Annotated in this window: 210 protein-coding genes, 11 tRNA genes and 1 pseudogene (2 of these 222 running past the window's edge); 103 read left to right on the forward strand and 119 right to left on the reverse strand. The window is 52.3% G+C overall.

Going from position 1 to position 230686, the window contains the following annotated elements:
- The 5 genes from EDD53_RS04775 to EDD53_RS04795 all read right to left on the reverse strand — a co-directional run.
- On the reverse strand, positions 1-542 hold the 5' portion of the coding sequence (locus tag EDD53_RS04775) for a metal ABC transporter permease (RefSeq protein WP_123792027.1). Its footprint begins 313 nt before the window's first position; only the first 542 of its 855 coding nucleotides appear in the window; it begins with the start codon at positions 540-542; its stop codon lies beyond the left edge, outside the window.
- Positions 539-1420 carry a metal ABC transporter permease gene (locus EDD53_RS04780; protein ID WP_123792028.1) on the reverse strand — a complete coding sequence of 294 codons (882 nt, stop codon included), beginning with the start codon at positions 1418-1420 and terminating at the stop codon, positions 539-541. Before EDD53_RS04780 ends, EDD53_RS04775 begins: the two co-directional genes overlap by 4 nt.
- Positions 1417-2361 carry a manganese/iron ABC transporter ATP-binding protein gene (locus EDD53_RS04785; RefSeq protein ID WP_281277934.1) on the reverse strand — a complete coding sequence of 315 codons (945 nt, stop codon included), beginning with the start codon at positions 2359-2361 and terminating at the stop codon, positions 1417-1419. Before EDD53_RS04785 ends, EDD53_RS04780 begins: the two co-directional genes overlap by 4 nt.
- Positions 2362-2394: 33 nt before the next feature.
- Positions 2395-3258 (reverse strand): metal ABC transporter substrate-binding protein, encoded by an 864-nt coding sequence (locus tag EDD53_RS04790; RefSeq protein WP_246002250.1) that lies wholly within the window; start codon positions 3256-3258, stop codon positions 2395-2397.
- A gap of 407 nt (positions 3259-3665) precedes the next feature.
- Positions 3666-4661, reverse strand: a complete 996-nt coding sequence (locus EDD53_RS04795; protein ID WP_123792030.1) for a LacI family DNA-binding transcriptional regulator — start codon at positions 4659-4661, stop codon at positions 3666-3668.
- Positions 4662-4818: 157 nt separating this feature from the next.
- On the opposite strand from EDD53_RS04795, the gene EDD53_RS04800 reads away from it, so the two are divergent.
- The 8 genes from EDD53_RS04800 to EDD53_RS04835 all read left to right on the forward strand — a co-directional run bounded on the left by EDD53_RS04800 (position 4819) and on the right by EDD53_RS04835 (position 15126).
- Positions 4819-5841 carry an ABC transporter substrate-binding protein gene (locus tag EDD53_RS04800; protein WP_123792031.1) on the forward strand — a complete coding sequence of 341 codons (1023 nt, stop codon included), beginning with the start codon at positions 4819-4821 and terminating at the stop codon, positions 5839-5841.
- A gap of 67 nt (positions 5842-5908) precedes the next feature.
- Positions 5909-8104 carry an ABC transporter permease gene (locus EDD53_RS04805; RefSeq protein ID WP_123792032.1) on the forward strand — a complete coding sequence of 732 codons (2196 nt, stop codon included), beginning with the start codon at positions 5909-5911 and terminating at the stop codon, positions 8102-8104.
- Positions 8101-9177, forward strand: a complete 1077-nt coding sequence (locus EDD53_RS04810) for an ABC transporter ATP-binding protein (protein WP_123792033.1) — start codon at positions 8101-8103, stop codon at positions 9175-9177. The genes EDD53_RS04805 and EDD53_RS04810 overlap by 4 nt, the downstream gene beginning before the upstream one ends.
- A complete protein-coding gene (locus EDD53_RS04815) occupies positions 9174-9977 on the forward strand; it encodes an inositol monophosphatase family protein (RefSeq protein WP_123792034.1) in 804 nt (267 codons plus the stop codon). Before EDD53_RS04810 ends, EDD53_RS04815 begins: the two co-directional genes overlap by 4 nt.
- A 927-nt stretch (positions 9978-10904) precedes the next feature.
- Positions 10905-12143: an MBOAT family O-acyltransferase gene (locus EDD53_RS04820; RefSeq protein WP_246002210.1), complete on the forward strand. Its 1239-nt coding sequence runs from the start codon at positions 10905-10907 to the stop codon at positions 12141-12143.
- Between the two features lie 32 nt (positions 12144-12175).
- Positions 12176-13186: an alginate O-acetyltransferase AlgX-related protein gene (locus EDD53_RS04825; RefSeq protein ID WP_170162681.1), complete on the forward strand. Its 1011-nt coding sequence runs from the start codon at positions 12176-12178 to the stop codon at positions 13184-13186.
- Positions 13183-14508: an alginate O-acetyltransferase AlgX-related protein gene (locus EDD53_RS04830; protein ID WP_123792037.1), complete on the forward strand. Its 1326-nt coding sequence runs from the start codon at positions 13183-13185 to the stop codon at positions 14506-14508. Before EDD53_RS04825 ends, EDD53_RS04830 begins: the two co-directional genes overlap by 4 nt.
- Before the next feature lie 18 nt (positions 14509-14526).
- Positions 14527-15126: an alginate O-acetyltransferase AlgF gene (locus EDD53_RS04835; protein WP_123792038.1), complete on the forward strand. Its 600-nt coding sequence runs from the start codon at positions 14527-14529 to the stop codon at positions 15124-15126.
- Positions 15127-15324: 198 nt separating this feature from the next.
- Here the strand turns inward: EDD53_RS04835 and EDD53_RS14960 are convergent.
- Positions 15325-15672 (reverse strand): annotated as a pseudogene (locus tag EDD53_RS14960) (transposase family protein); the annotation flags it as partial.
- A gap of 231 nt (positions 15673-15903) precedes the next feature.
- On the opposite strand from EDD53_RS14960, the gene EDD53_RS04840 reads away from it, so the two are divergent.
- The 5 genes from EDD53_RS04840 to EDD53_RS04860 are packed head-to-tail and all read left to right on the forward strand — an operon-like array spanning position 15904 to position 21220.
- On the forward strand, positions 15904-17277 hold the full coding sequence (locus EDD53_RS04840; protein WP_123792039.1) for a lipopolysaccharide biosynthesis protein: 1374 nt from the start codon (positions 15904-15906) through the stop codon (positions 17275-17277).
- Complete coding sequence (locus EDD53_RS04845) at positions 17274-18185, forward strand: sulfotransferase family protein (protein WP_123792040.1); 912 nt, start codon at positions 17274-17276, stop codon at positions 18183-18185. Before EDD53_RS04840 ends, EDD53_RS04845 begins: the two co-directional genes overlap by 4 nt.
- Entirely contained in the window at positions 18182-19120 is a 939-nt protein-coding gene (locus EDD53_RS04850; RefSeq protein ID WP_123792041.1) for a glycosyltransferase family 2 protein, read from the forward strand. The genes EDD53_RS04845 and EDD53_RS04850 overlap by 4 nt, the downstream gene beginning before the upstream one ends.
- Positions 19121-19176: 56 nt before the next feature.
- The gene (locus tag EDD53_RS04855) at positions 19177-20367 is read left to right on the forward strand and encodes an O-antigen ligase family protein (protein ID WP_170162682.1); all 1191 of its coding nucleotides are present in this window, start codon (positions 19177-19179) and stop codon (positions 20365-20367) included.
- Positions 20357-21220, forward strand: coding sequence for a sulfotransferase family protein (locus EDD53_RS04860; RefSeq protein WP_123792043.1), 864 nt, complete (start codon positions 20357-20359; stop codon positions 21218-21220). Before EDD53_RS04855 ends, EDD53_RS04860 begins: the two co-directional genes overlap by 11 nt.
- A gap of 12 nt (positions 21221-21232) precedes the next feature.
- On the opposite strand, the gene EDD53_RS04865 is transcribed toward EDD53_RS04860, so the two are convergent.
- The 6 genes from EDD53_RS04865 to EDD53_RS04890 all read right to left on the reverse strand — a co-directional run bounded on the left by EDD53_RS04865 (position 21233) and on the right by EDD53_RS04890 (position 25734).
- Positions 21233-21985 carry a WecB/TagA/CpsF family glycosyltransferase gene (locus EDD53_RS04865; protein WP_123792044.1) on the reverse strand — a complete coding sequence of 251 codons (753 nt, stop codon included), beginning with the start codon at positions 21983-21985 and terminating at the stop codon, positions 21233-21235.
- A 103-nt stretch (positions 21986-22088) separates the two neighbouring features.
- Entirely contained in the window at positions 22089-22901 is an 813-nt protein-coding gene (locus tag EDD53_RS04870; RefSeq protein WP_123792045.1) for a phage head spike fiber domain-containing protein, read from the reverse strand.
- 110 nt (positions 22902-23011) lie between these two features.
- Positions 23012-23275, reverse strand: a complete 264-nt coding sequence (locus tag EDD53_RS04875) for a spike base protein, RCAP_Rcc01079 family (protein WP_123792046.1) — start codon at positions 23273-23275, stop codon at positions 23012-23014.
- Positions 23276-23839: 564 nt separating this feature from the next.
- On the reverse strand, positions 23840-25027 hold the full coding sequence (locus EDD53_RS04880; RefSeq protein WP_123792047.1) for a hypothetical protein: 1188 nt from the start codon (positions 25025-25027) through the stop codon (positions 23840-23842).
- A gap of 188 nt (positions 25028-25215) precedes the next feature.
- Positions 25216-25470, reverse strand: a complete 255-nt coding sequence (locus tag EDD53_RS14915) for a hypothetical protein (protein WP_211331583.1) — start codon at positions 25468-25470, stop codon at positions 25216-25218.
- Positions 25471-25644: 174 nt separating this feature from the next.
- Positions 25645-25734, reverse strand: a tRNA-Ser gene (locus EDD53_RS04890).
- A 289-nt stretch (positions 25735-26023) separates the two neighbouring features.
- Here EDD53_RS04890 and EDD53_RS04895 point away from each other — a divergent pair.
- From EDD53_RS04895 to EDD53_RS04950, 12 genes are all read left to right on the forward strand, one after another.
- Complete coding sequence (locus tag EDD53_RS04895) at positions 26024-26920, forward strand: SPOR domain-containing protein (RefSeq protein WP_123792048.1); 897 nt, start codon at positions 26024-26026, stop codon at positions 26918-26920.
- 93 nt (positions 26921-27013) lie between these two features.
- Positions 27014-28225 carry a D-alanyl-D-alanine carboxypeptidase family protein gene (locus EDD53_RS04900; RefSeq protein WP_425464045.1) on the forward strand — a complete coding sequence of 404 codons (1212 nt, stop codon included), beginning with the start codon at positions 27014-27016 and terminating at the stop codon, positions 28223-28225.
- Positions 28226-28234: 9 nt separating this feature from the next.
- The gene (gene tmk / locus EDD53_RS04905; RefSeq protein WP_123792049.1) at positions 28235-28864 is read left to right on the forward strand and encodes a dTMP kinase; all 630 of its coding nucleotides are present in this window, start codon (positions 28235-28237) and stop codon (positions 28862-28864) included.
- Positions 28861-30012, forward strand: coding sequence for a DNA polymerase III subunit delta' (locus EDD53_RS04910; RefSeq protein WP_123792050.1), 1152 nt, complete (start codon positions 28861-28863; stop codon positions 30010-30012). Before tmk ends, EDD53_RS04910 begins: the two co-directional genes overlap by 4 nt.
- A gap of 40 nt (positions 30013-30052) precedes the next feature.
- Positions 30053-30841 carry a TatD family hydrolase gene (locus EDD53_RS04915; RefSeq protein ID WP_123792051.1) on the forward strand — a complete coding sequence of 263 codons (789 nt, stop codon included), beginning with the start codon at positions 30053-30055 and terminating at the stop codon, positions 30839-30841.
- Entirely contained in the window at positions 30838-31632 is a 795-nt protein-coding gene (locus EDD53_RS04920) for an MBL fold metallo-hydrolase (protein ID WP_123792052.1), read from the forward strand. The genes EDD53_RS04915 and EDD53_RS04920 overlap by 4 nt, the downstream gene beginning before the upstream one ends.
- Before the next feature lie 5 nt (positions 31633-31637).
- The gene (locus EDD53_RS04925; RefSeq protein WP_123792053.1) at positions 31638-32576 is read left to right on the forward strand and encodes an AEC family transporter; all 939 of its coding nucleotides are present in this window, start codon (positions 31638-31640) and stop codon (positions 32574-32576) included.
- Positions 32577-32846: 270 nt separating this feature from the next.
- Positions 32847-35027, forward strand: coding sequence for a Hint domain-containing protein (locus tag EDD53_RS15050; protein ID WP_123792054.1), 2181 nt, complete (start codon positions 32847-32849; stop codon positions 35025-35027).
- 240 nt (positions 35028-35267) lie between these two features.
- The gene (locus EDD53_RS04935; RefSeq protein ID WP_123792055.1) at positions 35268-36170 is read left to right on the forward strand and encodes a siderophore ABC transporter substrate-binding protein; all 903 of its coding nucleotides are present in this window, start codon (positions 35268-35270) and stop codon (positions 36168-36170) included.
- Between the two features lie 8 nt (positions 36171-36178).
- Entirely contained in the window at positions 36179-37126 is a 948-nt protein-coding gene (locus EDD53_RS04940; protein ID WP_123792056.1) for an ABC transporter permease, read from the forward strand.
- The gene (locus tag EDD53_RS04945; RefSeq protein ID WP_123792057.1) at positions 37116-38060 is read left to right on the forward strand and encodes an iron chelate uptake ABC transporter family permease subunit; all 945 of its coding nucleotides are present in this window, start codon (positions 37116-37118) and stop codon (positions 38058-38060) included. The genes EDD53_RS04940 and EDD53_RS04945 overlap by 11 nt, the downstream gene beginning before the upstream one ends.
- Positions 38057-38818 (forward strand): ATP-binding cassette domain-containing protein, encoded by a 762-nt coding sequence (locus EDD53_RS04950; protein ID WP_123792058.1) that lies wholly within the window; start codon positions 38057-38059, stop codon positions 38816-38818. The genes EDD53_RS04945 and EDD53_RS04950 overlap by 4 nt, the downstream gene beginning before the upstream one ends.
- Positions 38819-39128: 310 nt before the next feature.
- Here EDD53_RS04950 and EDD53_RS04955 read toward each other — a convergent pair.
- Together EDD53_RS04955 and EDD53_RS04960 are read right to left on the reverse strand one after the other, a co-directional pair.
- Positions 39129-39215 (reverse strand) — tRNA-Leu (locus EDD53_RS04955).
- A 140-nt stretch (positions 39216-39355) separates the two neighbouring features.
- Complete coding sequence (locus EDD53_RS04960) at positions 39356-39880, reverse strand: DUF2306 domain-containing protein (protein WP_123792059.1); 525 nt, start codon at positions 39878-39880, stop codon at positions 39356-39358.
- A gap of 140 nt (positions 39881-40020) precedes the next feature.
- On the opposite strand from EDD53_RS04960, the gene EDD53_RS04965 reads away from it, so the two are divergent.
- The 6 genes from EDD53_RS04965 (at position 40021) to EDD53_RS04990 (ending at position 45622) form a co-directional block, all read left to right on the forward strand.
- Complete coding sequence (locus EDD53_RS04965) at positions 40021-40830, forward strand: LytTR family DNA-binding domain-containing protein (protein ID WP_123792060.1); 810 nt, start codon at positions 40021-40023, stop codon at positions 40828-40830.
- Between the two features lie 8 nt (positions 40831-40838).
- Positions 40839-41495 (forward strand): lipoyl(octanoyl) transferase LipB, encoded by a 657-nt coding sequence (gene lipB, locus EDD53_RS04970; protein ID WP_123792061.1) that lies wholly within the window; start codon positions 40839-40841, stop codon positions 41493-41495.
- Between the two features lie 108 nt (positions 41496-41603).
- Positions 41604-42056: a c-type cytochrome gene (locus tag EDD53_RS04975; RefSeq protein WP_123792062.1), complete on the forward strand. Its 453-nt coding sequence runs from the start codon at positions 41604-41606 to the stop codon at positions 42054-42056.
- Positions 42057-42327: 271 nt separating this feature from the next.
- A complete protein-coding gene (locus tag EDD53_RS04980) occupies positions 42328-44019 on the forward strand; it encodes a cytochrome c oxidase subunit I (protein WP_123792063.1) in 1692 nt (563 codons plus the stop codon).
- A gap of 217 nt (positions 44020-44236) precedes the next feature.
- Entirely contained in the window at positions 44237-44926 is a 690-nt protein-coding gene (locus EDD53_RS04985; RefSeq protein WP_123792064.1) for a DUF4336 domain-containing protein, read from the forward strand.
- A 135-nt stretch (positions 44927-45061) separates the two neighbouring features.
- Positions 45062-45622, forward strand: a complete 561-nt coding sequence (locus tag EDD53_RS04990) for a DUF2244 domain-containing protein (protein ID WP_170162683.1) — start codon at positions 45062-45064, stop codon at positions 45620-45622.
- Between the two features lie 5 nt (positions 45623-45627).
- Here the strand turns inward: EDD53_RS04990 and EDD53_RS04995 are convergent, their stop codons facing one another.
- Both EDD53_RS04995 and EDD53_RS05000 read right to left on the reverse strand, forming a co-directional pair.
- A complete protein-coding gene (locus tag EDD53_RS04995; RefSeq protein ID WP_123792066.1) occupies positions 45628-45813 on the reverse strand; it encodes a hypothetical protein in 186 nt (61 codons plus the stop codon).
- A 224-nt stretch (positions 45814-46037) separates the two neighbouring features.
- Positions 46038-46496, reverse strand: coding sequence for a GatB/YqeY domain-containing protein (locus EDD53_RS05000; RefSeq protein WP_123792067.1), 459 nt, complete (start codon positions 46494-46496; stop codon positions 46038-46040).
- Between the two features lie 199 nt (positions 46497-46695).
- On the opposite strand from EDD53_RS05000, the gene carA reads away from it, so the two are divergent.
- A complete protein-coding gene (gene carA / locus EDD53_RS05005) occupies positions 46696-47859 on the forward strand; it encodes a glutamine-hydrolyzing carbamoyl-phosphate synthase small subunit (RefSeq protein ID WP_123792068.1) in 1164 nt (387 codons plus the stop codon).
- Positions 47860-48098: 239 nt separating this feature from the next.
- Positions 48099-50519: a glycosyltransferase family 2 protein gene (locus EDD53_RS05010; RefSeq protein WP_246002213.1), complete on the forward strand. Its 2421-nt coding sequence runs from the start codon at positions 48099-48101 to the stop codon at positions 50517-50519.
- Between the two features lies 1 nt (position 50520).
- Here the strand turns inward: EDD53_RS05010 and EDD53_RS05015 are convergent, their stop codons facing one another.
- Positions 50521-51201 carry a GntR family transcriptional regulator gene (locus tag EDD53_RS05015; RefSeq protein WP_123792069.1) on the reverse strand — a complete coding sequence of 227 codons (681 nt, stop codon included), beginning with the start codon at positions 51199-51201 and terminating at the stop codon, positions 50521-50523.
- Positions 51202-51305: 104 nt separating this feature from the next.
- On the opposite strand from EDD53_RS05015, the gene EDD53_RS05020 reads away from it, so the two are divergent.
- From EDD53_RS05020 to EDD53_RS05040, 5 genes are all read left to right on the forward strand, one after another.
- A complete protein-coding gene (locus EDD53_RS05020; protein ID WP_123792070.1) occupies positions 51306-51977 on the forward strand; it encodes a pyrimidine 5'-nucleotidase in 672 nt (223 codons plus the stop codon).
- A 71-nt stretch (positions 51978-52048) separates the two neighbouring features.
- Positions 52049-53275 (forward strand): FAD-dependent monooxygenase, encoded by a 1227-nt coding sequence (locus EDD53_RS05025; RefSeq protein WP_123792071.1) that lies wholly within the window; start codon positions 52049-52051, stop codon positions 53273-53275.
- A 268-nt stretch (positions 53276-53543) separates the two neighbouring features.
- A complete protein-coding gene (locus EDD53_RS05030) occupies positions 53544-54683 on the forward strand; it encodes a Hint domain-containing protein (RefSeq protein WP_123792072.1) in 1140 nt (379 codons plus the stop codon).
- A gap of 97 nt (positions 54684-54780) precedes the next feature.
- Positions 54781-56295: an Asp-tRNA(Asn)/Glu-tRNA(Gln) amidotransferase subunit GatB gene (gatB, locus tag EDD53_RS05035; protein WP_123792073.1), complete on the forward strand. Its 1515-nt coding sequence runs from the start codon at positions 54781-54783 to the stop codon at positions 56293-56295.
- A gap of 153 nt (positions 56296-56448) precedes the next feature.
- Positions 56449-56910 carry a DUF4177 domain-containing protein gene (locus EDD53_RS05040; protein ID WP_123792074.1) on the forward strand — a complete coding sequence of 154 codons (462 nt, stop codon included), beginning with the start codon at positions 56449-56451 and terminating at the stop codon, positions 56908-56910.
- 2 nt (positions 56911-56912) lie between these two features.
- Here EDD53_RS05040 and EDD53_RS05045 read toward each other — a convergent pair whose 3' ends face one another.
- Positions 56913-57170 carry a BolA family protein gene (locus EDD53_RS05045; RefSeq protein WP_123792075.1) on the reverse strand — a complete coding sequence of 86 codons (258 nt, stop codon included), beginning with the start codon at positions 57168-57170 and terminating at the stop codon, positions 56913-56915.
- A 74-nt stretch (positions 57171-57244) separates the two neighbouring features.
- Here EDD53_RS05045 and EDD53_RS05050 point away from each other — a divergent pair, with 74 nt between their 5' ends.
- Positions 57245-57880 carry a J domain-containing protein gene (locus EDD53_RS05050; protein WP_123792076.1) on the forward strand — a complete coding sequence of 212 codons (636 nt, stop codon included), beginning with the start codon at positions 57245-57247 and terminating at the stop codon, positions 57878-57880.
- Positions 57881-57979: 99 nt separating this feature from the next.
- Here the strand turns inward: EDD53_RS05050 and EDD53_RS05055 are convergent, their stop codons facing one another.
- Together EDD53_RS05055 and EDD53_RS05060 are read right to left on the reverse strand one after the other, a co-directional pair.
- Positions 57980-58957: a DUF808 domain-containing protein gene (locus tag EDD53_RS05055; protein WP_123792077.1), complete on the reverse strand. Its 978-nt coding sequence runs from the start codon at positions 58955-58957 to the stop codon at positions 57980-57982.
- Between the two features lie 159 nt (positions 58958-59116).
- On the reverse strand, positions 59117-59680 hold the full coding sequence (locus EDD53_RS05060) for a fasciclin domain-containing protein (protein ID WP_123792078.1): 564 nt from the start codon (positions 59678-59680) through the stop codon (positions 59117-59119).
- 309 nt (positions 59681-59989) lie between these two features.
- Between EDD53_RS05060 and cobS (EDD53_RS05065) the strand changes: the two genes are divergently transcribed.
- The 4 genes from cobS (EDD53_RS05065) (at position 59990) to EDD53_RS05080 (ending at position 65142) form a co-directional block, all read left to right on the forward strand.
- The gene (cobS, locus tag EDD53_RS05065; protein WP_123792079.1) at positions 59990-60958 is read left to right on the forward strand and encodes a cobaltochelatase subunit CobS; all 969 of its coding nucleotides are present in this window, start codon (positions 59990-59992) and stop codon (positions 60956-60958) included.
- A gap of 81 nt (positions 60959-61039) precedes the next feature.
- Complete coding sequence (cobT, locus tag EDD53_RS05070) at positions 61040-62917, forward strand: cobaltochelatase subunit CobT (protein WP_123792080.1); 1878 nt, start codon at positions 61040-61042, stop codon at positions 62915-62917.
- A 33-nt stretch (positions 62918-62950) separates the two neighbouring features.
- Positions 62951-64738: an aminopeptidase P family protein gene (locus tag EDD53_RS05075; protein WP_123792081.1), complete on the forward strand. Its 1788-nt coding sequence runs from the start codon at positions 62951-62953 to the stop codon at positions 64736-64738.
- Positions 64739-64800: 62 nt separating this feature from the next.
- Entirely contained in the window at positions 64801-65142 is a 342-nt protein-coding gene (locus EDD53_RS05080; protein WP_123792082.1) for a DUF427 domain-containing protein, read from the forward strand.
- Positions 65143-65219: 77 nt separating this feature from the next.
- Here EDD53_RS05080 and EDD53_RS05085 read toward each other — a convergent pair whose 3' ends face one another.
- Positions 65220-66905, reverse strand: a complete 1686-nt coding sequence (locus EDD53_RS05085; protein ID WP_123792083.1) for a chloride channel protein — start codon at positions 66903-66905, stop codon at positions 65220-65222.
- Positions 66906-67008: 103 nt separating this feature from the next.
- On the opposite strand from EDD53_RS05085, the gene EDD53_RS05090 reads away from it, so the two are divergent.
- Entirely contained in the window at positions 67009-68379 is a 1371-nt protein-coding gene (locus tag EDD53_RS05090; protein ID WP_123792084.1) for an FAD-binding oxidoreductase, read from the forward strand.
- Between the two features lie 25 nt (positions 68380-68404).
- Here the strand turns inward: EDD53_RS05090 and recN are convergent, their stop codons facing one another.
- From recN to EDD53_RS14800, 22 genes are all read right to left on the reverse strand, one after another.
- Entirely contained in the window at positions 68405-70057 is a 1653-nt protein-coding gene (recN, locus tag EDD53_RS05095) for a DNA repair protein RecN (RefSeq protein WP_123792085.1), read from the reverse strand.
- A gap of 19 nt (positions 70058-70076) precedes the next feature.
- Positions 70077-70913, reverse strand: coding sequence for an outer membrane protein assembly factor BamD (locus EDD53_RS05100; protein ID WP_123792086.1), 837 nt, complete (start codon positions 70911-70913; stop codon positions 70077-70079).
- Positions 70914-71048: 135 nt separating this feature from the next.
- On the reverse strand, positions 71049-71984 hold the full coding sequence (lpxC, locus tag EDD53_RS05105) for a UDP-3-O-acyl-N-acetylglucosamine deacetylase (protein ID WP_123792087.1): 936 nt from the start codon (positions 71982-71984) through the stop codon (positions 71049-71051).
- A 294-nt stretch (positions 71985-72278) separates the two neighbouring features.
- Positions 72279-73946 (reverse strand): cell division protein FtsZ, encoded by a 1668-nt coding sequence (ftsZ, locus tag EDD53_RS05110; protein ID WP_123792088.1) that lies wholly within the window; start codon positions 73944-73946, stop codon positions 72279-72281.
- Positions 73947-74423: 477 nt separating this feature from the next.
- Positions 74424-75755, reverse strand: a complete 1332-nt coding sequence (ftsA, locus tag EDD53_RS05115) for a cell division protein FtsA (RefSeq protein ID WP_123792089.1) — start codon at positions 75753-75755, stop codon at positions 74424-74426.
- Positions 75756-75771: 16 nt separating this feature from the next.
- Positions 75772-76734, reverse strand: coding sequence for a cell division protein FtsQ/DivIB (locus EDD53_RS05120; protein ID WP_123792090.1), 963 nt, complete (start codon positions 76732-76734; stop codon positions 75772-75774).
- Positions 76722-77639, reverse strand: a complete 918-nt coding sequence (locus EDD53_RS05125; RefSeq protein WP_123792091.1) for a D-alanine--D-alanine ligase — start codon at positions 77637-77639, stop codon at positions 76722-76724. The genes EDD53_RS05120 and EDD53_RS05125 overlap by 13 nt, the downstream gene beginning before the upstream one ends.
- A 155-nt stretch (positions 77640-77794) precedes the next feature.
- Positions 77795-78745, reverse strand: a complete 951-nt coding sequence (gene murB, locus EDD53_RS05130; protein ID WP_123792092.1) for a UDP-N-acetylmuramate dehydrogenase — start codon at positions 78743-78745, stop codon at positions 77795-77797.
- Between the two features lie 44 nt (positions 78746-78789).
- Positions 78790-79041 (reverse strand): DUF2484 family protein, encoded by a 252-nt coding sequence (locus EDD53_RS05135; RefSeq protein WP_123792093.1) that lies wholly within the window; start codon positions 79039-79041, stop codon positions 78790-78792.
- Between the two features lie 278 nt (positions 79042-79319).
- A complete protein-coding gene (gene murC / locus EDD53_RS05140) occupies positions 79320-80720 on the reverse strand; it encodes a UDP-N-acetylmuramate--L-alanine ligase (RefSeq protein WP_123792403.1) in 1401 nt (466 codons plus the stop codon).
- 52 nt (positions 80721-80772) lie between these two features.
- Positions 80773-81867 carry an undecaprenyldiphospho-muramoylpentapeptide beta-N-acetylglucosaminyltransferase gene (murG, locus tag EDD53_RS05145; protein ID WP_123792094.1) on the reverse strand — a complete coding sequence of 365 codons (1095 nt, stop codon included), beginning with the start codon at positions 81865-81867 and terminating at the stop codon, positions 80773-80775.
- 26 nt (positions 81868-81893) lie between these two features.
- Complete coding sequence (gene ftsW, locus EDD53_RS05150; protein ID WP_123792095.1) at positions 81894-83060, reverse strand: putative lipid II flippase FtsW; 1167 nt, start codon at positions 83058-83060, stop codon at positions 81894-81896.
- A 129-nt stretch (positions 83061-83189) separates the two neighbouring features.
- Positions 83190-84590: a UDP-N-acetylmuramoyl-L-alanine--D-glutamate ligase gene (gene murD, locus EDD53_RS05155; RefSeq protein WP_123792404.1), complete on the reverse strand. Its 1401-nt coding sequence runs from the start codon at positions 84588-84590 to the stop codon at positions 83190-83192.
- A gap of 130 nt (positions 84591-84720) precedes the next feature.
- Positions 84721-85803, reverse strand: coding sequence for a phospho-N-acetylmuramoyl-pentapeptide-transferase (gene mraY, locus EDD53_RS05160; RefSeq protein WP_123792096.1), 1083 nt, complete (start codon positions 85801-85803; stop codon positions 84721-84723).
- Positions 85804-85855: 52 nt separating this feature from the next.
- On the reverse strand, positions 85856-87277 hold the full coding sequence (locus EDD53_RS05165) for a UDP-N-acetylmuramoyl-tripeptide--D-alanyl-D-alanine ligase (RefSeq protein ID WP_123792097.1): 1422 nt from the start codon (positions 87275-87277) through the stop codon (positions 85856-85858).
- Positions 87274-88746 (reverse strand): UDP-N-acetylmuramoyl-L-alanyl-D-glutamate--2,6-diaminopimelate ligase, encoded by a 1473-nt coding sequence (locus EDD53_RS05170; RefSeq protein ID WP_123792098.1) that lies wholly within the window; start codon positions 88744-88746, stop codon positions 87274-87276. Before EDD53_RS05170 ends, EDD53_RS05165 begins: the two co-directional genes overlap by 4 nt.
- A gap of 45 nt (positions 88747-88791) precedes the next feature.
- On the reverse strand, positions 88792-90567 hold the full coding sequence (locus EDD53_RS05175; protein WP_123792099.1) for a peptidoglycan D,D-transpeptidase FtsI family protein: 1776 nt from the start codon (positions 90565-90567) through the stop codon (positions 88792-88794).
- Complete coding sequence (ftsL, locus tag EDD53_RS05180; RefSeq protein ID WP_123792100.1) at positions 90564-90920, reverse strand: cell division protein FtsL; 357 nt, start codon at positions 90918-90920, stop codon at positions 90564-90566. The genes EDD53_RS05175 and ftsL overlap by 4 nt, the downstream gene beginning before the upstream one ends.
- The gene (rsmH, locus tag EDD53_RS05185; RefSeq protein ID WP_123792101.1) at positions 90920-91924 is read right to left on the reverse strand and encodes a 16S rRNA (cytosine(1402)-N(4))-methyltransferase RsmH; all 1005 of its coding nucleotides are present in this window, start codon (positions 91922-91924) and stop codon (positions 90920-90922) included. The genes ftsL and rsmH overlap by 1 nt, the downstream gene beginning before the upstream one ends.
- A gap of 9 nt (positions 91925-91933) precedes the next feature.
- Positions 91934-92419, reverse strand: coding sequence for a division/cell wall cluster transcriptional repressor MraZ (gene mraZ, locus EDD53_RS05190; RefSeq protein ID WP_246002253.1), 486 nt, complete (start codon positions 92417-92419; stop codon positions 91934-91936).
- 719 nt (positions 92420-93138) lie between these two features.
- Complete coding sequence (locus tag EDD53_RS05195) at positions 93139-94227, reverse strand: Mrp/NBP35 family ATP-binding protein (RefSeq protein ID WP_123792103.1); 1089 nt, start codon at positions 94225-94227, stop codon at positions 93139-93141.
- Entirely contained in the window at positions 94218-94448 is a 231-nt protein-coding gene (locus EDD53_RS14800) for a hypothetical protein (protein WP_170162684.1), read from the reverse strand. The genes EDD53_RS05195 and EDD53_RS14800 overlap by 10 nt, the downstream gene beginning before the upstream one ends.
- 74 nt (positions 94449-94522) lie before the next feature.
- Between EDD53_RS14800 and EDD53_RS05200 the strand changes: the two genes are divergently transcribed.
- Positions 94523-94738, forward strand: coding sequence for a DUF1127 domain-containing protein (locus EDD53_RS05200; RefSeq protein WP_123792104.1), 216 nt, complete (start codon positions 94523-94525; stop codon positions 94736-94738).
- 577 nt (positions 94739-95315) lie between these two features.
- Here EDD53_RS05200 and EDD53_RS05205 read toward each other — a convergent pair.
- Positions 95316-97751 carry an ATP-dependent helicase gene (locus EDD53_RS05205; RefSeq protein ID WP_123792105.1) on the reverse strand — a complete coding sequence of 812 codons (2436 nt, stop codon included), beginning with the start codon at positions 97749-97751 and terminating at the stop codon, positions 95316-95318.
- 101 nt (positions 97752-97852) lie between these two features.
- The gene (locus EDD53_RS05210; RefSeq protein ID WP_170162685.1) at positions 97853-98473 is read right to left on the reverse strand and encodes a MarR family winged helix-turn-helix transcriptional regulator; all 621 of its coding nucleotides are present in this window, start codon (positions 98471-98473) and stop codon (positions 97853-97855) included.
- 138 nt (positions 98474-98611) lie between these two features.
- Here EDD53_RS05210 and EDD53_RS05215 point away from each other — a divergent pair, with 138 nt between their 5' ends.
- The 3 genes from EDD53_RS05215 (at position 98612) to EDD53_RS05225 (ending at position 104238) form a co-directional block, all read left to right on the forward strand.
- On the forward strand, positions 98612-100123 hold the full coding sequence (locus EDD53_RS05215; protein WP_123792107.1) for an MDR family MFS transporter: 1512 nt from the start codon (positions 98612-98614) through the stop codon (positions 100121-100123).
- A 200-nt stretch (positions 100124-100323) separates the two neighbouring features.
- Complete coding sequence (locus tag EDD53_RS05220) at positions 100324-103764, forward strand: pyruvate carboxylase (RefSeq protein WP_123792108.1); 3441 nt, start codon at positions 100324-100326, stop codon at positions 103762-103764.
- Between the two features lie 141 nt (positions 103765-103905).
- Positions 103906-104238 (forward strand): DMT family transporter, encoded by a 333-nt coding sequence (locus tag EDD53_RS05225; RefSeq protein WP_123792405.1) that lies wholly within the window; start codon positions 103906-103908, stop codon positions 104236-104238.
- Positions 104239-104266: 28 nt separating this feature from the next.
- Here the strand turns inward: EDD53_RS05225 and EDD53_RS05230 are convergent, their stop codons facing one another.
- From EDD53_RS05230 to EDD53_RS05245, 4 genes are all read right to left on the reverse strand, one after another.
- Complete coding sequence (locus EDD53_RS05230) at positions 104267-105340, reverse strand: DUF1513 domain-containing protein (protein WP_123792109.1); 1074 nt, start codon at positions 105338-105340, stop codon at positions 104267-104269.
- Between the two features lies 1 nt (position 105341).
- Positions 105342-106325 (reverse strand): imelysin family protein, encoded by a 984-nt coding sequence (locus tag EDD53_RS05235; protein ID WP_123792110.1) that lies wholly within the window; start codon positions 106323-106325, stop codon positions 105342-105344.
- On the reverse strand, positions 106322-107902 hold the full coding sequence (locus tag EDD53_RS05240) for a di-heme oxidoreductase family protein (RefSeq protein WP_123792111.1): 1581 nt from the start codon (positions 107900-107902) through the stop codon (positions 106322-106324). The genes EDD53_RS05235 and EDD53_RS05240 overlap by 4 nt, the downstream gene beginning before the upstream one ends.
- A gap of 87 nt (positions 107903-107989) precedes the next feature.
- Positions 107990-109252, reverse strand: coding sequence for an imelysin family protein (locus EDD53_RS05245; protein WP_123792112.1), 1263 nt, complete (start codon positions 109250-109252; stop codon positions 107990-107992).
- A gap of 151 nt (positions 109253-109403) precedes the next feature.
- Here EDD53_RS05245 and EDD53_RS05250 point away from each other — a divergent pair, with 151 nt between their 5' ends.
- From EDD53_RS05250 to EDD53_RS05260, 3 genes are all read left to right on the forward strand, one after another.
- Positions 109404-109796: an MAPEG family protein gene (locus tag EDD53_RS05250; RefSeq protein WP_123792113.1), complete on the forward strand. Its 393-nt coding sequence runs from the start codon at positions 109404-109406 to the stop codon at positions 109794-109796.
- A gap of 99 nt (positions 109797-109895) precedes the next feature.
- A tRNA-Gly gene (locus EDD53_RS05255) sits at positions 109896-109970 on the forward strand.
- A gap of 101 nt (positions 109971-110071) precedes the next feature.
- Positions 110072-110146: transfer RNA gene (locus tag EDD53_RS05260), tRNA-Gly, on the forward strand.
- Positions 110147-110206: 60 nt separating this feature from the next.
- Here EDD53_RS05260 and EDD53_RS05265 read toward each other — a convergent pair.
- A complete protein-coding gene (locus tag EDD53_RS05265; protein WP_123792114.1) occupies positions 110207-110683 on the reverse strand; it encodes a response regulator in 477 nt (158 codons plus the stop codon).
- Between the two features lie 243 nt (positions 110684-110926).
- On the opposite strand from EDD53_RS05265, the gene hisB reads away from it, so the two are divergent.
- From hisB to EDD53_RS05280, 3 genes are all read left to right on the forward strand, one after another.
- Entirely contained in the window at positions 110927-111514 is a 588-nt protein-coding gene (hisB, locus tag EDD53_RS05270; RefSeq protein WP_123792115.1) for an imidazoleglycerol-phosphate dehydratase HisB, read from the forward strand.
- A 78-nt stretch (positions 111515-111592) separates the two neighbouring features.
- Positions 111593-112231, forward strand: a complete 639-nt coding sequence (gene hisH, locus EDD53_RS05275) for an imidazole glycerol phosphate synthase subunit HisH (RefSeq protein WP_123792116.1) — start codon at positions 111593-111595, stop codon at positions 112229-112231.
- A 5-nt stretch (positions 112232-112236) separates the two neighbouring features.
- Positions 112237-113142: a glutaminase gene (locus tag EDD53_RS05280; protein WP_123792117.1), complete on the forward strand. Its 906-nt coding sequence runs from the start codon at positions 112237-112239 to the stop codon at positions 113140-113142.
- Here EDD53_RS05280 and EDD53_RS05285 read toward each other — a convergent pair.
- A complete protein-coding gene (locus tag EDD53_RS05285; RefSeq protein ID WP_246002217.1) occupies positions 113139-113543 on the reverse strand; it encodes a DUF2147 domain-containing protein in 405 nt (134 codons plus the stop codon). The genes EDD53_RS05280 and EDD53_RS05285 overlap by 4 nt on opposite strands.
- Positions 113544-113666: 123 nt before the next feature.
- Here EDD53_RS05285 and hisA point away from each other — a divergent pair, with 123 nt between their 5' ends.
- The 4 genes from hisA to EDD53_RS05305 all read left to right on the forward strand — a co-directional run bounded on the left by hisA (position 113667) and on the right by EDD53_RS05305 (position 116156).
- Positions 113667-114389: a 1-(5-phosphoribosyl)-5-[(5-phosphoribosylamino)methylideneamino]imidazole-4-carboxamide isomerase gene (gene hisA / locus EDD53_RS05290; RefSeq protein WP_123792119.1), complete on the forward strand. Its 723-nt coding sequence runs from the start codon at positions 113667-113669 to the stop codon at positions 114387-114389.
- Between the two features lie 105 nt (positions 114390-114494).
- Positions 114495-114983 carry a DUF2867 domain-containing protein gene (locus EDD53_RS05295; protein WP_123792120.1) on the forward strand — a complete coding sequence of 163 codons (489 nt, stop codon included), beginning with the start codon at positions 114495-114497 and terminating at the stop codon, positions 114981-114983.
- Positions 114984-115019: 36 nt separating this feature from the next.
- Entirely contained in the window at positions 115020-115817 is a 798-nt protein-coding gene (gene hisF / locus EDD53_RS05300; protein ID WP_123792121.1) for an imidazole glycerol phosphate synthase subunit HisF, read from the forward strand.
- A gap of 24 nt (positions 115818-115841) precedes the next feature.
- Positions 115842-116156 (forward strand): phosphoribosyl-ATP diphosphatase, encoded by a 315-nt coding sequence (locus EDD53_RS05305; RefSeq protein WP_123792122.1) that lies wholly within the window; start codon positions 115842-115844, stop codon positions 116154-116156.
- Position 116157: 1 nt separating this feature from the next.
- Here the strand turns inward: EDD53_RS05305 and EDD53_RS05310 are convergent, their stop codons facing one another.
- Positions 116158-116616 carry a CoA-binding protein gene (locus EDD53_RS05310; RefSeq protein ID WP_123792123.1) on the reverse strand — a complete coding sequence of 153 codons (459 nt, stop codon included), beginning with the start codon at positions 116614-116616 and terminating at the stop codon, positions 116158-116160.
- 250 nt (positions 116617-116866) lie between these two features.
- Positions 116867-117646, reverse strand: coding sequence for a 23S rRNA (guanosine(2251)-2'-O)-methyltransferase RlmB (rlmB, locus tag EDD53_RS05315; RefSeq protein ID WP_123792124.1), 780 nt, complete (start codon positions 117644-117646; stop codon positions 116867-116869).
- Between the two features lie 133 nt (positions 117647-117779).
- On the opposite strand from rlmB, the gene EDD53_RS14805 reads away from it, so the two are divergent.
- Positions 117780-117863, forward strand: a tRNA-Tyr gene (locus EDD53_RS14805).
- A gap of 156 nt (positions 117864-118019) precedes the next feature.
- Here EDD53_RS14805 and EDD53_RS05320 read toward each other — a convergent pair.
- Complete coding sequence (locus tag EDD53_RS05320) at positions 118020-118769, reverse strand: glutaredoxin family protein (RefSeq protein ID WP_246002218.1); 750 nt, start codon at positions 118767-118769, stop codon at positions 118020-118022.
- A 268-nt stretch (positions 118770-119037) separates the two neighbouring features.
- Between EDD53_RS05320 and EDD53_RS05325 the strand changes: the two genes are divergently transcribed.
- The 3 genes from EDD53_RS05325 (at position 119038) to EDD53_RS05335 (ending at position 125653) form a co-directional block, all read left to right on the forward strand.
- A complete protein-coding gene (locus EDD53_RS05325) occupies positions 119038-120042 on the forward strand; it encodes a hypothetical protein (RefSeq protein WP_123792125.1) in 1005 nt (334 codons plus the stop codon).
- A gap of 135 nt (positions 120043-120177) precedes the next feature.
- Positions 120178-123522 (forward strand): hypothetical protein, encoded by a 3345-nt coding sequence (locus tag EDD53_RS05330; protein ID WP_123792126.1) that lies wholly within the window; start codon positions 120178-120180, stop codon positions 123520-123522.
- A 235-nt stretch (positions 123523-123757) separates the two neighbouring features.
- Positions 123758-125653 carry a monovalent cation:proton antiporter-2 (CPA2) family protein gene (locus EDD53_RS05335; RefSeq protein WP_123792127.1) on the forward strand — a complete coding sequence of 632 codons (1896 nt, stop codon included), beginning with the start codon at positions 123758-123760 and terminating at the stop codon, positions 125651-125653.
- Between the two features lie 11 nt (positions 125654-125664).
- Here the strand turns inward: EDD53_RS05335 and cobT (EDD53_RS05340) are convergent, their stop codons facing one another.
- Positions 125665-126669: a nicotinate-nucleotide--dimethylbenzimidazole phosphoribosyltransferase gene (cobT, locus tag EDD53_RS05340; protein ID WP_123792128.1), complete on the reverse strand. Its 1005-nt coding sequence runs from the start codon at positions 126667-126669 to the stop codon at positions 125665-125667.
- A gap of 92 nt (positions 126670-126761) precedes the next feature.
- On the opposite strand from cobT (EDD53_RS05340), the gene cobS (EDD53_RS05345) reads away from it, so the two are divergent.
- On the forward strand, positions 126762-127526 hold the full coding sequence (cobS, locus tag EDD53_RS05345; protein WP_123792129.1) for an adenosylcobinamide-GDP ribazoletransferase: 765 nt from the start codon (positions 126762-126764) through the stop codon (positions 127524-127526).
- Positions 127527-127624: 98 nt separating this feature from the next.
- Here the strand turns inward: cobS (EDD53_RS05345) and EDD53_RS05350 are convergent, their stop codons facing one another.
- The 5 genes from EDD53_RS05350 to EDD53_RS05370 all read right to left on the reverse strand — a co-directional run bounded on the left by EDD53_RS05350 (position 127625) and on the right by EDD53_RS05370 (position 132722).
- On the reverse strand, positions 127625-128143 hold the full coding sequence (locus EDD53_RS05350; RefSeq protein WP_123792130.1) for a CarD family transcriptional regulator: 519 nt from the start codon (positions 128141-128143) through the stop codon (positions 127625-127627).
- A 376-nt stretch (positions 128144-128519) separates the two neighbouring features.
- Positions 128520-128858 carry a ferredoxin FdxA gene (fdxA, locus tag EDD53_RS05355; protein ID WP_123792131.1) on the reverse strand — a complete coding sequence of 113 codons (339 nt, stop codon included), beginning with the start codon at positions 128856-128858 and terminating at the stop codon, positions 128520-128522.
- 70 nt (positions 128859-128928) lie between these two features.
- Positions 128929-129315, reverse strand: coding sequence for an RNA-binding S4 domain-containing protein (locus tag EDD53_RS05360; RefSeq protein WP_123792132.1), 387 nt, complete (start codon positions 129313-129315; stop codon positions 128929-128931).
- A 1-nt stretch (position 129316) separates the two neighbouring features.
- On the reverse strand, positions 129317-132121 hold the full coding sequence (locus EDD53_RS05365) for a helicase-related protein (protein ID WP_123792407.1): 2805 nt from the start codon (positions 132119-132121) through the stop codon (positions 129317-129319).
- Between the two features lie 43 nt (positions 132122-132164).
- Positions 132165-132722, reverse strand: coding sequence for a tetratricopeptide repeat protein (locus EDD53_RS05370; RefSeq protein ID WP_246002222.1), 558 nt, complete (start codon positions 132720-132722; stop codon positions 132165-132167).
- 83 nt (positions 132723-132805) lie between these two features.
- Here EDD53_RS05370 and EDD53_RS05375 point away from each other — a divergent pair, with 83 nt between their 5' ends.
- The 4 genes from EDD53_RS05375 to EDD53_RS05390 all read left to right on the forward strand — a co-directional run bounded on the left by EDD53_RS05375 (position 132806) and on the right by EDD53_RS05390 (position 136704).
- Entirely contained in the window at positions 132806-133096 is a 291-nt protein-coding gene (locus EDD53_RS05375; RefSeq protein WP_123792134.1) for an SCP2 sterol-binding domain-containing protein, read from the forward strand.
- Positions 133097-133190: 94 nt separating this feature from the next.
- A complete protein-coding gene (locus tag EDD53_RS05380; protein WP_123792135.1) occupies positions 133191-134168 on the forward strand; it encodes an alpha/beta fold hydrolase in 978 nt (325 codons plus the stop codon).
- A 93-nt stretch (positions 134169-134261) separates the two neighbouring features.
- A complete protein-coding gene (locus tag EDD53_RS05385; protein ID WP_123792136.1) occupies positions 134262-136124 on the forward strand; it encodes a M3 family oligoendopeptidase in 1863 nt (620 codons plus the stop codon).
- Between the two features lie 43 nt (positions 136125-136167).
- Positions 136168-136704 carry an HNH endonuclease gene (locus EDD53_RS05390; protein ID WP_211331584.1) on the forward strand — a complete coding sequence of 179 codons (537 nt, stop codon included), beginning with the start codon at positions 136168-136170 and terminating at the stop codon, positions 136702-136704.
- A gap of 10 nt (positions 136705-136714) precedes the next feature.
- On the opposite strand, the gene EDD53_RS05395 is transcribed toward EDD53_RS05390, so the two are convergent.
- The 4 genes from EDD53_RS05395 to EDD53_RS05410 form a co-directional block, all read right to left on the reverse strand.
- Positions 136715-137032 (reverse strand): DUF4389 domain-containing protein, encoded by a 318-nt coding sequence (locus tag EDD53_RS05395; RefSeq protein WP_123792138.1) that lies wholly within the window; start codon positions 137030-137032, stop codon positions 136715-136717.
- A 24-nt stretch (positions 137033-137056) separates the two neighbouring features.
- Positions 137057-138040, reverse strand: coding sequence for a Gfo/Idh/MocA family protein (locus EDD53_RS05400; RefSeq protein ID WP_123792139.1), 984 nt, complete (start codon positions 138038-138040; stop codon positions 137057-137059).
- A gap of 260 nt (positions 138041-138300) precedes the next feature.
- Positions 138301-139197 carry an RNA polymerase sigma factor RpoH gene (rpoH, locus tag EDD53_RS05405; protein ID WP_123792140.1) on the reverse strand — a complete coding sequence of 299 codons (897 nt, stop codon included), beginning with the start codon at positions 139195-139197 and terminating at the stop codon, positions 138301-138303.
- A 231-nt stretch (positions 139198-139428) separates the two neighbouring features.
- Positions 139429-140466: an RluA family pseudouridine synthase gene (locus EDD53_RS05410; protein WP_123792141.1), complete on the reverse strand. Its 1038-nt coding sequence runs from the start codon at positions 140464-140466 to the stop codon at positions 139429-139431.
- Here EDD53_RS05410 and EDD53_RS05415 point away from each other — a divergent pair.
- Together EDD53_RS05415 and EDD53_RS05420 are read left to right on the forward strand one after the other, a co-directional pair.
- Complete coding sequence (locus EDD53_RS05415) at positions 140465-140815, forward strand: DUF6476 family protein (protein ID WP_246002223.1); 351 nt, start codon at positions 140465-140467, stop codon at positions 140813-140815. The two genes, EDD53_RS05410 and EDD53_RS05415, sit on opposite strands and share 2 nt — an antisense overlap.
- A gap of 93 nt (positions 140816-140908) precedes the next feature.
- The gene (locus tag EDD53_RS05420; RefSeq protein ID WP_123792142.1) at positions 140909-141430 is read left to right on the forward strand and encodes a winged helix DNA-binding protein; all 522 of its coding nucleotides are present in this window, start codon (positions 140909-140911) and stop codon (positions 141428-141430) included.
- On the opposite strand, the gene EDD53_RS05425 is transcribed toward EDD53_RS05420, so the two are convergent.
- The 3 genes from EDD53_RS05425 to EDD53_RS05435 all read right to left on the reverse strand — a co-directional run bounded on the left by EDD53_RS05425 (position 141427) and on the right by EDD53_RS05435 (position 144299).
- A complete protein-coding gene (locus tag EDD53_RS05425; protein ID WP_123792143.1) occupies positions 141427-142728 on the reverse strand; it encodes a TRAP transporter large permease in 1302 nt (433 codons plus the stop codon). The genes EDD53_RS05420 and EDD53_RS05425 overlap by 4 nt on opposite strands.
- 2 nt (positions 142729-142730) lie before the next feature.
- Complete coding sequence (locus EDD53_RS05430) at positions 142731-143255, reverse strand: TRAP transporter small permease (protein ID WP_246002224.1); 525 nt, start codon at positions 143253-143255, stop codon at positions 142731-142733.
- 84 nt (positions 143256-143339) lie between these two features.
- Positions 143340-144299, reverse strand: a complete 960-nt coding sequence (locus EDD53_RS05435; protein WP_123792144.1) for a TRAP transporter substrate-binding protein — start codon at positions 144297-144299, stop codon at positions 143340-143342.
- A gap of 119 nt (positions 144300-144418) precedes the next feature.
- Here EDD53_RS05435 and EDD53_RS05440 point away from each other — a divergent pair, with 119 nt between their 5' ends.
- Positions 144419-148018, forward strand: a complete 3600-nt coding sequence (locus tag EDD53_RS05440) for a hydantoinase B/oxoprolinase family protein (protein ID WP_123792145.1) — start codon at positions 144419-144421, stop codon at positions 148016-148018.
- A gap of 51 nt (positions 148019-148069) precedes the next feature.
- Here the strand turns inward: EDD53_RS05440 and EDD53_RS05445 are convergent, their stop codons facing one another.
- On the reverse strand, positions 148070-148942 hold the full coding sequence (locus EDD53_RS05445) for a MurR/RpiR family transcriptional regulator (protein ID WP_123792146.1): 873 nt from the start codon (positions 148940-148942) through the stop codon (positions 148070-148072).
- 123 nt (positions 148943-149065) lie between these two features.
- Here EDD53_RS05445 and EDD53_RS05450 point away from each other — a divergent pair, with 123 nt between their 5' ends.
- The 4 genes from EDD53_RS05450 to EDD53_RS05465 all read left to right on the forward strand — a co-directional run bounded on the left by EDD53_RS05450 (position 149066) and on the right by EDD53_RS05465 (position 154149).
- Complete coding sequence (locus tag EDD53_RS05450; RefSeq protein WP_123792147.1) at positions 149066-149872, forward strand: N-formylglutamate amidohydrolase; 807 nt, start codon at positions 149066-149068, stop codon at positions 149870-149872.
- Between the two features lie 126 nt (positions 149873-149998).
- Complete coding sequence (locus EDD53_RS05455) at positions 149999-151549, forward strand: bifunctional GNAT family N-acetyltransferase/carbon-nitrogen hydrolase family protein (RefSeq protein WP_123792148.1); 1551 nt, start codon at positions 149999-150001, stop codon at positions 151547-151549.
- Positions 151550-151616: 67 nt separating this feature from the next.
- Positions 151617-152999 carry an aldehyde dehydrogenase family protein gene (locus EDD53_RS05460; RefSeq protein ID WP_123792149.1) on the forward strand — a complete coding sequence of 461 codons (1383 nt, stop codon included), beginning with the start codon at positions 151617-151619 and terminating at the stop codon, positions 152997-152999.
- A 4-nt stretch (positions 153000-153003) separates the two neighbouring features.
- Entirely contained in the window at positions 153004-154149 is a 1146-nt protein-coding gene (locus EDD53_RS05465) for an iron-containing alcohol dehydrogenase (protein WP_123792150.1), read from the forward strand.
- A gap of 162 nt (positions 154150-154311) precedes the next feature.
- On the opposite strand, the gene EDD53_RS05470 is transcribed toward EDD53_RS05465, so the two are convergent.
- A tRNA-His gene (locus EDD53_RS05470) sits at positions 154312-154388 on the reverse strand.
- Positions 154389-154580: 192 nt separating this feature from the next.
- On the opposite strand from EDD53_RS05470, the gene EDD53_RS05475 reads away from it, so the two are divergent.
- Both EDD53_RS05475 and EDD53_RS05480 read left to right on the forward strand, forming a co-directional pair.
- Positions 154581-154769: a DUF6324 family protein gene (locus EDD53_RS05475; protein WP_123792151.1), complete on the forward strand. Its 189-nt coding sequence runs from the start codon at positions 154581-154583 to the stop codon at positions 154767-154769.
- Positions 154770-154841: 72 nt separating this feature from the next.
- Positions 154842-155264 carry an SRPBCC family protein gene (locus EDD53_RS05480; protein ID WP_123792152.1) on the forward strand — a complete coding sequence of 141 codons (423 nt, stop codon included), beginning with the start codon at positions 154842-154844 and terminating at the stop codon, positions 155262-155264.
- A gap of 437 nt (positions 155265-155701) precedes the next feature.
- Here the strand turns inward: EDD53_RS05480 and EDD53_RS05485 are convergent, their stop codons facing one another.
- From EDD53_RS05485 to EDD53_RS05500, 4 genes are all read right to left on the reverse strand, one after another.
- Complete coding sequence (locus EDD53_RS05485) at positions 155702-156760, reverse strand: porin (protein WP_123792153.1); 1059 nt, start codon at positions 156758-156760, stop codon at positions 155702-155704.
- 337 nt (positions 156761-157097) lie between these two features.
- The gene (nusB, locus tag EDD53_RS05490; protein ID WP_123792154.1) at positions 157098-157583 is read right to left on the reverse strand and encodes a transcription antitermination factor NusB; all 486 of its coding nucleotides are present in this window, start codon (positions 157581-157583) and stop codon (positions 157098-157100) included.
- Complete coding sequence (locus EDD53_RS05495; RefSeq protein WP_123792155.1) at positions 157580-158125, reverse strand: 6,7-dimethyl-8-ribityllumazine synthase; 546 nt, start codon at positions 158123-158125, stop codon at positions 157580-157582. Before EDD53_RS05495 ends, nusB begins: the two co-directional genes overlap by 4 nt.
- A 3-nt stretch (positions 158126-158128) precedes the next feature.
- Positions 158129-158740 carry a riboflavin synthase gene (locus EDD53_RS05500; RefSeq protein ID WP_123792156.1) on the reverse strand — a complete coding sequence of 204 codons (612 nt, stop codon included), beginning with the start codon at positions 158738-158740 and terminating at the stop codon, positions 158129-158131.
- Between the two features lie 173 nt (positions 158741-158913).
- On the opposite strand from EDD53_RS05500, the gene EDD53_RS05505 reads away from it, so the two are divergent.
- From EDD53_RS05505 to EDD53_RS05515, 3 genes are all read left to right on the forward strand, one after another.
- Positions 158914-160206, forward strand: a complete 1293-nt coding sequence (locus EDD53_RS05505) for a capsule biosynthesis protein (RefSeq protein WP_123792157.1) — start codon at positions 158914-158916, stop codon at positions 160204-160206.
- A gap of 178 nt (positions 160207-160384) precedes the next feature.
- Positions 160385-161515 carry a polysaccharide biosynthesis/export family protein gene (locus EDD53_RS05510; protein WP_123792158.1) on the forward strand — a complete coding sequence of 377 codons (1131 nt, stop codon included), beginning with the start codon at positions 160385-160387 and terminating at the stop codon, positions 161513-161515.
- A gap of 9 nt (positions 161516-161524) precedes the next feature.
- Positions 161525-163516: a capsular polysaccharide biosynthesis protein gene (locus tag EDD53_RS05515; RefSeq protein ID WP_123792159.1), complete on the forward strand. Its 1992-nt coding sequence runs from the start codon at positions 161525-161527 to the stop codon at positions 163514-163516.
- On the opposite strand, the gene ribD is transcribed toward EDD53_RS05515, so the two are convergent.
- From ribD to EDD53_RS05540, 5 genes are all read right to left on the reverse strand, one after another.
- Complete coding sequence (gene ribD, locus EDD53_RS05520) at positions 163517-164605, reverse strand: bifunctional diaminohydroxyphosphoribosylaminopyrimidine deaminase/5-amino-6-(5-phosphoribosylamino)uracil reductase RibD (protein WP_123792160.1); 1089 nt, start codon at positions 164603-164605, stop codon at positions 163517-163519.
- Positions 164606-164611: 6 nt separating this feature from the next.
- Entirely contained in the window at positions 164612-165079 is a 468-nt protein-coding gene (gene nrdR / locus EDD53_RS05525; protein ID WP_123792161.1) for a transcriptional regulator NrdR, read from the reverse strand.
- Between the two features lie 144 nt (positions 165080-165223).
- Positions 165224-165643, reverse strand: coding sequence for a secondary thiamine-phosphate synthase enzyme YjbQ (locus EDD53_RS05530; RefSeq protein WP_123792162.1), 420 nt, complete (start codon positions 165641-165643; stop codon positions 165224-165226).
- Between the two features lie 39 nt (positions 165644-165682).
- Positions 165683-166201, reverse strand: a complete 519-nt coding sequence (locus EDD53_RS05535) for a hypothetical protein (protein ID WP_123792163.1) — start codon at positions 166199-166201, stop codon at positions 165683-165685.
- Positions 166194-166580, reverse strand: a complete 387-nt coding sequence (locus EDD53_RS05540; protein WP_246002225.1) for a winged helix-turn-helix transcriptional regulator — start codon at positions 166578-166580, stop codon at positions 166194-166196. The genes EDD53_RS05535 and EDD53_RS05540 overlap by 8 nt, the downstream gene beginning before the upstream one ends.
- Positions 166581-166695: 115 nt before the next feature.
- On the opposite strand from EDD53_RS05540, the gene EDD53_RS05545 reads away from it, so the two are divergent.
- On the forward strand, positions 166696-167556 hold the full coding sequence (locus tag EDD53_RS05545; protein ID WP_123792165.1) for an SDR family oxidoreductase: 861 nt from the start codon (positions 166696-166698) through the stop codon (positions 167554-167556).
- 38 nt (positions 167557-167594) lie between these two features.
- Here EDD53_RS05545 and EDD53_RS05550 read toward each other — a convergent pair whose 3' ends face one another.
- A complete protein-coding gene (locus EDD53_RS05550) occupies positions 167595-167888 on the reverse strand; it encodes an HlyU family transcriptional regulator (RefSeq protein ID WP_123792166.1) in 294 nt (97 codons plus the stop codon).
- Positions 167889-168063: 175 nt separating this feature from the next.
- Between EDD53_RS05550 and EDD53_RS05555 the strand changes: the two genes are divergently transcribed.
- Positions 168064-168603 carry a T4SS efffector SepA family protein gene (locus EDD53_RS05555; RefSeq protein WP_123792167.1) on the forward strand — a complete coding sequence of 180 codons (540 nt, stop codon included), beginning with the start codon at positions 168064-168066 and terminating at the stop codon, positions 168601-168603.
- Between the two features lie 70 nt (positions 168604-168673).
- Here EDD53_RS05555 and rpoD read toward each other — a convergent pair whose 3' ends face one another.
- Positions 168674-170689, reverse strand: a complete 2016-nt coding sequence (gene rpoD, locus EDD53_RS05560) for an RNA polymerase sigma factor RpoD (RefSeq protein WP_123792168.1) — start codon at positions 170687-170689, stop codon at positions 168674-168676.
- Positions 170690-170892: 203 nt separating this feature from the next.
- Complete coding sequence (gene dnaG, locus EDD53_RS05565; protein ID WP_123792169.1) at positions 170893-173055, reverse strand: DNA primase; 2163 nt, start codon at positions 173053-173055, stop codon at positions 170893-170895.
- 393 nt (positions 173056-173448) lie between these two features.
- On the opposite strand from dnaG, the gene EDD53_RS05570 reads away from it, so the two are divergent.
- The 3 genes from EDD53_RS05570 to EDD53_RS05580 are packed head-to-tail and all read left to right on the forward strand — an operon-like array spanning position 173449 to position 176435.
- The gene (locus EDD53_RS05570) at positions 173449-175203 is read left to right on the forward strand and encodes a pilus assembly protein TadG-related protein (protein ID WP_123792170.1); all 1755 of its coding nucleotides are present in this window, start codon (positions 173449-173451) and stop codon (positions 175201-175203) included.
- Positions 175200-175769, forward strand: coding sequence for a TadE/TadG family type IV pilus assembly protein (locus tag EDD53_RS05575; protein WP_123792171.1), 570 nt, complete (start codon positions 175200-175202; stop codon positions 175767-175769). The genes EDD53_RS05570 and EDD53_RS05575 overlap by 4 nt, the downstream gene beginning before the upstream one ends.
- A gap of 9 nt (positions 175770-175778) precedes the next feature.
- Positions 175779-176435, forward strand: a complete 657-nt coding sequence (locus tag EDD53_RS05580; protein ID WP_123792172.1) for a TadE/TadG family type IV pilus assembly protein — start codon at positions 175779-175781, stop codon at positions 176433-176435.
- Between the two features lie 38 nt (positions 176436-176473).
- Here the strand turns inward: EDD53_RS05580 and EDD53_RS05585 are convergent, their stop codons facing one another.
- Positions 176474-176992: a hypothetical protein gene (locus EDD53_RS05585; protein ID WP_123792173.1), complete on the reverse strand. Its 519-nt coding sequence runs from the start codon at positions 176990-176992 to the stop codon at positions 176474-176476.
- A gap of 139 nt (positions 176993-177131) precedes the next feature.
- On the opposite strand from EDD53_RS05585, the gene EDD53_RS05590 reads away from it, so the two are divergent.
- The 6 genes from EDD53_RS05590 to EDD53_RS05615 all read left to right on the forward strand — a co-directional run bounded on the left by EDD53_RS05590 (position 177132) and on the right by EDD53_RS05615 (position 181904).
- Positions 177132-177587, forward strand: a complete 456-nt coding sequence (locus EDD53_RS05590; protein WP_123792174.1) for a hypothetical protein — start codon at positions 177132-177134, stop codon at positions 177585-177587.
- 107 nt (positions 177588-177694) lie between these two features.
- On the forward strand, positions 177695-179005 hold the full coding sequence (locus EDD53_RS05595; protein ID WP_123792175.1) for a homoserine dehydrogenase: 1311 nt from the start codon (positions 177695-177697) through the stop codon (positions 179003-179005).
- Positions 179006-179020: 15 nt separating this feature from the next.
- Positions 179021-179572: a cysteine hydrolase family protein gene (locus EDD53_RS05600; protein WP_123792176.1), complete on the forward strand. Its 552-nt coding sequence runs from the start codon at positions 179021-179023 to the stop codon at positions 179570-179572.
- Between the two features lie 100 nt (positions 179573-179672).
- Entirely contained in the window at positions 179673-181415 is a 1743-nt protein-coding gene (gene recJ, locus EDD53_RS05605; RefSeq protein ID WP_123792177.1) for a single-stranded-DNA-specific exonuclease RecJ, read from the forward strand.
- A 102-nt stretch (positions 181416-181517) separates the two neighbouring features.
- Positions 181518-181592: transfer RNA gene (locus EDD53_RS05610), tRNA-Glu, on the forward strand.
- Between the two features lie 237 nt (positions 181593-181829).
- Positions 181830-181904: transfer RNA gene (locus EDD53_RS05615), tRNA-Glu, on the forward strand.
- Positions 181905-182123: 219 nt separating this feature from the next.
- Here EDD53_RS05615 and EDD53_RS05620 read toward each other — a convergent pair.
- From EDD53_RS05620 to EDD53_RS05635, 4 genes are all read right to left on the reverse strand, one after another.
- Positions 182124-183146 carry a GGDEF domain-containing protein gene (locus EDD53_RS05620; RefSeq protein ID WP_123792178.1) on the reverse strand — a complete coding sequence of 341 codons (1023 nt, stop codon included), beginning with the start codon at positions 183144-183146 and terminating at the stop codon, positions 182124-182126.
- Between the two features lie 2 nt (positions 183147-183148).
- Entirely contained in the window at positions 183149-183739 is a 591-nt protein-coding gene (locus EDD53_RS05625) for a heme NO-binding domain-containing protein (protein ID WP_123792179.1), read from the reverse strand.
- Between the two features lie 144 nt (positions 183740-183883).
- A complete protein-coding gene (locus EDD53_RS05630; protein WP_123792180.1) occupies positions 183884-184636 on the reverse strand; it encodes an HAD family hydrolase in 753 nt (250 codons plus the stop codon).
- A gap of 2 nt (positions 184637-184638) precedes the next feature.
- Positions 184639-184917 (reverse strand): DUF3572 domain-containing protein, encoded by a 279-nt coding sequence (locus tag EDD53_RS05635; protein ID WP_123792181.1) that lies wholly within the window; start codon positions 184915-184917, stop codon positions 184639-184641.
- Between the two features lie 105 nt (positions 184918-185022).
- On the opposite strand from EDD53_RS05635, the gene EDD53_RS05640 reads away from it, so the two are divergent.
- Complete coding sequence (locus EDD53_RS05640; protein WP_123792182.1) at positions 185023-186414, forward strand: diguanylate cyclase domain-containing protein; 1392 nt, start codon at positions 185023-185025, stop codon at positions 186412-186414.
- A gap of 106 nt (positions 186415-186520) precedes the next feature.
- Here the strand turns inward: EDD53_RS05640 and EDD53_RS05645 are convergent, their stop codons facing one another.
- The 4 genes from EDD53_RS05645 to EDD53_RS05660 form a co-directional block, all read right to left on the reverse strand.
- The gene (locus tag EDD53_RS05645) at positions 186521-187099 is read right to left on the reverse strand and encodes a periplasmic heavy metal sensor (RefSeq protein ID WP_123792183.1); all 579 of its coding nucleotides are present in this window, start codon (positions 187097-187099) and stop codon (positions 186521-186523) included.
- 3 nt (positions 187100-187102) lie between these two features.
- Positions 187103-187531 carry a hypothetical protein gene (locus tag EDD53_RS05650; protein WP_123792184.1) on the reverse strand — a complete coding sequence of 143 codons (429 nt, stop codon included), beginning with the start codon at positions 187529-187531 and terminating at the stop codon, positions 187103-187105.
- Positions 187518-188108, reverse strand: a complete 591-nt coding sequence (locus EDD53_RS05655; protein WP_123792410.1) for an RNA polymerase sigma factor — start codon at positions 188106-188108, stop codon at positions 187518-187520. Before EDD53_RS05655 ends, EDD53_RS05650 begins: the two co-directional genes overlap by 14 nt.
- A gap of 102 nt (positions 188109-188210) precedes the next feature.
- Positions 188211-188735, reverse strand: a complete 525-nt coding sequence (locus tag EDD53_RS05660) for an EF-hand domain-containing protein (RefSeq protein WP_123792411.1) — start codon at positions 188733-188735, stop codon at positions 188211-188213.
- 340 nt (positions 188736-189075) lie between these two features.
- Here EDD53_RS05660 and EDD53_RS05665 point away from each other — a divergent pair, with 340 nt between their 5' ends.
- The 3 genes from EDD53_RS05665 to EDD53_RS05675 all read left to right on the forward strand — a co-directional run bounded on the left by EDD53_RS05665 (position 189076) and on the right by EDD53_RS05675 (position 192578).
- The gene (locus EDD53_RS05665) at positions 189076-189459 is read left to right on the forward strand and encodes a DUF983 domain-containing protein (RefSeq protein ID WP_123792412.1); all 384 of its coding nucleotides are present in this window, start codon (positions 189076-189078) and stop codon (positions 189457-189459) included.
- A 144-nt stretch (positions 189460-189603) separates the two neighbouring features.
- On the forward strand, positions 189604-191559 hold the full coding sequence (gene parE / locus EDD53_RS05670) for a DNA topoisomerase IV subunit B (RefSeq protein ID WP_123792185.1): 1956 nt from the start codon (positions 189604-189606) through the stop codon (positions 191557-191559).
- The gene (locus tag EDD53_RS05675) at positions 191556-192578 is read left to right on the forward strand and encodes a hypothetical protein (RefSeq protein ID WP_123792186.1); all 1023 of its coding nucleotides are present in this window, start codon (positions 191556-191558) and stop codon (positions 192576-192578) included. Before parE ends, EDD53_RS05675 begins: the two co-directional genes overlap by 4 nt.
- Before the next feature lie 353 nt (positions 192579-192931).
- Here EDD53_RS05675 and EDD53_RS05680 read toward each other — a convergent pair whose 3' ends face one another.
- Together EDD53_RS05680 and EDD53_RS05685 are read right to left on the reverse strand one after the other, a co-directional pair.
- Entirely contained in the window at positions 192932-193612 is a 681-nt protein-coding gene (locus EDD53_RS05680) for an ABC transporter ATP-binding protein (RefSeq protein WP_123792187.1), read from the reverse strand.
- Positions 193605-194852, reverse strand: a complete 1248-nt coding sequence (locus EDD53_RS05685; RefSeq protein WP_123792413.1) for a lipoprotein-releasing ABC transporter permease subunit — start codon at positions 194850-194852, stop codon at positions 193605-193607. The genes EDD53_RS05680 and EDD53_RS05685 overlap by 8 nt, the downstream gene beginning before the upstream one ends.
- 446 nt (positions 194853-195298) lie before the next feature.
- On the opposite strand from EDD53_RS05685, the gene EDD53_RS05690 reads away from it, so the two are divergent.
- A complete protein-coding gene (locus tag EDD53_RS05690) occupies positions 195299-195517 on the forward strand; it encodes a helix-turn-helix transcriptional regulator (RefSeq protein WP_123792188.1) in 219 nt (72 codons plus the stop codon).
- Positions 195518-195552: 35 nt separating this feature from the next.
- Here the strand turns inward: EDD53_RS05690 and EDD53_RS05695 are convergent, their stop codons facing one another.
- Positions 195553-196053: a DUF2937 family protein gene (locus EDD53_RS05695; protein ID WP_123792189.1), complete on the reverse strand. Its 501-nt coding sequence runs from the start codon at positions 196051-196053 to the stop codon at positions 195553-195555.
- A 183-nt stretch (positions 196054-196236) separates the two neighbouring features.
- The gene (proS, locus tag EDD53_RS05700) at positions 196237-197574 is read right to left on the reverse strand and encodes a proline--tRNA ligase (RefSeq protein ID WP_123792190.1); all 1338 of its coding nucleotides are present in this window, start codon (positions 197572-197574) and stop codon (positions 196237-196239) included.
- A gap of 144 nt (positions 197575-197718) precedes the next feature.
- Between proS and EDD53_RS05705 the strand changes: the two genes are divergently transcribed.
- From EDD53_RS05705 to EDD53_RS05720, 4 genes are all read left to right on the forward strand, one after another.
- Positions 197719-198861 carry an AI-2E family transporter gene (locus EDD53_RS05705; protein WP_123792191.1) on the forward strand — a complete coding sequence of 381 codons (1143 nt, stop codon included), beginning with the start codon at positions 197719-197721 and terminating at the stop codon, positions 198859-198861.
- Positions 198862-198864: 3 nt separating this feature from the next.
- A complete protein-coding gene (locus tag EDD53_RS05710; RefSeq protein ID WP_123792192.1) occupies positions 198865-199569 on the forward strand; it encodes a P-loop NTPase family protein in 705 nt (234 codons plus the stop codon).
- A 22-nt stretch (positions 199570-199591) separates the two neighbouring features.
- On the forward strand, positions 199592-201778 hold the full coding sequence (locus tag EDD53_RS05715; protein ID WP_123792193.1) for an RNA degradosome polyphosphate kinase: 2187 nt from the start codon (positions 199592-199594) through the stop codon (positions 201776-201778).
- A 109-nt stretch (positions 201779-201887) separates the two neighbouring features.
- Complete coding sequence (locus tag EDD53_RS05720) at positions 201888-203462, forward strand: Ppx/GppA family phosphatase (protein WP_123792194.1); 1575 nt, start codon at positions 201888-201890, stop codon at positions 203460-203462.
- A 34-nt stretch (positions 203463-203496) separates the two neighbouring features.
- Here EDD53_RS05720 and EDD53_RS05725 read toward each other — a convergent pair whose 3' ends face one another.
- From EDD53_RS05725 to EDD53_RS05740, 4 genes are all read right to left on the reverse strand, one after another.
- Positions 203497-204561, reverse strand: a complete 1065-nt coding sequence (locus EDD53_RS05725; protein ID WP_342772286.1) for an endonuclease/exonuclease/phosphatase family protein — start codon at positions 204559-204561, stop codon at positions 203497-203499.
- Complete coding sequence (locus EDD53_RS05730; RefSeq protein WP_123792195.1) at positions 204558-205241, reverse strand: J domain-containing protein; 684 nt, start codon at positions 205239-205241, stop codon at positions 204558-204560. Before EDD53_RS05730 ends, EDD53_RS05725 begins: the two co-directional genes overlap by 4 nt.
- Before the next feature lie 89 nt (positions 205242-205330).
- Positions 205331-205822 (reverse strand): GNAT family N-acetyltransferase, encoded by a 492-nt coding sequence (locus tag EDD53_RS05735; protein WP_123792196.1) that lies wholly within the window; start codon positions 205820-205822, stop codon positions 205331-205333.
- Complete coding sequence (locus EDD53_RS05740) at positions 205819-206439, reverse strand: VOC family protein (protein ID WP_123792197.1); 621 nt, start codon at positions 206437-206439, stop codon at positions 205819-205821. The genes EDD53_RS05735 and EDD53_RS05740 overlap by 4 nt, the downstream gene beginning before the upstream one ends.
- A gap of 94 nt (positions 206440-206533) precedes the next feature.
- On the opposite strand from EDD53_RS05740, the gene nhaA reads away from it, so the two are divergent.
- Entirely contained in the window at positions 206534-207730 is a 1197-nt protein-coding gene (gene nhaA, locus EDD53_RS05745; protein WP_123792198.1) for a Na+/H+ antiporter NhaA, read from the forward strand.
- Positions 207731-207807: 77 nt separating this feature from the next.
- Here the strand turns inward: nhaA and scpA are convergent, their stop codons facing one another.
- Positions 207808-209931, reverse strand: a complete 2124-nt coding sequence (scpA, locus tag EDD53_RS05750) for a methylmalonyl-CoA mutase (protein ID WP_123792199.1) — start codon at positions 209929-209931, stop codon at positions 207808-207810.
- A gap of 102 nt (positions 209932-210033) precedes the next feature.
- On the opposite strand from scpA, the gene EDD53_RS05755 reads away from it, so the two are divergent.
- The gene (locus tag EDD53_RS05755) at positions 210034-210495 is read left to right on the forward strand and encodes a DUF4174 domain-containing protein (protein WP_123792200.1); all 462 of its coding nucleotides are present in this window, start codon (positions 210034-210036) and stop codon (positions 210493-210495) included.
- Positions 210496-210530: 35 nt separating this feature from the next.
- Here EDD53_RS05755 and EDD53_RS05760 read toward each other — a convergent pair whose 3' ends face one another.
- The 6 genes from EDD53_RS05760 to EDD53_RS05785 all read right to left on the reverse strand — a co-directional run bounded on the left by EDD53_RS05760 (position 210531) and on the right by EDD53_RS05785 (position 216108).
- Positions 210531-212528, reverse strand: a complete 1998-nt coding sequence (locus tag EDD53_RS05760) for an acetyl-CoA carboxylase biotin carboxylase subunit (protein ID WP_123792201.1) — start codon at positions 212526-212528, stop codon at positions 210531-210533.
- A gap of 208 nt (positions 212529-212736) precedes the next feature.
- Positions 212737-212937, reverse strand: a complete 201-nt coding sequence (locus EDD53_RS05765; protein WP_123792202.1) for a hypothetical protein — start codon at positions 212935-212937, stop codon at positions 212737-212739.
- Positions 212938-213152: 215 nt separating this feature from the next.
- The gene (locus tag EDD53_RS05770; RefSeq protein ID WP_342772287.1) at positions 213153-213584 is read right to left on the reverse strand and encodes a hypothetical protein; all 432 of its coding nucleotides are present in this window, start codon (positions 213582-213584) and stop codon (positions 213153-213155) included.
- A gap of 204 nt (positions 213585-213788) precedes the next feature.
- Entirely contained in the window at positions 213789-214190 is a 402-nt protein-coding gene (locus EDD53_RS05775) for a DUF6497 family protein (RefSeq protein WP_123792203.1), read from the reverse strand.
- On the reverse strand, positions 214187-214555 hold the full coding sequence (locus tag EDD53_RS05780) for a hypothetical protein (RefSeq protein WP_123792204.1): 369 nt from the start codon (positions 214553-214555) through the stop codon (positions 214187-214189). Before EDD53_RS05780 ends, EDD53_RS05775 begins: the two co-directional genes overlap by 4 nt.
- A gap of 20 nt (positions 214556-214575) precedes the next feature.
- Positions 214576-216108, reverse strand: a complete 1533-nt coding sequence (locus EDD53_RS05785) for an acyl-CoA carboxylase subunit beta (RefSeq protein ID WP_123792205.1) — start codon at positions 216106-216108, stop codon at positions 214576-214578.
- Positions 216109-216334: 226 nt separating this feature from the next.
- On the opposite strand from EDD53_RS05785, the gene EDD53_RS05790 reads away from it, so the two are divergent.
- Positions 216335-217558 (forward strand): multidrug effflux MFS transporter, encoded by a 1224-nt coding sequence (locus EDD53_RS05790; protein ID WP_123792206.1) that lies wholly within the window; start codon positions 216335-216337, stop codon positions 217556-217558.
- Between the two features lie 130 nt (positions 217559-217688).
- Positions 217689-219086 carry a helix-turn-helix domain-containing protein gene (locus tag EDD53_RS05795; protein ID WP_123792207.1) on the forward strand — a complete coding sequence of 466 codons (1398 nt, stop codon included), beginning with the start codon at positions 217689-217691 and terminating at the stop codon, positions 219084-219086.
- Between the two features lie 68 nt (positions 219087-219154).
- Here the strand turns inward: EDD53_RS05795 and EDD53_RS05800 are convergent.
- From EDD53_RS05800 to EDD53_RS05865, 14 genes are all read right to left on the reverse strand, one after another.
- A tRNA-Asp gene (locus tag EDD53_RS05800) sits at positions 219155-219231 on the reverse strand.
- Positions 219232-219305: 74 nt separating this feature from the next.
- Positions 219306-219382, reverse strand: a tRNA-Asp gene (locus EDD53_RS05805).
- A gap of 320 nt (positions 219383-219702) precedes the next feature.
- Positions 219703-219778 (reverse strand) — tRNA-Val (locus tag EDD53_RS05810).
- A 117-nt stretch (positions 219779-219895) separates the two neighbouring features.
- Positions 219896-220645, reverse strand: coding sequence for a thermonuclease family protein (locus tag EDD53_RS05815; protein WP_211331585.1), 750 nt, complete (start codon positions 220643-220645; stop codon positions 219896-219898).
- Between the two features lie 106 nt (positions 220646-220751).
- The gene (locus EDD53_RS05820) at positions 220752-221621 is read right to left on the reverse strand and encodes a DMT family transporter (protein ID WP_246002226.1); all 870 of its coding nucleotides are present in this window, start codon (positions 221619-221621) and stop codon (positions 220752-220754) included.
- Positions 221622-221686: 65 nt separating this feature from the next.
- Positions 221687-222289: a LysE/ArgO family amino acid transporter gene (locus tag EDD53_RS05825; RefSeq protein ID WP_123792210.1), complete on the reverse strand. Its 603-nt coding sequence runs from the start codon at positions 222287-222289 to the stop codon at positions 221687-221689.
- 89 nt (positions 222290-222378) lie between these two features.
- Positions 222379-223128, reverse strand: coding sequence for a YebC/PmpR family DNA-binding transcriptional regulator (locus EDD53_RS05830; protein WP_123792211.1), 750 nt, complete (start codon positions 223126-223128; stop codon positions 222379-222381).
- Positions 223129-223241: 113 nt separating this feature from the next.
- Positions 223242-225023: an SLC13 family permease gene (locus EDD53_RS05835; RefSeq protein WP_123792212.1), complete on the reverse strand. Its 1782-nt coding sequence runs from the start codon at positions 225021-225023 to the stop codon at positions 223242-223244.
- Between the two features lie 134 nt (positions 225024-225157).
- Positions 225158-225970: a TIGR00282 family metallophosphoesterase gene (locus EDD53_RS05840; protein WP_123792213.1), complete on the reverse strand. Its 813-nt coding sequence runs from the start codon at positions 225968-225970 to the stop codon at positions 225158-225160.
- A 51-nt stretch (positions 225971-226021) separates the two neighbouring features.
- The gene (locus tag EDD53_RS05845; protein ID WP_123792214.1) at positions 226022-226591 is read right to left on the reverse strand and encodes a 5-formyltetrahydrofolate cyclo-ligase; all 570 of its coding nucleotides are present in this window, start codon (positions 226589-226591) and stop codon (positions 226022-226024) included.
- Positions 226592-226626: 35 nt separating this feature from the next.
- Complete coding sequence (gene mgtE, locus EDD53_RS05850) at positions 226627-228018, reverse strand: magnesium transporter (RefSeq protein WP_123792215.1); 1392 nt, start codon at positions 228016-228018, stop codon at positions 226627-226629.
- Between the two features lie 213 nt (positions 228019-228231).
- Entirely contained in the window at positions 228232-228726 is a 495-nt protein-coding gene (locus tag EDD53_RS05855) for a CAP domain-containing protein (RefSeq protein ID WP_170162688.1), read from the reverse strand.
- 35 nt (positions 228727-228761) lie between these two features.
- Entirely contained in the window at positions 228762-230105 is a 1344-nt protein-coding gene (locus EDD53_RS05860) for an amidohydrolase family protein (RefSeq protein WP_123792217.1), read from the reverse strand.
- Positions 230106-230164: 59 nt separating this feature from the next.
- On the reverse strand, positions 230165-230686 hold the 3' portion of the coding sequence (locus EDD53_RS05865) for an inositol monophosphatase family protein (RefSeq protein ID WP_123792218.1). The gene runs 288 nt beyond the window's last position; only the last 522 of its 810 coding nucleotides appear in the window; the start codon falls outside the window, past its right edge — the gene reads right to left on this strand; the stop codon is at positions 230165-230167.

Consider the following 230686-nt stretch of genomic DNA (forward strand, 5'->3'; position numbering starts at 1 on the left):
CCGTAATGCAAAATATGAGTGTTCAAACCCGACGCCTGCGCTTGCGCGGGGTCGAAAGCGTGCAGCAAAAGGTCTTTCCACTTCAACAGCATGACAGCCGTGACCAAAAGGCCAATCAGCCCTGCGGTCCACAAGTCTTGCGCGCCAACCCCCAACATATTGCCGAATAGGATGTGATCCAAATGTTCGTTTGTGGTGATCGAGGTGTATAAGATGATGCCCAGCCCGAACATCCCCGCAAAAACAACCCCCATCACAGTGTCTTTTTTCACCCGACTATGATCCGATAAATACCCAGTTGCCACGGCGCAGGTCATACCCGCAATGAATGCGCCAAGGATGAGTGGCAGCCCAAAAATCCACGCCAAGACAATGCCAGGGAGCGTCGCATGGCTGACCGCATCGCCCATCAAAGCCCAACCTTTGAGCACCAAGAAACACGATAAAATCGCTGTAGGAGGTGCGATCAAAAGGATGATCCAAAAGGCATTTTGCATAAAGCCAAATTGGAACGGTTGCAGCACAATCTCTAAAACAGTCATGTCTTTTCACCCGCATCCAAAACCTGCGATTGAGCAGCCAAACGCGCTATGCGTTTGCTTGCTATAACGCCGTGTTTCGGAGCAAACACAAAGGCCAATAGGAACAACGCGGTTTGAAGAACCACGATGATACCGCCCGTCGCCCCATCCAAAAAGTAACTGGCATAAGCGCCGACAAAACAGGTCATAGCGCCGATGACGACACTCACGATCAGCAAGCGTTCAAAACGGTCGCATAGCAAATAGGCCGTGGCGCCTGGTGTCACGACCAAAGCGATCACCAAAAACGCCCCCACCGTCATCATTGCAGCGACAATTGATGCAGAAAGAAGCATGAAAAAGATGGCCTTTAACAGCTCTGGACGCAAGCCGATCGACCGCGCGTGGGTTTCATCGAAAAACACCACCATAAGGTCTTTCCATTTTGTCAAAAGCACCACCAAACACACAAGGCCAATGATCACCAATTGCAAGGTGTCTTCTGGCGTGATGGCCAAAATATTGCCCATGATGATCGTTTGGATGCTCACGGACATTGGCGAGAGGGACACCATGAACAGGCCGAGGCCAAAGAATGATGTAAAGATGATGCCGATAATCACGTCAATTTTCAGACCTGAGCGTTCTGACAGAAACAACATCGCGCCTGCAGCCAACCCGCCAGCGATGAATGCGCCCAGCGCAAACGGAAGCCCCAGCATGTAAGCACCAGCAACGCCGGGCACCACCGAATGGCTCAGCGCATCGCCAATCAAAGACCAGCCTTTCAGCATCAAATAGGCCGACAAAAATGCGCACACGCCGCCAACGAGCGCAGAAACCCACATGGCGGTAAACATGTAACGATACGAAAACGGTTCCAGCAGAAGATCGATCATGAGGCGTCTTCTTTTACTGCGCCACGTGATGGGGTCACATTAGGTGCTGCCCCCGCTCTCTCCGCATCCTCTTGCTCAGCGCGCTTGGCCCCATACATAACGAAAGGGCGTTCATCATCAGAAATGATCCGTACTTCACGGGCGTCATCATCATCGTGCAATTCGTCACCCCCTAGGGTGAAATGGCGCAAGACACCACCAAAGGCGCGCTCCAGATTGTCATGGGTAAACACATCTTCGGTTAAACCATAGCCCAGCACAGTGCCTTTGACCAAAACCGTACGATCACAAAAATGCGGCACGGACCCCAGATTATGGGTCGAAACCAACATCACGCGCCCCTCGTCGCGCAATTCACGCAAGAGCGCGATGATCTGTTCTTCGGTTTTCACATCCACGCCCGTGAAAGGTTCGTCTAACAAAATCACCTGACCGTCTTGGGCCAAGGCACGCGCAAGAAACACGCGCTTGCGTTGTCCGCCTGACAGTTCCCCGATTTGGCGTTTGCGGAAATCTTGCATATTCACACGCGCCAAGGCCTGATCAACAGCCGCATGATCTGCGGCTTTGGCACGACGGAAAAACCCCATTTTACCATAGCGGCCCATCATGACCACATCTTCCACCAAGACAGGGAAAGCCCAATCGACGTCTTCCGCTTGGGGCACATAAGCCACCAGATTTTCACGCAGGGCTTGTTTGACAGATTTCCCCAATAGGCGAATATCGCCTTGGGACGCAGGCACAAACCCCATGATCGCTTTGAACAGGGTTGATTTGCCCGCACCATTCACCCCCACCAAAGCAGTGATCGTCCCGCGGGGGATTTCAAAACTGGCTTTGTGCAGTGCCATATGGCCGTTACGATAGGTCACTGTGACATCATGCGCCATGATGCCGCTGTCTTGCGTCGTTTGGGGATGGGCTAAAGCTTGCGTCACAAAGATATCCTTAAAAAGGCGAGGCTTAGAAGACTATTTGGGATCTTTGGTCAACCCGTCAACCACGGTTTCAGCCGTGACACGCAATAAATCCAAATAGGTTGGCACAGGGCCATCGGATGTGCTGAGGCTGTCCACGTAAAGTGCGCCACCGTAGCGTGCCCCTGTTTCACGCGCCACCTGTTTCGCAGGCGATGTGTTTACAGTGCTTTCGCAGAACACCACGGGAATATCATTGTCGCGCACCCCATCTATGACACTGCGCACCTGTTGAGGTGTGCCCGTTTGATCCGCATTCATCGGCCATAGATACAGTTCCTTGAGACCAAAATCACGCGCGAAATAGCTAAATGCCCCCTCACAGGTCACCAGCCAGCGTTTGTCTTCGGGCAATTCAGACAGTTTGGACCGCAAAGGTTCGATCGTCGCGCGAATTTCGTCTTTGTACTGTGCTGCATTATCAGCATAGATCTGCGCGTTCTCAGGATCAGCTTTGCTTAAAGCCGCCTCGATATTGGTGATATAGACCATCGCAGACTCCAACCCCATCCAAGCGTGGGGATTGGCCTTGCCTTCATAGCTGCCTGCGGCAATCGAAATAGGATCTATCCCGACAGATAGCGTTGCAGATGGAATATCTCCAAGGTTGGACAAAAACTGTTCGAACCACAGCTCTAAATTCAACCCGTTCCACAAAATCAAATCCGCATCTAGGGCGCGCACGATATCGCGCGGTGTGGGATCATAGCCGTGGATTTCTGCGCCTGGCTTGGTGATAGAAACAACCTCTGCCGCCTCTCCTGCCACATTCTGTGCCATCTCGGCCAAAACGGTAAATGTCGTGACGACCTTCAATTTATCTTCGGCGGCTACCGTGGGCAAAGCCTGTAAAGCCATCAATCCTGTTGAAAGGCCTATACAGGTTTTAAAGCGCGTAAATGTAGACATTGCGTCCTCCATGAACATCAGTTGCCTTGTGTAGATGCAAGTTTTTGCGGCCTGTCAAGTAGTTGCGAACGATTCTCAACTAAAGCTTAGGTTTTCGCAACTGGCAACGCATTCATCCCCTTTGACACCATAGAGTGCTGCTAAAAAGCACAGGGCAACACCTCGACTGCGCCATGTCGCGCCCGCGCAGCCCCTCCCCTGATTCTCGACAGCTGTGCGCGTGATTAATTTGGAATGGCATTTTGTGTCTGATGCGAGCGTCAAGGAACGGCAGACCTATCAGGGGGGCGCAACAGATGACCGTAAACCGACACGGCACATACCGCGCCACGGTATGCCTGCTGGAAGGATCACATCTATCCGCGAATGCTTCCACGCCAAATCAGACGCGACTTAAGGGAAACGGCCCTTGGGGCATCATCTGAGGGGTGTGACAGGCTTTCGATTGCTGCCTTGGCAATTTCGCGCAGGGGCTGACGAAAGGTGGTCAGGTCATAACTTTCCCAGCTGGCCTCTTCAACGTCATCAAATCCGATAACACAGACATCCTTGGGAACATCTAATTTAAAGCGCCGCCGCGCCGCATCCATGACGCCAAACGCAATCAAATCAGTGCTACAAAACACACCATCGGGGCGGTTTTCGCGCGTCATTAAACGCGTTCCGACATCAAGTCCTGTTTGGTATGATGTCATTCCTGAGACTTCCAATATCACATCTTGGCCTGCGTCTTGTGCGGCGGACATAAAGCCGCGTGCGCGACTTTCCAAACTCGGTGTGCCCGCAAGGGAAGATGCCATAGCCAATCGCGTACAGCCTGCTGCCATCAGGGCCGCAAAGGCTTGTCGACCTGCGGCTTCGTCATCTAATCGAATTTGGGTTGCGCCGCGTCGTTCTTCGTCGCGATTGATCAAAACCAGCCGCATTCCATTTCTTAAACAGGTTTCTGCAAGTGAACTGTCTGGCATGCCCGACAAAACAATGGCCGCATCAGTGCGGTAGGCAATGGCCTTGCGCAGAGCTTGGGAGACGCTTTCGTCGGAACGATCTGTGTTAATTAAAAGGCTCACTTTGCCTGCGGCCTGTAGATGTTCGGTCAGGGCCGCCAAAAGTTTGGATCGGTAGGGCGTGCCGATTTCTGAGGCAATCAAGGCCACAATCCCTGTGTTCGACGTGATCAATCCGCGCGCTAAGTGATTGACATGGTAACCCAATTCATCTGCTGCAGCATGCACCTTGGCGCGCGTTTCTGCGGATACGCTGGCCCCAGGTGTGAAAGTCCGCGATACGGCCGCGCGAGAAACCCCTGCAAGCTCTGCGACATCTTTTGCGCTCACCTGTGTTCGTGCCATTTTCGATGTCCCAATATATATATCGATCAGCTTTGCATACTTAAAATACGCCAATAAAAGCTATTTTGAAATAGTTTTATTGACAAAGTCTGATTCTTTTCACAACCTATTGCACAGGTGTGCAAACACCGCCTCATTTGAGGTTAGGGAGGAAAATATGACTAAATTGAAACTGGCCCTGCTGGGCTGCGCTGCGATTTTGCCCGCAGGCGCGATGGCAGATGAGTTGAATCTAATCTGCTCTGCTGATGTTGTGATCTGCGAACTTTTGGTCAACGAATTTGAGAAAAGTCACAGTGAAATCGATGTAAACATGGTGCGACTCTCATCGGGAGAAGCATTCGCAAAAATCCGTGCTGAATCGCGCAATCCCCAAACCGATTTATGGTGGGGCGGCACGGGCGACCCCCATTTGCAGGCAGCAACAGATGGTTTAAGCGCCGAATACAAATCGCCCATGCTGGATCAGCTGCAAGATTGGGCGCAAGGCCAAGCTGAAGTGTCGGGATATCACACCGTTGGCGTCTATTCTGGCGCTCTGGGCTGGGGGTACAATCGCGAGATCTTGGAAAAGAAAGGTGTAAGTGCACCGCAATGTTGGGCCGATCTATTGGACCCTGCTTTGAAAGGTGAAATCCAGATTGCCGATCCAAACTCATCAGGCACGGCTTACACAACATTAGCCACTTTGGTGCAGCTGATGGGGGAAGATGAAGCCTTTGATTTCTTGAAAAAGATGCACCTTAACGTTTCGCAATATACCAAATCTGGTTCAGCCCCTGTAAAATCGGCCGCTCGCGGCGAAACGGGTTTGGGCATTGTGTTCCAACATGACGCGGTATCACAGGCCGTTGCTGGCTTCCCGATTGAAGTGGTCGCCCCTTGTGAGGGGACGGGATATGAGATCGGATCGATGTCAGTGATAGATGGCGCACAGAACCTTGATCAAGCTAAGATCTTTTATGATTGGGTGCTCACCGCAGAGGTGCAAAATTTGATGCCAAATGCTGGGTCTTATCAAATCCCGTCAAACGCCAGTGCGATTGCGCCCAAAGAGGCCCCAGATTTATCGACAGTCAAACTGATCGATTATGATTTTGCTCAATACGGAGCATCGGAGCGTCGCAAAGCCTTGCTGTCTCGCTGGGATGATGAAATCGGCAGCTTGCCACTAGAATAATTCGATACGGGGCGTGGCTACACAGCCATGCCCCGCCACGCTGCTTTACATCAAATGGCAAATTCACATGAAAGATAACCGCAGGCTCGATTTGATCCTCGCGGCCGGGATTTTTGCGCTTATCGCACTGCCTTGGTACCGCGTTCGGTCTGGATTTTTCAGCTTTGACTGGCTGACCGATATCATTAGCTCAGATAACCTTTGGCCAGGATTGGTACAGGCGCTTACAGGGCGCTTGCAGCTCTGGCCCGTTATCATTTTGCTTGGCGCTACACTTTATTTACGCGTGACCCAGCCCCCAGAACAACGCGGCAAAGCCCTGAGTTGGATCGGCGCACTGGGCTTGGTGTGGATGTCTATAGAAGGCTTATCCATTGGCCTGCGTGGTTGGAATTGGGGTCAATTGCAAACCATGTTTGGCGATGTGGCAGGTCAGCCCGCCTTTGGTGCGGGGGCCGTGGTTATCGGTGTCGTTTTTGCTTTGCTGATTGCATTCGGCCAAGCAGAACGTGGCGCCTTAAAAGGGGATGCCTTTGTCATTGGCGCTATCACTTTGCTGGTGCTTTTGGTGGCCACTTTTGTCTTTTATCCACTCGCTTCGATGTTTATTGGCGCGTTTCAAGATTTTGATGGCTCTTTCACCAGTGAAGGCGTTCTGAGCAATATAGTAGATCCCAAAATCTGGTCTTTATCTTGTCTCATTGGCGGCAATTGCGGTGTGGCATGGCGGACCTTTTTTCTTGCCATTTGCACCGCAACTGGCAGCACTTTGCTGGGCTTGTGTTTCGCTTTGGTGGCCACGCGCACAGGATTTAGATTTAAAAAATCATTGCGGCTTTTAACAGTCCTGCCAATCATCACGCCGCCTTTTGTTGTGGGTCTTGCTCTTACGATGATGCTGGGGCGTTCTGGCATGGTCACCCATTGGATCGAAGCCCTGACAGGTTGGGAACTTGGCCGCTGGCTTTATGGTCTGACTGGAATTTGGATCGCGCAGATGCTCAGCTTTACACCTATCGCCTTTTTGGTGTTGATCGGTGTTGTCGAAGGCATCAGCCCCTCCATGGAAGAAGCCAGTCAGACGCTAAGATCTGATCGCTGGCGCACGTTCAAAAAGGTATCGTTGCCTCTCATGGCTCCGGGGCTGGCGAATGCATTCTTGATCGGTTTTATTGAATCCATGGCCGACTTTGGGAATCCGCTGGTGCTCGGTGGCTCAGGTGGCGTCTTGTCGACCGAAATATTTTTCGCCGTTGTCGGCGCGCAAAACGACCCGTCCCGTGCGGCAGTTTTAGCAACTGTGCTGTTGATCTTCACCCTATCGGCCTTTTTGTTGCAGCGCTTTTGGTTGTCGGGCAAAAACTTTGCCACTGTCACAGGAAAAGGCGATGGAGGGCGTCATGCCCAGCTGCCCAAACGCGTTGGTTGGCCTGTCACAGCGATTGTGATTTTCTGGGGCGCCTTCACGCTTTGCGTTTATACAATGGTTCTTTTCGGCGGCTTCGTGAAGCTTTGGGGCTTGGATCATACATTGACCTTTGATCACTACATCCGCGCCTTTGGGATTACATGGGATGGCGGCATGAACATGGTCGGTGTCGCATGGGACAGTTTCTGGACAACACTGAAAATCGCGTTGATTGCAGCGCCGCTCACCGCAGCTGTTGGGCTTTTGACTGCATGGTTGATTGTGCGTCAAAACTTTCCAGGGCGGTCGGTGTTTGAATTTGCTTTGATGATGAGTTTTGCAATTCCTGGAACGGTCATTGGCATCAGCTACATCATGGCATTCAACCTGCCCCCCCTACAGATGACGGGCACGGCCGTGATCTTGATCGCATGCTTTGTCTTTCGCAATATGCCGGTTGGTGTGCGGGGCGGAGTTGCGGCTATGGCGCAGCTCGATGCATCCTTGGATGAAGCATCTTTAACCCTTGGCGCCAGCTCTGCGCGCACGATGCGCAAAGTGATTTTGCCACTGATGAAGCCCGCGATCCTTGCTGCATTGGTCTATAGTTTTGTGCGCGCGATCACATCCATTTCAGCCGTCATTTTCTTGGTCAGCTCGAAATACAATATGGCAACAGCCTATATCGTCGGTCTGGTCGAGAATGGAGAATACGGCGTGGCTATCGCATATTCGTCGGTTCTGATTTTCGTGATGATTGCGGTCATCGGTAGTTTCCAACTGCTGGTTGGCGAACGTCGCATTCGCCGCCAAGCCTCCCCCCAATTCGCCCATGATAAGGAAAAAATAGTATGAGCAACTCATTTCATGGCGCTGTAGAGTTTCGCAATGTTCGAAAAGAATTTGGCAAATTCACCGCCATTCCTGCGTTAAGTTTAGATATCAAACCCGGTGAATTGGTCACCCTCTTGGGGCCGTCAGGCTGCGGGAAAACGACAACTTTACGCATGCTGGCGGGGCTAGAAAGCCCAACGGCAGGACAAATCCTGATCGGGGGTCAAGATGTCACCCGACTTCCTGCGGATCGTCGAGATGTGTCGATGGTCTTTCAAAGCTACGCCTTATTTCCCCATATGACTGTGGTTCAAAACGTCGCCTACGGTTTGGAAGCAGGCGGCATGACTGCAAAAAAATCCCATGCTGCGGCTGAGGATGCCTTGGCTTTGGTCGGATTAAAAGGGCTTGGGCAGCGTTTGCCTGCCGAGCTGTCAGGGGGGCAACAACAACGTGTGGCCGTTGCGCGTGCCTTGGTGCTTGAACCACAGGTTTTGTTACTGGATGAACCGCTGTCAAATCTAGATGCGCGCCTGCGACGCCACGTGCGCACAGAAATTCGCGAACTTCAGCAGCGTTTGGGATTTACTGCGGTTTATGTGACCCATGACCAAGAAGAAGCGCTGGCTGTTTCTGACCGTATTGTGGTGATGAAAGATGGCCATGTCGAACAAATCGGCACGCCGCGAGACCTGTATGAAGCCCCTGCCTCTGAGTTTATTGCTGACTTCATTGGCGAGGCAAATGTTGTCGATGCGCAGGTGATCAGCGTGAAAGACGATCAGGCTGAGGTTGATCTTGGGGGGGTGATTTTATCGCTGCCTGCGCGCGACGCAAAAATTGGCCCCGTACGGGTGTCTTTGCGCGCCAATGCGATGCGTGTGCGTCAATCCACTGAAAACACCTCTGGTGTCGCGGGGGTTATCGCCACATCGGCCTATCTTGGCGATCATGTAGAGTATGAAATCGACGGCCCTTTGGGGCGTATTTTTGCCGTTGATGACGAAAGCGATACACCCTTGCCAGAAGGGACAGCCGTGCGGCTTGACCTGCGCCTGCGCGGTATTGCCCTTATCCCAGCAGGTGCAAAATGACCTATACACCAAGCAAACGCCTGACCATCGCCCAAGATATTGCCAAGATTGCAGGCCAACTGGCATTGGATCACTTTCACAACCGTGATGCGCTGATCATCGAACAAAAACGCCATATCACCGATTTGGTGTCAGAAGCGGACCGTGCTGTTGAAACCTTGATCCGTGATGCTCTGCGCGCTGCCTTTCCTGAGGATGCGCAATTGGGTGAAGAACACGGGCTGAGCGAGGGCACATCCGATTTTACTTGGGTGATCGATCCGATAGATGGCACAGCGCCCTATCTGAATGGCCTGCCTGGCTGGTGTGTCTCAATTGGGGGCTGTGATAAGGATGGGCCTGCTCTAGGTGTGATCTTTGCCCCAATGCTGAATGAAGTGTTTGTGGCTGAACGCGGCGGTGGCGCATTCTTGAATGGCACGCCCATTTCAGCCACTTCGGGTGATCTACGATCTGGCCTGTTGGGCATAGGGGCAAATGACCGTGTGGACAGCGCGCGGGTCGGACACCTGCTGACGGATCTCATGGATGCGGGCAGTGCTTGGGTGCGCTACGGATCTGGCGCATTGATGCTGGCTTGGGTCGCGGCAGGCCGTTTGGTTGGATATGCCGAACCACGCATGAGCGCATGGGATTGCATGGCAGCCTATTGCCTGATCCGAGAAGCTGGGGGACAAGTGCTTCCTTTTCCGCAAGACAAAGAACACATCACGCAGCCTGCGCCGGTTCTTGCTGCGGGGCCAAAAAGCTTCGATGAGTTGGTGCGCATCTGTGCTTTCAAAAACCAAGATGGCTGGTAGCGCTTGGTGCAAGTCTAGAACGGATCAGCACAGCAGGTCCGTTCTCAACAAGGTCGCAGATTTGGGAAACAGATGATGTTCCGACATAAGGATCAATGCGAGCTTCAAATCCTCTTTTGACGGCACATCGCTATCCCGACACCCCGTGAGGTTTCGCATGCGCGCTCAGACCCGTGACGCTGCATATGCTCAATGTTCGGCGTAGACGCGACCAAGATCATCAGCCCCCTGCCCTCAGCATTTGTTTCGCTCAAGACCAGTGGCAGGTCACCGCGCCAGACTGAAGTGGCCCTCCTTTTTAGGACAGCTTCGCGGATTGGCTAGGATGCATCATGTTTCTACTCATGCGGCGTTTCGTGTATCCACTTGGAAGACGTATGAAATGCTGGGGGTTTGCTTATCGAGTACGGTATTTGGGCATTCAAAATTATAGAACCCAATCCAGATAATAACAGCCACATCTCGGCGCAAGCTTGAGCGATAGATGTCAATTCATTCCACCGAGTTCAAAAACAAAACGAGGGATCATTTGGGGGGATCAAAAAAACCTAAGACCTAATTTTAGGAAAAAATCTCGCTCAAAATGGAAGGATGACCGAACAAACATTTGGAGCGCCTATGCTAAATAGGTGCATTTCAGCACCAACGATCACCCTAAGGTAAGCATTGCGCATTTGAGATGCGTTGACTGAAAGACACGAGCATGTAAATAAAAGTGTATTAATTCAGCCATGGCTTCATGGGTGAGGCCAACGAAAGCTCTGAATTGTGATATTTTCGACCAATATATTCGTGTTCGTATTCTTACCACTATTTCTTGCAGTCTATTACGTCAGCCCATGGCGCATAAAGTCATACGTTATCCTCGCAGCATCCTATGCATTTTACGGATGGTGGCGCGTTGAATACCTCTTGCTTATCTTCATCATGTCCGCTTTTTCATTTTATATGGCAAAAGCGGCGCTGACTGCGCCCACTCAACACTGGCGCAAACGTGCAATGATCACAGGGGTCACAGGCGACTTGCTGTGTTTGGGGTATTTCAAATATGCAAACTTCTTTGTGGATAATGCCAACGGAATTCTCACCTTTGCGGGCTCAGACGGCCTTTCCGTTGCGGATGTGTTGCTTCCCATAGGGATTTCATTTCACACGTTTCAATCAATTTCCTACGTTATAGATGTCTATCGCAAAGACGCCCCACCCGCGCGGCGACTTGTTGACTTCTTAGCCTTTGGAGCGCTGTTTCCACAGCTGATTGCAGGCCCCGTATTACGTTACAAAGACCTTGCAAATCAGTTCGTCGAGCGCAGTCATTCGTTGGAACTATTCACCAAAGGCGTGTATCGATTTTTCCTCGGGCTGGCGATGAAGGTCTTGATCGCCGACAGTGTTTCCCCGCTTGCGGATCGTATTTTTGCACTGCCCAATCCGACATTCTTTGAAAGTTGGCTTGGCGCCTTAGCATACACATTTCAATTGTTTTTCGATTTTGCGGGCTACTCTGCAATGGCAATTGGATTGGGGCTAATGATTGGATTTCAGTTCATTGAGAATTTTAACAGTCCATACATCAGCCGATCCATAACAGAATTCTGGCAACGCTGGCACATCTCACTGTCAACTTGGTTGCGTGATTATCTCTACATTCCTCTCGGTGGAAATCGGCGTGGCAAAAAACGCACCTACGTTAATCTTGTCCTCACAATGGTGCTGGGTGGATTTTGGCACGGGGCCAATTGGACATTTCTGATTTGGGGCATTTGGCACGGCGGTATAATGGCGCTTGAGCGCGCTATGGGCGGCAAAGGTAAAGACACGGTGTGGCCGAAAACCATTGCGCTTCCATTGACCTTTTTACTCGTGGTGCTGGGATGGGTTGTCTTTCGCGCGCCCGATCTGTCATCAGCCTTTGCGATGTATGGTGGCATGATTGGACTGAATGGCATCGCGATCACTCCCAATGTGGCATGGCAAATCCAAACCTCTGAACTCGTATTAATGGCCTGCGCTGGTGTACTTTGCTTCATGCCTCTCTTTACCTCTTGGCACATTGATCGTTTGGCCCCAAAGTGGAAAGCAACCGCCTATATAATTCTGACAGTTCTCGCCGTGACGCGCATGGCGTCACAAAGTTATTCTCCGTTCCTGTATTTCCAGTTTTGACTATGATTGATCGCATAACAGGCCCAGTCGTCATGGCTGTAATTGCACTGATTGGCGCAGCGAGCCTCTGGCAAACCGATTGGCAGCCCGCTGTGTCCAAACCATTTGAGGATGGCGTAACACAACCCGCATTAGAAGATGCATTCGACAAGGGGTTGATCCCGCGCAAGACGTCAATTCATTTGTGGAATGCCTTTCGCTATGCTGTCTTTAGCGAGACATTGCCCGGAGCTGTCCCAGGAAAGGATGGCTGGCTTTTCACAGATGAAGAGTTTGAAACAGGCCACGACTACGCCGATAAGACGCAAGCCCAATTGATGCGGATCGTTGAAGCCACGCGTCAACTCGAAGGTGCAGGTGCAACAGTAATCATTGCCCTGTTGCCTGATAAAGCACGTGTAATGTCTGAAAAGCTATCAAAGCATAGATCACCGCAAGTCGAAGCGCGATATGATATGGCTTTGGACTACCTGACAGAAAAAGGGATCGCTGTAGATGACCTAAGGGATGCGCTACAACTCGCTAAATCCGGTGGGGACGTCTTTATGCGCACCGACACCCATTGGTCTCCCCATGGCGCCAAACAGGTCGCAAATACGATCGCGCACCGCATCCAAACTGCGACAACTGAACGAACCGAATTTATCACTGAGATGACAGGCGTTGAACGCAACGAAGGGGATTTGGTGACCTTTGTCGATTCAGGTCAACTGTCGATGGCGCTGGGATTATCGCCAGAACCTTACGAGACGTTTGTAACAACGCAAACCGCGAGTGTGGACGCTGGGTTAAGCCTGTTCGACGATACCGTTGTTCCCGCGACCCTCATTGGTACCAGCTATTCAGCAATTCAAAACTGGAACTTCGAAGGCTTCTTAAAAGAGGCCAGCCAAACAGACATTCTAAACCGAGCTGAAGAAGGCCGCGGCCCCTTCGCGCCCATGGATGACTATCTAAAACAAATCACATCAGGAGAGCCCGTGCCGCAAATCGTGGTCTGGGAAATTCCTGAGCGTTACCTGACTGTAGAGGCTTCTCAATGATCAAAAACTCTCTTGTTTTTTTAAGTTTTATATTCGCGGCCTCGCCTGTACTTGCACAAGATTGTCCCATTGGATCTTCGGCCCTACAAGGCCCAACAGTTTACGACAACATGATGTACGATCCGGATACGAAATGGATCGTTCCCAGTAGTGATGTAAATTTGAGAGGATATGACGTTGATAATTTCTTTTTAATAGCTCTTATCAATCGTGAAATCGAGCGACGTGGCGGACGATTGGCTGTAGTCTTTCCACCAAAGCGAGGGCTGTTTATACCAGATGAGGTTTACACTAAAGCGCGTGACATTTTGGAAGGGTCTCCAAAACAAGATCTATTAGAAGAATACAATTCAATTATAAAACAGCTAGAGGACACTGGGGCGATAGTTCCACAGACCTATTCCGCATTCTCCAATCTTCAGCAGCCCTACTTTCAGGCGGACCATCATTGGAAACCAGAGGCTGCTGCCGCCGCGGCACTTGCCGTTTGGGATGCGTTGGCAGATGTTGGTATTTTACGCATTCCATTAGATGATGGTGGGTATGTATTTGGGCCACAATCTAGGGAATATAAAGCTGGTAGCTATGCGCGAGTTTTCAACGACGAGTGCCGTACTAAAATTTTTGATGAATCTTACGTGTATTCAAGCACCTATAAAACAGCAGCCAGAAATTTAGATCAAGCTGACAGTCTGTTCGGTGATGCCTCAGATGAAAATTTTGACGTCACTTTACTTGGCACCAGTTTTTCTGCGGAAAGCTCGAACTTCCAATTCTACGGTGCATTGAGCTATTTCCTTCAGGCACCAGTTGAAAATATTGCTGTGGCGGGGGGCGCTATTGATGCATCCTTTGAAATCTTACAAACACAGTCAGAATTGTTGGACGCAAATCTTGTTGTCTGGGAAATAGCCCCAAATCATTTTCCTATCGTAAGCCACAAGCTGCGTTCGGCGACTGCAACGGTTCTTGGGGGATGTAACACATCCTCCAGCATACAAACCATTAGCACGCAAAGCGATGGTTGGTCTGACTGGCTTTCGGTAGACAAGCAAAGTGCTTTGGTGGAATTGGATACTCAAGAGTATTTTAGTGGACAGATTCTAGTCGAAGCGGGCTTTGGTGAAGCCGTTGAGAGTGTGATCATCGAAAAGTCGGAAAGGACTCCAAAAGAGGATCGCACGAGCGTATGGAAAACCTTTGTTGGTAAATTTGACGCAGATGGTGACATTACACTGCCAGACAGCATTCGTCTTAAAATTGTTGATGCAACACAAGACTATGAAATAAGCGTGGCGCATTGCCAAATGGAAAATATTTAACATGCGGAAAGTTATGACATGGAAACTATAAAAAACATTTGTAAAGAAAGCTGCGGACTTTTGCGTGTCACGGCAGTTGCAATGTCGATTTTTCTGGCGTGTTCTGGTCAGGCCTTCGCGCAAGACGAAGAACTCTATGGCGCGCCCCTTCCCGACGACGCCGCCTTTGTACGTGCTTTGGGTGCGCATGAGAGTGTTGCAGTTGATGCTTTTGGCGTAACGCTGACCAATGAGGGTGACTATACCGTCATTCTTGCAGGCTCCACCGATGGTATTGAGACCGATCAATATATTACCATACTGCCAGCCGCCACCGTTCTCCATCCTGCTCATGAAGACGCAGCAAAAGTGCAAGTTGGTTTTTTCAATGTTGGATATGAAGCCGACCTCGCGCTAAAAACCGCGGACGGAAAAGTCACTATCGCTGAAGCCGCCCTCAACAGCGCTGGTTTTCGCGAGGTTAATCCAATAGTGGTCCCTGTTGCAGTTTTCGATGGCGATAAAATGCTTGGAGAAAGCATCGAATTAAAGCTACGCCGCGGTGAGAACCCAACAATTTTTGCCCAACAAGACGGCACAGTCACGACAATCGTTTCAAAAATCATTTGGGACGAATGAAAAAATTAAGTGGCACGATACATAAGCGGATATGGTATTTCTTGGTGTTTTCTCACTCCACAGTGCGCAAACCTGGGCTTAATGTCAAAAACGCATTTAATGATCTACCTAAAATCGGATGTGTTTATGAAAATGAATTATGTTCGAACTTTACGAATTAACAAGGCCGCACCAACAAACCGCCACCTTTGTCTTGCTCCCACGACGCAGCAGAATGCGTGAAACGATAGCGTTAGACATTTTGATGCCGTGATAGCGCGCCAGATACCAAACGATCCGCATCGAGCAGCATCGGGCCGTGGTTGTATTACGGCAAAGTTAGACGCCCTTTTTGCGCACAGGGGCGATGTGCTGTTGGCATGGCATTTTGGGATGGACGGCGCGTTCATCAGGTCTGCTTTGCCACGTTCAGCGTAGCGCTTGCGCCACCGATAAAAGCTGGCGCGGCCAATCCCAAAACAGCGGTAAGCCTTGGCAACATCGCCAATCTCCTCAGCGGTCCAGAAACCGCAACTTGCGTTGAAGCTCGCGGTGATCCTTGCTCATGAACATCTCCTGCTTCTCAAATCTGGGAGTTTAACGGAAATGTCGCGCGCGTAACGGCACATCTAGAGTTTCAAAACACCAAGGTTAAGGCACTCAGGAAGCGTGAAAGCCAAAAGATGTTGCACTGCTCACTGTCTGGGCGTGTTTTATACTGGTACAACCTTGCTAGGCTTGACCTAAAGCTTTTTACCGTGCTTTACACAAAAGGATTTATGCACAGTGGGCAGACTTATGACCGATACGAAACGCGCATCTCGAAGCCCACTTATCATAGCTTCGGCAATCGGCGGGTTGTATAAGTTTGCTGGCGTTGGTCTAGCATTTTTGGTGCTACTGGTCCTTGCGAAACAAATGACTCCTGTTGAATTTGGCATCTACTCAATTGGGTTTTCGATTGCCAGCGCCGCATGGTCCCTAGCGACAGTGGGCCAGCCAGTTTCCGTTGTCCGTTTTTGGCCCACACTTGAAGAAAAATACGACACCGCAACCGCAAATTTCGTGCTGATCAGAGGGTTGAAAATCGTCTCGATAGGCGCTGCTTTGATGTTGGCCGCCTTTGGTGTCATCAGCCTCTTGGATCTGAATTTAGGAGCAGTGTCCGCAAGCTCAAGCGCGCTCCTGTGGACTGGTTTGTTCACGGTTGCTCTGGCTTACTCGCAGTTTCTTTGCTTTGCTCTGCGTGCTCAAGGCTTGCTGAATTGGTCTTTGGTGCCGCGTGATATTCTTTGGCGTGCGGGGGTCATTGTCATTGCTTTGGCCGCAGGCGATTTGACTGGGGTACAGGGCATTGCGCTGACAGGCTTGGTGTTGACCACCGTTACACTTGCTCAACTTATAAAGATGCTACGCATACAAGGTCCGAATGGCGAAAAGTTTCAAACACGTCGGCCACCACAAGAAGAAATAGCCAAAATGCAGTCCGCGCAGTGGGGGCTCTATGGGGTAAACATTGCAAGGCAATGGTTGCAACAAGCCGCGACTATTGTGGTCGCAATTGTTCTCGGTCCCGTGGCCGCAGGGGCCTTTTTCGCAGCACAAAGATTGGCGAATTTACTGTCACTCGTGCTTGTTGGAACCAACCAAGTGTCTGGCCCGATGATCGCACGTGATTGGCATGCCGGACGCAAAGATGATCTGCAAAAACTGATCACTGCTGTCGTTGTTTTCACTGCGGCAACCTCTGTACTGGGTTTAATTTTCTTTGGCGCTTTTGGCGGCTGGATGTTAAGCCAGTTCGACCCATCCTACCGAAATGTCTATTGGGCGCTCATCGCCATGGCTTGCGGGCAATTGGTCAATTCTGCCTGTGGCCCCAATGGCAATCTGCTAAATTTGGCTGGCGAAGAACGTAGTCTTCTAAAGGTCTCTGTGGTCAGCGGCATCGCTAATATTATTTTTACAGCAGGCGGAGCCTATTTTGGGGGCGTGCTGGGAGCAGCAATCGGAACCGCAATGGCCACCGTGCTGTGGAATCTCTGGGCAACACTTTTATGTGCCCGTAAACTGGGCATCCTTCTGGTTCACCCCTCTCACCTGCGCAACGTCCGTACGACTTTAAAAGAAGTGATTGCACGCAAACGCGGTCGTAAAGGAAAGACCAAATGACACAACCTACAGGCCGCTGGCCAAACCTGTTCATCCTAGGCGCCCCAAAGTGCGGCACCACGTCAATCGCACATTGGTTGTCACAACACCCAGATGTTTTGATGAGCCATCCCAAAGAGCCTGGCTTTTTCAATGACGACTATAAAGATGGCCATTTTCGAGGCCGTCCTCAGCGCTACAAAAAATTGTTTGCGACTGAGACCCCGCATAAATTCTACTGCGATGGAACAGTTGACTACCTTGCCTCTAAAAATGCCGTTCCAGCCATTTCTAAAGTCGCCCCTGATGCGAAATTTATTGTGGCAGTGCGCAACCATGCCGATCTGGTGTTTTCACTACATCAACAAGAACGCGTAAGTGGGAACGAACTTGAAGCTGATTTTGTAAAGGCCTTCGAGCTTTCATCTGAACGCCGCGCGGGGCGCAAAATTCCGATCACGGGACCTGAGCCTAAAAAGATTGATTACGAAGAACGCGTTCGTATGGGCGCGCAACTTAAACGCGCACTTGAATATATTGATCGCGATCGTTTGCTGATTGTGGATTTTGATCTGATCAACTCTGATAGCCCTGCCGTTTGGTCCAAGATCTGTGATTTCTTAGACCTTTCTGCACCTGAAATCAGCCTTGCTGCACGAAACCCACGCAAATCTGTTTCCTCAGTTCCTGTGACGATCCTGCGCAAGTATTTGCGTCGTATTAAGCGCACTTTGGGACTAACCCAAGACATGGGCCTAGCTTCCCCGATCAAAGCTTTGGCAACATCGGTTCCAGAAACAAAGCCGAAATTGGATCCTGTGCTGCGCGCCGCACTTGATACAAAATACGACTGGGACCGTGCCCTCATTTGCGACGTCAGCAAAACTGGCCCAGCAGCCCTAGCAAAAGAAAGTTGGATAGACCAATGACCAACCCAACGCGCATTGTTATCGCCGCGGCAACCTTTTGCCGTCCACAAGGGCTAACGCGATTGCTGGATGCTATCGAGGCCCTAGACACAACCGCCGATGTGCGCGTTGTGATCTGTGACAATGACGCCGAAGACCAAGCTGGCATGCGCGTCGTTGCAGATCGCGCCAAGGATTTCCGCTTTCCCCTTGAATGCATTTTGGCACCTCAGCGTGGTATTTCACACGCGCGAAACGCGTTGTTTGACTACATCAGTAAAATCGAAGACTGCGATTTTGCCGCTCTGATTGATGATGATGAATGGCCCGACCCACAGTGGTTGACGGCCTATGAAACCATCGCACGTCAAACTGGAGCAGATGTCACAGGCGGCCCCGTTCTGTCCGCATTCGACTCTGAAACCGTCGATCCTGTCGTCGTAGGATGTGAACAATTCCGCAGAACCAAAAAACCAGATGGGCCCGTGCCCGTGATTTTGTCGACCGAAAACGTGTTCATCAAAAGCTCTGTGCTCACTTTGGTCGAACGTCCGTGGTTTGATGTTGATTTTGGCATCACGGGTGGCGAGGATGCGGACGTATTTCAACGCTTAAAACGCGCGGGGGCAAGCTTTGCTTGGGCCGATGCAGCGGAGGTGACCGAACTGGTGCCCGCGTCGCGCAGCACCAGAGCTTGGGCACAAAAACGGAACTTTCGACGTGGTTGCAACACAGCTTGGCGCGCCTTGCGCCGTCCTGGCAAACTAAAATCCCTGCCCCGTATTGTCTTGCTCGGTCTTGCGGGCATTGTAAGTTTTCCCGTATTTTGGGTCCTAAATATCGGCAAACCCATTCGCCAATTTGACGCAAAACTGCGCCTATGGCGTGCCTTTGGGTATTTTGCAGGCTTGGCACAGATCAGGATTCAAGATTACAAAAAGGTGCATGGACGTTGAGGCAGACTTTGCAATCTTCATTTGATACGGCCGCGCCCCTCAGACGCAGAAGCAGAATGAACAACGTTGTGTTTGTACTGTTGTTTGGTTTTATTCTGGCCAGCGTGAGCATTAAAAGTAATCAAATTACATTCTTGATAGCGTTTTCGGCGGCAGCCCTATTTCTGGTGTTATGTGCGTTAACCCGTATCAAAACAGGTTTATTGGGGATTCCATTCCTTGTGGCTCTGACCCTTGTATGGATTGCTTTGACCGCCATTTGGGCACCATCATTTGTAGAAACATCGATTAAAGTGCTGCGGGCCTCTTGTGTTGTTATTGCAATATTTTGTGGTGTGTCGCTGCTTGGCGTACAGCGCGTAATGCGCAATCTACCCGCCCTTGTGTTTACGATGATCGTTGCCCAATACATTGCAATCTTTTTCTTTTCGTTTGGCGTCCATGCCGAGCACGAAGTGTATCTTAGGGGCGCATGGCGTGGTTTCATGGCGCATAAAAATGAAGCTGGAGCATTAGGGGCAGTTGCGGTTTTAGTTTTCGCTCGCGAAATCTTTTTGCGCCCAAGTCTTTTCATGCTACTGGGGTTAACCCTCTCAAGCATTTTTTTGCTGCAAACAAATTCTGAAACGTCTTTCGTGCTCGTGTTCTTAGGCCTGTTCACTCTGTTTGCATTCAATAGCTTTCGGTTGTCTCGCCTCTGGCGTTACTTGCTAACGCTCACCGCTTTGGCATCGATTATTGTTATCTTTATCATCGTTGTTGGGTCATCAATCAGTGAAACAATCTTTGGTGATCCTTATGGTTTTACGGGTCGGGTAGGTCTTTGGAAGGCAGCGATTTACTATTGGGAATTGCACCCAATCATCGGAAATGGGTTTCGATCTGTTTTTGGCAACCCAAACGTTAATTTGTTTTCCATTGCGCAAACCCCCTATACGGTTCTCGCCCCGCACCCACATAACGGATACGTCGATATGCTATCAGGGACGGGTTTGGTCGGCTTTCTTCTGGCGACATTCGCGTTCCTTGTGGGACCAATATACCGCGCTTTAAAAATCTCAAATATCACTGCAAAGACGCCTGTTCCGCTCTGTACGGCCATCATTGTTTTTTCCGCTGCGCGCGCCTTCTTCGAAGGTAGTATTTTGCAGTACGACAATGCTGCATGGGTCCTTTGGCTTTTAGCTTTGGCCATATTTTTCCAATACTTCTCTGACATTAAAAAAGGCTCTAACGATGACAGTTAGTTCTCCCCGTATGCCCGATTTCATTATCATAGGCTCAATGAAATCAGGGACGACAACTCTACATGAAGATCTTGATTTACACCCAGACGTGGTGATGTCGAGCTGGAAAGAGCCCGGCTATTTTGTTGGGCCTGATTTTGGCGGCCCTGCAAAATTGCCTTTGCCTGCGGCACGCACTGCCGACTACATTAAGCTGTTTGAAAATGTGCGCGACGATCAGATCTGCGGCGAAAGTTCAACCCATTACACCAAGTCGCCAAAACTCAATAATGCGGCACAGAACATCTATGACCGACTTGGGCCAAATACCAAATTGATCTATGTTATGCGCGACCCTGTAAAGCGCGCGATCAGTCAGTATGGTCATGAATTTCAGCACGGTGAAACTGATGTGCCAACTCTATCTGACGCCATCGATAGCTACGCGCCGATCATCAATACAAGTCGCTATGCCATGCAGCTCGAAAGCTATCGCGCGCTGTTTCCGGCAGAAAATATCTTGTGCCTGAAGTTTGAAAACATCATGACCGACAGACAGGGCTATGTGGAAAAAGTTCTGGAATTTTTAGGTGCAGATGTTTCGAAAATGCCAAAGCTTGATGAAGGTGTGGTGCGCAACACAGCCGAAGCACGCAGGTCTTGGAGCGGTTGGGCGCGACAACTACGTGCATGGCCCTTTTTCCAGACACAGATCGAACCTCGACTGCCCCATTCGGTGTTGAAATTCGCGAAGTCCTTTGTGACGAAACCACCTAGAAAAATTGAACTTGGCGGTGACAAACAAGAATTAGAGGCGCGTATCCTTGCAAAACTTTCTGCAGAAGATTTAGCCGTCTATAAGGCCGCACAGTAGACGACCCACGCTTCAGTCACGCGGGGGTAAGCCACCTGCGCGTTCAATAGAGCGCACATGACGCAAGAACACCACGTTGCCTAGGACATAACGTCGAAAAAGGCGACGTGGTTCGCGCAGCAAGCGGTAGGCCCATTCAAATCCCAAGTTGCGCACCCAAGACGGCGCCCGCGGGAAACGTCCAGCGATAAAATCAACGATAGCCCCGCCGCATAGGATAGTGACAGGTGTCTGGCCAAAGGCGTCACGCAATGCACGTGCCACTTTTTCTTGTTTTGGCATTCCCATAGCAAGCAAGATGATTTTCGGCTGCGCGTCTAGGGCTGCGTCCACATAGGCTTGAACTGGTTTGAACCCATCTTCACGCGAAACGATTGTATGACCGTCTTGCTCAAGACTTTGGCAGCCCTTAGAGAGCCACGGATCAGCTGTTCCATAAACGGCAAGCGGCATGTCTTTTGTGTGTTGCAAAAAGGCAGGCAAAAAGTCAGTGCCATTCATATTGAGGCCCGGCGCAACACCAAGTTTATCGAACAAGATCTGTAACCCCTTGCCATCGCGCAATACGATATCAGCGGCTAAAAAATCGTCAGCAATTTGCGAATTGGACCACATGATATTAACAGCATGCGCGTTGACAAATGCAACTGTTGTTGCCGTTTGTGGTTTTTTAAGGCGCTCAAATAATGCATCTTTTGATAGCTCATCAGGAATTAAGTCGATCTGAGAGAGAAGCTTGATCGCAGGGGAGGATGTGGCCGTCATTGAACAAATATCCGATATCTTGTTAGAGACAATGCTAGGCGAACCACCTTTGTGTTACAAGCTTTCCTCACAGACTTGCTGAACCTTTTGAGACGGGTTTGATTTATAACAGCGTGGCCGCAACGCTTTGAATATGACCTTGCGTCACGGGCAACACATACCCAGGACCAACAACAACGGGGCCAGTTTGTGTCGTGAAACCTTCGGCATATGTCACCTCAAAGTCGTATGTACCGACAAGATTATTGAAGGTCACCTGATCTGCAGCCCGCTGCCCGCTGCTCCCCTGTGTGGTGATAAAGCTGGTGTCAGTCGCGCCTTCTTCGACCTGCATCCCTAAAAGGACGATGGTTTCTCCGGATACACTGCTGTTTGCCCCCAATCCAATAGTATATGAGCCAGTATTAGGCAGTGTCAGTAAGACACACAGTCTACGTGTCAGACCGTCAGCGAGCAAATCGTCAGTGATTACACTTGGCGTGCCTAAATCAGTGCGGCTCATGTTATAAGCATTTGGGTACCCTTGGAATTGCGTTATCTGTGAGCCTGAATTTAGCCTAAATCGAAGTGACCCAGATGAACCGAGGCGATAATAAGCGGTCACGGCAATTTGAGGGTTCACGGCAACGTCAATGGAGATCCGCGCGCGCGACCACGCCTTTGCACCGCTATCCACTTCCAACCCGTCAAACTGCCCCAAGGCCGACAGGGCGAGATCAGAAACCGTACACTGATCTCCAGTCCAATAGGTTGTAGACGCATGGGACTCGCTGACTATATTTGTCGCTGCTGGCTCCGTCAGTAACCCGCGCAAAGTGAGCGATACAGGATCATAGTCAAACCGAGCTTCATGAGGTGCAGATGTGACCAACTGCCCCCCAGAGGAAAAATGGTTGGCCGACGAATTGCGCTGCACCGTCACTCCTGCAGGCAATACGCCTGACATAAAATTGTACACAGTCGCAGCGCTGCGTGACTGTGATAATTTAGTGCCGAGCTGGGTCCGAGGTGAAAAAGCAAACATGTTTACACTACCAACGCATGAATGCCTGCGGCTGTTGTGCCTGTCGCATGCACCCGAGAAGCCCCAACAGGAAGTATCGACATGTCTGGGACTGTCACGGTGCGCACTTGATCACGTACGGTTGAAAACCGCAGCGTCCCTCCAGTTTCCACATAGAGCGCGACACAGACCTCTGCCATATTTTCTGTATCTGAAGGCGTAACTTCAACGATATCTGTCGCTGGTCCCGAAATTTGTGACGAACGATCAGCAAAAATATTTTTCATTCCATTGTTCCTTTGATCTGCATGTATGCGAATACTCACAAACGAAAGCAAACAAACCTATTCAATCGCGTGCCCGACATTAACCGAATGTTAAGATTTGAAGACCGCACATTTCTTGCGCTCTTGCGCAAAGCATCGCGGCCAGTCTCGAGTTTATACATGTCGTTACGCACGGGACATTTCCTTTAACCTCTCAGATTTGGAAAATCTGGAAATGTCCATGAACAAGGATCAACGCGCGCTTCAATGAAAATTACAAATACTCCGATCTACCATAAGGATGAGCCACGTTGATTAGAGCTGCCGCTTGGCCGAAGTCTCTTGTACCGTCTTGTCACCGTGCAGCGCCCCAAGTGCCACAGCAGCTTTAAGCTGGCCTGAAACGTTGCATCGCTTTGTTATTTTTGTATCCATCGGCGAAAGTTTGGTTCTTATCCGTGGGGTTCGACCTCGGACAAACTGCTCGCATGTTGAATTGCGTTGTGAGCGCAAGAACACGCTCCATTCCAAGACGTACCAAAAACGAGAGTTTTCTTGGTGCGTCACTTTAGTGTTGCGATCAGGCTAAGGTAGAAAAGGGGTTACCAGCGGAGCATGCTTTAGCGCAAAGCTTGTAAAAACACCTAACGGTCCTACCACCAAGAACAAAAATATTAGGGCAATAATGCAACGACGCCAGCCTTCACAATTCGCGATAATAGCATCCGTTGTCTCTGGGTTGTGAAGCATAATCCAAACCGACAGAATTGTCATATTGATCAAGACGAAGCTCAGCCAGCGAAAATAGTCAAATCCAAGGGGATAAAGTGCGAGTGGTGTGAGGCAGGCCATAATAGCGAACCAGCTATGCCTTGGTAGACGTCGAACCGCCGTGATAACCATCATACCCTGGAGAAAAATGAAACCGGACATAATGGCAAAAAACTGTAAGTGTTGTTTCACAGGGGCATAATAACCCGCCTGGCGAATAGAATAAGTTATGTTCTCGGCCATGTCGCCAAAGAGAACCAACAAAATCAGTTTAATCGAATAATCATCGACACCAAAGTTTTTTGATATCAAATCAGTGAGGTTTTCCGGCGTCAGGATGTCGCCTTTCCCAAATAACCAGACCAAAGCTGTGACGAGGGAAATGGCGACACCAAAAGCGAGAGTGCTGACTGAAATCAGTGGTTTGTCATATCGGATAAGCCAAAGCGCCAAGCCTATTGGCATTGTTACAACCAAGGTAATCTCATGGATGAGTAAACTTACACACCCTACGACTGCCAGAAGCAACAGTGACAACTTGGCGGGCAGAGCATATGAACAGACAGCCCACAGCCCTAACAATAGGATTAAAAGTGCGTCGAACCTTCCAAAGTCGGCAGCTAAGTGGGGCAATGCTGCAGGTGACGCCCAAAGAGCAACGAGAACTAACGCGAGCACTGAACGTCCTCGCTGGCGCAACAGTGCATAAGTTGCTAGCATATACAGCCCGCTTAAAAGCAAGAGTGCCATCAAAGTGAATACGCCTGGTGCAGCACCCCATGGGCTGAATCCCAACAGATTAAAAATCTGCCCTACGAGGCCTCGCTTTAGGAATTCAACATCGTAGTTCAATATAAAATGAAGGGTTTTGTAATTGGATAGGACTAATCCATTTGAAAATATAATGATAGATACGGCCGTCACGGCGATGATAGCAACAATCGAGAAGGACGAAGCACTTACTCGTCTTGTTCCTATGGTTCGTTGTTCTTGTGATATCATGAATGGTAACCAGTTTTTTCTATGCCGCACTTAGCCGACTAACACTACGTCACACACATAGGATCATTAGCTAATCTTGAACACCAAACATTTGAGCTTCCCCCCCACAAAAAATTCGGACACTGACGTAAGCTGCAATTTGCTCACAACCGCGTCCAGCATCTGTGTTTGGTCGTGCGATGTGGCCATCAACGCATCCAGCGTTTGTCGTGCTCGATCCAGAAATCGCGGATGCCTTGATTGGGATGACTTTGCATAAGGTTATCTCCCGCATCGCCGTCCCGCCCAGCGAGACGCGCTTCCCAGCCTTCGATATACGACAGCCGGACTCCAGCCATTTTTTGCACCGCAACACCAAAGTAATCGGTTTTGAGACTGTCCCAAACAACAGACCTCGGCTCTACTGACGCATACCGTTTGGGCACACGTCGCTTTAAATCCAAGTCGATCCACGCAAGACAGGTTTTGACATGCGGCCACCCCCAACATTCGCTTTGTGTAGCAAAATGTGGTGCAAAATGGGTAGAAAATCAAAGGAGGTGATATAAAGGTGCTGGGAATTATACACTTGAGTATTTGATTTCATGTAAAAATTTAAATTTTTACATGAAATCAAATGGCGGAGGAACAGGGATTCGAACCCTGGGAGGACTTTCACCCTCGTCGGTTTTCAAGACCGGTGCATTCGACCACTCTGCCACTCCTCCGACGCGCTCTCTCTAGCGTTACAATTTCGATTCTAAAAGACATGTAACAAAAAAAAATGAAATTATTTTCAGTTGAGCGCATTTTCTTGCCAAATCTCTGAATACTTCCAAGGCGTGCCGTTTTTTGCCACCCCTGACAGGCAAGGCTTTCCAGCGCAGCATTCACAGGTTACACTGCCAAAAAATTGGATCGCGTGACGCCCTAAATAGGGTATCACACAAGCGGCACAGACAGAGACAGACAGAGCAGGCGCGCGCACAGACGCGTCACAAAGTTGAAGGGCACGACATGCAATTCTCAGGCATTCTATCACCCAACCGCAAAGCCTTAACGCGCTGCGCCTTACTGCTTGCCAGTGCCGCGTTTCTTGCAGGCTGCGAAGAAGGTCAGGTATTTCAATCCAAAGCCTCGGCCGAGGGCAGTTTGAAAGCAGAAACATCCACCAAGCTGGTTGAACGCGATGTCGAAGCACCTGATGTGTTTCAAATCAGCGACAAAGGCCTGTGGGATGGTCGCCCATCTTTAGGTGGTGTTTGGGTCGCACATGGTGATGTAACCGATCCTGAACGCGTTATTATTCGCAACACGACAAATGGTAAATTTGTGATCGGTGCCTTATTTAAACGCGAGCGCACCGCTCCTGGTCCATCTATCCAAGTGTCATCAGATGCCGCTGAGGCCTTGGGCCTTTTGGCTGGCAGCCCAGCGGATTTGAATGTCACCGCCTTGCGCCGCGAAGAAGTGGCCCAAGCGCCGGAGCCCGCGCAGATTGCGACACTCGAGCCAAGCGAGACCATTCAAACTGCATCCCTTGATGATCCGATCAAAGATGCGGCGGCCACACTCGCGGCCAGCGCGCCAACAGCGCCGATAACGCAAACAGCGCCGCAAGCCAGCCCCGCACCCAAACCTGCCGCAGCAGCCTTACCGACGCAACCGAAAGCATCGGCGTTAAGCAAGCCCTATATCCAGATCGGGATCTTTTCTGTGAAAGATAATGCGGATCGCACTGTTAAAATGCTGGGATCTCAGGGGCTTGTAGCGATCGTCAAGGAAGGCGAAACATCGGGCAAAGCATTCTGGCGTGTGGTTGTGGGACCATCAAGCAGCGCATCCGAGCGCAAAGGGCTTCTCGAAAAAGTGAAGAAATCTGGCTTTTCTGACGCATATTTTGTGACACACTAAAGCCGAAAACAAACGCCCCAATTGCCCCCTCTTGCACCGCCCATTACAGTGCAGGTCCATGAGGGTCCCTGTTGATAAGGATCGCACAGTACAATGGCCTTAAAATCAAATCGCCTCACAGGCATGTTTGTCGCAGCTGGGTTGGCTTTTAGCCTTGCACTACCCGCATCAGCTTTTGAAACCCGCGCCAAAGCGGCATGGGTTTACGACTTAAGCACTGAAACATTGCTGTTGGAAAAAGACGCGCAGACCCCCCTTCCGCCTGCATCGATGTCAAAACTCATGACCTTGAACATGCTATTTGAAGCTCTGCGCGATGGTCGCATCACCTTGGATACGCAGTTTTCTGTGTCCACGCGGGCCAAAAACATGGGCGGATCGACTATGTTCTTAGACGAGACCGACAGGCCAACCGTCGAAGAACTGATCCAAGGCATTATCGTTTTGTCTGGCAATGACGCATGTGTCACGGTCGCCGAAGGGCTGGCAGGCACCGAAGACAACTTTGCCCGTCTCATGAACGAACGAGCGGTGGCCTTGGGTATGGACAATTCGACCTTTGCCAACGCATCGGGCTGGCCCAACCCGAACCAACGCATGTCGATGGAAGATCTTGGTATCTTGGCCAAACGATTGATCGAAGAGTTCCCAGAATATTACGGGTACTTCGGCCAGCTTGAATTTCCATACGACAACCGCGCACCACAAAACAAAAACAACCGCAATCCTTTGCTGAAACTAGGCATTGGCGCGGACGGTCTGAAAACAGGCCACACGCAAGAAGCAGGATACGGCTTGGTCGGCTCAGCCATGCAGGGCACACGCCGCTTGGTTTTTGTGCTCACAGGTCTCACATCAGAGGCAGAGCGCGCGCAAGAATCTGAACGTGTTGTGAACTGGGGCTTTCGTCAGTTTGCCGAAAAATCCATCGCTGAAACGGGTCAAGAATTTGCCCGTGCTGATGTTTGGATGGGCGACCAGACGGATGTCGGTCTGATTGCTGGCGAAGATATGTCTTTGTTGCTTCCCGCCCCTTTGACCGATGGCATCACTGGCACGATCGAATACGCAAGCCCTTTGCAAGCGCCAATTCTACAAGGCGACAAAGTGGCTGAACTGGTGATTACACGTGATGGATTACCTGATGCACGCCTGCCTTTGGTCGCGGACAGAACCGTTGAACGCGGCGGGTTTGCCCCACGGCTGCGCACAGCCTATACCGTTTTGAAAGACAAGATCGGATCAGGAAGCGACATGCCTGCGCCCGAGGCTGCGCAGGCTGACGCCCCTGCTCAAGTGCAATAAGGACCGCCCATGTTCATCAGTTTCGAGGGCGTTGACGGCTCTGGCAAATCCACCCAAGCCAAGCTCTTGGCGCAAAAGCTGATTGATATGGGCTATGATGTGGTTCTCACGCGCGAACCAGGTGGCTCTATCGGCGCAGAAGAAATTCGCGCATTGGTTTTGGAAGGCGACCCAGATCGCTGGTCGGCGGAAACGGAACTGTTGCTGTTTACCGCTGCGCGCCGTGATCATTTGGAAAAAACCATTCGCCCCGCGCTCAAAGCTGGTAAAATCGTGATTTGCGATCGTTTTGCCGATAGTACGCGCGTGTATCAAGGCACCACACGCGGTGATCTTTTGGCGCGTGTAAACGCACTGCATGAGACAATGATTGGCGTTGAACCCGATATGACGATCTTGGTGGATATCGATCCAAAGCTGGGCCTTTCACGGGCAAAATCCCGTCAAACTGTCGAAGAACGCTTTGAAGATTTCGGGCTTGAGATGCAGATCAAAATGCGTGCGGCTTTCTTAGATTTGGCGCAGGCGGAAACCCGTTTTGAACTGATAGACGGCGCACAAGAGATTGATCAAGTCTTTGAAAATATTATCGACACGGTGCTGCCCCGCCTTGAAAACGCCCATAGGTCTCAGGCATGAGAGCCCCCGCAGGTGAAATGGAGCTTGAACCAGAAGCAGACCGTGCACCCGGCGCGCCGCATCCGCGCGAGACCCATGCGCTCTTTGGCCAAGAAAAATCCGAAACCGCTTTTTTAGAGGCCTATAACACAGGTCGCCTCCACCACGCTTGGCTCATCACTGGCCCGCGCGGCATCGGCAAGGCCACATTGGCGTGGCGCATAGCGCGGTTTTTGTTATCTCAACCGACCCAAAAAGACGACATGGGGATGTTTGGCGATACGCCCCCTGCCCCCACAACTTTGCACATCGGTCATGACACGCCCGTTTATAGACGCTCCGCGCAACTGGCTGAACCCCGTCTTAGCCTGATCCGACGCGGCTATGATGCAAAGAAAGGCAAACACAAAGCGCAGATTTCTGTCGAAGAGGTGCGTAAACTGAATTCTTTTTTCCAAATGTCAGCCACAGATGGCGGGCACCGTGTTGTTATTGTCGACAGCGCTGATGAAATGAATACAGCCGCGGCCAATGCTTTGCTGAAAACCCTTGAAGAGCCCCCCAAACACGCGGTGCTTTTGCTGATCTCTCATCAACCTTCACGGCTTTTGCCAACGATCAGATCACGCTGTCGCGAGTTGCGTTTGGGCGCGCTTGGCAGCGAAGATCTACGCCAAGCCCTTGACGCGGCAGGCTTTGATGCGGCAGACCAAAGTGAAGCCCTTGCTGAATTATCAGCAGGCTCGGTTGGGGAAGCCTTGAGATTGACCAATTTGGACGGAATGGATGCGTACCGCGAAGTGGTTGCCTTGTTTGCGACCCTGCCCAAACTTGATCGCGGCCGTGCGCTGAAACTGGCTGAAAGCTGTGTGGGCGCGGCCAATGTGGATCGGTATGATTTAATCATCGGTCTGCTGGATCAGTTCTTAGCCAGATTGGCACGCACAGGCGCTGGCCGCCCGCCTTTGGTCGAAGCTGCTCAAGGCGAGGCCGAGGTGATGACGCGCTTGGCCCCCGACAAGTTCGCCGCCAAAGATTGGGCAAGTTTGCAGCAAGAAATATCCGCGAGAGCTGCCCATGCACGGGCGGTGAACCTTGACCCTGCAGCACTGATCCTTGATATGGTATTCAAGATAAATGACACGGCCCTGCGCGTCACACGATCCTAATCGGTTCGGTGCTGCGCCCTGCCAAAGCTAGAGCACCCGCATGTCCGACCCAAAAATTACCGACAGCCATTGCCACACCGATTTTTCTGACTTTTCCGATGAATTGCCACAGGTGATTGACCGCGCAATTGAAGCGGGCGTGCACCGCATGGTCACGATCTGCACCAAGTTAAAAAATGCCCCCGATGTGCAAGCCATTTCCGAACGCTTTGCGCCTGTGTTTTGGGCGGCAGGCACCCACCCTATGTCTGCGGCCGATGAACCCTTGGCCACTGTCGACGAATTGGTAAAACTGGCAGAGCATCCGAAATTTGTGGCCATCGGCGAGACGGGTTTGGATTATCATTACACCGCCGAAAGCATGGAGATTCAGCAAAAAAGCCTGCGTATTCATATCGAAGCGGCGCGTCAAACGGGGCTCCCTTTAATCATTCATGCCCGCGCGGCCGATGATGACATGGCGCGGATTTTGACCGAAGAATATAAGGCAGGCGCCTATTCTTGCGTGATGCATTGTTTTTCTTCGTCACGTGCTTTGGGCATGGCAGCTTTGGATCTTGGGTTCTACCTGTCGATGTCTGGCATCACGGCCTTCCCAAAATCGCAAGAGCTGCGTGATATCTTTATGGATGTGCCACGTGACCGTATTTTGGTGGAAACCGATGCGCCCTATCTCGCGCCCCCGCCCCATCGCGGTCGGCGCAATGAACCCGCCTATGTCGCCCATACAGCGCGTAAAGCAGCAGAAACATTTGGCATGGATTACGCTGAATTTGCGGCCCAAACCGAAGCCAATTTTGAACGTCTGTTCACGCGAGCTGTGCTTTGAGCTTAAGCTTGACGATATTGGGCTGCGGTTCATCTGGGGGCGTGCCGCGCATTGGCGGGCTGTGGGGGGCTTGCGATCCGCAGAATCCCAAAAACAAGCGCCTGCGATGTTCCGCTTTACTTGAGCGCAAAGGCCCCAATGGCACCACGACAGTTTTAATCGACACCTCGCCCGACATGCGCCAGCAGTTGTTGGACGCCCAAGTCAGCCATCTGGATGGCGTGGTCTACACCCATGCCCATGCCGATCACGTGCATGGTATTGATGATCTGCGCCAAGTGGTTTTTGCCATGCGCGCGCGTGTCAAAGTTTGGGCCGATAAAGATACCCAAGACGATCTGATTTCGCGCTTTGGCTATGCGTTTATTCAACCGCCAGGGTCTGATTATCCAGCGATTTTAGATTTGCACACCATTGATGGCGCAATCACTATAGATGGCGCTGGCGGGCCTATCACGTTGACGCCGATCAAGGTCAATCATGGGCGCATTGACGCGCTTGGTTTCCGTATTGGCGATTTGGCCTATATCCCCGATGTTTTGAACATATTTGATGAAAGCTGGCAGCTGTTAGACGGGCTTGGCACCTTTGTGATTGATGCGTTGCGATATGATCCGCACCCTTCGCATGCGCATTTGGCGCGTACGCTGGACTGGATCGAGCGCCTCAAGCCAAGCACAGCCGTTTTGACAAATATGCACATTGATCTCGATTACGATAGGCTTGATGCTGAAACGGCTGACCATATCATTCCTGCACATGACGGACAGGTCATCCAGATCAAGGACTAACCCCTATGCAAGCCCTGCTTGAAGTCGTTCTACCCGTTTTTCTCATCATCGGATACGGGTACCTTTCGCGCTGGCGCGGCTGGATTTCAGACAACGCAGTTGATGCTTTGATGAACTTTGCCCAAAATTTTGCTGTGCCGACTTTGTTATTCACTGGCATTGTGAAAATGGATCTGGGCGAAAGCTTTCAGGCACCTTTGCTTTTTTCTTTCTATATCGGTGCTTTCGCAGGGGGAGCCTTTGCATTTTGCGGCGCATACTACCTCTTTAAACGCAGTTTGGTGGATTCAGTCTCGATCGGTTTCATCGGCTTGTTTTCAAACAGCCTGTTGCTTGGGGTGCCTATCACGGAACGCGCTTACGGCGTTGACGCACTGGGATGGAACTTTGCGATTATTTCGATTCACGCGCCGCTTTTATACGCAGCTGGCATCACAGCGATGGAATTTGCGAAAGCTCAAGGTCTGGGATTATCAGCAGGCAAACTGGCCAAACAGGTTGCCAAAGCGATCTTGATCAATCCCTTGATTATAGCGATCAGCGCGGGCTGGTTGGTGAATATCTTTAGCATTCCTATCCCCACCACCGCTTGGGATGCACTGCTCATGATGAACAACGCCGCTATTCCTGTCGCCTTGTTTGGCCTTGGTGGGGTGTTGGTGCGCTACAAACCGGAAGGTGATATGCGCATGATCGCTTGGGCGATCGCGGCGTCTTTGATGATCCATCCGATGATCACTTACGGCTTGGCGCATTTTGTGTTCGACCTTGACGTGGGCCCATTGCGCTCTGCCACTTTGACGGCTGCGATGGCACCGGGCGTGAACGCTTATATTTTCGCGAATATGTATAGTTCAGCCAAACGTGTCGCCGCTTCATCCGTTTTGCTAGGCACAGTGTTTGCGGTGCTCACAACATGGATTTGGCTCGCACTTTTACCATAATATCCAAATGATTTTTCGTATGAAGCTCACGCCCTGCGCACAGCTTGGCATGAGCTTCATACCTTTAGCTAAGCGCGACAACAGCGCTGCGCCAAGAGGATAATAGGAGAGTTCGCCGCTTATCGTCTTGATTGGTCTGCCTCTAAATTTCCCTGATTGTTCAAAGTTCTGAACCACGACTGCCTGAATTGCGCCTTAATCCGCTGGCACTCATTAACCAAGAATACTCCCGTTTAAAGTGCGAGGAGTAAGTGAAATGAGGTGCATGCGATGCCAGTCTACACAGTGAATTTTTACGACATCGACGCAAATTCCGTTTTCGGAAATGCGGGAACAAGTCTTGTGTATGCTGGCCCAGCGATCGCGGCAGGTAGTTCTGTCATCAATGATACGGGCACTGGTGCGAATGGTCTTGTTTTGACCGATGATAACGCTGGCGAAAACACCACCACATCGACATCGACGATCAACGGCGCAACGTCAACCAATGCGCTGACTGACGCTGAAATCGTTTGGACTGTGCGCGATACGGCCACGGGTGAAACCTTTGAGGTTGTGCAATTTAACGTAGAATCTGGCGCCGCAGCTGGCAACTACACCCTATCAGAAGTCGCCCTTGTGCCAGGGCGTACTTACGAAGTTCTCGCCCGCGACACGATCCCTGAAGTCGGCCAAGGCTTTGAAAACTTCGCCTATGCCGATTACGAAGACGGCATTGTCCAAGGCACGGCTGGCGATGATGTCATCGACGAAAACTACACAGGCGACACAGGCGGCGATCGCATTGATGCGCAAACCGTCACTTCAAATGTGCTGTCTTGGGAAAGCTTGGGCGCAGACAATACAGATATCGCCCAAACTGGGGCTTCAGCGACACTGGGCGGCATTGATGTTACCGTCAGCTATAATGACCAAGGCCCCGGTCAAACCGCAACGATTTCTAACACCACCATCTACAATGATGCGGGCGCAGGCGAAACCTTTGACACGGACAGCTCGCTGTTTTTGTACGGTGACAATAGCGGTGCTCAAACAGGGTCAGACACAGCCGAAGTTACCATCGACTTTGATACAGCCGCTGGATCTTTGAGAAACCCAGAAGTCGAAAACGTCACGTTTCGGATCTCGGATATCGACCTTAATCCAGGCGGTTTCGTTGATACGATCTCGGTCTACGCCTACGATCTTGAGGGCAATCTTGTCCCCGTTATTTTGTCGACCACAGGCGATGTAGATATCAATGCCGCAGGCGATGAAGCCACAGGCACAGCCGCGACAACCGCCAACACGGCAAGCGGGTCACTCTTGGTGACAATTCCAGGTCCAGTGGCCTCTATCGTGATTGACTACGGTAACAATGGCACAGCGCCACAAGCCGTCAACGTTTCAGACATTCACTTCGACAGCGTTTACGAAGACCTCGACAACACGGTCGAAGCTGGTGACGGCAATGATTTCATCGACGGCGGACGTGGCGACGACATTTTGAATGGTGGCGCAGATAACGACACGATCTTGGGCGGCTCAGGTGATGATATCATCGATGGCGGCACGGGCGATGATACTCTCAGCGGCGGCACGGGCAACGACACGATCTATGCAGGCGATGGCGATGACACCATCTATGCTGGCAGCGGCGATACGATTTACGGTGGTGCTGGCCAAGATACTATCATCATCGACCCCTCACAGCTTGAAGGCAACCCAGACCCACTAAACCCTGATACCATTACCATTATCGGCGATGAAACCGATGATGGCACAGGCGATGTCTTGGACATGAATGGTCTCATGGTGCCTGGTTCCGTTGTGCGCGATGCAGACGACCCTGAAAGCGGTTACGCCACACTGATTGATGGCACGATCATTCGCTTTGAAAACATCGAAACGCTGATTTGTTTTGGCCGTGGCACGCGCATCGAAACACCTTTTGGGCCACGTAAAATCGAAACGCTCAAAGTGGGCGATCTTGTTTTAACCCGCGATCATGGCCCACAACCTTTGCGCTGGATCGGTTCGCGCGGTGTCGAAGCCAAGGGCGATTTTGCTCCGATTGAAATCAAATCTGGCGCTTTGGGCAATACGTCTGATCTCATCGTCTCCCCACAGCACCGTATGCTGCTCGAAGATTGGCGCTCTGAGTTGCTGTTCGGCCAACGCGAAGTCTTTTCGGCCGCGAAACATTTGATCAACGACACGACCATTTATCGCCGTGAAGGCGGTGTGGTGGAATATTTCCACATGTTGTTTGACGCGCATGAAATCGTTTACGCGGAAGGCGCAGCCTCTGAAAGCTTCCACCCCTCGCAAATGTCTTTGACCGGCGTGGCCGACGCGGCGCGCGACGAATTGTTCAATCTTTTCCCAGACCTGCGCACAATGCCATCAGGTCACGGCCCGACAGCACGCCCCTGTTTGAAAGCGCATGAGGCAGGCCTATTGGTGGCCTAAGCTTGTCGTACTGGATCGTATGAAAATATATAAAAGGGCGTTATCTTTTTGGGTGGCGTCCTTTTTGTTTGCAGCAGATTAAAAGCTCTGCCAATTGCACGGTGATCACATTTCCGCCAAGGATTTTACATTCCACTTGCGCATCCGAAAAGTCCGAGTATTCATGTCGGATATCTTTCTGACTAATTGAGTCGGCTTTAAGCACCTCCCAGCTAAGGCCAAAACCATAAGGACTTTTCGATGAAACGCACCCTTGCCGCCCTCGCCTTGACCGCCATACCTACTTTTGCTTTCGCGCAAACCGTAGAGGTTGAAACCGCCACAGGCCCTGTTGAGGTCGCAACCTCACCCTCCACAGTCGTAGCACTTGACCTTGCCGCAGTCGATACATTGTCGGCCCTTGGTGTTGATATCGCAGGCCTGCCCAGCATCACACCGCCCGCATACATGGCAGATGTTTTTGCATCGACATCCACAGTCGGCACGCTGTTTGAACCCGATTTCGAAGCGCTCGCGGTTATGGGACCAGATCTGATTATCGCTGGCGGCCGCTCACAAGCGCAGGTCGAGCCCTTGTCCAAGATTGCACCCACAATTGATATGACTTTGGCGGACGAAGGGCTTTACGACCAAGCCGTGTCACGCGTCACATCATATGGCAACATTTTCGGCCTTGAAGACAAAGCCGAAGACCTGATCGCTCAATTGGACACAGCCATCGCAGAGGCTAAAGAAGCCGCAAAAGACCAAGGCGATGTTCTGATTTTGCTGACAAATGGTGGCAAAGTGTCTGCCTACGGCGACGACTCGCGCTTTGGCTGGCTACACAACACCCTAGAGCTTGAAGAAGCCTACCCCGAATTGTCCGCGCAAAACCACGGCGAAGCCATTTCTTTTGAATTCATTGCAGAAGTAAATCCAGATTGGATCTTTGTGGTCGATCGTGGCGCGGCAATTGGTCAAGATGGCGAAGCCGCTGCGGTGACTTTGGACAACCCATTGGTCGCAGGCACAACAGCCGCAAAATCAGATCACATTGTGTACCTCGACTCAGCGCCTTTGTACCTTGCAAGCGGTGGTGTTCAATCTATGCTGGGCACAGTTAATGAAGTGAAATCAGCGATGGCACCTGCAACCAACTAGGTCTAAATGTGAAACTCTACGTTTTAGCAGCTATATCACTCGCCCTCCTTGTGGGGGCGAGTTGTGTTATTGGGGTCGCCAACTTAAGCGGTGGTGATCTTGACACCCAGATGGTCTTGATCGTCAGCCGCCTACCACGCACCTTTGCCGCGTTGCTCGCTGGCGCAGGTTTGGCCTTGGCAGGTGTCGTGGTGCAAATGAGTGTGCAGAACCGCTTGGTCGAACCTGGTCTTGTGGGCACACCTGAATCCGCCATGTTGGGTCTGATGCTGATCACGCTCATCGCCCCCAGTTCTGCTTTACTGGTCAAAATGTCCGTCGCGGCCGTTGCTGCGCTGATCGGTACTTTTGGATTTTTATGGCTGGCACGCCATGTGCCCCGTCGCGATCCTATTTTGCTGCCCTTGGTTGGGCTTATCTATAGTGGCATCATCGGCGCGGCTGTCTTGTGGCTTGCTTGGACAACCGACCTTTTGCAATACATCGTCGTTTGGCAAAGCGGAGAGTTTTCAGGCGTGCTGCAAGGGCGTTACGAATTGCTATGGATCGTTGCATTTGTCTCGATATTGCTGTGGATGACGGCTGATCGCATCACCCTGCTGGGCTTGGGCGAAGATACGGCGCGCAGCCTAGGGCTCAACTTTCGCCAAACATTGCTTTTGGGTCTTACACTTGTCGCGATCATTGTTGCTGTCGTTGTGGTCAGTGTCGGATCCATCCCCTTTGTCGGGCTTGTGGTCCCCAATGTTATTTCGCGTCTGCGCGGCGATAACCTGCGTCAGAACTTGCCCATTGTGGCATGGCTCGGCGGGTCCATGGTGTTGGCATGTGACATCATCGGTCGATTGATCCGCTTTCCATATGAAATTCCAGCAGGCACGGTTTTTGCCGTGATCGGTGCTGCTTTGTTCTTATGGCTGCTTCATGCAAGCCCAAGGCGGTCTCATGGCGCATAAAAAATTACTGTTACTCACTCTCTTATTGGCCGTTGCTGCGGGGCTGTTCTTGCTTTGGAACCTGCGCGCGCCCTACGGCTTTATCCTGTCCTTGCGAACGACCAAATTGATCGCCTTATGTGTTGTGGGCGCAGCAGTTGGAATGGCGACAGTGCTGTTCCAGACCATCGCATCCAATCGTCTTTTGACGCCTGGAATGGTGGGGTTTGATGCGCTTTTCGTCTTTATCCAGACCACACTTGTGATCAGCCTCGGCGCTGTTGGCTATGCGGGCCTGCCTGATCTGGCCAAATTTGGTGTTGAAATCCTGACTTTGCTCATCGCTTCGCTGGTTTTGTTCGGCCTGTTGTTGCGCAAAGGCGCCCAAGATATTTTGCGACTGATTTTGACGGGCGTCATCTTAGGGATTTTATTAAGGGGCCTGTCTTCTTTGGCGCAGCGTATGCTTGATCCATCAGAATTTGCCATCGTGCAGCAAGCTACATTTGCAACCTTCGGTTCCGTGAATGAAACCCAGTTGGGGATCGCAGGTCTTTTGCTATGCTTGGCCTTTGTCGCATCCATGCGCATCGCAGGTCTATTGGATCTTGTAGCCCTAGGCCGCTCAACCGCCCTACCCCTTGGGCTAAATTACGACCGCGTGGTCTTTGCTGCGCTCGGTCTGGTGGCACTTTTGGTGGCTGTCTCGACAGCTCTTGTAGGGCCTATCACATTCTTGGGGCTTTTGGCCGCAAGCCTTGCCCATTCGGTCATGCCAAGCTGGCGCCACGCCCATATTTTGCCCGCAGCCGCATTGATCGGAGCGATCATCCTCGTGTTGGGCCAGTTTTTCTTTGAACGGATTTTGGCGCTTGAATCGACACTCTCTGTGATTATCGAATTCGCAGGCGGCATTCTTTTCCTCTTTCTTGTGCTTCGGAGACCTCGGTCATGATCAACATTCAAAACCTCAGCGTCGAGAAAGACAATGCTACGATCCTCAAAGACGTGTCTTTGCGATTTGGTCAAGGTGGGATCACCGCTTTGATCGGCCCCAACGGCGCTGGAAAATCAACTTTGCTGCACTCCATCGCAGGTTTGATCGAACCCACACATGGGACTGTGGCTGTTGAAGATATTAATATTACAACAGCACGCCCAGCCGAGCGGGCCGAACGCATTGCTTTACTTGCACAAAACGAACATGTGACAGCGCGCTTGTCTGTGCGCGATTTGGTAAACTTTGGCCGCTGGCCCCATCACCGCGGTCGCCCCACAGCACTGGATCATCAAAAGGTGGACGAAGCGCTGGCGGCCTTTGATCTGATGGACCTTTGTGAGCGCAGGCTGGAGTCCCTATCAGGCGGTCAACGCCAAAGATCATTCGTGGCGATGGCCTGGGCGCAAGAAACCCCATGGATGCTTTTAGACGAACCTTTGTCAGCACTCGACCCACGACATGTACGCGATATCATGGATCGCTTGTACAACCTGACACGTCCAGGCAAGGGGCAGCGCAGTGTTGTGCTTGTGGTGCACGACTTAGGCGTTGCAGCGCGCTACGCCGATCGGATCGTGGCGTTAAAAGATGGTCAGCTGGTGACATCCGGTCCCCGCATTCTGCAAATGACAGGCCCTATGCTGAGCAAGCTTTTTGGCACCAGCCTAAGTATCGACTACATCAACGGCAAAGCGGTTGTGGTGCCAAGTTAAACCAATCGGGACATCTGCCCTTTGCACAGTGTCGGACAGTGTGCTCAACCTTGTCAGCCCAAGCTTTTGCATCAGAGCTCAGACAGAAACCTTTAGATTTACGGAGCCCACGACAACGGGCTTGTGCCTCGTGCTGGCCATTTATAGGTTTTTGAACGATGCCACAGCCCAAACTAAAACGAATGGCCACCTTAGGCATTTACCCAGAGCGGCGGATCAAATTAGAAAGAGACATCAAAGGAAACGGGCGGCGCGAAATTTGCGAAAAGCCCTTGTTTTCAAGAAAAATCGGAATTTACTGGAAAGTAAATGGTGCGGTCGAGAAGACTCGAACTTCCACGGGTGTTACCCCACAGCGACCTCAACGCTGCGCGTCTACCAATTCCGCCACGACCGCACTGTCTTGACTTGGTGAGGGGTATCTAACGAAGGAGCCTTTGGATGGAAAGGGCAAAAATGATCTTTGGTCAAAAAAAATACACGCCAATGACAGCACTCTTTCCATGCCTTTTGCTTCATCTTCACGGCGGGATCGCACTAGGCTTTGGTATCGCGCAATATGCCCCCGCGCGTGAAGCGCATGAGCTTTCCCACAACGCCCGAGCGCCAGAATAAAATCATAGCAATGATTGAAGCCGACAGACCAAGGCCCAGCATAGGATTGGCCGAAAAAAACGTGTCGGACAGTCTGCGATCAGGCAAAAAATTCAAAACAGACGGAATGCCCAACCCGAAGGTAGACAAATTCTGTAACGCTTTTTTATGTGCACGGATATTGCCGTTGACGACGAACCAGATGGCCAAAGCCATTGTGACAAGGCTTAGAACAGCCAAAAGGTGCAAGGGGCTAAAATGGCCAAAGGTCTTGATTTCTGAAATCCAAAACGAAGACAGCGCCGTCACGACCATCGCCGTGATCCAAACATAGCCTAATGTCTTATGCAGCCCATCGCGCCGCACACGCCACAACACTGGCGGGATCAAGATCAGCGACAGAGTAGCGCTCGCTACGTGAATTTGAATGGCGAAAGGAGCAGTTAAAAGGGGATCAAAGGAAATCATATGACGTGCTTTCGTTTTTAGTGTTGGGCAATCTTGCCCAAAATCGATCAATGTGGTTTTGATGAATGGTTCGATGGGTTAGCTGTGAATGACATCCCGCCTTAAGACGATTGAGATTACGCAAAAGGGTCGAAAAATCCGTGAAATACACTGGTTTGCATCTTGCGATGCGTGAAATGCACAGGTTTATGCGCGGACAAAAAGCGCAAGCCGCTTTGATCGCCACGGGCATTTTGGTCGGATTGGCTGGGCCTTTTGGGACAGAAAGCGCAATGCGTCTTGCACCGCGTGTTTTGTATTGGCTGGTCGTGGTTCAGGTCACTTTCGCAAGTGGCACATTGGTTTCGGCCTATATCGCCAACACCCATATGGCGCGCCGCCTGCCAGGCTGGGCAAGTGCTGCTTTGGCAGGTCTGCTCATTGGTTTGGTGGTCTCCATCGAAATCTTTGCCTTCAACTGGGCAATTTTCAACATATCGCCTTTTGAGCAAAGCTATTTCTTGCCGCTCTTTATCAACACGCTGGTGGTCTCAGTCGTGGTACGCATGGCAATAGCGGTTGTTTTGAACGAGCAGCCTGCCCCGCATAAGACTTCAGCCCCCATCGCCCAACCAAATCCTGACTCAGGTCCCGCACCGCAAGACACGCCCCTCTTGGCGCGCCTCCCCTTTGACAAACGCGGCGCGATCATATCCTTGTCGGTCAAAGATCATTACGTCGATGTCACCACCACGTCAGGGACAGAAATGATTTTGATCAGATTGGCAGATGCAATACGCGAAGCAGGCGATGGATTTCAGGTGCATCGTTCGCATTGGGTCGCCCGCGAACACGTTACAGCTGTGCGCCGTGATGGGGCAAAGGCAGTGATCAAAACCTCGGATGGGCGTGACATTCCTGTGTCACGCACTTATGTCCCTGTTTTAAAGGAGGCAGGGTTTCTGCCCTGATCGCATCAATGGTTGAGTGGAAAATTTCAAGCGGTTTAACCGATTACGATACAGCCTTGGCTGAAATGGAAGCACGCGCCGATGCCATTGCACGCGGTGAGGCTGACGAATTGATCTGGCTGGTGGAACATCCGCCGCTGTATACAGCAGGCACATCGGCAAAGGTTGAGGACTTGGTCGAACCTGATCGCTTTCCTGTCTACAACACGCGCCGCGGTGGACAGTATACCTACCACGGTCCGGGCCAACGTGTGGCCTATGCCATGCTGGATTTGAACAAGCGTGGCAAAGATGTGCGCAAATTTGTGCAGACGATGGAAGAATGGGTGATCGCAGCCTTGGCAGAATTTAATGTCAAAGGTGAAATCCGCGAAGGCCGCGTGGGGGTTTGGGTTCTGCGTGACGACAAACCGCTCACCGCAACAGGCGCCCCCGCCGAAGATAAAGTGGCCGCGATCGGGCTGCGTATTCGCAAATGGGTGTCATTTCATGGGCTGTCGATCAATGTCGAACCTGACCTTAGCCACTTCGGTGGCATTGTTCCTTGTGGGATTACAGAACATGGCGTGACTTCATTGGTTGATCTTGGATTGCCTGTGACCATGGACGATGTGGATGTAGCGCTGCGCAATTCATTTTCGGATGTGTTTGAAAAAGAACAATAAGATAGGCGTGGCTGCGACATCTGCGCCCTGCGACATTTAGGAACTCGCGCTCATTCCACTGCGGGCTTACCATAGTTGCACCACCACGAACCAAGGACAGGATAACCCATGAAGCGTATTTTCGCCCTTACAGCCGCAGCTCTTTTCGCCAGCTCAAACGCGTTTGCAGCCGATGTCGAGAAGGGTGAAAAAGAGTTCAAGAAATGCAAAGCTTGCCACACCATCGCCAGTGCGGATGAGGTTATTTTTAAAGGCGGCAAAACAGGCCCAAATCTTTACGGCATTGTTGGGCGCACAGCGGGGGCTGACCCCGAGTTTTCAAAATATGGCGACGATTTGGTCGCCCTTGGCGAAACGGGTTTGACTTGGACAGAAGATCTTTTGGTAGAGTACGTGCGTGACCCCAAAGGCTTTTTGAGTGCCCAGCTCGATACTGCAGCGCGGTCTAAAATGTCATTCAAGCTGAAAGACGCCAGCAACATTGTCGCCTATCTTGCTGCAGTCGGCCCCCAACAAGAGGCCTCCGCGGCGGATGACACTGTTGGATCTGACGCCGAGTAATCAAAGCAGCTACCCTTTCATCAAGAGAAAACCGTCATGTCGCAACATGACGGTTTTTTTATGCGCAGCCCCACTTCGAACCACTTTTTACAATATTGAACGGTCAGGAATGACGATTTTCAATCCGGCTGCGGCATTTTTTCCCGTCGTGAGGCGCGTTGACACATTGCCCCAGCGAATTATTGCCTTTAAGACCATTGGTAATTCCGTGGGGCGACTCTCTGTTGCTGCGCGGCTTAACGCATAGAACACCATAACTCGGGAGGACCGCATGGCAGACGCAGCCATTCACGGCCACGAACATGAAGACAACCGCGATTTCTTTACGCGCTGGTTCATGTCAACGAACCACAAGGATATCGGTATCCTTTATCTCATCACCGCAGCGCTGGTGGGATTCATTTCCGTTGCACTTACTGTTTACATGCGCCTTGAGCTCATGGAGCCAGGTGTACAATTCATGTGTCTTGACGAAGCAGGCAATGCAGCAGCGCGCCTGATTTCAGGTTTCGGCGCTGACGAATGTGCGCCAAACGGTCACCTTTGGAATGTTATGATCACCTACCACGGTGTTTTGATGATGTTCTTTGTGGTTATCCCAGCCCTCTTCGGCGGTTTCGGTAACTACTTTATGCCTTTGCAAATCGGCGCGCCAGACATGGCATTCCCACGTTTGAACAACCTGTCTTACTGGATGTACGTCTGTGGTGTGGCTTTGGGTATCGCATCTTTGTTCGCACCAGGCGGTAACGGCCAAGCAGGTTCAGGTGTTGGTTGGGTACTTTACCCACCATTGTCGACATCTGAAGCAGGCTATTCCATGGATCTTGCGATCTTTGCGGTCCACGTTTCTGGTGCCTCTTCGATCCTTGGCGCGATCAACATGATCACGACATTCATGAACATGCGCACACCAGGTATGACATTGTTCAAAGTTCCATTGTTTGCATGGTCTATCTTTGTCACATCGTGGTTGATCCTTTTGTCTTTGCCCGTTTTGGCAGGCGCGATCACAATGTTGCTGACAGACCGCAACTTTGGCACATCCTTCTTCCAACCTGGCGGCGGCGGCGATCCGATTTTGTACCAACACATCTTGTGGTTCTTCGGACACCCTGAAGTGTACATCATCATCTTGCCTGGCTTTGGTATCATCTCGCACATCATCGCGACATTCTCACGCAAGCCAGTCTTTGGTTACCTGCCAATGGTTTGGGCTTTGATCGCGATTGGTGGCTTGGGCTTTGTTGTTTGGGCACACCACATGTACACAGTCGGCATGTCGCTGAGCCAGCAAACCTACTTTATGATGGCAACCATGGTTATCGCGGTTCCAACAGGGGTGAAAATCTTCTCATGGATCGCGACAATGTGGGGCGGTTCAGTTGAATTCAAAGCACCTATGGTTTGGGCTTTTGGTTTCTTGTTCCTCTTCACTGTAGGCGGCGTGACAGGCATCGTATTGTCACAAGCTGGTGTTGACCGTGCTTACCACGACACATATTACGTTGTGGCGCACTTCCACTACGTTATGTCCTTGGGTGCGATCTTTGCGATCTTCGCTGGCATCTACTTTTACTTCGGTAAAATGTCTGGTCGCCACTACCCTGAATGGGCAGCTCACCTGCACTTCTGGATGATGTTCATCGGCGCGAACTTGACCTTCTTCCCACAGCACTTCTTGGGTCGCCAAGGCATGCCACGTCGCTACATCGACTACCCAGAAGCCTTTGCTTTGTGGAACAAGGTGTCTTCATACGGTGCGTTCTTGTCATTCGCTTCCTTCATCTTCTTTATCGGTGTGATCGTTTACTCCCTCAAATGGGGCAAACGCGTTACCGAGAATAACTACTGGAACGAATACGCAGACACACTCGAATGGACCCTGCCCTGCCCACCACCAGAGCACACATTCGAAATCTTGCCAAAGCAAGAAGACTGGGACAAGGGCAACGCGCACTAAGCCCAGATTGAGTTAAAGAAAGGCCCCGCAGGTTTCTCTGCGGGGCCTTTTTCATTGACACCTCTCACTTCAGTTCTGCCGATCAATACTGCGAAGTCTTGAGCCATTTTGCAGGGGACACAGATCAAAATTTCCCCTTATGTAAACCCCTTACAAGGCTTTTCATTGGACTGAACTTTGTTAAGGTGTACGTCGATCTAGTGATGAGGTTTTCAAGATGCTCACCCCTTTTGGCGATGGGATTTGGATAGCAAAAGGCCCTGTGCTGTGCTCTTACGGATTTTCATTTCCTACCCGTTGTGCTGTGATTAAACTCGTAAATGGCGGCGTTGTGATTTGGTCGCCTGTGGAGCTGACGGAAAGCATACAAGAAGCGATTGATGCCATCGGCCCCGTCGTGGCCTTGATCGCCCCCAATTCTTTCCACCACCAGTTCTTCGCGCAATGGGTTGAAGCCTACCCTGACGCCAAATGTTTCGCCGCGCCGCGCTTGCGTGAAAAGCGCCGTGACATCGTATTCAATGAAGTTTTGGAAGACAGGCCAGATCAAATTTGGGCCCAAGACATGGCACAGGTCATTGTGCGCGGCAATTTACTGACCGATGAAGTGGTGTTCTTTCACAAGCCCAGCGGAACAATTTTATTTACGGACCTGTTGCAGCAATTCGATAAAGGCTGGTTCAAGGGATGGCGGGCTATCGTCGCCCGTTTGGATTTTATCGAAAGTGAGAAACCACAAGTGCCACGCAAATTTCGCTGGGCTTTTCGGGACCGCGATGCGGCGCGTGTGAGTGTCAAAACCATTCTAAGTTGGCCCGCGCAGCAAGTCTTGATGGCGCATGGCCGCCCTGTCACATCCGACGCGCGTGGTCTTTTAAAACGCGCGTTTTCATGGCTCACGGTTTAGGCCGCAGCGGCTCCCCAGCCCTCTCTTGCGATGTCACGCCATTCATTTATGGGCCAAAGACATGTGAGCACTTTGAAATACAGCGACTTACGCGCTATGTTGCAGCTGATCTGACCCAGCGAAATGTTATGCCATATGCCCTATCTTTGGACCCCTGATCATCACAGTCAGGCGCGCACTGCGGCTTCCTTGCCTGCCACCCCACAGATACCAGAAATGCCGTTGCTAAAGCTCGATATTTGGCCCCATCGTTCCATGCCCAACCGTGGATTTAAGAATGCGATTTGGCTGATGTTTATTGCTGGATGCCTGCCTGTCATTGCCTTTATTGGCACGCTCGCTTTTTGGATTTTGCTTGCTTGCGTTTTACTAACCTTAACCGCGCTTTGGACAGGTCTGCGCTTGTCCGACCGCGCACATCTGCGCGAAGAACTGACCCTGTGGTCCGATAGGTTGCTTTTGACCCATTGGACAACCAAAGGCGAAAAACTAACCTATGAGGCCAATCCCTATTGGGTGAAGCTGCATTTGCATGCGGCTGGCGGCCCTGTGGAGCACTATCTCACATTGACCAGCAGCGCGACGGATCAGGGGCGCAGCGTGGAATTGGCACGGTTTCTATCGCCAGAAGAACGCTGCCAACTCCATGATGATTTGGCCTTTGTACTGGGACAACTCAAAGACTTGCGCCGATAGAAACGCTATGCAGCACTTTCCTGACGGGGCAAAAGCGCCATTTCAGCCAATTCCGCCAAGGTAAGATTTTCATACATTTGCAAAGCCGTTTCCGTAAGGGCGGCGGGACTTTGATCCGCATATTTTGCCCAATAGGCCAATTCCGCCGCTTGTCGTCCTGCTTGCGTTTCAACTGTCTCATCTGATGTCATGCTGTCTTCCCCATAAGAATTGGCGCGCCGCGCTGAACACGCCCGATGCCGTAACTGTGGCCGAGAGCTATTAACAAAAAGCAAAGCAGCTCAATTTACCTGCTCAGCCCAAGCATGTGGCGCTTTAGAATACAAAAAGCCGCCCACGATATAGGGGCGGCTTTTTGCTATGATGTTGAAATTGGCTTAGCGCGGTCTTTGATAAATCGCCGAGAAGTCAGCGTTTACGCCAGTTTTTCTTTCACGCGCGGCCCGACAGCGCCGAAATCAATCTGGCCTGTGAACTTGCTTTTCAATGCGCCCATGACTTTGCCCATGTCGCGGATCGACTCGGCACCTGATGTTGAAATCGCCTCTTCGATTGCTTTTGCGACTTCTTCGTCATTCAACTGGCGTGGCAAAAAATCTTCGATAACCACGATTTCTGCGCGTTCTTTTTCAGCCATTTCAATACGGCCACCTTCGTCAAATGCACGCGCACTTTCTTTGCGCTGCTTGACCATTTTTTCAAGAATACCAAGAACTTCGGCATCTGAAACACCGGCATCATTGCCGTCGCCGCGTAGCGCAATATCGCGATCTTTGATAGCTGCGCTGATCAAACGTAAAGTTGACAGACGAGCTGCGTCTTTTTCTTTCATCGCCGTTTTTAATGCGGCAGTGATACGTGTTCGAATATCCATTCGGTCTCATCCCCTGAGCCATTGCAAGTTTCCACACTATCCAAAACAGCTGCAATTAACAACCAATTTACCACAGATGTAAGGCATTGATAAAAAACATTAAAATATTATTTCGTCAAATTCATAACACGCGCTTGACGCCCCCCGTTGCTTTCCCTAGTTTCCCGACAATTTTGGGCCTTTTAAAGGGAGTCGAGTCATGACCACTTCACAAGCGACTGCAAAACCGACAGCTTGCCTTGTGCTGGCAGATGGTACTGTTTTCTACGGCAAAGGGTTTGGTGCAACAGGCACCACCACAGCTGAACTTTGCTTCAACACTGCGATGACAGGCTACCAAGAAATCATGACAGACCCGTCCTATGCAGGTCAGGTTGTCACTTTTACCTTTCCTCACATCGGCAACACTGGCGTGAATGCGGAAGACGACGAAACACAAGATCCTGTTGCTGCAGGCATGATCGTCAAATGGGATCCGACTGATCCATCCAATTGGCGCACGGAAACCGAATTGGGACCGTGGCTGGAAAAACGTGGGCGCATCGGCATGGGCGGCGTAGACACACGCCGTTTGACCCGCGCGATCCGTCAACACGGCGCACCACATGTGGCAATGGCCCATGACCCAGAGGGCAACTTCGACATCGAAGCTTTGGTCAAAATGGCACGTGACTTCCCTGGCCTTGAGGGCATGGATTTGGCCAAAGACGTCACCTGCGCACAGTCTTACGTTTGGGATGAAATGCGTTGGGCGTGGCCTGATGGCTATCCAAAGCGTGACAGCAAGGGCTTTAAAGTCGTTGCTATCGATTTCGGTGCCAAACGCAACATTTTGCGCTGCTTGGCCTCTGCAGGATGTGACGTTACCGTATTGCCCGCGACGGCCACAGCCGAAGATGTTTTGGCCCACAATCCTGATGGCGTGTTCTTGTCAAACGGTCCTGGCGATCCTGCGGCAACGGGCACATATGCCGTGCCGATGATCAAAGGTGTATTGGCCGCTGACATGCCTGTGTTTGGTATTTGCTTGGGGCACCAAATGTTAGCTTTGGCCCTTGGGGCGAAGACCATAAAAATGAACCACGGTCACCACGGTGCCAACCACCCTGTGAAAGACAATGACACTGGTAAAGTAGAAATTACATCTATGAACCACGGCTTTGCAGTGGATGCGCAATCCCTGCCCTCAGGCGTCGTTGAGACCCATGTATCGCTTTTTGATGGGTCGAACTGCGGTCTCAAAGTTACAGGAAAGCCTGTATTTTCGGTACAATACCACCCAGAAGCCTCTCCTGGCCCGATGGACAGCTATTACCTGTTTGAACGCTTCGCTGAGGCTCTGAAAGAACGCGCCAACGCTTAAAAGCGCTTGATATCACAGATGGAAAGCCAGCCCTTTTTAGGAGGTCTGGCTTTTTTTATGCGCAATTGTATCTAAACCAACAAAACCAATGACGTTTAGCTGGGAGTCTCCCCAATTCTGGTGAGTGGTTAACGCGCCATTAACTAACTTGAGTCACAACACATAAGGGCAAATGACTGCCTGTGTAGGGGTCTCAAAATCACATGGTGCAACAGCGGCACGGTATCTTTCAGTCAAAAATGCATGGTCGCCGCGTAAAACATGCGCAATTCAGCACCATTGCAGGTCAGACAGGTCTGCGTGCTGACCTAGAGAAAGCACGCACTCCGATCGGGCAAATGTTGGTCGATATGGGTGCGCTGAGCCCAGAAAATCTGATTCGTGCCACAGCCATGCGGCAACGCCAAGACGCGCGCCTTGGAGACATCTTATTGGCGCATAATATGGTCGATGAAACGACACTGTATAATGCGCTCGCCAAACAATACAGGTCCGAAGTCGCTGATTTCACGAAACAAAAGCCTGATGTTCGCCTCATTGATCTTTTGGGGGCGGATGAATGTTTGCGCAAAGGGCTTTTGCCTTGGGTGAGAGTTGGCTCTTGTGTGGTCATAGCCTCGTGCCGACCAGAGCAATTCGAAGAATTGCGCCCAAGGTTGACCGCACTGTTCGGACAAGTCCGCATGGCCGTTGTTTCGGAAACAAACCTGCACGAAGCCTTGATGAAATCACGTCAACGCAAATTGGCCCAAGCCGCAGAAACACGCGTCGCAGCTCATGAAAGCTGCCGCGAATTGGATATCGCGCGCCTGCTACGCATACTCTCTGGCGTCTGTTTTGTTGCCATTGTCGCAACCATTGCAGCCCCTCGCATAATGTTTTTGGCGCTCGTGTGTTGGGCCATCGTCGTTTTGATCATAACCTCGGTACTCAAATTGGCCGCAGCCTTTGCGCAGGCACGCGTATCTCGTCAACGCCAATCCACATTTGCAACAGGGCGCGGCGCATATAAATTGCCCACAGTGTCGATCATGGTGCCGTTGTTTCATGAAAATGAAATTGCAGGACGCTTGATCACGCGCTTGTCACGCCTCACGTACCCGCGCGAACTTTTAGACATCTGTTTAGTTGTCGAAGAAGATGACGCGATAACCCAAGAAGCCGTTGCACGCACAGAATTACCGCGTTGGATGCGCACCATTATTGTCCCTCGCGGTGGCGTGAAAACCAAACCTCGAGCGTTGAATTTCGCATTGGATTTTTGTCGCGGCTCAATCATTGGTATCTATGATGCGGAAGATGCGCCAGAACCCGAACAGATACATAAAGTGGCACATCACTTTGCACATGCCGACCCTAAGGTCGCATGCGTGCAGGGCATTCTAGATTTTTACAACGCGCGCACCAACTGGTTGGCGCGGTGTTTTACCGTTGAATATGCTTCGTGGTTTCGCATCATTTTACCAGGCTACGAACGCATCGGTCTTGTGGTGCCTTTGGGGGGCACCACTTTGTTTTTCCGCCGTGATGCCATTGAAAAACTCGGCGGTTGGGATGCACATAATGTCACCGAAGATGCCGATTTGGGCATTCGCTTGGCCCGCCACGGATACCGCACCGAATTGATCCGTACCGTCACGGATGAAGAAGCAAACTGCCGCCTTTGGCCGTGGATCAAACAAAGATCGCGCTGGCTTAAAGGCTACGCCATGACATGGGCGATGCATATGCGTAGTCCGCGCAAACTTCTTGCAGATTTGGGGTGGTGGAAATTTTTTGGAGTGCAAGTTTTATTCTTTGGAACGATTTCAAACTTTATCCTCGCCCCTTTGCTGTGGTCGTTTTGGGCCATGCCATTGGGCTTGCACCACCCCTTGCAAGACGTTGTTCCCAACGATGCATTTCTAGCTCTGGGGGGGCTATTTTTGATGTCAGAAGTGGTCACCATCGCGATTGGCATGTTGGCCACATCAACGCCAAAACATCGCGGCATGTGGAAGTGGGTGCCTACCTTGCATTTTTATTATCCTTTGGGCACGCTTGCTGCGATCAAAGGCCTGTGGGAAGTGGTCACGCGGCCATACTACTGGGATAAAACAGCGCATGGTCTACATGATCTGCATGATCTGCATGATCTGTCCGACGACCTATCGATGCAAGACACGCCCGCGCCACTTGAAACAAAAGCAGCATTTTCCCATGTCGATGCGACATGCCAAAATGATGATCCACTGAGGGTAACGCCCCTTACGTCAGCGAAAAAATTACCAGCCTCACCAGAGCCTTACCAAAAATCAGAACCATTGATTTTAGGGCGTCAACTTCAAGTGGTTGCAGGTAAAACAGCAAACGATACCGCCCCACCAACAGTGCCCCCCAAAGTATTTTACACGCAAAGGGCACAACTCGCCGTCGGGTTTGCAGAACCCTCAATCAATTTCAGTCATGCGCCCGCAAAGCCGCATTGGCAGAGGCGCAAATTGACATTTGGCTTGGCCTTACCTGATCACCAGACACGCCAAGAGAGAGAAGATATGGAAAAGATAAGCACGCAAAGTCAACCCGATTGGGGATCACAGCCAGCACATGCCAAGCCCGATGCGCTGAAAGCTGTGCTAAAACGGCTGAAAGCAACAGACAAAAAAGACCAACCAATTTAGGCTAACGATCGTTTTCTGCATCGATTTTAAGACGAGTCATAAAGGCTTTGGAAATATGGGTGCTCAGAGCGGCATGCGCTGCCGCGCCATCCCCTGTTTCAATGGCGTGAACAATAGTATCATGTTCCGCAATGGCTTCTTCGCCGCGCCCTTCCGCTGCCAAAGATGTGGTGGCCAGCAAAGCCATCGAGCGGTGCACCAAATCAAGCTGTTTCACCAAATACCGATTGTGCGACGCCAGATGGATTTGTTTGTGAAAGCGCCTGTTCGCGCGTGACAGTGCATCGGGGTCATCGACCAAGGCACGGTCTTCTTCGACCATGCCGCGTAAGACAGCGATTTCTTCTGGTGTCGCATGGCGCGCTGCCAATCGTGCTGCCAACCCTTCCAATTCGGTACGCACCACGTATAGATCCGCCATCTGATTATGATCCAACGAGGCCACGATCAAAGACCGCCCATCGCGGGTCAACATAGATTGCGTTTCCAGCCGTTGAAGCGCCTCGCGAATGGGGGTGCGCGACACACCAAACCGTTCGGCCAATTCACTTTCAACCAAGCGATCACCAGGACGATAGATACCAGTATCGATGGCATCCAAAATCAAACTATACGCATCTTTATGTGGTCCAGCAGACCCCGTTAAACTGCTTTTATTGAGCGCGTTGTTCGCAACTGGCATCCGTTTTCCTTTGGCTGTGCGGTTTGACCATAAACGCCTGAAGGATCAAGCTTCAACCCTTAGTTACGCTTGCGCGTCTTAGGCGAGCAGAGTAGCAAAGACCTATGGTTCAAAAACAGTTTTCTCATGTCCGCGGATGGATCTTTGATCTGGACAATACACTCTATCCCCCAGAGACATCCCTATTTCCGCAGATCGAAGTGCGGATGACAGATTGGGTGGCCAAAGAATTGGGCGTCACCCCCGATCATGCCTCGCGATTGCGTACGCAATACTGGCGCGATTTTGGTACAACACTGTCGGGCATGATGCATCTGCATGACACTGACCCTTTGCCCTATCTGACCTATGTGCATGATATTGATTTTACGGTGTTATCGCCTGATCTTTCCCTGCGCTCCGCGATTGATCAGTTGCACGGACGCAAGATTGTCTACACCAACGGATCTGCGCCCTATGCTGAAAAAGTGTTACAAGCGCGCGGCCTGTCAGGACTTTTCGATGCAGTCTATGGCATTGAACATGCAGGGTTTCATCCTAAACCCAATGCCCAAGCCTATGCGCAAATTTTACAACTGGATGGCATGCACGCTCCAGAAGCAGCCATGTTTGAAGATGATCCGCGCAATCTAAAAGTACCGCATGATCTGGGGATGAAAACCGTGCATGTGGCGCCTGAAAAAGACATGCATATCGCACCTTTTATTCAGCATCACACGGCGGATTTAACGGCTTTCTTGCGTAAAATTCTGGGGCATCCGCCTGAGACAGCGTGACGCTTGGACATCTGACGCAGAACGCCCTAGATGAAGCATCAAGACGTCTGAGACAGCGAAACGGAGCCACTATGAGCACATCATCCCCAAAAGCACAGCGCGAACAGGTGGATATCCTTGTGGTCGGCGGTGGCATTGCAGGCCTCACCGCGGCCGCGGCTTTTGGCGCAAGCGGCTTCAAAACGCTGATCGTAGATCCGCAAAGACCTGTGACCGTCAGCGATGCTGACAACACGGACCTCCGCTCGACTGCCTTTTTACGCCCCGCCCGTGATCTGTTTGAAAAGATTGGGATTTGGGATGATCTTGCCCCCTATGCCACACCGCTTGAAGGGTTGCGCATTGTGGACACCCTTGTCGAGAACGGCCAGCCTCAGGTTCGCTCAGAACGCCAATTTGAAGGGCGCGAAACGGCCGATGCGCCTTTTGGTTGGAATTTTCTAAACTGGCGGATGCGCGAAGCATTGGTACAGATTTTACCAAAAATTTCAAATACGACCGCCAGATTTGGTGTGGGTTTCAAATCCATTTTAACCCGCACAGGCAGTGCGATTGTCACCTTGACCGATGGATCAACAGTAAATGCAAAGCTGGTGATCGCAGCAGATGGCAGGCACTCTGCCGTACGCGATGCTTGCGGTATCGGCGCCTCCATCACGCGCTATGGGCAAAAATCTTTGGCCTTCACCGCCTTTCACGATGCCCCGCATGGCAATGTATCGACCGAAATTTACCGCGACGGCGGCCCGTTCACCATGGTGCCTTTGGCAGATATTAACGGGCGGCATGCCTCTGCAATTGTTTGGATGAACAAAGGCCCCAAAGCCAACGCCCTTTTGACACTCGAGGCCAAGGATTTTAACGCGCAGATGACTGATCGCGCAGCAGGTCTTTTGGGGCAGATGGAGCTGGCCTCTCAAAGAGGCATATTTCCGATCGTGACCCAAGTGGCAGATCGTCTATCGGCGCAACGTGTTGCCATCGTGGCAGAAGCCGCCCATGTTCTGCCGCCCATTGGCGCACAGGGCTTGAACACCTCCCTGAATGATATCGCAGAACTTTTAACCTTATGCGAAGACGCGCCCGATCGTTTGGGGGATGATGTTATGCTGAATACCTATGCACAGGCCCGTCACCGCGATATCAAAGCCCGTGCAAAGGTCGTCGATCTGTTCAACCGTGTGGTGCGTTCTGATGCTCCGTTGTTGCAATCGGTGCGCTTGCTAGGTTTGAAAACAGTCCACGATATTAAGCCCTTACGATTGGGCGTTATGCGCGCGGGTCTTGGGCCATTGTAACCACGGGTCATCTGTTGACGCTTTGCGCGCCGTCGCGCGGGGCGCCTGAAACAGGCCCTAGGGCGGCCTGTGCATAAACGACACGCTTAAGTGATTACATTGAAAGTGACGCGCAAGCCTCTGGACAAATTAATACTTTTAGCTCTAGCCTTACTCAATAGACGTGAAACCATAGCAATAAAGGTCTCTTTAGAAGACTTGCTGGTTTTGAAAAAACGTCATTTGAGGCAGCGGACGGATACGTCCAACAACATACGAGGCAGAGCATATGCCCACCGAAGATATCATTGTGATGGGCTCGTCCATCATCAATAACCCTATTGGATATGCCTACGACAACCGTGGTGACTCCAATGATTATGTAGATGTGCGTGGCGGCGAAAATGTATTTGCGCCCGATGCAGTCGTCGTTTTTACGGCGGATAACATTTCGAACAATGGCGAATTTAGCAGCAACAGTCAGATCACTGACATCGTGGTTTATGCCTCGGCTGCTGATTATGTAAACGGCATCCCGCTTTACACCTATGACATCGCGCCCTCGCAAAACCCGTGGTGGTGGGGCAACAACGATGACACAGGTGAATTGGTCAGCGGATCGGTGCGCGCCATGGGCGACACTTATATCAACGTCGCAGCCGATGGATTTCGGTCCAATGATCCAGGCGCACCAGACCTAGACCAACTTTTCATCGCACCAGGTGTGGATCTGTCTGATCCGGGCACCGATATCATCATGCAAGACACCGATGTGGATTATGACGGCGATGGCGTTATTTCTGGCAACGAAAACGGCAATGATACCTTTTCGATTGAAAATAATGTTTTTGCCGAAGCAGCGATTGCAGCCGCGATTTGTTTGACCCGCGGCACTTTGATTGACACCCCTAAAGGCCCGATGTTCATCGAAGCTTTGCAAGAAGGCGATCAGGTCAACACGCTGGACAACGGCCCTCAGACCATTCGCTGGATCGGCGCACGCAAAATGCGAGCCGAGGGCACAATGGCCCCAGTGTTGATCAAAGCAGGCGCTTTGGGCAATGTGCGCGACCTGAAAGTCTCACAAAACCACCGCATGTTGCTGCGCGGACCTCAGGCGCAAGTACTATTCGGTGAACGCGATGTTTTGGTCGCCGCCAAGCATTTGGTCAATGACGACAAAATTCGCCTGCAATCTGGTGGTGTGGTCGAATATTTCCACATGCTGTTTGACGACCATCAAATTATCTTTGCTGAAAGTTGCCCAACAGAAAGCCTGTATCCTGGCAAAGAAGCGCTAGAAGCGGTTTCCGTCGAAGCACGCGACGAAATTTTGGCGATTTTCCCTGAGCTAGAACAAAACATAGGCCAACTTTCGCGCTATGAGTTGAAAGCATGGGAAGCAAAAGCCCTAAAACACGCCGTTTAAATGAACGTCGAAAGACCCTGCGGGCGGCATAACACTTGCCCCCCGCGCCATGCTCACTTAGAACGCGGATAAACCTGATTTAGCTGGAGCCCGCGTCATGCTTGACACCATCGAATACACAAGCCCAAAGCCCAAAGTCATCGCAGGCGCGAAGCACGACTGGGAATTGGTCATCGGTCTTGAAATTCACGCACAGGTGCAAAGCCAAGCCAAGCTGTTTTCTGGCGCCTCCACCCTCTTCGGCAATGAGCCAAATTCAAACGTGGCTTTCGTTGATAGCGCCATGCCTGGCATGCTGCCTGTCATCAACGAGTTTTGCGTCGAACAAGCTGTGCGCACAGGACTGGGCCTGAAAGCTGAAATCAATCTGTTTTCTGCCTTTGATCGCAAAAACTATTTCTATCCTGACTTGCCGCAGGGCTACCAAATCTCACAACTCTACCATCCCATCGTGGGCAATGGCGAAGTCTTGGTTGATATGGAACCCGGCGTGGCGCGCAAAGTGCGCATCGAGCGCATTCACTTGGAACAAGACGCGGGTAAATCCATCCACGATATGGACCCGACCATGTCTTTCGTTGATTTGAACCGCACAGGCGTGGCCCTGATGGAAATCGTGTCTTTCCCTGACATTCGCGGCCCCGAAGAAGCCGCCGCTTATGTGCTGAAACTGCGCCAAATCCTGCGCTACTTGGGCACCTGTGATGGCAATATGCAAAACGGATCAATGCGCGCAGACGTCAACGTCTCTGTCTGCCGCGTGGGTCAATACGAAAAATTCGCGGAAACAGGCGATTTCAGTCACTTAGGCACCCGTTGCGAGTTGAAAAACATGAACTCCACACGCTTTATTCAAGCCGCAATTGACTATGAGGCACGCCGCCAAATCGCCATCATCGAAGACGGTGGAGAAATCAAACAGGAAACACGCCTGTATGATGCCGATAAAAACGAAACACGCTCTATGCGGTCCAAAGAAGAAGCGCATGATTACCGCTACTTCCCTGACCCTGATCTATTGCCTTTGGAAATTGAACAGGCTTGGGTCGATGACATTGCGGCATCTTTGCCTGAACTGCCTGACGAGAAAAAAGCGCGTTTTGTCACTGCCTTTGGCCTGTCCGAATATGACGCAAGCGTTTTGACCGCAGACACCGCCAATGCCGCCTATTTCGAACGTGTTGCCGAGGGCACAGACGGCAAACTGGCCGCAAACTGGGTGATCAATGAATTGTTTGGCCGTCTGAAAAAAGACGACAAAGATATTTCTGACAGCCCTGTATCGGCTGAACAATTGGGCGGTGTGGTTAAGCTGATCAAAGCAGGTGATATTTCTGGCAAGATCGCCAAAGACCTGTTCGAAATCGTCTACACCGAGGGCGGCGATCCTGCAAAAATCGTGGAAGACCGTGGCATGAAACAGGTTACAGACATGGGCGCTATCGAAGCGGCTGTTGACGAAGTGATCGCCGCCAACCCTGCGCAAGTGGAAAAAGCCAAACAAAACCCGAAACTTGTCGGGTTCTTCGTGGGCCAAGTGATGAAAGCATCGGGCGGCAAAGCCAACCCAGCGGCGGTCAACGAATTGGTCACCAAAAAGCTGGGTCTGTAACGCTTTTACATTTACATGAAATCGGGCGGTCAAATGGCCGCCCTTTTTTGTAGCGCAGCTGGCTTGTGAAAATCATCTCATTTGCGCAAAGCTTTTTATGCGATAGATGAACAGATAGAATCCAACGCAGCCAACAAAGATTGGAGCCCAAGAATGTCGAACTATGAGTACCGCGTTATCCCTGCCCCGCGCAAAGGCGAAAAGGCCAAAGGCATCAAAACGTCTGAGGCGCGCATCGCCCAAGCCATGCAAACACGCTTAAACGCCCTTGGTGAAGAGGGATGGGAATATCTGCGCTCTGACGTTGTTCCCATGGAAGAACGCGCTGGTTTGACATCTAAAAATATCACTTACCACACGGTCTTGGTGTTCAGACGTTCGGCTGATTTTGGTATTTTCCAAGATGAAACTTCTGGCTTTGGCACCTTTGCCCAAGAAGATGCGCTGGCTGCGGCAAATGATCAAGAACAGACGCAAAAGGATGCTGAGGCCAGCGAAGCTCCTGAGGGTACGAAAACCAACGCAGAAACGCCAACGCCCGCGCCAGCAATTGACCCAGCCGCAACCCCACCGACCGCGTCACGCGCCGCACCAAAGGTCAGCCGCGACAGCTGAGGCTAGACATCAATGTCCAAGGCCAAGGCATGGATGCGCGGAACAATGTCACCAAGCGCCGTGTGAACGGCGCGGTGACGGGCCACCCGCGACATCCCTGCAAAAGCCTGAGCGCGGATCATCACGTTAAAATGGGTTTCCCCGTCACCGCCCGGATTGCCCGAATGGCCCGCATGTGATGCAGAGTCATCAATCACTTCCAGTTGAGTTGGCGAAAAAGCTGTGGATAAACACGCTTTCATTTCATCTGTGATCGACATTTTAGGCAATCCCCTCTTTCCAAATTCTCTATATGCTCTAAAGTCTTTTGCCTGAGTCTAAAAGGTAAAGAGACATGCAAAAAGACGATCCCTTTGGTTTCGATATATCCGCAGCGAAGGACAAGCAGAAACGTCGTGGCGGTCGCCGCGGCATGTCAGGTGCGTTTGAAACATCTCAAAGAGAATGTGAACATGAAGGCTGTACCGAGCAGGGTCAGTACCGTGCGCCAAGGTCTCCCGATCATTTGGATGAATTCAAATGGTTCTGCAAAGAGCATGTGCGCGCCTATAATTTGAAATGGAATTTCTTCGACAATGCAACGCCCGAAGAAATGGAAGAACAACTCAAAGCGGCTGAAACGGGTGAACGCCCTACCAAGCCCTTTGGCAAAAAATCCAGCGAAGAGCGTGCTTGGGCACGTTTGGGCGTGGATGATCCGCATCAAGTGCTGGGCGAAAACGCAACGCAAAACCCCGGCAAAAGTGATCCGGGTGCATCGTCGCGTAAACTGCCTGCGCCAGAACGCCAAGCCATCGAGATTTTGGAAGCGCGCGATTACTGGACCAAAGCAGAGATCAAAAAGCAGTACCGCAGCTTGATCAAGATCCTGCACCCAGATGTGAACGGCGGCGATCGCTCACAAGAGGAACAGCTGCAACAAGTTGTTTGGGCATGGGATCAGGTCAAAGACAGCCGTTTCTTTAAATAAACGGGCTGTCGCGCCTCATGCGCATAAGATCACGACGAAGACTTAAAAAGGCCGCTCATTTCTGAGCGGCCTTTTTCATAGTCAAATTTTAGATCGGGCCTAGTGCTGTGCCGCGCTCTTTGCACCCGTGACACGATTGATCAAAGGATTGATCACCTTGGTCACAATCGGGATCAGGATCAGCCCCCAGATGAGGCCCAAAATACCGTCACAGAGCGCTGTCATGAACCATGCAGCAAAGCCTGCCGCTTTGGGCATAGCTGCGGCTGCAATTTCAGACAGGTGATGAATTTCCACATAAGGATGATGCAGGCCAAGTTCATGCATACCGTGAATGATGATGGATCCGCCGACCCAAATCATTGCAGCGGTGCCGATAATCATCAAAGCCTTCATCAAAACGGGCATAAATTTCACGATACCACGCCCCAAAGCACGCGTTACAGACAAACGCCCCACACGCGCAAGCCATAGGCCCACATCATCTGCCTTTACGATCAAGGCAACGGATCCGTAGACAGCAACAGTGATAATCACCCCAGCCAAGGCCAAGGCGGCGGCTTTGAACCAAAATGATCCTGATGGATCAAGCCCCGCCAAGATGATGGTCATGATTTCCGCAGATAGAATAAAATCCGTTTTAACCGCGCCTGCAATCTTTGCCTCTTCCAGATGTGTTGGATCGCCTTCAGCATCCAGATGCCCGTCTGCATGTGGCGCATGGGGTTTGAACAGGTGATAGACCTTTTCAGCCCCTTCAAAGCACAAGTAACACCCACCGATCATCAGCAAGGGCATGATCAACCAAGGAGCAAAAGCCGACAGCAGCAAAGCCGCAGGCAAAAGAACGATCAATTTGTTTTTAATGGACCCCAGCGCAATTTTGCCAACGATCGGCAATTCGCGTGCGGGCTGAAACCCTTGAACATATTTCGGCGTCACGGCGGCATCATCAATCACTGCCCCTGCCGCTTTGCTTGACGCTTTTAGCGCCTGTGTCGCGATGTCATCCACATTGGCAGCCGCAACTTTTGCGATCCCTGCCACATCATCTAATAAAGCCAGTAAGCCGCTCATCTGTTTACCCTTTAAACCCGTGTTAAACTGATATGTAGAGGGGCTGGGCGCCTTAGGCAAATGCCATGATGTGTTGAAACGAAAAAGGGCGCCCCGAAGGACGCCCAATCGTGCGAAAAACAGCCACACTCACTCGTAATAAGTCAAAGTAGGCAAGACTTACATTGCAGCAGGCAACATCACTGTGTCGATCACGTGGATCACACCGTTGGATTGTTTCACATCTGCAATTGTCACTGTTGCTACGTTACCGTTTTCGTCTTCCAGCATCATCATGCCGTCAGCGTAAGATGCTTGCAAAGTACAGCCGCCCAAAGTTGGAACAGGGTGTTTGCCGCCGTCAGCTTCGATCATGCCTTTCAAAGCCTCGGCCATCACTGCATCGCCGACAACGTGGCAGGTCAGAATTGTTGTCAGCTGATCTTTGTTTTCTGGTTTCAGCAATGTTTCGACTGTGCCCTCAGGCAAAGCTGCGAAGGCGTCATTCACTGGTGCAAATACTGTGAATGGACCTTCTGAGGCCAATGTATCAACAAGGCCAGCCGCAGTCACAGCCGCAACAAGCGTTGTGTGATCTGCAGAGTTCACCGCGTTTTCTACAATATTTTTCTCAGCAAACATTTCTGCGCCGCCCACCATTGGGTTTTCGCCGTGGTCATCTGCAAAAGCTGCACCAGCGATTACAGTGGCACCGATTGTAGAAAGAATAAGGGAACGCATCATGTTGTTTCTCCATTTGTTTTCGTCCTCATCCATCATGGCGAGGTTACAAGGGATACGGAGCCCATCAGCGCGTGGATCACAAAAAGTGACATAAAATCTCATAGATACCATAACAAACTTGTGACGACCGAAAGTGATCCAGATCCGAGTGAAGCATGTAAGCCCGCTGTGAATTCTAAATGCCCTCTCTAAAAGCCTTCGCGTTTTCCACCTTGGCACTGCGCAGCTTTCCCGCCCCCCCTTGCACCTCAAGCCCGAAACAGGCATGAAGTGACCAACAAGACATTAGGTATCAGAACGGGCTTTTCCATGGACGCAAATGCAAAACCGACCGAAACAATCTCAGTGCGCGAAGTCTTTGGCATCGACACAGATATGACCGTAAAAGGGTTTGCCGCACCGTCTGAGCGCGTGCCTGAAATCGACCCGACCTACAAATTTGATCGCGATACCACCATGGCGATCTTGGCGGGATTTTCCCACAATCGCCGCGTGATGATCCAAGGGTATCACGGCACAGGCAAATCCACACATATCGAACAAGTCGCAGCCCGTTTGAACTGGCCATCCGTACGTGTGAATTTGGATAGCCACATTTCACGTATCGACCTGATCGGCAAAGACGCCATCAAACTGAAAGACGGCAAACAAGTCACTGAATTCCACGAAGGCATCTTGCCTTGGGCGCTGCGCAACCCTGTTGCGATTGTGTTCGACGAATATGATGCAGGGCGCGCTGACGTGATGTTTGTGATCCAGCGCGTGTTGGAACATGACGGCAAGCTGACGCTTTTGGACCAAAACGAAATCATCACGCCGAACCCGAATTTCCGTTTGTTCGCAACAGCGAATACAGTGGGCTTGGGCGACACAACGGGTCTGTACCACGGCACGCAACAAATCAACCAAGCGCAGATGGACCGCTGGTCCTTGGTCGCCACGTTGAACTATCTCAGCCATGATGCAGAGACCAACATCGTTTTGTCGAAAAACCCACATTACAACACAGAAAAAGGTCGCAAGCAGATCAGCCAAATGGTGACAACAGCCGATCTGACGCGTACAGCCTTTATGAACGGCGATCTATCGACAGTCATGTCGCCGCGCACTGTGATCACTTGGGCGCAGAACGCTTCGATCTTCCAAGACATCGGTTATGCCTTCCGTCTTACATTCCTCAATAAATGTGACGAATTGGAGCGCAAAACGGTGGCGGAAATTTACCAACGCTGTTTCGGTGAAGAACTGCCTGAAAGTGCTGCATCCATCGTTGCATAAAGTGCTGCGCGCCCTCTTTGCGGCGCGCACCCCTGCCCTTTTCCCCATGCCCTTCGTGGTTATATCCAGGGATTAAACCCAATGAGTAAGCCAAGCGACAACCCTGCTGATCCGTTTAAAAAAGCACTGGCTGAAGCCACCAAAGTGCTTGCGGGTGACAGCGACTTGACGGTGACATATTCGATGGACCCGTCTGGGCTCACGCCTGATACGGTGCGTTTGCCACAAGTGTCGCGCCGCATGACCCGCGAAGAAGTTCTGATTGCGCGCGGCACTGCGGATTCATTGGCCCTGCGCCACAAATATCACGACGGATCCACATTTAATCGTTACGCCCCCCAAGGCCAAATGGCCTATGATATTTACGATGCTCTGGAAACCGCGCGGGTCGAGGCCGTGGGCGCACGTCACATGCCTGGCACCAGTCAAAACATCGGCGCGAAAATTGGCAATGACGCGCTGCGTCGTGGCTATGATGGGGTCACATCCACCGAAGACGCCCCTTTGGCGCAGGCCATGGGCTATTACATGCGGCACCTGACCACAGAGCAAGACCTGCCGAGCGGTGCGCAAAATGTCATGGAAATCTGGCGCAGCTTTATCGAACAGCAAACCGCGGGCACCTTTGATGACTTGGACTCTTTTCTAGAGGACCAGTCTGCATTCGCACGTTTGGCACGCCGTTTGATCGAAGATCTTGGATACGGCGATCAACTGGGCGATGACCCTGATGAATTGGACAGCGACGAAGATCAAAACGCTGAAACCGACGAAGAAGAAGAACAAGACTTAGAGTCCGATAACCAAGACGACGAACAAGAAGACGAAGCCGAGGCCTCAGCCGAAAACGCGCAAGAAGAACAACAAGATGCCTCTCAGGCCAGCATGTCGTCAGACGATATGGCCGATGAAGAATATTCCGAAGAAATGGAACTGCCAGACGAAGAATCTGAAGTCGAGGCTCCACAACCCGCGCCCGTTTCAGATGCAGATCCCAACTATCAGGTATTTTCAAACAAATACGACGAAGAAATCGCAGCAGAAGATTTGGCGGACCCCGCCGAATTGGAACGCCTGCGTGCCTATCTGGACCAACAACTTGAACCGCTCAAAGGCGCTGTGTCGCGTTTGGCCAACAAGTTGCAGCGCCGCTTACAGGCGCAACAAAATCGGTCATGGGAATTTGACTTAGAAGAAGGCACGCTGGATGCAGGCCGCCTTGCGCGGGTTGTGGCCAATCCCACAACGCCTTTGTCGTTCAAGCATGAAAAAGATACCGAGTTTCGCGATACCGTTGTAACGATCTTGCTCGACAACTCAGGTTCGATGCGCGGTCGCCCCATTTCGATTGCCGCTATATGTGCGGATGTTTTGTCACGCACATTGGAACGCTGCTCTGTTAAAGTTGAAGTGCTCGGCTTTACCACCCGTGCGTGGAAAGGTGGGCAAAGCCGCGAAGAATGGCTGGCCCAAGGCCGCCCTCAAATGCCAGGTCGTTTGAACGATCTGCGTCACATCATCTATAAAAACGCCGATGCCCCGATGCGCCGCACGCGGTCCAATTTGGGCTTGATGATGAAAGAGGGCCTTCTGAAAGAAAACATAGATGGCGAGGCTTTGGAATGGGCGCATAAACGGATGATCGCCCGCTCTGAGGCGCGCAAAGTCTTGATGGTGATCTCAGATGGTGCGCCTGTTGATGACAGCACCCTATCTGTAAATCCCGCCAATTATCTGGAAAAACATCTACGCGATGTGATTGAAATGGTTGAGAAACGCAAACAAGTTGAATTGATTGCTGTTGGCATCGGTCATGACGTGACCCGCTATTACGAACGCGCTGTAACCATCACCGATGTTGAACAACTTGCAGGGGCAATGACCGAACAATTGGCCGCACTTTTTGACACAGACCCAAGGGCGCGCGCCCGCTTTGCAGGTATCCGCAAAGCGATGTAACCCCAGATCACAGACAGATAAAAGGCGACAGACATGTTTCAATCTTACGATGTCACAAGCAGTCCAGACCAAGCAGCCCCCCGCATGACCGCCCTGAGGGTGGCTATGAAAGAGGCTGGACTAGATGCCTATATCGTGCCACGCGCTGATGCCCATCAAGGCGAATATGTGGCCCCTTGCGACGAACGACTGTCTTGGCTCACGGGGTTCACGGGGTCTGCGGGGTTTTGTGCCGTCACAAGCAATGCAGCCGCGATGTTTACGGATGGGCGTTATACCGTTCAGGTACGCGCCCAATGTGATGCTGATCTGTTTGAATATGTGGACTGGCCCGAGACTTCGCTTGGGGACTGGCTGTTGAGCTGTGATGCAAACATCATCGGGTTTGACCCTTGGCTTCATACCGAACAAGAAATCGAAGCCCTGCGCAAAACATTGCAGCCCAGTGGTAAGAAACTTCAGGCCGTGGCCAATCAGGTTGACAAAATTTGGCCAGATCGCCCCCCGCGCCCCAATGCGCCAGCAATCGTACAGCCCATCGAACTTACGGGAAAATCAAGCAGTGAAAAGTTTGCCTTGGTTTTGGATACTATGGCAAAAACGGGGGCGCAAACTGTTGTGTTCACCCTGCCTGATAGCCTGTCTTGGCTGTTGAATATTCGCGGCGCAGACATCGCCCACAATCCCGTGGTTCAGGCTTTTGCGACCCTGAATGCCGAGGGCAAGATGCACCTGTTTGCACAGCCATCAAAGTTTGACAATCTTGGCCCAGACCCGCGTATTTCCATTGCCGAGCGCGCTGATTTTAATGCCCATCTGTCGTCGCTAAAGGGGCGGGTTTTGATTGATCCCGCCTCGGCCCCCTATGCGTTGCGCAGTTTGATCGAAACCGCGGGAGCGGAAATTGTCACTGGCGAAGACCCCTGCATCATGCCAAAGGCTTGCAAAACACCCGAAGAAATCGCAGGCGCGCGCAGCGCACATATCCGCGATGGTGCGGCTGTGGTGGAATTTCTTGCATGGCTATCAGCACAAGACCCTGAAACACAAAGCGAAATGTCAGCAGCACAAAAGCTTGAAGCCTGTCGTGCAGCCACAGGCGCCTTGAAAGACATCTCTTTTGACACAATAAGCGGCTCGGGCCCCAACGGCGCGATTGTGCATTACCGTGTGAGCACAGACACAGACCGCAGCCTGTCTGAAAACGAACTCTTATTGATCGACAGCGGCGGTCAATATGAAGATGGCACAACGGATATCACCCGCACATTGGCCTTGGGCATTCCCACATCGCAAGAACGCGCCGCTTTTACAGCCGTATTGCAAGGCATGATCGCGATTTCGGCTGCGCGTTTTCCCAAAGGCGTGTCTGGCGCGCATTTAGATGCTTTGGCGCGCGCGCCCTTATGGCGGATGGGCTGCGATTACGATCACGGCACGGGGCACGGCGTGGGCTCATATCTGTCCGTGCACGAAGGCCCACAGCGCATTTCACGCGCCTCTACCTTGCCCTTGCAGGCAGGTATGATTTTATCCAATGAGCCTGGCTACTATAAAGCAGGGGCTTTTGGCATTCGTATCGAAAACCTGATTGTGGTACGCGATGCAGCCCCCCTTGAGGGTGGCGATCCGCGGGAAATGCTAGATTTCGAAACTTTGACTTTCGTGCCAATTGAGCGTGATTTGATCAACACTGATGAATTGGCCCCATGGGAGCGCGATTGGTTGGATGATTATCATGCACAGGTCTGGGATTTGATTTCCCCACATGTAAGTGAAACGGCGCAAAGCTGGCTGCGCAAAGCAACTCAACCGCTCTAGCATATACCTGTTACACATTGCCTGCTATGCTATGCAAAATTGATATTAAGGGAGACCTGTTCATGACAGATCTTATCAAAATTCGCCCCGCATCTGGAACTTACGTTGTGCGCGCTGGCGGTGCCGTTATCGGAGAATCCGATCAGGCATTGGAATTGATCGAAGGCGATGCAGCCCCCGTAATCTATTTTCCGCGCGCGTCTCTAGCGATGGCGTTTTTGGATACATCCGACACCAAAACAACCTGCCCGCACAAAGGCGTTGCATCCTATTATTCGATCCAAACCAAATCGGTTTTGCTAAAAGATGCAGCTTGGTCTTATGAAAATCCAAAATCTGGGTTGGAACAAATCGCAGGCCATTTGGCATTTTACCCGAATCAAGTGGCGGTGGAATTGCTGTAAAGCAGCCCGCTCACCAAACCAAAGCAAAGGCGCGCAGATCATTCTGCGCGTTTTTTTTCTGGGAACACTGGCGTGGATTAACTGTGCTCTTCGGCTGCGGTTGCTGCCAGTGCCTTGTTAAACACCCGCAAAGCATCCACCTGAAACAAAGCCCCATGCAGGTCTGGTCCTGTTTCCTCATGCAAGGTGACCACAGGAATAAATACGAGATTCTGCGCCTCAAACAGCGGCATGGCGGTTTCTAATGTGGCATTGGGCGATATGTATATGCCCTTTGAAATCAATTCCTTACATTCGGATTCTCTGGCCGCACGCGGCGCATCTGGGGCGCGGTAGCATTGATGAACCCGCATTGTCGCCAGCAAATAAGCCTGAGGCCCCGCTGCCAAATGCACATCACGGCGTTCTAAAAGTGTCAAAAAGAATGATCGATCCACCAATCGCGATGCAATCGCAGTCGATAAAGACACCGCGACCATAACAGCCAATCCCGTTTGCCAATCGCCCGTCAGTTCGAACACGATCAAAGTGGTCGAAATAGGCGCGCCCAATACGGCCGCGGCCACCGCGCCCATGCCCGCCAAAGCATAAAGCGTCACCGTGCCCGACACGTCTGGAAACACAGCCGTGGCGATCAAACCAAAGGCCAAGCCACTCATCGCACCGATCATCAAAGCGGGTGAAAAGACACCGCCGCCCATGCGCCCCGCCATGGTGATGGCCACAGCTGCAACCTTAACGACAGTAAACACGATCGCCTGCCACAGCAGCAATTGCCCTGTTAAAGCAGCCGAGGTCGTCTCGTAACCGACCCCAATCACATGCGGAAACACAACGGCCAAGAGTCCCAACAAAAGCCCTGCCAAAGCAGGGCGAAAAACGGGTGGCAGATGAATACGTTCGACCACCCATGATCCGAAATCATCAGCCATAAAGATGGATCGCATCATCGCGACTGCGATGAAACCGCACACACATCCCAAAAGTACGAAAGCAGGCAGTTCGACGTAGAAAGACAAAGCACCCTCTGCGGCAAGCGTAAATTCGGTGACATCGCCGTATTCGATGCGGTTGATAACAGTGCCTGCCACAGCCGCGATGGCGATCGGGGCAAAAGCATGCACGGCGAAATGACGCAAGATGACCTCCAATGCGAACAATGCCCCCGCAATAGGCGCGTTGAACGAGGCCGATACAGCCCCTGCCACAGCACAGCCCAAAAGGTCACGCCCTGTTAATCCACTGGCATGAAGCCGCTGCGAGACCCAGCTTGAAATCACTGCCGCCAAGTGCACGACTGGACCTTCGCGCCCCGTCGAGCCGCCTGTAGAAAGCGTGATCAATGACGCCGCCGCTGAAGCAAGCCCCGCGCGTTTTTCCACACGCCCTTCGTTGAGCGCGGCACCTTCGATAACATCCGCAACAGAGCGCACCCGCCCATCTGGTGTGAACCAATTCAGGATCACCCCAACGGCCAGACCGCCGATCACGGGGATCGACAGCACCCAAAACCAAGGCAGCTCACTGGCCGCACTGTGAAGACGACTGACATCTTCGACGCCATATAAAAAGGATTGCAAAGCCGTGATCGACTTGCGAAAGAACAAAGCCGCAAAACCAGACGCAACGCCGATGAGCAAGGCGATGAACCAAAACTGAACTTGGGATGGGCCACGCATTCGAATCAGGTGCAGCACGCCGCTGAGGCCCGAACAGATGTCCGCCCAAACTTTTTGCGGTGAGGACGGTTTTGCTTTCGGCATATGGCAGCAATCCTGACTTTAACAACGCATTCGGACTTGCGCTTTTACTGAGGGCACGGCAATTTAGGGGCCGCATTTAGTTTCCAAACAATAGGGCCAAGACATGATTCCTGACACCGTATTTGCAGATTTAGCCCTAGTTTTAGACAAGCGTGTCACACGTTCCAAGTCTGATCTTGAACAACATGGTCGGTCCGAAGCTTGGCACCCTGACACACCTCCAGATGCGGTCGCCTACCCCAAGACGACACAAGAGGTTTCAGCCATCGTGAAAATCTGTCACGCCAATGACATTCCTATCATCGGCTGGGGCACAGGTACATCACTTGAGGGGCAAACCTCGGCCATTCATGGGGGGTTGATTGTTGATTTCACCCAGATGAACAAAATTTTGCAGGTCAATGATTCAGATATGGATGCCATCGTGCAGCCTGGTGTGACACGTGAACAATTGAATATCGAATTGCGCACCTCTGGCCTGATGTTTCCCGTTGATCCAGGTGCAAACGCATCTCTGGGCGGTATGGCTATGACGCGTGCCTCTGGTACCACCGCAGTGAAATACGGCACAATGGCTGACAATGTCATAGGGCTTGAAGTGGTTTTGGCCGATGGCACCGTTATAAAAACAGGTACGCGGGCGCGCAAATCTTCAGCAGGTTACGATTTGACCAAATTGTTCGTCGGCTCTGAGGGCACATTGGGTTTGGTCACGGAATTGACCATGCGCTTGCACGGGCAGCCCGAAAAAATCCTTGCGGGCGTATGTTCCTTTGACGATATCGACAGCGCTGTAAACACGGTGATGCTCGCCATCCAAATGGGCATTCCCATGGCACGGATCGAGTTTTTGGATGTCTCTGCTGTTCAGGCGGTCAATTCCTATGCGGGCAGTGAATTCCCGCTTAAGCCGCATCTGTTTGTGGAATGCCACGGGTCTGATACAGGCGTCGAAAGCCAGATCGAAACCTTGAGCGAATTGATTGACGACTTCGGGGGATCTCCCTTGGAATGGGCCAGCAAACCCGAGGATCGCAATGCGCTTTGGACCATGCGTCACAACGCCTATTACGCCTGTTTGGCACTGAAAAAGGGCTGTGTGTCAGTCATCACAGATATCTGTGTGCCGATTTCCAACTTGGCCGAAGCTGTGGTGGAAACCGCTGAAGACATCGAAAAATCTTTCCTAGATGGTCCAATTTTGGGCCATGTTGGTGACGGAAATTTCCATGCCGTCTTGCTGATTGAGCCTGATAATGCCGAGGATCTCGCCGAAGCAAAACGGCTCGCCGATTTAATGGCCAAACGCGCCTTGCGATTTGGCGGCACAGTGACTGGCGAACATGGTATTGGTATCGGCAAAAAGCATTTTATGGCGCAAGAACATGGCGATGCAGCTTGGGATACAATGGGCGCATTGAAAACAGCGCTTGATCCGAAAAACATCATGAATCCAGGCAAGTTGGTACGCTAAGACGCGGCCCGAACACAGCATCGCGTCAGCCGTTTAGCAATTCTTGAGCGGCGGCGCGGGCTGGATCTGTGATACTATCACCTGACAACATGCGGGCGATTTCATCAATGCGTTCTTGAGTTTCGAGCGATGTGACCTCTGACAAGGTCATGCCGTCTTCCACACGTTTTGCCACACGCCAATGATGCGCGCCCAAGGCGGCAACTTGCGGCGAATGGGTGACAACCAACACTTGGCCATCCTCCGCCAAAGCTTTCAAACGACGCCCGACGGCATCAGCGGTTGCACCACCAACACCACGGTCAATTTCGTCAAAAATCATCGTAACGCCCGTTTGATCACGGGTCAGACAGACTTTCAGCGCCAGTAAAAAACGCGACAATTCCCCGCCTGATGCGATTTTATTCAACGGCCCTGCAGGGGCACCTGGATTGGTGGCCACAGTGAATGACACTTGATCACTGCCCTCTGGACCATCTTCGCCCGCCTCGACTTCGGTGACAAAGACTGCGCGCTCCATTTTGAGCGGCGCGAGTTCGGCGCCCATCAGTGCATCCAGTTCCGCAGCCGCCGATTTACGCGCTTGGCTTAAGGCATCGGCCTTGGTGGTGTAATCCTTTTGGGCCTTTTTCAGATCGTCTTCCAAGCGAAGCAAATCATCAGCACCGCCATCCAGCGCTTTTAACTTAACCCGCAAGGTTTCAGCGAAATCGCCCAAGTCGTCAGCCAGCACATTATGTTTGCGTGCAAGGCCACGAATGGCAAACAGGCGTTCTTCGATGTTTTCCAATTCATGGGGGTTAAACTGCAAAGCTTGCATACAATCTTCGACGCCTGATTGCGCTTCGGCCAATTCATTTAGCGTGCGGTTCAGCCCCTCGATGGCGCTATCCAACCGCCCGTCCGCTTTGTCTGCGGCCCCTTCGAGCCAGCGCAAAGCGTCTGTCAAAGCGCCCTCGGCGGCATCATAAGACATAGCTTGATGGGCTTTTGAAATGTCTTTGGAAATCTTTTCGGCCGATTGCATCAAGCGGCGTTCTGCATCCAACTTGGCTTCTTCACCCGCCTCAGGATTGATCTTATCCAATTCGCCAACAGCATGGCGCAGGAAGTCTTCTTCGGCTTTTAGGGCGGCTTGTTGATCTTTGGCAGCGGCCAAAGCTTTGCGCGTGACGGCGAGTGTTTTCCACGCGCCTCGCACATCATCCAATAAGCTATCGAGTGCCCCGAATGTATCTAACAGCACACGGTGGCCGCGGGGATTTAGCAGGCCGCGATCATCATGCTGGCCGTGAAGTTCAATCAAAAGCTCAGACAAGCGGCGCAAAACATCACCAGACACGCGGCGGTCATTGACCCATGCGGTTTTACGACCATCTGCTGTATTGACGCGGCGCAAAATCAATTCGCCATCATCAGTTTCAATGCCAGCATCCGCCAAAAGCGTTGCCGCAGCAGGACCTTGTGGCACATCAAAAACGGCGATGACTTCGCCTTGCTTGGCCCCCGCACGCACCAGCTCAGCGCGTCCGCGCCACCCCAAGACAAAGCCGAGACTGTCGAGCAAAATCGATTTGCCCGCCCCTGTTTCCCCTGTCAAAACATTCAAGCCGGGTTGAAACGCAAGTTCCAACCGGTCAATGATAAGCATGTCGCGGATATCAAGATGTCTTAGCATAAAAGGTCCATGACCAAGCTTAGAGCCATTCGCCACGCACCATCTGGCGGTAGACTGCGCTAAGCCAATTATCACCCAAAGATTTGGCTTCAAGCCCACGTCCTGTCAGCAAAGCATAGCTGTCTTTATACCATTCGGTTGACTGGTAGTTGTGGCCCAAAATGGCGCCAGCAGACTGGGCTTCTTCGGTCAAACCAAGGGCCAGATAACTTTCGACCAAACGGTGCAAGGCTTCTGCTGTGTGCTGTGTGGTTTGGAACTGTTCGACCACCACGCGGAACCGATTAACGGCTGCGGAATAATGTTTACGTTTTAGGTAATACCGCCCGATTTCCATTTCTTTGGCAGCCAGATGATCAAAGGCCAAATCGAATTTTAACACAGACGAGCGCGCATATTCGGTGTCTGGGAATTGTTCAATCACCACACGCAAAGCTTGCAAGGCTTGGAAGGTCAGCCCCTGATCGCGACCAACATCATCAATTTGATCGTAATATGACAAGGCAAGCAAGTAATGCGCATAGGCTGTATCATCATCTGCGGGGTAAAAATCAATAAAGCGCTGCGCGGCCAAACGCGCTTGTTCATAGTCGCTTCCCCGATGATAGGCAAAGGCTTCCATAATCAGCGCGCGTTTAGACCATGACGAATAAGGGTAGAGTCGACCTATTTCAGCAAAATATTGCGCCGCAGAATCGAAATCTTTTGTGGTGATTTCATATTCGGCTCGTTTGTAAATCTCTTCGGCTGTGTAGCCTTCCAGATCACGCTCTGGGGCGTATTCCGAACAGGCAGCCAAAACAGTCAGTGAAAACACTGCCGAGACCTTAAGGCCGCGATACAATCCTGCGCGCATGAAAGTTCCACCTTCGTCAAATTCTGTACCCACATCTGTGAGTGTCGCCCCACTCCTAGCACAGAAATTTTCGGTGCAAAACGCCTTTGGGGACGAAAACTAATATGTGATGATTTGAAAGCGAAAAACAGCGAATTATGCGCAGTATGCCAAATCTGATGCGCTGACCCCTGCACCAGGCAATGTTTTTGCTGTTGCGTCATCCACAGCCACGAAAGCCCAAGCGCCAGGTGTCGCGAATACTTCGCGCAAAAGCGCATTCGTCATCGCATGACCAGAACGCACACCAACGTAACGCCCAAGAATCGGCGCACCAGCAAGGGCTAAATCGCCCAAAGCATCCAGCATTTTGTGGCGTACAGGTTCATCAGAATGGCGCAAACCGCCTGGCGACAAGACATCATCGCCATCGACAACAACAGCATTTTCAAATGTACCGCCCAAAGCCAAGCCGTTGGATTGCATCATATCCACATCGGATTTTCGGCAAAACGTGCGACAGTTTGACAATTCACGAATGAAAGCGCCATTGGCCATTTTCAAAGATTTATCTTGCACACCGATGGCTGCATCTTCGAAATCAATGTGAAAATCAATTTCCAAGGTCGCTGCCGGTTCCAAACGGGCTGTCGCAGATCCAACCTCAATCGACACAGGTTTCAAAATTTTCAAAGCGCGTGCAGGCCCAGCCTGTGCAACCAAGCCAGTTTGCAAAAATGCCGTCACGAATTGCGCCGATGACCCGTCTTCGATCGGAATTTCTGGTCCGTTCACATCAACGATCGCATTGGTCACGCCACAGCCAGCAAGGGCTGCCATGATGTGTTCGATGGTGGAAATCTCAACGCCATCCGAGTTGCGGATCAAAGTGCAAAGCTTGGAGGGCACGACCGCATCCCAACGCGCAGCAATACGTGCATCGCGGGTATCGTTGATATCAGCGTCGATGTCCGACCGGCGAAACACGATGCCTGAATTGGCTTTTGCAGGAGACACAACCATGCGCACAGGTTTGCCTGAGTGCAGGCCTACCCCATCAAATGTAATCGCTTTTGCTACAGTTTTTTGCACGACGGCCTCAACTTTCGAATTCTATCCGCATCGCCTGTTCTGTGAAGTGTCCACAGATTGGGGGCGGTGTTGATGATTAGTTAATGGTGGTGAGGGCCATTCACAATTCAATCTTTGTAACGGTTTGTAACACAAGACGACGTAGACTTGCCTATTCAAACAGGGGGTCGCGCCGCACCGCAGCAAGATGTTGAAAAACAACAAAAAAGGCCGGATAAATCCGACCTTTTTTAATTATATGTAAACTAACGGACGTCTAAAACGTTACAAAACGCGCCGAAAGAATCTGCGAAATCAGTTCGCTTGACGACGCAAGAACGCTGGAATTTCGATCTTTTCATTCTCAGGATTTGGATCCTGATCTTCGTCGTAAGACTGGTGCACCTGAGGTTGACGGCTCGGTTGCGCCGCATGACGTGGAGCAGGTGCCGCTTGACGTGCATGCGGTTGAGACGCCTCATCACCGCCATTGCCAGTCATCCGACCGATCAATGAATTGATGCCAAAACGCCCTTGCTTTGGCTCAGGTGCAGCTTGGCGGTGCTGTTGCGTCGCAGGCTGCTGTTGGTACTGAGGCGCTTCAGGTCGCTTGGAAACAGCAGTTTGTAAACGCTGCAAAGCTTCAGGAGATGGCGTTCCTGCAGCAGGGGCGCGCGGGGCAACATATGCATCCGCTTCTGGTTCATTCATAGCAGGCTGATAACTTTGCTCTGGACGCGGCTGATATGCGGGTGCTGGAATATCATCGTGACCGTCATCAAAATGATCCTGCGCAGATGCGGCATGGGCGTCAAACACATCCAAAGAAGGTTGACGTGGCGCTTCGAATTGCGGCGCTGGCTCTTGGGCGCGCGCTGCGGGCTGTTGTTGAGGCGCAGCTGGTGCGGCCTGCTGAACAGGGGCAGCTTGTGGCGCTGGAGTTTCTGCTGCTTCAGGAGCAGCTGGTGCCAAAGGTTCAGCCAAACGACGACGCGGCGCTGGCGCTTCGGTCGCAGCAGAAGCATCAATACCCGTTGCCACAACTGACACACGCATTTTGCCACCCAAAGATGGATCCATTGTGGAACCAACGATGATATTTGCTTCTGGGTCGACTTCTTCGCGAATGCGGTTTGCTGCTTCGTCGAGTTCGAACAATGTCAAATCGTCGCCACCCGTGATGTTGATCAACACGCCTTTTGCGCCCATCAATGACATCTCGTCGAGCAATGGGTTTGCGATGGCTTTTTCTGCAGCTTGGATCGCGCGATCTTCGCCCTCGGCCTCGCCTGTGCCCATCATCGCTTTGCCCATTTCATCCATGACAGCGCGAACATCCGCAAAGTCGAGGTTGATAAGACCAGGGCGCACCATCAAATCGGTGACGCCTTTCACACCTTGGTACAACACGTCATCCGCCATGGAGAACGCATCGGTGAAGGTTGTTTTTTCATTGGCAAGACGGAACAGGTTTTGGTTCGGAATGATGATCAATGTGTCGACCATCTTTTGCAAAGCTTCCACACCTTCGTCAGCCTGACGCATGCGCTTGAGGCCCTCGAACTGGAACGGCTTGGTCACAACACCAACGGTCAAAACGCCCAATTCACGCGCAGCTTGCGCGATGATTGGTGCGGCGCCTGTGCCTGTGCCGCCGCCCATACCTGCGGTGATAAAGCACATATGTGCGCCCGCAAGTTGGTCGACAATAGCTTCGATACTTTCTTCGGCTGCGGCCGCGCCCACTGTTGGACGTGCGCCTGCACCCAGACCTTCGGTCGCTTTGATGCCGATTTGGATTTTCGAAACTGCTTTGGAGTGTTGCAAAGCCTGCGCATCTGTATTCGCCACAACGAATTCGACACCCTCAAGCTGTTTCTCGATCATGTTATTGACCGCGTTACCACCAGCACCACCAACGCCAAAAACTGTGATACGAGGTTTCAAATCTTCTTGCTCGGGCATTGTGAGGTTCAAAGCCATGATCTACCGCCTGTTTTTGTTACGGGGCACGCCGCGTTGTCCCACACGTCGGCCCGTTCCTGTCCCAGTCTGACGCTCTGCCAGACATTTCTTACCTATTCCCGTCCATACTATGGGTTTTTCGGATCGGCGTCACCCAAAAAACACAATATGCACACAAAATATGGGGGATTACCGCGCTTTTGTCGGCGGCATCTTGCGCAAACCGCTATATTTAGCGTGTTGCCGCAAAAAAACTGCTAGCGACAAATGAAATTTGCGCCAAACAACAGGGATGCCCTGCAAAAGTTAACGATTTCGTCAAACACTGCTCAGTGCCTGAAGGCGAAACTCAGCGTCGATCCTTGGGATTCTTATGCTGGGCAGCCGTGCTGCGCGGTTTCTATCACTATATTTAGGGTCTCAAGGGGGCTTGATCAATAGAGTATCGTTGCTCTGGCAAAAATACGCCCCCTTTTGATGCTTGCGCCCGAGGGCCTACCAGTTGTCTTTAAACCAGCGCACTGCGCGCTTAAGTGACCGCGCAGGGTAACGGTCGGCAGGGATTTCGAAATCCCACCATTCATCTTGTGGGTTGGCCGCGAATAGGCACAGACCGACAGCAGAGGCAAAGGCCGCGCCAGTTGCCGCTTGCGGCAGACCTTGAACGCGCAAAGGACGGCCGATGCGCACCTGTTGTCCTAGAATTTTAGGCGCAAGCCCATCAAGGCCCGGAATTTGGCTGGCCCCGCCTGTCAAAACAATTTGCTGACTTGGCAGATACTCAAACCCAGCCGCATCCAGACAATCGCGCACGCCTTCAAGGATTTCTTCAACACGCGGGCGAATAATACCGATCAGTTCAGCACGCGAGACAGTGCGGCGGTCACGTTCCCAATCGCCGCTGTCGCCGCCGATTTCGATCATCTCGCGGTCATCCATGCCCGTGGCGACAACGCCGCCATAGAATGTTTTGATCCGCTCAGCCGTGGCGTTTGGAATTTGCAGCCCCATCGCGATATCCGCGGTCACTTGATCGCCGCCCATACGCACAGAGTCAGCAAAGATCATGTGTTTCTTCATAAAGATAGAGACATCAGAAGCCCCACCCCCAAGGTCGACACAAGCAGCGCCAAGTTCTTGTTCGTCTTCCACCAAGGCAGAAATACCCGCCATATAAGCAGAAGATGCAATACCAGCCACCTCCAGATCACAGCGTTTGATACAGTACAAAAGGTTCTGGATCGTCGCAGCATCCACAGTGAGCATATGCATATCGCAAGCCAAGCTGTTTCCGATCTGGCCACGCGGATCAGCCAGACCAGAGCGGTGATCGAGCGCAAAGTTCACTGGCTGCGCATGGATGACCTCGCGGTGCGCGCCATAATCAGGCACATCGCTTGCGGCCAAAACCCGAGCAACATCTTGTTCTGATACGGCCTCGCCCTCAAGATCAACCTGCCCTGCAAGACCATATGATCGTGGCGTGCCACCAGAGAAACAGGCAATCACGTGATCCACACGGGTCTGCGCCATTTTCTGTGCAGCTTGAACTGCGGTACGAATAGCACGTTCGGTTTCGCCCATGGCATCAATTTCACCAAAACGCACACCGCGTGAGCGCGTGGTCGCAGCCCCGATCACACGGAAAGCCGATTGCCCCGCCAAAGCGCCAACACCATCACCGCCTGCAAAGCGTTCGCCATCAAAGCGTAACACCAGACAGGCAATTTTTGATGTGCCGACATCCAAGATCGCCACCACACCCCGTTGAAGAGCTGCGTTGCGCATATTGCGCATAGCGCGTTGTGCTGCATAAAGATCGGTCATCGTAAAGACACTCCAGTTATAGTCCCTGTTGGCGGCGCAGTTCATCACGGGCCGCTTCGGACACGCGCAGGGTCGGCCGATTGGGATTGCGCATATCGACGATACGCACATCGCGTACCAGTAAATCTTGGGCTTGATGCAAGGTAATCACCTGCGCCAAGGCACCGAATGGGTTTGTTTCAGGCAATTGAATAGTTTGGTCACGGTCGAGCACCAGATCCCAGCGGCGTTCGCCAATGCGCACAATGCCGCGCACCCGTTCCATCAAAGGCTGTGCTGCCTTGAGCAAAGCCAAAGCTTCACCCACTTCGCGATCGGCCCCTTCGCCAGCAATCAAAGGCAGGTCATTGCGGTTTTGGCGGGCAGCCAGTGCTTCGACGCGGTGCCCTTCTGCATCAAGCAATTCCAACCCTTGCGGACCACGCCACACAACGGCTGGCACACGCTCTGTAATATCGATTTGCAAAATTCCGCCAGCACGCACGCGCACGCCTGCTTGCGCCACAGCATCAAGACTTTCGATTTGTTGCAACATGCCTTTGAGATCAAGATCGAAGGACGACAGCGGGAAATCAATTGGCGCGACTTCGCGAATATCGGTTGCCAGATCTTCTGACGCGCCATCAATCGCCATCATTTTAACAATAAACTCAGGGCGGTTTTGCAGCTCTGTCTTCATGTTCATATAGTGATCGGCAACGAATTGACGGTTGTCTTCATTACTTGCCCAAAGGGCGACCACAGCCAAAACTGCCCCGATAGGCGCAAGGCGGCGCATGGCAAACCGAAAGGACGGGGTCAGCCAGAGGCGACTCATCTTATAGGCAGTTCGCGAGGGCGCTGGATCGCGCGGACGCGCGGGTGCTGACGATTGACCGCCACTGCGCGCACGCATCACACGCGCGACCGCTTCTGACACGCGGGCAGATCCCCCCACTGAGGCAGGTTTTGCAAAATCCATAGGATCTAGCGGTCGCATGAGGCATCCTCCACCATCCAAGCGACAAATTCACCGTAAGTCATACCCTCTGCTTGCGCTTGTTCAGGGCTAAGCGATGTTGGCGTCATGCCGGGTTGGGTGTTGGTTTCGAGCAAGATCAGGCCGTCTTTGCCTTTGGTCTCGTCCCAGCGAAAATCAGTGCGAGAGACCCCGCGGCACCCCAATGCGGTATGAGCACGCAAAGCCATCTCTTGGCACAGGGCTGTCATCTCATCGGAAAGTTCGGCAGGGCAAACATGGCGTGACCCGCCCGCTGAATATTTTGCGTCATAATCATACCAGCCATCGGTGATAATATCGGTCACACATAGGGCGCGGTCGCCCATCACTGTGCAGGTCAATTCACGGCCAGGCGCAAAGGCTTCAACCATAACAACAGCAGGCATTTCGGCGGAGAGCTTGGGCGGGGCGTCGCCCTCATGGACGATATAGACGCCAACAGACGACCCTTCGTTATAAGGTTTCACCACATAGGGCGGTGGCATCACATGGCTGGCTTCGACTTCGGCTTTGCGTGCTAAACGGCTCGGTGCAATCGGCAAACCCGCCGCAACGTAGATGTCTTTGCTGCGGATTTTATCCATAGCTGAAGCAGAGGCCAAAACGCCAGAATGGGTATAGGGCAAGCCCATCCATTCCAAGATGCCTTGGACACAGCCATCTTCACCGTAGCGACCATGCAATGCGTTGAATACAACATCGGGCGCACAATCGGTCAGCTTTTGACACAGATCTTCGCCAGCGTCGATTTCGACAACTTCATATCCTTCGCCCCTAAGCGCGGCAGCGCATTCACGCCCCGATGACAAAGACACTTCGCGTTCAACCGAAGGTCCGCCCATCAATACCGCCACTTTTCGGGGTGTCCTGCTCGACAATCCCACAAGTGCCTCATTATCTGGGGTCGTTTTTGACCCCTTATCGGGACCTTTGCGGCCCCTGTCGTTTTTGTTTTTGGACCTTTTGCGGCCCGAATTGCCCTTAAGTTTAAGAGCTGCCCACCTTGGGGCCCTTGCTTGTGCAAGGTCTTATGATTCGTTTAACCAGTCGGGAGTCCGCTGGCAACTGGTTTGCCAGAAAATTCTCCAACGCGTCGTATTTCCCACTCTAGCGCAAGGCCTGAATTTTGAAATACTTTTTTTCGCACCTCTTCGCCTAAAGTTTCAAGATCATGGGCGGTGGCATCGCCTGTGTTGATCATAAAGTTGGAATGCATCGGGCTCATTTGCGCCCCGCCGATGGAAAAGCCGCGCAGGCCCGCATCATCAATCACTTTCCATGCCTTTAAATCATGCACATCATCGGCCTGCCCTGTTGAGGAAAACCCAGCTGGATTTCGAAATGTGGACCCCGCAGACCTGTCTTTGGTTGGCTGTGTTTCGTCACGCTTTTTCAGTTGCGCTTCCATGCGCGCCTCAAGTTCTGCGGCATCTCCGCGTGCGGCTTTGAACGTGGCTTCGATCAGCACCCAACCTTCGGGCAAATATGACCCGCGATATTCAAATTGCATGTCCTCGGGCGTGAGGGTCACGATTTCACCCAAGCGTGTCACGGCCTTGGCGCTGACCAAATGATCCGCAACATAAGACCCGTAACAGCCCGCATTCATCCGCAAAGCACCGCCAATTGCGCCAGGGATCGTGCGCAAGAATGTCAAATCAAGACCCGCAGCGGCTGATTTACGCGCCACATGCGCATCCAAAGCCGCAACGCCAGCAGTCACAAGATCGCCCTCAAACGAAATACCATTAAAGCCGCGTCCCATGCGAATAACGACGGCGCGGATGCCACCATCGCGCACGATCAAATTTGACCCGACCCCCATCGGAAACACGGCGACGCTGGGATCAAGGGCTTTGAGAAAGGCTTGGAGATCTTCAACATCAGCAGGTTGAAACAAAGCATCCGCAGGTCCACCGACGCGCAACCATGTCAAATCAGCAAGAGGGCGGTTTTCGGTGAGGGTTCCGCGAACAGAGGGAAAAATCATACGCATGCCTTTTGGTGCAGCCCAAAATTCGGACCGTTATTTAGTTAGGATTTATAGAGTTTATTTTTGGCCCAACGGCCCAAATACAGCAAGGGCCACCGCAAAATTGAGGCGCCTGCTGCAAAGGCGATCAAGCCAATCCACGGGCCGTTTTCATAGGTGATATAACCCAAAAGCGGCACACCAATTGCGGTCAGCACATAGGCGGCAGGCCAATGGGATTTATGTGCGGGCAACATCGCAATGACATTTGCCACGACGACCCAGAAGCAAGCTAAGATTAAAGAAAGCGTCATAAGTACCTCTGATCAGGTCCGAGAAATCCAACGCGATACGCCTGAAAAACGCGCAAAGCGGTTTGCGAAACAAAGACACAGCAGCACAAATACTGATAACGACGGCCAAGTCGCGATACGCAGGCCCCAGCCAAATTAAAATCGCGGGAAGAACGAGCAAAAGTTCCAAGCCCATCGGTTTTTAATGCCTCAAGAATAACGGAGCAAGCCCCATTGTGGCAAGCGCCCAAATGCATATAGCCATCAAAGATGTCGCGGCTTCGTCTGAGCTGTGCGGTTTACGCGGATTTCAAACGATCCGCCAAACCATAAGCCCAAGTCGAAATCGTCCCTGCCCCAAGGCAAACCACCATATCCCCCGCGCGGGCTTGTTCGCGCACAAGGCGTTCCAAATCCTCTTCGGATGTGACTGCGCGCGCGTGACGGTGACCGTGACGAATAAGACCTGCGACCAAATCGTCGCGCCCCGCGCCCTCAATAGGGTCTTCGCCTGCGGCGAAAATATCCGAAATGCCGACCACATCTGCTTCGTTAAAACAGGTACAGAAATCTTCGAACAGGCTGGCCAAGCGACTGAAACGGTGCGGTTGGTGCACAGCAATCACGCGGCCTTCGGTGGCTTGACGCGCGGCTTTGAGCACAGCTGCGATTTCAACGGGGTGGTGGCCGTAGTCGTCAATAATGGTCACACCACCAACTTCGGCCACGCGGGTAAAGCGGCGGTTCACCCCGCCGAAGCTGGCCAAGCCTTCGCGGATTTCATCGGGCGTCATGCCCAAGTGACGCGAGACAGCCACAGCCGCCAAAGCATTGGACACGTTGTGATCGCCGGGCATCGGCAGGCTGCAATCTTTAATCACGATATCGTCTTGTTGCAGCGCGATATCAAAATGTGCCACGCCGTTTTTATAGGTCAGATTGATCGCGCGCACATCTGCTTGGGTGTTAAACCCAAAGGTCACAACACGGCGGTCGGTGATTTTGCCCACAAGCGTTTGCACTTCGGGGTGATCGGTGCAGCACACCGCCAAGCCGTAAAAGGGAATGTTCGACACAAAATCGTAAAACCCTTTGCGCAGCGTGTCGAAATCTCCCCAATGTTCCATATGTTCTGGATCTATATTGGTGACAATCGCGATGGTCGCAGGCAGGCGGTTAAACGTACCGTCACTTTCATCAGCCTCGACCACCATCCAGTCGCCAGTGCCGACACGGGCGTTAGACCCATAGGCATGAATAATGCCGCCGTTGATCACAGTCGGATCAATGCCACCTTGGTCCAACAGGGCTGACACCATTGTGGTTGTGGTGGTTTTCCCGTGCGTGCCTGCCACCGCGATATTTGATTTCAAACGCATCAATTCAGCTAGCATTTCAGCGCGGCGCACCACAGGCAGGCCTGTTAAACGCGCGGCATCCAATTCTGGATTGCCCGTTTTGATGGCGCTGGAAATCACCACAACTTCAGCGCCAGCCAAGTTCTCAGCCTTTTGGCCAATGAAAATCTGCGCGCCAAGTTTTTCCAAACGATCGGTAATTTTGGAGGATTTCAGGTCAGAGCCTTGCACCGCATATCCGTGGTTCAACAAAACTTCAGCAATCCCTGACATGCCGATGCCACCGATCCCAACAAAGTGAATCGGACCCATTTCTGTGGGCAGTTTTGTTGCGGATACGATCATATCTTGGGTCTTTCTTATACGAGATAGATGCCTGTTCAACATCGACTGATTATAGGTTTGCGAGCGCCTCAACGAGGGCTGCCAATTCATTTGCGGCATCAGGTTTACCAACCGATAAAGCCGCGAGGCTCATTTCATTTGCGCCCGCGCTATTGTCCAAAACCAAGGCAATTTGCGCCGCCAAAGTTTCAACGGTCAATTGGCTTTCGGGGATCATAATCGCAGCCCCTGCATCAACCAAACCACGCGCATTGGCCGTTTGGTGATCGCCCGTTGCTGCGGCAAAGGGGATCAAAATACTAGGCCGTCCGATGACTGAGACATCCGCCACAGTCGAGGCACCAGATCGCGCAATAACCAATTGCGCTTCGGACATACGGCTGGGCACATCATCGAAAAAAGTCTTGATTTCGGCGCTTATACCGTGATCCGCGTAATGCTGCTCAACCCGCGCCACGTCTTCTTCGCGCGCTTGCTGACTGATACGGATATTGCGTTTAAGATGCTCTGGCAGGGCCGTGATCGCAGCAGGCACCACATCAGATGTGATCCGCGCGCCTTGGCTGCCGCCGAGAACCAAAATTTCCATCGGGTAGTCGCCGGGCGCAATATAGGGCGCGCCTGCGCGTTCCAAAACAGCACCGCGCACGGGGTTGCCCACATGCACGCCCACTGCTCCGTCGGGCAATTGTGTTGGCCAAACGCCACAAGCCACCTGCGCCACTTTCGGGGCAAAGATAGAATTCACGCGGCCCAACACGCCATTTTGTTCGTGGATCATGCGCGGCAATTTCATCAAAGTCGCCGCCGCAACAGAGGGAATAGCGGGATAACCGCCAAAGCCGATCACCACATTGGGGCGATCACGGCGAAACTTGCGCATGGCCGAAAGAACACCACCTGCGATTTTAAACGGCACGCTGAGTTTTGCTTTCAAGCCACCGCGTGCAAATGTGCCAGAGGTCAGAACTTCGATGTCAACGGCTTGGGGAAACCCACCCGCATAACGCGCACCACGTGGATCGGTTGTCAGTTTGACCCGCCAACCACGCGCCAAAAGCACTTCAGCCAAGGCCTGTGCAGGAAACATGTGACCGCCAGTTCCGCCAGCAGCGATAACGACCAAAGGAGAGAGAGCAGACATTTAAATACCTTTCACGACAGGCGACACTAGCGCCCGCGACGGATCAAAAGGTCACCGATCTCACCTTGCGGACGGGTGCGGGTAAACGCCAAAAGCGCGCCAAGGGCAATACCTGATGCGATCACAGAAGACCCACCATAAGACACGAAAGGGAGTGTCATGCCTTTGGCTGGCAAAAGCCGCACAGCCACACCCATATTGATGAAAGCTTGCACACCAAATGCGCAGGCCAATCCAGTGCCTGCCAAGCGGATAAACGGGTCACGTTCACGCAGCAAACGCCACAAAGATCGCACAGTGATGGTCGCGTAAAGTGCTATGATGCTAAACACCAAAATCATACCGTATTCTTCGGCAGCCACCGCGATGATAAAATCTGTATGGGCATCTGGAAGTGACCACTTCACAGTCCCCTCTCCGACCCCAACGCCAAAGAAACCGCCTTCGCGGATCGCGTTTGTGGCATACCCGATTTGCGTTGTTGGATCGATATCAGGGTTCAAAAAGCCATCGATACGGCGCGCAAAGTGTTCAGAACCATTGTAGGCCAAAGTGCCACCGATCACGACCAGCCCCGCCAACCCGACCAACAAAAACAGCGGCGCACCGCCGACAAAATACATCACCCCCCAGCTAAACAAGACCAAGGCAGCTTGCCCAAAATCAGGCTGCAACGCCAACATAATAACAATTACGGAGGTCAGCATAAAAGAATACAAACGCCCGGGAGGGCCACCAACTTCCAAAGCGGCGGCGATCAACCAAGCGGCGGTTATCACAAAAGCGGGCTTTAGAAATTCAGACGGCTGCACCGAGGCAAAGCCGAAAGAAAACCACCGCATCGCGCCTTTGCCAAAATCAGTGCCAAAAAAGGGCAGCAAGGCCAGCGCTATAAACGCGCCAACAAAGCCCACAACGGCAAGCCTGCGCACTTTATGCGGGTCCATCATGGTGATAAAAATCATGGTCATCAGACCGATAGAGCCAAAGAACACTTGGCGCTGCACGAAATAGAAATAAGGTAAGTTATTCTTTTCAGCCAAGGGCGGCGATGCAGCAAGGCCCAGCAAAATGCCAATACCAAACAACATAAAGACGCAAGACAGCGTCCATTTGTCAATTGTGCGCCACCAGCGCGGAAGAACGGGTTCGCCTTCGGATACCGAAATAGAACCATAAACCATTTCTGTCATGGGACCGCCTATGCCTCTGCTCTGTCCGCTTTTTGCGGATCTATGGCAGGTATATAGCGTATCTAGCGCCCTCGCGCTACAATAGATTGCGAGAGCGCATGTTATATCAGCAAAGCATTGCCTGTCTGATCAGGCTAAATACGCTTCAACCTCGGCGATGAAATCGTCACCGCGTCGTTCAAAGTTTGGGTATTGATCAAAAGATGCCGCAGCGGGCGCCAATAGAACCGTGTCCCCCGCCTCAGCTTCCGCGGCAGCTTTGGCCACGGCCACGGCCATAGTTTCGCAAAGTTCATAGGGCGTTTGCCCCAGTTGCAAAGCAAAATCTTTGGCCGAAAACCCGATCAAATAGGCTTTTGCCACAGCGCCAAGATGATCTGATAGATCCGCGATACCGCCCTCTTTGCCCATGCCGCCTGCAATCCAGCGAATGGATTTAAACGCTTGTAGCGCTTTTGCTGCCGCATCCACATTCGTCGCCTTACTGTCGTTAACAAAGCGCACGCCGTCTTTTTCGCCGACAACTTGGCTGCGGTGCGGCAGGCCTGCAAAACTGTTCAATGCTGCGCCGATCAATTTGGGTGCTGTGCCAATCGCACGACAGGCCGCATAGGCGGCACAGGCGTTTTGATGATTGTGCGCGCCAGGTAAACCTGCGATCTCGCGCAAATCAATGGACCCCGCTTGGCGACCTTTGCGCCATTCGGATAAAAACCCCTTTTGCGCATAGATATTCCATCCAGCGCCTTTTAGTTTTTGCCCACTCGAAATGCGGATCAAACGGTCATCGGCAAAACCTTCAACCAATTGGTTGGCCATATATTGCCCTTCGACTTCATCGACACCAATGATGGCGCGATCTGGTCCGCCTTCTGCAAAGAGGCGACGCTTGGCGGCGAAATACCCGCCTATGCCCGCGTGACGGTCCAAGTGATCAGGGGACAGATTGGTGAAAACAGCGATATCGGGCGTCAAGGCGCGGGCCAGTTCCGTTTGATAGCTGGACAGTTCCAACACCACCACTTCGCCATCTTGAGGAGGATCGATATCCAACACGCCGCGGCCTATGTTGCCTGCAAGTTGCGATGGCGTACCTGTTTCAGTTAAAATGTGATGGATCAGCGCCGATGTGGTGGATTTTCCATTGGACCCTGTGACCGTGATGACGCGTGGCGGCGTGTCGTGATCCATCCAGTCCCCTTGGCCGAACGATCTGAAAAACAGACCTATGTCGTTGTCTACGGGCACGCCTGCGGTCCATGCGGCTTGGATGATTTTGTTCGGCTCTGGGTATAAATGCGGAATACCAGGCGACACGATTAGGGCTGCGATGTCATCGAAGGCCTCGTGCTTGGACAAATCGCGTAGGGTGTACCCCTCGCTTTCGGCGGCTGCGCGCGCTTCTACGCTGTCGTCCCACAAAATAGGTTCTGCGCCCCCTGCGACCAAAGCCTTTGCCGTGGCCATACCTGACCGCCCAAGCCCCAAGACCGCTACATTTTGACCCTCATAGCCATATACTGGAATCATCATCTCACCCGCAAATTCAGTTGCCGTATCATCGGCGGTCTAGGGGCAAATGGAAAGGGGATAGGCATAGAAAAAGCCTTCACCCGATGGGCAAAGGCTTTCTGATGTTTTCCTGTGGCGCGAGGTCGGATCAGCGCAGTTTCAGCGTCGCGAGGCCAATCAAAGCCAACACCAGTGAGATGATCCAAAAACGGATGACGATGGTGGATTCGGCCCAGCCTTTTTTCTCGTAGTGGTGGTGAATAGGCGCCATCAAAAACACGCGTTTGCCTGTGCGTTTGAAATAGAGCACTTGGATAATCACAGACAGGGCTTCGACCACGAACAAGCCGCCGACGATGGCCAAAACGATTTCGTGCTTGGTCGCCACAGCAATCGCGCCCAATGCGCCGCCAAGCGCCAGCGATCCTGTATCGCCCATAAACACGGCAGCGGGGGGGGCGTTATACCACAAGAATCCAAGTCCACCGCCGATCAAAGCAGCGGTAAAGATCAAGATTTCACCCGTACCAGGCACGTAATGCAGCCCCAGATAATCAGTGTAATCCACACGGCCGACCACATAGGCAATCACGCCTAAGGTGCCAGCGGCGATCATCACAGGCATGATGGCCAGACCATCCAAACCGTCGGTCAGGTTCACGGCATTGGCAGACCCCACGATAACAATCACAGCGAAAGGCACGAAGGCAAAGGATAGGTTGATCAAGACATCTTTGAAAATCGGCAAAGCCAGTTGATTGGTCAGCGCTTCAGGGTGCAAAATCGTTGCCCAGATGCCTGCAATTACAGCGATACAAAGCCCCAAAGCTAGGCGCAGCCTTGATGAAACGCCTTTGGTATTGGCTTTCGACACTTTCGCGTAATCATCAGCAAAACCAATCGCTCCGTAAGCGAAAGTGACAAACAAAACCAACCAAACATAGCCATTATCAAGGCGCGCCCATAGCAAAGTCGATGTCAAAAGCGCCGTCAAAATCAGCAAGCCGCCCATAGTTGGCGTGCCCGCCTTGGCAAAATGGCCCTCAGGACCGTCATCGCGAATGGGTTGCCCCTTGCCTTGACGACGGCGCAGCATGTTGATCAGCGGCTGACCAAAGATAAATCCAAAGATCAGAGCCGTAAAAAAGGCCCCGCCTGCGCGCATGGTGATATAGCGAAATAAATTGAAAAAATCACCGCCATCCGACAGTTCGGCCAACCAATATAACATGTGTTCTTATACCCCGTAAGTTTGACGCGCAGGCCTGCCCGCGCGCCGCTTATTATCTGTGCAGCGGATGCCCCAACTTGCGAATGCCGTCAACCAGCTGGCTGACCTTTGATCCTTTTGACCCTTTGACCAAAACAACATCGCCTGCATCAACTAAGTGGCGCAGATCTGGTAAAATTTCGGTGGGACTCTGCGCGTAACTGCCGCGTTTTTGCAATGGAAGCGCATCGTAAAGTGATTTCATCAAGGGACCGATGCAATGCACAACGTCGATGGCATTGATCCATGGCGCGGTTGCAATGCCAGCGTGATCCGCGTGCTCACTTGGGCCAAGCTCCAACATATCGCCCAAAAAGGCCACCCGCCGCCCCAAGCGCACGCGCCCAATACCATCCGTGACACGTGATGCCGCCAAGACTTCAAGACTGGCCAGCATGGACGTGGGATTAGCGTTAAAAGCGTCATCCAACAGTTCAAGCGTTTGGTCAGTTTCGACAGGATCAAGCAAGATTGTTTCGCGTGCACCGCGCCCCGCAGGCGGAGACCAAAGGGTCAGATCGCGGGCGGCCAAAGTCACATCACCGCCCAAAGCCTGCACAACGGCCAAACAGCCCACAGCATTTGTGGCAAAGTGGCGCCCAGCAGAGCTCAGGCGGAACAGATGTTGAATCCCCTCGACATCCGCTTGGGCCACGGTTGCATCGCCCGTCAAAGATACAGAGTGCAAAGTGGCGTCATTGTGATGCGCTTCACCAAAGGTCAATGTGGTCCCCTGCCAAGCGCTGCGCAAAATGGGCGTCACATCAAGGTCGCCATTTATAATAGCGGCACCATCTGCCACAAGCCCTTCGAAAATAGCGGCTTTTTCATGGGCGATGCCTTGGATATTCTCAAAGGCTTCCAAATGCGCAGCGGCGACTGTCGTGATCATCGCCACATCTGGACGCGCCATTTTAGACAAAGGCGCAATTTCGCCAGGATGGTTCATGCCGATTTCGATTACGGCAAAATCCGTATCCGCAGGCATGCGCGCCAAGGTCAAAGGCACGCCCCAATGATTGTTGTAACTGGCTTCGGCGGCGTGGACTTTGCCTTGCCCCGCCAAGATGGCGCGAAGCATTTCTTTGGTCGATGTCTTTCCGACTGACCCCGTGACGCCGATCACTTTGCCTGACACCCGCGCGCGCGCTGCACGTCCCAGATTTTCTAGGGCTGTCAAAACGTCATCGACAATCAATAAAGGCGCATCAGCGCTCACGCCCTCAGGCACATGGCTGACCAAAGCGGCCCCCGCCCCTTTTTCCAAAGCCATGGCAACAAAATCATGCCCATCACGTGCGGCTTTGAGAGCGACAAAAAGATCGCCCTTTTCAATCGTGCGCGTATCAATGGAAACGCCTGTTATGTCAAAATCACACGTCGCGCGACCGCCAGTGGCGCTGACCGCATCCGCGCAAGTCCACAGCGCGCTCACAGCGCACCATCCAAAGCAGCAACACTGATGGAAGCCTGCTCCACATCATCAAACGGATAGGTCACATCGCCGATAATCTGACTGGTTTCATGACCCTTGCCGCAGACAATCAGCGCATCGCCAGCCTGTAAAGCATCCACTGCGCGCAAAATGGCTTCAGATCTATCAGCCACTTCAATGGCATTCGGCGCGCCTTCCATGATCGCCGCACGGATTTGCGCAGGATCTTCAGAGCGCGGGTTATCATCGGTGACAAAAACCACATCTGCATGTTCTGCCGCCGCCTGCCCCATCAAAATACGTTTGCCCGCATCGCGGTCACCGCCTGCGCCGATCACAGCAACCACGCGCCCCATCACATGAGGACGCAACGCTTTGATCGCCGTGGAAACAGCATCGGGTGTATGGGCGTAATCCACGAATACAGCGGCGCCATTGCCGCGCGTTGCGGCATGCTCCATGCGTCCCCGCACACCAGTCAGTTCGGTCAAACAGGAAAAGACTTCTTCTGGATCACCGCCGCTGGCCATGACCAGCCCCGCGGCAGCCATGACATTATCGGCTTGGAAGCCGCCAATCAAATTGAGACGCAATTGATAAATATTGCCGACAAAATCCACTCGGATGTCTTGGCCTGTTGCATCAAACCTTTGACCTAAAATACGTAAATCCGCAGCATCAGAGCGCCCAACCCGCATGACATCAATGCCGCGTTCGGCGCAGAGCGTTTCCACTTCAATGCCCTTCGCGTCATCAATATTGACAACCGCGACACCGTCTTCACTTAAAATGCGGGTAAACAAACCTGCTTTGGCGGCAAAGTAATCTTCGAATGTGGCGTGATAATCCAAATGATCTTGGGTAAAATTGGTAAAGCCTGCCGCGACCAAACGCACCCCATCCATTCGGCGCTGCGCTAGCCCGTGGCTTGAGGCCTCCATCGCGCAATGTGTGATGCCTGCGGCAGCCGCATCGCCCAACATTTTGTGCAAGGTAATCGGTTCGGGTGTGGTGTTGGGGCTGGGGCATTCCCAATCGCCTTCAACGCCTGTGGTGCCCAAATTGATCGCGTCATAGCCCATGAGCTGCCAAATCTGGCGGGTAAAGCTGGTGACCGAGGTTTTGCCATTGGTGCCCGTAACGGCGACAGTCGCCTGCGGCTGTTGACCAAACCAGAGCGCTGCGGCATAGGCTAAAGCTTGCCGTGGGTCTTCTGCGATCACAACGGCAGGGTCATATTCCGCGATACAGTCGGCTGCGATAGCCGCGCCCTGCCGATCTGTCAGAATCGCAGTCGCCCCCATGCGTAAGGCATATTGAATAAATTCACCGCCATGCACATTCACGCCAGGCAATGCGGCAAACAGCATGTTTTCTTGGACTTTACGGCTATCAACCGCCAAACCACTGATGGGCAAATCGCGCCCTGCTTTGACAGTTAAACCAAGTTCGGAAAGCGTTTTTGCCATGCCTGCGCGTGCCTTTGACTATAATCGTTTTGCTACGCGTAGAGTTTACTGCGCCAGCGCGAGGGTTTCAATATCGGGTCTGATCCCCAAAACAGGCGCGACACGACGGATGATTTCACCCGCAACAGGCACAGCCGTCCAACCCGCCGTGCGGCGGGGCTTTGGACCAGAGGTTTCCACCGCCTCATCCAAAGTGACGATCAAGACATATTTCGGCGCATCGGCAGGAAAGACTGACGCAAATGTGGTGATGGTTTTGTCATCGTAATACCCGCGTCCATTTTCACGCGGCTTATCGGCTGTCCCTGTTTTGCCGCCCACTTTATAGCCGCGCACGTCACCAAAAGATGCCGTACCTTCGGCCACAACAGCGCGCAACATATCACGCGATGCTTTTGACACTTCTGGGCGCACCACGCGGGGGCCTTTTGGCATCGGTCCTTGGTGTTTGATCAATGTGGGCGTGACCCGTGTACCACCGTTGAGCAATGACGAATAAGCAGCCGCCAAATGCAAAGGCGATACAGAAATACCGTGGCCGTAACCGATGGTTAAAGTGGACAATTCGGACCAATGCGGCGGCAACAATGGCTTTGCGCCTGCCGCTTCGGTCAATTCCACAGGTGTGGGGTCGAAAAATCCGAGAGATTTCAGAAATTCTTTTTGACGCGTCACACCGATTTGTTGCGCTACATGAGCTGTTGCAACGTTGGATGATTTTACGATCATATTGGTCAGACTGAGGTTTGGCCCATAGTTATGACCTTCGAATTCACCAATGCGGTGTTTGCCCCACCGAAAGGGTGGCGTGGCGGGGATCAAAGTGTTGGGCGTCATAATACCAAGTTCCATCGCCTGCGCTGCGGCAAATATTTTGAACGTGGACCCAAGTTCATAAACCCCTTGCACCGCGCGGTTAAAGCGTGGGTTGTCAGACGCATTTTGTCCAGCAAAGGTCGGGCGACCGTTTGGATCAAAGTCAGGCAAGGACACCATAGAAACGATTTCGCCTGTATTCACATCCATCAAAACTGCCGCAGCCCCTTTGGCATCAAGCAAGTGCATGCCGCCAAACAGAACTTCGCGCATGGTCGATTGCACCGACAAATCGATAGACAGTTGCAACGGCTTATCGCCATTCGCAGGATCGCGCAGATAGTCGTCGCGGTATCGTTCGATGCCCGATTGCCCAATGATTTCCGCGCTCATTACGCCTTCGCGACCAAATTTTGTACCGCCCAAAATATGCGCCGCCAATTTACCGTTTGGGTACAAGCGCGACTCGCGTGGGCCAAACAGCAAGCCAGGATCGCCGATGTCATGCACGGCTTGTTGTTGCTCAGGTGCGATTTGCTTTTTGATCCATAGAAATTTGCGCGATCCTGTAAAATCACGGATCAAGCGCTCTTTGTTCAGATCAGGAAAGATTTTGACCAGCTCGTTTGCCGCGTAAAGCGGATCGATCATTTCTTGTGGTTGGGCGTAAAGGCTATGCGTGGTGCGATTGGTGGCCAAGATGCGACCATTGCGATCCAGAATATCTGCACGCGCGGCCAAAATCGACGTGCCTGTCGTGACGGCGCGTGGTTCTTCTGGGGTGGTTGCAGCCACCTGCCCCATGCGCAACCCCACGACAACAAAGGCAGATACAAAGCACAGCCCCAAAACCAACAAGCGCCCTTCAGCGCGCAAACGCGTGCTATCGCGCATTTCTTCGTGACGCAGCCGCAGGTTCTCGCGCTCGATCGCATCAGGGTTTTCACCTGATGATCGGGCTTTTAAGATACGCGCCAAAGGGCGCAGCGGCGTGCGCATACTCATGGGTCGATTGCCTCCAAGCTGCCAACAACACTGACAGGGTTTTCGAGTTCGGATAGGATATCTTCTTCGATTGGAAAGTTCACTTGCTCAACAGTACCGAATTGTTCAGGCATCAGCGGCAAAAGCCCCAAACGATCAAAATTCAATTCCGCCAAATCGCGCAAACGACTGGGGCGGTTCAAATAGGCCCATTCAGCGCGCAACACGGCCAGCTCTTCGCCTTGATGGCCGATTTCACGCTGGACTTGGCTGACATTGCGCAACACCTCTTGGGTGGCGTAATTTTCTTTATAGGCCCAGACTGCGAGCCCCATGACAAACAGTGCGGATAGAACAATATAAACAGAACGCATTAGCGAGCACCTCGTGACAAAACAGGTTTCGGCAAACCAAGACCTTCACGTTCAACATGAACGAAAGGGGCAGACGTCCGTTGAGCAACGCGCAAACGTGCAGAGCGTGCGCGTGGGTTATGTTCAAGCTCGTCCTCATCAGGACCAATGGCTTTTGACAGTTTTTCAAAAGCAGGGGTTTTCTCAGCCATCACCGGCGCATAGCGCGATCCACCGCCCCCTGTTGATGACCGTTCTTGCAAAAAGCGCTTCACCACGCGGTCTTCCAAGGAATGGAATGTAACAACAGCCAGCTTTCCGCCAGGCTTTAGCGCACGTTCTGCCGCTTCAAGCCCTTCGATCAGCTGACCGAATTCGTCGTTGATCGCGATACGGATCGCTTGGAAGGTGCGGGTCGCAGGGTGACTTTGTCCTGGCTTTTTGCGTGGCAAAATACGTTCGATCAGACCTGCCAATTGCAATGTCGTCGTAAAAGGCTCTTTTTGCGCACGGTCCATCACGATGGCTTTGGCGATCTTGCGCGACTGTTTTTCTTCGCCGTAGTGAAACAAAACTGATGCGATTTCTTCTTCATCGGCGGAATTGACAAAATCAGCAGCAGATTGGCCATCTTGCGACATGCGCATGTCGAGAGGACCATCTTTCATAAACGAAAAACCGCGTTCAGCCAGATCAAGCTGCATGGAAGACACGCCCAAATCCAAGACAACCCCGTCCAGATCCTGCGCGTATTCGTCCATTTTCCCAAAGGTGCCCAAGACCAATTTGATCTTGCCGTTGTAGTCGTCAATCCAGTGAGACGCCAAATCATGCGCCAAAGGATCACGGTCTACACCATAGACGAGCTCTGCGCCCTCTTCGATCAGCCCTTTGGTGTAACCGCCTGCCCCGAAAGTGCCGTCCAACCAACGGCCAGACACAGGCGCGCAGTGACGCAACAAAGGGCGCAATAACACAGGGACATGTGGAGCATCAGGGTTTTCTGTTTCAATAGGATCAGTCATCACTATCCCCTATGCATCGTTCAAAAGGCTCAGCGGGTCGAAATCTTCGCCCTGCTCAGCAATCAAAGCAGAAGCGACAGAGGCGTTCTTGGCCTCAAACACTTCAGGCTTCCAAATTTCAAACGTCTCGCCCATGCCACCAAAATAAGCCATACCTTCGAGGCCAATTTTATCGCGCAAGGCTTGCGGCAAAACCAAACGCCCATCAGCATCTACTTCTGTCGGGCGGGCTTTGTTTAAGATCAGGCTTTGCATGATTTTGCGCTTGTCAGACCCGCGCGGCAGGCTGGCAATCTCAGCGGCCAAAGCGCGGTAGTCATTATATGTATAGACCTGAAGCTGTTTTTGCGCGTCATGCCCGTAGACGATGACCATACGCGGGCGTCCAGTTTCAGCGGCTTGAGGATCACCCTCTTCAAGTTCACGACGAAAATCGGCAGGGATCGATACACGTCCCTTTCCGTCCACCTTAAAGGTGTGTTCGCCAATGAACATGCCGGCCAAAGCGGCGCTCCTTATTCTTGTGCCCAACTGATTTGGGCGGGTTCAACTGCGCCCCTTACCTGCGGGACATTTACGGAAAACGGCGAATTGAGCTGCTGCCACTGCTCAATTCGCCGCTCTATCCCGTTACCGGGGACCCCATGTTTGGGGCTATGTCCAGCTGCGCGCGCCATCTGGGGGGATGTCTGCTCGCTCGCGCGCCGGATCTCTTGATCTTGATGAAAGCGGGCGCCTGTATGAAGCCTGACTTAATTTTTATTATGTTCGCGGTTCTTGATGTGCCGCTCATTTCCCGTCTCATCCGATGACTTATTCATGCCACGGGAATTCATGGTAATCAATGGTTTTATTTGGGCAAAGCTGTTTCAAAATTGTGACGCGACAACGCAAACAGGCGGACAAAAACAGAACATCACATTTTTGTTACTACAAATTGATGCAGCACGAAAAATTAACACCACATATAGACCGGTGCGAATGGTGATTTTTTCTGAAAAAACTGCGCAGAATCGATTTCTACTGCTTAAAATCCGAACATAGACCCAAAATTGAAGCAAAAACCATGGCAGTACCATCATTTCCCAGCCGACATAGCGCTGAATTTCTCAATTTCCATAAAATCCCATCACGGGCCTTCACAGACCTCACAAAAAACGCGCGAAACTGATGTTCCGCGCGTGAAAATTGCCAGCGTCCCTACAGGGCGAAACCTAAGCGATACCGCCTTTGATCAAGCGATCTGCAAGGCGCATGTATGGCTCAGCCAAGGCTTCATCCTGTGCCACCACAGGCGTACCACTATCCCCCGCCAAACGCGTTTGCAGCGACAAAGGCAAGGCTGCCAAGAAAGGCACGCCGATTTTCTCAGCCTCTTTCGCCACACCGCCATGACCAAAGATATGCGCCTCATGCCCACACTCAGGACATATATATGTAGACATATTTTCGATGAGGCCCAAAACAGGCACACCGAGCTTTTCAAACATCGAAATACCACGGCGCGCATCGAGCAAGGCCACATCTTGCGGCGTCGAAACCACGAGAGCTCCTGTCAGTTCGGTTTTCTGGCTCAGCGTCAGCTGCACATCGCCAGTGCCTGGCGGTAAATCAATCAGCAAGACATCCAACTCGCCCCATTGCACCTGACCTAACATTTGCTGCATGGCCCCCATCAACATAGGACCACGCCAGACGATCGCCTCACCTTCTTCCACCATCAAGCCGATCGACATCATCGTAACACCATGCGCATGGAGCGGCTCGATCGAGGTGCCATCTGGGCTTGCAGGTTTTTTCGACACACCCATCATGCGCGGCTGAGACGGACCATAAATATCCGCATCAAGCAAACCGACCTTGCGACCCAGCTTTGCCAAGGCGACAGCCAAGTTTGACGAGACCGTGGATTTACCAACCCCACCCTTGCCTGACGCGATGGCGATAATGCTTTTCACGCCTGGCACACCCTGCTTGCCTTGCTGTGGCGTTGGGTGACGACCGATCTTTAGGCTGGGCGCAGCATCTGGCTTTGCGGCCGGTGCGGCAGGCGCTCCGCTATGCGCTGTCATGACAATAGAGACCGAAGTGACCTCTGAAAGCGCTTTGAGCGCAGCCTCTGCACGCGCACGTGCTGATTCCCATGATCGCGCCGCTGTGGCATCAGGGGCCTCAAGCACAAAAGAAACAGCGCCCTGTGAAACAGTCAGCGCCTTGACCACGTCATTTTGCGCCAAAGTTGACCCGTCGGGCAAAGCAATGTCGGCCAGAGCCTTCATAATAGTGTCATGGTTTAATGGCATATTGGTGTCCCTTTTTGCGCAGTTACGGCTGAAATACGGGCAATTGCCGCGCGATACCACCATATCCACCCAAAATTCGCAAAGAAGTTTTCAAAGCGCTTAGAATTTAGCCCGACTGCACGAAAATAGGTCAGCAATTGGTATGCATTTTCTGCATGGCGGCAATGATCATTGTATGGATTGTGCAAACGCAGCAATGCTCTAAATTCAGTATCAAGCAAGGCAACGAAGACATACGGTCTTCCAGCCACAGACGCACCACGGGCCGAAGCCCACACAGTTAAGGTTTAAGATTATGGCATATGTAAACACAGCAGCACCAGCCAGCCTTGGTTTCGCAGCACGTTTGACTGCAGTTAAAGCATCTTTGGCACAGCGCATCGCCGACTACCGCGTTTACCGCGAAACTATGGTTGAGCTTGAAGCCCTGTCAGATCGCGATTTGAACGACCTAGGTATCGGTCGCTCAGGCATCCGTAGCATCGCTCTTGAAGCAGCATACGGCAAATAAGTTTCTAATATCAGGCCCCTCCTCCTCCCTTGGGTCTTGATGAAGACGGCGGCGTTTTCCTCCTCCCTAACGCCGCCGAAAAATAGGAATTCACGGCTTCCTCCTCCTCCCTGAAGCCCTGAAGACCACGCGGTGAAGCTTCCTCCTCCCTGCTTCACCGCAAAAATTCGGGCTAAACGCCCACACGGTCTTGGATCTCTCCTCCTCCTCCCTGAGGGATCTAAAGCAAGGCGGTGATGTCTCCTCCTCCCTGACATCACCGCACAAAATTCGGGCTAAACGCCCACACCTTCTTCGGTCTCTCTCCTCCTCCCTGAGGGACCCTAGGCCAAGTGTTCGCATCTCCTCCTCCCTTGATGTGGACACTGTGAAAAATATCGGACCCGATCCTCCCTCGTGGTTCGACATATCAGCACCCACGCCTCTCCTCCCTTGGCGTGGGTGTTTTCATATCCAGCTTTTCGTTTTTGGGCCGCGCCCTAGGTGCTGGCTCTCCATATGAAAAAAGCCCCAAAGCAAAGCTTTGGGACTGTCAAATCTTGTAAACTGTAAAATCGACCGATCCGCTGCTTGTAGCCTAGAAAGGCGCATCATCCGCTTGAGCGGCGGGTTTGACGAAACTTGCCACCAGCTTTTTCGACCCAGCGTGATCGAACTCGATGGTCAACTTATCCCCATCGACACTCATCACCTCGCCGTAACCAAACTTGATATGAAAGACACGATCGCCAATGGTGAAAGACGACACCGCGGCCATATTCAAAGTCACAGGTTTGGCGGCAGGTGCGCGATTGGCGCGGTCTTGCAAACGCCGCCATCCGGGTGAATTATAAACATCCGCATCGGCCATGCGGGACTCGAAAGAGCTAAAGCCATCATCAAATCCACCGCGTTGACCGCCATAGCGCCCCCCCACGGCTTGCGGCGTTAGCACGTCTATATGGTCACTGGGGATTTCATCGACAAAGCGCGACGGCATTTGCGTTTGCCATTGGCCAAACACAGGGCGATTTGAGGCAAATGAAATGGTGCAAAGCTCTTCGGCGCGCGTGATTCCCACATAAGCCAAGCGCCGTTCTTCTTCCAAACCGCTTAACCCGCTTTCATCCATAGAACGCTGTGAGGGAAACAGGCCTTCTTCCCAACCGGGTAAAAACACGACAGGAAATTCCAAGCCTTTGGCCCCATGCAGTGTCATAATCGTCACTTTGGGGTCGGCTTCATTGGCATCATTATCAAGGCTCAGCGACACATTTTCCAAGAACCCGTGTAGGTTGTCATGTTCATCCAAGCCCTTGACCAGTTCTTTCAGGTTTTCCAAACGGCCTGGCGCTTCGGGGGTTTTGTCGTTTTGCCACATGGTGGTGTAGCCGCTTTCATCCAAAATGCGTTCAGCCAGTTCCACATGGGTGATTTCAGCAGGCACGCAATCAACAGATTCGACCACCGCTTCGTCATCATCAAGGCCCGGATAGCGGATTTGCTGTTCGGCCAAATTGCCCCATGCATCAAGCTGGGCAACCAATTCCGCGACAGCGCCCTTGGCTTTGCCTTTCAAAAGCCCCTCTTGCACAGCCAAACGCGCACCTTCTTTCAAAGACACGCCATTGGTGCGGGCCATCGTTTGGATATCGAGCAAAGCCTTAGGTCCAACGCCGCGCTTTGGTGTGTTGATAATACGTTCAAACGCCAAATCATCTTCGGGCTGCATCACCACTCTGAAATATGCGATGGCGTCACGACATTCCAAACGCTCATAAAACTTCGGCCCGCCAATCACGCGGTAGGCCAAGCCAATCTTTAAAAAGCGGTCTTCAAAGGCGCGCATTTGGTGCGAAGCGCGAACAAGAATGGCCATATCTTCCAGTGAAAATTTGCGCAAACGCGCCCTTGCGCCACCTGCCATGGCTTCGATTTCTTCACCGATCCAACGTGCTTCGTCTTCGTAATCGTGATGACCGATCAGGCGGACCAATTCGCCCTCGGGTTCGGCTGTCCACAGGTCTTTGCCAAGACGGTTGGAATTGCCCGCGATCACCCCAGAGGCTGCGGCCAAAATATGTGGCGTCGAGCGGTAATTTTGCTCAAGCCGTACAACTTTGGCGCCAGGAAAATCCTTTTCAAACCGCAAAATATTGCCAACTTCAGCCCCGCGCCAACCGTAGATAGATTGGTCATCATCCCCCACACAACAGACATTTTTATGTGCGGCCCCAAGCAAACGCAGCCACATATATTGCGCCACATTGGTATCTTGGTATTCGTCCACCAGTATGTATTTGTACCAGCGCTGGTATTGCTCCAGCAGGTCAGGATGGTTTTGAAAAATCGTCACCATATGCAGCAACAAGTCACCAAAATCGCAAGCATTTAAAGCCTTTAGGCGATTTTGATATTGCGCATAAAGTTTAACGCCATAGCCGTTAAACGCCTCGTCATCAGTCACTTTTGCAGGCGTCAAGGCACGGTTTTTCCATGCATCAATCACCCCAGCGAGTTGGCGCGCAGGCCAACGCTTTTCATCGATACCTTCGGCTTTGATCAACTGTTTAAGCAAGCGAATGACATCATCTGTATCCAGAATGGTAAAGTTGGATTTCAGCCCAACCAAATCACCGTGGCGACGCAACTGTTTGACACAGACTGAATGGAATGTGCCGAGCCACGGCATGCCCGCGACAGATGTGCCCATCAGATCGCCCACACGTTCCTTCATTTCGCGTGCCGCTTTATTGGTAAAGGTCACCGCTAGAATTTCATTGGGGCGGGCGCGCCCTGTGTTCAGCAAATGCGCGATTCGGCATGTCAAAGCTTTGGTTTTGCCTGTGCCAGCGCCTGCCAGCATCAAAACAGGGCCATCCATGGTTTCCACGGCTTCGCGCTGCGCGTCGTTTAATTGATCCAAATAGGGCGTGGGCCTCGCAGCCATCGCGCGCTGGGAATTGGAAAGCCCCTGCGGGGCTTGTGGGGCTACGGCTGCCTCGAAGGCGTCTTCTTCATCAAATCTGCTCATGAGCAACAGGTTACTGCAGGTCGCCGTCTAGGAAAAGCATGTTCTGCAATTGTTCACACAAGAATGGGTAAAAAACTGCGCACAGACTGATGGTCACAGCGCTAGGGCGCATCGCGTTGCGCCGCATCATCGCGCACAATGGTTTCCAAGGACTGCACAAAGCGCTGAAATAGAGTTGAAAAGCTTTCGATATCTTCTGGCGCCCAGCCATCAAAGACCTGTACCATCAACATCCACTTAGATCGGGTGAACTCACGTAAAAACCCATATCCTTTGGGTGTGACCTGCAAGACCGATTTGCGCGCATCCTCTTGATCGACAGCCCGCATCACATAGCCGCGCGACACAAGGTCTGCCACGATCCGCGAGGCGCGCGAAGGATCAACCTGCATCAATTCAGCCACCACACCGACGGTGGGTGATGCGGGCTCTGCTCGCCCCACTCCGTTTTCGATATGGCTGACACAGACAAGCCCCTGCAACAACGCAGGTTCTAAACTATCGCTGAGCCCTGTTAAAACCTTACCGCGAAATTCTTCGCGTTCCCACATGCGCCGCCACCGAAAATTGGCAACATCAAAGTCCAACAGCGCTTGGGACGCTTGAGGAGAAAAGCCCTTTTCGGCCAAGAGATCAGGCACACCACTTTTAATGCGCGGGTCGCGCGCTGCATTTTTGAGTGCGAAATCTGTAACGGTTGGGTTTTCGATCTTTTGTGTCATGCGGACTAGGTGACATAAGTTACATGCTATCGTCAAGTGTGTGTCAAAAGCACATATATGCCATTGACACATAAATCGCAAAGCCATAAATCTTGCCCAAGGCTGCCTTTATTTTTCTGGTGGCACATGGAGTTTGAAATGACAGATACGCATCCGCAATCCGCGCCGCATGAGGCCGACACACCGCCGCAAAACGTAAAACTGATCATCGCATCAGTTGCAGTTTTGTTGCTTTTAGCAGCCCTTGATCAAACCATCGTTTCAACAGCTCTGCCGACGATCGTTGCCGACCTTGGCGGGTTAGAACATCTGTCTTGGGTTGTGACTTCATATATTCTAGCAACAACCATTGTTGCACCTTTGTATGGAAAATTCGGTGACGTCTTTGGGCGGCGCAATATGGTATTTACCTCGGTGACAATCTTTTTGTTGGGATCTGTGTTTTGCGGTCTATCGCAAACTATGGGACAGCTCATCGCAGCGCGTGCGATCCAAGGGTTGGGCGGCGGCGGCCTTTTTGTCTTGGCCTTATCAATTATCGCGGATGTCTTGCCCCCAAAGGATCGCGGCAAAATCCAAGGTGTGTTTGCGGGCGTTTTCGGGCTGTCTTCTGTGATTGGTCCTCTGTTAGGCGGCTGGTTCGTGGATGCGTTAAGCTGGCATTGGATTTTCTTTATCAATCTCCCCATTGGCGCCATCGCGCTGCTTGGTTTTTTGTTGAACTTTAAACCTTTGGGTCTGCGCAAAAAGCCATCCATCGATTTCTTGGGAGCTGCGACTTTGACGGTGGCTTTGTCATCTTTGGTGTTGGTCACGGCTCTGGGCGGGCGCGATATCGCTTGGGATAGCTTTACAGCCATTGGTCTGATCCTTTTGGCGATCGTGGCAACCTTGGGATTCTTATGGGCAGAAACGCGGGCTGTTGAACCGATCTTGCCGTTGAAATTGTTCAAGATTAACGTCTTCACAGTCACGAGCATCATGCAGCTGTGCACGGGCGCGATGATGCTGGGGGGGCTGACGTTTTTGCCAGTGTTCTTGCAAATGGCAAATGGCGCGACGGCCACGCAATCAGGACTGCAAATGGTACCTTTGACCGCAGGCATTTTGATTGGATCAACCTCATCTGGACGATTTATGAGCAGAACAGGCCGCTACCGTATTTTGCCGATTGCAGGCACCACGGTGTCCATTCTCGGGGCTTTGATCCTGACACAGATCGCGCCTGACATGAATATGACAGTGTTTTACTTAAGCCTTGTGCTGTTTGGCCTTGGTCTTGGTCTGAGTTTTCCTGTCTTCACCACAGCCGTGCAAAACACTGTACCGCGTGGTGATTTGGGGGCTGCAACAGCTGCGGGCGTATTGTTTCGCCAAATCGGTGGCGCTGTGGCCGTCGCCCTGTTTGGTGCGATTTTCGCCTCTGGCATGGCGCGCGCAATGGGCGGACAACAAATCGAAGGCATGGCATCCGTGTCAGAACTTGGACCACAGATTTTGGCTGAGCTTTCTCCCGAGATGCAAAACCAAATTGGTCAGTCTGTCGCGCAGGCGGTTCAGCCTATTTACTGGGTCGTTGCTGTGCTTGCAGTGCTTGCCTTGATCGTTGCGCTTTTCTTGAAAGAACAAGAATTACAAGGCCGCGACTGACCTATCGTCAAGACACAAGCTTTTTTGAATGGGTGTTTGTTGTGCGATCCCGCCAGCAAGCACCCATTTTTTTGCAAAATTAATATTCTGTTTGCGCTAACATTAGCTCTAGACAAAATATGAAACATTGTGTTTGCTGCATCGCAGAATTCACATTAGCTTCAAAATGTCGCAGACGAACTGCAAAGGACTAAAAAATCATGACCGAGTTTAAAAAGATTCTCATCGCAAACCGTGGCGAAATTGCAATCCGAGTGATGCGCGCTGCAAACGAGATGGGCAAACGAACGGTCGCGATCTACGCAGAAGAAGACAAACTATCCCTACACCGATTCAAAGCTGACGAAGCCTATAAAATTGGCGAAGGCATGGGCCCTGTTGCGGCGTATCTGTCGATTGAAGAAATCATTCGCGTGGCCAAACTGTCGGGCGCAGACGCCATTCACCCAGGCTACGGGCTTTTGTCCGAGAACCCGGAATTTGTCGACGCCTGTTCTGAGGCAGGCATCACGTTCATCGGCCCCAAAGCGGAAACCATGCGCAAACTGGGCGACAAAGCATCCGCGCGCAAAGTGGCGATGGAAGCAGGCGTGCCAGTTATTCCCGCCACAGAAGTCTTGGGCGATGATTTTGATGCGATCCGCGCTGAGGCCACTAAAGTTGGTTTTCCGTTGATGTTGAAAGCCTCTTGGGGCGGCGGCGGTCGTGGTATGCGCCCCGTGAACAACGCAGAAGAATTGGAAGAAAAGGTCAAAGAAGGCCGCCGCGAAGCCGAAGCAGCCTTTGGGAATGGCGAAGGCTACCTTGAAAAAATGATCGTGCGCGCACGCCACGTCGAGGTGCAAATCTTGGGCGACAGCCACGGCAATATCTATCACCTATATGAACGCGATTGTTCCGTGCAGCGCCGCAACCAAAAAGTGGTTGAACGCGCCCCTGCCCCCTATCTGTCGGAAACCCAACGCGAAGAAATCTGTGCTTTGGGCAAAAAGATCTGTGAACACGTCAATTACGAATGTGCTGGCACGGTCGAATTCTTGATGGATATGGAAACGGGCAAATTCTACTTCATCGAAGTGAACCCACGCGTGCAGGTCGAACATACTGTGACAGAAGAAGTCACAGGCATCGACATCGTGCGCGCGCAGATTTTGATCGCAGAAGGCAAATCTTTGACAGCCGCGACGGGTGTGGCCAGCCAATATGACGTGAAACTCGACGGGCATGCGCTGCAATGTCGTGTGACCACAGAAGATCCCGCAAATAACTTTATCCCTGATTACGGTCGCATCAGCACCTATCGTTCGGCCACGGGGATGGGCATTCGTCTAGACGGCGGCACCGCCTATTCTGGCGCTGTGATCACACGCTACTACGACAGTCTTTTGACCAAAGTAACGGCTTGGGCGCGCACGCCAGAGGCGGCGATTGCACGCATGGATCGGGCTTTGCGCGAATTCCGTATTCGTGGTGTGTCGACAAACATTGCTTTCGTAGAAAACCTGCTGAAACACCCGACCTTTTTGTCCTACGACTATTCCACAAAATTCATCGACACCACGCCTGAGCTGTTTGATTTCAAACCGCGCCGTGACCGTGCGACGAAAATTTTGACATATCTCGCGGATATTTCGGTGAATGGCCATCCTGAAACCGCAGGACGCCCCTTGCCCGCAGCCGAGGCGCGCACCCCCGTGCCGCCCCTGCCGCATAGCGAAAAAATCCAAGCAGGCACACGCCAACTGTTAGAAGACAAAGGCCCACAAGCTGTCGCCGATTGGATGCAGGCGCAAAAGCAATTGTTGATTACAGACACAACCATGCGCGATGGCCACCAGTCTTTGCTGGCCACACGGATGCGTTCAATCGATATGATCAACGCAGCCCCCGCCTATGCCGCCAATCTACCGCAACTGTTTTCGGTTGAATGTTGGGGCGGTGCGACCTTTGATGTGGCATACCGCTTCTTGCAAGAATGCCCATGGCAGCGTCTGCGCGACATCCGCGCGAAGATGCCGAACATCATGACACAAATGTTGCTGCGCGCGTCAAACGGTGTGGGCTATACCAATTACCCTGACAACGTGGTGCAGTCTTTCGTCAAACAAGCGGCTGAGACTGGTGTTGACGTCTTCCGCGTGTTCGACAGTTTGAACTGGGTTGAAAACATGCGCGTTGCGATGGATGCGGTGATCGACAGCGGCAAAATTTGTGAAGGCACGATTTGTTACACGGGCGATCTTTTGGACCCCACACGTCCAAAATACGACCTAAAATACTACGTCCAAATGGGCAAAGATTTGAAAGCCGCAGGCGCACATATCTTGGGTCTAAAAGACATGGCAGGCCTTTTGAAACCAGCCCAAGCCAGCCTTTTGATCAAAGCCCTTAAAGAAGAAGTCGGCCTACCGATCCATTTCCACACCCATGACACATCGGGCATCGCTGCTGCGACCATTTTGGCCGCAAGTGACGCAGGCGTTGATGCGGTCGACGTGGCGATGGATGCCTTTTCAGGCGGCACATCGCAGCCCTGTTTGGGTTCAATCGTCGAAGCAACACGTTTTTCAGAGCGCAACACAGGTTTGGATATCAACGCTATCCGCGAGATGTCGATCTATTGGGAAGCGGTGCGCGGTCAATACGCCGCCTTTGAAAGCGGCCTAGAAGCGCCCGCATCAGAAGTTTACTTGCACGAAATGCCTGGCGGACAATTCACCAACCTAAAAGCCCAAGCACGCAGCCTTGGCTTGGAAGATCGTTGGCATGAAGTGGCGCAAACCTATGCGGATGTGAATATGATGTTCGGCGATATCGTCAAAGTGACGCCTTCGTCTAAAGTGGTCGGAGACATGGCTTTGATGATGGTGTCGCAAGGCATTACACGTGCCCAAGTCGAAGATCCCGCCAGCGAAGTGTCTTTCCCTGACTCTGTGATTGATATGATGCGCGGCAACCTAGGTCAGCCGCCAGCTGGTTTCCCGCAAACCATATTGAACAAGGTCTTGGGCGATGAGAAACCCAACTTGGAACGCCCCGGCAAGCACCTAAAACCCGTTGATCTGGAAGCTGCCCGCGCAGAGGCTGCCAGCATCATCGGCGATGATCTGGATGACGAGGATCTCAACGGTTATTTGATGTACCCCAAAGTGTTTACAGATTACCGCAGCCGTCATGACTTATACGGCCCTGTGCGTGCCCTTCCGACCCGCAACTTCTTTTACGGGATGGAACCAAACGAACAGATTTCTGTTTCCATTGAAGCTGGTGTCACCTTGGAAGTGCGGTGTTCAGCCCTGTCTGAGCCAAATGAAGAAGGCGAAGTTAAAGTGTTCTTCGAACTCAACGGCCAGCCACGCACCGTGCGCGTCAAGGACCGTTCTGTGACGGCAAGTGTTATTGCGCGCACCAAGGCCGACCCTGCAAATGCCCTACAAGTTGGCGCCCCTATGCCAGGTGTTGTGGCGACAGTTTTGGCAAAAGCTGGCCAGAAAATCCAAAAAGGCGATGGGCTTTTGACGATTGAGGCGATGAAGATGGAAACCTCGATCACCGCCGATCAAGACGGTGTGGTGAAAGAGGTCTACGTGACACCTGGCGCACAGATCGACGCCAAGGATTTGCTGGTCGAATTCGAATAAGCCACTGTGGTTTTCGCAAAAATTCGCCCCGTGCAGCATATGCCTGCGCGGGGCTTTTTCATGGCTCGACTGTTTTGCATCAGCGCTTTAGGTTGACCCCGAGCTGATCCGCGAACCTTACCTATGTCAGGACAAACCATGCTGAAGTACTACATTTTTTTGCTGATCGCGATCATATCAGAAGTCATCGCCACAACCGCGTTGGCCCGTACTGAGAGTTTCACCCGTCTGGTCCCCAGCGTCATCACCGTGGTCGGATATGCCTGTGCTTTTTGGTGTCTTTCAATCACCTTGCGCGTGATGCCAACAGGATTGGTTTATGCAATTTGGTCGGGTATGGGCATTGTCTTCATCAGCGCCATCGCTTGGATTTGGTTTCATGAAAAGCTTGATTTTGCAGCCCTTTTGGGAATGGGATTTATCGTGACGGGCGTTTTGATTGTGAACTTGTTTTCAAAATCCATGCCGCATTAGCTGCGCTCAAAAACCGCCATCACCAGCGTTAGATGCGCACCAAATGGTTGTCCCAAGCACGGTCATGCACCGCCAAGGGCCGCAATTTACCTGCTTTGCTTTCCAGCACGCCCCCCAAACCATCGGTTACATAAAACCCATTTTGACTGGCGCTGATGCCGCAAACATCTGCACGGGGCAGAAATTCAGGATCTTGCCCCGCCAGATCAAAACTGACCATCACTCCGCCACGCGGACATGTGATTGCAACGCGGGTTTCATCCCCTGAAAACGCGATGCTGGCGGCATAGTTTTTCAAACGGGGTGCAAGATAATCAGGCAGGCTGATCAAAACGACAGCGTCGCCCTGTTTGTGCACCCCCAAAAGCGGAGGCATGATCGCAGGATCGCCTTCCCATTGCATCGCAAATCCAACAAGTCCGTCAGAGGTCACACTGAGGTGTCGAATTGAGTTTTGATGCCAATGTGATGGCAGCTCCACCCTCTCTAAAACATCTCCATCTGAGCTGAGATAAGTCAAGTTGGGCGCCATTGTATTGATGTTCAGCTTGCTACGATCATCATCAAGAGCGGTCACAATCCCCCCATTGGCCACCACAATCGTATCACTGTCGGGCAGACGCAAAATTTCATGTGGACCAAGCCCGCCCGAGGCGAATTCCCCAACGCGCTCATAGCCGTTTTCAACATCCCAAAGCCCAATTTGCCCCTGACCATCGGCATTGGAAATCTCACTGGTGAACAGCGTGGTCCCATCACGACTATAGGTGCCATGGCCGCTGAAATGTGCCCCCTCAGGCGCGGTCAAATCATGCGACACCCGACCAAAAGCGCAATCAATCACATAAGCAAAGGTGCCAGGCCTACGGGCGAAAACCACAGCTTCGGGCCGCTTTGGGTGCCCTGCCCCCGCATGACCGCGCGCAGGCAATGACACATGAAAAGCCTCCGCCCCCTCACGCGTCAGACCGATCAAGCTAAACTGGCCCGAAGGGTCTTTTGCAGCCGCCAGATAGGACGGCCCGCCCGCGTCAGCCCAAGTCAGGCGTGGCAGGCTGGCTGTTGCCAGCAACGAGACCAAGAAACTACGCCGCGTCGTCATATCAATCGCCATCTGCGGCATTGAACCCCGCCTCGACGCCTAAAAGCGCGCTGAGTTCCACTTCCGCAGCCTCTTTGATTGATTTCACCGCTTGCTGAAGCACTTCAATTTTCAAGCGCGATTGTGGATCAGCCACGCCTGCAAGCACGGGATCATCCAATTGCGCAATCAAAGTAAAAGCCCGCTCAAACCCCGCATCTGTCACGGGTGTTTCCAAATCTGACAGGGTATTTTTCAACGCCTGAAGCCCCTGTAAAGACAAAGACACATTGCGCAAGCTGCGCCCCGAACGCCAGCTTTCAGCCCGCTTAGGACGCGGGTTTTCGAAGCTGCCCAAAGGCCGCCCAAGCCGCGTGTCAGCGGTAAATTCCAAGCCTGCCAGAAGCGAGGTGAATAGAATTTGAATGCCCTCACGTTCACTCAAAAAGGTCTCATTGCCCGTGGCCCCAGCACTGCGCAGACTCTCTGCATAGCCCGTCATCCATGCGTCTTCGATATCTGCACTCATGTGCGCCAGATCGGCAGTCACCGCACGGATCAAATCACAGCTATAGGCGGTGGTGTCGACAAATTGCGCATCAAACAAAAGATGTTCCAAAGCATAAAATCCACGCGCGGCAGCCGACAGCTTGGCCGTGCCTTCTGCCGTCGAGATTATGGGATCTTCTTCAGCGATAAGGCGCGCCAAAGCCCGTGGCCCAGCGCTGCGCCCATCGGGCCAAAACGCGATAATCACAGCGCGACCATCTTGTTCGACAGGGCCAAAATGAATTGGGCTGACGTGCAACCAATCATCAAAAGCTGCGTTCCATGCGGGGCGCACAGCAGCTGGAGCACAATCAACGCCCGCTTGATCGCGCAGACGCGCGGTACTTTCGGCCAATGCCGCATAGCTGGGCAAAATATAGGTATCAACGCTGCGCGCGACATCGGCCACAACAGGGGCAGCCCATAGAGCCGCGATCAAGGCAATTGCGTGTTTCATAGGCTTTCCAAATATTTGATAAGGGCAGCGCGATCTTGTCTGGGCATTTTCGCCACTGAATCGCGCGCAGTTTGCGCTTCTCCGCCATGCCAAAGCACAGCTTCCAATAAAGACCGCGCGCGCCCGTCGTGCAAGAAATAGCTATGGCCGCTGACCCTTTCGGTCATACCAATGCCCCAAAGAGGAGGCGTGCGCCATTCTTGCCCGTTGGCCAGACCTTCAGGGCGGTTATCAGCCAGCCCCGCGCCCATGTCATGGAGCAAAAGATCGGTGTAGGGCCAAATCAGTTGAAAGCTTTGTTCAGGCTGATCAACCAAACGGTCGGTCACAAATTTCGGTACATGGCAGGAGGTGCAGCCGACTTGATAGAACAGTTCCTTGCCCCGCAGCACATCAGGGTCATCGATATCGCGCCGTGCAGGCACAGCCAGATTGCGGGCATAGAAAGTCACAAGATCAAGCCCTTGCGCGTCAATTTCAAAGGCGCCGTCACCGCCCGTTGTGCCATGGGGCGCAGTCTGGCATTTGTCTTGGGCCTGCGTGCAATCGCCTGCAGGTGACGGGAAGATCGGTGTCGAAATCCCTATGTCGCCGCTAAAGGCGGCAGCGGATTGTTCGCGTACAGTGGGTTTGCCTGCCTTATGCCCAAACCGTCCCAACATGATGCGATCAAATTCATCAGACCATACCCAGCTTGCGCGACCCGAAATACCATCACCATCGCTGTCATCTGGGTCTTCATTGGCAAGGATATCCCCCACAGGAATGGCTTCGAGCAGGCCAAGCCCGATCATCTGTTGGGTGACGCGCGGTGATAGCATGGCCCCCTCCGCCAAGGGTCCATAGCCCAGATCGGCGGCCGTATAATTTGGGCGGCGCAACTGCGCTGTTTCGCCATCCGATAAGGTGACATCAATCTCGGTATAGGTCACATCAAACCTATATTCTGCCGCATGTCCCAAGACAGCAAGGTCTTGCATCTGCCCCCCATACGTGGGCTCGGGGGCTGTGCGCTGGGTGGTGGGATCAATCGCGTGTAGATAGGTTTCAATTTCAGTCATATTTTTGGTGCCATCCACAGGCACGGAAACACGTAAGAATATAGAAACGGCATTGTCATCTGCGTTTTCAGGCGGGTGACCACGCCCGTCTTTGATGTGACAGGTCTGGCATGAGCGCGCGTTAAACAATGGGCCGAGCCCATCTGAAACCAAAGTGGAAGATGGCGACGAAACCCAGAGCTTTTTAAACAGTCCGTTGCCGACTTTGAAATCCAATTCGCGTTCAAAACTTGCATTGGCGGAGACGGATGAAAACGCATCAGCGTTGTTTTTGGCCCTCACAGTCGTGCCGCCACCGCCGTTGGCCTCAAACCGTTCGGCTTTGGTGAAATCGGTCGTGGGCGCGGTTACTTTTTTGATGCGGTCTGTTTCATCGGCTGTGCGGGGCAAGACATTCAGATGCGGTGACAGCAGATTTGGGTTGTCTTGTGCTAAGGCTGAGGCAGATGTGAGACTGCCAAAACACGCAGCACAGGCGGTGGCGCGCAAAGTCCAATTCAGAAAAGGCAATTTCATATCAGGTCACATCGCAGCATGGTGAAACGAAAACGGGTCTCAACGGGCCTTACACCCATCAAGACCCGCAATCAAATCAGGTTTTATTTACTCAAACACCGCGTCAGGCGCATCCAAGCTGTCGGAGCCCTCAACAGAAACACCTTGCAAATCAAGTGCTGCAACAGCCCGCTCGATGGAACGTGTTTGCGCAACGAGAGCATCAACAGCCCCTAAGATCATTTCTTCGCCTTCAGCGTTGTCACGCGCCAGCATCATGTCATACGCCATACCGTTTTCAGAGGCTGTGACGATTTCACCAAGCTCGGCCAAAGATGTGTTGATCTCCTGCCCCAGTTGATCGGCAACGCCCTTATCTGTTTCGGCAATCAAATCTTTCAAAGCCGCGCCAGTGACAACCGATCCGTCAATGCGGGTGTAATGGCCTAAAAACACGTTTTGAATGCCAAGCCCATCGTAATAGTGGCTGTAAGGCGTGTTATCGGAAAAGCAGTCGTGCTCTTCCTCTGGGTCGTTTAGCAATACGCCCAACTTCATACGCTCACCTGCCAATTCGCCATATGACAAGGACCCCATGCCTGTCAGCATCATGGAAATACCCTCTGCAGGATCAGCCAAAACGGCTTCGCGGGCTGCACCACCTTCGATCCATTGGGCGGCCATGAAATCTAGCTCATCAACCAAAAGCGCGCTGGCTGTGCGCAGGTAATCTGCGCGACGATCACAATTGCCGTTGGTGCAGGCGTCATCGGTTGCGAAGTCGGTCCAAGCGCGCGCGCCTGCCCCAGTTCCTGTCCCGTTCAGGTCTTGGCCCCAAAGCAAAAATTCAATCGCGTGATATCCCGTGGCGACATTGGCCTCAACGCCGTCTGCTTCTTGCAAAACATCAGACAAAAGCGTTTTTGAAATCTCGGTTGCATCCACCTTTGTGCCAGACAGGGTGAATGTCGGGTTTGCGATCACGTTAAGTGCTGCAAATGCGTTTTCATCTGTGGCACCGCCATAGGCTGTGTCCACATAATCGATCAGCCCCTCATCAAGAGGCCAAGCATTCACACGCCCTTCCCAATCGTCAACAATCGGATTGCCGAAACGATACACTTCGGTCTGCATGTAAGGCACGCGGGCCGCACGCCATGCAAGGCGCGCTGTTTCTAACGTCTCATCAGAAGGCGCGGCCAAAAATGCATTAATCGCCGCATCCAAAGTCTTGGCGCTGATCACACTATCGGCAAATTTAGCCGCTGCGATATTGGCGTAGTTTGTCAAAACATCGGTTTTTTCAACGGCGAATGCTGGCAAAGCCGTCAATGTGCCTGCGACCAGAGCTGTAAGGAATGTACGTGACATTGGAAATCCTTCGGGTGAGTGTGCTTACAAAAGTATAAGAAAGTGGGCAAGAAAATACCTGACTAAAATACTTAACTATGTCAACCCTGATTGCTTTCATTTAGGGAGTATGCTCTCAGGCGCCCGTCACACATGAAAAGAAAGCCTCTCTATGTTGCCGATCACCTCTGTCACCGCCAGTCTCGCTGTCGTAATTTACATTGCTCTTGCTTTTCGGATCATCGCCATCCGCCGCGCCAAACGCGTGTCTTTGGGCACGGCAGACAGCGATCTATTGGAAACGCGCGTCCGCCAACATGGTAATTTCAATGAATATGCACCGCTCACATTACTGCTGATGGGTTTGGCAGAATTCCAAGGGGCCGCAGCGCTTTGGATTGCTGTTCTCGGAATTGGTTTCTTGGCCAGTCGTGTGCTGCATATTTTCGGGTTGGAATGGATGCACAAACCGATTGGGTTGAAATTGCGCACCTATGGCGTGCTAAGCTGCTTTGCCATTTTGATGGCTCTTGCACTGACCCTCACGGGAATGGCGCTATTTTAAAGAGATCAGGGGAGGCAAGTGGCAAAAAAAATAAATCTAAGCGCATTTTACACTTGCAGCCTAAATCTCATCGGCCTATATCCGCCCTCACCGAAGGAAGCGGGTGTAGCTCAGGGGTAGAGCATAACCTTGCCAAGGTTAGGGTCGAGCGTTCGAATCGCTTCACCCGCTCCAATGGTTCTTCTCACACCCATGAGAAGATTTGGTTTACCCAACCAAACGCTGAGAGCAGCGAAAAGCACAGATGATAGGGCCAAAGTTCAGGTCCGAAGGAAGCGGGTGTAGCTCAGGGGTAGAGCATAACCTTGCCAAGGTTAGGGTCGAGCGTTCGAATCGCTTCACCCGCTCCAAACACAAAGAACAAAAACAAGGTCACCTTCGGGTGGCCTTTTTTGTTTCTTGGCCCAGCGCTATCCCTGTAGAGCTCTAGCAGGCGCAGTATGACTGCCGTAGAGAGTCTCCAAAGCATCCAAATCAGCATTTCCCTTAAATTCCGAACGCAGCCCAGACTGAAGTGGCGCCTTCGTCTTTTTTGATGCGATTTCCTCACAAATTGCGACAAGATCAGGCACAGATGTCTCAACCCCGAGGATGCAACGCAGACTGGCCAAGCGCGCGAACATATCGCCACGCATTTCATCGGCGCGATCAGACACAAGCACAGATATAATCTGTGGTTGATGAAACTGCGCCAAAAGTGCTGTGGACAGGCAAGAATGACCATTCACAGAGACATCGAATAGCAAGAGTTCAAAACGATCTTCACGCAATTGCTGTTCGGCACTCTCGATACTGCGCGCACGGCGCACATGATGACCACGCGCCCCGAAGGCAACCTGCCAACGGGTCGTTGTTTCGATGTCACCATGAATAATCAATAGCCTCAAGTCGGACGTCCTTTTCTTAGCCTGTATTATAGTAAAACAGAGGTTAATTAATGTAGTCTTAACCGTAATGCTTCATTGCGGCTCCGCGATGCTTTTCCGCCCTATCTAAGCGTCTTTTTGCCATCGTGTTGGGGACGCTTTTACCACCTTTCGCCCAGCGAGTTGCCGCGCGCGCGCAACAGCGCTTGGCCTAGGGGCAAATGCCGCCTATAAACGCAGCAAAAGCAAAGAGTGAGGCCCGAAATGCGCATAGCGAAAATCACCCGCGACACGGCGGAAACCCAGATCAGCGTCGAGATCAATCTTGACGGCACAGGCACTTACGACAACCAGACGGGCGTTGGCTTTTTCGACCATATGCTAGATCAACTGTCGCGCCACTCTTTGATCGATATGACCGTGCGCGCCAAGGGCGACACACATATCGATGATCACCACACCGTCGAAGATGTGGGGATCGCGCTTGGCCAAGCTTTGACCAAAGCTGTGGGTGATAAAAAAGGCATGAACCGCTACGGACATTTCGCTTTGGCGATGGATGACACGCAGGTGGCGACCGCGCTTGATCTTTCAGCGCGTCCGTTTTTGGTATGGAATGTCGATTTCCCCACCGCGAAAATCGGCACCTTTGATACAGAACTCGTGCGCGAATTTTTCCAAGGCCTCAGCACGCATGGGGGCATTACGTTGCACATTGATCGCTTGCATGGCTTTAACAGCCACCACATCGCAGAAGCGGCCTTTAAGTCTGTCGCCAAAGCTTTGCGCATGGCTGTTGAGATTGATCCACGCATGGCGGGGCAGTTGCCTTCGACCAAGGGCGCGCTGTAAGACCGCGACTGTAGCTTGTGCAAAATCACCCACAGGGTTGGTTTTGCACGCCAATTCCTTTGATAACTCGAGACCCTCATGCTGACAGCACTTGTAGACTACGACAGCGGCAATCTTCATTCAGCGCAAAAAGCGTTTGAACGCATGGCGCGCGAAACCAATGCGGGTGACGTTGTTGTCACCTCTGATCCTGAAGTTGTGGCAAAAGCCGACCGCATTGTTCTGCCTGGTGATGGGGCCTTTCCAGCCTGCAAAGCGCATTTGTTTGATCACACAGGGCTTTTCGAAGCGATCGAAACCCAAGTCACGCAAAATGCGCGCCCCTTCATGGGCATCTGTATCGGCATGCAGATGATGGCCAGCACAGGTCACGAATATACGCAAACCGCAGGCTTTGACTGGATCGGCGGCGATGTGGTGCATATCGATCCCAAAGACAAAGCGCTAAAAGTGCCGCATATGGGCTGGAACGATCTAGTTATTGACAATCCGCACCCTGTTTTGGATGGCATAACCACGGGCGAACACGCCTATTTCGTGCATTCCTATCATGTGCGTGTCACAGACACGGCACACCGCTTGGCCCATGTGGATTACGCGGGCGATATTACGGCCATCATTGGGCGTGACAATATGATCGGCTGTCAGTTTCACCCCGAGAAAAGCCAAGCAGCAGGCCTGCGCATCATCGCGAATTTCTTATCTTGGGCGCCGTAAATCCGATGCAAGCTATTCTAGATCGCATTGCCAAAACCATAGGCGCATCAACTGAACGCGGTCAGGTCGCGACTTATATTCCCGATTTGGCACAGGTTGATCCAAACCAATTTGGCATCGCGGTTTGTCTGGCAAATGGGCAAGAATACTTTGCAGGCGATGCGCGCACACCGTTTTCGATTCAATCTGTGTCCAAGGTCTTTGCTGTGGCGCTCGCTCTTGGCAAAGTTGGCGATGGCTTATGGCGCTATGTGGGCCGCGAACCTTCTGGACTCGCGTTTGACAGCATCATGTTGCTCGAACGTGAACGCGGCATCCCGCGCAATCCTTTTATCAACGCAGGCGCGATTGTCACCACTGACACCTATTTGGCTGGTTCTACCCCTGCCGAAGCCTTGGGCGGGTTGTTACGCTTTGTACGAGATGCAGCCGAAGACAATGACATTCATATCAATGATGCTGTTGCACGCGGTGAAATGGACACGGCGGATCGCAACTTTGCGCTGGCCCATTACATGAAATCCCACGGCAACCTCAGTCAAGACGCTCAACACACGATGGGCACCTATTGCCACCAATGCGCCATCGATATGTCTTGCCTACAACTCGCCCGCGCGGGGCGTTTTTTGATGGGCGGCGCTGCAGGGCCACGTCTTGTCACCCCAGAACGCGCACGTCGAATCCAAGCTTTAATGATGACATGTGGTCACTATGATGGGTCTGGCGATTTTGCTTTCCGCGTCGGCTTACCTGGTAAATCGGGGGTCGGCGGTGGTATTTTGGTGATCAATCCTGGCGTGGCGTCAATCGCAGTTTGGTCACCCGGCTTGAATGCATACGGCAATTCAAAACTGGGAACCGAAGCGATGGAAGCGCTTGCCCAAGAACTTGATTGGTCTGTTTTCAGCTAGGGCTGCGACACCCGCGTCCACGTCTGTCTTTCACAAATCGGACCTAAACAACCCGAAACAGTCAAAATATCTTCTGAAACTTGCATTTTTGATGCAAACGTCCGTTTCGTTGAGGGCTGATAAATTTTGCCATTTGTGTACCTTCCTGCGCCAGCAGGCTGCATATCCCACAGCACCTGAGTGCCAATCAATTCAGGTCCATCGGGCATGGACGCAGGTTGTCCCGCCATATCAAAGGTTTGAAGTATCGTCGCGCAAATGGCATCCCCGCAGGGCGCCATAGAGACATGTGCAAAACCAAGGCCATCAGGGGCCGTTTTCCAAACGCCAAATACAGGGTCCGCCAGAGCGGGCAGCGCAAATAGCACGCTCGCAAACACCGAATACTTTAAAACCTTCACAGCGCACTCCAGAATTTTTCCCAAAAACCTTAATGCCGTTACCCCACTGTGCAAATGCTGACTTTGCATTTCCCCCGCGATCATGGCAAAGGAACACAACAGTTATTTACAAGGACCCCAGCCATGATCCTCTACCCCGCGATTGACCTTAAAGACGGCAATGCCGTGCGCCTGTACAAAGGCGAGATGGATCAAGCCACCGTGTTCAACGATAATCCTGCGGCGCAAGCGCTTGAGTTTGTCAACGCAGGCTGTGAATGGCTGCACTTGGTCGATCTGAATGGTGCTTTTGCAGGCGAGCCAGTGAATGCCGCCCCTGTCGAAGAAATTCTGAAACAGTGCAAAGTGCCCGCACAGCTTGGCGGCGGCATCCGTGATATGGCCACAATCGAACGCTGGCTCTCCAAAGGCTTGGAGCGCGTCATCTTAGGCACTGTAGCTGTCGAAAACCCCGATCTTGTGCGCTTGGCTGCAAAAGAATTCCCTGGTCATGTGGCTGTGGGCATTGATGCGCGCAACGGCATGGTCGCCACAAAAGGCTGGGCTGAGGAAACCAATGTAAACGTGACAGATCTTGCGAAATCATTCGAAGACGCAGGTGTCGCCGCAATCATTTATACCGACATCAACCGTGACGGCGCGATGCAAGGCCCCAATGTTGAAGCCACAGCAGCCCTTGGCAATGCTGTGTCCATCCCTGTGATTGCATCAGGTGGCGTGTCGTCCTTGGACGATCTGCGCAACCTCAAAACCTGTGGCGCGCCTTTGAACGGTGCAATCTCAGGCCGCGCTTTGTACGATGGTGCGATTGATTTGGCTGAGGCTTTACAAGTCCTAAAAGACTAAATCACGCGTTTTCGCGACACGATGACCTGTGACACTGTTCCCGATTGGGGGCAGTGTTTTTTTGATGCAAACTCTCATCTAAAATCATCAGTTTCGCGAACGCCCATGCCCAAAGTTATCAAAACCCCGCTGCCAAAATCTTCGCAGCTTTGGACTATGGTCCATGCGGGTGATTTCATGGATGGCTATGCCGTGCGCTGTGATCTCGCGGCAAGTGAGGCTGCGAATATCGGCCTATCCATGCCCGTTTGGGCCGATGCATTGCTGAAGGTTCGCAATGCGATCGTCAAACCCTTTGGCCTTAAAACTGGGATGGAAGACACTTCTGAGGGCGCTATTTTCCCGATCACCCACGAGACTGAAGACGAGATCATCCTTGGCACCGATGATCAGCACCTGAATTTTCGCATCGCCATGAAACGCGAGGGCGCGATGATCCACATGGCGACTTGGGTGCACCGCAATAACATCTTCGGGCGCGCCTATTTGGCTGCGGTTATGCCCTTTCATATCATGATCGTGCGTGACGCGATGCGCCGCATTGCCCGCCACAATTCTGACGGACCAATTGCATCGACAGCCAAGGCGCAGTAAAGACGGGGCAACACCGCGTTCAATCGGATTTGCCCCATGCTGAAAACCCGTATCATTCCATGTCTTGACGTCGCCGAAGGGCGCACTGTCAAAGGCGTCAATTTCGTTGATCTGATCGACGCGGGCGATCCTGTGGAACAGGCCATTGCTTACAATGCGGCGGGCGCGGATGAGCTGTGCTTTCTCGACATCAAAGCCACCCACGAAAATCGTGGCACCATGTTTGATCTGGCCACGCGCACGGCCGAGCAATGTTTTATGCCGCTCACCATCGGCGGGGGCGTGCGCAAGCCCGATGATGTGCGTGATTTGCTGCTGGCGGGGGCCGATAAAGTTTCTTTCAACTCTGCTGCTGTGGCCGACCCAGATGTAATCGCGCGCTCTGCAGATCGGTTCGGATCGCAGTGTATTGTCTGCGCGATTGATGCCAAAACGATTGGCACCGATGCAGATGGCGCGCCGAACAAATGGGGCATTTTTACCCACGGGGGCCGCAAAGCCGCCCTTGATAAAGACGGCAATCTCATTGATGCGGTCGCGTTTGCCAAATTGATCGCGGCAAAAGGCGCGGGTGAAATCCTGCTGACCTCAATGGATCGTGATGGCACGCGCGCTGGTTTCAATCTGAAAATGACCCGCGCCATTGCCGATGCAGTGAATGTGCCGGTGATCGCCTCTGGCGGTGTGGGCAATTTGGATCATTTGGTTGAAGGCGTCACCGAAGGTCACGCCAGTGCTGTTTTGGCCGCAAGTATTTTCCACTTTGGCGATTACACCATTCAAGAGGCCAAAGAACACATGGCCGCTGCCGGCATTCCAATGCGGCTCAATTGAGCGCCTGACCTAAGGATTGATGAGATGACACACGCCATAGACCGCCTTGCCGCCACGATTGCAGATCGTAAATCCGCAGATGCGGACAGTTCTTGGACCGCGAAATTGCTGGCCAAAGGGGCAGACAAATGCGCCGAAAAGTTCGGCGAAGAAAGCATCGAGGCCATCATAGCCTGCGCCAAAGATGACCGCGAAAACCTGACATATGAAGCGGCAGATGTGATTTATCACTTGGGCGTCATGTTGGCGGCCCGTGACATCACCCTTGGCGAGGTTATGGATGAACTTGACCGCCGCGCAGGCGTGTCAGGCATCGCAGAAAAAGCGTCGCGCGGTTAAGTTAAACCAGCGTCGTTTCGCCAACCTTATCAATGCCAAGCCGTGGGATTTCAATCGCAGGGCAACGATCCATGACCACATCCGCCCCCTGTGCTCGCCCCAAAGCGGCAGCTTTGTCGTTGATGATGTCAAGCTGCATCCAAATGGTTTTCAGGCCCCGCAGGTGCTCCAATGCATCTTCGACCACGGGCAGAACGTCTTCGGACTTGCGAAAGATATCAACCATATCAACAGGTTCATCGATATCACGCAGACTGGCCACACAGGTTTGACCAAAAAGGGTCTTGCCCGCTTGGCCTGGATTCACAGGAATTACCTTATACCCTTGGGCTGCCAAAAAGTTCCCAACGCGGTGCGACGCACGTTCGGGGCGCGGTGAGGCACCGACCAGCGCGATCACACGTGTTTCGGTTAGAATACGTTTGATATCGGGGTCATTCAGACGATCAATATGGCTCATAAATATAAGATAGGATCACAAATGCGAAAAAACACCCGTAATATGAGTGTTGTAATGATTTAGGCAGAAAAAAGCCCGCACCAGGGGAAAGGCGCGGGCAAAGTTTGGAACGAGGGACATAGAAGGTGACAACGCGTGTTCCATCGCGTGTCTCCTGATTGAGATAGGATTTGGAGAGACGATGTGAAGAGGATGTAATACATTCGTGAACGAAGCGTTAAATTTCGTGAAACCCCCTCAAAAACTTTGATCAGCGCTTCGAGGCAGAAAAAAGCGCCACAGCCGCAGCATTGGACACGTTCAACGATCCGAAATCACGCTTGTAGGGAATTTTCACCAAGGCATCACAGGTCTCTTTGGTTTTTTGGCGCAGGCCCGGACCTTCTGCTCCCATGACTAAAGCCACAGGCATATTGGACATTTGGGTCAAAGCGTCATCCAATTCGACATCGGCTGTGCCATCAAGCCCCAGACAAACGAATCCCATCCCCTGTAACTGCACGATTGTGTCGGCCAGATTGCGCACCCGCAAATAGGGCTGGCGTTCCAACGCGCCTGATGCGGTTTTCGCCAAAGCGCCCGTTTCAGGCGCAGCATGGCGCGCTGTTGCGATCACAGCTTCGGCCCCGAAAACTTCGGCAGAGCGCAAAATAGCGCCCACATTATGCGGATCTGTCACCTGATCCAGCAAAACCACTGTGGGCATGCCCTCGCCTGCCGCCAGACAGACCTCTTCGACAGATCCCCAAGCCAAAGGTTTGACTTCCAATGCGGCCCCTTGGTGAACAGATTGCGCATCAATCGGCACATCGAACTTGCGTGGTTCTACGATTTCGGGATCCATGCCAGATTTGGCAATGTCTTCGGCCAGTTTGTCATAGGCGTTTTTGGTCACGACAAGTTTCAACTTTTCGCGGTCAGGGTTGCGCAGCGCATCGCGCACCGCATGCAAACCGAACAGCCAAACCGTGGTGGCGGCGGCTTTGCGTTTATGTTGTTCTTTTTCGACGACCCATTTGGGTTTTTTCATGACCAAGTATCCCGTTTTAGCGTGCGCCCCTTCATTGCCTTGCGGTTTGTTGAGATACAAGCAATTTTCCTGTTGACGCCCCTCGCATGCACTTGTATCCACCCCGCACACAACGATGCAAACGCATCCGAGTGGGCGACGGGCTGCAAGGTGCGGCAGCGGATTGTAACTCCGCCGGGGAGACCCACGCCTGGTTCGATTCCAGGGTCGCCCACCATTTTTCAAACTTACAGTTTTGGCAAATAGGTGGTGCGTGTTCAGATGAACATGCAAATTCAAGTGTACTATATCTTGATAAGTTTCAAAACTTTACACGCAATGTTTCGCCTGCCCCACGCATGATAAAGTCAGCGCGGCATCACGACAGTTTGCGCTAAAATTGGCTCAGCATCCAAATCGCCATTCCCATCATCATCAGATTTTCAAGCAACGATACAAAGCCAAGCGGCACCTGACTGTCACCGCCAACGCAGGCGCATTTCAAGCTGCGTTTATCAATATAGACCGCTTTAAAAACACTGATCGCGCCAATAGTAGAAATGATCAAGGCAGATGGCGCGGAAAGCCATGTGAACACGCCTGCCATCATCAAAAGCCCCGCGCCTGTTTCCACAAAGGGATATATATAGCTGTAGCGCACCCAGCGCCGTGCCAAAAGATCATAGCCCAAAAACATGGTGGCAAACCGATCAACGTCTTGCAGCTTTTGCAAACCAAGCAAAACCATTGAAATGGCCACAAAGAGTTCAATCAGACGCACAGAGAAGAACCCGCCAGCAGAAAGCCAAGCGACGACACATGCCATCAAAGCCGCGATCGCAAACAAGGCAATGACAGGTCGATAAGGCGTGAAGATCGTCGCAGTATCAGCCAGACCCAAATGCGCTTTGAGATCATCGAATCCACCGATACGCGTGCCGTCAATAAAAATTTGCGGCGTCGATGTGACGCTATGCGCTGCCTTAAACGCATCCACATCTGCACGCGTTGTTAAAAGGTGGTCCTCCACATCAAAGCCTTGCCGTTTCAGCAAATCTTTGGCTTTCAACCCATGTGGGCACATGCTTTTGCCGATCGCCATACGGTGCAGAACTGCTTTTTTCAAAGGCTCATTTGGCGTCATGGTCAACTCCTAAAGGTGCAAAAGGTGCCTTTACGCTATGCTGCATTGCGACCTAAAACAACGTCCAAAAGCGCATTAAGTCCTGTGACAGATGCGCCCATTCACGACGCAATCCTCACGCCCAGACAGGCCAAAGCTTAAGCTATGGGCGAAAAGATTCTTATCTATTTCTATTTACGAAACAATTTGATTTGATGCCTTTCGAAAACAGCCGATCCCACCTATACTCTGCGCGAATGATCAGTGGATTTGAGAGAAGTCAGTAGTTATGTCAAAATCGTCGAAAACCCCCGAAACATTCAATGTTGTCGTTGTGGGACAAAACGGCCGTTTGATGTATGAAGCTTTGCTTTTTGCCTCCTCTTTGCGTGCCAACGATCCAAAATTCAAAGGGCGTCTGTTTATTGCAGAACCTCAGCCTGGCCCCAATTGGGCCAATGATCCGCGCATGAAGCAGGCCGAGCTTTTGGCTGCATTTGAACGTCTGAAAGCGGAAATCATACCGTTTGAAAACACGCATTTTGGCCAATCTTATCCCTATGGCAATAAGATCGAGGCCCTCAAAGCCCTGCCTGAAAATGAGCCTTTTGTGTTTTTCGACACAGATACGCTGATCACGGGGCCCATTTCTGAAATCCCATTCGATTTCGATCGCCCTTGTGCGTCACAAAAGGTCGAAGGCACTTGGCCCGAAATCGAACTTTACGGGCCAGGATATGGCGAGATCTGGAAATCGCTCTACGATAAATTCGGTTTGGAATTTGAAAGCACGTTAGACCTTGATCAGCCCGACGAATATTGGCGGCGCTATATGTATTTCAATGCGGGCTTTTTCTTTTACAAATGCCCCAAACTGTTTGGGGAACGCTTTACCCAATATGCAGTAGAGGTCCGCGATAATCCGCCTGAAGAAGCAGCTTTGCAAAACTATGACCCTTGGCTTGATCAAGTGGCGCTGCCTTTGGTGATCCATTCCTTTGGCGGTGCAAGACGCACGATCCCAGAGGACACGCTGGACGGGGCGATGTCGTGCCATTACCGAACGTTTCCGTTGTTATTTGCCCGTGAAAGCGACGATGTGGTCGCAAAACTGCACAAAGCGGCAGAGCCCAACTGGATCAAGAAAGTGCTAAAGGAATTCGACCCGATCAAGCGAAACGTCTATCAAAATCGCGGACAAAAGGTGCGTGATATGTTTGATCGTGACAACCTGCCACGCCGCGAAAAGATGATCCGCAACCGCATTAAGAAAGCCAATATGTGGATGCGCTAATATCACCCCATAAGCGTATAGTTTGCGCGTCGACCGAAAACTCGATTTCGCGCCGCACAGCTGTCGCCTTGGGGTAACTTTGAAACATATGGTCACGGCAGAACGCCGCGATCCCAGCAATTGACACGAGAGACAATGAAGCCGAATTTTGCCTTAAATTTCACTCATACGGATCTGTCATTGCTCCACCGCACCTCGAATGGCTGGCATGTCATTGGCGATGTGTCCTTGGACGATCCGAATTTGGACAAGCAATTGGCAGTATTGCGCAGCACTGCCACAGCCATTGCCGCATCGGGTCTCTCGACAAAGCTGGTGCTGCCCAACAGCCAAATTCTTTACAGCAAGTTGGAAGATCAAGGCACAAGTACCGCCAAACAGCGCAAAGCCATCGAGCAATCTTTGATTGGTGCCACGCCCTATGCCTTGGATGAATTGGTCTACGATTGGACAGTGACACCGCAAGGCTTGCAGATCGCAGTCGTCGCAAAGGAAACGCTGGACGAGGCCGAAGGCTTTGCCGCCCAACACGGATTTAATCCGCTGACTTTTGTTGCTTTGCCTGAGGCGGGCGATTTTGACGGCGAGCCGTTTTTTGGACGCACCAAAGGGTGTGACGCACTTATCGGCAAGCGTACAAAAATTGAACCTGATACAGTCCCAATCAAAGTTATCAGCCCGTCTCATTCGCGCCCTTCCCCCGCAGCTTCTGCCCCTTTGATTGAACCTGAGCGGACCCCAGTGGCAGACGAGCTTCCTGCGCCAGTCACGCCTTCGGTGGCGCCTCAATCTGTCTCGCCCTCCGCTGCGGACAGCCCAGACGAAAACAAATCCGACAGGCCAACACTGACAACAGCCGTGCCAACTGTACCTGCTCCGTTGCACCTAGATGAACCCGAAATTGAAACGTCACAACCGATTGTGGATGCGGATATTGCCACATCCGATTTTCTTGCCGCGGCTTTAGTTCCTGAACTTACCAACGATGAGGCTGAGGCCGCTTTGGACGCGCCAGAGCCACGCACCAATCTGACCCCAGAACTGGACAGCTCTAAGGCCAAAGCCGACATGAGCGGGGCGGTTGAAAACAGCTATGAAGCCAGTGAAAACAGCGCATCCGTTTCACAGCAGAAACCAACTGATAGCACAGTTGATCCGACAGGAACGCCATCGCAAGATGCTGCGCCGTCACAGCAAGAGACGCAACAAAATCATATAGTTGCAGGCGACACATCACTGGCAAATGACGGCGAAACACCATCTGTGTCCGCACAGTCTGACAGTGAGACTACGCCAAATGCGTTTCAATCCTTACGCGCCTCTCGTGGGACCGCGCAAGATGACAACGCAGACAGTGCAGCCGCATGGCTTTCTAAAATGCCATCTCGGGTTTTGACTGCAACGCCGCCTGCTGCAAGCGCTGCGACAGTGAAATCACCCGTCGCTGTGTCCTCCCTGAATAAGACGCCAGCCCCTGAAACCCCAGCAAGCCCCAAATCGGCTGACCAGCGTGTCACTGCGCGTCAAATTCCAGTCCCTGATCTGTCTGATCAGCCCCCCAAAGCGCCCTCTATACCCGATCCCAAAGGCGCGCAGCCGCGCGCGGCAAACGCGATTAACCCTGCGCCTGCGACATCCATGTCTGCCGAAAAATCGGCTAAAAAAAGCGCCGCAGCTGCGAAAGCGGCCCCCTTGCCAGAACCGCCAGCAATGCCCGCCCCTTTGGCTGCAAAGCGCCGCGTGGATACGCTTGAGCACAGCGAAGCCCCCGCTGAAACTGTGCGCATTGTCGCGGCAAAATCTGGGGAAACACCTGCCTCTATCACAGCACCTGCATCCCCAGCCAATCTGGATGAAAAAAGCACTCTGCTAAAGGCTGTCGCCGCCCCTAAACCTGAGACGCAATCAGAAACGACGAAGACGGCGAACACCCCAGTCAAAACAGATACATCTATTGGAAAGTCTGTCTTGGCGGCGGCCGCAGCGGGCGGAAGTACGGCTATTGCCGCGTTGAAAACCCTAAAGCGTCGCAAATCGGCAAAGCCAGAACAGACCCCCGTTGTGCAACCCAGTGGCGATGCACCATTTGTGGACATGACCGAAGATGAAAGCACATCGCCACAACCCCTATCGGAGTCGGCTGCAGGTCTGATTGTTCACGACGACCAAACAACTGATCCGCAAACTGATATTTTCGGCGCGCGCAAAAAGCCCGCAAAGAAACGCAAACTGCCCCTTGGGTTGGTGCTGACACTGGTTCTGATTGTGTTTTTAGGCTTGGTGGCCGCTTGGGCATCCCTGTCAACGCCTGACAGCACGCAAGATCTAGACACGACACAAACCAGTGACGCACCCGAAGATACCGCCACGCAAGCGGTCGACGCGGCAATCGCCGAGGTCGAAAGTGAAATCGCAGCAGATGAAGACACCGCGATTGATGATGAATCGGTCTTGGCCTTTGAGAATGATCAAATAAATATCGAAGATATCACACGCCAGTATGTGGCGACGGGCGTTTGGACGCTTGCACCTGAAACGGGTTTAGGCGCCTCAGAAGACAGTTTGGACGATCTATATATCGCCTCGATTGATCCGAATATTTTATCGCAAGATGCTGTGGCCTTACCCCCTGCTTTGCCACAAAACCTTGATGCAACACCTGCGCCAACCGCGCGTCCTGCGCCTGCGGGAACGACTTATGAATTTGATGATCGCGGCCTCGTGCGTGCGACAGCGGATGGAGCGATCACGCCGTCAGGTGTGCTTGTTTTTGCGGGCAGACCTTCGACTATCCCTGCCCTGCGCCCCGTTGATGAAGACACAGAAACCGCACAAGTGGATGCGGCAGAAACAGTCGATCCGATTCGCGCCGCTTTGACTGGTTTTGTCCCGCGCCTGCGCCCAAGTGGTTTGGCTGAATCCAATGAATTGGCGCAATTTGGTGGACTTACACGCGCCGAATTAGGTGGGTTCCGCCCACGTCTGCGCCCCCAATCAGCCCAACAAGAAGCCCAAGCCATAGCTGAGGCCGAAGGCGCAGAGGCCCCCGCCGCAACTGCACCGATTGTAACAGTCTCACTGACGCCAAAACCGCGCCCCCTGAACAGCGCCAAATTGGCCGCAGCCGCGCGCGCAGCACAGGCCGCAGTGCAACAAGCGACAGGTGAAACAAGCAACAACAGCGCGGCTGAACGTGTGACCGCATCCGTGCCCGCGCCCAGTATTCCGACAGGGCGTACCGCGACGACTGTGGCACAGGCTGCAACCGTCAAAAACGCGATCAATCTGCGGCGCGTCAACTTGATGGGCGTTTACGGGTCTAGTTCGGATCGCCGCGCCTTGGTGCGCTTGTCCTCAGGGCGTTTGGCCAAGGTTAAAGTCGGCGATAAAGTTGATGGCGGGCGAGTGCAATCCATCGCCAACAGTTCACTGACCTATGTAAAAGGTGGCCGCTCTGTCACGCTAAATGTCGGCAGTTAAGCTGTTTAGCGCATTTTGCCGTTTCAAATTTTCGTCAAAGCTGCATCACGTTCAACTTAAAGCAGCATAGTCTATCAAATCCGTGCATAGAAAGCTTTTGTGCCAGATCTGTCATTGGTATCGCCATAGATATCGTTCTAAAATCATTACCTAAACGACACCTCACTCTTGCCGTTCCGCACCATCTTGCAACACGCCCTAACACGGCGCATTCAACCAAAGGCCGTCCGAACCTATGCTTGGCATCCTCACACCGTTTTTTGTCTACCTTTGCGCCATTGTTATTGCCGTCCCTTTGGCAAGGCGCTTGGGATTGGGATCGGTACTGGGCTATCTTTTGGCGGGCATCGTTATCGGACCGATTTTGGGCCTGATCCAGCATAATGAAAGCGAAGACTTGATGCATTTCGCCGAATTCGGCGTGGTTATGATGCTGTTTTTGATCGGGCTTGAACTTGATCCACGCGCGCTTTGGGATATGCGTCACAAACTGGTGGGACTTGGCGGCTTGCAGATCAGCCTAACAGTGGGGGCTGTCGCCTGCGCGGGGGTGTTTTTAGGGCTTGCATGGCAAACAGCACTGGCTTTGGGCATGATCCTATCCCTGTCCTCTACCGCTGTGGTATTGCAAACCTTGTCGGAAAAAAACCTGATGCAAACAGGTGGGGGGCGCGCCTCGTTTTCGGTGCTTTTAACCCAAGATATCGCAGTCATCCCGATGATCGCGATACTGCCCTTACTGGCGATTTCAGGTCAACTTTCTATCAACCTCGATGGGTCGATTTCGCGCCCCTCTGACATCGCCACGCAGGATTTGACATGGGTTCAAACCCTGCCAGGCTGGGGCGTGACATTGGTCACCCTTGGCTCTGTTGGTTTGATTGTTTTTGCTGGCACATTTTTGGCGCGGCCGTTTTTTCGTTTTATTCATGGGGCCAATCTACGCGAACTGCATACAGCCGTGGCGCTCTTCATCGTTGTGGGCATTGCTTTGCTCATGTCTTGGGTTGGCCTATCGCCTGCTTTGGGCACGTTCTTGGCGGGTGTTGTTTTGGCGAACACGGAGTTTCGTCATGAACTTGAAAGCTCGATTGAACCCTTCAAAGGCTTGCTCCTAGGGCTGTTCTTTATCGCAGTTGGCGCGGGTATCAACTTTTCGATCCTCTTCAGAGACCCGCTAAGTTTGATTGGTCTGACCTTGGGCTTGATGTTGCTTAAGGGCGCTATTTTACTGTTGATCGGCCGCTTGTTTTCACTGCGGACCCGTGGGCAATGGCTGTTTGCGCTGTCCTTGGCGCAAGCGGGTGAATTTGGCATGGTCCTGACCAGTTTTGCGCTGCAGCAAAATGTGATTGATATCTGGCTGGGTGAACGGCTGATGGTGATTATCGCGCTGTCATTGTTGTTCACACCCTTGTTTTTCATCTTTCAAGATTACCTGCGCGCACGTCTTTCAGCGCGACTTGATGACGGGCAAGCCGCCGATGAGATTGATGACAAACAAAAGATTATCATCGCAGGCATCGGCAGGTTTGGCCAAGTGGTCAACCGTTTGGTGCGCGCCTCTGGGTTTGAAACCACGGTGGTGGATCACGATCTGAATACCATTCAGGTTATGCGTAAATTCGGCATCAAGGGCTTTTTTGGAGACCCAACCCGCCCTGACCTTTTGCATGCCGCAGGCATTGACGACGCCAAAATCTTGGTCGTTGCTTTGGACGATTCAGCCGCGGCGACCAAGCTGGTGCGTTATGCACGTAAGGCAAATCCTGACCTATTTATTATCGTTCGCGCACGCGACCGCATTCACGTCTACGAGTTGTTTCAAGCTGGCGCCGATAAGATTGTACGCGAAATGTTTGACAGTTCCCTGCGCGCGGGGCGCTACGTTTTGGAACAACTTGGCCTGTCAGATTACGATGCGGCCATGAGTGAAAAAGCCTATTACCAGCACGACCGCACATCGTTGCAAGATCTTGCCAAGCTTTGGGATCCATCGGTGCCTTTGTCACAAAACGCGGCCTATGTGGAGCGGTCGAAATCTTTGGACAAAGAACTGGAATCAGCCTTGGTCGCACAAATGCACGCCAGTGATTTACCTGACAAGCCAGACACCTCAGGCGAAAGCTAAGTCCGCAACGCTTAGCCTTGCGACACACCTGCCTCGGCAAAGGTCGCCATATTGGAATGGCACACAACGGCCCCACGCAGAATGGGAATAGCCAAGGCCGCCCCTGATCCTTCGCCCAAGCGCAAGGACAAATCCAATAGCGGCTCTTGCCCCAGCGCTGCAAGCAATCGGGGGTGAGCCGTTTCCGCAGACACATGGCCCGCAACACAATGATCCAAAGCGCCCGCACAAGCCTGCTCCAAACAGGCCGCAGCCGCGCAACAAATAAACCCGTCTAGAATAACGGGAATGCGCAAAGATCGCGCCCGTGCAATAGCCCCCGCCATGGCAGCAATCTCACGCCCTCCAAGGGCCGCTAAGATCTGCAAGGGCGGCAAAGCGCCAAATAGATCAACGCCTTGAGCCACGACATTTTGTTTAATCTGCAAGCTGGCGTCATCAACCCCTGTGCCACGCCCAGTCCAATCAGCCGCAGAGCCTCCAAACAAGGCGTTGCAAATCGCAGCCGCGCTGGTGGTATTGCCGATGCCCATTTCGCCGACGACTAAAAGATCTGTTTGCGCATTTACACTGTCCCACCCCGTTTTCAACGCAGCAACACATTCGGTTTCAGACATGGCTGCCTCTTTGGTGAAATCCTTGGTCGGGCGATCCAGATCAAGCGCATGCACTGACATCGACGCACCTGCTGCCTGTGACAGTTGATTGATCGCCGCCCCGCCCCGTTCAAAATTCGCCACCATCTGCGCTGTGACTTCCGCGGGAAAGGCTGACACGCCTTTCGCCGTTACACCGTGATTGCCTGCGAAGATGATCACCTGCGGCGCAGTAATCTGGGGGCGTGCATCGTTGCGCCACGCCGCATACCACAGCGCCAATTCCTCTAAGCGCCCTAAGGAACCAGCAGGTTTGGTCAATTGCGCATTATGTGCGCCTGCGGCAGTTTTCACCGTTTCATTCACAGTTGGCGCTGCGGCCAAAATCTGCGCGAATTCGGCAAGGGTGGTGAAACGCATGGCAGGCTCCGTCATTGTCTTTTATGCTAGATTTGTCTATCTGCTTGGCCAGACCAATTACAGGTTAAATTGCCCAGAGGATCGTATTTTTGATGACAGGCCGCGTAAAATTCAGCCAAATGCAGACCTTTTGGCAGGATGTCAAAACCTCCATGGCGGTGCTCAGCCGCCTGCCTGTTCATGCGCGGTTTGATCGTTTGCCTTTGGCCATCTGGGCCTTTCCTGTGGTCGGACTGGTGATCAGCACAGCTTGCGTGTTGCTGTTGATGATCTGCGATTGGATCGGTCTTGGGATTGGCCTCAGCGTAGCGCTGGCCATGACGCTTGGCGTGATGATGACGGGTGCGATGCATGAAGACGGGATCGCAGATACTGCTGATGGATTTTGGGGCGGATGGACGGCTGCGCGGCGATTGGAAATCATGCGCGACAGCCAGATTGGCACCTACGGCGTTTTGGCACTTGTTTTGGTCATGCTTGCACGGTTTTCGGCCCTGAGTGCAACGGTGAACGGCTTTAACTATGGTGCTATTATTGCCGCTGCCATTCTGTCACGCGCGGCTATGCCCTATGTTATGTTACTGCTTGCGCCTGCGCGCGCTGACGGGCTTTCGGTGCAAACTGGACGCCCTGATCGCAAGGCTGTGACCCTTGGGGCTGGCGTGGCGCTTGCTCTGTCTTGGGCGCTTGTGGGGTTTGTTTCAACTGTGGTGGCTGGCTGTGTGTGCGTCGTTGTGATTGCTGGGTTCATGCGTCTGGCCAAAGCAAAGATCGGCGGGCAGACGGGTGATGTTTTAGGCGCGACACAAGTGATATGCGAACTGGCAGCCTTGGCGGTTTTCATTGCTGCGGTTTAGCGCAAGCCCCCTGAGCGCGGGGTGCGCCCCAAATAAAAAGCCACCACAGATGACCCGTGGCGGCTTTTAAAATCTTTGACGGCTTGAAGCAGCTTTTCTTAAGCAGCTGCAGGGGCGCGTGACATCAACACATCGTTGATTTTTTGCGCAGTTTGCGCTTCATCAGTGCCCTCAACAGCTGCAATTTCGCGTGTAAAACGCTCTAGGGCAGCTTCGTACAACTGACGTTCAGAATAGGATTGCTCACGCTGATCATCTGTGCGGTGCAAATCGCGCACAACTTCAGCGATCGCGATCAAATCACCAGAGTTGATCTTTTGTTCATATTCTTGCGCACGGCGTGACCACATAGCGCGCTTGACCTTGGCTTTGCCTTTGAGCGTCTTCATTGAATGCGCCACAACATCAGGGGATGACAAAGACCGCATGCCAACTTCATCGGCTTTGTGCGTTGGAACGCGCAGGGTCATCTTATCTTTTTCGAATGCGATGACGAAAAGCTCAAGCGTGATTCCAGCGATTTCTTGTTCTTCAATCGTTACGATCTGCCCCACACCATGGGACGGGTAGACAACAAAATCATTCGGGCTGTAGTTCGGGATATTGGTCTTACTCATATGCAGTCTGGTTCCTCGACGGACAGGTCTAAATAAGCATCGTACAGCAGGGTTTTCCCCCAATATCTGCCTGCTATTCGGGTGAAAAGCAGGTGTTAAAAGTGCGAAAACCTCAGTCCCCAGCGAAGCAATGCAGGTGGGGGTGAGGCCGAGCTGTGCCGATGTTGATGCTTCAGTATACCAAAAAAACGGGCTATTTGAAAGCGCGCCAAGGGTCTTGGTTGCGATTTTGGCCTATTTTCAAGGCATTAAAAGGTAAATTTGCAGTGATATACGGGGTTTCATCGCATTGGGACCATGAATATGCCCGCAGTGAAAAACCGCAATTCGTTATGATTCGCACAGGTCGCGATGCAGTGCGCCAAGGGGGCTGTGTTTAGCCGCCCTCGCCAGGTGCTTCTGAGAAGTATTTCTCAAGCTTGCCTTCTTCGCCGTCTCTTTCTTCGTAGCCGGGAAGTGGGTCTTTTTTGGTCAAAATCACAGGCCACATTTCTGAATACTTGCGGTTGAATTCGACCCATTTTTCCATTTCAGGCTCAGTGTCGGGGCGAATAGCATCGGCCGGACATTCAGGTTCACAGACACCACAATCGATACATTCATCAGGATGAATAACCAGCGTGTTTTCGCCTTCGTAGAAACAATCCACAGGACACACTTCAACACAGTCAGTGTGTTTACAAGCGATACAGTTTTCGATCACGACGTAGGTCATTGCGCTATCCAGAATATCAAGATGGTAGAAAATCAGGTTTGTCCCTAGCTAACGCCACTTTCGGGATCATTCAAGCGCCACGAAACATATCTTTTGGGGAAAGAAGACCAGTGCGACGATCTTTCTTTGTCGGGCGACCTTTTCCCTCATATTTGGGTGATTGTGGAACGAATTCCTTTGGCTCGGGCTTGGGGCTTAGATCTTCGTAGAGGGTTTGCGCCTCTGGTGCGGGGCCACGACGTGTACCGCAAGCAAGAATACGCACGACTTTTATCTCTTTGGCTTGGGTAAAGGTCAGAACATCGCCCTCTCCCACCGCGATGGATGGTTTGGCGACCTTGGTGGAATTAACCCGCACAGTGCCGGCGCTGACCAGCTTGGTGGCAAGTGTGCGGGTTTTGAAAAAGCGGGCATACCAAAGCCACTTATCGAGGCGAATACTGTCCCGCTTTTCCATTTTACTTAGAGTCTTTCAATCCCATCAGCGCAGCTGCGAAGGGGTTATCAGGATCGATCGCTTTTTCTTTACGCGCAGGGCGGGCTGCAAAGGATTGTGGTTTATTGCCACCATCGCGTTTGCCTTTGCCACCGTCACGGCGCGGTTTGCCTTTGCCTTGCGGACGACCTTTGCCTTGTGCTGCGTCACCGTCTTGACGACGCTGCCCACGGTTGCCGCCACGATTTGCACCGCGATTGCCACCCCATTTGAAAGTGTAGAACACTTCCATTTCAGCAGGCTTTTCATCTGCAGGGGCCGCTTGTTCAGCGCTTAGTTCCGCGGTCTCCGCTTCAGTCGCATCGGATGCTTCAGCAGGCGCATCACCTGATGTGTCAGCTGACTCGGCAGGCGCCTCAGCCGCAGGGGTCGCAGCAACAGGCGCCGCTTTGACTTTAACCCGCTCACCTTTGTCTGCCGCATAGCCAAGACCGGCCATAAGATCAGCGAACTGTTCCAAGGTCATGCCTGTGATCGACAACATATCAGGGTTGGCTTCAAAGCCGCCACGGCTGTCTTGGCTGCGCAAAAGATCTGCCAAGCGTTCCAACATATCGATACGGATCGCACGCGCGCCAGCCAAACGGTAACCCGACATGGCGTAATAGCCATCAGGCGCATGCGCCATGGCTGGGATTGTCACCAAACCTGGCGGTGGGCTGTCGGGGGCCACATCGTGTTTCGCAGCCAATGACCACAGCAACAAACGCAAACGCGTGGGCGCAGGTTTCAAAATAGCAGGCATGAAGATGGTGAATTGACCAAAGCGAATGCCGTGTTTGCGCAGGGCACCACGGGCGTCTTGATCCAGTTCTTTCACATCATTGGCCACTGCACCGCGTTCGATCACCCCAAGGTTTTCGACCATACGGAAGGCAAAGCCACGCGCCAAACCTGTCAGTGTTTCGTCTTTCGACATCGCCAAAAGCGGCTCGAACAGAGTTGCAACTTTGCGGTCGATAAAGTGCTGCAAACGGCGCGTGACCTTATCGATCACATCTTGGCCTGCCACTTCATCAACGAAAGCCACTACACGAGGTTTCAAAGCGTCATCACCTGCCACCAATTTACCAACAGCGTGCTCGCCCCACATAAGGCCACCCTGTTCGGTGAAATCCATTTCGGTGTCCGGTGCATTGTAGAACCGGTCAGCGCGCAAATGGAATTCAGGTGCGAGCACAGCCACGGCAGCCTGTGCCAATGTCTTTGCCTCATCTGGTGTTGCAGTCGCATCTTGACTGAAACGGAATCCTTCTAGACGGCCGATGAGTTCACCCTCAACCATCACTTCACCTTTATCGTTCACGTCGGCCACAAGGCCCTCCTTCTGCTTCAACCGCCGGAGGAGCACACTCGTCCGCCGGTCAACAAATCTTTGCGTCAGCGCATTGTGTAACGCGTCTGACAATCGGTCTTCTACTGCACGTGTCGCGCCGCGCCAATGCTTTTCATCATCAACCCAACCCGTGCGCTGCGCAACATACGTCCAAGTGCGCACATAGGCGAGTCTTTTAGACAGAGTGTCAATATTCCCTTCGATTCTATCGATCCTCTTGATCTGAGCCGATAGAAAGTCGTCAGGAACGCGACCAACCCCATGAAGAAACTCAAAGATTCGTTCCAACAGATTGGTATGTTCGCCGTGCGAAATTCCGCGAAAATCTGGAATGCGGCAGACATCCCACAGCAGACGCACATCTTTACTACCGCGCAAACGCGGTCGCACAGTTTGCAATGTCCCCAGAGTTTTCAACGCCGCCAAATCATCCGCCTCACGCGCTTTGATCAGACTGGGATCATTGGCAGGCTGTTCCAGTGATCCGATCAGCGTATCAACCGTGCCATATTCCAACCGTGCATTGCGCCAGTTCAGTTTTTTGATCGGTGCAAACCTGTGCTCTTCGATAGCTGTGATCATTTCATCATCAAGCGGCGAGGCTTCGCCCGTCACGCCAAAAGTGCCATCGGTTTGATAGCGCCCTGCCCGCCCTGCAATCTGTGCCATTTCATTGGGCATTAAATGACGCATGCGACGCCCATCGAATTTAGTTGTGGCAGCAAAGGCCACATGGGTGACATCTAAATTCAACCCCATGCCAATGGCATCCGTGGCGACGAGATAATTGACCTCGCCGTTTTGGTACATCTCAACTTGAGCATTGCGCGTGCGCGGACTGAGCGCGCCCATAACAACCGCAGCCCCGCCTTTTTGGCGGCGCAGCAATTCGGCAATCGCATAAACATTGTCCACCGAAAACCCAACAATAGCTGCCCTTTCAGGCATACGGCTTAACTTTTTTGATCCTGAATAGGTCAGTTTAGAAAAGCGTTCGCGGCGCATAAACTGTGCCTTGGGAACCAATTCTGCGATGACGGATTTCATGGTTTCAGCGCCCAGAAACAGGGTTTCATGGGTGCCACGCGCATTAAGCAAACGGTCGGTAAACACATGCCCGCGCTCGGGATCCGCGCAAAGCTGGATCTCATCAATCGCCAAAAAATCGGGGCCGATATCGCTTGGCATAGCTTCAACCGTGCAGACCCAATATTGGGTGCGCGGCGGCACGATGCGTTCTTCGCCTGTGACCAAAGCCACCACGGACGGCCCTCTGATCGCGACAATACGATCATAAACTTCGCGTGCCAAAAGGCGCAACGGCAGGCCGATCACACCAGAGCGATATGTCAACATGCGTTCAATGGCGTAATGCGTTTTGCCTGTATTGGTCGATCCCAATACGGCTGTGATGCGGGGGTTTAGCCCCATTGCGCTGCTCATGGCATCTGCCTTTTTAGTCTTTGGATGTCATTTACAGTGCGGTGCCTTCAAGCACCAGATCAAGCTGTTCGATACGGGCTAACAGCCCTTCCATCTGGGGGTTAATATTTTGAATTTCAAGCAGTACATCGCGCGCTTTTGCAGGCCTGTCCAATTCGACAAAGATTTGCGCCATGCCTGATAAGGCTCCGAAATGGCGCGGCTCTAGGGTGAGGGTTTTGGCGATATCTTGCATCGATAGCCCGAAATATCCCGACATAAAATAGGCCGTCGCGCGGCTGTTATACCCTTCAGCGAAATTTGGCGCATGATCAACCAAAGCGGTCAGATGATCGATAGCCATCTGCGAATCACCCATAGCCAAGGCATCACGCCCGCGTTCAAGCAGCAAATCCATCGCATCAGACCCAGAGCGCGCCAATTCCGCCATGATATCTTGCTCTATCACGGACACTTCATGCGGCTCGGCCTGTGATAAATCTGCGAAAAGTCGATCTAAAACCTGCTTGTCCACAGCAAAACTGGCATGCGGACCAAAAAGGCAGCACAGCATAAAGATGCATTTGAGAAACAGTCGTAATCGGTCCATAGTGACGTTAAGTGTAGCGCCTTGGAACTTCTGGGCAATGCCCCATATAAAGAACCAAGAAGTTTTGATCAAAAGGAAGACCAATGAGCGATATCGTAGACCAAGCCGTTAAAGCGCTGAACGAAAAGATCGAAGGTGGCTTTGACGCAGGCAGCGCGAAATTCGTCATCACCGACGAAGGCTCTGTTGTGGTTGATGCTAATGGTGCGCGTGAAGCCGATGTGGATGCAGATGTTACTTTGACGGCTGATCTTGAAACCTTCCAAGGCATCATCGAAGGCGACGTAAACCCAACTGCCGCATTCATGCAAGGCAAGCTCACAGTTGAAGGCGATATGGGCATGGCGATGCAACTTGGCGCCGCTTTGGCCTAAGCCCGTCAGCGGTTTATAATTTCTTAGCTTTGCCACGCCACAGTGGCAAAGATCAAAACACTGATGTTCAACGCACACAGGTTGAGGGCCGATCATGAACCGCGCACCCTATTTTGCCGATATTTGCGATGGCCCTGACACGGGTGCGGCCTATTGGTTGTTGACAACTGACGGGGTACAAATCCGTGCAGGCGTTTGGCCCCTTGCCGCGCAGTCATCACCTGCAAAAGGCACCGTCTTCATTTTACCTGGACGATCCGAATATGTGGAAAAATACGGCCGTTCGGCGCGGGATTTGGCGGATCGGGGCTTTGCCTCGGTGGCGATAGATTGGCGTGGTCAGGGTATCGCTGACCGGCTTTTGCCAGATGCCGCCATTGGCCATGTTGAGGTCTTCGAAGACTATCAAGTCGACTTGGCCGCAGTCTTAAACATGGCGCGCGATTTGGACTTGCCAAAACCGTGGTTTATGATCGGGCATTCCATGGGCGGCGCGATTGGTTTGCGCGCATTGCTTGAAGGTGCCCCCTTTGATGCAGCTTCGTTTTCTGCGCCCATGTGGGGCATCGGTTTAACATCCATTCAAAAGACCATGCTCAAAGGGTTTGCCCCGCTTTTAAGCCTGTTCAACCTAGATCGCGGCCATGCACCAGGCACCACGAGCGACAGTTACATTTTGACGCAAGCCTTTGATAATAATAGCTTAACCACAGATCATGACATGTATGAATACATGCGCAATCAGCTTGTGGCCCAGCCTGATTTGTCCCTTGGTGGTCCGTCAACCCATTGGGTCCGCGAAGCCATGGCAGAAAATGCCTATCTGACCGCTCAACCGTCACCTGAAGTGCCCTGTCTATGCTTTTTGGGAACGGATGAAACAATCGTAAACCCTCAAGCCGTGCAAGACCGCATGGCGCGTTGGCCCATGGGCAAGTTGATCGAAGTGCCGCAAGCGCGCCACGAAATTCCAATGGAAATCCCCCAGACGCGCAAAGTTTTTTTCGATCAAAGCTGCGCCTTGTTTGCAGCTCAGTCTGGGCATGTCACAAAGGCGGCGCAAACCGCCTAAACTTAGTGTGAAACCACCCTTTTCGCCGCCCTATGGGTTGCAAAGCCGCCCTGCGCGCTCCTAAGTGTAAGTCACACGAATAGGAGAGTTTTCATGCGTTTCAATTTCACATCTGCTTTTGGCCCTCAAACGTTTGACACCCGTGCCTTTGACGCCCGCGTGCATCAAGCCGACGGCGGTGCATCGGCAGGCGACTTTGGCGACTTGCCTGAATGGGATCTGAGCGATCTTTACACAGGCATGGACGCGCCCGAAGTGAAACGCGATCTGGACTGGCTCGAAGGGGCCTGCGTCTCTTTTGCCGAAGATTTCGAAGGCAAGCTGGCCGATCTTGATGGCGCGGGCATGTATGATTGCATCTTGCGCAATGAACGGATCAGCCAAGTGGCGGGGCGCCTTGGGTCTTTCGCGGGGCTTTTGTATTACCAAAACACCGTCGATGGCACGCGCGCGAAATTCTTTTCGGATATCCAAGATAAGATCACCAGTTTCACCGCGCCTTTGGTGTTTTTCTCGCTTGAAGTGAACCGCATCCCTGATGATGTGATCGAAGATATGCTGCAAGATGTCGATCTTGCCCGCTACCGTCCGATCTTTGAACGCATGCGTAAAATGCGCCCTTATCAATTGTCCGACGAACTTGAACGCTACGAACATGACATGTCTGTCGTCGGTGCTTCAGCTTGGAACAAACTGTTTGATGAAACCGTCGCGGATTTGAAATTCAACGTTGAGGGCAAGGAACTGGGGCTTGAGGCCGCAGCGACATTGATGTCTGATCAAAACCGCGCCACGCGCGAAGCCTCTGCGCGTGAGGTGGCCAATGTGTTGGGCAAAAATATCAAAACATTCACCCGCGTGCACAATACTTTGGCCAAGATGGGCGATATCGAAGACAGATGGCGCGGCATGCCGACCCCGCAAACCAGCCGCCACCTGTCAAACGATGTGGAACCCGAGGTGGTAGAAGCGCTGCGTGACGCTGTTGTCGCCGCCTACCCCAAGTTGTCGCACCGCTATTACGAATTGAAACGCGGCTGGTTGGGTTTGGACAAACTGCAAGTTTGGGATCGCAATGCGCCTTTACCGCTTGAAGATGACAAGGCCGTCCAATGGGACGCGGCGCGTGAAACCGTGATGGAAGCCTACGCAGGATTCCATCCGCGGATGGCTGAATTGGCGGAACCGTTTTTCACCAAGGGTTGGATTGATGCAGGCGTGAAAGATGGCAAAGCGCCCGGAGCCTTTGCCCACCCGACGGTGACAGATGCGCACCCCTATGTGATGCTAAACTACTTGGGAAAACAACGCGATGTGATGACTTTAGCCCATGAGCTTGGCCACGGCGTTCACCAAGTTTTGGCCGCAGACCAAGGTGAGTTGCTTTCAAGCACGCCTTTGACTTTGGCTGAAACTGCATCCGTTTTTGGGGAGATGCTGACATTTCAAAGGATGCTATCACAGGCCAAAACCAAAGAAGAGCGCAAGATCCTATTGGCAGGCAAAGTCGAGGATTCGATCAATACGCTGGTGCGCCAGATCGCCTTTTATGATTTCGAATGCAAATTGCATGAGGCGCGCAAAGGCGGCGAATTGACATCGGAAACCATCAACGGCTTGTGGATGTCTGTGCAAGGCGAAAGCCTTGGGCCTGCGTTTGAATTCATGGATGGATATGAAACATTCTGGTCCTACATCCCGCACTTCGTGCACTCGCCGTTCTATGTCTACGCCTATGCCTTTGGCGACGGCCTTGTGAACGCGCTCTATGCGGCCTATTTGGAATCTCCCGAAGGCTTTGAAGACAAGTATTTCGACATGTTGAAAGCGGGCGGGTCGAAACACCACTCAGACCTTTTGGCCCCCTTCGGTCTTGATGCCGCTGACCCTAAATTCTGGGACAAAGGCCTATCGATGATCTCAGCGATGATCGATGAACTTGAGGCGATGGACTAAACACGTGAAGGGGAATCCTTCTAAACAAGACATCTTGGATGCCATGAAGCAGATTGATCTTCATGGCATTCCCGATGGATTTGATAAATCCCGTTGGTATTATCTGGTTCATCCGATCACTCAAAAAACATACCCACCCAAAGCAGTTTGGGGCATCGCGACGGGGCGTAAGGATTTCAACGCACAATCGGCAAAGCGTTGGCTTGAGGCCAAATCGTTTTTTGTACATGATATTCGTCTTGAACAGGACGGCACAGGGTTTCAAACACAAGTCGCCACAGCTTTGCAAGATCATGAAAAGCGACGCGCCCGTCTGAAGACAGCTTCACCGCAAGCAGAGGCATTTCAAAAAATCACAACGGGATACAAACGCAATCCTGATGTGGTGGCAGAAAGGCTATATTTAGCCAAGGGCATCTGTGAGGGGTGTCAAACCCCTGCCCCCTTTAAGCGCAAGAAAAATGGCACACCCTATTTAGAGGTGCACCATGTTATTTTTCTAACTGACAGCGGGGAGGACACGGTTGAAAACACCCGTGCGTTATGCCCCAATTGCCATCGCCAAGCGCATCACGGATAGGCGTTTTCGCTTAATCCAGCTCTGTCCATGGCCAAGGTTTAACCTCGCTTGCTGCCGTTTGATAGCGAATGGCTTTGGCCATCCAAATACCAAAATCTGTGCCAAGTTCGGCCAAGCGTTCATTGGGTTTGCCTTTGCCCAACACGATAAAGACCAACTGCAACAAAGACATGAGTGTTAAAAGCGTCTTGGACAGGATGATCATGATCGCGATTAAAATCATGAAAAACACACGGTGAAAGATGTTTTCTTCCAGCGATTCAGGTGGTGTGGGCGTCATGTTTCCCAAATCAGGCATCACATGGTCAAATTCGTTCGGGTCAGCCATTCGTAAATCCTTATGCGCGTCGCGCTAACGTTTATCTGTCGTAAATATACGGTCAATCATACTTTGGGTGCCGCGCGCATTTTCAAGTGTCCAAGGATAGTCGGCATGGGCCTCCTGCCCAGACACCACTGCGGCACAGAAATTTTCAACTTGCAAAACATACTGGTTCACATCGCCGAAATATTCAACTGTTTCGCGCCCTTTTGCATCAATCAGATGCATCTGGGTTGGACCGAAAAGTTCGGCATTGAAAGGCGCATCCATGCGCAACACACCCGCATCGCCATAAAAAGTGATGGATTGAGAAATGTTGATCCGCATCGACGTGATGGCGTGGTAGGAAAAGCTTTCGAAATTCGCGTTCACTTCTGCAAAGACATCCACATCGTTTTCATACCGTATATTGGTATGCGTGATCTCACGAGGCTCTTGCCCTGTGGCCCAACGCGTGCTGCCATAGGTGTAAACGCCGATATCGCGAATAGAGCCGCCCCCTGTTTCAGGGCGGTTGCGGATATTCCCCATCTCGGGGTTGTTGTAGCTGAAAAATGTATCCACATGGGCCAGTTCGCCAAGGCGACCGCCTGATAGTATTTCTTTGGCCCGCGCCCATTGCGGATGATGCACGATCATATAGGCCTCAGCGCAAAGCAGGCCTGTGTCGTCGCGGAGTGCAATCAGTTCGTCGATTTCTTCGGCCGCCATGGCAACCGGTTTTTCCACCAAAACATGTTTGCCCGCTTTCATCGCTTTGATCGCCCAAGGCACATGCAGGTGATTTGGCAAAGGGATATAAACCGCATCAATATCATCGCGCGCCAAAAGTGCATCGTAATCTGTCATAACATCAAGCTCTGGGCAAAATGCCTGAAACCCTTCTGCTTTTTCACGACTTGAGGTTGCCAAAGCGACAAGCTTTGCGCCCTTAGCGGCATGAATAGCAGGTGCCATGCTTGTTTTTGCAAAATTCGCGGCGCCTAAAATTCCCCAACGGATTGTCTTACCCATGTCAATTCCTCCCTAAATGTTTAGCGTGATCATGGCAAAGCTTAGCGCTAACACAAGGGGGCAAGTCTGACATTAAGGCTGCATCGTGTATTTTCTTTTGAGGCGCTGTTTGCAGCACAGTTTTCTGCACAATACAGATGCGACTTTCCAAAACGCCAATCAATCATCCCCCCCCCGCGCATGATTGGCGACACATGCTATAGGCACAAAAAAGGGGCAGCCTAAGCCACCCCTTTTTGATTTTCTCAATCGGTCGTAAATTAAACGTCGTCGAAAACGCCTGACTCGACCGCCAATTCTTTCATGCGAGCTTGCAACTTTTCAAAAGCACGCACTTCGATCTGGCGGATACGCTCGCGTGACACATCGTATTGTTCTGACAAAGCCTCAAGTGTGGCGGGCTTATCTTCCAAGCGACGCTGCATCAAAATGTCTTTTTCGCGCTCATTCAAGCTGTCCATCGCTTGCATCAACAAGGCGCGGCGGCTTTCCAATTCGTCGCGTGCCTCGTAATCGCCCGCTTGGTCAGCGTTTTCATCTTCCAGCCAATCTTGCCATTGCGCGGTTGATCCATCTTCAGACCCAACTGTCGCATTCAAAGACGCATCGCCCCCAGACATGCGGCGGTTCATCGACACAACCTCTGCTTCGGTCACGCCCAAATCAGTGGCGATCCGTTGGACGTTTTCGGGGCGCAAATCGCCCTCTTCCAAAGCGCCGATACGGTTTTTGGCTTTGCGCAGGTTGAAAAACAATTTCTTTTGACCAGAAGTGGTGCCCAATTTCACAAGGCTCCATGAGCGCAAAATATACTCTTGGATCGACGCACGTATCCACCACATCGCATATGTGGACAGGCGGAATCCTTTATCGGGATCAAAGCGTTTGACCGCCTGCATCAGGCCTACGTTGGCCTCTGACACGACTTCTGCTTGGGGCAAGCCGTAGCCGCGATACCCCATCGCGATTTTGGCCGCCAAACGCAGGTGAGATGTCACCAGTTTGTGGGCTGCACCTGAGTCTTCGTGATCGACCCAGCGTTTGGCCAGCATGTATTCTTCTTCGTGTTCCAACATGGGGAACTTACGAATTTCTTGCATATAGCGATTCAGACCCTGTTCGGGGCTCGGGGCTGGCAGATTATTATAATTGCTCATTTCGGGTCTCTCCCATGTCCTGACCTGATGTAACAGGTGTTAACATGTAAAATAGGATCTTCGTCATACGGTTCAAGGGGCAGCGCATAAATAGGCGTATTATCGCGCGGCCATCACTCTTTATACGAATGATGACCCCCATTCCGTCGGTGGTCTAGAATGAAATAGCAGGATCACGCATATGTGCGCAATTGACATAAATATACCCAAACCGCGCAGCGGCTGTGCAAATTAGCGCAAAAGCTCGATCAGATCAGCCATATCGGCTGGCAAAGGTGCTTCAAACCGAATGTCCTCGCCCGTGACAGGATGCACAAACCCCAAAACCGCAGCATGCAAAGCCTGACGTGGAAAAGCTGCCACAGCTTCGCGCGCAGCATCGCTCACGCCCGCTTTATGCGACAGTTTGCGCTTGCCGCCATAGGTCTGATCGCCAATCAAACCATGGCCTGCATGGGTCATATGCACGCGGATCTGATGGGTGCGTCCCGTTTCCAACCAACATTCCACCAAGGATAATTGCACAGGGGTGCCGAATGTATCGACCACACGCGCGCGGGTGATCGCATGCCGCCCCTCAGTAAAGGAGACGGCTTGTTTTTGACGATCATGCTTGTGACGCCCCAACATCGTGGTGATGCGCAGAATGTTTGAGCCTTCAAAGCTGACCCCCTTCACACCGCGCAAGCGCGGGTCCATGATGTCCGGCATACTGTAAACCAGCGCCGTGTATTTGCGCTCTACTGTGTGCTTTTCAAACTGCTTGGCCAGACTTTGATGTGCCACATCACTTTTGGCCACAACCAAAAGCCCCGATGTGTCTTTATCAATGCGGTGGACAATACCAGGGCGCTTTTCACCGCCAATTCCAGACAGGCTGTCACCACAATGATGCATTAAAGCATTGACCAAAGTGCCGCTCGGCGAACCAGGTGCAGGATGGACAACCATGCCCACAGGCTTGTTCACCACGATGAGATCATCATCTTCATAGATCACATCGAGCGGTATATCCTCAGCCACCAAGTGACTTTCAGTGGGCTGTTCGACCGTGATTATCACCTGCGCGCCCTCGGCAATCTTGGCTTTTTGATCCAGCGCAGGCTTGCCATTGACCACAACCGCACCTTCGGCGATCAATTTCGCCAAACGAGACCGAGAGAGCAAAGCCTCGGCTGGTACATCGCGCGCAATCGCTTTATCAAGACGATTAGGCGGGTTTTCCGCGATGGTAAATTCGACTGTGACGACAGGAGCGCTGAGAGACATGACTGATCCGGTAAAAGGCGATCTTGCGACCGAAAACAATTGGGGTGATCCGAAAGCGATGGCGGGGCTGACTTTAATGCGCCGTTTGGTGACATCGCTTTTGGTCGTGATGATTTTGGGGTTCCTACTCCTGATCGGGCTGCTTGTCACCCGTTTCCCCACGTTGAACGCCCCTGTAAGCTATGATTTCCCTGAAAATATCACTTTGCCTGCGGGCATTTCAGCGCAAAACTTTACCCGTGGCCCTGATTGGGTTGGCATCGTCACCGATAAAAACGCTTTTCTGATCTTTGATGCGACCACTGGCGAGCTGCGTCAAACTGTCGAAATCCAATCAGCCACGCAATAGAATTGCCGATCCAACATTGATTTAACCAAAAGACTTGGAAAATTCGCCTGCGTTTCGTAAACTTAACGTCCGCGAAATCGAAAGGTATAGTCAATGTCCTCTTCAGAACCCACCTCACGCCGTATCGTTTCTTCACGCCACTTGGCCGATGGCGAAAATTGGGAAGCTTCAGAAGTCGAATACGGCATGATCATTGCCTATAATGCTTTCTCACGCTGGATGACCCGTTGCATGTCTGCGGCGGGCAATACCGATTTGACACCTTTGGAAATTCTCGTCTTGCACAATTCGAACCATCGTGCCCGCGACAAGCGTTTGACTGACATCTGTTTTCTTTTGAACATCGAAGATACGCATACGGTGAATTATGCCCTGCGCAAACTCTTGAAGATGGAACTTTTGACATCGGAAAAGCGCGGCAAGGAAGTCTTTTACAGCGCCTCGGAAAAGGGAAAAGAACTGTGCCAAGCCTACCGCACTGTGCGGGAAGGGTGCTTTTTGGATGGCCTGTCGCGCGTCGGACTAACAGGGGAAGAAATGCGCGAACTCGCGGCCAACTTGCGTGCCCTGTCAGGGCACTATGAACAAGCCAGCCGCGCAGCTGCTTCGCTTTAATTGCCCATCATATTCGGCAAAACTGTAACGATTTGCGGGAAAATGCAGATCAAAACAACGCCCAATAAGAGCAATAGGAAAAACGGGAATGCGGCTTTTGCGATGCGCAAAATGTCGATTCCCGTGAGCCCTTGGATGACAAACAGATTGAACCCAACAGGCGGCGTAATCTGACTCATTTCCACCACGACCACCAAGTAAATTCCGAACCACAAGGGATCAATTCCAACGGCTGCAACCATTGGCATGATGATGGATGTGGTTAACACAATCACTGAAATACCATCCAAAAAACACCCAAGGATGATAAAGAAAATCGTCAAGGCGACCAATAAAGCCCCCGCTGACAGGTTCATTTCGGAAATCCAAGTCGCCAAATTACGCGGCAATCCTGTAAACCCCATCGCCACCGACAAAAACGCAGCGCCCAGCAAAATCAAGGCGATCATGCATGAGGTGCGCGTGGCTGACATCACAGCGTCAAAAAACAAACGCCACGAGAAAGCCCCCGATGCAAAGGCGAGAACCGTCGCCAGAACCACTCCCAACGCTGCGGCGTCTGTGGGCGATGCAAGCCCGCCGTAAATGGACCCGATCACTCCGCCAATCAGCAAACCAACAGGGATTAAGCGTTTGGATGCTTTAACTTTTTCCCAGAACGAAAACTTTTCATCGATTGTTGGGATCAAAGCAGGATTCATCCAAGCGCGTACGGCAACATAGGCCGCAAACAGACCAATCAACATAAGACCAGGCAAGATGCCCGCAACAAAAAGACGCGCAATAGACTGCTCGGTCGCCACGCCGTAAACGATCAAAATAATCGAAGGTGGGATCAAAAGCCCCAAAGTGGCTGACCCTGCAAGAGTGCCCAAAATCAAGCTTTCAGGATAACCCCGTTTGGTCAATTCTGGCACTGACATGCGCCCGATGGTGGCCGCCGTTGCCGCAGACGATCCCGACACAGCCGCGAAAATAGCACAGCCAAAAATATTAACATGCAGCAAGCGACCAGGCGCACGGCTTAGCCATGGCACAAGGCCCGAAAACATGTCGTCGCTCATGCGTGACCTGAGCAGGATTTCTCCCATTAATATAAACAAGGGCAAAGCCGTCAAAGACCAACTATATGAATGCCCCCAGAATGTGGTCGCCAAGATCAAACCTGCAGGCGCATTAGAGAAAAACACCAAAGCCGAGAGACCCACCAAGGTTAAGGCGACAGCAACCCAAACGCCTGCCGCCAAAAGGCCGATCAACAAAACCAAAAGTGTAAGTGCAATAAATGGATCAGACATGTTTACACCTCATCTGGCGTTGAAAGCACAGGCGCTTTCGCACGGATTAAATCGACGAATGTGTGAACAACTGACACCAGCAACAAGAAAGAGCCAAATGCAGCAATGCTTTGCGGCATCCACAATGGCACGGGAATGATCCCACTGGACACGTCATTGTAATGGAAGCTTTCCAAAACCAATGCCCCCATGAACCATGTCAGAAAACCAAGCAAGGCAATGGCAAGCAGTAGGACAAAGCCTTCAAGTACAAATTGAACATTTTGCGGCATTCGGCTGGACACAAGGTTGACCCGAATATGCCCCCCTGCCCGCAGCGTATGCGCCATGGCGAGAAAGCTGGCCCCCGCAAGCATAAAGCCTGAAAAATCAGCATAGGACGGAATAGTTGTTGGCAAAACACCAGGGGCAAGTCGACTGGCCCCGTTCAATAAAATCTGCCCAGAGATCAGCAAACAAATGCACAAGATCAAACCACCCGACACCATGCCGCAGACATCGTAAAGTTTTTGAAGTTGACGGCCCATCGTCGAAATTTCCCCTCTAAAGATGCATAAAGATGCAAAAATGGTCGACAGCACTATGGCTGCCGACCAAGAAACGCTTTGGCTTTATTGAGCGTATGCGTCGAGGATCGCGATTGCATCTTCAGAAGCCGTCGCGCGCAGGCTTTCCAACATGGTCGCACCGATTTCTTGTAGACCAGCGGTCAATTCTGCACTGGGCTCGTAAACCGACATGCCGTTAACGTCCAATGCCTCAGTCATACTGATCGCTTCTGCTTTTGACATCTCCCAACCGCGCGTTTGCGCTGTGGCAGCAGCGTCAAGAACTGCAGCTTGCACATCTTCATCCAAGCCATCAAAAACGCGTTTATTCACGACCACGATGTTTTTAGGCACCCAAGCGTTGATCGCAGAGTAGTGAGATACAAAATCCCAAGCGGTAGAGTTAACACCTGTTGAGGGTGACGTGATCATCGCATCGACCTGACCTGTGGAAAAGGCTTGCGGCAAGTCAGGCGCTTCGACTTGAACAGGGGCTGCACCTGCCAAAGTTGCGAATTCTTCAAGCGCTGCATTGTATGCGCGGAAACGTTTGCCGTTGAGATCTTCAACTGTTTTGATTTCGCCAGTTGTGTACAAACCCTGAGCAGGCCACGGCACTGAGAACAAAGGCATCAGGCCTTCTTGCGCCAAAAGATCTGTGACAACTGGGCTTTGAACATCCCATAATTTTTGCGCGTCCTCATAGCTGGTCGCCAAGAACGGTTGGCTATCGAGCCCATAAGCGGCATCTTCGTTGGATAGGCGTGACAAAAAGAATTCACCGATTTGCACTTGGCGACCGCGCACTGCGGATTTGATTTCAGCGTGCGGGATCAATGAGCCTGCGGAATGCACTGTGATGTCCAAATCGCCGTCTGTCGCTGTACGCACGTCGGTTGCGAACTGAATGATATTTTGTGTGTGAAACGTGCTGTCGCCGTAGGGGGTCGGCATGTCCCATTTGTCTGCATAGGCTGCCGTCGTCATCATCAAGGCTGCCGAGGTAAGGATAAAGTGTTTCATGTGTCTCTCCGTGTTGGTGTTGTTAAATGCTTTGTGCGAATCTATTCGATTTCATTACATTGACAATTTGTCAGCGTTATACGCATAAATCAATAACGAATTGATTCTTGGAGATAGAGATGGCTGATACCTGCACAAAAAAATGGCAGTTCTGGGTGGATCGCGGCGGCACCTTTACAGATATCGTTGCGCGCAAGCCTGACGGCGGATTATTGACCCACAAGCTTCTGTCAGAAAATTCCGAGATTTATCCCGACGCGGCGGTCCATGGAATCAAATCACTCTTGGGTCTCGAAGGATCGCAAGATATTGAAACTGGTAAGATTTCTGCGGTGAAGATGGGAACCACCGTTGCCACAAACGCGCTTTTGGAGCGCAAAGGTGAACCCACCGTTTTGATGATCACCAAAGGCTTAAGAGACCTTTTGCGCATCGGCTATCAGAACCGCCCTGACCTGTTCGACCTCAACATTCAATTGCCTGAACTGCTGTATAAAGAGGCAATTGAAGTGAATGAACGCGTCGATGCAGATGGGAAAATCATCACCCCTTTGGATCTCGAATCAGCACGGACAGAGTTGCAAAATGCCTATGATGCTGGTCTGCGTTCAGTCGCGATCGCGCTTATGCATGGCTATAAATACACGGACCACGAAATAAAATTGGGCGCATTGGCACAAGACATCGGCTTTACGCAAGTTTCGCTGAGCCACAAAGCCAGCCCGCTGATCAAATTGGTCTCTCGCGGGGATACGGCCGTGGTAGATGCCTATCTTTCCCCCATTTTACGCCGCTATGTCGAACAAGTCGCCAATGCTTTGAACGCAGAAAACGGCGGCTGCGACAGCTTGATGTTCATGCAATCCAGCGGCGGTTTGACCGATGCGCGCATGTTCCAAGGCAAAGACGCCATTTTGTCAGGCCCCGCGGGTGGCGTGGTTGGGATGGTGCGCACGGCCGCCTCCCAAGGCTTTGACAAATTGATCGGCTTTGACATGGGCGGCACATCCACTGATGTCTGTCACTATGCAGGCGAATTTGAACGCAGCTTCGAGACAGAAGTGGCGGGCGTGCGCATGCGTGCCCCGATGATGTCAATCCACACGGTCGCAGCTGGCGGCGGATCGATCCTGTCCTATAAAGATGGACGTATGCAGGTCGGCCCCGAAAGTGCTGGCGCCAACCCTGGTCCCTGCGCCTACCGCCGTGGCGGACCTTTGACTGTGACCGATTGTAACGTGCTCTTGGGCAAATTGCAGCCCTCTGAATTCCCATCTGTCTTTGGCCCGAACGCTGACGACCCCCTTGATGCACAGGCGGTGCGGGACAAATTTGAAGCGCTGGCCAAAGAGATCGGTGGTGGCAAATCCGTTGAAGAAATCGCAGAAGGATTCTTGCGCATCGCTGTTGAAAACATGGCGCAAGCGATCAAGAAAATCAGCGTTCAACGTGGGTATGACGTGACCAAATACACGATGAATTGCTTTGGCGGCGCGGGCGGCCAACACGCCTGTCTCGTGGCCGATGCCTTGGGTATGGAAAGCATTTATATCCATCCCTTCGCAGGCGTTCTTTCTGCCTTTGGCATGGGGTTGGCCGATGTGCGTGCCATCCATGAATACCAATTTGCCAAAGCTTTGACGGCCTTGGACCAAGCGCAATCAGCCGTCGACACCTTGACCCAAAAAGCGACAAAAGAAGTTACAGATCAAGGTATTGCGTCAGATGATGTCTCCATCATTGTCAGTGCTCATATTCGCACAGACGGCGCGCATCAAACCCTTGAAGTGCCTTACGGTGACGCGGATGCGATGACCCAAGCCTTTCATGAGGCGCACCAGCAACGCTTTGGCTTTGTGCCCCAATATGACGAGCTGATCATTGATCTTTTGGTGGCCGAAGCCATCGGATCTACAGGCGAAACTGTGGTTTTGCCCGATACGATCAGTGCCGAAAACCAGCGCACTGCCAAGATGTTTAGCAAAGGCGAATGGCGTGAGGTGCCCTTGGTGAATCGCAGCAATTTGGGCTTAGGCGACAAGGTTGATGGCCCTGCGATTTTAACGGAACCGACTGGCACCAATATATTGGAAGACGGATGGCAGGCAGAATGCGCAGCAGGCGGCAATTTGATCTTGCGCCGCGTTGTGCCTTTGGCGCGCCGCGAAGCGATCGGCACATCTGTCGATCCGGTCATGCTGGAAGTGTTCAACAACCTATATATGTCCATCGCCGAACAAATGGGCGCGACCTTGGCCAACACGGCCTACTCTGTAAACATCAAAGAACGCTACGATTTTTCCTGTGCTATCTTTGATGCCAATGGCGATCTTGTAGCCAATGCGCCGCATGTGCCCGTGCACCTTGGCTCTATGTCCGATTCCGTGCGCAAAATATTAGAGCAAAACGCAGGCGATATTTGCCCCGGCGATGTGTTTATGATGAACAACCCGTTCAATGGCGGCACCCATTTGCCCGACGTGACCGTGATTACACCTGTCTTTGATGCGGCAGGCGAAAACATTATCTACACAGTCGGATCACGTGGTCACCACGCGGATATCGGCGGCACCACACCAGGATCGGCCCCGCCCGATAGCTCACATATCGAACATGAAGGCGTGTTGATCGACAATTTCCGATTGGTAAAACAGGGTGAATTGCAACATGCTGAAACGCGTGCTCTTTTGGCGTCAGGCAAATACCCCTGCCGCAATATTGATCAAAACATGGCCGATTTGGCCGCGCAAATCGCTGCCAATGAAACTGGCGTGCAAGAGCTAACCAAGATCACCGAACAATTTGGGCTTGAAGTCGTGCATGCTTACATGGGCCATGTTCAAGACAATGCCGAAGAAAGCGTGCGCCGCGTCTTGGATGTTTTGCATGACTGCAACTTCACCTACCCATTGGATAGCGGAGCGCAAATCCAAGTGGCCATCACGGTAGACAAAGCCAAGCGCGAGGCCATGATCGATTTCACAGGCACATCAGACCAAGACGCGCTGAATTACAACGCGCCCAAATCGATCTGTAGCGCTGTCGTTCTATATGTTTTCCGCACGCTTGTTGGGTCGAATATTCCCATGAACGAAGGCTGCATGAAACCGCTTACATTGAACGTGCCCGAAGGCAGTATGATCAATCCACGCAGTCCTGCTGCGGTGATTTCAGGCAATACAGAAGTCAGCCAAGCCATCGCCGATACGCTTTACGGCGCTTTGGGCGTGATTGCAGGCAGCCAAGGCACGATGAACAATTTCGTTTACGGCAATGACACCTACCAAAACTACGAAACCATCTGTGGGGGTGCGGGTGCAGGCAATGGGTTTGATGGCGCCAGTGCCGTGCACACCCATATGACCAACACGCGCATGACAGATCCTGAAGTCTTGGAAACGCGTTTCCCTGTGCGCGTCGATGAATTTTCGATCCGTCAGGGCTCGGGCGGTGCGGGTCAGTGGACAGGCGGCAACGGAATTATCCGCAAATTACGCTTCCTCGAAAATATGACGGTGACGGTTTTGTCATCGCATCGCAAAATCCCGACCCAAGGGGCTGCGGGCGGCGAAACGGGTCAAGTGGGCGAAAATTCGGTGATCCGCGCCAATGGGGCCCAGCTTTCCCTTGAGGGGAATGACGCTGTGAACATGCTTGTGAATGATGTCTTTGTGCTAAAAACGCCAGGTGGTGGTGGTTACGGCCCTAAAGCCAGCTAAAGCAGCCAAGGCAACCTAAAACGCCCGCGCCACATCAGGTCGCGGGCGTTTTTATGTGAACTTTCGAAACTGCTTGGTTTGGTCGAACATATCTTCCAAGGCCTTTATCCTGCCTTTTGTTTCGCCCCAGGTAAGGTTTTGTACCGTCGAAATCATGGTTTCTAACAACAAAAGCGGTGTCACAGCGGAATCCCAAGCAGAGGGCACCACAATGCGGCAACTAAAGCTGAAGTCGGCAATCTGATGGATCGGCGAACGCCACTGATCGGTGATCAAGATCACTTTAGCCCCTTTCTCATGCGCCATTTGCGCCAGTTTGAACGAATTGTTTTCATAGCGCCTCATGTCAAATATCACCAAGACATCGTCTTTTTTCATATCCAGCAAATAATGCGGCCAAGCGCTCGAGGACGATTGAATATGCGTCACCTTCGGGCGCACCACTTGCAGATGCGAAAAGAAATACTCAGCCAAAGTCTGAGTCAAACGCCCGCCCGTGATGCATAATGAATGTTGCTTGTCCGCGATCAAAGCACAGGCTTGATCAAAGGCAACGGGATCGATGTGCGCCAAGCTTTGTCGGATATTATGGATCACCGCATCCGTAAAACTGTTGAGCACATGTTCTGTGGGCGCAGCTTCGGCCCATGTATCGTGCTTGGCAATCGGGTCTTGCACCTTGGCTTTCAGTTCTTCGCGCAATTCCGTTTGAAAATCCAAATAGCCGTTGAACCCAAGTTTTTGCACCATGCGCGCAACTGTCGGCACTGAAACTTTCGCATCCTTGGCCAAGGCACTTAAAGGGCCGAGCCCCGATGCAGGATAGTTCTCCAAAATGGAATGCGCCAGCTGACGTTCAGCCCGTGTTAGATCATCAAGATGATTTTGAATGCGGTCAGAAATGGTCAATGAATTTTGCGACATCGGCTGCGCCCTCTAATTTTGATAAAATAAATAATATCGTAATTCATTTTGATATATTTTTATCATATTTGTGTTGACAGTCTGCAGTATTGGCAAGAGATTTATTCAACTGGAGACACATTCATGCCAACGCATAGCACTGACCATTCCCCATTGGATTTCGTTTTGAACGCAACAGGCAGATCGTCAATCCTATTGGTTTGCGAACATGCAACACCATATATTCCACTTACTTTCAATGGTTTGGGCCTATCTGAGCTAGATCAAAAAAGCCACGCAGCATGGGATATCGGCGCGATAGGTCTTACAAAATATCTATCGCAACACTTGAATGCAGTCGCAATTGTAGGGGCCGTGTCGCGGCTTGTCTATGACTGCAACCGTCCGCCCTATGCGCCTGATGCTATGCCTGAGCGCAGCGAAATCATCGACATTCCAGGCAATAAAAATCTCAGCCAAGCAGATCGCGATGCGCGCATCACCACCTACTACACCCCGTTTCACGCGGCAGTTTCTGCGCAGGTAGCGAAAACCAGATGTCCTATTATCGTCACTATTCACAGCTTTACCCCAGTGTATCACGGCCAAAAACGCGATCTGGAGATAGGCATTTTACATGATACAGACAGCCGTTTGGCCGATGCCATGCTGGAGAGCGCGACGCATTTTTACCCAGGCACTGTGCAACGCAATGCGCCCTACGGCCCAGAAGATGGCGTCACCCATACCTTACAAACCCATGCCCTGCCCGCAGGTTTGCCCAACGTGATGCTAGAAATTCGCAACGACCTGATCACAACCGACCAGCAGCAAAAAGACATGGCCCAGCTCTTGGCGCAATGGATCGCGCAATCTTGTGCAAATCTTGCACAAGCAACACGAGCGATCGATGACACGCCCCCTGCCCCCCAGCACTGCAGAACGGTATGAGGCAACCAAGACCGCCACGCAAAGCTTCCTGCGAAATCGCTTTTTGTCGCTCAAGAAATAGGTCATCATTCGACCAAATTCACCTCAACATCGCGTTGTCATCGCCACGCTTGAAAGTACCGAAATATGCCCCCCGCTAAACCCAAATCCACTGTCGTTGTTCGCAATCTCACCCATCAAGACATTCCCAGCGTCAGATCACTGGTCGAACGCGTCTACCCCGACGAAGATACATACACGATCAGTATGATGGTCGGACAGATCAACAGGTTCCCTGAAGGTCAATTTGTGGTGCTGATTGATGGCGATATAGTGGGCTATGCCGCGACCTTTCGCATCACTGAATCCCAAGCCTTTAAACCCCATGATTGGGTGGGGATCACGGGCAACGGGCATCTATCGCGTCATGATGAAAACGGCGATTGGCTCTACGGGATGGAGGTCTGCGTTGACCCCAACAGGCGCCGCTTGAAGATTGGCAACAGGCTGTACAATGCACGGATGCAACTGTGTCAAGAGCTTCAATTAAAAGGGATTTTATTTGGCGGGCGCATGCCTGGCTATGATCGAAAACGCAAACTTTACCCCAATCCCGCGGACTATTTGCAAGCCGTCATCGACAATAAAATCAAGGATTCCGTGATCTCATTTCACCGCCGTATGGGGTTCGAACCCTCTGGCGTGTTGGAAAACTATTCACCAACAGATACGCCTTCTGGCGGGCATGCGACCTTGATGGTTTGGAAAAACCACGACTATACAGAGCCTGAAGCATCGGGGGTGATTGGCCGCGTGAACCGCGATCTTGTCCGCATCGTTTCGGTGCAAAAACAGGCGCGCACCATTACCCATGTCGATGAATTTTTCTCTGCACTCGATTATTTTGTCGGCGTGGCAGCAGATTACAAAGGCGACTTTGTGCTCTTCCCCGAATTGTTCAGCCTTGAACTTTTATCATGCGAAGCTGAGGTCGCCCCCGATGTGGCGATTGCGCGCATGACCGAATACACGGACCGCTTTGTGCAGCATATGTCGCAACTGGCGGTGCGCTGCAATATTAACATCATTGGCGGGTCACACCCAACGAAAACGGACGACGGCGATATTCAAAACGTCGGCTATGTGTTCTTGCGGGATGGGTCTGTGCAAATGCAAGAAAAGCTGCACCCGACCCCTGATGAAAAATACTGGTGGAGCATCCAAGGTGGCGATGAAATCAATGTAATCCAAACCGATTGTGGCCCGATTGGCGTGATGATTTGCTACGATAGTGAATTCCCTGAAATCGGTCGCAGATTGGCAGATCAAGGCGCACAGATCCTCTTTGTGCCCTATTGCACAGACACGCGCCAAGGCCATTTGCGGGTGAAATATTGCTGTCAGGCCAGAGCGATTGAAAACCAGCTTTTTGTCGCGACCTCAGGCATGGTGGGCAACTTGAAAAACGTGGCCAATATCGACATCAACTATGCGCAATCTGCGATCTACACGCCCAGCGATTTCACATTTGCCCGCGACGGCATCGCAGCAGAAGCAACAGAAAACGCCGAAATGGTGATCGTCGCCGATGTGGACCTGTCCAACCTGCGCCACGCCCGCGCCCAAGGCGAGGTGCGCAATCTCAAAGACCGTAGGCTCGACCTGTATAACGTGAAATGGAAAGAGCCGCGTAAATAGCGCGGCCTTTCAAACGGTTCCCCAAACATCCCCAAAGCGCGGGTCAGCGCAGTTTTTCGAGGCCCCTATGACACCGACCGACTTGATTTGCACCTCTCCGATTGATGGGTCGGTCTACGCCACCCGCAAAGCCCTGAGCCGCGCGGCCGCCATAAGTGCCGTGGAGGATGCTCGCGCCGCGCAAAAAGCATGGGCCGCCCGCCCGCTGGATGAGCGCATAGCCCTTGTGCGTGCGGGCGTGGCTGCAATCGGCGCTATGAATGATGAAATCGTGCCAGAACTGGCGCATCAAATGGGGCGCCCTGTGCGCTACGGCGGGGAATTTGGCGGCTTTGAACAACGCGCCAGCCATATGGCTGATATCGCAACCGAGGCGCTTGCCCCCATCGAAGTGGAAGACAGTGCTGACTTTCGCCGTGTGATCAAACGCGTGCCGCATGGCGTTATCTTGGTCGTGGCCCCGTGGAATTACCCTTACATGACGGCGATCAACTCTGTGGCCCCTGCATTGATTGCGGGCAATGCTGTGATGTTGAAACATGCCTCGCAAACGCTCTTGGTGGGCGAACGCTTGGCGCAGGCCTTTCACAGCGTTGGCATTCCTGAAGCCGTGTTTCAAAACGTGTTTCTCGATCACCAAACCACATCTGATTTGATTGCTGCGCGTCACTTTGATTTTGTGAATTTCACGGGGTCTGTTGCAGGCGGCAAAGCTATGGAAGCCGCAGCCAGCGGAACCTTTACAGGTTTAGGGTTGGAACTGGGCGGCAAAGACCCCGCCTATGTGATGGAAGACGCGGATCTCGATGCAGCGGTGGAGACCTTGATGGATGGGGCGATGTTCAATTCTGGGCAATGCTGTTGCGGCATCGAACGCATCTATGTGCATGACAGCCTGTTTGACGCCTTCGTGGAAAAAGCAGTGACCATCGTCAAAAATTACAAGCTGGGCAATCCATTGGACGCAGCCACGACCCTTGGCCCGATGGCCCATGTGCGCTTTGCCGATGAGGTTCGCGCGCAGACAGCCGATGCGATTGCCAAGGGCGCTAAAGCACATATTGACCCCGCAGATTTCCCTCAAGATGGCGGCGCTTATCTGATGCCGCAAATCTTGACCAATGTGCGCCACGACATGCGCGTGATGCGCGAGGAAAGCTTTGGCCCTGTCGTGGGCATCATGCCTGTAAAATCTGATTCTGAGGCCATCCGCCTAATGAATGACAGCGATTTCGGCCTGACCGCATCCCTTTGGACCAAAGACATAGACCGCGCAGAATTTATTGCCGATCAAATCGAAACAGGCACCGTGTTTATGAACCGCGCAGATTACCTTGATCCTGCCCTCTGCTGGACAGGCTGCAAAGACACTGGGCGCGGCGGTGGATTGTCTGTCATCGGTTATCACAATCTGACCCGCCCCAAATCCTACCACCTGAAAAAGGCCTAAGCCCATGAATATGATCGCAAATTGGTCTTACCCGACTGCAATTCGTTTTGGCGCAGGGCGCATATCGGAAATCGGTGAGGCCTGTAAAAGCGCAGGGATCACCCGCCCACTTTTGATCACAGATCGCGGGTTAGGCGCGATGCAGATCACCAAAGATACTCTGACATTGCTTGAGGCTGCGGGCCTCGGGGCGGCGCTATTTTGTGATGTCGATCCCAACCCTAACGAAAAAAACGTCACCGCAGGCCTCGTGGCCTATAAAGACGGCGGCCATGACGGGGTGATCGCCTTTGGCGGTGGTTCAGGTTTGGATCTGGGCAAGGTGGTGGCCTTTATGGCAGGGCAAAGCCGCCCATTGTGGGATTTCGAAGACATAGGCGATTGGTGGACCCGCGCCGATGCAGATGCGATCGCGCCGATCATCGCTGTGCCCACCACCGCTGGCACAGGCTCAGAAGTGGGGCGCGCTTCAGTCATCACCAATTCAGAAACGGCGGAAAAGAAAATCATCTTTCACCCCAAGATTTTGCCCACAATCGTGATTTGCGATCCTGAATTGACCGTAGGTATGCCCAATTTCATCACGGCAGGCACGGGGCTTGATGCTTTCGCCCATTGCGTCGAAGCCTATTGTTCACCCCATTACCACCCCATGTCGCAGGGCATCGCGCTGGAAGGCATGCGTTTGGTCAAAGACCACCTGCCCCGCGCTTATAATGATGGCACAGATTTAGAGGCCCGCGCCCATATGATGTCTGCGGCTTTGATGGGCGCCACGGGGTTTCAAAAGGGCTTGGGCGCGATCCATGCGCTGTCGCATCCCATTGGCGCGATCTATCACAGCCATCACGGCACCACCAATGCGGTCTGCATGCCTGCGGTTTTGCAATTTAACAAACCTGCGATCACTGGCGTGATTGAACAGGCCGCGCGCTATCTTGATATTTCAGGCGGCTTTGACGGGTTTTGTGCCTATGTGGCAGACCTGAATGCATCGCTGGGCATTCCCAAAACCCTGTCAGGTCTGGGCATCGAAAATCCTGACATAGACCGCATTGTGGCTGGCGCTTTGAAAGATCCAAGCACGGGCGGCAATCCGATTGAGATGACGCCCGAGAACACGCGCGCCTTATTGTTGAACATCATCTAAGGGAAAAGCAGGTCAGAAAAAAAGGGCGCAGGCATCAGCTTTGCGCCTTTTTCATGATGCTTATGCGATGACTGTCCAGCGCGTTATGACAGGGCCCGCGCAAAAGGCCAAACACAGGCAGGCCGTTAAAGCATATAAAACTGTCTGTATATGTAGGGGGAATGGTACCACCTCCTGGTCTCGAACCAGGGACCTCCTGATCCACAATCAGGCGCTCTAACCAACTGAGCTAAGGCGGCACGCTGGGGGTGATTTACGGAAGGTGCTGGGTGAATGCAAGAGCAAGATTGTGCAATTTGGTGATTTTTTTCACCGCAACCAATCTACAGCAATCGGATGACACCTTTCGATCGCCCAACCCGCCCAAAGCCCACCCTTGCACAGCACAGGATTTGGGCCTATTTCAAAAGCTAATCCAAAGGAGCAAGATGATGAGCATCAATAAAGAAAGCGATATCGAAGCCAACATCCAAATCGGCCCCACCACGCTTGGCATGGTGCGCATCTATATCGAAGGCGAGGGTTTGGAAATTCCGATGGATTTCGACCCTGAGGAAGCTGAAGAAATCGCCGAAGAAATTCGCGCTGCCGCCGCACAAGCGCGCACAATGGCAAAATAATCATTTGCCCTCGGGCGCCGTTTTTTAAGCGCATCCCACGTATCGTATTTGCGCCAGAAAAAGGACGCCCCAATGACTGATAATACCCTTAGAAAATCCATCTACGTCAAAGCATCACGTGCACAGGTTTGGGGCTATTTGACAGACCCTGAATTGTTGAAGACATGGTTCCATGCCCCCAAAGCGCCATTGGCCTTGGGCGAGCACTTTGAAATGTCAGGCCGTGACAACGGTGAGAAACTGGTTTGGGGGCGTGTGCGTGATTTTTCTGAAGACGAGCGCTTGGAATACACCTTTACGATTTCGCAGCTTGATGGCGTCAAATCCAAAGTCATTTGGACCTTGAAAGACGCAGAGCCAGGCACACGCGTGTCACTGGTGCATTCTGGCCTGCCGCGTGGCGCGAAAGACTTTGATTTGCTTTTGGCGCTTGATAAGGGGTGGGATGGGCATCTTGCAGATCTACGCGCGCAATTGATTGCGCTGACCGCCTGATCGCGGCGCGACATCGCTGATGAGATTGACGCAAATCCGCCGATCTCATCGCCATCATCCAACTAAAGCACCAAGCCCCTTGCAAGCCCTGTGCACAAGCACTAGCTAGGTCAGTGGCGGGATCTGCTCGGTCCGTACATATGGGCGCAAGACTCCGGTGGCCTTAAGCAACCGAAAGGGAGCTGGCTCTGTCTGGATCCTGGTCCAATTACCTGGCGCCCACCTGATAATATCAGGCTTCGGGAGCAACGCGCTGCTACGGCTGCTGCGGTCCCCCGCCACTTTTTCACTGTACAATTTGATCAAGCGCAGTACGGCATTCACATGCATGCCCCTGTCCGCTTGTGCCTGCGGAGCGGTTAGAATTACCGATCCAAACATGAGAAAGGCCGACCCCCACGAGAAGGTCGGCCTAACTGATGCATTCAATTGGCGATTTAGAACGTGAGTTTCAAACCGATTTCGAATGCTTCATCACGCGCAGGTGCTGACGCGGGCGGTGAAGCAGCTGGATCATGGCCATCACCAATGAAGCCAGTATTTTCATATCCGCTGTCGTAGCCAGCAAGCAGGCTCAAAGAGTCCGTGATCTGGTATCCGGCTTCAAGCGCGTAATCGCCATCGCTATCGGCTGCGACTTTAAGATTCCACTTATCACCACCCCAGTTGGTGCTCAAAATAGTTTTGTTGTTGTCGTCCTGATCGAAACCATGAGTTAGGAAGACGCCTTTGAATGCGCCCATGTTCTTGGCTCGGTAGATACCAGTCAAACGTGTGCGTGTGCGATCTGACTCACCGTGCCATTCATGGTTGGCGATAAGGGTGACACCCGCTTTTGGTAGTGGCAAAACAACCTGCGCGCGGACATCTTTGATGTCGTTGGCTTCGATGCTGTAGATACCGAATTCAGTTGGGTATGTCAGTTTGATTTCAGATGTTGGAATTTCATCGTCATCCAAATCAGTTGTGGACCCGAATGTACGTGTTGGATCTGTGATCAATTCAAAGCCAAGTTTCCCAAAGCGGTTCTCGTATTTGAACATCATCTCGCGATCTGTCACAACGCCGCCGATTGTCGCTGTGTCAAACACAGGCTGGTAGGCTTTGCGCACAGTTGGGAACACAGCATATGATCCGCGGTCTTTGATCTCACCCGTTGCCCAAGGGTATCCGCTCTCGTTAAAAGTGGTGAATGACAACTTACCAGCTGATTGCATATCCAAAGACATGCTGAGGTCGATATTGTCGTCGTCCAGGCCGCCGATTTCAGATTGATGTGAGCGCAAAGTTGCCTCTGCCTTGAACTCAAGAACAAAGCCGTTGTCGAGCGTGTGATCGCCTGCGACAAAGGTGCTGACTTCGCTAAGTATCCCATCCCCTTGGATGCCGAGGTTACCATAGCCAAGGTACACTTCTCCTCCCGTAGTCACATCCGCGAAGGATGCTGCAGGTAGTGCCAATGCGGCGACTGCGCATGTCGTCAAAAATTTAGTCATATTTCTCTCCCTAGTGTGCTGTGACACTACGGCACAGAGCGCAAGTTTGAGAGACCAGTCGATAAAGGCAACGCATTGACAAATTCAATACAAAGGCGAGCCTGAATTTATTAAGGAAATAAATTTTAGGTAGTGAGAAGATCAATAGAAACATAATATCAGTAACTTAAATGATTCACCTGTGCTGTTTCGCACAGAAAACCGCCCTCACATGACTGTGATTAAAGCGTGATAAAATGGTGATCAACACCCCTGCAAAGACAAGAAAAGCGTGACGAAATCGCCACGCTTTGAATGTTTTTAAATCTGTTTTTAGGGTGCAAAGTCGCGTTCGACTTTAAAACGACTCAGGGCGTGCCTCGCGCGCCATGTGATCCAGAACTGCATTTACAAATTTTGGCTCTTTTCCGTCGGGGTAGAATGCCTTGGCAACATCAACAAATTCGGTAATCACGACCTTTGGTGGTGTGTTGCCTTTCAAAAGCTCACCCCCTGCCGCACGCAACAAAGCGCGCAACGTGCTGTCGATGCGACCCAATGGCCATTTCGCGACCAAAGCGCGATCTGTCATTTGGTCGATTTTCACCTGCTCGTTCACAGCCGTTTCAGTAATCTCGTGAAACAGATCCGCATTGCCATCAATAAACTGACCTTCTTCAAGTGTTTCCAAACCGAAGAAGTGGTCATAAAACTGACGGCGCACTTTATCCACCGTCATGTCCGAGGCTTCCATTTGGAACAGCGCCTGCACCGCGTAAAGACGTGCGGCGGATTTCATGTCGCGCTTTGAAGGCGGCTTTAAGTGTGCGTGGTCATCGGTCATGCGATATTTGGTCCTGTGTCTTTGCCTGCAAGGCGGATCGCGCCAGTATTAAAGCCAACGCCCTTGCTCGGACGGGACCATTTGCGGGAAAGCGCGACAAGATGCAAGGCCGCAGCGGCCGCTTGCCCCCCTTTATTCGCGCCTTTTATCGTTGCACGGGCTTTCGCTTGCGATTTTTCGTCGACAGCCAGTACTCCGTTGCCGATACATAGCCCAGACAGGCCCATCATCTGCAAAGCATGTGACGAATCATGAGAGGCGGTATCAAACAGGCTGGTTTCGCCGCGTACCAAACAGCCCAGCGCCACGTAGCCATCGAAATTCGACATCCGTTCCGCGATAGAAATGGCTGTGGGCAGCTCTGCGACGCTGGGCATTTCTATCACGTCGTAGCCCGCACCAACCTGATCCAATGTCGCCTTAGCCCCAGCCAAAAGATCATCAGCGATGTCTTTAAAATAGGGGGCGACCACAATCAGAAGTTTCACAGGATCATCAAAGCTGGGCAGATCCAAAATATGTGGCGTGGATGAATCGCTCATGATTTAGCTGCCCCAATCTTGCAAGCGCGCCACATAGCGCGCCACTGTGTCGATTTCCAAATTAATCTTATCGCCCGTTTTGACAGCGCCCCATGTGGTCACCTCTTGGGTGTGCGGAATCACGTTAATGCCGAAAGTACAGTGATCAACTTTATTCACGGTTAAAGATGTGCCGTTGAGCACGACAGAGCCTTTGGGCGCTATGAATTTGGCCAAATGTTCAGGCGCGCGGAATGTCATGCGGGTGCTGTCACCTTCAGTTTGCATTTCGATCAAATCCGCCAGACCATCCACATGGCCAGACACGATATGTCCGCCCAATTCGTCCCCGACTTTCAAAGCGCGCTCCAAGTTGATTTTCGTGCCAACGGCCCATGTGGCGATATTGGTCAGCCCAATGCTTTCGGCTGAAATTTGCACATCAAACCAGTTTTGCGCTGTACCATTCCATGTGTCGCCAAGGGCAATCACAGTCAGGCACACACCATCGCACGCGATAGATGCCCCAATGTCGATGCCATCGACATCATAGGCGCACCCTATCTTTGCCCGCAGGTCGCCCTCAAACTTCATATCCAACACCTGACCGATGTCTGTAATGATCCCTGTAAACATGGCGCGTCTCCGTGACTAAATTTGACTTAGACCTATCCCTGTGCCCCCTCGCTTTCAAGCCCAGTGCCGCGCTTCAGCCTCGCCTTTGTTTCCTTGGCGTCATAAATCTGCCCAATTTACAAAGCATTGGTCTTTCATTAGAAAAATTTAACTTAAATTTCGTATTGAGCAGAATGACGCAAAGCAAATCAGACACACGTATTTTCCTTATGCTTCAAGGCCCGCATGGACCTTTCTTTTGGAAGCTTGGAAAAATGCTGCGCGCAGCGGGCGCGCAAACATGGCGTGTCGGCTTTAACGCGGGGGATCGCGCATTTTGGTTTTCCACCAAAAGTTTCATTCCTTTTACAAGCAAACCTGAAGACTGGCCCGACACATTTGAAGCTTTGGTGCGAGACAAAGGTGTGACTGACATCGTTCTATACGGCGATACACGCCCGATGCATGCCATGGCTGTCGAGCGCGCTAAATCCTTGGGCCTTGTCATTCATGTCTTCGAAGAAGGTTACCTGCGCCCCTTTTGGTGCACCTATGAACGCGGCGGATCAAACGGCAATTCCGACCTGATGAAACTAAGCGTCGATGATATGCGCACCGCTTTGGCCAATACAGACCGTGATAATATCGAAGCGCCCGCCCATTGGGGTGATATGAAACATCATATCTTTTATGGCGCTTTATATCATTGGTTCGTCATGTTTCGAAATGGCGCCTTTAAGCATTTCAAACGTCATCGTGAATTGTCGGTCTTTCGTGAATTCTATCTGTACTTCAAACGCTTGATTTTGATGCCCAGTCACTTTTTGCGCCGCGCGTGGTCAACTCGAAGGATCATAAATGGCGGCTACCCCTATCACATCGCGCTTTTGCAGCTTGAACATGACACAAGCTTTCAGGTGCATTCGCCCTATGAGACCATGCCAGAATTCATTTCCGATGTGATCGACGGTTTTTCAGCAGGCGCCCCCAGCCACCACCACTTAGTGTTTAAAGCGCATCCCTTGGAAACCGACAGGCGCAATTTGAAATCCGAGGTGCGCCGCATCGCAAAACAAAGAGGCGTGGGAAATCGCGTGCATTACGTGCGGGGGGGGAAACTCGCCGGCTTGCTCAATTTTGCCCGCTCGGCTGTCACCGTGAATTCCACCGCAGGCCAACAGGTCTTGTGGCGCGGTCTGCCGCTTAAGGTCTTTGGCGTCGCCGTTTATGACAAACCAGAATTCGTCTCACGCCAACCTTTGGATGCCTTTTTCAAGCAAGCCGTCCGCCCCAATAAGCGCGCTTACGGTCTCTATCGCCAGTTTTTATTGGAAACCAGCCAAGTGCCTGGCGGCTATTATTCAGCCGCGGGTCGCAGGCAACTTTTGCGCCTTGTTGTCGATATGATGCTGGCCGAAGACGCCCCCTATGAGGCGCTGGTGTCAGGCAAAGCGCCACCCCGCCTACCTTTGCAAGTGTCAAAATAGCCACTACATATTGCCGAAAAAGACACAATCACCACATTCCCTGCGCTATCGCAGCAGCCCTGCAACACATTCTTAACTCTGGAAAAATCCCGTTCAGCTTCACTAGATTTTCAACCGAAACACAGGTAAAGTGCTGACAAAAGAAGAGCAATTATATCGCTCATAAGGAGACCGAGCAGTGAACATATTTACGTCGCGCACCCTGCGCGCCACAGCGATTTTCTGCATTGTGGCAAGCTTATCCGCCTGTGGATTGCCTCGCTCTGGTCCCAACAAAAAAGAAATCTTTTCAGGCTCTGTTCTTGAACAAGGCGATTCGTTTGTTGTGTCTGTCACTGACCGCGTGAACCAAGCGGCAGGTGTTGCTCCATCTCTAGGCTTCTCATCAGATTTCACAGGCGCAGCCAGCGTTGGGTCTGACACCATTCGCGCAGGCGATGTTCTGTCTTTGACAATCTGGGAAAACGTGGATGACGGCCTATTGGCGGGCCAAGGGGCGAATGCGACAGTTCTAAGCGAAGTCCAAGTGGATGGCGCGGGCTTTATCTTTGTGCCATACGCGGGCCGCATTAAAGCTGCGGACAACAGCCCTGAAGCAATTCGCCGCATCATCACCGAAAAACTTGACGCGCAAACCCCTGATCCACAGGTCATGGTCACACGCGCAGCGGGTGACGGCGCGACAGTTTCTATCACTGGTAAAATCAACGGCCAAGGCGTTTACGCAATCGAACGCCCAACACGCACATTAACTGCGATGCTCGCCCAAGCAGGCGGTGTGTCGGTTGAGCCATCCTTGGCACAGGTTAAAGTGATCCGTGGCGGCAAAACAGGGTCCGTCTGGTTTGACGATCTGTTCCAATACCCGCGCTATGACATTGCTCTGCGCAATGGCGACCGCATTTTGGTTGAAGCGGACCAACGGTCCTTTACAGCTCTCGGTGCCACAGGTGCGCAAAGCCGTGTTCCCTTTGAAACACGTACATTGTCCGCGCTTGAAGCCATTGCCCAAGTGGGTGGTTTGCAAACCAATAGCGCCGATCCGACAGGTGTATTTGTCTTGCGCAACGAAACTGATGAAATCGCGAAACAGGTCATGGGCCGCGACGATTTGATCGGCACCCAGCGCTTGATTTATGTGTTGAACTTGACCGAACCAAACGGGCTATTCTTGGCACGTGATTTCTTGATCCGAGATGGCGATACTGTGTACGTGACCGAAGCGCCATTCGTTCAATGGAGCAAAACACTCAGCGCAATTACGGGTACGATTGGCACAGCAGACAGCTTGCGTGACCTCGGCCAATAAGCGCGACAGATGAACATTGATGATCTACATTCCTCCGTCCAGGCCCATCAGCCTGGGCGGGTTTTGCTATCAAACCCCTCGATTGCGCGTATTCCCAAGATCAAACAGATCTTGAGCGCCGCAGGATGGACCCCTCACCGTAAAACGCCAGAGCGGGATGACGCGCTGGCCCTGATTGAAGTGGCCCCACCGCAAGACGAAAAAGGTCTGTGGATTGGTGCTGCCTTTATCCCCGATCAGCCCTGCCCCCAAGTGGTGCGCCCTGCCCCTTTGGGCATTACAATTGATACCCGTGGCTCTGTTCATAATGCGGATCACCCCAGTGATCTTGAGCTCATCCTTGCGACAACCCCTTTAGATAATGCGGCGATCTTGCAGCGTGCACGCAATCTGGCTGAACACCTCCGTATGTTGCAATTGTGTAAGAATCCCGTTCAAGCCGCCGATATTGAGACCCCAAAGGTTCCATTTGTGCTGGTCTTGGACCAACCTCAAAACGACCCATGCCTGCCGCCAGAACCGCAAGCGACGGATCAATTGCGTGAAATGTTGGTCTTGGCACATGAGGCACACCCCCATGCCGACATCATCGTCTTCACCCCCAATCAGGATGAAAATGGCGCGATCACAGGCCATTTCGAAGGTGCGGATTCTTCGCCCAATGTCACTTTGTTTACGCAGCCTGCGAACCCGTGGCACTTGTTTGAATTCGCCACTGCCGTGTACACGGTGTCCTCTCCTTTAGGGTTTGATGCCATTTTGGCAGGTCACAAACCTCATGTGTTTGGCCGACCTTGGTATGCGGGCTGGGGGCTGACGCAGGATCACACCCCGATTGCACGCCGATCGCGCAGTTTGACGCGGGCACAATTGGTCGCGGGCGCAATGTACTATTACTGTAAGTGGTTTGACCCCAACACAAAATCACTGTGCAGCCCAGAATCCGCCCTTGCCCGTGCTGACGCCAGACACCGCGCCGCAATGGAAGATCGCCACGGCTATGTCGCCTCAAATATGTTGTTTTGGAAAAGGCGGCACCTGCGCCGTTTTTTCGGCAGTCATGCAATCACATTCACCAATTCCGACAGCAAAATTCAAAACATGCGCAATCAAGGCGCGCGGCATATGACATGGGGCGCGCGAACAGACGCGACGGTTGATCTGCGTGTCGAAGATGGTTTTCTGCGCTCGCGTGGCTTAGGCGCTGCGCTGGTGCGCCCTTTGTCCTTGATCTGTGATGATTTGGGCCAGTATTTTGACCCCACACATGCCTCACGCCTTGAGGCACTGGTCCATCAATCTTGTACGCTTGCGCCCCATGCAAAGCAGCGTATCGACGCGTTAATCAATCGACTTATTCACCTGAGACTGAGCAAATATAACGTTGAATCTCAAACCATTACTCTGCCTAAGGGCTATAAAGTGTTGGTCGCGGGGCAGGTTGAAAACGATGCCTCGATCCTTTTGGCGGCCGGCAGTCTTTGCACCAACTTGGGACTGTTGCAAGCCGCAAGGGCCGCACATCCACAGGCTGTGATCGTGTTTAAACCCCACCCTGATGTTGAGGCGCGCCTGCGCCGTGGCAAGGTCGAAAACGCCACTGAATACGCCGATGTGGTCGCCCATGATGCAGATCCGATAGCGCTGATTGAGGCCTGTGATGAAGTCTGGACGATGACGTCTTTGATCGGATTTGAAGCCCTGATACGCGGTAAGCCCGTCACCTGCACAGGCGCGCCTTTCTACGCAGGTTGGGGGCTCACAACGGATCTGGGAACAGTGCCTGCACGACGCGGGGCGCGCCCCAGTGTTTTGGGCTTGGCCCATGCCGCTTTGATTGATTATCCGCGCTATTTTGATCCCGCTACGGGGGCGGCAATTTCAGTGGAAGACGCCGTGGAACTCTTAGCTTCAGGGCCAATGGGGCGCAGCAAATGGGCGCAAAATGCCCTGTCAAAACTACGACAGTTCAGAGCGCGTTTTTTAGGATTGGATCGGTAATTATGCGCGTTGCCAAAGGGTGAAAACATCAGCGCCAAGCTGTTCACAGCTTTGCGGTACAAAGCGCGGCACCTGTGCGAGACGTGTCACGCCTAAGGATCCAAGCCCCGCCAAACCATCGGCCCCAAGTCCAAGACCCGCGGTAAATTGCGCCACAACATCCACCAAATCGTTTTGCAACAAAGAGGCCGCGAGCGCACCGCCTCCTTCGCAAAACACCCGCGTTAGCCCCGCAGCCCCCAAAGCGGCCAGCGCGGCATCTGCATCAAGTTTTCCTGCAACAACAGGGACTTCGATCAGATTTGCACCTATGTCAGTCCAAATACGTTTCAAATCAGCATCGGCTGTTGGGCCGTGAATGATCCAAACAGGGTGATCATTTGCGCTTTGGGCAAGCTGACTTGTAAGGGGTAAATCCAATGCGCGCGACATGATCACACGCACGGTTTTATGATCAATACCAAGGCCGCGCACCGTCAGACTAGGGTCATCCGCACGCGCTGTTCCACCACCGATCAAAACCGCGTCATGGGTGGCGCGCATGGCATGTACCCGCCGCCGCGCCAATGGCCCTGTGATCCACTGACTTTCACCCATGGACGTTGCAATACGCCCATCCCATGAGGTGGCAAGTTTGAGTGTCACCATGGGCCGCCCCAAAGTGACGCGGTTTAAAAATCCGATTTGCGCGGCGCGGGCTGCGTCTTCACACAAACCAAAATCAACACTGATCCCCGCATCGCGCAACAGCGCAAGACCACGCCCATTGACGCGCGGATCAGGATCGCCAACTGCGACCACCACACGCGAAACCCCTGCGTCAATCAGACTTTGCGCGCAGGGCGGAGTTTTGCCGTGATGTGAACAAGGTTCCAAAGTGACATAAGCCGTTGCCCCTTGGGCCTGATCGCCCGCCTGCGTCAAGGCCATGGCCTCTGCATGGGGGCGTCCACCATCTTGCGTCCAACCACGGCCAATAATGCGACCAGATTTGACGATCACACAGCCCACAGCAGGGTTGGGCCAAGTGCGGCCCAAGCCCCGCGCGCCCAAAGCAAGCGCGTGCTGCATGTGGTCAATATCTGACATCACGCCTTACTCGTCAGATGGGATATCTGGGCGCAACTCACTGACAAATTTATCAAAATCATCAGCGGCTTGGAAATTCTTATAGACGGATGCAAAGCGCACATAGGCCACTGTATCAATCCGCGCGAGGCTTTCCATCACGATTTCACCGATGCTAGCAGAGGGGATATCAGTCTCGCCCATGCTTTCTAGACGCCGCACGATGCCAGAAATCATTTGATCCAAACGCTCTGGTTCAATCGGACGTTTCTGGGTGGCGATACGGATGGAGCGTTCCAATTTATCGCGGTCAAAATCTTCGCGACGACCATTGGTTTTTACAACAACCAAATCGCGCAGTTGCACGCGTTCATAGGTGGTAAAACGACCCCCACAAGCCGAACAAAACCTGCGCCGCCGAATGGCCGCGTGATCTTCAGCCGGACGGCTGTCTTTAACTTGAGTATCTACGTTCCCGCAAAACGGACAGCGCATGGCGTCCCCTTTTCTATGTTTACTGCCTCTGTCTGTAGGATCTTTGTCCCACTTATCCACAGCCACTATAGGCCGCGCCGCACAATTTGGGTAGATAGAAAATTCAACACTAAATATAGCGTGCAAGAGCGTTGCTAAAGAGACTCAGCGCAACAGGGCCACGACCCGTCTGGCATGCGGCCTTGTGCGATGTTCGAAAAGGTAAATTCCTTGCCATGTTCCAAGCGCCATACGTCCTGAAATGATTGGAATTGTGAGAGTTGTCGGTAACATAGCGCATTTGATATGGGCTGGCATATCATCGGGCCCCTCATAGGTATGTGTCAGATAGGCCATACTTGGGTCACTTGTCGGCGGCACGAGGCGGTGAAAAAACGCCTGTAGATCTGTTTGCACTTCAGGGTCTGCATTTTCTTGGATTAGCAAGCTGGCCGAGGTGTGTTGCACCATCACTGTCAATGCGGCCTCAGCCATGTTTTGGCGCTTTACCCATGCGGCAAGCTGGGCCGTAAATTCATAGAGCCCAGCCCCATGGGTTGTTATTTCGAATGTGGTGTGGCTCATGCGCGGGCCTCCTGACTATCGCTGAAAACGGTGATCTGATTATTCGGCACAGGCGCCCTGCCCCAAGGGATCGGATGTGCCATCACGGCAAAATCCCTGATCCATCATCGTTTGGGTGACTGTGTCGAGTTCGAAAACCCCTTGCGCCTTGGGCTCACCATCACAGGACAAAGACGCCAAAACCTGTTCACCGCGATGGACGGATAGCCCCGCTGACATCACTTGATCGGTTTTGTCAAAAGACTGAAAAACGGCATAGGAAAACTGCCCTTTGTGTATGGTGACCTCTTCCCAAATGGCGCGACCGATGCCGTTCCAAGGTCTCATGGTGATATCGCCAAACGCGCGGGTGAGTTCCAGTTCTGGCGCGGTGCTTGCGCCAAATCGGTAGGTCAGTTTGCTCTCATCAGGGGTCAGGCACAGCTCGACAGTTTTCACACCGATCTCGCAAGAAAACACAGTGCTTTGGTTGCCTGCGCAAGTCGCGAAAGCAGGAAGGGCAGCCATACCAGCAAATACGCCCACGCAGCTAAACAGCATATGCGCCAGTCTAGACATTGATCGCATCATAGACCTCGCGTGCGTCTTTGACGGCTGTCATCTGATCTTCCGCCCAATTCACCAGCCCCACCAAAGGCTGCATCAATGAGACACCCATATCGGTTAAACTGTAAGACACGCTGGGGGGCTTGGTGTCAAAGACCTCGCGCTTTACCAATCCGTCGCGTTCCAGACTGCGCAGGCTTTGGGTCAACATGCGCTTGGAAATATCAGGCAAGGCGCGCCCCAAGGCGTTGAACCGCTGTGGGCCTTGCTGCAATTCAAACAAGATCAACACCGTCCATTTGGCCCCCACATGATCCAAAACCGATCTGATGGGGCAATTGTGCGGGTTAAACCCCATCGTATCCCATTCTTCGCGTTTGCTTAGGCTCATATCACGCATGCGGTTACCTCTATGTTCCTTGGGTATAAAAAACTGCCTCCTTTTCAAACCAGCAAGCAGTCTCTAACTGAGACCTATACCTGATTTTAGACCAAAGGAAAAGACCATGACCAAATACCTCGTGACAGGTGCGTCAGGCCAATTGGGCGCATTGACCATCGATGCTTTGCGCAAATTTGTCCCCGCTGAAAACATCACGGGCCTCGTGCGCCGCGATGACGCTGCAACCGCACTGAGCGCCACAGGCATTGATGCGCGGGTCGCCAGCTATGATGACCCCGCCGCCTTGACCAAGGCCTTTGCGGGCATCGACCGTGTGTTGCTGATCTCTGGGTCCGAAGTGGGCCAACGCGTGCCGCAGCATTTGAATGTGATCGCTGCTGCGAAAGAGGCAGGCGTCAATTTCATGGCCTATACGTCGATCCTAAAAGCCGCCGACAGCCAAATCGGCCTTGCCCCAGAGCACAAAGCCACCGAAGAGGCGCTTGCCGCCTCTGGTCTGGATTTTACGCTGTTGCGCAATGGCTGGTATACGGAAAACTATCTGATGGCGCTGCCGCAAATCCTTGAAATGGGTCAACACTTCGGGGCTGCAGGCGATGCGAAATTTGCCCCCGCCACCCGCGCGGATTTCGCCGAAGCCGCAGCCATCGTTTTGTCTGGCGCAGAGCATGAGGGCAAAACCTATGAGCTTGCGGGCGACGAGGTCTTTACCTACGCCGAGTACGCGCAAACCATTTCGGATCTGTCTGGCAAAGATGTGGCCTATGTCGATATGCCCGAAGCAGCATACGCCGAAGCGCTCAAAGGTGCTGGTCTGCCCGCCCCTATGGCCGATCTTTTGGCCAATGCCGATGCTGTGTCGAAAGACGGCTGGCTGTTTGACGACAGCAAAACCCTGTCCAGTTTGCTGGGCCGCCCCACAGTGTCTTTGCGCGATACACTGCGCGCAGCATTGAACAGCTAAGCGAAAAATCCACTCAACAAGATTTTGGGGCGAGCGCTTTAGTCAAAAATGCGGTCGCCCATTTGGTCGATAAAGACCTGCGCCTTTTGCAGCGTGGCTTGCTTGGCATCGTCTAAATCCGACAGGGTATCAGCACGCACCATGTTGTGGGTCTTTGTGACACCGTCGATGTCTTTTTCAATCACGCCCGCAATACGGTATCCGCCTTCGGCCTTAAGCGGCTGCGGCGTGATTTTGAACCCCTTGTGATCCACCGAAGTGCCTTTACCAGCTGGCGCATCCACCTGTGCAGCCTTGGGTTTGGAGCCGAAGAGTTTTGAGAGAATGGACATGGTGAGGCTTTCCTTTTGGGGTGATTTTGCCGTGCCAAAATAAAGAACGCAAGAGATGTAATTAGTGCGCAAAGACATCCTGTAAGAATTCGTATCAATTTAAATCTTGCAAAATCTATTACAGATTGATACAAAAGGTTACGAATTAACAGAATCATCTCAAAAGGAGAAACAGATGACCTCCATAAACATTAGCAAATATGCTTTTCAGTTTTTAAAAGATGACGCTATTGCCTTTGTAGAAACTGAGCCGAAACTCGTTTTAGATCGAATTATCAGAGAGTTATTAGATTACAGAACGGCGAAAAGTTCTTCCAACACAGAACACTTATTCGGTGCAAACGATGAAATCAGCCTCACCGAGACGAAGCCAGTTTATGTCGAAATTGAAGGCAAGCCATCCCTCAGACCTAGACTTTACTGGAATTACATACTGGCCGATGTAATAAATGCCGCAAGTTCCAAAGGCTTAAAAATAGTCGACTTGGATAATCTCTTACAAATCAAGATTTTGCAAACAACAACACAACAAAAAAGTATTTACCTAATTGAGTCACTAGGGATTTCATTTCAAGGCCTAGATGCCGAAAGAGCGTATCAGAACATTCGCACTCTATCTATAAGGTTCGGTATAAACATAAACATCGGTATCAAGTGGTATCAAAAAGAAAAAGCACAATACCCAGGCCAAACAGCTAAAATAAGTTTGCCCTGATAAAAAACGCCCCCCAAAAGGGAGGCGTTTAAATTTCAAATCACTTGAACATTGCTGCACCGCATCGGTGCTACTGATCCAAGAAGCTCCGCAGCTTGCGGGAGCGGCTTGGGTGCTTCAATTTCCGCAGGGCTTTCGCCTCAATCTGACGGATACGTTCGCGGGTGACCGAGAACTGTTGGCCGACTTCTTCCAACGTGTGATCGGTGTTCATGCCGATACCAAAACGCATCCGCAAGACGCGTTCTTCGCGCGGGGTAAGTGAAGCCAAAACCCGTGTGGTGGTTTCTTTGAGGTTTTCCTGAATGGCGGAATCCAAAGGCAGGATCGCATTCTTGTCCTCGATGAAATCGCCGAGTTGTGAATCTTCTTCGTCGCCAATCGGGGTTTCCAAAGAGATAGGCTCTTTGGCGATTTTCATCACTTTGCGCACTTTTTCCAAAGGCATTTGCAGCTTGGCTGCCAATTCTTCTGGTGTCGGTTCACGGCCAATTTCGTGCAACATCTGGCGGCCCGTGCGCACGAGTTTGTTGATCGTCTCGATCATGTGCACAGGAATACGGATGGTGCGCGCTTGGTCAGCGATAGAGCGCGTGATGGCCTGACGGATCCACCATGTGGCGTAGGTCGAGAATTTATACCCGCGACGGTATTCAAACTTATCGACCGCTTTCATCAGACCGATGTTACCCTCTTGGATAAGATCAAGGAACTGAAGACCACGGTTGGTGTATTTCTTCGCGATGGAAATCACGAGACGCAGGTTGGCTTCGACCATTTCTTTCTTGGCAGAGCGCGCTTCTTTTTCGCCTTTTTGCACCTGTTGAACGATGCGGCGGAATTCGGAGATATCAACACCAACGTATTGACCAACCATAGCCATTTCGCCGCGCAGCTCTTCGATCTTTGGCGTAAACCGTTCAAGCAACATAGACCAACCACGACCGGGCTTTTGGCCCATACGCTCAAGCCAAGTTGGGTCCAGTTCGTCGCCACGGTAGGCATCAACGAATTCGCGGCGGTTGATCCGCGCTTGGTCAGCCAGTTTCACCATATTGGAATCGATCGACATGATACGGCGGTTGATGCCGTAAAGCTGGTCGATCAAAGCTTCGATACGGTTGTTATGCAGGTGCAAAGAATTCACCAAAGTAACGATTTCTGCACGCAAGGCTTGGTATTCGTCTTCTTCAGCCTGCGAGAAAGACCCGTCTTCGTTCAAGGTCGCGGACATCCGCAAATCTTGCATTTCAGACAGGCGTGCAAAGTCGTTTGAGATGTTTGAGAGAACTTCCAAAACAGTCGGCTTCAGCGCGGCTTCCATCGCGGCCAAAGACATATTTGCCTGTTCGTCTTCATCATCATCGTCATCGTCATCACGGGCAAGTGGATTGCCGTCAGCGTCTAATTCTTGCTCAGCAGGCTTTGGGGCGGCCGCAGCTTTTGCAGCCGCAGCGGCAGCAGCCGTTGCAGGTGAAACGGAGCCAAGACCAGAGACGACGGGTTCGTCACCTTCGCCGTCAAGACCTGTGCCAAAGGTTGCTTCAAGATCAATCACATCGCGCAAAAGAATGTCTTCGGTCAAAAGCTCGTCATGCCAGATCGTGATCGCTTGGAACGTCAACGGGCTTTCGCAAAGACCCGCGATCATCGTGTTGCGGCCAGCTTCGATCCGTTTGGCGATCGCGATTTCGCCTTCGCGTGATAGCAATTCGACCGATCCCATTTCACGCAAATACATGCGCACGGGATCATCGGTGCGATCCAGTTTTTCTGTGTCAGATGAGGCCAAGGTCACATCGCGGTTGGAATCGGTTTTCACCAATTCACCAGCTGTGGCCGCTTCTTCTTCTTCCTCGTCTTCGATAATATTAATGCCCATTTCGGAGAGCATCGACATCACGTCTTCGATTTGTTCAGAGCTGACCTGATCAGGCGGCAGCACTTTGTTCAACTGGTCGTAGGTGATGTAGCCTTTTTCACGGGCCTCCGCGATCATCTTTTTGACCGCCGCTTGGCTCATGTCCAAACCAACGTCCTGTTCAGAGACATCAGTTTTTTGATCGTCGTTGTCCTTAGCGGCCATCCGGCACTCCTCATCCGAAATCTGTTCCTGCGATACACCCAAAATACATGGGCGAATCAGTGGCTTTACGAATCATGTCACGCGAATCAACGATTCGCCACCCGTTTACCCATATTTCCTTAATCCAACATGCACCAGTGGGCGGCGCACCTCAGGTTAAGACTGCGGCAAGACAATCACGCGCCATTTTTTTAGGCAGGTGGTTACTTAGCCCCGCCCCCTGCCCCTTTGGAAATGGACAGGCTGGCGATAAGATCATCCAAGGCGCGGCGTTCTTCGCGTTTCATTTCAGCGCCATTGGCACCGATATCGTATTCAGCGCGATCCTCGGCTTCTGCCTTGGTCGCTTTGTTGCGCGCCTCTGCGGCCTGCGCCAAACGCCATGTGACGTTTTCATCATCGGCTGCAACCATATCCAAAATGCCGTCTTTCAATTCCGTAGAATATCCACGGCGCGCTTTTAGTTTTGCCAATTCTTCCGACAGACACATCTGTGCCATCTCAATATCAGGGCGTTTGACTGCAGGCGCAATCTGGACATGGGGGTGCGCCATCAATCTATCAAGGGCTGGCGCAGTGCAGTCAGCACAAACTTTACCCCAAAGCGCCTGCGCATCAGTTTCATCTGCGTGGGTCAGCAAAGCGTGCAGAATTTTTGCATGATCCGCATCACTTGGGTGCAGAGACTCAAGTTTGGATTCGAAGTCCAAAATCACGCTGGGATTACGCAAAGCCGTGGCCAAAATCACCGCTTCACGCAAGAAATCCACATAGGCCTCATCGGTTGAATTGATCACAGATGATTTGGTGCTGGGCACAGGCACAGCTGGCAATTTGAAAGATTTGGTTTTCGCATCCCAAACGCGTTTGGGGCGATCCTCAAAATTGGATCTGCGTTTCGGGCCTGAGCCGCGGCCATCGCCATTAAAATTCTGCTCGCCATAGCTGGGCGCATCCGATGGCCCTGAATTTGACGGCACATACCGATCATCATACCCCGCGCCGTATTCAGGCGCAGGCGGCATATCCAAATCAAAGCCCCCCGCGAAAGGATCACTCAGCGCAGTTTCGCTTTGGGTGCGTTTGGATTGAAACAGCTCAAACCGCATGTCTTTCAAAATCTCGCCGTAATGCCGCTTGATCGAACGGTCTTTGATTGGCGTAATCGCATCGCGCAACGCCTTATCTAACATGGCGCGCCGTTCTGGACTGTCAAAAACCTTACCAGACGTTTCGCGCTGCCACAGCAATGATACCATAGGCACAGCGCCCTCAAGCACAGCCCGCATCCCTGCGCGACCTTCGGCTTTTATCAAATCATCAGGGTCTTTGCCTTCGGGCATGATCGCAAAACGCAAGGACTTCCCAGCCTCCAGCAAAGGCATCGCCAAATCAATCACCCGCATTGCCGCGCGTAGCCCCGCTTTGTCGCCGTCGAGCGCAATCACCGGCTCGGGGTGCATGCGCCACATCAGTTGCAATTGGCGTTCCGTCACAGCGGTACCCAAGGGCGCGACTGTGGCCTCGAACCCAGCTTCACTGAGGGCAATGACATCCATATAGCCCTCTGCCACGACCAAAGTTTGCCCTTTGCCGCAGGCCGTGCGCGCGCCGCCGTGGTTGTATAGCGCGGCCCCCTTATCGAACAAAAGCCGCTCTGGCCCGTTCAGATATTTGGCCCGCGCGTTCGGGTCCATCGAGCGCCCACCAAAGGAAATAGCACGCCCGCGTGGATCGCGGATGGGGAAAATAATTCGGTCGCGGTAAAAATCATAAGCGCCGCGCCCGTCATCAGGTTTGGCGGCAACCCCCGCTTCGATGGCCAGTTCTTCGGAAATGCCGTTGTCTTTTAGATGGGCCAGCAAAGCGTTGCCGTTCGGCGCATACCCGATTTCAAAACGGTCGCGGGTCTCTTGCGACATGCCGCGACCATCCAGATAGTCGCGTGCTGCCGCGCCTGCCCCTTGGGACAAACTCATGCGGAAAAACCGCACAGCGGCTTCAGTGACTTCGGCCAGTTCACTGCGTTTGTCAGATTTTTGTTGCGCCTTTGGATCGCGTGCAGGCATGGGCATCCCCACTTCGCCTGCCAAAATTTCGACCGCTTCCATAAAGCTAACGTTTTCGGTTTCGCGGATAAAGGTAATCGCGTCCCCTTTGGCATGACAGCCAAAACAATAGTAAAATCCCTGACGGTCATCGACATGGAAAGAGGCAGATTTTTCTTGGTGAAACGGGCATGGCGCCCACATATCGCCTTTGCCCTGATTGGACTTGCGTGCATCCCACATGACTTTACGCCCGACCACTTGGGTCAAGGAACTTCGGCTGCGCAATTCATCAAGAAATCCGGGCGGTAATGACATGGCGCAATTATCGACCTGTCACGCGCCAGAGTCCAGCGCCTGTGATATCTGTTTCACGCATATTCCATCACTTTTTGCGCTGGGGTCTTGGAAAATTGATTCGCAGCCCCTGCGGCAAAGCTGCGGCAGTCGTGGCGGTGAAATGATCAAATTGTGGCGACAATAAGGCAACTTTTCGAACTTATGGCACCATCGTGGCACCGCTCCCATTTTTTCGCACCAATTATGGTTAAAAATTCGTTAACTTGCATTTTCGCACAATCGTTAACAGATTTGTTTTACTTACGGGCAAGTATGCGCAATATTAACGTGTCGATGTGGACCTTAAGCAAGTCCGCGACGCATCGGCAGGGATTGGGGGCACCACGCTAGACAACGCGAAGCGGTGCAACAATGTTTGGAACGACAAAAACTTATCGAAACGGCGCGCAAAAACTGCGCAGTTTTCCTGCGATACGCACATGTCAGGCAAAGTTGATCCGACTTAGATCGCTTTCGCGCAGCTATACACGTGACGAAGATGGATCCTTGATCATCTTCGGTATCTTCACCTTTATCATAGTTCTTGTACTGGCTGGGATCGGCGTTGATATGATCCGCCATGAGACCCTGCGCACAGAATTGCAAAACACATTGGACCGCGCTGTTTTGGCTGCGGCCAATAGACAAACATCCGCAGAAGCGCGCGATGTTGTAGAAGATTATTTCGCCAAAGCGGGACTGACCGAATATCTGGAAAGTGTAAAAGTCGAAGGTGCAGGCTACGGTCGTCGCGTCACGGCAACGGTGACCGCAGATATTCCGACCTTTTTCTTACGCATCTCTGGCATCGACAACCTAGAACTGATTGGCTCAGGCGCAGCAGAACAGGGCATGGCCGAACTTGAAGTCGCCTTGGTGCTTGATGTGTCAGGCTCCATGAACAACGACAGCCGCTTGGACAACCTTGAAATCGCGGGGCGTGAATTTGCCTCGACCGTGTTCAACAATTCGGCCGAAGGCCATGTGGCTGTGTCGGTGGTCCCCTATGCGACACAAGTGAACATCGGCCCCGTGATGGCATCGCATTTGGCGCGCGATGACGCCCATGAGTTATCGCATTGTGTGAACTTTCAAGGGAATGATTTTTACACCACCGAAATTGATCAAAAGACTGTCTTAGACGGCCAGTATTACGAACAAACCATGCATTTTGATCCGTTCAACTATCTGCCCCCAAACTCTGGCACAAGCTTGGAAGTTTGCAACCCCGATGAAGGTAACCGCGTGCTGCCCTTTGCGACGACTTTGACAGAGGTCACCGACAAGATCGAAGGCCTCGTGGCCGATGGCAATACGTCTATCGATGTTGGCGTTAAATGGGGGGCTGCATTGCTGGACCCATCCACGCAGGGCATCGACAATGCGATTGCTTTGGATATCGATGGCAACGTCATCGAGGATGAAGTTTTGGGGAGCGTATTGGGCGGCATCGTTGACGATACATTAGATGGCGTAACCGAGGTGGTCGACACAGTGACCGAGACCGTGATCGCCCAGCGCCCGCATGAATTTTCTTCGGCGACTTTGAAAGTCATGGTTGTGATGACTGATGGTGTGAACACCGCGCAATATTACATGCCCGAAAACTACCGCCGCGGCGAATCTGATATCTACGTGCACCCAACAAACGATCGCGTATCCTTCAAAACAACGCAAAACTCATGCAGTTGGTGGTACGGCTGTACGACGCAAACACGCTACTATGCGCCGCATAATGACAGCTATTACACCAGCCCGTATGGCGGCGACGCGGCACGCAAACTGGAATGGCCTGAAGTTTGGCAACGCTTCACTGTCGAAAGCCATGCCTACACCCGCTATGAAGCGTCAGGCAATTCAAATGACTACTACAACTGGCTGGCTTGGACCCGTCACTCTGTCGGCAGCTCGACCAAAGACGAACGCCTGCTGACCACATGCCAAGCGGCAAAAGACAAAGGGATCATCGTTTTCACAATCGGCTTTGAAGCCCCGAGCGATGCGGCGTCTATTCTAAAGACCTGCGCCTCGTCGCCATCGCATTACTTCGATGCAGACGGCCTGCAAATTGCAGAAGCCTTCGGCGCGGTTGCAACCAAAATCACAGAATTGCGATTGGTAGAATGATCAGTACATTGCGCTTCAAACGCCTCTTGTGTGAACGCTTCACAAGGTGTTTCAAAACCTATGCCGCTCGAGATGACGGATCATCCACGATTGAATTTTCAATCATCTTTCCGCTGTTCATGTTTATCTTGATGGGCGGATATGAGGTGGGCTACTACACTGTGTCCTCAGCTACGCTGGACCGCGGTCTGGATATGGCTGTACGCGATGTGCGGTTGGGACGCATGCAAACCGTCGATATCGCTACATTGAAAAGCACAGTTTGTGACTATTCCAGCTATGTGCGCGACTGTGAAGAAAACATCCACATCGCCTTGGAACCTGTGAACGCTGATGACTTCGTTGCGCCCAAATCTTACGCGCAGTGCAAAGATCGCAAGGCAAAGGTTGAACCTGCGACAGTGTTTAAAGACGGGGCAGAAAATGAATTGATGCTGGTGCGCGCCTGTGTGCTCGTCGATCCGATCTTTCCAACCACTTGGCTTGGCGCACATCTGCAACGCAGCGAAGGCTCTGGCTATGCGATGGTTTCCACCGCTGGCTTCGTCAACGAACCAAACACATAGGGTGACAGTATGAAAATCTTTCGCAATCTTCTTCGCGCCCGTCAAATCGGGGCGCGTTATGGGCGCAGTGAACATGGCTCTATGTCGGTCGAAGCGATCTTAGTCTTGCCCGTCATCTTTTTCGGCTTGATGTTCATCTACACCTATTTCGCGGCCTTTCAGCTAAAAGGCCTGTCAAACAAAGCAACCTATACGGTTTCAGATTATCTGTCGCGACAAACAGAGCCTGTCGATAGCAACTTTATCGAAGGTTTGTCTGACATCTATCAATTTTTGACCAATGCTGACAGCAACTACCTACGGGTGTCTTCTGTAACATGGTCAATTGATGACGGAGAGGGCGCTTATGAATTGCAATGGTCTTACGGTGCCAATAGCGTGCCGCCCTTGACGGATATTGCGGATATACAAGAACGCCTGCCCCTTCTTGCGCTTGGGGAAACGATTTTGGTGCTTGAGGCTAGCAATGACTTCAACCCGCTCTTTAACATCGGCCTAAATGCCTTTTCAGTGGCCGATTTTGTCGCCACGAAACCGCGTTTTGCCACACAGGTGGTCTTTGATGATGGCAGCTCTGGCGGTGGCACTCCAGCTTCGGGCGATGATGTCCAACCCACAGACACCTATGGCACCTACGGCGGTCGCCATCACCGCGGAACCCGCTAAAGCCATCAGCGGCAAAGCACAGTCACATGGCGGGCGCCTTAATCAAGGCGGCCGTCATATGTGATCCGCGCAGCCAAAACATCCGCCATGGCTTTACCTGCACCCGCTGCAGTCACCCCCCCAACACCAATGCGACGCCCCATGCGCCACCACAGGCCTGGAGCCCAAGCGCGCGCTGATTTGTCTTTCAAAACAACAACAAACCCGTTGGAAGGCTTGAACGCAAAAGTGCCGCGTTCCACCCGTTCAATCTGATCCATGGTGCACAAAATGCGCCCGTTTTCTTCACGCAGGTCATCTTCGGTCATCAAAATATCAACCCCAGTGGCCTGCCACAAACGCGCAGCGCCCCAAAGGGCCAGCCCTCCCATCAGCGCCAAAAACGCCTTACCCGCAACAGCAGCAGGCGGCGTGGAGACCAAAATCCACAACAACAAAAGCCCAAGCACAGCCAAGATCGCAACGGCCGAAACACGACGGGCAATTGTGGCTGACAATCGATACAGCGGCGTCGTTTCAGCTGATTGCACTGGTTGGTCTGTCCCTAAATCGCTCATCTGCGCTCTCTCCTGTTGGTGACGGGTGTTGGTGACGCGTTTCTATTGCGCCCCACTGACTAGCGCGGGCGCGCCTTACAATAAAGCGAAATCCAGCCCGTTTCCGCCCCGCAGCAGCCGCAGCTTGAAAGGATATCCGATGAATGCGCGCAGCGCATTGCTCAGCTGGGCTGCGCAAGCTAAGGTCTGGACATCAAACAACCCACGGATTCCATCTGATATGCGCAGCCCTGCCCCGTTCTTTGCACCGATTGCCCCTTGGGGTCATATGCGTGCCATCGCGGCCTGTTTGCTTTGTGCAACGACGCTTGCCTGTTCTGCCCCGCCAGATGTCAGCCAACGCACGACTCCGATGGATAAAAATGCCCCTTGGCCGCAATTGCTCAGCTCTCGACAATTGGTGCAAACCTTTGATCAAACTGCGCAAACCACAGGCACAACGGGTGCGCAGACAGCGCAAGATCAACGCGCAGCAACCTCTCAACGCGGCGCAAACCTGCGCGCGCGCGCTGCCCGAATGTCGGGGCCAGTGCTTGACGCAGCCACGCGCAGCCGCCTGCAAGCCGCCCTGCGCCGTGCCCAAGCCCGCCGCTAAACCCGCGCATCCGCCCAAGGCCGCACGGCCAAAGCGTCATTCAGTTGCACAGTCCCCCAGAACCCGCTAACAGACACTCACGTTCATTTTAGATTTTGGAGCCCCAAATGACCCATTCTGCTACCGCCAAAACGCCCCTTCGTCTCGGACTTGCAGGGCTTGGCACTGTTGGAATGGGCGTGGTCAAAATCATCCAAGAAAAAGCTGATCTTTTGGCCCTGCGCGCAGGTAGACCTGTGGTGATCTCTGCTGTGGCCGCACGGTCGAAAGGCAAAGATCGCGGCTATGATCTGTCTGGCTACGGTTGGGAAGACGATCCTGTCAAATTGGCTCAGCGCGAAGATGTGGATATCTTTGTCGAACTTATGGGCGGCTCTGATGGCCCTGCCAAAGCGGCCACAGAAGCAGCGCTTGCTTTGGGCAAAGATGTCGTCACCGCCAATAAAGCGCTCTTAGCCCATCACGGTCAGGCCTTGGCCGAGCTGGCAGAATCCAATGATGCTGTGTTGCGCTTTGAGGCCGCCGTCGCAGGGGGTATCCCCGTGATGAAGGCACTGACAGAAGGACTGGCTGGCAATGGCATCACACGCGTTATCGGCGTGATGAATGGCACCTGTAACTATATCCTGACCCGTATGGAGGCCACAGGCCAAGGCTATAACGCCCTCTTCGATGAATGTGCGCGTTTGGGCTATCTCGAGGCTGATCCGCAACTGGATGTGGGCGGCATTGATGCGGGGCATAAACTATCGCTTTTGGCCTCTGTCGCTTTTGGCACCCAAGTCAGCTTTGGCGCGGTCGAACTGGAAGGTATCGAACGCATCAGCAATGACGATATCGCTCATGCCGCTGATATGGGCTACAAAATCAAACTTTTAGGCGTCACGCAAATGTCAGCGCGCGGCCTCGAGCAACGCATGACCCCCTGCCTTGTGCCTCAAACATCGCCCTTGGGCCAATTGGACGGCGGCACAAATATGGTGGTGCTGGAAGGCGATGAAGTGGGCCAAATCGTTTTGCGCGGTGCGGGTGCAGGCATGGGGCCAACCGCCTCTGCTGTGATGTCAGATATCATGGATATCGCCCGTGGCACGCGTTTGACCACCTTTGGTCAACCTGCTGCGAGCCTTATCAAAGCGACACCTGCGGTTGCTGCGACCCCTGCCTCCTATTACTTGCGCCTCGCTTTGGTGGACAAACCTGGCAGCATGGCAAAGATCACCACAGCCCTTGGCGATAGTGGTGTGTCGATTGATCGGATGCGCCAATACGGACAAGATGAAGATCCGAAAATTGCCCCTGTTTTGATCGTAACAGATCCCGTGAGCCGCGAGGCTTTAGACAGCGCTATCGCGGCGATGGAGACCACGGGCGTCTTGGCCTCTCCCGCTGTCGCTATCCGTATCGAACAGCTTTAATTCAAGGCCCGTCCTATGACCAAGGCGCTGATTTTGATTGATATTCAACAGGGCTTTGACGACCCCTTTTGGGGGCCGCGCAACAATTTAGATGCAGAAGACAACGCCGCCAAACTGCTGAGCGCATTTCGCGCGCAAGGTCTTTTTGTGTTTCATGTCAAGCATATATCAACTGAAACGGGCAGTCCGCTTACAGGCGCAGGCGCCGCTTTCAAAGATATGGTGCAGCCAGATGCAGGCGAAAAGATCATCGAGAAATCCGTGAATTCCGCCTTTATCGGCACAGACCTAGAACACTCTTTGCGCGCGCTTAAGATCACCGACCTTACGATCTGCGGACTGACCACGCCCCACTGCGTGTCGACCACCACGCGGATGGCTGCAAATTTAGGATTTCGCGTTACGCTGGCCCATGACGCCTGCGCCGCCTTTGCGCGCAATGGCGATACATCGTGGTCAAATGCCCCCGCTATGACGCCTAAGCAAATCCATGACAGCGCGATCCATCAAATCCACGGTGAATTCGCCACAGCACGCGACACAGATGCGATCCTCGCAGCCCTATAAATCGTCACACCACAAGAATTTCACGCCTTTATCAGACCCAAAAGACCAAACCTTAACCAGTACGATTGCAACAGAGCGCAGGTGCAGGCATTAAAGGCTTATGAGTGATTTTTTAAACGTTTCCGTCTCATTGAATGGCCGCCGTTGGGTGGGTCCATCGCCTGAAAACGACCGCTTGGCCGAAGCCATGGCGCAGCACACAGATCTGCCCCTGCCCCTGTGCCAAACCCTGACACGGCGCGGGGTGGATCAAGACAGTGCAGCAGCATTTTTGGCCCCCTCGCTCAAAGACTTGCTGCCCGACCCGATGGTCTTGAAAGATATGGAACCTGCGGCCCAAAGGTTCATCAAAGCTCTCAAAAACCGCGAACGCATTGCTGTGTTTGCCGATTATGACGTGGATGGTGCGACCTCGGCTGCACTGTTGATCACCTTTTTGCGCGATATGGGCCATAGCGCGACGCTCTATATTCCAGACCGCATTGACGAAGGTTACGGCCCGAATAATGAAGCCATGCAAGCACTCGCACGAGATCATGATCTGATTGTCTGCGTTGACTGCGGCACCCTTTCACATGGTCCAATTCAGGCTGCAAAAGGCGCGGATGTTGTCGTGCTGGATCACCACTTGGGCGGGGAAACTCTGCCTGAATGTGTGGCCGTGGTAAATCCAAACCGCCAAGATGAGACAGGCGATTTGGCGCATCTTTGTGCCGCAGGCGTGGTGTTTTTGCTGCTCGTCGATGTGAATCGCCGCCTCCGTGGGGATAACATTCGCGGCCCCAATTTGATGCGGTATCTTGATTTGGTCGCCCTTGGCACCGTGGCGGATGTGGCGCCGCTGATTGGCGTCAACCGTGCGCTTGTGCGCCAAGGTCTGCGGGTTATGGCGGATCGTGAGCGGGTTGGCCTGCGCAAACTGGCTGATGTATCGCGCATGGATGCGGCGCCCACCTCCTATAGTTTGGGTTTTCTTCTTGGCCCGCGCATCAATGCAGGCGGGCGCATCGGAGCGGCTGATTTAGGCGCCCGACTTTTGACCTCCACTGACGAAGTCGAAGCCCAGATGTTGGCTGAGCGTCTGGACTATCTCAACACCGAGCGACGCGAAATCGAAGGCAAAGTACGCGAGGCTGCGCTAGATCAAGCTGCCCAGCGCGGCTTGGACGGTCCTTTGGTTTGGGCCGCCGCCGATGGTTGGCATCCAGGGGTTGTGGGGATCGTGGCCTCGCGGCTAAAAGAATCGACCAACCGCCCTGCCATCGTGATCGGGTTTGATGGCGATGAGGGCAAAGGCTCAGGCCGTTCGATTTCTGGTGTTGATTTGGGCGCATCCATTCAACGCCTCGCCGCCGAGGGCTTATTGGTGAAAGGCGGTGGTCATAAAATGGCCGCTGGCCTGACCGTGATGCGCGATCAGTTGGAGCCAGCCATGGCGCGCCTGTCAGAACTTTTGAGCAAACAAGGTGCTGGCGATGCAGGCCCCGCAGATTTGAAACTCGATTCCTTATTGATGCCTGGGGCAGCCACAATTGAATTGATCAACAAGATCGAATCCGCAGGCCCTTACGGGGCATCCGCGGCCGCACCGCGCTTTGCTTTTCCATCTTGTATGATTCACTTTGCAAAACGCGTCGGGGAAAGCCACCTGAAGGTCACGTTTTCCGATGGCCAAGGTCCGCGCTTGGATGCGATTTGTTTTGGGGCTTTTGACACCAAACTTGGCCCTGCTCTCGAATCTCATGGCGGCAAGCGGTTTCACTTGGCTGGACGGTTGGAAATCAATACTTGGGGCGGGCGTCAATCAGTGCAACTGCGCCTAGAAGACGCTGCGGAGGCTTAAATCCTTCGTGATTTCAGCTCGTTCAAAAAAAATGAACTGGCCTGCAATTTATCTCTTGCGCAGCAACGGCTGGTCGCCTAAACACCAGCTCACGTCAATTGCGGTCCCTTCGTCTATCGGTTAGGACGCCAGGTTTTCAACCTGGAAAGAGGGGTTCAATTCCCCTAGGGACTGCCATTGACGTTAATATCCCTCCCCTAAAATTTCGCATAAACCTAAAACAGATTTTTGTCTGATAAACCCTATGCGACGCACTGATGCCCTACGCTTTGCAACCACAAATGTGCATCAAGGGGCTAACCCTTTGCGCCTAGGGAGCTGTTGAATTTAAAGATAACAATTTTTCAAATTTTCTGCATTGGCCCCCTTGCGCTTTGCACACAGCTGACTTAAACACCGCCTCACGCCAAGCGCGGTCCCTTCGTCTATCGGTTAGGACGCCAGGTTTTCAACCTGGAAAGAGGGGTTCAATTCCCCTAGGGACTGCCATTGGCGGATTAATTTCCACAAAAATATGAATAACAACACGCTCAAAACACGGCGTGTTTTAGCATGCCTTTGCGACGAGTTTGAGCCATGCAGCGCAGATCTTTTGTGATCTGAGCACCATAAGCCGAAGGTCAAGTGTGCGAGACTAGGAGCTTTAAACACATCTAGCCTCATGAACATCGTGACTTCAGTCTGTTGCCCCCCCAATCGAAAAAGCACCTATCTGCGTGCGGCAGCATTTGGCAAATCTTGGTCCGCCAAAGTCGGCATCCCCGCAACATAGAAATTTGCGCAGGCCCGTCCTTGGTGTTTTGAAGCATATAGCGCCGTATCCGCATTGTGCATCATTTGCTCTGCATCAATTTGGTCATATTGCTCAGTGGTTGTGATCCCCACCGATCCTGAAATACGGCAAACTGTATCATTGAAAGGAACAGGGATTTCAAGCTGCGCGATGATACGTTCGGCCACCTTCATCAACTGATCCGCATCCGTCATCTTATGCATCACCACAATGAACTCATCCCCGCCGACACGGGCCACCAAATCTTCGGCTCGTGTTTCATCGACCAAGACTTTGGCAACATTTTGCAAAACGACATCCCCCGCCGCGTGACCAAGCGTGTCGTTCACGTCTTTGAAGTAATCCAGATCAATGTGCATCAAAGCAAAAGGCACACCTGCGCGGATCATTCTGCCCAGCACATGGTCCATGGCACGGCGGTTTTTCAAACCTGTAAGCGTATCGGTATAGGCTTGTTCTTCGGCTGCGACCTTTGCCCCTTGCAGGCGCGTATTTAACTGTTTGGTTTCTTCCAAAACAGCTGATTTGGCTTCCACAAGATAGAGCATTTCGATCGCCAGATCTGTCGCTGCGAAATCCCCAGCCGTCAGCCGATAATCATGAACAGCATCCACAACAGAAATGCCAAACGACAGGTTCAACAACATATCCGTGCTATTGGCCATGGGAGTGGCAATCCCTTTAAGCGGCGTCGATACCCCTGACTTGAATGTCATGTAGAGTTTCTTATCATCTGGAATGATCGTATTGGCAGATTTTCGACCGTCATCACGCAGATCAAATACGTCGAAAAAATTGTGGCCCAGCATCGCTGATTCGCCGCGCAATTTGCACAGGGTAGGCCCGATTTTTGTGATGATGCCCTGCGCATCCAAAATCAAATGCATCGGCATCAAACGGTCCAGCGCGCTGGCCTCAAGTTGGGTGACCAAAGCCATCGTCACACCGCCTTCGCGGAGAGGTCAAAACTGCGCCCTTCGGAAAAGGCTTCTTCCAACAGTTGAATATTAATCACCTCTTCACCTGAATCGCGCCATCCTTGATGTTCCAAAAAGACCAAAGCGCCATAATCATCAGCCATGGCGCGCATGACGCCGAGCATCGCATAGCCAAATCCTGGCATCGAATGCTGGCAGGTCAAAGTATGACTGCCATCTTCATTTTCAAAAATGTTTAATTTGGGCACTTCAAGATCAGGCAAGGCGAGACGAGACCGCCCCTCGATTTCATTTAAGGAAAACATAAATTCGGTAAATTCATCACCGCCAAAACGCAACAATCTGCGAATGGCTTCGACATTGGGATGAGACACCAAATAGGTGCCCAGATCTTCCAGCATGGCATCGACAGGTTTTTCCAAACTGCGCGCAGCCGCACTGAGCAACCGAATGGTGACCCCATCTGGATAGCTTAGCATCGCTTCAAAGCTGTCTGATCCAAAATCTGTTTGTTCAGCAACCGAGGCCCAAATTTCTGGACCATATGTGTCGCGGACAAAGCACTGAATCGCGCGATTTATCATACCATGCATGAAATACAGGCCCTCTTACCTTACTAAGGGCTGTTGTAAGCCAGAGGACTTAAAAAAGTGCCAATGCCCATGGATTAATCAAAAAAAACACGCAGCGTCATTTTTTATTGACCTTAGGGCAACTTACAGCGATTTCGGCCTGCGTCAGAGCGGGCTTTTCGTTAAAAATCTAACGAAATCGGCAACATCTGCGAATACATGTGCAGCAAGATGCGCCAAATCATCGCGGCTTGCAGTGCCCGTCAAAACCCCGATCGGGCGCATGCCTGCGCGCTGCGCGGCCTCTAGGTCATGTAAACTATCGCCCACCATATATGTATCGGGCGCGGGCACCGCTAAATGTGCCGCAGCCGCCAGACAGCCCTCAGGTGCGGGTTTGGCACCATGGCCGCTGTCGCAGCCGATAACGACTTCGAACAGTTCAGAAATATTGACCTGTTCCAAATGCTCACGCGCCACATGTTCAAAATCATTTGTCACAACGCCAAGGCGAAACCCTGCCTGTTTCAAGCCTTCAAGCGCTTGCTTCAATTGAGGCACGACCACTGGCGTCATGCTCATTTTTGACGGCATCAGATAATCAAGAACTTCGCTATCGCTAAGTCCCGTGATGACCTGCGACAAAGCCTGCGCCACCTCGTATGCGGTACCGGCCACGGCCAAGCTGTCAGCTTGAAACGCGCCATTGTCTAAATCAAAACCGACAGTATGTGCGATCTGGCGATCAAGATCTTGCGGAACCGCCTGACCTGCTTTGGCCAGCACAGCCTTTTCGCCCCGCGCCAAATCTGCAATCATCGCGGCAGCCCAAGGCGCCCATGTTTTTTGAAAATCAAACAGCGTGCCGTCTTTATCAAACAAAATGGCTTTGGCAGGCTTGTTTAAAGTCTGGGTCATGGTCACGTCCAATGAATATCTGCGCCGCCGGGCATGGATTGGCGCGCTTTCAAAAAATCATGCGGGTCGATGCTAATACTAGTGGCGCAATCGTTAACCCACTCATCATTCATGGTTATAAAATCAAGAACAGCCGTTAACAATTCAGTCTCGCCTGCGCGGGCGCGCAGATCGTCTTCGCCCAATCCTGTAGAGCTCAGAAAAATAGGTAAAATTTCGTCATTTCCGACGATCCAGACAAGGATTTTAAGCGCAATCGTTTCGGCGGTTTCTTGCTTCACTTGTGGGTAACTCCTCTAGGTTGGAAACCCTTTGTTAACCTTTAAGGCGCATTTTAGGGCCACAATCTTAACGTTCATCGCATAACATAATTACTCGGGCATACAATGGCAGGACGCATCCTTATCGTCGACAATGTTCCGACGAACCGCATCATATTAAAGGTCAAATTGTCCTCTGCATTTTACGAGGTCATTCAGGCTGCCTCAGGGCGCGATGCAATGATGCGTGCCAAACAAGACCAGCCCGATATCATCATCCTTGATACCAATCTGGGCGATATGACCGCGCATGAGGCCTGCGCGCAACTCAAAGCCGATCCCATCACCTGCGACATTCCTGTTTTGATCGCCACGCCCGCTGCGGATACAGAAGCCAAAATAGCAGCACTCAAAGCGGGCGCTGACGAATTTTTAACCAAACCCATCGACGAACTCACACTCACAGCAAGAGTGCGCGCCTTGTTGCGGGCGCGCTCAACAACGCATGAATTGCGCCGACGCAATGAAACTGCGCGCACCCTAGGCTTTGCCGAAGCCCCCGTTAATTTCACAATGCCTGGAAAGATCGTCTTGGTTGGGCGCAACCCAGAAGATGCCATGACATGGCGCGCGGGCTTGCGCGGCTTGGTGCAAGACACGATCGAAATCTCCCAAGCGGATCGTGTGATTGAAAAAATCGCCGCCGATGACGCAGCAGATGTCTATTTGATCTCGGCCGATATCATGGGCAGCACAGGGGGCTTGAGTTTGATTTCAGACATCAGAGCACGGGCCAACACCCGCTTTGCGGGCATTGTTGTGGTGCATGGGGCGCAAGACCGCAAAGAGGCGATTATGGCGCTGGATCTGGGCGCCAATGATATTATCACGCGCGGCGCTGATCCCGAAGAAATGGCCCTGCGCTTGCGCAGTCAAATGCGCAGCAAGAAAGAAGCAGACGCCCTGCGCAGCACCATTGACGAAGGCCTGCGCCTCGCGATGGTCGATCCTTTGACGGGCCTTTACAATCGCCGCTACGCCCTGCCCCATATCGCGCAGATCGCACAGGCTTCCAACCAAGCAGGGCAAAATTTCGCGCTGATGCTGTTGGACTTGGACCGCTTCAAGCGGATCAATGACACCTATGGCCACGCGGTTGGCGATGAGGTGCTCAAAGAAGTGGCACTGCGGATGCAAAAATGCCTGCGCAGCGTTGATCTTGTGGCGCGCTACGGCGGCGAAGAATTTCTGATCTGTTTGCCGCAAATTTCACTGCGCGATGCCCGTATCACTGCCGAAAGGATCAGAGCTGCGATCTGCGATACCGCCGTGACCGTGACAGCGCAGGGAGACCCTGTGATGAGCTCTGTTTCAATCGGCTTGGCCATGGGGGGGGCGCCTGATGGCACGCCCGTGCAACATGACACCCAAGCGCTTTTGGACATTGCCGACCGCGCTTTATATGATGCCAAAGCCGAAGGGCGCAATCAGGTTACACTTGGACCCTTTGCTGCGTAAGGCAGGCGATCGATCAAAGGGGATATCGCGCCAAGCACTAAAAAAATGGCAGCCCAACACAAGTTAGGCTGCCATTTGTGACTTTAAAAACCCTTTAAAATCAGACCTATTTCCCCTTTGGCGCAGGTCCGTTCAGTCTGGGCTCACTGTGCTTGCCATCGCGCGCTCCAGATCGGTCGCCATCCACATGACGGGGCGGTCGGGTCAAAGCTTGATCCAAACGCTCGGCATAAACCGCACGCGCCTCGGGCGTCATTGCGGCCACTTGATCGGTGATCACCTCCGCACCGATTTGCTGTAATTCGGCCAATCCATTGAGCTGCACCAACATCGCAGATTTAAAAGCATCTGCATCAAAAGGCTCTGCCGTGAGAACCGCTAGAATATCTTCGAACTGCGCTTGCACGGTGTTGCGCGCTTTATCTTGACGCCCCGCTTTGCCGATGAATGCCTGCCCTAAAGAGCGCTTTTGCCCCTTTTCAAAGGCCGCCACATAGGGCCCAAACCCGATGTCACGCGATTGCATCACCCGCGCCCGATCCGCACCGGACTTGCTATCTCGATCCCCGCGCAAAGCAGCGCCTGCGATCAATCCAACCACAGCCAAGTTCAATGCCAAAGAGGCAATCAAAACGATCCGCATTGGGCGCGATGATTTGGAAATTGGCAGCTTCGTATCACTCATCTTCTATCCTTCCGCAGCCAAGTCAAAAAAGCTTGGCACCAAATCGTCCAGCACATATTGCGCGGTAGAAACCTGCATTTGGGTGTCGGTGCTGATGGCGGCGCTTGACCAATTGCCTGTCGCCACTTGCGACACAGTATTGGGCGCGCCAAGACCAAAGGCCAAGCCCATAACCGTGGCTGTGGCCAAACCTGCACCACCGCGCCAGCCGCCAATCAAATCAAGTAAACGATTCATGATGGATGGCGCAGCCGCAGTCTGTGGCGACTTTGCCCAGTCAGGCAAGCCCGCCCCCAATGAATCTTGTACGGCATCCGCATCTGCGAGAACGCGGGCCATAAAGCTATCCGAAGGCCGCGCAACTTCGGCACGCGCCGCATCAAAGAGAACATCCAAGTCAGCATCACCGAGCAGATCATCACGCTGTGTCATCTTCAAACCCCAAAATCTCGCGCTGCGCAGCCAATGCCTGAGCCAATGCGCGCTTTCCGCGTGCAGTCAAACTTTCGACCGCTTCAACGCCAATATCCAAAATCTGCGCAATCTCAGGGTTAGAAAGCCCTTCGATGTGACGCAGAACGACAGCTTGTTTTTGCCGTTCTGGCAAGGTCGACAGCGCTGAATTCAACGCATCAACCCGTTGTTTTTGCATTAAAACTGCTTCCTGCGATGGTTTTCCATCCTCAGGTTCGGCAATTTCATCCAATCCCGTCCCGCGTTTTTTGCGCAAACGGTCCGTACATAGATTGGTCACCACGCGGTAAAGCCAAGTTGTCACTTTTGCTTCACCCGTGCGCCAATCGGGTGCTATTTTCCACAGACGCATCATGGCGTCTTGTGCGACGTCTTCAGCCTCAGCGCGATCTTTCAGCAAGCGGGCAGCATAGCCGATCACACGCGGGGCCAAACGCTCTGTTAAGGTGCGCGCGGCCAAACGATCCCCATTGCCGAAAGCAATAAGCAAAGCATCATCTGAGGCATCTATATGAGTGTCTAAAGCCATATTCATTATTTGCGAAGCGTAACCTGTGGGGAGCGCGGCGTCCACAATCTGTGGCGCTTTTTGGAGTGGCACACTTGCGTGCCCCACCCCTGTGATTTGCAGTGCGACTTATTTGTCGCCGCGACCACCACGGCCACGTTCGCCGCCAGCTTTCATTTCTTCTTCAGACAAGGCGCCGTCGCCATCTGTATCAAGACGTTCGAAAGGTGTCTTTTTGACAGTGCCCGCCATTTCATCAGCAGACAATTCACCATCGCCATCTGCATCCATGCGTTCGATCATTTTTGCCATGCGATCCGCTTTGCGCTTTTCCGCCTTGGCTTCAAGATGTGCTGCAAGTTCTTCCGCTGACACTGTGCCGTTGCCGTCTGTGTCAACTTCAGCGAATTGCGCAGCTTTATGGGCTGCGATTTCCGCTTCGGTGACTTTGCCGTCGCCATCTGCATCAAGGGTTGCGAAGTCTGGCATCATCGGTCCGCGACGGTCCATTTTACCCGCCATGCGTTCGTGATGACCACCTTTGCCCATGCGCTTACTTTTATCGCCATCGCGATCGCCTGCGGCAAAACCTGCGACAGAAGATCCAAGAATTGCGATCAATGCGACCGCTGAGATTGCAGTAGTACGTTTCATAGTATCGTTCCTTTGTTCAGGCCCAATGCGCTAGGCTCAGTGCCGAGCGCTTATGATAGTGAAACGCGCCCCCTGTGGGTTTCCGTCGCAAAATTTAAGTTAAATCGCTTTTTGTGATTATTTTCATGAAAATTTAAGGGAGTTTGCTGCATTGCTTACGCGACAACAGGCCGCAAGACCGATGACCGCGCTTTATGGTAGGCTTCGCTGAATATTCCCCTTGGCTGGTCCGCGAAACTGGGATTCAAGAAAACAGATCCTATTGAGATCAATTGAAAAAGGGCGACCTATGACACAGGCAACAGAAACTGTTATTTCACATGCGACGCGCGACGATCACATGGTCGATCACCGTGAAATGAAATCCGCTTTGCTGCGCGGTTGGAAAAGATGTTGCCCGAACTGTGGCGAGGGCCCAATGTTAAAGGGCTACCTTAAAGTCCGCGACAGCTGCCCAGTATGCACGCAAGAATTGCATCACCACCGCGCAGATGATGGTCCGCCCTATCTGACGATTTTGATCGTTGGTCACCTGCTGGCCCCCTTGATGGGTTGGGTTTACATGGACTTTCGCCCCAACCCTTTGACCATGCTGGCTGGGTTTTCGATCTGCACTGTCGCCTTGTCGCTGTATCTTTTGCCGCGTTTCAAAGGTATGATCGTGGCCTTTCAATGGGCCAAGCGCATGGGCGGTTTCGGGCCATCAGCTTTTTACAAAGACTGATTTCTCAACACCACACGCACCATCATGACACCCACCAAAGCATGGTCTATTGCAGATCATGCTTTACTGCATCTTGCGGTTTTCCCGCTTGGATGGTCTAATTCGAACCCAACGAGCCAACACCAAGAATCGAGCGAAAAGCCAATGTCAGATGATCTCCTTGCAGGATCCACCCCCGCCTATGACGCCTCATCCATCGAAGTCCTAGAGGGGCTTGAACCTGTTCGCAAACGACCCGGCATGTATATCGGCGGGACCGACGAGCGCGCATTGCACCACCTCGTGGCGGAAATTTTGGACAACTCCATGGATGAAGCCGTGGCAGGTCACGCCACGCGGATCGAAATGACGCTGCACGCCGATTATTCTGTGACAATCACCGATAACGGCCGCGGCATTCCGATTGATCCGCACCCCAAGTTCCCTGACAAATCTGCTTTGGAAGTCATTCTATGTACTTTGCACGCGGGTGGTAAATTTTCTGGCGATGCTTATGCTACATCTGGCGGTTTGCACGGGGTTGGCTCTTCGGTTGTGAACGCTTTGTCAGACAGCATGATCGTACAAGTTGCTAAAAACAAAGAACTTTTCGAACAACGCTTTGCCCGTGGCATCCCTCTTGGTCCTGTTGAAAAAATAGGCGCTGCCCCCAACAAACGCGGCACATTCGTGACATTTCATGCAGATGAACAAATCTTTGGCAAACTGCGCTTTAAACCCAAACGCATGTTTACTTTGGCACGTTCCAAAGCCTTTTTGTTCTCAGGCGTTGAAATTCGTTGGAAATCCGAAATTGATGACGGCGAAACGCCGATGCAGGCCACCTTCCACTTCCCCGGTGGTCTGGCCGATTTCCTAAAGGAAACGCTCGGTAAATCAATGACCTACGCCGATACGCCTTTCGCGGGCACCGTTGATTTTCAATCACGTTTTAATGTGCCAGGCAAAGTCGAATGGGCCATCAACTGGACGCCCTCGCGCGATGGTTTCATGCAGTCCTATTGTAACACCGTGCCCACCCCCGAGGGCGGCACCCATGAGGGCGGTTTTTGGGCCGCTGTGCTCAAAGGCATCCGCGCTTATGGCGAACTTGTGGGCAATAAAAAGTCCAAAGATATCACCCGCGAAGACCTGATGACAGGCGGCTGCGCCTTGGTGTCCTGTTTTATCCGTGAACCCGAATTTGTGGGCCAAACCAAAGACCGCTTGGCCACGTCAGAGGCAGCGCGTTTGGTGGAAAACTCTGTGCGTGACCACTTTGACAACTGGCTTGCGGCCGATACCAAATCCGCTGGTGCCATCTTGGATTTCTTGGTGCTGCGCGCCGAAGAACGCCTGCGCCGCCGCCAAGAAAAAGAAACCCAGCGCAAATCCGCGACCAAAAAACTCCGCCTGCCTGGTAAGCTCACCGATTGTACGTCGAAAGACCGCGCAGGCACCGAGTTGTTTATTGTGGAGGGCGATTCCGCTGGTGGCTCTGGCAAAGGCGCGCGCAGCCGTCACAACCAAGCCTTGCTGCCGCTAAAAGGTAAAATCCTAAACGTCCTAGGCGCAGCCTCTAACAAGTTGAATACAAATCAGGAAATCAATGATCTATGCGAAGCTTTGGGTGTGCAAATGGGCACGCGCTTCAATATTGAAGACCTGCGCTACGACAAAATCATCATCATGACCGATGCGGATGTCGACGGGGCGCATATTGCCACTTTGCTGATGACATTCTTCTTTACCCAAATGCGTCCGCTGATTGATCAGGGCCATTTGTACTTGGCCTGCCCACCGCTGTACCGCCTGACCCAAGGCGCCAAACGCATGTATGTCGCCGATGATGCGGAAAAAGATTACTACATGGAAAAAGGCTTGGGCGGCAAAGGTAAGATCGACATGCAGCGGTTCAAGGGACTTGGCGAAATGGATGCTAAGGATCTTAAAGAAACCACCATGGACCCCGCCACCCGCAAACTGATCCAAGTCACCATCGAAGAAGACACCCCCGGCGACACCGCCGATCTTGTCGAACGCTTGATGGGCAAAAAACCAGAGCTAAGGTTCCAGTATATTCAGGAGCATGCGCAATATGCTGAGGAATTGGATGTTTGAGTGATATAACTACAGAAACAAAGTTGATCCAAAGCATTTTTGCATCTGTCGAGAATGACGACGTTTCTGCGGCCTTTCGCAGCTGCCAGCGTTTGGCGCTGAAATTGAGAGATTTTGTAAATTTTGCCTATTTCCTTTATGAACAAGAGCATGGCGAGCAAGAAGACTTTCGCCATTTGAACAGTTCGCTTGGCGATTTAGAAAAGGATCAATTGAAACTTATCCATGAGCTAGCGCTCAAGCGGAAATTCCGGACACGTGCCCTTGATCCCAATACCTGCGATATTTTGGATATCGCAAAAGACTCGCTGTTAATGTTTGGTTGTGGGCACATAACAGCAGAGTTAGAGAGGTCGCAGGCACTTATTGATTCATTGGCGATTCCATCAAATATCAATAATGTAGACGCCGCGTTTTTCTACAAAGAAAATGAGCTACGCAAACTACAAGAAATTCATCGTCGTTCAGAAATTAGAAAAATCAAGGAAAGGTTGCTATCTGCAGCCTTCAACTATGCATCTTTGGCCGAACAGAGACTTATTTGGGCTAGCCAAGACAAGACTACCATTGACGAGATGGAAGCCGCGATTTTCTCCTTTTTAAACCAAACTTCGCCAGCGGCGCTCAAGCAGCTTCAAAAAGCGTCGGGATTTCTGCATTCGAAGGATAGCGAAGAACGGTCACAGGCATCGCTTCTGATACGAAGGTCAATGAACTCTTTAGCCAATGCGGTACAACCCGCTGATCCAAAAGTTTTAGGCTTAGAGCAGGACAAACCTCTAAACCGAATTTCCTACTACTTAGAAGAAGCACACAAAGACAAAACCCCTTCACTTGCATTCCGCACTAAAGACTTGGAAAAACTACTCCATGCCATTAACAGCAGAAGTAGCAAAGGTGTTCATAGCGCAGTTTCAACATTTGAATTGCAACAAGTTTACTTAGCGAGCCTTCTGTACCTAGGGAATATTGCAAAGGTTCATGAGGCACCATCTATGAATAATTCAGAATCCATTTAACGCCGAGCGCCTGACCCTGGGTGGGCGACGTAGGCGCCCTCCCGTGGGGAGGGTCGGGCGCTCGTGATTTGCTTTGGCAAATCACTCTGAAGAGGCACGAGACCTCAGCCAGAAACAATCTTAAAATTCAATATTTCATCCGCGCGTTGCACGTCCAAGGTCTCAGCGTCAAAAATTCATCGAACCTTAGCCCGCGCGGGACGCGCTGGCGTTCGAGCCTTGAAACGCATCTCATGCGTTTGACCGGATGCGCGGCATCCGACCAGTCCTTACATTAAAACATGTAAACTCACCCTGCCCCAAAGCGTACAACAGCTTAAAACACGCGCCACAATGTCTTTAAAACACGGGTGTTAAGCCTCAACCAGCACGCCATTTTCAAGCCGCAGCACGCGGTCCATTTTGGCAGCCAAATCCATATTGTGGGTCACGATCAGGGCGGCCAGACCTTCGTCCTTGGCAACCGTCATCAGAGCGTCAAAAACGCGGTCCGATGTGGCGGGGTCAAGGTTTCCTGTGGGCTCATCCGCCAGCAAAAGCGCAGGGCGATTGGCCAGCGCACGGCAAAACGCCACGCGTTGTTGTTCACCCCCAGACATTGCCGCAGGTCGGTGATCGGCACGGGCCTCAACACCTACAGATGTCAATAATTTCAATGCCCTAGCGCGAGCATCAGCCTCAGGCACGCCATTGGCAAGCTGCGGTAAAACGATGTTTTCCAGCGCAGAAAATTCGGGCAAAAGATGGTGAAACTGATAGATAAACCCCACCTGCGCGCGACGCATGGCCGTGCGGGCTTTGTCATCCAAGCTGGTCACATCTGTCCCGTCGATCACCACTTGCCCCGCATCAGCATTATCCAGCAGTCCCGCGATGTGCAAAAGCGTCGATTTCCCCGCCCCTGAAGGGGCCACAAGCGCCACAACTTCGCCTTTGGAAACGGTCAAATTGATGCCCGAAAGCACTTGGATTTCATTGGGTTTGCCGCGGTTGTAGCCTTTGGCAACCTCTTGAATTTGCAACATATTACTCATAACGAAGCGCCTCGACTGGGTTCATCCGCGCAGCTTTGCGCGCAGGGAAAATAGTCACAATAAACGACAGACCAAGCGACAGTGAAACGGCCTTGGCCACATCAACAAATCTAAGCTCAGCAGGCAAAGCATAGATGCCCCGAATGGACGGATCCCACGCCCCACCGCCGTTGAGATAGTTCACAAAGGCCATGATAGTGTCGATATACATGGCAAAAAGGGCCCCCAAAGCGACCCCGAAAACGGTGCCGATCAGCCCCGTAAAAGCCCCACATATAAAGAAAACGCGCATAACTGACCCTTCAGTCAGGCCAATAGTGCGCAAAATTCCGATGTCACGACCTTTGTTTTTAACCAGCATAATAAGGCCAGAGACAATGTTCATCGCCGCGATCAAAACCAGAATGGACAGGATGACAAACATCACATTATCTTCGATATCTAAAGCGCGCAAAAACGATCCAGAAGCATCACGCCACGTCCAAATCATGGCGCGATCACCCGCGGCAAGCAGCAGCGGCATCGCCATGTCATCAACGCTTTCAGGGTCTTCGATCATGACCTCAATTTCATCGGCGCTGCCCGTGCGGTTAAAATAGGTTTGTGCCTGGTCAAACGGAAGGTAAGCCCTTGTTTTATCAATGTCATATCGACCAGCTGTAAAGACATAAACCACCTCATATGATGAGACTCGCGGGGATGTGCCAAAGGCTGTTTTGGCCCCTTCGGGCGAGATCAATTTGATCCGGTCCCCGACCGCGACACCCAGTTCACGCGCCACACCTGACCCGATGGCGATCCCTTCGGAAAAGCGCGAAATATCGCCCCAAGATTCATCTGGCGTTTGACCCACACGCGGGATCGACAACAGATTGTCGTAAGAAATTCCGTAGACATCCATCGCCACATTTGCAGAGCGATAGGTGCTGAGCACTTGACCACGCACTAAAGGCGCTGCGCGGGTGACTCCAGGCACGGCTGATAGGGCCTCTGCCCAGCCTGCGTAGTCTTCGATTTGGCGTGACGTTTGATCATCATCCACATAGATTGACGAATACACGGTGACATGCGCGTTTGATCCCAAGATCGTATCCACGAACTCACTGCGAAACCCTGTGCGCACGGCCAGCGTGATGATCAAGGCGGCCACCGCCAATGTGATGCCGATCAGCGAAATCCACGTCATTGTGGACACGCCGCCCTCTTCACGCCGCGCACGCAAGTAGCGCCATGCAATCATCCATTCAAACCGAGCAAACGGTTTTGTTGAAGCACTTTTACTTTGATCCACGGAGCTTCCTTTTGGGGCAGTTTATCCGTTGCGACCATGTGATCTAGCCGCAAAAAGGTCAAGCGATCCAGTGGTTTGTGTGAGGCAATCCGCCTGTGGGATCAGCATTGGGATCAGGCAGGAAAAGGCATATATTTTCAATGCAATGGTAAACAAACTATACATAATGTAAAAAATTTATTACTTATTGTTATAAATATACGACGCTTTGTCGAAAAACGGGATCACATTATACCCTATTAACTGCGCAACACGCTTGCTGCACTTTTGTGTAATATTGGCGTGAACAGCTATATAAGGATGCCGTCTTTACTTTGATCTATTTCAAAGTCGCCCATAGCGATTTGGCAAGTACTGCGGTCAAAGGGCTCAGCTATATGAAGGGAGACTATTGCATGCGTAAACCGAAAATCACCAATACAATTCGGCGCTTGCGGTTTGATGCGAATGAAATGACGCAAAAGGATTTGGCTGATAAAGCGGGCGTATCCCGCCAAACCATCGCGGCCATTGAGAAAGCGAAATACACACCAAGCTTGGAACTGGCCTTTAAAATCGCACGGGTCTTTGGACAGCCTTTGGAAGATGTTTTTATCTGCGAATATCTAGATTGATCCGCCGCGCGCATCTGGAATGCTTATTTTGCGCCTTAAAACCGCGCAAGGCGGCGTCTGCGAAGGGGCCATGACAGGAAATGTATCAATGCTAAGACCAATCCCCACCCAACAAAGAACCCGCCAACGGCCGATATAAAGCCTTCAAGAGTAAGCGGAATTGCAGGGCGAAACTCTTTATATGTCGCGCTGATCAATGCGGTGTCACGCAGGCGGTGCGGCATAGAGATCCGCGCGAGAGGTGATGCATTTGAAAGCTGCTCCAAATCGTTTGACAGGTCTTCGTGACGCGCAATGGTGCGGCGCATATCCTTTCGGCGATTGTCCAAAAAGACAGATCCGCCCATCGACGCCAAAGCCGCATCTCGGGTCATATCAGCCGAGCGTGCTGAGGTATCAAAATCACGGATCACAACTGCCAAAGCATCCACTTGTCCGCCCAAGCGCTGCATATATTGTTGGGTAAATTCAGGATATTGCGACGACAAAGCCGCGCATGCGATCCCGCCTGCGAGTGTCAAAACCTTGGTAAACATGCTCTGCCCCTGAGCTGGATGTGCGTTCTTTTTCCCAACGCTATTGGGATTCGCAAGCGGGGTTCAAGACGCATCCTGCCTCTGTGCGAAAAGAGCGAAGTTTAGCGCATTTATTCTGGGCGATAAGCAAAAAAACGCCCCACCCGATTGGGCAGGGCGCAGAACTTAATCACTGTGCGAACTTTACAGGTCAGCGTAGATTTTTGCGACTTTTTCAACGGCCTGTTCTGGTGTCATTTCCTCAGACTCACCCGAACGGCGCGAGGTGACTTCAACAACACCGTTTTTCAACCCCCGCGGCCCGACCGTAATGCGCCAAGGCAGACCGATCAAATCCATGGTTGCAAATTTGCCGCCAGCGCGTTCTTTACGGTCATCGTAAAGTGGGTCGAGCCCCAGAGCTTGGAAAGATTTGTAAAGGGCTTCACAGGCTGCATCTGCTTCGTCGTCGCCTTGTTTAAGGTTGACGATACCAACGTGGAACGGTGTCACGCCTTCTGGCCAGATGATGCCTTTGTCGTCGTGGTTGGCTTCGATCAATGCGCCCAGCAGGCGCGACACACCGATGCCATGTGAGCCCATATGAACGGGCGTTTTCTTACCGTCTTGGCCGACAACTTCAGCGCCCATGCTTTCAGAATACTTGGTACCAAAGTAGAAAATTTGCCCCACTTCAATACCACGCGCTGTCATTTGGCGATCTTCGGGAACTTTCGCAAATTCAGCGGCATCATGTGTTTCGTCTGTGCGCGCGTAAAGCGATGTAAATTCTTCCATTACGCTGCGGCATTCGTCGACATTATAGGGATCGATGTCGCGCGCACCCAGTTTGATGTCGGTCACACCTTTGTCGTAAAAGACTTCAGATTCGCCAGTGTCAGCGAGCACCAAAAATTCATGCGTATCATCGCCGCCAATGGGGCCCGAATCCGCACGCATCGGAATGGCCTGCAAGCCCATGCGTTCATAGGTGCGCAAGTAAGATACGAGGTGCCGGTTATAGGCATGCATCGCATCTTCTTTCGTTAAATCAAAGTTGTAGCCATCCTTCATTAGGAATTCTCGGCCGCGCATAACACCAAAACGTGGACGCACTTCGTCACGGAATTTCCATTGAATGTGGTAGAGCGTCAAAGGCAGGTCTTTGTAAGATCCGACATGAGCGCGGAAAATATCGGTGATCATTTCCTCATTGGTCGGACCATATAGCATGTCACGGCCGTGGCGATCCGAAATACGCAGCATTTCATCGCCATATGCATCGTAGCGACCGCTTTCGCGCCACAAATCAGCGGATTGCAATGTCGGCATCAAAAGCGGAATATGCCCAACGCGCTGCTGTTCTTCGTGAACGATATTTTCTATCTTTTTCAGAACCTTATAGCCCAAAGGCAACCACGAATATATACCTGCAGATTGCTGGCGGATCATGCCCGCTCGCAACATCAAACGATGCGATGCAATTTGTGCATCGGCAGGGGTTTCTTTGAGTACAGGCAAAAAGTAACGGCTTAGGCGCATCGGACAGCCTCTGATTTAAGTGAATTTGACTTGGTCTAAGCGATCCTTTGCGCACAAACAAGCATATCTAACACAAGCCTGACGCCCTGCCCCTTGAACGCAAAGGCGAAGCAGGCGATATGTAAGAAAACATGGAGAAATTTCTTGGCCTTACCTGTTCGCGATCAAGTCAAATATTGGAGCATCGCCAGCGTCGTCTTCCTGGGCACTGTCTGGTTGCTGGGGGACGTCATGTTGCCTTTTGTTCTGGCTATGGCGATCGCCTATATGCTGGATCCGATTGCAGACCGCTTGGAAAAACTGGGATTATCGCGCGCTTTGGCAACGGTGGTCATCACCATTTGTGCCGCTATTATTTTCTTGATTATCGCGCTGGCTGTTGTGCCGACATTGGTGCGCCAAGCCACGGATTTGGTTGAAATAGCGCCACAGCTTTTTGAAGATCTGCAAGCCTTTCTACGCAAACATGTACCTGATTTGTTTAACGAAAATACTCAAATTCATCAGTCATTGATGCAAATTGGCGAAACCATAAAATCACGTGGCGGCGAATTATTGTCGACGGCTTTGTCATCAGTCATGAGCCTTTTCAATGTTTTGATGATCATGTTTTTGGTGCCTGTAATTACATTTTACCTGCTCATGGATTGGGACAGAATGGTCGAGAAAGTCGACCTGATGTTGCCACGCGATCACGCCCCTGTGGTACGCCGTTTGGCATCTCAGATAGATCGAACATTGGCCTCATTCATTCGCGGTCAAGGCACGGTCTGTTTGATCCTTGGCGCATTCTATGCTGCCGCCTTGATGCTGGTCGGTTTGAAATTTGGCCTTGTCACAGGCGCTATCGCAGGCGCTTTGACTTTCATTCCCTATGTGGGCGCCTTGGTCGGTGGGGTTTTGTCCATCGGCTTAGCGCTGTTCCAGTTTTGGGGCGGAGAAACGATGGTTGACGGCGAAACAGTGATGATGTCGACAGACTGGCTGCGCATCGGGCTGGTCATTGGGATTTTTGCCATAGGGCAGTTCTTTGAAGGCAATATTCTAACGCCAAATCTCGTGGGCTCATCCATTGGCTTACACCCTGTTTTGCTGATTTTTGCGCTGACTGTGTTCGGTACATTGTTTGGCTTTGTCGGTATGTTGATCGCCGTGCCAGTCGCAGCATCGATCGGGGTTGTCGCGCGGTTTGGCATTGAACAATACCAAAACAGCCGACTTTACACTGGGTTGACGCATGATGAACAGGCGCGGCACAAGGCCTCTAACGACACAGATGACCAGTGATCCATGCCTGAACAACTTACCTTTGATTTGCCCATCCGTGAGGCACTAGAGCGCGAGGCCTTTTTTGTCTCGCCGTCCAATGCCATTGCTTTAGCAACGATGGATCAGCTTGAATTTTGGCCCAATAACAAACTGGTTTTGGTTGGGCCACGCGGATCGGGCAAAACCCATATGGCCCATGTTTGGGCCCAAGATCGCCGCGCAGTCATCATCGGCGTCGATGAATTAGGTGACGCCGATATCGCCATGTTGGCCAGTTTGAAACACGTGGTCGTGGAAAACGCAGATCAAATTGTCGAGCTGCCAAATGCGCGCGCCACCGAAGACGCTTTATTTCACCTGCACAACCTGACCCTGGCCGAGGGTGGCTTTCTTTTGATCACCGCAAGCCTGCCGCCGCAGATGTGGAAACTGTCTTTGCCTGATCTAGCCTCGCGGATGCAAGGCACATCAGTGGCGAAAATTGACGCGCCCGATGATGCGCTTTTGTCCGCGATGCTGTTGAAACAGTTCGAAGATCGCCAGATCGCGGTGTCCCCCACTTTGATCCCATATCTGGTTACCAGAATGGAAAGATCCACTGCAAACCTACGCCAAGTCGTCGAAGCCTTAGATGATGCAGCCCTGCGTGACGCCAAACCGATTTCACGCAGTTTGGCCGCGCATGTTCTTGATACATTGGGCCTGATCCCTGCGGATGGCCCCTAACTGAAACGTGGTAGAAATCTATATGACCAAAGCGCCATCAACCGACTTTCTTGCAGCTGATTTTCCCGCCCCCGTTGCGCTTCCTGCAGACTGGTTGACGGGGCCCGAACGTTTTTTCAACCGCGAACTCAGTTGGCTTGGCTTCAACTGGAGGGTCTTGGGCGAGGCGCAAAACCTGCGCACACCGCTCTTGGAACGTTTGCGCTTTGTGTCGATTTCTGCGGCCAATTTGGATGAATTCTATACAGTTCGCGTGGCAGGTTTGCGCGAATTGGCAAAAGCAGGCACGACGACCCCCGCCGCCGACGGACGATCCCCCGCAGAACAATTGGGATTGATTTCAAAAGATGCGCGCGACCTGATGTCAGCGCAGGTCACTGCATGGGAAGACATTCGCAGCGAAATGGCGCTGCAAGGAATTTCTATTCTCACCCAAGACACGCTGGAAAAAGACGATTTAGAACACCTCAACACCGCCTTTCTGACCCAAGTCTTTCCTGTTTTATCTCCCCTTGCGATTGATCCCGCGCATCCTTTTCCCTTTGTGCCAAACTCGGGCTTTGTCTTGGCTTTGCAGATGCAGCGCGACAAAGACAAGCGGCCCTTGCAGGCTCTTTTACCGATCCCTGCGCTGATTGATCGCTTTGTGCGCCTGCCCGAAACTGTCGATACCCAAGACCGTTTTTTGCCCCTCGAAGATCTGCTTTTGATGAACGCACCAAAGCTATTTCCAGGCTATTCGCCTGTTGGCTCATGCACGTTCCGCGTGCTGCGCGATAGTGATTTGGAAGTGGAAGAAGAAGCCGAAGATTTGGTGCGCGAATTTGAAACCGCCTTGAAAAGACGCAGGCGCGGCGAAGTGGTGCGATTGAAGATTTCACAAGGTGCGCCAGAAGCCCTGCGCGCCGTGATCAAAGATCAATTGCGTGTCCATGAAGATGAAATCATCGAAGTGCCTGGCATGTTAGGCTTGGCCGACCTTAAAGAACTCGTGCTGAAATCGCGGGCTGACTTGCAATGGCCCAAATATATCCCACGCGTCCCTGAACGGGTGCAAGACCACGAAGGCGATATGTTCGCGGCCATACGGCAAAAAGACATTCTGTTGCACCACCCCTATGAGACCTTCGATCTCGTGATCCGTTTTTTGGCCCAAGCTGCGAATGATCCCGATGTGGTTGCGATCAAGCAAACTTTGTACCGCACATCGCATGATAGCCCTATTGTATCAGCGCTATGTGAAGCTGCTGAAAACGGCAAGATGGTCACTGCGGTGGTTGAACTGAAAGCCCGCTTTGACGAGGCTGCCAATATCCGTCAATCGCGCCGCTTGGAACGCTCAGGTGTGCATGTTGTGTACGGTTTCACCAATTACAAAACCCATGCGAAAATATCGACTGTGGTGCGCCGCGAAGATAAAAATTTGGTCACCTATACACATTTTGGCACAGGCAACTATCACCCGATTACCGCACGCATTTACACCGATCTAAGCTTTTTCACCTGCGATGCTGCTTTGGGGCGCGATGCCACCAAAGTCTTCAATTACATCGGAGGCTACGCGCCGCCAGAGGAATTGGAAAACCTATCGATTTCACCGCAGTCTTTGAAGAAAAACCTATTGGCAGGAATTGCACACGAAGCAGAGCTTGCCCGCGCAGGAAAGCCAGCCGAAATCTGGGCCAAGATGAATTCTTTGGTCGAACCCGAAGTAATTGACGCGCTTTATGCCGCCAGCCAAGACGGCGTCAAAATCAATCTGGTCATTCGTGGCATTTGCGGTTTGCGCCCAGGCGTGATCGGGTTGTCCGAAAACATTCGCGTAAAATCCATCGTCGGGCGGTTCTTGGAACATTCAAGGATCGTTTGTTTTGGCAACGGCAAAGGGCTGCCCTCTAAAAAAGCGAGGGTTTACATTTCATCTGCCGATTGGATGGGGCGGAATTTGAACCGCCGTGTCGAAACATTGGTGGAAATCAACAACCCAACGGTCAAAGCGCAAATTGTGCAGCAAGTCATGGCAGCCAATATGGCGGATGTGGCCCAAAGCTGGATCCTTGCGGGTGACGGAACTTGGCACCGCCCCGTGGTGCCCTCAGGTGATGCGCAGTTTTCTTGCCACCAGTTTTTTATGGAACACCCGTCACTCTCAGGGCGTGGATCTGCGGGCGTAAAGGATGTCCCTGAACTGACACATAAAGATTTATAAAAGCCACCTGCCCTTTGGCGTGCTTCAAACGCCCAAATAAACGACACAGATAAAGTTGCGAAACCGTTTTTGATGATGCAACCTAATGTGAACCACTAAGGAAAACACCTTGTCAGCATCTGATTCCGCGCAGGACCAAAGCACAGCACAAAACGAATGGGGCGTTTTTGGGCGTCCGCTCTTTCTTGACGAAGACGCAAGGGCTTTATCGCGTGTGGGGGTGGTCGATGTTGGGTCCAACTCTGTGCGGATGGTGGTCTTCGATGGTGCTGCGCGCAGCCCTGCTTATTTCTACAACGAAAAAATACTTTGCGGTTTGGGCTCTGGCCTGCGTGAAACAGGACGCCTAAACCCCCAAGGCAAATTGCGTGCCATGTCAGCCATCAAGCGTTTCCAAAAGCTTGCCAGTTCTATGGGAATTCCTCCTCTCACGGCCGTTGCGACTGCCGCAATGCGCGAGGCAGAGGATGGTCCAGAATTTCGTGAGGAAATTCTGCGCGAGACAGGCTTGAACCTTTGGGTGATTGACGGCGAAGAAGAAGCCCGCCTGTCTGCGCAAGGGGTTCTTCTTGGTTGGCCAGATGCCAAAGGTATGATCTGCGATATTGGCGGTTCATCTATGGAACTTGCCATCGTTGGCGATGGCACGGTGGGCAAGCGCCTGACATCCCCACTTGGCCCATTGAAACTGCAAGGTCTCAAGGGCGGTCGCAAAGGTCTGCGCGATCATATCAAACCTGTGATCGCCAATCTTTCGCAAACGATGGGAACGGATCACAAACGCATTTATCTCGTCGGTGGATCATGGCGCGCTATAGCGCGCATCGATATGGAACGCCGCGGCTATCCTTTACATGTTCTGCACGAATATCGCATGTCGGCCAGCGCGGTCAGCAAAACGATTGCCTATATCCGTGAAAACAATCTGGATGACATACGCGCCAAAACAGGGACATCTTCTGCGCGGATGGCCTTGGTGCCGATTGCCTCAGAAGTGCTGCGCCAACTTGTGCGCAGCTTCAAGCCGAAAGACATTTGTATTTCGTCATACGGTATCCGCGAGGGCATGTTGTATGAACAAATGCCACAAGATGTGCGCGCGCGTGATCCATTGATCGAAGCTTGCCGTTTTGCCGAACATAAAGACGCGCGTGTGCCTGGCGTGGGCAAGCGCTTGCACCGCTTTATCGAACCTATTTTTAGCGCACGCGCCTATGAAAAGATGCGCCTTATCCGTGCTGCCTGCTTGCTGCATGATGTGACATGGCGCGCCCATCCCGATTACCGTGCAGAGGTTTGTTTCGACAATGCCACTCGTGCCAATTTGGGTGGATTGGCCCATAAAGAAAGGGTCTTTTTGGGCGTGGCCTTGCTGCACCGCTACAAAAACTCACGCGATGGCAGCAGTTTTGCACCCTTGATTGACATGCTGTCAGACAAGGAACTGCACAATGCTGAAGTCTTGGGCAAGGCCATGCGCTTTGGCGCTATGATCGCGGTTGATGCGCCTGACGAAATTGCGCAACTTAAATATTTTCCCAAGAAAAAAGAGCTTATTTTGACACTGCGCCCCGATGCAGAAGATCTGTTTGGCGAAGTGGCAGAATCCAGATTTATGTCACTGGCCAGCGCTCTTGGGGCCACGCCAACAATCAAGCACGCAAAGTTGAAAAAGTCGAAATAGAGGCTGTTTGGCGCGAAACTTAAGGTAGGGTCCGCTAAGAGGGCAGCTCCAAGTCGACCGTCACGGGAAAATGGTCCGAAGCCGTCAAAAGTGCCTCACGCAGGGCTGTGTCATGATAGCAAAACGGGTCATCGAAAGGATGCCAAATCCGCCATGTCCCATGTGGTTTGAGATCAGACGAGAGCATCACATAATCCAAAAGCGCTGACAGATAACGGTTTTCATGGCTGATAAAAAACCGCGATGTGGTGGGCGTAGCACGCGGGCGATGCGCCATGGCCATTTTTGCATGGGGGTCAAACAAACATCTGGCTTGTGCATCCTTTTGCGCCGTTTGGCTGTCACCGATAACGATTTCTAGCCCTGAGCGCCCGAACAGTTTTTCATAAGCATCTAAACCAGGACCGTCGTTGAAATCCCCTAAAACAATCAACGGATCATTGGCGGACAGATGTTCATCAACACGCGCGCGCAGCCATAAACATTGTGCGGCTTGCTTGCGACGGTTTTCGATTGAAATGCGTACAAAGTCTTCATGATCGCGCGCGCCATGGGGCGCCTTTGATTTCACATGTACGCCGATCATACGAAACGAAACCCCAGTGTCACGCACTTGCACCTGCACTTCTAGCGGAGGCTTTGAAAAGCGCACAGGCTTTTGCAGATCAACCGCTTGCATTGGCAAGAATTCTTGATCGAAGCGCGGCGATATTGCTGCATCTGTCACGAGCTGCCCTTGATCCATCATTGCCCCTTTGGGGTCATGACGCGCCCGCAAGATCAGCGGATCATAGAGCAAAGCGATTTCTTGGCGCGTGTCATTCGTCATGCCTGTGACAACTGTATTGGCGCGCAGGCCTGCGAAATCCGCGAATTGTTCCAGTGCCTGTACCGTATCACGCTTGCGCGATGTATCGGGGGCCTCGATCACCATGATGGCATCCGCATCAAGGGACTTGAAGACATGCGACAGCGCCGTGAGCTGTTCAAAGCATGTCACCTTATGGCGCCGTGATGCTGTATTTTCCAACAGCGGCTTGCCCGCGTCGTCAAAAAGCGCGTCGAACCATTCAACGTTGTAGGTGGCTATGCGTATCAAGTCGCGCGGGCCAATGCGATGTTATCCCAAGCGCCGTTGATTTCGGCCAAGCGTTTGGTCGCCATTTGCACGGCTTCTTCAGGAACACCGCGTGCGATCATTTTATCGGGGTGCGTTTCGCGCACCAAACTGCGATAGGCAGATTTGATCTCGCTTAGGTCCATCGTGGGATCGACCCCTAAAATATCATAAGGGTCGCGCTTTGCATCGGGGACAAACCTCGCGCGCAATCGACGAAAATGTGCTTCAGAAATTTCGAAAATCTCTGCCACGCGCTGCAAAAAGGCATCTTCGTTTGGGTGGTATTCCCCATCGGCTATTGCGATGTGAAACAGACCTTCCACGAGATCGACCAAAGGCGCGCAATTGTCGCGATACATCGCCTTAATGCGTTTGGCGTAATCTTCAAATCCCGCAACATCTTGACGGGCAAGGTTGAAAACGCGGCCTGCTGCGGCTTCATCTTCGGCGGCAATGTGAAACACTTCGCGAAAGGCTGTGACTTCATCTCGGGTCACTTGCCCATCTGCTTTGGCCATTTTTGCCCCAAGGGCGATGACCGCAATGGCAAAGCCTACTCGCAGTTCAGGGTCAGAGCGCAGGCGCGCAAAAACCGCCGACAGGCTTTCACCTGCGCGCAGTGCTTCTAAAGCGTCTAATATTCGGAACCAAATCGACATACCCAAGCATAGACCGCGCGCGCCTAAGTGTCAGGTCATAAACACATGATAATTGTTTCAGTCTTGTCCGATGCCGAAAATTCGGACTTTTATAGATTTTTTTGCATAAACAACGCATCGAGCCAACGGTCAAATTTATAGCCCGATTGCGGAATACGTCCGACTTCTTTGTAGCCCAAGGCCTCATGAAATGCGATCGAGGCTGTGTTGTCGGCATCGATTACGCCGATCATCGACTTGTGTCCTGCTTCGCGGGCATGTTCTTCGATGGTGATCAACAATATACGGCCAAAGCCACGCCCCTGCGCGGCATCGCTCAGATAAACAGAATGTTCCATCGTATGGCGGTAGCCATTATTGCCCGGACGGAATTGTTCGTAAGAGGCGTAGCCCGCAACGACACCATCCACTTCGGCGACATAAAATGCACGCCCTGAGGCAAGCCGTGCTTCGATCAAGCTGGCCCAATCATCGACGCTGCGTTGTTCTGATGAAAATGATGCCGTTGTCTGTTCGATTACAGGTTTCATGATGGCTTTTATCGCCGCTGCGTCAGCGGGGGTGGCAGTCCGAAGTGTCATGCGATCCAAATCTCTCCTGAGGCTGATCCAATCTCAGCTTGTAGTGATGCTGTACGGCCATCGCCGATGGTGACATGATCCATTGCTTCAACAAAAGGTGCAAGTGCTGCGCGTAAATCAGCAGCCTTTGGATGGGTCAATTTTAATCTGCGCAGGCGCAAATCACGCTGCGGCATGTGCTGAGTGGGATGGTCTGAATGCCATTCGATGAGGGTTGGAAAACACCCATCAAACAGCGGCTTCCCGTCTTTTGGGATAATCATCCGCCACGCATAATCACCGCGCCTAAACGATTTTATATCGCCCACAATTGCGGGGGCGCGTTCCCATGCTTCGTCCAAATCGTCACAGCGCACCACCCAGTTTGACAGCTTAGGCCCACCGCCAAAATTGTCCAAATCGAACCAACGGGCATGGTCGGGTTTTGCAGCTTCGGGATCTCGTGCGATCACTTCAAAATAGCTGGCCTTGTCTAAAGCAACGAGATGATTATGAGTGCCCATTTCGTCATGCGCCCCGCGCGGTTCGAAAGGCACATCTAAAAGCCCCTCCGCCCAAAGCCTGCCTTGGGTCAAATCACTGGCGCAGACCACCAAGTGGTCAAGAAAATAGGACATAAGTTACCAAAAGTTAAGATGCAGCATTGAAAGGCCGATTAGAAAGCCCATTTAAGACATGGTGTACATCTAATTTAAGAAAGAAAAGCGCAAAATGCTCCTAAAACGACTTGAAAGGTTCTTTAGCAACGAGGCCTCAGGCGGCATCATCCTTATGTTAGCAGCCGTGGCTGCGATGATGGTGGCGAACTCCTCATTACACGGGGCTTATGATGGCGTTTTAAGCTCATATTTTGCGGTCACGATCAATGGAACTGGCGTTGAGAAACCCCTTATTCTTTGGATCAACGACGGTCTGATGGCGGTTTTCTTTTTACATGTCGGCTTAGAATTGAAAGCTGAATTGCTTGAGGGGAAACTGAAGAACCCTCGCGATATTATTTTGCCGGGCATGGCTGCGGTCGGCGGTATGATTGTGCCTGCCTTGATCTACTTTGCCTTTAACTTTAATTCGCCTGAGACCCATGCGGGTTGGGCCATTCCAGCCGCGACTGATATCGCATTTGCCTTGGGCATTTTAGCAATGGTCGGCAGCCGCGTTCCGACATCTTTGAAAGTCTTTTTGCTGACACTCGCGATCTTGGATGACCTCGGCGCGATCTTGATCATCGCGTTTTTCTACACTGCCGAGTTGAAAATCGACTATCTGTTCCTTTCACTCTTGCCACTCGCAGGCATGTATCTGTTGAACCGCGGGGGCGCGCACCGCATTGCACCGATCATTTTGCTCGGCGCAGTCCTGTGGGTTTTGATCTTGAAATCGGGCGTTCACGCAACTTTAGCAGGCGTGATCACGGCATTCTTTGTGCCGCTAAAAGACAAATGGGGTAAGTCGCCCTTGCACTCTTTGGAACATGCTTTGTCGCCTTATGTTTTCTATGCAATCGTGCCGATCTTTGCCTTTGCCAATGCGGGTATCGTGTTTTCGGGCGTCAGTTTTTCAAACTTGCTTGACCCACTGCCGCTTGGTATCGCGGCAGGCTTGATCTTGGGTAAGCAGATCGGTGTTTTTGGTACAACGTGGGTTTTGGTGAAACTTGGCGTCGCCAGCAAACCTTTTGGCGCAACATGGCTTCATATTTACGGTGTCGCCTGTTTGGCGGGGATCGGGTTCACCATGTCACTGTTTATCGGTGGTCTTTCCTTTGACTCGAGTTTCTTGATGAACGAAGTGCGTATCGGTGTTGTTTCTGGCTCTGTAATTTCCGCAGTTCTCGGTTTCTGTGTGCTGCGCTTTGGCCCGGTGGCGGAAGAGCAAAAGCCTAAGGTTGAAGCGCCAGCGGTGCACTAACTTTAGCCCGCAAAATAACGAAAAGGCCCGCGGTTTTTGCGGGCCTTTTTTGTTGAACTATTCTGTCAGTCCTCACGCTAAGACGAGGAAATCAAATCCAACACTTCGCGCGCGGCAGCGGGAATATTGGTGCCAGGTCCAAAGATCGCTTTGACGCCAGCGTCTTTCAAAAACGCGTAATCTTGCTGCGGGATCACACCACCACAGATCACGATGATATCCTCTGCGCCTTGCGCGCGCAGCGCTTCGATTAGCTTAGGTGCCAAAGTCTTGTGCCCAGCGGCCTGAGACGAAATGCCAACGATGTGCACATCATTGTCGATGGCATCCTGCGCGGCCTCCTCGGGTGTTTGAAACAAAGGGCCGACATCGACATCGAAGCCGATATCAGCAAAGGCGGTGGCAATCACCTTGGCGCCGCGATCATGGCCATCTTGACCCATTTTGACCACCAACATACGTGGGCGGCGCCCCTCGGCCTGCGCAAATGCCTCAACATCTTTTTGGATTTTCTCAAAGCCTGCATCACCGTCATAGGCTGCACCATAAACACCAGCCAGAGTTTTCACCTCGGCGCGATGACGACCAAATGCTTTTTCCATCGCCATAGATATTTCTCCCACTGTTGCACGCGCGCGCGCGGCTTTTACGGCCAAGGCCAACAGATTGCCCTGCCCTGTCTGCGCTGCAGCTTCAAGATCGTCCAAGCGGCTTGATACCGCTGCATCATCACGTGTCGCACGGATTTTCTTTAGGCGCTCGACTTGATTTTTACGCACAGCAACATTGTCGACATCCAGAATATCTATCGGGTCTTCATTGTCTTTGCGGTATTTATTAACCCCAACAATCACCTCTTCTCCGCGGTCGATAAAGGCTTGTCGTTTGGCGGCTGTTTCCTCGATACGCAGTTTTGGCATGCCGGTGTTTACAGCTTTGGTCATGCCGCCCAAGGATTCGACTTCTTCCATCAACGCCCATGCTTTATCTGCCAACTCTGCGGTCAGACTTTCAACGTAATATGAGCCAGCCAGCGGATCGACCACATTGGTGATACCCGTCTCTTCTTGCAAGATCAGCTGAGTGTTGCGTGCGATGCGGGCCGAAAATTCGGTTGGCAAGGCAATGGCCTCATCCAGCGCGTTGGTGTGCAGGCTTTGCGTGCCGCCAAGGGCTGCAGACATCGCCTCATAGGCCGTGCGGATCACATTGTTATAGGGGTCTTGTTCTTGCAAAGACACGCCAGAGGTCTGGCAATGCGTGCGCAGCATTTTGGACTTTTCCAACTTTGGTTCGAACTCATCCATCACCCGCGTCCACAGCAAACGCGCCGCACGCAATTTGGCGGCCTCCATGAAGAAATTCATGCCGATGGCGAAGAAAAACGACAGACGCGGTGCAAATTTATCGACGTCCATGCCCGCTTTGATCGCGGTGCGCACATATTCACGCCCATCCGCTAAGGTAAACGCCAGTTCTTGCACCAAGTTCGCACCTGCTTCTTGCATGTGATAGCCAGAGATCGAAATCGAATTAAACTTCGGCATCTCAGTGGCGGTATATTCAATGATATCTGCGATGATCCGCATGCTTGGCTCAGGCGGATAAATATAGGTGTTGCGCACCATAAATTCTTTCAGAATGTCATTCTGAATGGTCCCCGACAAAAGCGCTTTATCATGCCCCTGCTCTTCGCCCGTCACAATAAAAGACGCCAAAATCGGGATCACAGCCCCGTTCATGGTCATAGACACAGACACTTTATCAAGCGGGATCCCATCAAACAGGATTTTCATATCCTCGACGCTATCAATGGCCACCCCAGCTTTACCCACATCGCCCTCAACACGGGGGTGATCGCTATCGTAACCGCGATGCGTGGCCAAATCGAAGGCCACAGAGACCCCCTGTTGTCCAGCATCAAGCGCTTTGCGGTAAAAGGCATTGGATTCCTCGGCGGTGGAAAACCCCGCATATTGGCGAATGGTCCAAGGACGTCCTGCATACATCGTGGCCTTAACCCCGCGTGTAAAAGGCGCTGTGCCTGGCGTATTGCCAAGGTGTTCAAGCCCTGCAACATCTTCTTCGGTGTAAAGTGGTTTGACTTTAATGCCTTCAAGCGTGTTCCACTCAAGCGCCTCTAGGGGCTTACCGCGCAGTTCTTGTGTCGCCAAATCTGTCCAAAGTTTTTTGTCAGTCATGAATGGCCCCTTTCAAACGGGTGATGCGCAGCAGTGTTTCCTGCTCGCTTGGTCTTGGTAATTGCGCACAAGCGCCCTATATACCTAAGCATCGGAGGATCGATGAAACACATATTTATCAGCGCTCTTTGCGCCTTTCTTATCACAACACCGCTGTCCAGCTTTGCACAAAATGCCGCCACGCCTGTGCCGCTGATCCAGCCCGCCACGGATGTGGAATTGGATGATTTCAAATGGACAGACCGCGTGATTGTGGTCTTTGCCGATACGCCGCTTGATTTAAACTTTCGCAGGCAAATGGAATTGCTGATTGACCGACCAGAGCAACTGACCGAACGAGATGTGATTGTGTTAACAGACACCAATCCCGACACGTTAAGCGCCGTTCGCAAGCAGTTGCGCCCGCGTGGGTTCACCTTTGTTGTGGTCGACAAAGACGGCACTGTGATGTTTCGCAAACCTGATCCGTGGGATCTACGTGAGATCACCCGCGCCATCGACAAGACCCCTTTGCGCCAGCAAGAAATCAAAGCCGATAAAGAGGCCGCCCGCACAACAAGATAGGCCCTGTCGGTGGATGCATCTGCGCTGGTCATGGTCTACTCAAACTCCATGATGATGTCATCGACTGCCAAATTGTCACCAGCGCCAGCGTTGATTTTTGACACCACGCCTTTGCGTTCTGCGCGCAGAATGTTTTCCATTTTCATCGCCTCGACGGTGCACAGCGTTTGGCCTTCTTGGACTTCGTCACCGATCTGAACATCGACGCCAACGATCAAACCTGGCATCGGGCAAAGCAGCAGCTTTGACGTATCCGCAGGCACTTTTTCCAACATGTATTTCGACAAAGCGGCCGCACGCGGGCTGCGCACATAGACTTTCAAATCAGCACCGCGATTGCGCATACGAAAGCCACCTGCAATTTTGCTGACCTTAAGCGTTAAAAGAGACCCGTTCACTTTCACGCGCGCCAAAGTTTGCCCTAGGCTCCAATCACTTTCCACACGGAAATCTTGATCGCCCATCCGCACATCAGCCCCAGCGGTATCACCTGCGATTGTCACAGGAAAATCCTGACCCTCAACTTGAACGACCCAATCATTGCCCACGACCCGTTCATGATTGCCCATGCGCCCTGAAATGCGGCTGCGGCGAATTTCGGCAAGACGGTACATGGCGGCGCTGGCCACAACGATTTTGTGCAACTGATCGTCGGGCAAGGTAGCGCCCTCAAAACCGTCTGGATATTCCTCTTCGATAAAAGCGGTGGTGATATTGCCCGAGACAAAGCGCGGATGATCCATCACAGCAGATAAAAACGGAAGGTTGTGACCAATGCCTTCGATTTCGAACCCATCCAAAGCATCGCTCATATGGGCAATTGCTTCGCCGCGCGTCGGTGCCCATGTGCACAGCTTGGCAATCATCGGGTCATAAAACATCGAAATTTCACCGCCTTCATAAACCCCTGTATCATTGCGCAAGACGCAAGTGTCAGAGGCACTTTCAAGCGGGGGGCGGTATTTTGATAACCGTCCGATTGAGGGCAAAAAGTTGCGATAGGGGTCTTCGGCGTAAAGACGGCTTTCCATCGCCCAGCCATTCAGCTGCACGTCATCTTGGCCGATTTGCAAGGCCTCACCGTAAGCGATGCGGATCATCTGTTCGACCAGATCAATCCCCGTGATCAATTCTGTCACAGGGTGTTCCACCTGCAAGCGCGTGTTCATTTCGAGAAAGTAGAAATTACGATCCCCATCAACGATGAATTCCACAGTGCCCGCCGATGTGTAATCAACAGCTTTGGCCAAGGACACGGCTTGTTCTCCCATGGCTTTGCGTGTCTCAGGGTCAAGAAACGGACTTGGCGCTTCTTCGATCACCTTTTGATTGCGGCGCTGGATCGAACATTCGCGTTCGCCCAAATAAATCCCATTGCCGTGGCCATCGCACAGCACCTGAATTTCGATGTGACGTGGCTGGGTGACAAACTTTTCAATGAAAATTCGGTCATCGCCAAAAGATGACGCAGCTTCGTTTTTCGACGATTGAAATCCCTCGCGCGCCTCGGCGTCATTCCACGCGACTCGCATGCCCTTGCCCCCACCGCCAGCAGAGGCTTTGATCATCACAGGATAGCCAATTTCGGTTGAAATTTTGACGGCCTCATCCGCATCTTTGATCAGCCCCATATAGCCCGGAACCGTACTGACCCCCGCCTCTTGTGCCAATTTTTTCGAGGTGATTTTATCCCCCATCGCTTCGATTGCCCCAGTGGGAGGCCCGATAAAAGCGACGCCTTCTGCATGTAAGCGTTCGGCAAATTTGGGATTTTCTGACAAAAAGCCATAGCCTGGATGCACGGCCTGCGCCCCTGTTTGGCGAATGGCCTCCATGACTTTATCAATGACGATATAGGACTGGTTTGCGGGCGCGGGGCCGATGCGAACGGCCTCATCGGCCATGCGAACATGCAGCGCATTTTTATCCGCATCGGAATAGATGGCGACGGTCTTAATGCCCATGTTGCGGGCCGTTTTGATCACGCGGCATGCAATTTCACCACGGTTGGCGATCAGAATTTTATCAAACATCCAGTCTTTCCCTCTCTCATCATCCAAGCCCATGGTCTGCCCGAAAGCAGGTCCAGCGGTTTTGGTTTTTTATTTCGCCCATAAAAAAAGGCCCCCAAGCCAAACAGCTTGGAAACCTTTCCTCATCTGGGATAAACCCCAGCAGTTTTGCAATGTCACACGTTTACTGCGCTCGACAGAGCCGAGATCAGCGTGGGACGAAGCGGGTTTAGCGGCAGACGCGAACGTCGTCGCACAGGGCGCCAGCAGCCGCACCCGCAAGAGCGCCAGTTGTAGCGCTGCCACCAGTTTGGTCAGCAAGAAGCGCACCAGCGAGACCGCCAGCGATTGCACGTTCTGCGTCATTGTCCATGCAGCCAGCGAGGGCTGTGAATGAGATGAGGGCGATTGAAAGGACTGATTTGCGCATGTTTTTTCTGCTCTATGTTGAATTGCACTGAGCTTAACCATGCCAAGAAATAGCAGGCTAGAAAAGTAAATTTCGGCTTGGCCGCGCCGATAGGCGAAAGACAGCGCAGAAGGCACGCATCGCCCCATATCTTGTGGCATCTTAGTCCCAAAACGCCCATCAAAAGCGGGTGTCAAGGCATAAGACTGCACAGATATGGGCGACAGGTAGATCATTTAGTCATCGTCCCCATATGGGCCAAAATCATCTTCATCGTCGTCATCATCTTCAAAAGGATCATCTTGCACAAAGAGTTCAGGAAAGGTCACTTGTGCGACTTTCACATTCACTTGGATCAATGCTTCATATGAGGCGGGATCAAAATTATCGGGATCAGCAGGCACAAGTTCGCGCCCCCAAAACCATGAAATCCGCCCAGCATCCAAATTGCCGCGTTCAAAGGGTTGATCGCCGAACATTTCCCAAATCGCGGTAATGAAAGCAGCATCAACACGTTTATCGACGGCCTTGCGATCTTTGTAACGCTCAAGCGCTTTCAACGGTGTCACGCCACGCGGATTGGCGCGACGCAGGGTAAATTGGTAATCCGAACCGGGGTAACGCCCCGGAAAGCCCTTATGTTTGGGCATGTAATCTTTAGGCGGCATAATCTGCGTCCTTTTGCATATCTGTGCGGTAAGGTCTGGCCTGACCCTTTACAGTCAGGGGGCTATGGGCACCTCCCGCTTGGGGGTGCGCCACGAGTTGACCTGCACGGAAATATCTTTTGTCTGCCCCGTTGAACAGAAGATTCTGTTGTTTATGCGCTGCATGTTGGGTGAAATCCTGCGCAAATTGCTGCGAAACACCCATTAGAAAGCCTCCCATTCGCAAATGGTGTCATTGGGGCGGTAAGCTTCGAACACTTGCGCCACGTCAGGGGCGGATGCGCCAAATTCGACGGCACGCTCATGGAGCGAAATCACGATCATTTTGGGCTGAGGCATCCCAAGACGCGGCAAGGCATAGACTTCGCAAAGATGCGCGAGATCCGCCTCTAGTGTTTGATAGCTTTGGCTCTGAAGCATTTGTGGCAAATCAGGTGCAAGAAAGCGAAACCGCTGCGTCAGCCCCTGCCCTGTACGATCTTGCAACGCATCAATAAAAGCGATGTTTTGCCCTGAAGGCACCGCAATCATCGCAGAACCTGTTGAGGCAGAAACAGCTTGCGCGGCCAAACAGACAGCGACGGTGAATGTGATCAAACCTCTCATATGCCTGCCTTCTCAGCATTGCGGACCCAGCGTGCGCGCCGATCAGCGCAGTCCAGAACATCAGCCACCAAGCTTTCAGTTTGCTGTTGAGGGAACTGCCCATCCACTGCGCCCCCTGCTGTGATTTCCAAATCCTCACCCACGACTTGCACTTGCACCACAGGGGCAAACCCGCGCAGGTGCTGCAAAGCGCGCCACATGTCTTGGCGCACGTTCGATGCGATGCGCCCCTTTCGCAGGGTCGCGCCCTTTTTGATCGTGGTCTTTGCCGCAAAATCAAACCGCACAGGTAAGCGCCGCGAGAGGGTTACTTGCCCCGCGTCGCGCAGCATGTGCCAGCGCTGTTTGTTTCGTGAATTCGCCATTTGACCCTACCTATCCCGTTCTACAAAGGGATATTGTCGTGTTTCTTCCAAGGATTTTCGAGCTTTTTATTGCGCAGGGATGCAAAAGCGCGCGCGACACGTTTGCGGGTCGATTTCGGTTGAATCACCTCATCAATAAATCCGCGCTCTGCGGCGACAAAAGGATTGGCAAACCGCGCTTCATAATCGGCAGTGTGCGCGGCAATTTTATCGGCATCACCAAGATCCTTGCGGTGAATGATTTCAGTGGCCCCTTTGGCCCCCATGACTGCAATTTCTGCGGTAGGCCAAGCATAATTAAAATCACCTCTTAGGTGTTTTGAGGCCATCACATCATAGGCGCCGCCGTAAGCTTTACGTGTGATTACAGTGACTTTTGGCACTGTGGCCTCACCATAGGCAAACAAAAGCTTGGCCCCATGTTTGATCACGCCACCATATTCTTGACTGGTGCCAGGCAAGAAACCGGGCACATCCACAAGGGTCAACACAGGGATTTCAAAGGCATCACAAAACCGCACAAATCGCGCAGCTTTTTTCGAGGCATCAATATCCAGACAGCCCGCCAAAACCATCGGTTGATTGGCCACAACCCCCACAGTCTGCCCTTCGATACGCGCAAAGCCTGTGATGATATTCTTAGCATGTTCGGCCTGAATTTCGTAAAAATCACCCTCATCGACGGTCTTTAAGATGACCTCTTTCATATCGTAGGGCGTATTCGCGTTTTCTGGAATGATCGTATCAAGCGATTGTTCAATCCGTGCAGGATCATCGTAAAAGGGCCGCACGGGCGCTTTTTCACGATTGTTCAGGGGCAAAAAATCCACCAAACGGCGCACTTCTGTCAAAGTTTCGATGTCATTTTCAAAAGCACCATCTGCGACCGATGATTTTTTGGCATGGGTCGATGCGCCGCCCAATTCTTCGGCTGTCACCACTTCATTGGTGACGGTTTTCACCACATCAGGCCCCGTGACAAACATATAGGACGTGTCTTTGACCATAAAAATAAAGTCGGTCATCGCAGGCGAATACACAGCGCCCCCCGCGCAGGGTCCCATAATCACAGAGATCTGCGGCACCACGCCAGAGGCCATGATATTGCGCTGAAACACCTCCGCATAGCCCGCCAAGGAATCCACGCCCTCTTGGATGCGCGCACCACCAGAATCGTTGATGCCAATCACTGGCGCGCCATTGCGCATCGCCATATCCATGACTTTGCAGATCTTTTCAGAATGGGTTTGCGATAGAGACCCGCCAAAAACTGTGAAATCTTGCGAGAAAACATAGACCATGCGGCCGTTGATAGTCCCCCAACCTGTAATCACGCCATCGCCCGCTGGTTTACTGGCATCCATACCGAATTCGGTACAGCGATGGGTCTTGAACATGTCGAATTCTTCAAAGCTGTCCTCATCCAACAGCAATTCGACGCGTTCGCGCGCGGTCAACTTACCTTTTGCATGTTGCGCGTCGATACGGGCTTGCCCTCCGCCCAAGCGTGCTTCGGTGCGGCGATCTTGCAATTCTTGGATGATATCGGTCACAAAGGGCTCCTTTTACGGCTTTCATCCACTGTAGTCCTCGCGGGCTTTAGGGGAAAGAAAACAATGGAAGATTTGCAAATCTTGCAAATCAAAACATAGCTAAATTGCAAAGCCGCAAATATCGCCCGCCTGTTTCAAGCCAAATGGCTAAAAAGACGCGTAGGGGTGTGCATGATCGCGCCGATATAAGGATGGACTAAACTTTGCGCCTTTATATGCTGCGAGAATGACAAATTTATCCAAACCAATCTTTCTGAACCGCCATACTCCACCGCATATCTTCACTCTGGTTTTCATGGCGAGCATGTCATCAATGGCGATGACGATTTTTCTGCCAGCGCTGCCTGAGATGACCGAGTATTTCAACACGGACTACACCTATATGCAGTTGTCTGTCGGCGTATTCATGGCGGCAAATGCAGTGTTGCAGTTAGCGGTTGGCCCGCTGTCAGATCGGTTTGGCAGGCGCCCTATCACACTTGTTGGTATAGCTTTTTTTCTTGCCGCGACCGTGCTCGCGATGCAAGCAACAACGATTCAGATGTTTTTAATCCTGCGCGGACTACAGGCGGCAATCGTAACGACCATGGTGTTATCGCGTGCAGTTGTCCGCGATGTTTTTCCCGAAAATAAAGTCGCCTCGATGATGGCCTATGTCACAATGTGTATGGCGATTGTGCCGATGGTTGCACCGACTATCGGCGGCTTTTTGACATCTAGCTTCGGTTGGACAGGCACCTTTGCCTTTTTGGCACTCTGCGGCGCATTATTGTTTTTATTAGCATTTTTCGACATGGGGGAAACCGCGCCCAAATCTGACAGCTCATTCATGAAAATGGTGGCTGGGTTTCCAGAGCTTTTGTCATCTCAGCGTTTCTTGGGGTATGCGTTTTGCACAGCCTTCGCATCAGGCACGTTCTTTTCATTTTTGGGCGGCGCGCCCTTTGTAGGTGTGCAGATTTTTGGACTTTCATCCGAAACAATTGGCCTTGGGATTGGCGCCCCTGCGGCGGGGTACTTTCTTGGTAACTTCTTATCCGCACGCTTTTCGGCGCGCTTTGGCATCAACGCGATGTGCCTTGCAGGCACAATGATTACATCTTTGGGGGTCGGCTTGTGCACCCTACTCACCCTTACGGATCATATCACTGCCTTTTGGTTCTTTGCGCTGATGATCCCCATGGGGCTCGGAAATGGTCTGACCATGCCAAATGCAGTCACGGGATCAATGTCAGTTCGCGTAAACCTCACAGGCACAGCTGCTGGTTTGGGCGGATCGATGATGATTGCAGGCGGCGCAATCCTATCTGCGATTGCAGGATCAGTCTTGACTGTCGAACGCGGAAGCGCCCCTTTACTGCTGATTATGCTGACAGTGTCCACCTGTAGCGTTTTGAGTGTACTGTGGGTGATACGCCGCGAACGCGTGGTGATGGGCAGCACAACTTAGACTTTTCTTGGGCCATGATGCGGGGTCGTCAGCCGCCCTAGTCGAAAATTTCACCTTGCATGACAGATTTGCAAAAGGGATGGTAGAGTAGCGCAAAGATGCAAACTCAACCGAAACTTTGGTAAATCCGATGGCACAGCAAAAACTATACGCAGGCGCGAAATTGCGCGAGACACGCACCCGTCTTGGGCTCACACAACGCGTTTTTGCCGAAAAGCTTGGGGTGTCATTGCCCTATCTGAATCAGATGGAAAACAACAATCGACCCGTTTCAACGGGCGTTGTTTTGGCCTTGGCGCAAGAGTTCGGTTTTGACGTGACCGAGCTTTCCACGGGCGATGCAGAGCGTATGGTCACCGATATGCGCGAAGCCTTGGCCGACCCTGTGTTCGGCGATGGCACGCCGCCCTTGGCTGATCTGCGTCTTGCTGCCAGCAACGCCCCAGCCTTGGCTCGCGCCTTTTTAAAACTGCATGGGGTCTACCGTCAAAGCACCGAAAGACTGGCCTCTCTTGATGATGCCTTGGGGCAAAATGAAAGTGCAGCAAGACCATCCCCTTGGGAGGAGGTGCGCGACTTCTTTCACTATTGCGACAATTACATCGACAGCGTCGATCGCGCAGCGGAAGAATTTGCATCCTCAAACGGCACGGTCTTAGAGGTAACCAAAACTGCCATTAACGCCTTAGAGGCACGCGGCATTCACCTGCGGTTCACGACAGATTTGGTTCGTGATTTTGATGCCGAGCGTGGAATTTTATCGCTCTGTGCCCGCTCGACGCGTGCGACGCAAAGCTTTCAAATATTGCACCAATTAGCGCTTTTGACCCAAAGTGATCTCCTGGATGAAATACTAGATCAAGCGGGCTTTCAATCGGAAGATGCTCGAAAAATTGCCCGCATAGGCTTGGCCAATTATTACGCAGGCGCAGCTCTAATGCCTTACGAAGCATTTTGGTCAGCAGCCCAAGAAACACGCCATGATTTAGAAATACTCAGCGACCGCTTTGGTGCGTCAATCGAACAAGTGGGACACCGACTATCAACGCTGCAACGCTCTGGCGCAAAAGGCGTGCCCTTTTACTTTGTGCGCGTAGATCAAGCGGGGACGATCACCAAACGCCACTCATCAACGCGGTTACAATTTGCGCGATATGGCGGTGCCTGCCCCCTTTGGAATGTCCACCAAGCCTTTGAAACGCCTGGCCGATTCTTGCGCCAATTGGCTGAAACCCCAGATGGCGTACGCTATTTGTCCATCGCCCGAGATGTGTCAAAATCAGGCGGATCATTTCATGCGCCAGTGCGCCGTTACGCGATTGGTTTGGGCTGTGAAGTCAGCCATGCGGCAGATTTGGTGTATGCAGACGATTTAGATGTCAAAAACCCAAGTGCGTTTGAACCGATTGGTATTTCTTGCCGCATTTGCCTGCGCCGCGAATGTCACCAAAGATCCGTTCCACCGCTGGACCGTGCCCTATCGATCGACCCAAATACGCGGGGCACCCTGCCCTATTCTATTGAATAAAAAGAGAAATCGAATCGAAAATTGCGCGCTGTAAGCGCCACGATGTTTCATAATGTTATGAAGAAAAGTGGCGCGGTTGACGGGACTCGAACCCGCGACCCCCGGCGTGACAGGCCGGTACTCTAACCAACTGAGCTACAACCGCGCATTGCCTTTCGGCTATTTTCTGCTTCACTTCGAAGCGCTCTGAAAGGCGGACCTAAAAGAGCAAGGTAGCGATGGCGCGGTTGACGGGACTCGAACCCGCGACCCCCGGCGTGACAGGCCGGTACTCTAACCAACTGAGCTACAACCGCTCGCTACCATTCTGACGTTACCGTCTGAACGTTGTGGCGTTCTATGGCTCGACGGCTTGCGCGTCAAGCGCCATATGCACGAAATGTGACTTGGTTTGAAAAAAAAATTGCGCAGCAGGCGTCGCCCTCAAAAAACGCCCATAAATCGGCGCATTACTTGCTTTGGATCGATCCAGGCGAACGCGCATAGTCGGGTGTATGCAAGGCATTTGCCTCTTTGCCCCGCTCAGCGCGCAACCGAGTACATAGAGGTACCGATGGACATCAGAAAAACTGGGCCATGAGGTCCAGACAAATTTTAACGATTAAGAGGAGGTAAATGGTGGGTCGTGAGAGGCTCGAACTCCCGACATCTTCGGTGTAAACGAAGCGCTCTACCAACTGAGCTAACGACCCGGTGAGGGCGATTTACAGAATGCAACAGGCAGACACAAGAGGCATTGTGCAATTTGTGCAAACTTCTTTTGAATTTCTCAAATCCGATCGAATTTAATTCGAATGCCCCTCCCTGCGCTATCCCTTGGCCGCGCGCCACCCCGCACGCAGCGCCTGTTCTTCTGAACAAAACCAATGTTCACCGTTTTTGGTATTGATCTGAGTCTTTTCATACCAACGCGATCCCGGCAGGTGGTAAAGACGGCCAGACTTGGAAATATTGCCTTTGATCGTGCATCCTTTTGGCGCAGGCTCTTGCACTGCGGCGTGGTCTTGCTGCGCTTGCGCGCGCTTTTCAGCACGATACGCAGCAGGCTTTTGCGCACCGCCTTGCCACAAGCCCAATGATGATTTTCGGGCTTGGTTTTCAGCGGTAATATAATCGGTCGAATATTTCGCATAGGCAAAGGCCGCCCCATGGGCAACCATAGCGTGATTTAGATTCACACCCGCCGCACGGCAGACGGCAACAATACGGCCGTAGCGATCCACATCGGTTTGCGCGCATTGAACTGTGTCTTGGGCAAGGCTTTGCAGCGCGGCCATGGACCACTGCCCACAGCCCCAGATCTTGCCCTGCGCATCCATACAGGTCTGCGCCAATTCGGGGGCATCAATACCGTGCAAACGCACTTTGACAGCCCCCAGAGCCAAGGTATCGCCATCTATGATGCGCGCTTTTCCAGAATACTGTGGCGTGGTTTTATCAGGCGCGAAAGTCGCTGTTTGCGCAGCCTCTAGCCCCCCTGTTTTCACAGAAGGAAAGGCGACACCTAGCCCCATAACGGCCCCAAAGACCGCAACATATTGTAGAATACCCCATCTCACACCTCAGGATATGGGGCAAAACGAGAACAAACACAAGTGCCATCTGCAGCTAAGGTTAATTCCCCCTTGCCTACGCAGATCACGCAGTCAGGCCGCCAAGACAGGTTTAGGTAATGGATTTAACGGATCGTAGGCGCTTTTCCGCACGGGCCTCACGTATCGAAATCACAGTGACCGCGCCGATAATCATCAGGCCGCCGCAAATCACAAACAGATCGATACCTTCGCCAAACAAGGCAACCCCTGCGATAGTGGCCCAAAGCAACTGCAAGAAGGACACAGGCTGGATGACACTCATCGGCGCGCAGGCAAAGGCGCGCGTCATGCAATAATGCGCGAAAGTAGCAAAGAAAGATGTCGCGAACAGCAAGCCCAGTTGCGTCAGCGTCGGCGTTTGCCACTGTGCGATGGCAAATGGCGCAAGAAACAACGGCACTATTATGGAGAGCGAAAACACCACAACGCTGGCAGGCAACCGTTTCGACAACACGCTGGCGGTCAAATAGCTGCCAGCGATAAACATCGCAGCAAAGACCATGGCGATATGACCAGAATCGATTTCACGCAGACCAGGGCGCAAAATCACAACACCGCCGATGATGGCCATGATCAAGGCGATGATACGGGGCGCTGCAATTTTTTCGCCGAACAGAACAACCGCGCCCAGAGTCACATAGATCGGGTTCATAAAGTTCATCGCCGTGACTTCAGCAATCGGGATACGGGTCATCGCATAGAACCACAGCACCATGGCAATGGCGTGAATTCCGCCGCGCAGAGCGATCAAACCAAAGACCTCGCGCGTGAACACAGCTTTGCGTACAGACCCAAGCATTGGCACCAAAAAGACCACGCCCAAAGCAAAGCGCAAAAACGCAGCTTGCGTCACAGGCAAGCCCGTGCCCACGTATTTGACCAAGATGTTCATGGTCACGAAACACAATGTTGTCGCAAACATCCACAAGATGCCTGCCATAGGTCTGGTTTGGATTGACGTCATGGCGAGACACTGTGCCCAAGCGAAACGAAGTGCAAGGGCGATTAAAACCCGCGCATCAATTTGACGGCGATAAGCCACATAACCACACAGATTGCTGCATCAAGAATGCGCCACGACAGTTCCTTGGCGAACAATGCTGCCATGTAGCGGGCGCCAAACCCCAATGCCGTGAAAAATACAGTTGACCCAGAAATAGCCCCAATCGCGAAAAGCCAAGCCAGATCGCCGAATTCGGCCGAAATCGCGCCAAGCAAAACAACGGTGTCCAAATATACATGCGGATTTAACCATGTCAGCATTAGGCATGTCAGGACCGCTGCGCGCAGGCTTTGGGCGCTGCCTTGCGCGGCCGTCAGGCTTTGCCCTCCGCGCAGGGCTGACCGCAAGGACAGTGCGCCATAGACCAACAAGAATGCCGCACCGCCCCAGCGCATGATCGGCAACGCTATTGGCAAAACAGTTGCGATCCATGCAGATGAGAACACGCCGATGCTGATTAAGAGAGCTTCTGACAGGATACAAACAAGAACCACGGGCACGACATGCCTGCGGCGCAATCCTTGGCGCAAAACAAAGGCGTTTTGACTGCCAATCGCGGCGATCAATGTGAGCGAAGACAAAAAGCCCGTTATCAGCGCCTGCATGGGCAAGACCTTATGTGTCGTGAAAAACCAAAGGGTAGATATGAAAAAAGCCCCGCCATTTCAGCGGGGCCAATTCAAACAGGCAAAAGTTATGCGTCGTTAAACTGTGCCATCACTTCGTCTGAGGCTTCGAAATTGGTGGTGACGGTTTGCACATCGTCATCATCTTCCAAAGCATCAACCAGCTTCATCAATTTCTCTAGGCCATCGAAATCCAATTCGGTTTGAATATTTGGCACCCAAACCAGCTTGGTGCTCTCAGACTCACCAAGTTCCGCTTCCAGCGCTGTGGACACATCATTCAGATCCGTATCAGCACAGGTAATGTGGTGGCCATCTTCAGTGCTTTCGCAATCTTCCGCGCCAGCCTCAATCGCGGCCATCATCACAGTGTCAGCATCGCCAACCTCTGCGGGGTAGGAAATCGCCCCCTTGCGGTCAAACATAAAGCCAACAGATCCCGTTTCGCCCAAGTTCCCACCGTTTTTGGAGAAAGTGGAACGCACAGTCGATGCGGTACGGTTTTTATTGTCGGTCATGGTTTCTACGATCACTGCCACGCCGTTAGGGCCGTAGCCTTCGTAGCGGATTTCGTCGTAGTTTTCCGCATCGCCGCCGATGGCCTTTTTGATCGCGCGCTCAATCACGTCTTTGGGCACAGAAACCGATTTGGCTTCTTTAACCGCCATGCGCAAACGCGGGTTTTTGTCTGGATCAGGGTCCCCCATTTTCGCTGCCACAGTGATTTCTTTGGCGAGTTTGGAAAAGAGTTTGGAACGCAATTTATCCTGACGCCCTTTACGGTGTTGGATATTTGCCCATTTTGAGTGGCCTGCCATGTGAAAAAGCCTTTCGCGACTAGAATTTTAGAATTGCTTTCATATAGGCGATGCAGACCTGTACCTGCAAGGCCACCTGCCGCTGTCTATTGGGGAAACATGGGGTTTCCTGTCTAAAGCGGCCATAAAAACGGAATAACGGCTGAGGCCAGAAGACCGATAGATATATTCAATGGAATACCGATCTTCATATAATCTGTGAACTTATACCCGCCAGGCCCGTAAACCATCGTATTTGTTTGATAGCCAATCGGCGTGGCGAAAGAGGCAGACGCGGCAACCATCACAGCCACAACCAACCCACGTGGGTCCAACCCCATTTGTTGACCAAGGGCGATGGCGATGGGGGTTACCACCACGGCCACCGCATTGTTGGACACAAGTTCTGTCAGGATCGATGTCAGAAGATAAATCGACCAGATCACAAAGAAAATTGGCAAACCCTCGAGCAAGGGCGCAATGGCGTTTACGATCATCGCAACAGCGCCAGAGGCCTGCAAGGACGCGCCAACGGCCAGCATCGAAAAGATTAAGGTCAACAATCTGATATCAACGAAAGAAAAGGCTTCATCGGCATCGATACAACGCGTGACCAAAACAACTGCGACAGAAATGACCGATAACATCAAGATCGGCGCCACACCGAATGCCGCGAGAATCACAATAGAAAACATGGCAATCCAAGCAATCGGGCCGTGGGATCGGTTATAGGCGCGCTCGGTCGGCTTTGAGACATCGCCCAAATCCATATCCGCCGCCAAGCGCTGGATGTCTTCGGGCGCGCCTTCGATCAAAAGCGTATCCCCGACCCGCACCACGATGTCATTGATCTTATGGCCTAGGTTTTGGTTGCGGCGATGTACGGCCAAAACATATATGCCATAGCGGCGGCGCAAGCGCATGGAACTGAGCGCACGGCCGACCATCTTACATCCGGGTGTAATCAGGGTTTCAACGGTGCTGGTTTCGACAGCAGAAACTTGATCGACACGTTTGAGTGATTTATCGCGCTGCAAGCTCAGCAATTCGGAAATTTGCGAGCGCAAGACAACGCGATCGCCAACCTCTAGCATCACTGATTTTAGATCGTGACGCAGAGATTTATCGCCGCGGACAACATCAATCAGGCGCACGCCTTCGCGTTTGAAAAGCTGCACAGTCAGCACTTCGCGGCCAATCAAGTTACTATCGGGCGGGATCACGGATTCGGTGAAAAACTTCATCTTGGATCGCGATCCGTTTAACATATTTGCCAAACTTTCGCGTTCGGGCAAAAGGTGCCGCCCGATGAAATAAAGGTAGATCATCCCCCAAGCGACGATGATAACGCCCAAAAGCGAGACCTCGAAAATCGTGAAAGGCTCCATACCCTGCGCGCGCGCAACACCGTCAACCAGCAGGTTGGTCGAAGTGCCAATCAGGGTCATCGTACCGCCCATAATCGCAGCGTAAGACAAAGGGATCAGCAACTTAGAAGCGGATGTACCCAACTTGGAACTGAGTTGAACAAACACAGGGATCATCACGACAACAACGGGAGTATTGGCGACAAAAGCCGACAAGACCACAACAACGGCCAGAAGCATCGCGATAGAGCGCTGCGGGTGCGTTTCTGCGGATCGTCCTGCAAGCTGCGTGAACCACTCCAGCCCGCCCGTGCGCACCAAAGCCCCCATCACGATAAACATCGCAGCGATTGTCCAAGGCGCGGGGTTTGAAAGCACCTCTAGACCTTGTTCATAGGGAAGAATGCCGAAGAAAATCATCAAAGACGCCCCCGTGAGAGCGACAACTTCAGTCGAAAAAACTTCGCGCACGAACAAAACGAACATGAAGCCCACGACCACCAAAGACAAAATTGCTTGTGTCATCGGGTCAAATTGAAAAATTTCCATGTCACCTCAGGGGCTTGTTGAACCGCAACCATAATGGACGCGGTTCACTGATCTTCACAAGCGAGAACTGCCCCCGATGCGGGAAAGCACGTCAAAATCTGACATCTGTAGCGCAATTATCGAAGCTCTGCCCTTTATGGGGCGCTTTGCTCCAAACGGCCACCATGACGAATCTGTTTCACCCGTGTGGCAAGCCCTGTGGCATCATCCGTCTCGACATAAACGCCACTCAGGGTCGCTTCGCCTTTGGCGGGTTCAAAACGGCCCTTTGACATGCCTGTAATAAAGCGGCGCAAAGGTTCGGCTTTGTCCATGCCGATCACAGAATTATAATCACCGCACATGCCAGCATCAGTCAGATAGGCTGTCCCTGCGGGCAGGATCTGCGCATCGCCCGTACAAACATGCGTATGTGTTCCGACCACCAAAGACGCCTTGCCATCGCAAAAATGCCCCATGGCCATCTTTTCAGAGGTGGCTTCACAATGCACATCAATCAATGCTGCTTGGATCTGACCGCCCAGTTTGTGACGGGTAAAGACCTCATCAAGGGCGGAAAACGGGTCATCAAAGGCGCGTTTCATAAAGACCTGCCCCAGAATTTGCGCCACCAAAATACGACGGCCGCGTGCGTCTTCGAAAATACGAACCCCACGTCCAGGTGCTGTTTTGGCAAAGTTGATCGGGCGAATGATCCGCGTTTCGTTTTCACAAAACTGCATCATGTCTTTTTGGTCAAAAGCATGATCACCTAGCGTCAAACAATCGACGCCAGCCTCAAGCAAAAGCTTGGCATGATCGCCAGACAGCCCCATGCCATTGGTGCAGTTTTCACCGTTGACCACAACAAAGTCTAGCTTCCATTCTTTGCGTAAAACAGGAAGCCGTTGGATCACCGCATCGCGCCCCGCGCGACCGACGATATCGCCGAGAAATAGGATTTTCATGCCCACGGCTTACCCGCCATTGACCACAGAATGCAAGACCTGAGGCAAGCGCTAAACGGTGAAAACTTCGGTTTCGGTCACGATTGCATCCAAAGGCGCATCAAAATGCGACACTGGAAAATCTGACATTTCTTGCCCCGCATAGGCAAAACCGACTGCAAAGACATCCTGTGATTTACGCAATTTTGCCAAGGTGCGATCATAAAATCCGCCACCATAGCCTAATCTATGCCCCGCACGATTGAACGCCACCAGAGGCACGATCACCACATCGGGCGTCACGGGGCTTGAATGCTTGGGCACCGCCGCGCCAAAGGCACCTTCGACCATCTCTGTCTGTGACGTCCAAAGGTCAAAACGCAAAGGGGCTGCATTGGCTTCAACCACAGGTACAGCCACTGGACCATGTTCTGTTAGGTTTTGCATGCAGGGCAATGGGTTTATTTCCGACCTGATCGGCATATAGCCCGCGATAACTTTGCCAAAATATGGGGTCAAAAAATTGGTCAAAAGCACTGTTGCTTGAGCATTTAGTCCTTGATCACGGCCATGCACAATTCCGCGCGTTTTCAGCGCCTTTTTGCGCGCAATCGCTTTCAAATCGACACTTATGCCGGCCATACCCTAGACCTTTCCCTCACTTTTAGATCGCAGCGCTATAGCAAGAATACCGCAGCCAAACCGAGGAACGCGAAGAAGCCAACGATATCTGTCACAGTGGTCACGAATGCGCCCGACGCTAAAGCGGGATCGACCCCGACACGTTCCAAGATGACGGGCACGCCGATGCCCGCAAGTCCCGCGACAACCAAGTTGACCACCATGGCGACTGCAATGACCAAACCCAAAGCGGGCGATCCAAACCAGATTAACCCAACGACGCCCATGATCACCGCGAAAATCAATCCGTTGGTTAACCCAACAAGAATTTCACGTCGGATCACGCGCCACACGTTTGCGCCCGTCAAATCGCGCGTGGCGATCGCACGTACAGCAACTGTCAAAGCCTGCGTGCCTGCGTTGCCCCCCATAGATGCCACGATTGGCATCAAGACGGCCAATGCGACAAGGGCTGTAATCGTGGCTTCGAATTGCGCAATCACAAGTGAGGCCAAGATAGCGGTCAAAAGGTTCACGCCCAACCACGGGAGACGCTGTTTAACCGTTTCGAATACGCGATCGGACAATGTGCCCTCGCCCACACCCGCGAGGCGCAGAATGTCTTCTTCGTGCTCTTCATCCAGCACGTTCATCGCGTCATCGATGGTGATCACGCCAATCAATCTATCGTCTTGATCCACCACTGGGGCTGAAATCATGTGATATTGGTTAAAGGCATAGGCCACATCGGATTCACTTTCTTCCACGTGGAAAGTGCGAAAGCCTGGTTCCAAGAGATCCAATAGTTTTTGATCCCTTGGCGCGCCCAAAATTTTACCCAAAGTGACATGACCGATCGGGTGCAGCAAAGGATCTGTGATAACCATATGATAGAAATCATCGGGCAAGGATTCTGTTTCACGCATAAAATCAATGGCTTGACCAACAGTCCAATGTTCAGGCCCCATCACGACCTCGCGCTGCATCAAACGGCCCGCAGAAAACTCTGGATAGGACAATGATTGTTCAACAACAACGCGGTCCGCATCCTCAAGTGAGGCCAAGATCGCTTCTTGTGCGTCTTCTTCCAGATCCTCAATCAGATCGACCACGTCGTCAGATTCGAGATCACGCACCGCTTCGGCCAGATACTCAGGCCGCATCAAAGCAATCACTTCTTCGCGGATACCATCATCGACCTCTGATAGAATTTCACCATCGAGTTCGCGCCCGTAAAGTTCGATGAAATCACGGCGATCTGCTGCGCTAACCTGTTCCAAAAGGTCGGCGATATCTGCAGGGTGCAAAGGATCCATCAGATCGATGAGAAGCTGACGATCCTGCCTCTCGACTGCATCCAAAATGGCAGAAATTACTTTCTGTGACAGCACATAGCCATCTTCATCTTGCATCTCGATGGGGTCTTCCAGTGTATGATCTTCAACCATGGGATGCCTGCATAATTTAGAGTGCCTTTGAGCAAACACTACGGCACCATGGCTCAGAGAAACAGGGGCAAGAATGATTAATTTTGTAAAAAATTATACAAGCGCCCAAGGGCTTAGCATCGCATCGACAGGCTTGATAAACACGTAACATTCAGTTGAAGGTTTACCATGTTTTTCGTTTTTCTCTTTTGTTTTCATGCCTTGTGTATGGCCCTAGCAAGGATCGCCAAAGACGGTGACATAGAGCGCGCCTTCAGCAATACCGATACCAATGTCAGTAAACCTGCCGTTCAAAATGTTGCGACGGTGCCCTGCTGAATTCATCCAACCTTGGACGGCGCCTTGCACCGAAGGATAGCCAACTGATAGGTTTTCGGCGATCAAACAGTACGAGTACCCAACGCGTTTCACACGATCTGTGACTTGGCTTCCATTTTTTCCTGTGTGTGAGAAATATCCATTGGCAGCTTGGTCTTGCGCATGGGCGCGAGCAGCCCGCGTGAGTTGACCGTTATAAGTTAAGGGCGAGAGACCCGCTTTGGCGCGCTCCGCATTTATCGCGGCGAGAACTTGGCCCTCGGAAGCCACCGATGTGAATGAGGCAGGGGTCTGCACGGCTGCGACTGGGGTAAAACCCGCACCGGTTTGCGAACCGCAAGCCGTCAAAGAAATTGCCGAAATCAGCGCCAAGGTTGTACGTTTTAACATATAAACAGTCCCTTTATCACACATCTTTATTTGAATTAAGCCGCCTGTAATCCACGCACAAGTGCAGAATGACGCGTTAAGACGCGCGAGATGTCAAGCGTGGCAAGCCACCCATTATTGATCACATGTTTTCCTTCGACGAAAAGATGTTTCACTTGGGTTGGCCCCGCCAACAGCAAAGCCGCAGGATCCCACGCACCTGCGGATTCGATGTCAGCCACATCCCAAATAGCGATATCAGCCCGCATACCGACAGAAATTTGCCCCAAATCCGTGCGCCCAAGAACCTGCGCACCACCACGCGTTGCCATTTCCAAGGCCTCTCGGGCTGTCATAGCCTCAGGTCCATTCATGACACGTTGTAAAAGCATTGCTTGACGCGCCTCAGACATAAGATTGCTAACATCATTTGACGCCCCGCCATCAGTGCCGAGCCCTACGCATACACCCGCATTTCGCAAGGCTTGTATGGGGGCGATTCCAAGACCAAAGCGGCAATCTGAACAGGGCGTATGCGTCATGCGTGTTTGAGTTTCTGCCAAAAGCTCAATGTGGTGTTGGTCAAGTTTCGTCGCCCCAGCCAACCAAACGTCAGCGCCAGTCCACCCCAAGTCATGCAAACGTTCAATCATATTTTTATGTTTATTTTCAATAGTGTAGGACACATCAAAAGCCGAGCATCCAATAGAGCTGTGCAACATCACCCCTTTGTCACGCGCCACGTCGGCCGTGCGCTGCATCACCTCACTTTCAACATCATGAGGGAAACATGCGCCCAAAGCGATGCGGGTCATTGCGCCTTCACGTGGGTCGTGAAAAGCATCGATACATTGCGCACTCTGCGTCAAAATATGATCGTGTTGCGTGACAACTGAGTTCGGATTTTGATTTGAGGTGTTGCCTTGGCTGTGCGTCACATCATGGACGGCATGGAGGCGAAGCCCCACCGATTTTGCCGCCTCAATCGACCCATCTAAACCTGCGCCACTTGGCAATAAATGCGGGTGATCGGCCGTCAAAGAGCACCCTGAAAACGCAAGTTCAGCCAGCCCCACCATGGCCGAAACGCAGGCATGTTCGGGTGTGTAGCGTGCCCAAATGGGATAAAAATGCCGCAGGCCATCATGTTTTGAAAGGTTTTGTGTCGCAGGCAAGGCCCGCGTCATGGATTGAAACAGATGCGCATGCGTGTTCACCAAACCTGGCGTTACCACAGTGCCACGCCCATCGATGATCTGCGCATCGTCATCATAAAGTAAGGTGCCGACCGCTTCGATCACGCCATCACGCACCAAGATATCACCACCTTTGATTTCACGGCGTTGATCATCCATCGTGATCAACACGTCAGCGCCGCGAATGATAAAACATGGGTGCATTCAAAGCCCTTTTTGCTTCACATAGAACCCATGCCCGATGTGATCAAAAATCGGGCTGCCTATGCGTTTTTCAGATGCGCGAGGCATTCATCCAAAAGAGATTTGGATCCCGCAGCCACGATGCGCCCGCCGTTTATCGCAGAGTTTCCTTGCCAGTCCGTTACCAGCCCACCAGCGGCTTCGATAACACCAATTGGCCCCAAAATATCATAGGGTTGCAATCCTGCTTCGATGACCAAATCCACCTGCCCTGCCGCCAAAAGTGCATAGGCATAGCAATCCATACCAAAGCGCGTAAGCTTACATTTTTTAGAAACGTTTTCAAAAGCTTGACGATCATTCTCTGTGCCCACTTCAGGGAATGTCGTAAAGATAATGGCATCTTTCAAAGCCACATTTTTGCGAACAGAGAGCTGTTCATCCCCATGTGGCCCTGTCAGGGACGCTTGTCCGAAACCGCCAAAAAACCGTTCTCCGATATACGGCTGGTCGATGACACCAAGCTGGACCTGCACCTCATCACGGCAGGCGATCAGAACGCCCCATGTTGGGGTGCCCGAAATGAACCCGCGTGTGCCATC

Origin of the sequence: Pacificibacter maritimus, assembly GCF_003814915.1 — a bacterium.
Lineage (GTDB): Bacteria > Pseudomonadota > Alphaproteobacteria > Rhodobacterales > Rhodobacteraceae > Celeribacter > Celeribacter maritimus.

Excerpts from the sequence above, each read along its gene's own strand:
- EDD53_RS04780 (WP_123792028.1), bottom strand. The coding sequence starts at position 1,420 with ATGATCGATCTTCTGCTGGAACCGTTTTCGTATCGTTACATGTTTACC.
- EDD53_RS04790 (WP_246002250.1), bottom strand. The coding sequence starts at position 3,258 with ATGGCTTTACAGGCTTTGCCCACGGTAGCCGCCGAAGATAAATTGAAG.
- EDD53_RS04795 (WP_123792030.1), bottom strand. The coding sequence starts at position 4,661 with ATGGCACGAACACAGGTGAGCGCAAAAGATGTCGCAGAGCTTGCAGGG.
- EDD53_RS04800 (WP_123792031.1), top strand. The coding sequence starts at position 4,819 with ATGACTAAATTGAAACTGGCCCTGCTGGGCTGCGCTGCGATTTTGCCC.
- EDD53_RS04805 (WP_123792032.1), top strand. The coding sequence starts at position 5,909 with ATGAAAGATAACCGCAGGCTCGATTTGATCCTCGCGGCCGGGATTTTT.
- EDD53_RS04810 (WP_123792033.1), top strand. The coding sequence starts at position 8,101 with ATGAGCAACTCATTTCATGGCGCTGTAGAGTTTCGCAATGTTCGAAAA.
- EDD53_RS04815 (WP_123792034.1), top strand. The coding sequence starts at position 9,174 with ATGACCTATACACCAAGCAAACGCCTGACCATCGCCCAAGATATTGCC.
- EDD53_RS04820 (WP_246002210.1), top strand. The coding sequence starts at position 10,905 with ATGTCCGCTTTTTCATTTTATATGGCAAAAGCGGCGCTGACTGCGCCC.
- EDD53_RS04825 (WP_170162681.1), top strand. The coding sequence starts at position 12,176 with ATGGCTGTAATTGCACTGATTGGCGCAGCGAGCCTCTGGCAAACCGAT.
- EDD53_RS04830 (WP_123792037.1), top strand. The coding sequence starts at position 13,183 with ATGATCAAAAACTCTCTTGTTTTTTTAAGTTTTATATTCGCGGCCTCG.
- EDD53_RS04835 (WP_123792038.1), top strand. The coding sequence starts at position 14,527 with ATGGAAACTATAAAAAACATTTGTAAAGAAAGCTGCGGACTTTTGCGT.
- EDD53_RS04840 (WP_123792039.1), top strand. The coding sequence starts at position 15,904 with ATGACCGATACGAAACGCGCATCTCGAAGCCCACTTATCATAGCTTCG.
- EDD53_RS04845 (WP_123792040.1), top strand. The coding sequence starts at position 17,274 with ATGACACAACCTACAGGCCGCTGGCCAAACCTGTTCATCCTAGGCGCC.
- EDD53_RS04850 (WP_123792041.1), top strand. The coding sequence starts at position 18,182 with ATGACCAACCCAACGCGCATTGTTATCGCCGCGGCAACCTTTTGCCGT.
- EDD53_RS04855 (WP_170162682.1), top strand. The coding sequence starts at position 19,177 with ATGAACAACGTTGTGTTTGTACTGTTGTTTGGTTTTATTCTGGCCAGC.
- EDD53_RS04860 (WP_123792043.1), top strand. The coding sequence starts at position 20,357 with ATGACAGTTAGTTCTCCCCGTATGCCCGATTTCATTATCATAGGCTCA.
- EDD53_RS04865 (WP_123792044.1), bottom strand. The coding sequence starts at position 21,985 with ATGACGGCCACATCCTCCCCTGCGATCAAGCTTCTCTCTCAGATCGAC.
- EDD53_RS04875 (WP_123792046.1), bottom strand. The coding sequence starts at position 23,275 with ATGAAAAATATTTTTGCTGATCGTTCGTCACAAATTTCGGGACCAGCG.
- EDD53_RS04880 (WP_123792047.1), bottom strand. The coding sequence starts at position 25,027 with ATGATATCACAAGAACAACGAACCATAGGAACAAGACGAGTAAGTGCT.
- EDD53_RS04895 (WP_123792048.1), top strand. The coding sequence starts at position 26,024 with ATGCAATTCTCAGGCATTCTATCACCCAACCGCAAAGCCTTAACGCGC.
- EDD53_RS04900 (WP_425464045.1), top strand. The coding sequence starts at position 27,014 with ATGGCCTTAAAATCAAATCGCCTCACAGGCATGTTTGTCGCAGCTGGG.
- tmk (WP_123792049.1), top strand. The coding sequence starts at position 28,235 with ATGTTCATCAGTTTCGAGGGCGTTGACGGCTCTGGCAAATCCACCCAA.
- EDD53_RS04910 (WP_123792050.1), top strand. The coding sequence starts at position 28,861 with ATGAGAGCCCCCGCAGGTGAAATGGAGCTTGAACCAGAAGCAGACCGT.
- EDD53_RS04915 (WP_123792051.1), top strand. The coding sequence starts at position 30,053 with ATGTCCGACCCAAAAATTACCGACAGCCATTGCCACACCGATTTTTCT.
- EDD53_RS04925 (WP_123792053.1), top strand. The coding sequence starts at position 31,638 with ATGCAAGCCCTGCTTGAAGTCGTTCTACCCGTTTTTCTCATCATCGGA.
- EDD53_RS15050 (WP_123792054.1), top strand. The coding sequence starts at position 32,847 with ATGCCAGTCTACACAGTGAATTTTTACGACATCGACGCAAATTCCGTT.
- EDD53_RS04935 (WP_123792055.1), top strand. The coding sequence starts at position 35,268 with ATGAAACGCACCCTTGCCGCCCTCGCCTTGACCGCCATACCTACTTTT.
- EDD53_RS04945 (WP_123792057.1), top strand. The coding sequence starts at position 37,116 with ATGGCGCATAAAAAATTACTGTTACTCACTCTCTTATTGGCCGTTGCT.
- EDD53_RS04950 (WP_123792058.1), top strand. The coding sequence starts at position 38,057 with ATGATCAACATTCAAAACCTCAGCGTCGAGAAAGACAATGCTACGATC.
- EDD53_RS04960 (WP_123792059.1), bottom strand. The coding sequence starts at position 39,880 with ATGATTTCCTTTGATCCCCTTTTAACTGCTCCTTTCGCCATTCAAATT.
- lipB (WP_123792061.1), top strand. The coding sequence starts at position 40,839 with ATGGTTGAGTGGAAAATTTCAAGCGGTTTAACCGATTACGATACAGCC.
- EDD53_RS04975 (WP_123792062.1), top strand. The coding sequence starts at position 41,604 with ATGAAGCGTATTTTCGCCCTTACAGCCGCAGCTCTTTTCGCCAGCTCA.
- EDD53_RS04980 (WP_123792063.1), top strand. The coding sequence starts at position 42,328 with ATGGCAGACGCAGCCATTCACGGCCACGAACATGAAGACAACCGCGAT.
- EDD53_RS04985 (WP_123792064.1), top strand. The coding sequence starts at position 44,237 with ATGCTCACCCCTTTTGGCGATGGGATTTGGATAGCAAAAGGCCCTGTG.
- EDD53_RS04990 (WP_170162683.1), top strand. The coding sequence starts at position 45,062 with ATGCCCTATCTTTGGACCCCTGATCATCACAGTCAGGCGCGCACTGCG.
- EDD53_RS04995 (WP_123792066.1), bottom strand. The coding sequence starts at position 45,813 with ATGACATCAGATGAGACAGTTGAAACGCAAGCAGGACGACAAGCGGCG.
- EDD53_RS05000 (WP_123792067.1), bottom strand. The coding sequence starts at position 46,496 with ATGGATATTCGAACACGTATCACTGCCGCATTAAAAACGGCGATGAAA.
- carA (WP_123792068.1), top strand. The coding sequence starts at position 46,696 with ATGACCACTTCACAAGCGACTGCAAAACCGACAGCTTGCCTTGTGCTG.
- EDD53_RS05010 (WP_246002213.1), top strand. The coding sequence starts at position 48,099 with ATGCATGGTCGCCGCGTAAAACATGCGCAATTCAGCACCATTGCAGGT.
- EDD53_RS05015 (WP_123792069.1), bottom strand. The coding sequence starts at position 51,201 with ATGCCAGTTGCGAACAACGCGCTCAATAAAAGCAGTTTAACGGGGTCT.
- EDD53_RS05020 (WP_123792070.1), top strand. The coding sequence starts at position 51,306 with ATGGTTCAAAAACAGTTTTCTCATGTCCGCGGATGGATCTTTGATCTG.
- EDD53_RS05025 (WP_123792071.1), top strand. The coding sequence starts at position 52,049 with ATGAGCACATCATCCCCAAAAGCACAGCGCGAACAGGTGGATATCCTT.
- EDD53_RS05030 (WP_123792072.1), top strand. The coding sequence starts at position 53,544 with ATGCCCACCGAAGATATCATTGTGATGGGCTCGTCCATCATCAATAAC.
- gatB (WP_123792073.1), top strand. The coding sequence starts at position 54,781 with ATGCTTGACACCATCGAATACACAAGCCCAAAGCCCAAAGTCATCGCA.
- EDD53_RS05040 (WP_123792074.1), top strand. The coding sequence starts at position 56,449 with ATGTCGAACTATGAGTACCGCGTTATCCCTGCCCCGCGCAAAGGCGAA.
- EDD53_RS05045 (WP_123792075.1), bottom strand. The coding sequence starts at position 57,170 with ATGTCGATCACAGATGAAATGAAAGCGTGTTTATCCACAGCTTTTTCG.
- EDD53_RS05050 (WP_123792076.1), top strand. The coding sequence starts at position 57,245 with ATGCAAAAAGACGATCCCTTTGGTTTCGATATATCCGCAGCGAAGGAC.
- EDD53_RS05055 (WP_123792077.1), bottom strand. The coding sequence starts at position 58,957 with ATGAGCGGCTTACTGGCTTTATTAGATGATGTGGCAGGGATCGCAAAA.
- EDD53_RS05060 (WP_123792078.1), bottom strand. The coding sequence starts at position 59,680 with ATGATGCGTTCCCTTATTCTTTCTACAATCGGTGCCACTGTAATCGCT.
- cobS (WP_123792079.1), top strand. The coding sequence starts at position 59,990 with ATGGACGCAAATGCAAAACCGACCGAAACAATCTCAGTGCGCGAAGTC.
- cobT (WP_123792080.1), top strand. The coding sequence starts at position 61,040 with ATGAGTAAGCCAAGCGACAACCCTGCTGATCCGTTTAAAAAAGCACTG.
- EDD53_RS05075 (WP_123792081.1), top strand. The coding sequence starts at position 62,951 with ATGTTTCAATCTTACGATGTCACAAGCAGTCCAGACCAAGCAGCCCCC.
- EDD53_RS05080 (WP_123792082.1), top strand. The coding sequence starts at position 64,801 with ATGACAGATCTTATCAAAATTCGCCCCGCATCTGGAACTTACGTTGTG.
- EDD53_RS05085 (WP_123792083.1), bottom strand. The coding sequence starts at position 66,905 with ATGCCGAAAGCAAAACCGTCCTCACCGCAAAAAGTTTGGGCGGACATC.
- EDD53_RS05090 (WP_123792084.1), top strand. The coding sequence starts at position 67,009 with ATGATTCCTGACACCGTATTTGCAGATTTAGCCCTAGTTTTAGACAAG.
- recN (WP_123792085.1), bottom strand. The coding sequence starts at position 70,057 with ATGCTAAGACATCTTGATATCCGCGACATGCTTATCATTGACCGGTTG.
- EDD53_RS05100 (WP_123792086.1), bottom strand. The coding sequence starts at position 70,913 with ATGCGCGCAGGATTGTATCGCGGCCTTAAGGTCTCGGCAGTGTTTTCA.
- ftsZ (WP_123792088.1), bottom strand. The coding sequence starts at position 73,946 with ATGGCTTTGAACCTCACAATGCCCGAGCAAGAAGATTTGAAACCTCGT.
- ftsA (WP_123792089.1), bottom strand. The coding sequence starts at position 75,755 with ATGACCGATCTTTATGCAGCACAACGCGCTATGCGCAATATGCGCAAC.
- EDD53_RS05120 (WP_123792090.1), bottom strand. The coding sequence starts at position 76,734 with ATGCGACCGCTAGATCCTATGGATTTTGCAAAACCTGCCTCAGTGGGG.
- murB (WP_123792092.1), bottom strand. The coding sequence starts at position 78,745 with ATGATTTTTCCCTCTGTTCGCGGAACCCTCACCGAAAACCGCCCTCTT.
- EDD53_RS05135 (WP_123792093.1), bottom strand. The coding sequence starts at position 79,041 with ATGACGCTTTCTTTAATCTTAGCTTGCTTCTGGGTCGTCGTGGCAAAT.
- murG (WP_123792094.1), bottom strand. The coding sequence starts at position 81,867 with ATGTCTGCTCTCTCTCCTTTGGTCGTTATCGCTGCTGGCGGAACTGGC.
- ftsW (WP_123792095.1), bottom strand. The coding sequence starts at position 83,060 with ATGACAGAAATGGTTTATGGTTCTATTTCGGTATCCGAAGGCGAACCC.
- murD (WP_123792404.1), bottom strand. The coding sequence starts at position 84,590 with ATGATTCCAGTATATGGCTATGAGGGTCAAAATGTAGCGGTCTTGGGG.
- mraY (WP_123792096.1), bottom strand. The coding sequence starts at position 85,803 with ATGTTATATTGGTTGGCCGAACTGTCGGATGGCGGTGATTTTTTCAAT.
- EDD53_RS05170 (WP_123792098.1), bottom strand. The coding sequence starts at position 88,746 with ATGGCAAAAACGCTTTCCGAACTTGGTTTAACTGTCAAAGCAGGGCGC.
- EDD53_RS05175 (WP_123792099.1), bottom strand. The coding sequence starts at position 90,567 with ATGAGTATGCGCACGCCGCTGCGCCCTTTGGCGCGTATCTTAAAAGCC.
- ftsL (WP_123792100.1), bottom strand. The coding sequence starts at position 90,920 with ATGCGTTCTGTTTATATTGTTCTATCCGCACTGTTTGTCATGGGGCTC.
- rsmH (WP_123792101.1), bottom strand. The coding sequence starts at position 91,924 with ATGACTGATCCTATTGAAACAGAAAACCCTGATGCTCCACATGTCCCT.
- mraZ (WP_246002253.1), bottom strand. The coding sequence starts at position 92,419 with ATGTTCATTGGCGAACACACCTTTAAGGTGGACGGAAAGGGACGTGTA.
- EDD53_RS05195 (WP_123792103.1), bottom strand. The coding sequence starts at position 94,227 with ATGCCATTAAACCATGACACTATTATGAAGGCTCTGGCCGACATTGCT.
- EDD53_RS05200 (WP_123792104.1), top strand. The coding sequence starts at position 94,523 with ATGGCATATGTAAACACAGCAGCACCAGCCAGCCTTGGTTTCGCAGCA.
- EDD53_RS05205 (WP_123792105.1), bottom strand. The coding sequence starts at position 97,751 with ATGAGCAGATTTGATGAAGAAGACGCCTTCGAGGCAGCCGTAGCCCCA.
- EDD53_RS05210 (WP_170162685.1), bottom strand. The coding sequence starts at position 98,473 with ATGACACAAAAGATCGAAAACCCAACCGTTACAGATTTCGCACTCAAA.
- EDD53_RS05215 (WP_123792107.1), top strand. The coding sequence starts at position 98,612 with ATGACAGATACGCATCCGCAATCCGCGCCGCATGAGGCCGACACACCG.
- EDD53_RS05220 (WP_123792108.1), top strand. The coding sequence starts at position 100,324 with ATGACCGAGTTTAAAAAGATTCTCATCGCAAACCGTGGCGAAATTGCA.
- EDD53_RS05230 (WP_123792109.1), bottom strand. The coding sequence starts at position 105,340 with ATGACGACGCGGCGTAGTTTCTTGGTCTCGTTGCTGGCAACAGCCAGC.
- EDD53_RS05235 (WP_123792110.1), bottom strand. The coding sequence starts at position 106,325 with ATGAAACACGCAATTGCCTTGATCGCGGCTCTATGGGCTGCCCCTGTT.
- EDD53_RS05240 (WP_123792111.1), bottom strand. The coding sequence starts at position 107,902 with ATGAAATTGCCTTTTCTGAATTGGACTTTGCGCGCCACCGCCTGTGCT.
- EDD53_RS05245 (WP_123792112.1), bottom strand. The coding sequence starts at position 109,252 with ATGTCACGTACATTCCTTACAGCTCTGGTCGCAGGCACATTGACGGCT.
- EDD53_RS05250 (WP_123792113.1), top strand. The coding sequence starts at position 109,404 with ATGTTGCCGATCACCTCTGTCACCGCCAGTCTCGCTGTCGTAATTTAC.
- hisB (WP_123792115.1), top strand. The coding sequence starts at position 110,927 with ATGCGCATAGCGAAAATCACCCGCGACACGGCGGAAACCCAGATCAGC.
- hisH (WP_123792116.1), top strand. The coding sequence starts at position 111,593 with ATGCTGACAGCACTTGTAGACTACGACAGCGGCAATCTTCATTCAGCG.
- EDD53_RS05280 (WP_123792117.1), top strand. The coding sequence starts at position 112,237 with ATGCAAGCTATTCTAGATCGCATTGCCAAAACCATAGGCGCATCAACT.
- hisA (WP_123792119.1), top strand. The coding sequence starts at position 113,667 with ATGATCCTCTACCCCGCGATTGACCTTAAAGACGGCAATGCCGTGCGC.
- EDD53_RS05295 (WP_123792120.1), top strand. The coding sequence starts at position 114,495 with ATGCCCAAAGTTATCAAAACCCCGCTGCCAAAATCTTCGCAGCTTTGG.
- hisF (WP_123792121.1), top strand. The coding sequence starts at position 115,020 with ATGCTGAAAACCCGTATCATTCCATGTCTTGACGTCGCCGAAGGGCGC.
- EDD53_RS05305 (WP_123792122.1), top strand. The coding sequence starts at position 115,842 with ATGACACACGCCATAGACCGCCTTGCCGCCACGATTGCAGATCGTAAA.
- EDD53_RS05310 (WP_123792123.1), bottom strand. The coding sequence starts at position 116,616 with ATGAGCCATATTGATCGTCTGAATGACCCCGATATCAAACGTATTCTA.
- rlmB (WP_123792124.1), bottom strand. The coding sequence starts at position 117,646 with ATGAAAAAACCCAAATGGGTCGTCGAAAAAGAACAACATAAACGCAAA.
- EDD53_RS05320 (WP_246002218.1), bottom strand. The coding sequence starts at position 118,769 with ATGACGCCAAATGAGCCTTTGAAAAAAGCAGTTCTGCACCGTATGGCG.
- EDD53_RS05325 (WP_123792125.1), top strand. The coding sequence starts at position 119,038 with ATGTCAAAATCGTCGAAAACCCCCGAAACATTCAATGTTGTCGTTGTG.
- EDD53_RS05330 (WP_123792126.1), top strand. The coding sequence starts at position 120,178 with ATGAAGCCGAATTTTGCCTTAAATTTCACTCATACGGATCTGTCATTG.
- EDD53_RS05335 (WP_123792127.1), top strand. The coding sequence starts at position 123,758 with ATGCTTGGCATCCTCACACCGTTTTTTGTCTACCTTTGCGCCATTGTT.
- cobT (WP_123792128.1), bottom strand. The coding sequence starts at position 126,669 with ATGCGTTTCACCACCCTTGCCGAATTCGCGCAGATTTTGGCCGCAGCG.
- cobS (WP_123792129.1), top strand. The coding sequence starts at position 126,762 with ATGACAGGCCGCGTAAAATTCAGCCAAATGCAGACCTTTTGGCAGGAT.
- EDD53_RS05350 (WP_123792130.1), bottom strand. The coding sequence starts at position 128,143 with ATGAGTAAGACCAATATCCCGAACTACAGCCCGAATGATTTTGTTGTC.
- fdxA (WP_123792131.1), bottom strand. The coding sequence starts at position 128,858 with ATGACCTACGTCGTGATCGAAAACTGTATCGCTTGTAAACACACTGAC.
- EDD53_RS05360 (WP_123792132.1), bottom strand. The coding sequence starts at position 129,315 with ATGGAAAAGCGGGACAGTATTCGCCTCGATAAGTGGCTTTGGTATGCC.
- EDD53_RS05365 (WP_123792407.1), bottom strand. The coding sequence starts at position 132,121 with ATGGGGCTAAACCCCCGCATCACAGCCGTATTGGGATCGACCAATACA.
- EDD53_RS05370 (WP_246002222.1), bottom strand. The coding sequence starts at position 132,722 with ATGGACCGATTACGACTGTTTCTCAAATGCATCTTTATGCTGTGCTGC.
- EDD53_RS05375 (WP_123792134.1), top strand. The coding sequence starts at position 132,806 with ATGAGCGATATCGTAGACCAAGCCGTTAAAGCGCTGAACGAAAAGATC.
- EDD53_RS05380 (WP_123792135.1), top strand. The coding sequence starts at position 133,191 with ATGAACCGCGCACCCTATTTTGCCGATATTTGCGATGGCCCTGACACG.
- EDD53_RS05385 (WP_123792136.1), top strand. The coding sequence starts at position 134,262 with ATGCGTTTCAATTTCACATCTGCTTTTGGCCCTCAAACGTTTGACACC.
- EDD53_RS05390 (WP_211331584.1), top strand. The coding sequence starts at position 136,168 with ATGAAGCAGATTGATCTTCATGGCATTCCCGATGGATTTGATAAATCC.
- EDD53_RS05395 (WP_123792138.1), bottom strand. The coding sequence starts at position 137,032 with ATGGCTGACCCGAACGAATTTGACCATGTGATGCCTGATTTGGGAAAC.
- EDD53_RS05400 (WP_123792139.1), bottom strand. The coding sequence starts at position 138,040 with ATGGGTAAGACAATCCGTTGGGGAATTTTAGGCGCCGCGAATTTTGCA.
- rpoH (WP_123792140.1), bottom strand. The coding sequence starts at position 139,197 with ATGAGCAATTATAATAATCTGCCAGCCCCGAGCCCCGAACAGGGTCTG.
- EDD53_RS05415 (WP_246002223.1), top strand. The coding sequence starts at position 140,465 with ATGACTGATCCGGTAAAAGGCGATCTTGCGACCGAAAACAATTGGGGT.
- EDD53_RS05410 (WP_123792141.1), bottom strand. The coding sequence starts at position 140,466 with ATGTCTCTCAGCGCTCCTGTCGTCACAGTCGAATTTACCATCGCGGAA.
- EDD53_RS05420 (WP_123792142.1), top strand. The coding sequence starts at position 140,909 with ATGTCCTCTTCAGAACCCACCTCACGCCGTATCGTTTCTTCACGCCAC.
- EDD53_RS05425 (WP_123792143.1), bottom strand. The coding sequence starts at position 142,728 with ATGTCTGATCCATTTATTGCACTTACACTTTTGGTTTTGTTGATCGGC.
- EDD53_RS05430 (WP_246002224.1), bottom strand. The coding sequence starts at position 143,255 with ATGGGCCGTCAACTTCAAAAACTTTACGATGTCTGCGGCATGGTGTCG.
- EDD53_RS05435 (WP_123792144.1), bottom strand. The coding sequence starts at position 144,299 with ATGAAACACTTTATCCTTACCTCGGCAGCCTTGATGATGACGACGGCA.
- EDD53_RS05440 (WP_123792145.1), top strand. The coding sequence starts at position 144,419 with ATGGCTGATACCTGCACAAAAAAATGGCAGTTCTGGGTGGATCGCGGC.
- EDD53_RS05445 (WP_123792146.1), bottom strand. The coding sequence starts at position 148,942 with ATGTCGCAAAATTCATTGACCATTTCTGACCGCATTCAAAATCATCTT.
- EDD53_RS05450 (WP_123792147.1), top strand. The coding sequence starts at position 149,066 with ATGCCAACGCATAGCACTGACCATTCCCCATTGGATTTCGTTTTGAAC.
- EDD53_RS05455 (WP_123792148.1), top strand. The coding sequence starts at position 149,999 with ATGCCCCCCGCTAAACCCAAATCCACTGTCGTTGTTCGCAATCTCACC.
- EDD53_RS05460 (WP_123792149.1), top strand. The coding sequence starts at position 151,617 with ATGACACCGACCGACTTGATTTGCACCTCTCCGATTGATGGGTCGGTC.
- EDD53_RS05465 (WP_123792150.1), top strand. The coding sequence starts at position 153,004 with ATGAATATGATCGCAAATTGGTCTTACCCGACTGCAATTCGTTTTGGC.
- EDD53_RS05475 (WP_123792151.1), top strand. The coding sequence starts at position 154,581 with ATGAGCATCAATAAAGAAAGCGATATCGAAGCCAACATCCAAATCGGC.
- EDD53_RS05480 (WP_123792152.1), top strand. The coding sequence starts at position 154,842 with ATGACTGATAATACCCTTAGAAAATCCATCTACGTCAAAGCATCACGT.
- EDD53_RS05485 (WP_123792153.1), bottom strand. The coding sequence starts at position 156,760 with ATGACTAAATTTTTGACGACATGCGCAGTCGCCGCATTGGCACTACCT.
- nusB (WP_123792154.1), bottom strand. The coding sequence starts at position 157,583 with ATGACCGATGACCACGCACACTTAAAGCCGCCTTCAAAGCGCGACATG.
- EDD53_RS05495 (WP_123792155.1), bottom strand. The coding sequence starts at position 158,125 with ATGAGCGATTCATCCACGCCACATATTTTGGATCTGCCCAGCTTTGAT.
- EDD53_RS05500 (WP_123792156.1), bottom strand. The coding sequence starts at position 158,740 with ATGTTTACAGGGATCATTACAGACATCGGTCAGGTGTTGGATATGAAG.
- EDD53_RS05505 (WP_123792157.1), top strand. The coding sequence starts at position 158,914 with ATGACGCAAAGCAAATCAGACACACGTATTTTCCTTATGCTTCAAGGC.
- EDD53_RS05515 (WP_123792159.1), top strand. The coding sequence starts at position 161,525 with ATGAACATTGATGATCTACATTCCTCCGTCCAGGCCCATCAGCCTGGG.
- ribD (WP_123792160.1), bottom strand. The coding sequence starts at position 164,605 with ATGTCAGATATTGACCACATGCAGCACGCGCTTGCTTTGGGCGCGCGG.
- nrdR (WP_123792161.1), bottom strand. The coding sequence starts at position 165,079 with ATGCGCTGTCCGTTTTGCGGGAACGTAGATACTCAAGTTAAAGACAGC.
- EDD53_RS05530 (WP_123792162.1), bottom strand. The coding sequence starts at position 165,643 with ATGAGCCACACCACATTCGAAATAACAACCCATGGGGCTGGGCTCTAT.
- EDD53_RS05535 (WP_123792163.1), bottom strand. The coding sequence starts at position 166,201 with ATGTCTAGACTGGCGCATATGCTGTTTAGCTGCGTGGGCGTATTTGCT.
- EDD53_RS05540 (WP_246002225.1), bottom strand. The coding sequence starts at position 166,580 with ATGAGCCTAAGCAAACGCGAAGAATGGGATACGATGGGGTTTAACCCG.
- EDD53_RS05545 (WP_123792165.1), top strand. The coding sequence starts at position 166,696 with ATGACCAAATACCTCGTGACAGGTGCGTCAGGCCAATTGGGCGCATTG.
- EDD53_RS05550 (WP_123792166.1), bottom strand. The coding sequence starts at position 167,888 with ATGTCCATTCTCTCAAAACTCTTCGGCTCCAAACCCAAGGCTGCACAG.
- EDD53_RS05555 (WP_123792167.1), top strand. The coding sequence starts at position 168,064 with ATGACCTCCATAAACATTAGCAAATATGCTTTTCAGTTTTTAAAAGAT.
- rpoD (WP_123792168.1), bottom strand. The coding sequence starts at position 170,689 with ATGGCCGCTAAGGACAACGACGATCAAAAAACTGATGTCTCTGAACAG.
- dnaG (WP_123792169.1), bottom strand. The coding sequence starts at position 173,055 with ATGTCATTACCGCCCGGATTTCTTGATGAATTGCGCAGCCGAAGTTCC.
- EDD53_RS05570 (WP_123792170.1), top strand. The coding sequence starts at position 173,449 with ATGTTTGGAACGACAAAAACTTATCGAAACGGCGCGCAAAAACTGCGC.
- EDD53_RS05575 (WP_123792171.1), top strand. The coding sequence starts at position 175,200 with ATGATCAGTACATTGCGCTTCAAACGCCTCTTGTGTGAACGCTTCACA.
- EDD53_RS05580 (WP_123792172.1), top strand. The coding sequence starts at position 175,779 with ATGAAAATCTTTCGCAATCTTCTTCGCGCCCGTCAAATCGGGGCGCGT.
- EDD53_RS05585 (WP_123792173.1), bottom strand. The coding sequence starts at position 176,992 with ATGAGCGATTTAGGGACAGACCAACCAGTGCAATCAGCTGAAACGACG.
- EDD53_RS05590 (WP_123792174.1), top strand. The coding sequence starts at position 177,132 with ATGAATGCGCGCAGCGCATTGCTCAGCTGGGCTGCGCAAGCTAAGGTC.
- EDD53_RS05595 (WP_123792175.1), top strand. The coding sequence starts at position 177,695 with ATGACCCATTCTGCTACCGCCAAAACGCCCCTTCGTCTCGGACTTGCA.
- EDD53_RS05600 (WP_123792176.1), top strand. The coding sequence starts at position 179,021 with ATGACCAAGGCGCTGATTTTGATTGATATTCAACAGGGCTTTGACGAC.
- recJ (WP_123792177.1), top strand. The coding sequence starts at position 179,673 with ATGAGTGATTTTTTAAACGTTTCCGTCTCATTGAATGGCCGCCGTTGG.
- EDD53_RS05620 (WP_123792178.1), bottom strand. The coding sequence starts at position 183,146 with ATGGCTTTGGTCACCCAACTTGAGGCCAGCGCGCTGGACCGTTTGATG.
- EDD53_RS05625 (WP_123792179.1), bottom strand. The coding sequence starts at position 183,739 with ATGCATGGTATGATAAATCGCGCGATTCAGTGCTTTGTCCGCGACACA.
- EDD53_RS05630 (WP_123792180.1), bottom strand. The coding sequence starts at position 184,636 with ATGACCCAGACTTTAAACAAGCCTGCCAAAGCCATTTTGTTTGATAAA.
- EDD53_RS05640 (WP_123792182.1), top strand. The coding sequence starts at position 185,023 with ATGGCAGGACGCATCCTTATCGTCGACAATGTTCCGACGAACCGCATC.
- EDD53_RS05645 (WP_123792183.1), bottom strand. The coding sequence starts at position 187,099 with ATGAGTGATACGAAGCTGCCAATTTCCAAATCATCGCGCCCAATGCGG.
- EDD53_RS05650 (WP_123792184.1), bottom strand. The coding sequence starts at position 187,531 with ATGACACAGCGTGATGATCTGCTCGGTGATGCTGACTTGGATGTTCTC.
- EDD53_RS05655 (WP_123792410.1), bottom strand. The coding sequence starts at position 188,108 with ATGAATATGGCTTTAGACACTCATATAGATGCCTCAGATGATGCTTTG.
- EDD53_RS05660 (WP_123792411.1), bottom strand. The coding sequence starts at position 188,735 with ATGAAACGTACTACTGCAATCTCAGCGGTCGCATTGATCGCAATTCTT.
- EDD53_RS05665 (WP_123792412.1), top strand. The coding sequence starts at position 189,076 with ATGGTCGATCACCGTGAAATGAAATCCGCTTTGCTGCGCGGTTGGAAA.
- parE (WP_123792185.1), top strand. The coding sequence starts at position 189,604 with ATGTCAGATGATCTCCTTGCAGGATCCACCCCCGCCTATGACGCCTCA.
- EDD53_RS05680 (WP_123792187.1), bottom strand. The coding sequence starts at position 193,612 with ATGAGTAATATGTTGCAAATTCAAGAGGTTGCCAAAGGCTACAACCGC.
- EDD53_RS05685 (WP_123792413.1), bottom strand. The coding sequence starts at position 194,852 with ATGATTGCATGGCGCTACTTGCGTGCGCGGCGTGAAGAGGGCGGCGTG.
- EDD53_RS05690 (WP_123792188.1), top strand. The coding sequence starts at position 195,299 with ATGCGTAAACCGAAAATCACCAATACAATTCGGCGCTTGCGGTTTGAT.
- EDD53_RS05695 (WP_123792189.1), bottom strand. The coding sequence starts at position 196,053 with ATGTTTACCAAGGTTTTGACACTCGCAGGCGGGATCGCATGCGCGGCT.
- proS (WP_123792190.1), bottom strand. The coding sequence starts at position 197,574 with ATGCGCCTAAGCCGTTACTTTTTGCCTGTACTCAAAGAAACCCCTGCC.
- EDD53_RS05710 (WP_123792192.1), top strand. The coding sequence starts at position 198,865 with ATGCCTGAACAACTTACCTTTGATTTGCCCATCCGTGAGGCACTAGAG.
- EDD53_RS05715 (WP_123792193.1), top strand. The coding sequence starts at position 199,592 with ATGACCAAAGCGCCATCAACCGACTTTCTTGCAGCTGATTTTCCCGCC.
- EDD53_RS05730 (WP_123792195.1), bottom strand. The coding sequence starts at position 205,241 with ATGTCGATTTGGTTCCGAATATTAGACGCTTTAGAAGCACTGCGCGCA.
- EDD53_RS05735 (WP_123792196.1), bottom strand. The coding sequence starts at position 205,822 with ATGACACTTCGGACTGCCACCCCCGCTGACGCAGCGGCGATAAAAGCC.
- EDD53_RS05740 (WP_123792197.1), bottom strand. The coding sequence starts at position 206,439 with ATGTCCTATTTTCTTGACCACTTGGTGGTCTGCGCCAGTGATTTGACC.
- nhaA (WP_123792198.1), top strand. The coding sequence starts at position 206,534 with ATGCTCCTAAAACGACTTGAAAGGTTCTTTAGCAACGAGGCCTCAGGC.
- scpA (WP_123792199.1), bottom strand. The coding sequence starts at position 209,931 with ATGACTGACAAAAAACTTTGGACAGATTTGGCGACACAAGAACTGCGC.
- EDD53_RS05755 (WP_123792200.1), top strand. The coding sequence starts at position 210,034 with ATGAAACACATATTTATCAGCGCTCTTTGCGCCTTTCTTATCACAACA.
- EDD53_RS05760 (WP_123792201.1), bottom strand. The coding sequence starts at position 212,528 with ATGTTTGATAAAATTCTGATCGCCAACCGTGGTGAAATTGCATGCCGC.
- EDD53_RS05765 (WP_123792202.1), bottom strand. The coding sequence starts at position 212,937 with ATGCGCAAATCAGTCCTTTCAATCGCCCTCATCTCATTCACAGCCCTC.
- EDD53_RS05770 (WP_342772287.1), bottom strand. The coding sequence starts at position 213,584 with ATGCCGCCTAAAGATTACATGCCCAAACATAAGGGCTTTCCGGGGCGT.
- EDD53_RS05775 (WP_123792203.1), bottom strand. The coding sequence starts at position 214,190 with ATGAGAGGTTTGATCACATTCACCGTCGCTGTCTGTTTGGCCGCGCAA.
- EDD53_RS05780 (WP_123792204.1), bottom strand. The coding sequence starts at position 214,555 with ATGGCGAATTCACGAAACAAACAGCGCTGGCACATGCTGCGCGACGCG.
- EDD53_RS05790 (WP_123792206.1), top strand. The coding sequence starts at position 216,335 with ATGACAAATTTATCCAAACCAATCTTTCTGAACCGCCATACTCCACCG.
- EDD53_RS05795 (WP_123792207.1), top strand. The coding sequence starts at position 217,689 with ATGGCACAGCAAAAACTATACGCAGGCGCGAAATTGCGCGAGACACGC.
- EDD53_RS05820 (WP_246002226.1), bottom strand. The coding sequence starts at position 221,621 with ATGGCAGGCATCTTGTGGATGTTTGCGACAACATTGTGTTTCGTGACC.
- EDD53_RS05825 (WP_123792210.1), bottom strand. The coding sequence starts at position 222,289 with ATGCAGGCGCTGATAACGGGCTTTTTGTCTTCGCTCACATTGATCGCC.
- EDD53_RS05830 (WP_123792211.1), bottom strand. The coding sequence starts at position 223,128 with ATGGCAGGCCACTCAAAATGGGCAAATATCCAACACCGTAAAGGGCGT.
- EDD53_RS05835 (WP_123792212.1), bottom strand. The coding sequence starts at position 225,023 with ATGGAAATTTTTCAATTTGACCCGATGACACAAGCAATTTTGTCTTTG.
- EDD53_RS05840 (WP_123792213.1), bottom strand. The coding sequence starts at position 225,970 with ATGAAAATCCTATTTCTCGGCGATATCGTCGGTCGCGCGGGGCGCGAT.
- EDD53_RS05845 (WP_123792214.1), bottom strand. The coding sequence starts at position 226,591 with ATGGCCGGCATAAGTGTCGATTTGAAAGCGATTGCGCGCAAAAAGGCG.
- mgtE (WP_123792215.1), bottom strand. The coding sequence starts at position 228,018 with ATGGTTGAAGATCATACACTGGAAGACCCCATCGAGATGCAAGATGAA.
- EDD53_RS05855 (WP_170162688.1), bottom strand. The coding sequence starts at position 228,726 with ATGTTAAAACGTACAACCTTGGCGCTGATTTCGGCAATTTCTTTGACG.
- EDD53_RS05860 (WP_123792217.1), bottom strand. The coding sequence starts at position 230,105 with ATGCACCCATGTTTTATCATTCGCGGCGCTGACGTGTTGATCACGATG.